The organism is Citrobacter amalonaticus, from assembly GCF_037053465.1.
GTDB classification, from domain to species: Bacteria; Pseudomonadota; Gammaproteobacteria; order Enterobacterales; family Enterobacteriaceae; genus Citrobacter_A; species Citrobacter_A amalonaticus_H.
In genome coordinates this window covers 1-230,686 of record NZ_JBALIF010000004.1, presented here as the reverse complement: position 1 = coordinate 230,686, position 230,686 = coordinate 1, and the positions used below count along the sequence as shown (strand labels likewise).

Here is a 230,686-nt window from a genome sequence, read left to right as displayed (position 1 = left end):
ATTAAGCCGAAGGCAGGGTTTGTCGGCAAGCGGGTGAATCAACGCGCCAGCCAGCCGCCGTCAACCGCCACCGTGTAGCCGTTGATGTAATCGGACGCGCTGGAAGCCAGGAAGACAACGGGTCCCATCAGGTCACTCGGCAGCCCCCAACGACCTGCCGGGATACGCTCCAGGATTTCAGCACTGCGCTGTTCATCCGCACGCAGTTGCTGGGTGTTGTTGGTGGCCATATAGCCCGGCGCAATGGCGTTAACGTTAATATTGTGCTTCGCCCATTCGTTCGCCATCAGACGGGTAATACCCATAACGCCGCTTTTAGATGCCGTGTAGGACGGCACGCGAATGCCGCCCTGGAAAGAGAGCATCGACGCGATGTTAATGATTTTGCCGCCGTTGCCCTGGGCGATGAAGTGCTTTGCTGCAGCCTGAGACATAAAGAACACACTCTTAATGTTCAGGTTCATCACATCGTCCCAGTCTTTTTCGCTGAAATCGATCGCATCTTCACGGCGGATCAAACCAGCGTTGTTGACCAGGATATCGATATGGCCGAACTCAGCAACAGCACGCTCCAGCAGTGCCGGGATGCCGTCTATCTGGCGCAGATCGGCGGTCAGGCTTAAAAAGCGACGCCCCAGCGCGGTGACACGCTCGATGGTTTCTGTCGGTTCAACGATGTTAATCCCGACGATATCACAACCCGCTTCCGCCAGGCCCAGCGCCATACCCTGGCCTAAGCCGGTATCGCAACCGGATACGACTGCGACTTTACCTTCGAGAGAAAATGCATTCAAAATCATTGTAAATCCTTAGTTTTTCATGCCTGTCACGGACAGGTGTTGAGCGCCCGCGACTAGCGCAGATCTTTCACCGCAACATGGTCCATATCATCAAAGACCTGGTTTTCACCGACCATTCCCCAAATGAAGGTATAGGCTTTCGTCCCCACCCCGGAATGAATCGACCAGCTTGGTGAAATCACCGCCTGTTCGTTGTGCATAACGATATGGCGCGTTTCCTGGGGCTGCCCCATCATATGGAAGACACAGGCATCTTCTTCCATATTGAAGTAAAAATAGACTTCCATGCGGCGTTCATGAGTGTGGCACGGCATGGTGTTCCACAGATTACCGGGCGCCAGTTCGGTGAGCCCCATACTGAGCTGACAGGTTTCCAGCACGTCCGGGACGAAATATTTATTGATTGTGCGACGGTTACTGGTGAGGTTGTCACCTAACGTCACTGGAGCGACGTCAGCAGGCGTCACTTTTTTGGTTGGATAGGTGGTGTGCGCTGGCGCGCAGTTGTAATAGAACTTCGCTGGCGTGGCGCTATCCACACTGGCGAAAACCACTTCTTTTGCCCCTTTGCCGACATACAGCGCATCACGATGACCGATTTCATAGCACTGTCCATCGACCGTAATGGTGCCTGCGCCGCCGATGTTGATCACACCCAGTTCGCGACGTTCCAGAAAGTAGGTAACGCCAAGCTGCTTGCCCACTTCGCCACCCACGGAGACCGTTTTTGCCACCGGCATAATGCCGCCGACGATGATGCGGTCAATGTGGCTGTAAACCATGGTGTATTCGTCAGCCACGAACACTTTCTCAACCAAAAACTCCTTGCGTAGCCCCTGGGTATCCAGTGTTTTGGCGTGCGCGCTGTGAATACTTTGTCTTACGTCCACATTTACCTCCAGTGATGTACTGAGCGGGAATTCTTAAACGAAGAGCGAAACGCTGTTCCGTTTTACGGTATGCGGGCATGATATCCCCCAGGGAACGCATTTTCAATAATAAATAAAACGACGTTTCATTTTTTATGCACATTATTATCAAAAGTGTAATTCCGATCACGAACACGCCATTTCATGACCAAACGTATGAATAAAATCCCATTTAAAAACAAGGAAATAGTGATTTCGCTTACGCGCAAGAGACTTAAATGCCGCTATCGATCAGATCACGGCATGAAGGGATGTGAGAAAGAGAGAAGAAAAATTAATCGCGCTCGATGGCTAATGCCACGCCTTGTCCACCGCCAATACAGAGCGTCGCCAGACCTTTTCGCGCATTGCGCTTGACCATTTCGTGAACCAGCGAAACCAGAATACGGCAGCCGGACGCACCAATAGGATGTCCCAGGGCAATCGCGCCGCCGTTGACATTCACGCGTCGCTCATCCCATTCCAGCATTTTTCCAACCGAAAGCGCCTGCGCTGCAAACGCCTCGTTCGCTTCAATAAGATCGACATCAGCCAGTTGCCAGCCGACCCGTTCCAGACAGCGACGGGTTGCATAAACCGGTGCGATGCCCATTAACGCAGGATCCACCCCAACGCTGGCAAACGCGCGGATCCGCGCCAGCACAGGCAAATTCAGCTCCTGCGCTTTCGCTTCGCTCATCATCATCACCGCCGCTGCGCCATCATTGATTGAAGACGCATTCCCCGCAGTCACCGACCCCGACAATTCGAAAGCCGGATCGAGCCGGGCCAGACCTTCGGCGCTGGCATCAGTTCGCGGTTGCTCATCGGTGTCGATCATCACGGTTTGCCCGTTGCGCTGGGTGGCGACCGGAACAATTTCCGCTTTAAAGCGACCAGCATCGATAGCGGCTCGCGCTTTTTGCTGCGAACTGAGCGCATAGGCATCCTGCAATTCCCGGCTAATGCCATATTCACGCGCCAGGTTCTCGGCGGTCACTCCCATATGGTAATCATTGAAGGCATCCCATAACCCGTCATGTACCAGACTGTCCACAAGCTGGCTGTTTCCCAACTGTGCGCCGGTTCGACTGTCGGTTAACACATGCGGCGCGCGGCTCATATTCTCCTGCCCTCCGGCAATCACAATATCCGCTTCACCGCACTGGATCGCCTGAGTGGCCAAATGTAGCGCTTTCAGCCCGGAGCCGCAGACGTCGTTGATGGTGATAGCCGAAACGGTGTTGGGTAACCCGCCTTTAATCGCAGACTGACGCGCCGGGTTTTGCCCAGCGCCTGCGGTCAGCACCTGACCGAGGATCACTTCATCAACGGCGTGGGCACTTACACCACTCCCGTCAATCAACGCTTTGACCACGATGCTGCCCAGCTCGACAGCAGAATGGCGCGCCAGTGTTCCCTGGAAGCACCCAATTGGCGTACGTAACGCCCCGACGATCACCACCTCTTTCATTACGACCTCTGCGCAAAATAACATCGCAATAGTAGAGGATTGTTAAAAATAGTTATCTCAGTTGTTTAAAAAAGGTGAGTTTTATCACAAAGGAAATCGTTATTACTGCCCGCCTGGTGGGGTGCGCCCCTGCTGTAAATGATACCTCAACCAGTTTCCTGCAACGCCGGGCGGCGATTTTCTGTTCCAGAGTAAATCAATAGAGATCGCCTTTGGCCAGCCTGGAACATCCAGTTGAACCAATGGTTTTTCCGCCGCAAACTCCTCCACCAGCGCACAGGGCAACGCACACCAGCCAAATCCCTGTACGGCCATGCTGAGCAGCAGCAAATAGTTTGGCGCAGACCAGACCGGCCCACGGGCAAGCTGATCCCGGTTATCGAGATAGGTATTCAGACGAAGCTCTCGCCAGCTATGTAGCTGATCCCACCGGAGGGCTTTTTCTACAGCCAGAGGATGTGACGCCGCAACGTACAGCCCCATCCACGTTTGCATTGGCAAGCGCGTCGCGCCGATATCGGTGGGGTAGCTTTCCCTCGCTTCAATTAAGCCGACCTGCGCCCGCTCTTTTTGCAGCAGATCGATAACGTCCACATCTTCGCCAATCAGACACTCAAACTCAGTATGGGGAAACTGATGATCGAACTGCACCATAAGCTCTTCCAGTACGTCAGGGTGCAGCGTATCGGAAAGCACAAACGTCAGTCGCGCTTCGGTTTCTCCGGCCAGTGAAAGCGCCGCCTCATCAAGACGATCGCTGGCCGACAAGATCGCCTGGACGTACCCCAGCACTTTTTTCCCCTCTTCCGTCAGCACCGGCTGCCGCGACGAGCGATCAAACAACTGAATCCCCAGATCGGCTTCCAGGTGGGCGATGGACGTGCTGATTGTGGACTGACTTTTACGCAGTCTGCGCGCCGCCGCCGAAAAGGAACCGCTGGAGACGGTTTCGACAAATGCGGTGAGTGCTTCAGGAGAATAACGCATGAACTATCTACTTTATCGATGGATTCTATCTTTTAGATATCACATAAACCGATAAAATTCTCCCCATTCCATCATCCGGGCACAACAGTAAAAAAGGTAAGTTATGCAATACAACACAGTTCAACGCCGCTCGTTACTTGAGCGCCTCTTTCACGCCGTTTGCTTTGAAGGGATTGCCACAGCGATTCTGGCGCCGACCGCGGCGTGGTTGATGCAGCGTTCCGTACTGGAAATGGGCGGGCTGACAATAGTGCTGGCAACCACGGCAATGATCTGGAACATCATCTATAACGCGCTGTTTGATCGTTTATGGCCAACCCATCTGGTGAAACGAACAGCAAAAGTCCGGGCGTTTCACGCGCTGGGTTTTGAAAGCGGGTTTATCGTGATTGGCGTGAGCATCGTCTCCTGGGTTCTGAGCGTCAGCCTGTTGCAGGCCTTTACGCTGGAAATCGGGTTCTTCCTGTTCTTCCTACCCTACACGATGTTCTATAACTGGGCTTATGACACTCTGCGCGTACGGGTTATAAGACGTCGCGAACAGCGTGTTACTGTCTGATAATGCGAATATTTGCCGGGATCGATACGGTTCCGGCACCGCCTGTTGCCACCGCTACTCCCTTTCATCCCTCACCCCCACCCGCTCATTTATGGTAAATTGCGCTTCTTTTTGTTTATTTTATAGTTGATACGTTCAAGAAATGTCGAAAATTTGGTCAAAAGAAGAGACACTCTGGAGCTTTGCGTTATATGGCACCGCCGTAGGCGCAGGAACCTTGTTTCTCCCTATTCAGTTAGGCTCAGCGGGGGCCATTGTGTTGTTCATCACCGCGCTGGTTGCCTGGCCTCTGACATACTGGCCGCACAGAGCCCTATGTCAGTTTATCCTCTCCTCTAAAACCTCTGCAGGCGAAGGCATTACTGGCGCGGTCACGCATTACTACGGTAAGAAGATCGGTAGCCTCATCACCACCCTCTACTTTATTGCCTTTTTTGTGGTAGTGCTGATTTATGCCGTTGCGATTACTAACTCTCTGACCGAGCAGCTCTCCAAACATATTGAAATTAACCCTGGCATCCGGATGGCGGTCAGTCTTGGCGTGGTGTTAATCCTGAATCTGATCTTTCTGATGGGCCGCCATGCGACTATCCGGGTAATGGGTTTTCTGGTCTTCCCGCTTATCGCCTACTTTTTATTTCTTTCACTGTACCTGACCGGAAGCTGGCAACCCTCATTGCTCACCGGGCAGATGGCGTTCGATCAGCACACGCTGCATCAGGTATGGATCTCCATTCCCGTGATGGTTTTTGCTTTTAGCCATACGCCTATTATCTCTACGTTTGCTATCGACAGGCGTGAGAAATATGGCGAGCAGGCCATGGGTAAATGCAAAAAAATCATGAAGGTCGCCTATCTGATCATCAGCTTAAGCGTGCTGTTTTTCGTCTTTAGCTGTCTGCTATCCATCCCACCGTCCTACATTGACGCCGCTAAAAACGAGGGAGTAACGATCCTTTCCGCGCTCTCTATGATGCCAGCCGCCCCGGCATGGCTCTCCATATCAGGTATCGTCGTTGCCGTGGTCGCAATGTCAAAATCCTTTCTGGGTACCTATTTTGGCGTGATCGAAGGTGCGACAGAGGTGGTCAAAACCGGATTGCAGCAGGTTGGCGTGAAGAAAAGCCGGGCCTTTAACCGCGCCCTGTCCATCATGTTAGTGTCTGCAATCACCTTTATCATCTGCTGCATCAACCCGAATGCGATATCCATGATTTACGCCATCAGCGGACCGCTTATCGCGATGATTCTGTTCATCATGCCAACGCTGTCAACGTATCTGATCCCCGCGTTAAAGCCGCATCGTTCTGTCGGGAATCTGATCACCCTGATTGTTGGTCTGCTCTGCGTATCCGTGATGTTCTTCGGTTAAACAGTGTGAGGGTTTTGCCGGATGGCGGCTGACGCCTTATCCGGCCTACAGGCGATCACACCTCTTTGTAGGCCCGATAAGCTTGCGCCATCGGGCATTTCACGTTTGTCAGGTTTTGCCGGATGGCGGCTGACGCCTTATCCGGCCTACAGGCGATCACACCTCTTTGTAGGCCCGATAAGCTTGCGCCATCGGGCATTTCATCGTTTGTCAGGTTTTGCCGGATGCGGCTGTCGCCTTATCCGGCCTACAGGCGATCACACGTTCTTGTAGGCCCGATAAGCTTGCGCCATCGGGCATTTCATCGTTTGTAAGCTGTCTCAAACGGCTACTCGCTGTTTCTGCACAACAGCGACGGCGCGCCAACGGTCGTAAATGCCCACCCCTCCTGATACCGCTTAATCAGTAACGAGAAAGAGGCGTTCTCGGAAAGATAAATTGTCGGTAACGACCGATGTCCTTGCTTATCGTCTAAGTTATCGGAAGGAAATCGCACAAGGCGACTTGAATCAATAATATAATTGTCCCGCATCGGATGGTAACGAAAGTAAATTATCCGGCTAATTTTATATCTCTGATCATTTGGCGTAACCAGATCGCCAGTAATAGTAGCTATCCCCTGATTATTGAGCATCTGATACGCCACATCGCCGCTGAACATCTCATTATTAATTTCCCATACCACTCGTCCCTGGCAATCAATTCCGCCCTTGTTCTTATGGGAATACCAATACCCTCCCCCGGCTATTATCACAATGAATAAAACGGCCGCTACTATTTTAATTTTTATCATTAATGGAATACCAGGTTGTACATTTTGTGGAAGGATTCTTTCTTATATCCAACTGACAAGCTACCGCTGCAATATTCTTCGCGCTACTCATTCCAGAGAGAAAGACATAATTATTATTCTGACAAATAGTTTTATGTCGGGTGAGAAAAACCGCATAGTGTTTATTTAATGTCTTCTGGCCTTTCAAAAGAATAGTACAGGATGAAAAAGAAGTCGCATCAATAATCGTGTATGCTGAAAAAAGGGATTCCGCTGTTGGATAAAACAGCCCAAAAGAAGCCCCGGCACCGATCAGTAATATCGACAAAACAAGCATTCCCGCCATGAGCATTTTTCGCGAAAACCGTGTTTTGGGCCGCGTTTGAGCCATGTCATCACGTGCTTCTGGCTCCTTTTCAATCTCATTCACCGTGTTAGTTTCAACACGTTGAATATCAGCCGTTATCACCATACCGCGGCGGGCCACTGTTCTAATCAAATCTCGCGGCAAACCGACTTCTGTTAACGCATTTCTCAGCATCAACACTGTCTGGTATAACGTATTGATGGAAGTGATATTATTTTTCTCTCCCCACCCGGCTTCCACAAGGCGGGCTTGAGGAATAACAACCCCACAATTTGTAATGAGATATAACAGAATAAAACTCGCAGGGTTTTGAAGTATTACACTTTTTTCGGTAATTTTATTCTTTAATGTTCGGTCACTCGGGTGAAAGTCAACCAGGTTATTAATTGTGTATATTGTGGTGTGTGGGTACTTCTCAGGCACTGGGTGCATTCTCGCATTAAAATGATGAATGTTATGCTACAAAAATCTTAAACAGAGATCACTAAATATATAGAGATTATGTCAGCGCGATCAAATCGCAAAAACAAAAGTTCTTATAAATCAATAGATTTTCAATCAACAAAGATCTCATATTCTTAATTAAGACCATTTAAGGTGCCTCATCCCTCCACTCTTATTATTATTGCTCCACGTCGAATAAACGACCAAACAGATAAATAGTATTACTCAATAAAAGACAAAGCATTGTTACAAACATCTCAGACGATTTAACATAAGCACAACTTTTTGCCATTAATGCTATTTACAGATAAAACTTAAACATTTTTGCAATATAGATTTTCCTGGTGGTTGTTACAAAAATCCTGGAGGTATTTTTTTTAAGCGTCGAATCGTGAACAACATCACTGAAAATAACCTAAATTGATAGAAAGGAAATGTTCCTGAAAAAGGGCTATTAAGAATAATAGCAATAGTGAATTTTTAAGATTTCCTCTCTATCAAAGTTGCATTTTGTTGAGTATTGACATGTTTTAAAACGGATGAAATTATGAAATCATCTACGGATAGGGAGGCTCTCAATATGGGGCTGGACGTTAAATTAAAGAATTTGACATGCAGCAGTTGCACTTTGCATTGCAAAATAATGCCAGAAAAATCCCCCCGCTTACAGTACTGTGCCAATGCCTGTTTTTGCATGTGGCCAGAAGAAAGCGTTTATTTCAATAAAGGGGTTATTGAAGGTATTTTAAATAACAATCACAACGCCAGACTGAGTGGTTATATTTTTGTGGATTTCTCTATCAGCTTTTTACGCCTGTTTTTGGATAAAGAGTGGATAGATTATCTCGCCAGTACCCGTATGGGGATTATTTTGATTAGCGATCGCAATATGCAGTCGCTGGCAAACTACTGGCGTAAAAATCATCCTGCGGTTTCCGCCATCATTTACCATGATGATGGCCTGGACATCGCGAATGAGAAGATCCGTCAGGTCTTTATCGGACGACATTTGTCGTTTACTAAAGGCAATACATTGACGCAGATGGAGTTCACGATTCTGGGGCATATGGTCGCAGGCAGTAACCCGCACCAAATCGCTCAGACGCAGGACATGGATATCCGCAGCGTTTATGCCTACAAACAGCGCATCGAAAAACGAATGGGTGGACGAATAAATTCGCTATTTATTCATTCACATCCAGTCTCCAGCGATATGTCATCTTATTCGCTGTTGATAAAAGAGGCGGATGGTAACGCAGTACATTTGCAAAGACGCAGATGAGTCCAATAACAGGGAACGACATGGACAAGATATATTCACCAGGATATTACGAAGAAGAAACACGGGCGTTGAGTGCGGTACTGCTCTCGCTCTTTACGGCACGAAAAGAGTTAGCTTTCAATGAACTGGAGCGCTCTTTGCAAAAACTTGCGTTCCCGCCTGCGGTTCGCAGGCTGTGCGAAGAAGCACTGCAAAGCTACTGCGACGACGAAACCGATCGAACTTATGCAAGGGCGGTATGCTGCCTGTTGCATGCGCTGGAATCCATCAGCGGTTACAAGCACATCGAACGTTACATTGCCCAGCGAAACCTCGCCACAGTGTATTGCTAAGAATTCCAGGTCGGGACACCGTTCCCGGCTATTTTATATACGAATCCAGTACTTTCAGGATCACATCCAGATCCTCTTCCCGCTTCACTTCATCGCCCTGATGAACAATGTGCTCAGTCAGATGCCCTTTTATCACTTCCCGCATTAGCCCGTTCACCGCTCCACGTATCGCGGCGATTTGCTGCAAAACAGCAGCACATTCATGGGGTTCGTCGAGCATTTTTTTCAGTGCCACAACCTGCCCCTGAATTTTGCTGGTACGGGCTTTGAGTTTTTGTTTATCCCGAATTGTGTGTGACATCACAACACCTCATTAACACAAATCTCTGTGAATTATAGCATTACGTATCTACTGGGGGGTAGTATTCAGTACTGGGGGGGAGTAGAATCGGCAAAAATTGCACAACTAAGAATCATTATCATGGGTGAATTTTCTACGCTTCTTCAGCAGGGTAACGCCTGGTTTTTCATTCCCAGCGCCATTCTGCTCGGCGTGCTGCACGGGCTTGAGCCAGGTCATTCTAAAACGATGATGGCGGCTTTCATTATTGCCATTAAAGGAACGGTTAAGCAGGCTGTGATGTTAGGTCTGGCGGCAACACTCTCGCACACAGCGGTGGTCTGGCTCATCGCGCTGGGAGGGATGTACCTCAGCCGCGCGTTCACCGCACAATCCGTTGAGCCCTGGCTACAGCTGATCTCCGCCTTCATCATCCTGGGCACCGCAACCTGGATGTTCTGGCGCACATGGCAGGGTGAGCGTAACTGGCTCACCGATATGCAACATCACGACCATGACCATCACCATGGCCAGCATCATGATCATCACCATCATGATCATCACCATCACCATCACCATCATGATCACGACCATCACCACGATCACCCTATGCAGGAAGGTCTGAGCGAAGACGCCAACGAGTACCAGGACGCGCATGAGCAAGCACACGCCCGTGACATCGAGCGCCGCTTTAACGGCAAAGCGGTGACCAATGGACAAATCCTGTTGTTTGGCTTGACCGGTGGGCTTATTCCCTGTCCGGCCGCCATCACCGTTCTGCTGATTTGTCTTCAGTTAAAAGCATTTACCCTGGGCGCAACTATGGTACTCTGCTTTAGTCTCGGTCTGGCCATTACCCTGGTCACCGTAGGTGTCGGTGCCGCCGTCAGCGTCAATCAGGTTGCTAAGCGCTGGAGCGGGTTTCATACGCTTGCACGCAGAGCACCCTATTTTTCCAGTCTGCTGATCGCGCTGGTTGGCGTCTACATGGGCATCCATGGCTATATGGGAATCGTCCACGCCTCCTGAAAATGCGTTGTTGATGCACAGCGCACGCCGCTGTGCTCATTAATCTTTCCAGAAATCCCTTTCCTTCCCGATTTCAATGTTAAATATACGTAACTTGAAATCATAGGCTGACCGGCACCGTCATTGTTCAGGAAAAAATGTGGAGAGATCTCGCCGCCAGAGGCGCTTTTTCTCAGAAGAAAAGGTTGTGAGCAGGCAGAAAAATACCAAAAAATGAAGAGTATCAATTGCAGATGAAATTTTTTTTGCCTGTTTTTTGATATCGATCGGCCTGAATTTATTGGAAACAAGACCACTAAGTTTCCAAAAGAGAAAGAGTAATGAAGGAATGTTCTTAGACCGATGCGCTCTCGTGAAAACGTTAACCTGACGAACTATCCAATTTTACTTATCTTTTTAATGCGCATTTCTATAGTTCAACAATCAGTTAAACAAAAATAAGGGACCGTGCTTTTTTAATATATCAATATTAATAACGTAATTATCTAAAATTCCTAATAAAGTTAACATCGATCTATTTCCAGAATTCAATAGGCGCGGGCTATCACGAACATTATATCTGTTCGTTTTAAACGATTTTCCTCTTTGCAAATATTGTCGGTAATATCCGGGATGAAAAATAAATGGATAAATAAGGGAAGACTTTACGTCTTACCTCAAAATATGACAGGCACCCTAACGGTATGCCTGATACAGGTATTCTTTTCTTTATAAGAAAATTACCAATAATTACGCCTGCACTATTTTGTCCCGATTCCAGCACAGAGTCATCACCACAAATGTCCCTGCGCATGGAAGAACCTTGTACTGGCAAGGTAAATCAACATAACTGATAAAAATGGAGTTTGAATGATGACCTTAAATCGTGCCTTTCTTTCGGCGCTGGTAGCCTCTGCGCTTTTTTCAACAAATGCGCTTGCCTCTGACAATACCATTACTTTTATGGGGGAAGTGAGTGACGAGACCTGTTCAATTTCAGTGAACGGTTCAGATGCCTCGCCGGTCGTGCTCCTGCCGACCGTAACTGCTACGGAGCTGAAAGACAATCAGGTCGCGGGCGCAACGACGTTTGATGTCGGGGTGAGCGGTTGTACTGGTTCGGCGTCCGGGGTGGAAATTTCAACGGTTTTCGTTGGTAACAATGTCAGCTCCAGCGGAAACCTCACCAGCACAGGCTCCGCGCAGGATGTTGAGATCCAAATCCTCAGCACCAGCGGAACTGAAATTGACTTCCGCAATGCCTTTACCGGCACTGGCGACCTCTCTCTCAAGGCGAACGAAACCTCGGCGAGCGCAACTTATAAAGCCCAGTATTTCACCAGTGGTGCTGCCACCACCGGTACGGTTCTGGCCTCCATGCAATATGCGGTGTCTTACCAGTAAAAGCAGTCCTGGCGGGAATGTACTCCCGCCATCCACATTCAGGGAAAATATTATGCGTACTGTTCATCATCATCGCCGTCTTTTTTCCGGCTGCCTGCTTCTCTTTTTTTTCGCCTGGTGTGGCTACGTGAATGCCAGTATTACGATGACAGGAACGCGCATTATTTATAATGGTTCAGCGAAATCGACAGATGTGCATTTAAAAAATAAAGATGCAATTCCTTATGTCGTACAAAGCTGGTTCGATAGCGGCAATATGGCCGATGGGCCGGAAAAGTCTGCGCAGGTCCCTTTTATCGCCACGCCTCCGGCATTTCGGATTCAACCCGGCGAAGGACAAATTATCCGTATTGTTTATACCCAGGGGAAAGCATTACCGCAGGACAGAGAGTCATTATTCTATTTTAATTTCATGCAGATCCCCCCCGCCAATAGCGGGCAATCCACCAGCAACACGGCAAAGCAGAACAGCCTGCTCATTATGCTACGCAATCGCGTCAAACTTTTTTATCGTCCAGCAGGATTAGCGGGTGACCCACAAAAAATGCTGGAGAACCTGCAGGTCCAACGTATTAGCGAGGGTAAGGGATTTGGTATCACTGTCAAAAACAATCAGCCCTGGTATGTCACGGTCGCAGCACTACAACTTAACGGTTCGACAGAAACGTTGCGCCCAAAAAATGACATGATTTCGCCTTTTGCCAGCGAAACCTTTCATTTCCCACGCACCACTGACGCTGACAAACAGCGCGTACGCATCACCTTGATCAACGATCAGGGAGCACGCATCAGTGCTGACTATCCGCTTTAACCTCTTCGTCGCGCCCCTGATTAGTCTGGTATTCGTCCCGGCAGCGGCGCGTGCAGAGTACTATTTTGATCCGGCGCTTTTACAGGGTTCCGATGTTGGCAAATCACTGGATCTGAGCCGCTTTAATCAGCAGGACAATATGCTGCCGGCTGGTAAGTATGTGCTTGATGTCTATCTCAACAACCAACTGATTCGCCGTCAGGAATCCATCACGCTGGTTAAACCGGAAAGTGAAAACGCCAGGATCCAGCCGTGCCTGTCGCCTGAGCTAATCGCTGCCAGCGCTATTCGTACAATGCAGAAGGTAATTTCGGCCCGTTGTTTGCCCATCGATGACCTGGGGCAGAAAATCAGTTGGGATGTGGATGTAACCACGCTACGCCTGAACTTGGTTGTTCCCCAGGCCGGTCTGCTGCACTCACCGCGAGGGTACATTCCGGTTTCTGAATGGGATGCCGGAGAAACGGCGCTGTATCTGCGTCATAACACCAACTTCTACCATACGGAAAATACAGACAGTCATCTGCGCTATGACTATCTGTGGAGCAACATTAACGGTGGAATCAACCTGGGCCTGTGGCAGGTTCGCCACCAGGGAAATCTGCGCTACGCCGATGACAACCAAACGGGCAGTCACTACAAATACAATGCGGTTGCCACCTCGGTGCAACGGCCTCTGCCACAGATAGACAGCATTATTGCCTTTGGTGATAACTATACCAACAGCAGTCTGTTTGGCAGCCTGTCTTTTAACGGCGTCAAACTCAGTACCGATCAGCGGATGTGGCCGCAGGGTAAACGGGGTTACGCGCCAGAAGTACGGGGAGTCGCAGCGACAACGGCTCATGTAGTGGTGCGCCAGCAGAGAAAAGTCATCTATGAGACCACCGTCGCGCCCGGCGCCTTTGTGATTAACGACCTGTATAACACTCGCGGTCAGGGCGATCTGACGGTGGATGTCGTGGAGGCAAACGGGCAAATCTCGCGTTTCACCGTCCCCTACTCCGCCGTGCCGGACTCGATACGCCCCGGTAACTGGAACTACGAACTGGCGATGGGCTATGTCCGCCAGTACTACAGTGTGGAAAACAAATTTGCCGAAGGCGTTCTGCAACGTGGCATGAATAACCTGTTAACGGCGAATATGGGGGCGCGACTGGCGGACGATTATCAGGCCATTCTCGCCGGTGGGGTGCTGGCTACGTCCGTGGGCGCCTTCGGTTTAAACACCGTGTTTTCCAGCGCGCACGTGGAGAATGACGAGAAACAACAAGGCTGGCGCGTCGAAGCTAGTTACAGCAAAACCTTCACCACCGGCACCAACCTGGTGCTGGCGGCGTATCGCTATTCCACCAGCGGTTATCGCGATCTTCAGGACGTGCTCGGTGTGCGCCGTCAGGAGAAAAACGGTACGGCGTACTACTCCGACACCCTCAATCAACGGAATAATTTTTCGGCGACCATCAGCCAGCCCATGGGCAACTGGGGCATGTTGAGCATGACGGGCAGTACGTCGGATTACTACAACAACGCCTCACGCATCACGCAATTGCAACTCGGCTACAGCAATAGCTGGCGCGATATCAGCGTTAATATCAGCGCCGCGCGCCAGCGGAGCACCTATTCCAGCCGCTATTTCAACAGCGTGAATGACCGTGATTTTGATAATGCAAGCCAACGTAAATACACCGAAAACACCGTTTCACTGGGGATCTCAATTCCCTTCGATTTCAGCTCCAGCCGCTCGCAAATCAATCTGGACATGAACCGCAGTCGCGATAGCCGGATGGCGACAATCGGCATGAGCGGTGCGACGGGGGAAAAAAGCACCACCTCATGGGCAGTCTATAGCGGTATTGAACACAATAATGACAGTGGCGACAGTTCCACCTGGGGCGGGAACATTGAACATCGCACCTCTGTTGGCGCATTTCGCGGGTATGCCTCAAGAGGCGAAGGTTATCAACAGGTTGGACTGGGCATGTCCGGCACACTGGTGGCGCATCGTGGCGGACTCACCGCAGGTCCTTATACCAGCGACACCTTTGCACTGGTGGAGGCCGTCGGCGCACGCGGAGCGACAGTGCGTAACGGCCAGGGTGCGACAGTGGATAGTTTTGGCTACGCTATCCTGCCTTCATTAACCCCTTATCGCTACAACACCGTCAGTCTCGACAGCCAGAACATGGACGATGACGTTGAACTTCAGGGCGGCAGTAAACGCCTTGTTCCCTATGCAGGGGCCATTTCTCGCGTGACGTTTGCAACAACACGCGGCAAAGCGACATTAATCAATACAACGTTGCGTGACGGCAGCCTGCCGCCGATGGGCGCGGATGTCACAGACAGCAACGGCGAAGTCGTGGGCATCATGGGGCAAGGCGGACAAATCTACGCCCGCATTGCCGCCCAGTCTGGCGTGCTGTTCGTGAAATGGGGGAACGCAGCCACACAACAGTGCCAGGTCTGGTACCAGTTGCCCGCGAACACTGACGCCCCGCTTTATCAACTCACGCTACCTTGCCGCCAGGAGTGATGACTTATGAAATGTACTCTCTTTCTCCCGTTGCTGGCGATCGGTAGTCTGCTGGCGATGCCTGCATGGTCTGCCTGTAAAAGGGTAACTGTTGCCAGCGACCTTTCCCAGGCGGCGAAAGACGCGGGCTATATCGGTGCCAGTTGGGGCGGGGTCGGTGATGCTGAAGTCAAAGGCAAACTGGGATTACCCGGCGTCATCACCTTAAGCAACGGTACCGGGTTTCAAAGTGAAGGCACGCTGCTCGCCAGTTCAACGGCCAGTTTTGTGCCCAACGGACGTACTCAGGGCGTCAACGCCAACCAGATTTACTTTCGCTGTGATGTCTCAGAAATAGGCAAAGTGTATGAGTATTACGCCACCAACGGTGATGATGCCTGGGGCGGAAGAGAAGCGGTACCGGGTATTGACGGCGCCTACTACACTTACGTTAAAAACGTCGCGGTGCGACTGACCAACCTGAAAACCGGGCAATACTATTCGCGCTTCTGGAAAACGCGCCTCATCCCCGAAAGTGAGATGTTCAACGACGGCACCTATATTTACATCCCGGGAAGCGCCTTTAGTGATGTTTTTGTCGAATTGATACGGGTCGATGACAGTTCGATGGGGGTAAACGGTTCGAATCGCTACGGCTACACCTATGCAGGACCGGCGGGCTATATCGCTTTTCACGGCGGAGGCATGAGTTCAGGGCTGTTCGATGGCGCGGACAGTAAAACCAACTACAGCGGCTGGGGCTCAATGCAGTGGCCTGGCGGATGGACGCTCACCAGCCAGAGTTACTTTGTTCGCGGCGCCACCTGTCGGATCGACGACTATCCCGCCATCGTTCGCCTGCCGCCGGTTAGCGTCGGTGAACTGAGCGGTGGCGGCACAGCGCAGACCCCCTTTAACATCACTGTCGAATGCGAAACTGGCGCAACGTCTGGCACCGCAGCCTCAACCACGACCAAAGCAAATGTGGCAATGGGTTTTCTGGTCAATAACCCAACGGCCGTCAGTGCCGCAAATCAATTGGGTCTGAATACCGGTTCAGGCGCATTGACCTGGCTGCTTGATAACCATTACGGCACCCCTGGCGTCGCCTCCGGCGTGGGCATTCGCATTTACAGCGAAAAGCTGGGAGGCACAGCCATCAATCTGTTGCCAAACCTGACGACAACCGCGACGGGCAATGCCGGAGGATGGTACGGCTACACCGATTTAACGACCAAAACGTCAAGCGGCTCGACTGAATTTTACACGGGTGAATTCATCGCCTCGCTGGAAGCGATCTCCGGCGAAGCGATCACAGCAGGAACGGTTTATGCGCAACTTCAGGTGGTGGTTAGTTTTCAGTAGTACCTGGCTGCTGAGTATTCTGGTATTCCCCGCTTACGCGGTGGTGAATACCGAAGTGACTCGCGTAATCTTTAACGCCGGTGAGAAAAGCAACTCGCTGGCGCTGATCAATTCGCAACGGCAACCGGCGCTGGTGCAGGTCTGGACCGATAAGGGAAATCCGTCCAGCCAGCCTAATGACGTGGTAACCCCCATCGTCGTCCTGCCGCCGGTATTTAAAATGCAGCCCGGCGAACTGCGCAGCGTTAAGCTGCAACTGACCGACACGTCAGCGCTGCCGCGCGATCGTGAAACGCTCTACTGGCTGAATGTCTATCAGATCCCTCCCATGACCCGGAACGACTCACAGATCGCGCAAAAAGTCGTACTGCCATTACGCATCCGGATGAAGGTTTTTGTTCGCCCAATGGGTGTCGGTCCTTTGCAGGAAAGCGATGCGGAAAAACTTCACATTGCATATCGTGAATCGCAGAAACAACTACGAATCAACAATTCCGGGCCCAGGCATATCACGCTTGCCGGGATAAGCTGTGAGGCGGGCAGCGCAAGCGGTGTGATGATCGCACCGCTTTCCACCTTGTCGATTGCGCTGGAGGGCAGTGGCGCGACCTGTACGTCGGTGCGCTATGAGGTCATCAACGATCACGGCAACCACTGGGCATATGAAAAAAGGGTATCGCGCATGCCGTAGCGTGAGCTGGTACTATCAGGCACGGATATCGTCATACCCACGGGTTTTATCAAACTCGTGTTTGGCGAAGGGACAGAGCGGAATAATCTTTCGATTCTCACTGCGCATCTTTTCCACAACTTTCGCGACCAGTTGTTTTCCCACGCCCTGCCCTTTCAGACTTTCATCCACATCGGTATGTTCGATGATGCTTAAATGCTCACCTGTCGGAACGAATACGATTTCGGCGACCTGATTACCCTCTGCATCGTTCACATAAAATTTATTGTGACCTTCGAGTATTTCCATCTTTGCCTCACTTATTTATGACGATATTGCAGCGCCCCACTGGGGCAAGTATCGATAACCTTGATAACCGTTGAAACGTCCACTTCATCAGGCATAATCCAGGGCTTACGCTTCAGATTGAAAAGTTTGGCGCTGCCGCGCACACAATTTCCGGAGTGCTTACAGATTGCGGTATTGAAGTAAACATCAATCTTCTCGCCGGTATAAACACGGTAACCCGCTTCTTCAAGTTGCTTATCCATGACATTGCCTCGTTTTTACATTTATGCACTAAGCATAGCGCGTGAGTCTTCCCCTTCTCCACATGAATATTGAATGAGTAAGCCCTCAGTATTCGTACCTTCTTAAGCTGAAAAAATTTGATATAAGAACATTTACGGATTTTTATCCCAAAATTAATTATAATTAAGGAATTAAAATCCAAGCAAATGATTTTTCTTATGTAGAGATAAGACATTATTCAAAAAATTGATTTAAAGAAACGTAAAAGCAGTCAAATAAATTCACAAAGATAACGTTTTAATGAATAACGGGAAAATCGGTTCTTTAACTCATCTTAAATGACGCTTTTAGAAACAGATCGTCAATTCCGTCTTCTGCACTCTGTTGCTAGTCTGCCATTAACGCAACCGGGATATCAGAAGAACCCGATTTGTTAATGAATTGCATTAATAAATATGCGGTTATGTGAAACCTTTGGATAAAGACCATGAGTTTCATACATTAAATGTCACACTGTATTCATATATATGATATGCAAGGCTGTGTTCAAATTTTATCTACACTTAAGTATCTGTTTTAATAACCTTCGCGCACCATGAAACATATATGTACTGGATAATTAACGACAATATAGAGTTCAGACCTGACAGTAAAAGGTTAATTTCAGTCACTAACCCTGAACTTAACGTCGTGCTGACCACGCCTGCCAGCCGGTGTCTGTTGCTGCTGCTCGACGCCTCCCCGGACGTGGTCACGCAACAAGAATTCTTTAAAAAGGTGTGGGAAGACGAAGGCATGCTGGTTCCGGCGAATACGCTATACCAGAATATCTCTATCGTTCGCCGCGGTTTACGCGCCGTGGGTGAGACGGACCAGATTCTGGTCGCCACGGTTCCGCGTAAAGGGTTTCAAATCGATAAAAGCGTCAAAATAACCCGGGTTGCAGCCAATCAGGTGACCGATACTCACACTGCGACTCTGCAAGGCGAAGATGAACTGGACGTTGAGTACAAAGCGGCAATCGAGAAGCCGTTTACATCGGTCGTCACGCCTCCTGCACAAAGCCCGGCATCCCCCCACAAAAGCAAACTGTCCCATTTCGGGATGATCTTTGCGATGGTTGCGGCGTTCATTATTGGCGCAACCGGCGTACACTTTTTCTGGCACATTATGGATACACACCCATTCTTCGCTGATTATACCTTTATCGAACAGGATCAAGGTTGTCGCTTTTATACTAAGGACGACAGCCATGATAACAAAAACAACTTTTCCCGCTTTAAGTCCTTAATACTGGGATCCGGTCTTGACTGCAAAAAATACCCCTGGGTGTACTTCCCGATGTCGAAAACCGCGCCGGGTTTAGCGGTTCTGGTCTGCCGCAAGAATTACCTGACGTCTCAGGTTGCGGGTTGCATCACCCTCTCTTTTCGTGGGGTAGACAGTGAATAAAAAAACAATAATCACCATCAGTACACTATGTTTATTCGCAGGTGCAGTCGTTGGTGCGATTTACAACATATTTATGTATAAATATTACGATAAGCAGGAGTGTTCGACTTCACTTGTCGTCTACAACAACAACGTGCGCGCCAATATCACCCTGAATTTCATGTATTCCCTTGAAAATAAAAACGGCATCGTCGCCGTTAGCGGAACGTATCTTGAAGATAATAAGCTGAAGGGACGGATCAGAAGAGATGTCGCCTACGACTGGACTGAAAATCAGGACTCATATCACTTGCACTCAACCCGAATCAATAAGTTCGACATTATTGAGACCTTACCTGATGCGTTGCTGGCAAACATTCTGCCTGACTTTTATGTTTATCCTAATGAAGAGGTCAGTTACACCATTCTCAATCAGGGTATCCACGGTTTTTTATTTACAATTGGTACACGCCCGCTTTTCTACTGTGCTCGCCAGGGTTCATTACCTCTTCAGCCCTGACGTTTTCAGGGCTGAAACGTTCAAACGCGTACATTTTCTTCCAATAAATTCTCTTTAATTAATAACAGATCGTTAATTTTAATGCCTCCCAGCTTCTTACAGGCAATATTACGATAGGTGTAAACACGCTTCGGTGGCAATGACAACGATTTAGCGATCAAATTAATATCTTTACCCTCAAGAGATTCCTGGATAATAATTTTCTCAACGCGACTCAGTACTTGATTTATCGTTGCCTTACGCTTTTTCATGTCAACCAGACGCATAATAGTCGACATTAGTTTTGATAATGACTGTCGCGCATTGATAATCATATCAGCATCACAAATAAGATTACCTCTGTATTAATTTAGTAAAATCATAAGCTTGCATTTGCTATTGAGTTTTGAAATCTGGCGCGCGCAGCATTTATTATTCAAATGGAGATGTAAAATGACCGTATCGTCGAAAGTTAATTTTTCAACAGGCAGCTGATGAATGGTTTCTTTCTTGATCTCTATGTTTACGTCTTTTGCTAATAAGACGATCCCTTTTTTCAAGTAATTATTATTGCTTATAATATATATAGCCATGATATCATTGCCGTATTAATAATTTATTTTTCATCTCGCGTATTGCCTTGTTAAACTGCCGCAGAACAAGACAGGGTAAAATTCTATTTGCCAGCAAATAAATAACGTAATGAAATAGTCTTAACTGGCATGATGTCTATAACCATCTGAAAATAATGAAGTTAAATAAAGTTCTTAAGCGGTTTTAAGCCTGAAATGGGGCGTTTCCCTCTGTATTCTGCGTCTTACTCTATGCTATGTTGTGCCACAAGCGAACATGCGCGGCGGATGAGAAAGGAAGATAAATGGCCAGGCGTATCGATTATCTGATTGAGAAATATCAGTTCACCGAAATCAACGAGTCGCCACGAATTACCGGACAATGGATTGATGTGCTGGCTGAGTGCCAGCAAGAAAAGGCCGGTGTTGAAGAAAGACTCCGCATCGCTTTGCTTAATGTCGATTACGTCACCAGCTTCGAACTTCCTTTTCGTTTACTCCTGACCCGTACGCCGCAATTGATAGATAAACTGCGTAAAGAATTTTCGCTGACGCAGAAAAATGTCCTGATCAATGAAAAGCGACGCGGCCAGGTATACAGCATCAGTGCTGACCTCAGTCATGTTCCCGACGCCTTCCGCTATCGTCTGTCATCACGTATTCGCCGCATGGATGAACAAACGATCACCACAGCAGCCTATCAACATGTCGCCAGCCAGGTAAAGCACCCTGAGGAGCGTTTACGGATGGCGCTGGAGAGTGGCTTGCAGGTCAACGCCCTGGATGGGCTGTTCTGGTTTGGGCTCCAGCGTATTGCCGCTGATATTCAGCGATTGCGCGCCGCGGGAATGTCTGTTCAGGCATCGGATGTCGAGGTGTACGATTCGTTAACGGGGACGGTCAGAACCGTGACGGCCTATCATCTTTAATGCCGATGAGTGGACGCCTTGCTCTTCATTGAGTTAACACCGGGACAGCATTATTCAAAGGTATGTATTTCACTCTCTGAAACTGGAAAACAGAATCACCGGTGAGTTCCAGTAAATACAAGAAAATACCAGAAGCATATAACAGGTATGTGGACAAAAAAGCGTACATTCTCAAGAACCGCGCATTTATGACACTTTTTACTCAGCATATTAGTTTCCAGCGTTATTATTTCCTCATTTTCGTGCGTATGTTGCAAAACATCCACTCATATTCGTAATCTAATTTCAGGCTTAACTTTCCCCTGCGCAAAATATACCCACAACATACCGCTCCCTGAGTGTAACCAGGAATCATCCTGGTTCCTTTGAAATAGGTTTCCCGTACCCAAAATCAGTTATTTTATTTATTATTGCTATTCTCATGATGATTTTTGCAGTATGGTTTAATCATTGTTGTAGTTTCACAGTGAATGCTAGCGAGGTTCTTATTGTTTTTCGTATACCTTGCCTGCTTCTTACACTATATCCCGGGCATTCATCCATTTTCATAGTGGAGCACACGATAACAATGAGATCAAAACTCTTTCTACATAATCCATTTTGTGAAGTCGACCGCAGGAACGTTTGAGTTCCTCATTTGAAGAGGGAAGAATAAAAATGCTACTACGACAAATAAAACTTCTTTTATTTTAGCAAGATACGTCATGATTGCACTGAGGACAAGGAGACTTGTCGTCAGAAATGGCACTCTGTCATGGTGCATCAATATATCACCGTTTTCACGACACGGTTGAGCACTTCAGGGGCTGTAACGCGTTGCTAATGATTAACACCTGGTGCATGGTGCTATTCGATAATGCATTAAACCCGGCTCAAACCATTCCATTGGATTAATGGTAATCAGCAGAACACTTGCACACCTGCTTCAAAAAGGGAATCGAATGAAAAACAGAGCCGATGATAAAAAGAGAAACTTCCTGACTCAAAATGAAATTGAGTCACTTCTCAAAGCAGCAAACACAGGACCACATGCTGCCCGCAATTACTGCCTGACATTATTGTGTTTTATTCATGGATTTCGTGCCAGTGAAATCTGTCGCCTGCAAATTTCGGATATTGATATTAAATCAAGATGCATTTATATCCATCGACTGAAAAAAGGATTTTCGACCATGCATCCTTTATTAACTGAAGAAATTACGGCCCTGAAGAAATGGCTGACTATTCGCACTTCTTATCCACATGCCAACAGCGAGTGGTTATTTTTATCACGAAAAGGGAATCCACTTTCTCGCCAGCAGTTTTATCACATCATTTCAGCCTCAGGATATAATGCCGGATTGTCGCTGGAGATTCATCCACACATGCTTCGTCACTCATGCGGTTTCGCTTTAGCCAATATGGGAATTGACACCCGCCTTATTCAGGACTATCTCGGTCACCGTAACATTCGTCACACCGTATGGTACACCGCCAGTAATGCTGGTCGATTTTACGGCATCTGGGATGATGCAAAGCTCAAACAACGTAATGCTATTTCACTGTGATTGTGCAACACCATGGACGGTGTAAAAAATAGTGGGTGCTGCAAATCATTAATTAAACTTAACCATAAATTAACTATGATTATTGTTCACACATGTTCTAAGCTGTGTTCAAATTAAACAACATTATTATATCCCTGCAATAACTCTGGATATCATTTCTATCAGATTTTCACCCGTCACGCCTCATCCCGTTGAAAATATCACCACCTTTAACTTTTTTTCTTTTAAATTTAAATACCTGACAATGACGACAACTGGCTCTATTGTCGGGTACGCTAAAATCAATAAAAATAAGACTTATCATGTGGCAATAATATCCCCATGTGTAAAGATTATGTAATCACATTTTTGTGATTAATCCCCCTCATATAATACGCCTTTAACATCACCGATTAACGTTTAGTCGCAGGGTGTTTTTTCGGGCGTTTATTTTCAGAAACTAATTTCAGGAGTAATGCATTGTGAATCGACGTCGTTATCTTACCGGTAAAGAAGTACAGGCGATGATGCAGGCCGCTCGTCATGGCCCTGCCGGAGAACGTGATTATTGTCTTATCCTGTTAGCATTCCGTCACGGTATGCGCATCAGTGAACTCCTCGATCTGCATTACCGCGATCTCGATCTTAACGAGGGGCGCATCAACATCCGTCGCCTGAAAAATGGCTTTTCAACCATCCATCCCCTGCGTTTCGATGAACGTGAAGCCGTCGAGCGCTGGAGCCTTGAGCGCGCAAACTGGCGAGGCGCGGATCGAACGGATGCCGTATTTATCTCACGTCGGGGGACGCCGCTTTCGCGCCAGCAGGCCTGGCGCATCATCCGGACGGCAGGAATCGATGCCGGCACCGTCACCCATACTCATCCGCATATGCTGCGCCATGCCTGCGGCTATGAACTCGCTGAAAGAGGGACAGATACGCGTCTGATACAGGATTATCTGGGGCACCGAAATATTCGCCATACCGTGCGTTATACCGCCAGCAATGCCGCGCGTTTTGTCGGTTTATGGGAGAGGAACAGTCTGTTAGAAGTCATTTCACAAGGGGAAAAGAAATAACTTAACTCGTTGAAACAGAAAAGAAAGTCTATATGTGAATAGGTCAATTGGGGCCAAACTGTTTATATCATAAAAAAATTTAGTAAAGCTTTGCAACTAACAAGTTGGGATTTTTCTAAAAACAACAATTATCCTATTGATTTAAATGAGATTACATTTGATTTTTTTTACATCTTCCTTCCTTTTTTACACGTTCAGAACGTTATCATCTTAACCCCCCACGCATTTTCGTTTCGTTTTCACACCCGACCTCAATGGTTTTTTATATCAATAAAATACAAAAAATAAAAATATACATCCAATCACCAGCTCAAAAAACCGACATTGGTAGCCATTTATCCCAATGAGTCAAAATGGCCCCAATTGTCTCATTAATTGGGCAAAAACTGTGCAGAACCGGCAGTCGCACCATTCGGCTGAAACATGGAATGCCTGGAAGGCACATCGACTCGCCATTTCGGTTCGTGATATCGATATTGTTTAAAGGAAAACAGCATGAAAATTAAAACACTGGCTATCGTTGCTATGTCAGCCCTGTCCCTGACTTCCGCGGCGGCTCTGGCCGATACCACCATGGTAAATGGCGGAACAGTGCATTTTAAAGGGGAAGTGGTTAACGCAGCCTGCGCAGTTGATGCCGGTTCTGTCGAACAAACCGTACAGCTTGGCCAGGTTCGCTCTGCAAAACTGGCGACCGCTGGCAGTACCAGTTCTTCAGTCGGTTTCAACATTCAGCTTGATGACTGTGATACCAGCGTATCAACCAAAGCGTCTGTCGCATTCTCCGGCACCGCCATTGATACCACCAACACCACCGTGTTGGCTCTGCAGAGTTCAGCAGCCGGTAGCGCCACCAATGTCGGCGTCCAGATCCTCGACAATAAAGGCACCCCGTTGGCACTGGACGGCGCGACCTTTAGTGCAGCGACAACCCTGAACGATGGCACCAACATCATTCCGTTCCAGGCTCGTTACTACGCAACGGGTGCTGCAACTGCCGGTACCGCTAACGCAGACGCCACCTTCAAAGTTCAATACCAGTAATTCATCACGCAAGGATGCGCCCGGGGCCAGGAAGGCCCGTTATCCGCAATGGGACTGAGGTGATAACGATGAAAAGGATGAAATCAGGTCTGCTGATGCTCTTACTTCCCGCCTGTGCGCTGGCCGGGAACAAGTGGAACGTCACATTACCCGGCGGAAACATGCGTTTCCAGGGTGTCATTATTGCCGAATCTTGCCGTGTGGAAGCCGGCGATCGCCAGATGACCGTGCAAATGGGGCAAGTCAGCAGCAATCGATTTCATGCCACAGGTGAAGATACCCATCCCGTGCCTTTCGATATTCATCTTGAGGAATGCAACACAGCCGTAAGCCAACGCGTCGGTATCGCCTTTCATGGCGTTGCTGATGGCAAAAATCCGGATGTTCTTTCTGTCGGGGAAGGACCGGGGATCGCCAGCGGGATCGGCATAGCGTTATTTGATAAAGAAGGCAGCCTGCTACCTCTGAACCGCCCTCCGGTGAGCTGGTCGCGACTCTATGCCGGGCCAACCACATTGCATTTCGTTGCCAAATACCGGGCTACCGGACGGCAGGTCACCGGCGGCGCCGCGAATGCGCAAGCCTGGTTCTCTTTGACCTACCAGTAATGAACCAGCAGAGATACCGAATACAGGAAATGACGGTGAGTACAACAAGGGTAAACATGAAAAAAACACGCACCATGATGCACAACCTGCTGGCAGGAGTACTGATGATAGCCGCCACAGGATTTTTCAGTCAGGCCGAAGCGGGCGTGGCGCTTGGCGCTACCCGGGTTATTTATCCGGCGGGCCAAAAGCAGGTGCAACTGGCGGTCACCAATAATGATGACAGCAGCACTTATCTGATCCAGTCATGGGTGGAAAACGCCGATGGCGTCAAAGACGGGCGCTTTGTCGTAACACCGCCCTTATTTGCCATGCAAGGGAAAAAAGAGAACACCTTGCGCATTCTCGACGCGACCAACAACCAGTTGCCACAGGACCGCGAAAGCCTGTTCTGGATGAACGTCAAAGCCATCCCGTCGATGGACAAATCAAAGCTCAGCGATAACACCCTGCAACTGGCTATTATCAGCCGGATCAAGCTTTATTACCGTCCCGCCGGACTGGCGCTGTCACCGGATCAGGCGGCAGAAAAGCTCACTTTCCACCGCAGCGCGGGTACGCTTACCCTGAAAAATCCCACCCCGTATTACCTGACAGTCACTGAGCTTAATGCCGGCACCCGGGTACTGGAAAATGCGCTTGTGCCTCCTCTGGGCGAAACCCGCGTGAAGTTGCCAGCCGATGCGGGAAGCAAGATTACCTATAAGACCATTAATGACTATGGCGCGCTGACGCCGCGCATGAAAGGCGCAATGCAATAACGAACAGGGTAACCCAACGTAAACCCTGAATAAAAAAGTACTGACAGCCGGGCGATTTCGAACCGGAGGGACTATGTCATATCTGAAACCAGGACTCGTCCGTATGCGACATTTTGCGCCGCATTTAGCTGGCGCAATGGCGCAGCTTTCCTTTGCCTTTTTGCTTGCCTCACAGACATTTTCCGCGCAGGCGGAGCTCTATTTTAACCCACGCTTTTTGGCGGATGATCCGGCGGCTGTCGCCGATCTTTCCGGTTTTGAGAAAGGGCATGAGCTGCCGCCTGGCACATACCGTGTCGATATCTGGCTGAACGACGGGTATATGACCACCCGCGACGTCACCTTTCATGCCAGCGAAAGCGGCCGCGAGTTGGCCCCCTGCCTGTCGCGTGGGCAACTCACCGCGATGGGCGTAAACACCGCCGCCGTCAGTGGAATGGGGGCGCTGGCAACGGATGCCTGTGTCCCGCTGACAGAGATGATCCCTGACGCCACTACCCATTTAGACGTGGGGCAACAGCGACTTTATCTGACCATTCCTCAGGCTGTTATGGGAACGCAGGCCCGGGGATATATCCCGCCTGAGCAGTGGGATCATGGGATTACCGCCGGGCTACTGAATTACAACTTCACCGGCAACAATGTCCAAAATAACGTTGGCGGCAGCAGTAACTATGCGTATCTGAACCTGCAAAGCGGGCTCAATCTCGGCGCGTGGCGTCTGCGCGATAATACCACCTGGAGCTACAGCAGCGGCGGCGATTCTTCGACGAACGAAAACAGATGGCAGCACGTGAATACCTGGCTGGAAAGAGACATCATCCCGTTGCGCTCGCGCCTGACGCTTGGCGACAGCTATACCAACGGCGACATCTTTGACGGCATTAACTTTCGCGGCGCGCAGTTAGCCACCGATGACAATATGCTACCGGACAGCCAGAAAGGTTTCGCGCCGGTGATCCACGGTATTGCCCGCGGCACGGCGCAGGTCTCCATCAAACAAAATGGCTATGAGATCTATCACAGCACCGTTCCGCCCGGCCCTTTTAGCATCACCGATCTCTATGCGGCCGGTAACAGCGGTGATTTACAGGTCACCATAAAGGAAGCTGACGGCAGCAGCCAGAACTTCACCGTTCCCTACTCTTCCGTCCCCTTTCTGCAACGCGAGGGCCATACGCGTTATGCCCTCACCGCCGGGGAATATCGTAGCGGTAACAATCAGCAGGAGGAGCCGACATTCTTCCAGAGCACGGTACTCCACGGCTTCCCGGCTGGCTGGACGCTGTACGGCGGGACGCAACTGGCCGATCGTTACCGCGCCTTCAATCTGGGAGTGGGAAAAAATATGGGCATGCTGGGCGCGTTGTCAGTCGATGTCACGCAGGCCAATGCCACGCTGCCCGATGACAGTAAACATCAGGGACAGTCGCTCCGTTTCCTCTATAACAAATCGTTGACCGACACTGGCACGAATATCCAGTTGGTCGGCTATCGCTACTCCACACGCGGCTATTTTAGCTTTGCTGATACCACTTATCGTCGGATGAGCGGCTACACCATCGAAACGCAGGATGGCGTTATTCAGGTAGAGCCAAAATTCACGGATTACTACAACCTCGCCTATAACAAGCGCGGCAAAGTACAGGTGAGCGTAACCCAGCAACTGGGACGCACCGCCACGCTCTATCTGAGCGGTAGCCATCAGACTTACTGGGGAACCGACAACGCCGATGAGCAACTCCAGGCTGGGTTAAACACCGCCATCAATGATATCAACTGGACGCTGAGCTACAGCCTGACCAAAAACGCATGGCAGGACGGACGCGATCAGATGCTGGCCATTAACGTCAATATCCCCTTCAGCCACTGGCTGCGCTCGGATAGCCAGTCTGTCTGGCGACACGCCAGCGCCAGCTACAGCATGTCGAACGATCTCAATGGGCGGATGACCAACCTGGCAGGACTGTACGGCACCGTGCTGGAAGACAACAACCTCAGCTATAGCGTACAGACCGGCTATGCGGGCGGCGGACAAGGGAATAGCGGCGATACAGGCTATGCGGCGCTGAATTATCGCGGTGGCTATGGCAACGCCAATGTTGGCTACAGCCGTAGCGACGGAATTAAACAACTTTATTACGGGATGAGCGGCGGCGTGCTGGCACATGCCAACGGCGTCACGTTGAGTCAACCCCTCAATGACACGGTGGTACTGATTAAAGCGCCTGGCGCCGAAGGGGCGAAAGTGGAAAACCAGACCGGCGTACGCACGGACTGGCGCGGCTATGCAGTGCTGCCTTACGCCACAGAATACCGCGAAAACCGGGTTGCGCTGGATACCAACACGCTGGCAGATAACGTGGATCTGGATGATGCGGTGGTCAATGTCGTTCCCACGCACGGCGCAATTGTCCGCGCTGAATTTAACGCCCACGTCGGGATGAAACTGCTGATGACGCTCGTCCACAACGGTAAGCCGGTTCCGTTTGGCGCGATGGTCACCGCCGACGGCAGCCAGAACAGCAGCATCGTCGCCGATAACGGCCAGGTCTATCTGAGCGGTATGCCGCTGACAGGAAAGATACGGGCAAAATGGGGCGACGCCGCAAACGCCAGTTGTGTGGCGGACTATCGCGTCGCCGCAGAAAACCCACAACAGTTGCTCAGTCAGCTCACAGCGGAGTGCCGCTAAGGACATGATGATGAATAAACGTCTTTATCTGCTGGGCGCCGCCTTTTCACTGGTCAGCGCCAGTACGTTCGCCGCTGACAGCACGATTACGATCAGCGGATATGTCAGGGATAACGCCTGCGCCGTGGCGGGAGAGTCGAAAGATTTTACCGTCGATCTGCTGGACAACGCCGCAAAGCAGTTCAGTAGCGTGGGGGCAACCACCCCCGCCGTCCCGTTTCGTATTGTGCTCTCCCCCTGCGGCAGTTCCGTTACCGCGGTGAAAATCGGTTTTATCGGCATTGCTGACAACGACAATACCCACTTACTGAAGCTCGACAGCGGCACATCGGCGGCGGCTGGAATGGGAGTTCAGATCCTCAACGGGCAACAAACCGAACTGCCCCTTAACGCGGGTTCAGCCGCCATTCCGTGGACCACGCTGACGCCGGGGCAAACCAACACACTGAATTTTTACGCCCGCCTGATGGCGACACAGCTCCCCGTCACGCCAGGGCATGTTAATGCAACAGCGACATTCACTCTTGAATTTCAGTAAGCGGAGGCTCTGATGAAATGGTTTCAACTCCGGTGGTTGCTGGCGGTAATGCTGACCGCCTCCTCTGCGCTACAGGCGGCAGACGTGACCATTACGGTAAACGGCAAAGTAGTGGCGAAACCGTGCACCGTATCGACCCCCAACGCCACCGTCGAACTGGGCGATCTCTACACCTTTAGTCTGGTCTCTGCCGGGTCCTCCTCGGCGTGGCATACCGTGGCGCTTGAGCTGAGCAATTGTCCTGTTGGCACCTCCCGGGTGACCGCCAGTTTCAGCGGCACAGCAGACGGCACGGGCTATTACAAAAACCAGGGGACTGCCGGAAATATCCAGCTTGAACTCCAGGATGACAGCGGCAACAGGCTAAACACCGGGGCGACAAAGTCAGTACAGGTGGATGAGGCGTCGCAATCTGCCCATTTTCCTTTACAGGTCAGAGCGTTGTCGGTAAACGGCGGCGCAACCCAGGGAACGATTCAGGCGGTCATCAACGTGACCTATACCTATGCCTGATCAGGAGAATATGTTAATGAAAAAAATAATCACCCTGCTGACGACGCTGCTATTGATGGGCTGGTCAGTCAATGCCTGGTCTTTTGCCTGCAAAACGGCTGGCGGCGCGACAATCCCGATCGGCGGCGGCAGCGCTAACGTCTACGTTAATCTTTCCCCTGCGGTTAACGTCGGACAAAATCTGGTGGTCGATCTTTCGACGCAGATTTTTTGTCATAACGATTATCCCGAAAGCATGACCGACTATGTCACCCTCCAGCAAGGTTCTGCATACGGCGGCGTGTTGTCGAGTTTCTCCGGCACCGTAAGATACAACGGCTCCAGCTATCCGTTTCCCACGACCAGCGAAACGGCGAGAATGATTTATGACTCAAAAATTGATAAACCGTGGCCAACTGTACTTTATCTGACGCCAATCAGTTCTGCTGGCGGTGTGGCGATAAGCGCCGGCACACTCATCGCCAGGCTCATTCTTCGCCAGACCAACAACAAAAACAGCGACGATTTTCAGTTTATCTGGAATATCTATGCCAATAACAACGTGGTGGTTCCTACAGGCGGCTGCGACGTCTCATCCCGCAATGTCACGGTGACACTCCCTGATTATCCAGGCTCCACCGCTATCCCGCTGACGGTTTACTGCGCTCAGAACCAAAACCTGACCTATTACCTCTCTGGCACCACGGCGGATTCCGCGAATTCAATTTTCACCAATACCGCATCCGCCTCTCCGGCGAAAGGTGTGGGTGTTCAGTTAACGCGAAACGGCACTGTCGTGCCCGCTAACAGTAACGTGTCGTTAGGCACGGTAGGCACCTCAGCGGTCAGTCTCGGGTTAACGGCCAACTATGCACGCACCAGCGGGCAGGTAACGGCAGGCAACGTACAGTCTATTATCGGGGTGACGTTTGTTTATCAGTGACGCGGATGTACCGGCGATGGACTACATACTTGCTCCCTGCCCTTATGCCGCTGCAGGGATTGCGCGGCTGATGGCACCTGAAGGCCACCCGATGGCGACGTTGCATCCGCTGTTACAGGCCCTCCCGACACATCCTGCACGGCGTATCGTGGTGTTTTTGCCTGAGGATCCCTTTTTGCTGCTCACCACTTTGCAACAAGCGGCCTCTTTGCTGACGCAGGCCGCAATCCCCCTGCCGATGCTGATCCTCAGTCGCTGCCCTGACCGCTGGTTATGGCACACACTTGGGCATCAGGTCACTCATCGTGGCCTCCTGACACACGTTCGGGCCATCGCTTCTGATTTGCCGACGCGCTGCATGGCGACGCTATTGCGCGGCGATGGCTGGCATAATGCGCCGCTTCTGGCGCAACGGGCGGAAAGAGAAAAGCGGATTCAGGGCATACCGACAGCCGGTCTCAGTAAGTCAGAGCTAAACGCCATTGTGGATTTACTGCGCGGAAACGCCCCGTCAGAACAGGCGCCGCTACGCGGCTTGAGCCAAAAAACGCTTTATAACCAGAGGACCTCAGGGCTGAAAAAGATGGCGCAGCATTACCCACAGTTAGCCGCACACTTTCCTGGTAATCCCCTGCCACAAGGGAATAAAACGGGCGGCAAGGGACTTACCGCCTTTGAACGCGAGTTTGTACATGCCATCCATTGCCGACACATCTTCGCAGTCTTTCAACCCATCGTGGATGGCAAACAGCAATTACAGGGTTTCGAAGTACTGGCCCGCTGGCGTCGCGATGGCACCGTTTTGCATCCAGGGGCTTTTTTGCCCCAGCTACGCGCGGAATATGCATGGCTGACCCTGACGGCATTTGTTTTGCAGGAGGCAGTGCAGAAAATTCATCAGTTTCCGGGGAGGTTTTATTTCTCGCTTAACATTCCTTCCGCCCTCGCCTGCCACAAGAACCTGACGCGAATGCTGGAAACCGCCAGGCAGCAACTGCATCCGCATCAGAGAACAAACAGACTGGTACTGGAATTTTCTGAAACAACTAATTTCCGGCAAACAGGAAAAGCTGCCGAAAATGTCACTAAATTAAAACAACTTGGTTTCCGTATTATGCTGGATGACTGCTTTTCACACGACAGCGTGATGTTTCCAGTCAGGCAGATTCAATTTAACGACTATAAACTGGATATAAGTATTATTAATGACATACAGCACGATCCACACGCGCTGGCGCTGGTCAAAGCCCTGCATTATTACTGCCAACTGACAGGCAGCGAATGTATTGCTGAAGGCGTGGACAGTACAGATAAATTTGCCCTACTAAAAGCATCAGGAATTGACCGCTTTCAGGGTTATCTCATATCGCAACCTCTTGAAGGCAAAGAGCTGGTTGCATTTGTTGCACGTTGCGTTTCCCGGAACAGGCAGGTTATTGACGCATTTTGAGGATGGTGCCACCCGCGATAACTTACGACGGCGAGTAAACACCTTCATTCATTAATAGACCTGCCGGCATCGTCTGGTTTGACGTAACAGGTCTCTCCTGTGCGTTATTGTTTTTTGTATCGTAATGTTTAATTGTTCCTCGTTACGTCAAGCTATTTTATGTATCAGGTCTAATTTGCAGCAAAAATATGAGAGACAGACACATTATTATAGGCATATAGTGAAGTGTCATTTTTCATTCATTGCACAAATAAATCCACCCTAAATCATTAAATTTTGAAATTTACTTACCACATCAAAGAAAATAATTCAATGTCTTTTAAGTCCATTTAAATGCGAAATGACAAGAGAATTATCCTTTATATTTTTTAATTTAAATTGGAACTATCTTATTGAGTACGTAATATTAAAAAAGCTGTGCGTTACTTATTTTCCACTCGTTAAAAAACTATTCTTAGCCATTTAGATAATAGGAAAGCATGATTTAGCCAATAAATCACACTATTCTCATTTACATCTTGAGTTTATAGTTGCGTCCGTCAGAAAGAATGTCCTGGCAATCGCTGGTTAAGCGACACTCACTGTAAGAATAAAGTAAACCGACAGAAAAAAATAAAGGGATGGAAAAGAAAATGACGTTCAAACTGTTGATGCAACAAACCGGGAAACATGCAAGTGAAGTAACGCTATCAGGTGTTAATACGTATGTTTCAGCTTTACCAGGTACGCGTTTTTCAATTGAAAAACACGCTGGTGATATTCAGAGCATGAGCCGTAATGGTCAGCAACTAATTATCAATAGTGGCGACGGTAAGTCCGTAGTAATTGACCATTTTTTTGGTCCCGCCAGCAAAGATATGAAATCTCTGACATTGAATGATATGTCTACGGGCCACAAAGAATATGTACTCGGTGATGAACATATCTATGCTAACGGTCAACAGGTTATTTCCTATCCGCCTGAACAGTTAAAACAGATCGTTTCCGGCGAGGAATTTTACTCACACCAGGCGAATGAAGCAGCAGCGGCATCTGCAGGCGGCGAAGAGGAGCAATCTGAAGTCGACCCATTGTGGGTGGCGTTGGGATTAGGGGGCGTAGCGCTGGTTGCGGGTGCTATCGCGCTCATCGCCCATAATAACGATGATGATCACCATCACCACAGCGACGGTGGCGATACTCCTACTCCGCCGAACCCGGATCCGACGCCGGATCCAAATCCAGTTCCGGATAATGGCGGCTATGCACATGCCATTTCCATGGACGTGTCTAATGGCGCATCGCTCCATGGCACGACGGATGCCGCCAATGCCCTGGTGATGATTGACACCAACGGTGACGGCCAGGCGGATTACCAAACCACCAGCGACGCACAAGGTAACTGGAGCGTCGACAGCCTTTCTCCGCATCTGGCCGACAATCAAAACGTCACGGCATGGGTAACGGATGAACAAGGCAATAAAAACCAGACCTCTATCATCATTGACTTCCACGCGCCAGACGTCACGTCTCTGGATGTCACGACCGATCTGACGTCACTGACCGGCGTGACGGAAGCCAATGCCATGGTCGGACTTGATGTAGATGGCGACGGCAAAGTGGACTACACCGTGAAGGCTGATGCCAACGGTAAATATGCGTTTACATTAACCGATCAGCTGCTGATCCCGGGTACCTCTGCGCTGATCATTACCGATACAGCCGGTAATACCACCACGGTGCGTATCCCGGAGAACGCTGCGCCAGCTGTTTTGGGGATCAGTGATACCCCTGACGGCACGATCGAAATGACCAATACCACATTCAGCACTTCCCCGACGGTTCATGGTATGGGCGAGCCTGGCAGTGAAATTGATGTCCTGGACAGCAATGGCAATATCGTTGCCACCACCAAAGTGGACGAAAATGGGCAATGGCAGGTTAGCCTCACTAACTTAGCGATGGGGGCGAACACCTTCTCAGCGGTGACCCATACGGTGGCGGATTCAACCTCCTCCTGTGATGGCACGACCACGCCCATTGCCGTGAACTTTATTAGCGGCCAGGGCACTCTCAATGTCATTACCCCGGACGATGCGATTCATACCGTTGAAACGGATAATGCCCTTAACACGACGCAAAGTATTACGCGAGCCATGCCTGGCGGCGGATATCTCATTGCCTGGGCTCAGCCGGAAAGCACGGGTTCCGCCTATTACGATATTAAAATTAATATCTACGATAAAGACGGCCAAATTATCAACACCCTGACCGTCGGTCAGGAAAATACGATGGACGGTTATACCACCATCGACGGCTTGCAGGGGTTGAACAACTTCGACGTCTCTGTCTCTCCGGTAGATGGCTCCATCACGGTGTTTTATACCGAAGGGACGCCGGGTGATTTAGGTTATACCGGCACCAATGCCGTTTACGAACGCTTCACCGCAGACGGTACGCCTATTACTGATGGCCCACAGATGGTTGTCGGTACTGGCGAACAAGGCGGCCTCAATGGTTTGCTCGACTCCATTGTCGGTCAGCATATCGCCGATGCCATCAACAGCGTGGTGGATGTCGCCTGGAATGCTATCGATACCGTGTTACAACCGATTGGCGAGATCTTTGGCGTTGACCTCGACGGCATGGAAAAACTGCTCGTCGATGGTATCAGCGATCGCATCGCCAGCCTGCTCTATGGCTCCGGTACCTTCGGTGCCAACATTATCCAGATGGATGACGGAAGCGTCGTGTTCATCGGCTCCCGTTACTCAGAAGGCCTGGATACCGCCACGCTGGTTGATCGCCTGGATATCAGCGGCTTTATTCAGGATTTTTGTGACAACATGGGCATGAGCAAGTTGGGAGACTTCTTATGCAATGTGCTGGTTGAGCCAATCGAAGGCGTGGTGGATAACATTCTTGAATGGGTAGACATCAGTACCGGTAGCGCTGGCAGCCTGGTGTGGGGCGTGGAGTTTTCGCCGGATGAAAATGGCAATCTGGTACAGACCACCGACTTCCAGTATGACCAGGTGCGTAATATTTTCTCCGGTTGCGATGAAAACGGCTTCATTTCCGGAAGCGATCATAATGGCACTATCAATCAGATTGCCCAGTGGATCTTTGGCACTAATGGCGACTCCGTGGGCGCAAGCATCGGCCTGGACGGTACCCAATGCGGCGACAGCACCTACGCGGTAGTCTGGCAGTCGATGGGGAAAAATGCCGAAATGTCGGATACCACAACCCCCACCATTAAAATGACGCTGGTTGACGCGAAGACGGGTGAGCACATCACCAATGATGTGGTGCTGACCCACACCGGTCTCGATCCTAAAATTATCACCCTCGACGACGGCACCCTGGTGGCGACCTACGTCAGTTTGAGCCCGGAAGATCATGGCAATATCTATGCGCAGCACATGAGCGTTGTGGACGGTCAGTTTGTTGCCCTTGGCAATGCGCAGATGGTCAACAGCGTGACCGAAGGCACTCAGGGTCTGATCGACGGAACCTTTAAAGAAGCTTATGACGTCTCAGCACTGGATAACGGTGGTTTTGTTGTCACCTGGACCTCTACCGCAGCGGACGGCACCGAGCATCTCGAAGCCCAGCGCTTTGACATGGACGGCGTGAAGATGGGTACCGAAGTGCAGATCGATTCCGGTCACGGCAACGACATCAATGACTCCAGCGTGACGGCTCTGGACGACGGTGGCTATGTGGTCAACTGGAGTGAAACCAATCTGACTGACGGCACCAGTTCGGTGATGTACGCGATTTTCAATGATGATGGTTCTCTTCGTACTACCGGAGAAGAAAGCGCCACACCGGATAACGGCACGGAAAATACGCTCACACCGGATATGACAAGCTACACCGGTAGCGACGGTTCCGACGTGATTGATGCGCATCTGGCTGCAGCGGCAGTCAGCGGCGGCAATGGTGACGATCGTATTCTTGTCGACAGCAACATGATTACTTCCGTTGACGGTGGCCAGGGCAATGACACGGTCGTTATCACTAACGACGGCGCGGTAAATAGCGATTCGCTGGCAAAATTCAATCATATTGAACATATCGATCTGAATGCCAGCAATGGTGCTAACACCCTGACTCTGACAATTGATGACGTTCTGAAAACCACCTCCGGCGGCGATAAATTATTTATTACCGGCGGTTCAGACGACACCGTTGAATTCGACCATAGTAAATGGACGATGACAGCTTCAGGCTGTAAAGATGGCCAGGCTTATAATCTTTATACCTATGATGACGATCATCACACCCAGCTTTGGGTGCAGAACACAGTACAAATTGCATAACGTCGTAAAATAGCGCGCGAGAGTAGAGAACTGTGTTCTCTACTCTCCTTTTTACAGGTAAAACAGGATGTTACTCTCTCGATGGAGTGCCGGGCTGACGATCGCCGCACGGGAACTGGGCATTAATGTTAACGAAGATAATCTTGTCCATTTAGTGAAACAAGGGCATGACGACGTTTCACTTTTTAAAACAATGGCGGATTACCTCGGGCTGCAATATCAGGAATGTCATCTGCAGATATCAAGTTTGCCCGAATCGTTATTTCCTCTCTGCGTTCCGCTACAGAATAATAAGATGGTGGTGGTCCACAGTATTGATCCAGAATCCGCTCTGGTGACGTTTGTTGAAACGCCAGCTATTAAAACCAAAATCTCCCTTGCTATGCTGAGTGCTCAGCAAGAAGGAGGCTACTGGATTATAAAACGGAAAACCGTCTTTCAGGGACGCAAACTGCGCAGCGCTTATCATTCCGATAATAAGCACTGGCTGTGGAAACTCATTCGCAACGATCTGCGATATTATTTACTGATCACCGTCAGCGCCCTTTTCGGTAATTTATTGACCCTCGGAAGCTCGTTATTTTCGATGCAGGTTTACGATCGGGTGATTCCCGCGCAATCGTTTTCAACGCTTTGGGTTTTATTTAGTGGCGTTATTCTCGCTATGCTCTGCGATATGCTGCTACGCCTGGCGCGAAGTAAACTTGCTGACGCGATCGGCAAACGAGCCGATATTTCAATGTCCTCCATGTTCTATTCCCGGGCGCTGGGCATTAAGAATAGCGCGAGGCCAGAATCGACAGGCGCGTTTATTGCTCAAATCCGCGATATTGAACACGTGCGCGAGCTGCTGACCTCCACGACCGTTCTGGCAGTGGTCGACATCCCGTTTATTACGTTGTTTCTGGCACTCATCTGGTCGATTGGCGGCTGGCTGGTGTTGCCTACGCTACTGGCTATTCCGTTGATCGTGATCCCGGGTCTCATCATCCAGTGGCCATTGGCGCGCCTGTCAGGAAAAGGCCATGAGGAGAGCGCTCAGCGAAACGCCATGCTGGTGGAAACCATTCAGGGCCTGGAAGACATCAAGCTGACGCAATCAGAAGATCGTTTCGTCCGCCTCTGGGAGCATTGCATCAGCAGCGCATCGCAAATTTCTGTCGAACAGCGCTGCTGGGGACATCGCCTGAACAACTGGTGCCAGTTTGTGCAACAGAGTGTTTATTCCTGCGTGATTGCACTCGGCGTTTATCTGGTCATTGATAACAGCATCACCACCGGTACGCTGGTGGCCTGTTCGATCCTTTCCTCGCGCACCGTCGGTCCGTTAGGGCAAATCGCGGGCGTGCTGACGCGTCTGCAACAGGCAAGGGTCTCGCTGCACGGCCTGAACGATTTTCTCGAACGCCCTCTCGAACACCGTGAGTTCAGTGATTCTTCGCACCTGACAACCCTGCGCGGCAATTATGCATTAGCGAATGCCCGATTCCGTTTCCAGCCGGATTCCAAATGGTCCGTGGATATCGAAAACGTCACTATCCGGGCCGGGGAGAGGATCGCCATCATCGGCAGCATCGGCGCAGGAAAATCGACGCTGTTGCGGGTCCTTTCTGGCATGGCGGACAACGCCGAGGGCGAGATCGTGCTTGACGGTGTCTCCATGACCAATCTCTCAGTCCAGGACTTGCGTCACGGTATGAGTTATCTGCAACAGGATGCGCAGCTCTTTCGGGGAACAGTCAGGGACAATATTTTGCTGGGTAACCCGCACGCCAGTGCAGAAGAGATCATCAACTGCCTGAATCTGTCTGGCGCCGCAGGCGTTCTGCGCAACGAGCGTGGACTCGATCTGCCGATCGCTGAAGGCGGAAAAGGGTTATCCGGCGGCCAGCGCCAGGCTCTGTTGCTGGCAAGAACCCTCATCCAGAACGGCAATATTCTGTTGCTGGATGAGCCGACGGCGTCGATGGATGAAGTCACCGAGATGCATGTCGTGAACGCTCTGCGAACGCATTGTCAGGGAAAAACCCTGATTATCGTGACCCATCGCCAGGCGCCGTTAAAACTTGTCGACCGGATTATTGTAATGGATCAGGGAAAGGTGGTCGCGGATGGCCCCAAAGACAGCGTTCTCCATCAGTTGAATGCCAATAAAAGGATTGCCTGAGTATGTTTTCTTCCCAAACCCACTTACGAGACAGCTATCACACTCAGATTAAGGGTAGCATTCTGGTGATTGCGCTCATCGTGCTGACGATAACCGCACTGCTTATCTGGAGCAAATTCGCGCTACTGGATGAAGTGACGACCGGACAAGGCAAGGTGATCACCTGGAGTCGCTCGCAGGTCATTCAGTCACGGGACGGCGGTGTGATCCGCGCGCTGCTGGTACGCGAGGGCGATCACGTCGATGCCGGCCAGCGTATCGCGGTAATGGACTCCACCCGTTTTCAGGCCGGATTTGATGAAATTGGCTCACGCGTTAAAGCCCTGGCCGTTGCAGTGGCTCGTCTTCAGGCCGAAATTTCAGGCATCGACGGCCAGGCCACTCCGCCCGACTATATCGGTATGCTGCGCCAGTATAACGTGGCGGAAAAGAATCATCAGGCCCTGACGGACGCTGACATTCTGACGACCAATAAAGAGATCATCAACCACGAGTCGTCGCTGTACACCATGCGCCATAAAGCGCTGCTCGAATCGATCTCCGGCATGGAAAAAAGCCGTCAGCTCGCCCAGAACGAATTGAATATGACACAACCCCTGGTGGCGAGAGGTGCCGTCTCGGAGGTTGAAGAACTTCGTCTGCGTCGCGAAGTCACCGATCTGGCGAACAAAATTAACGAGACCCGCAATAACTGGTATGAACAGACCAAAGCGGAGCTGGTGAAGCAAAAAACCGAGCTTGATTCACTTTATTATCAGCTACTTCAGCGCGGCGATCAGCTTTCCGGAACGACCATTTATTCCCCCGTGAAAGGCGTGGTGAAAGACATGCAGATCACCACCGTCGGCGGCGTACTCGAACCCGGCGGGAAATTACTCGAAGTTGTGCCTTCTGAAGATCAGTTGCTGATTGAGGTGAAAATCAACCCACGGGATATCGCCTTTATTCACCCAGGCCAACAGGCGGTGGTGAAAATCAGCGCCTATGAGTCGTCAATTTACGGCACGATGAAAGCTGTGGTTGAGCGCATCTCGCCAGATACGCTGGCGGATGAAACGCACCGGGATCAATTTTTCTACCAGATCGATGTCCGGACCCAACAATCATCCTTGTTTAGTAAAGATGGAAAAGCCCATGAGATCTCTCCGGGCATGATCGCAACGGTGGATATCTCCACGGGCAAAAAAACCGTTTTTGACTATCTGGTTAAGCCCTTAAACAAAGCGAAAGAGGCCTTAAGGGAACGTTAATGAAAAAAATGTTTTTCTCACTGTGCAGTCTGATTTCTGGCGTCACGTCACTGCCTCTTTCCGCCGAAACCCTGGTCCAGGCGCTACAACAGGGTATATCGCGCTCGCCATCACTGCAGTACTCGTTAAGTCAGATTGCCGCCAGTGAAAGTTCGGTCAATCAAGCCCGCAGTGGCTGGTTGCCGAATATCAGCGTCTCCGCCGGTCAACAAGCTATGGGGCAGTCTTCTGATACGGGCGATAATCAATATGCGGTTACCGTACAACAAAACGTATTTGACTTTGGCCGGACGGGTGACCGCGTCGACAACGCGAAATATAAAAAAGGCTCGCAAATCTGGAAAGCGATTGACGATGCGGAAACGCTCTCCGCGAAAATTGCGGAGAGCTATTTCAATATCCTGAAAGGCCAGCGTCTGCTGCAAAATAACCGTGCGGAAATGGGGGAACATAAACGGATCCTCGATCTCGCCGTCGCCCGTGCGGAAGGCGGGGTGGATAACCAGGGCGACGTCCGCCAGGTCGAAGTCAGGATCCGTGGTCTTGAGGCCAGCGCGGAGAGTATTCGCGCCCAGCTACAGGCGGCAGAGAATGAATATCAGATCCTGGTCGGTACACCGCCAGGCGAACTGCAGGAGACCGATCTGACATTCCTTGAAAAGGAAATCAATAAAGATCTCCAGGAATTAATCAGAAGTTCCCCGCAGATCCGCGCCCTGCAAATGGAACAGGCCGCCGCAGGCTCTGAATATCAGTATGTCCGTAAAAACTGGCTGCCTCAGTTGTCGGTCTCTGTTTCTCAGGGGAAAACCTCCATTTACGGGGAGAATGACACCCAGGTCATGCTGAACGTCACCAGCAATCTGTTTGATGGCGGTAATTCCTACTTTCAGGCCGAAAATGCGGCGAAGCAGGTAGAGTCCGCACGCTGGAACGTCCAGAAATCAATGGAAGATAACGCCAGTGATGTTGCGCAAAATTTCCAGCAGGCTTTGGGATATAAGCAAGAAGTGACAATCTATAAGATCCGCGAAACGCAGTCCCGGCAGGTTATGTCTCTGTATAACGATCAGTATCGTGTTAATCGCCGTTCTGTGCTGGATTTACTCAATGCCGCCCAGGAATATTATCAAACGATTGACAGCCAGATTAACAGCCTCTCAAGCTACGATATTACCACTATCAGGGCCGTTGCTAAGTTAGGCAAAATTAACCAGGTGTTCGGGATTGATCTGGCGATCGATAAAGATCAGGAAATTGAGTCTTCGCTGGATAAACAGCCCGACATTGTCGATAAGAATGCCATGCCAACAACTATTCCTGAAAACATCGTTGCCAACGAGCCGTTGCCTCTGCCTGAAGCGACCACCCTCTCACCCACTTCTGTGTCCGCAGAGACAATGGAGCCTGCCGTTGAAACGGCTCAACCAGTCAATAATACGAATAAGAACTCTGCTGCCAGCCATGCACAACCTAATGATATTGAAGATCCTTTGGCGCTATTAGCCCCTTAAATATAGCTGAAGCCTCTTATACCAGGAGATGTGAGAAAATGGAATTGCCGAAAAAGAATATCTACGTTTATTCATCGAATAACTTCATCACTTTTACAATTAAGGAGATATTAGCGAAAAGTTTTGACTGCGATGCAATTTTTTTGCCTGTCCCGAAAGACAATGTAGTGGATATTCTCAGGCATGAGACCTGTGATGTAATTATTTTTGATTCATCACTATTGTTTGATCTGCAATTCAGAAAGGAGCTTCATTCACGTAGTGATTTGAAAGCAATCATATTAGTTAATGGTGAAGTGGATTACGGTCTGCGACAAATTATTAACAGCCATGCGGACGGGATGATTGACTGCACTTTTGAAATGGATGCCATTGTGATGATTATCACTGCGGTAATGAAAGGTTTTCAATGCCTGCCTAAAGTCCCTCTTGCAGACGAAAATCATTCCTCTCAACTCTCGTTATTAACTCAACGTGAGCGGGAAGTTCTTGATTATGTCTCTCAAGGGTTACCGAATAAAACTATCGCTGACTTTCTTGGCGTCAGCTATAAAACAGTTTGTGTTCACCGTTATAACATCATGTACAAACTGAAGGTAGATAAGCTGTCGGCAATATCTAAACCAGAAAAGCGATACCATCAATAAGTAAAACATTGTGAAGAACGTTTAGACCATTATTTACCACCTTTATGTCAAAGAAGATCGTATGGGATTATTTCGTCAGGAAGTGACTGCTGCCCGGAGGCAACAGTGGTTGGGAGAGGTCATTGTTGTCTCCCCGCCCTCCTTGCGTCTGAGTGCCTTTATGGCCCTGGGCATTGTATTTATATTGATTGTGTTTATTTATTTTTTCTCCTATACCCGTAAGCAACAGGTATCGGGAGTCTTAATGCCCGACAAAGGCATTATACGCATTTACAGCCCGCAGCCCGGTTCGGTCAAAAATGTCTATGTTAAAGAGGGTGAAAAAGTCACGCTCGGCCAACCGCTATTTGTTCTGTCGAGCGATCGCTCTCTGGAAGGAAAGGACGCCACTCAGGAAACCATCAGCGAACAGATTCGCACGCGACTGAAACTTTACAATGATACTCTGAAACAGGTTGATAGCGGCTGGCTGACTGATAAATCGGCCTCCCGGCACCAAATCCAGCAATTAACCGAGCAGGTAAAATTACAAGAGCAAGAGAGCAATAATCAGTTGCAACTCTCTCAACTCCTGAATAAACGCGTTATGCAATATCAGGAGTTATGGAAAAAAGAGTATGTCTCCCTGGAACAATTCCAGCGCATAAAGGAAGAAAGTCTGCGACAGGATGGCGCGCTGGAGACCAGTCGCAGCACGCTCATTAACAGCCGCCGCGAGCTGGCTCAGCGCAACAATGAGCTGCTCCAGCTTGAAAGCAATTACCTGAAGCAACGCAATGATATTGCCAGCAAAATCGCCACGACCGAGCAGGAACTGACGGAGAGCGAATCAAAACGGGAAATTATCATTCGCGCGACTAAACCAGGCACAGTCACCGCCCTGACTGCCACCGCCGGTCAATATTTTGATGGTCACGCCCCGCTACTGAGCATCATTCCTGAAGGTTCTCAGCTTCAGGCTTATCTCTACGCACCAGGCTACGCTGTCGGCTTTATTCGCCCACACAGCGACGTCTGGCTGCGCTACCCCGCCTGGCCCTGGCAGAAATTTGGTCAGTATCACGGCGTTGTGGTCAGCATCTCCAGGGTTGCCCTGACGCAAAACGAGATGGACCTGTTTGACAATAAAGGCGCTGACACACCGCTGTATCGCATCGTCGTCCAGCCCGACTCGCACTATGTGAATGTGTATGGTCAGAAAGTTGAACTTCAGGCGGGTATGCAACTGGAAGCCGATGTGGTGCGGGAAAGCCGCCGGTTATATGAATGGATTTTTGAACCGTTGATCAAAATGACGCCTTCGCAGACGGGAAATCAAGGGAGAGGGAATGCTCAGTAAATTACAGGCCATCAATTTCGGCTTTCGCGGAAAATCCCTGCCAGTGGTATTACAAAATGAAGCCGCTGAGTGCGGACTGGCATGTGTTTCAATGGTATCCGCCTGGTATCAGAACGTGCTTGATTTGCGTCAGATGCGCCGCGAACACGGGGTTTCTCAAAAAGGGTTGACCCTTAATCAACTGATGAATGTCGCACGCCACCATCAACTGGCGAGCCGCTCACTGCGCCTCGAATTATCCGAACTCGGCAAACTCCGGTTACCCTGCATTTTGCACTGGGACATGGTCCATTTCGTGGTGCTCAAAGAGGTCGGAAGTAAACAGTGCGTGATCCACGATCCGGCTATTGGCCGCCGGGTGCTGTCAATGGCGGAAGTTTCTGCGTCATTCACAGGCGTTGCGCTGGAACTTTGGCCGGATAAAGATTTCACCCCCGCGCCTGCGCCCATCAAGATAAAACTCAGACAGTTGATTGGTCGGGTTATCGGCCTGAAATCCAGTGCGGGCTATGTCATTGCTTTGGGGCTCGCGATTGAGTTCATCACGCTACTGCTGCCTCTTTTTTCGCAGTGGACGATTGATGACGCGATCGTTTCCAGCGACCGACATCTGCTGCTGGTGCTCATGCTGGGCTATGGTTTGACGTTATTGATCAAACAATTAATGTCGATGATCCGCGCCTGGGTAATGATCTACATTACCACCGCGATTCGTATCCAGTGGCAAGGCAGCGTGTTGCACCATCTTCTGAGACTGCCTGTCGCCTTTTTCGAGCGCCGCCATTTGGGAGATCTGGTGTCACGCTTCGGTGCGGTCGATACCATTCAGAGCACGCTTTCCTCTTCATTTCTGGTGGCTTCTCTCGACGGGCTGTTGAGCGTCATCACGCTGGTCATGATGCTGCTCTATAGCCCTATTCTGACGCTCATTCCCGTCACGGTACTTGTCGTTTATTTGGCAGGTCGCGTCTGTTGGTATCTTCCGCTGCGAAACGCGTCGCATGAACAGATTATTCATGCAGCAAAGCAGAATACTCACTTTCTCGAAACGCTACGCGGGGTAAAAACCCTCAAGCTATATCAAAAAACCAGCCTGCGTTCAGATGAATGGCTGACTCTGCTGGTAAATCAGCTCAATGCCAGCGTCAGAACCCAGAAACTTCAGATTTACTATCAGCAACTGAACAGTCTTTTGTTTTCGATTGATAACCTGCTGGTGCTGGGTATTGGCGCATCAATGGTTATCGATCAGGCGTTTACCGTCGGTCTGCTGATGGCATTCATCTCCTACAAAGGGCAGTTTCTTGAGCGCGTCCGTAACCTGGTTGATAACATTTTTGCGCTGCGAATGTTGTCGATCCAGACTGAACGCCTGGCCGATATCGTGCTCAGCGAACCGGAAGGGAGCGAAATAAATACGACCGGACAGCCCTCGCTCACAACAGCACCTGACGTGGAGTTTAAGGCTATCTCATTTCAGTATGCCCCTCTTGAGCCCTTCGCCCTGAAGGATGTTTCCTTCAACGTCGCCGCAGGGGAATGCGTCGCGATCATGGGGATGTCCGGTTGCGGTAAAACCACGTTGGGACAGCTCTCTCTGGGCTGTTTGCAGCCGACACAAGGCGAAATTCTGATCAACGGCCAGCCGCTGGAGAAATTTGGCGTGGAGTCGCTGCGCGCCATAAGTGCCGCAGTGCTTCAGGATGACGTGCTGTTTGCCGGCACAATTCTCGACAACATTACCTTTGGCGACGTTGGGGACGACACAAGTTTCGCCTTCCGTTGCGCCGAAATCGCCGCGATTCATCAGGATATCATGGCCATGCCGATGAAATATGACACCCTTGTAGGCGATATGGGCGCAGCGCTTTCTGGCGGGCAAAAACAGCGCCTGTTTTTAGCGCGCGCACTGTACCGTAAACCGTTTTTTTTACTGCTCGATGAGGCCACCAGTCATCTGGATATCTTCCTTGAGAAAAAAGTTAACGACGCTTTACGCGAGCTACGCATCACCCGGTTGATGATTGCTCATCGTCCACAAACGTTGATGATGGCTGACAAGGTGATTGTGATGGAAAGTGGCCGGGTTGCCGGAGAGAAGACCCCCGCGGAGCTATTTACACCAAAGAGAAAGGAAGCAGTATGATGCGCCAGTTTTCACGCTTTGCACTGTGGCTGACGCTTTTTGTTTCAGTTGCCACTATCGCATCCCCGCGAAGCAACCTCGACCAGTTACTTGAAGAGAACAACACCGGGAAGACGGAGACAAGCCGCGTGACGACATCGCCAGAAACGCTGGCGTTACTCGACAAATTACAGGCCGAGGATGCCGCGCCAGAAAAACCCAATCCGGCAAACGTGGAGCCATTACCCGCACCGGTAAAAGCGCCTGAATGGATTATGGATGAAAACAGCAGCATTGAGGAAAATTGCAATCTGGCGTCAGCCACCCGTGTGAAACACTTTTCTGCGGCCCTGCTCCTCGCGCTGTGCAAAGATCCTGAAATGCGTAGCCTGGCCCTGAATATTCGTCACTATCTTTATGACTATAAAAAAAGCCAGGCGAGCTGGATGCCCGACATTAACGCCATATTCAGCCGCGCCAGCGAAAGCGATAGTTATGACCTGCGTCACGGCGGGACGCAAACCCAGACCAATCGTACCGTCGATTCGGGGCTGGAGCTTAACTGGCTGCTGTTCGATTTCGGCAAACGCGAAGCCCTGATCGATATGAAAAAAGATCTGTGGCTCAGTAACCGCTACCAGGCGCTCTCCGGATTGCAGGATTACGTAATCGCATTCGCCCAGACCTGGTACAACGTTCAGGCCAAACGCACCATTCTCTTAGCTGCCCGACAAAATGAGACCATTGCCCGTAAGACGTGGGATATCACGCAAAACAAATACCGCTCGGGCGTGGGCGTGCTGGCAGATGCGCTGCAGGCAGAAAACGTCCTGCTTTCCGCAACGCAACAGAGGATCCAGAGCGAAGGCGACTATCAACAGGCAACGGGACAACTGGCGAGTGCGCTAAATGTGCCTGTCGATACCCCCGTCCAGCCCGAAGAGGATTTAAAGGTTCCGACGGAGGTGCAAATTCAGGCGCTTAAGCCATTGCTGGATGAAGCGATTAAGCAGCATCCTCTGATACTGGCGGCAAAGAAAAACATTGAGGCGGCAGATCAGCAACTGACGCAGGCGCAGCGAGACTTTATGCCAAGCATCTCTCTGCAAGCCGGGATGAACAGAGAGACCTCTTCGCTGGATCAGCATCGCTATGCCCCGATTGATAAAACAGACACATTATACGTTGGCCTGAACGTCACCGTACCGCTGTTTTCAGGCTTTCGCCGTTACAACCAGCTTCAGGACGCGCATGTGCAGAAAGAACTCTCTGAGCAGGATTATCAGAAAGTGGTCAACGACGTAGGGCTGAAAACCTGGAATGCCTGGCAGCAACTCAATACCACCAGCCGTAACTTACGACTGATCTCGCAACGACTGGAAACCGCCCAACGAGCGTATGAAATTGCCAATGGTCGCTATCTCACAGGCGTTGGCTCAATCATTGAATTGTTGAATACCCAGCAGCAACTTTCCGCCACGGAAATCGACGAGGCGAATATTCGTATAGCCTGGTATCTGCAGCGGCTTTCACTTTTATCTGCAGTAGGTAAATTAACTTTATATTGATTACTTAGATTTCTAAAAAGGCCTCGCCGAAATATTCAGATATTGCAATCCGGAACATAAATAAATATGAATATGCCTATACAGCGTTTTTTAATTATCGATAATGTTATTCACAGCTAAATACACGTTAGCTGGTATAAGCAACCAAGACATCTAATAAGGATATGGAATAAAATGCGTGAATTAAATCAAACTGAAATCGAGATGGTGAACGGTGCCTGGGCAAGCTCTTTAGGTGACGCTATCGAAGGGGCCGTTTATGGCGCAGGTGCAGGTTTCTGTACTGGTCTGGCACTGGGTGGCATCAATACAAAGTCTGATGGGCTGGGTTTTGGCGTTATTGCACAGGGTGTTGGCGCAGTAGTGGGTAGCGTTGTCGGTACTGTTGTTGGTGGTGTTGGTGGTTTCCTCTTTGGCAAAGATGATGTCACTACTTTCGTTGATAACTACACCAATCAGATTGGTGGTTAAGGTCCGATAACAGGCTGACATATCTGAATGTCATCCTGATTGCGATGTCTGGATCGACGCTTCTCCGTTATGTTGCCCCAAATATCGTAAAGTAAAAGGTTCCGGATCGATGAACATCATTCCGGAATCTTTATTTTTGATAACTTTATTTTTGATAATATACCACATAAACCTTGTGGCACTTTATTCATCATCGTCCAAATTATTTACCTGAATAAGAATTTTTCCGTCCAGTACAATTTTATTCTTCGCCTTAAGTTCTGCCACAATTTTCATGACATAACTTCGGGATAATAACGTGCGATCCAGGATGTAGTTAGCCAGACCCGTTTTCATTCTCAATTCAATAGGTTCAAGCATCAGAGCGTGAATTTGTTTGTTAATCAGACTGCTACCTGTTCGTGCGGTCGATTTAACATTATATTCGTTGAGCCGATAATTTATAAAACCTAATACAAATGATAAATTTTTCCATAAATTTTTCTCAGCGATGACCTGATTAACAGTATCGGTTTCCACACACATCACCAGTGCATCAGTTTCCGGACGCCAGTAATATTCTTCACTGAGAGGGAATAAGACGCTGGTAACGCCAATGATACTGGGAGCACGGGAAGTGGCGATAACAAGATTATCCCGACTTCGACAGATCAGCCCTCGCCCTTCAAATACCAGATAGCAGACGGGCTTCCCGGAACGAACAAAATTGAGCTTTTTATTTTTCTTGCAATCAAGCAATCGGGCCGCAGGAATCAATGAATCCATAAGAACCTGAATATCATGAACAGGTTTTTTTAGTAATTCTGACTGGGGAAAGGCAGAGAAATTAACTTGCATAATAAGCTCAATAATTTAGTTCTGAACGGAGTCAGACCTAATGGTTTTAGAATTTAATGTTAAACCAATTATAAACTATCCTTAAAAAAAATCACTTCCGGATTTTTATTTTAGCCATTGAAATTAATTGCCTCACATTTACGTTAGTTATAAGTCAGCGTTAATGTGGCAGTGGCATTTGCAGTACCTGCGATCACCGTGCCAGCCGTTTTATAATAGCTTGCGCTGAACGTGAGTGGCTCCTGAGCCTGAGCTCCGCCGCTGGTATAAAGATTGCCGTTACGCTGAGAGGAGATTATGGTAAGCAATTGATTGAGAGGAAGACCCTGAGTGCCACTGTCATAGGTTCTCGCTTTAAGCCCTAACTGAACACCGAGACCTGTCGCTACCCCTTCGCTACCTGCTCCCGTTAACGCAATCACCGTATGGTTGGCATTGTCCCCTGATGCTTCAGCCGCAGCCACTGAGAGTGAGACATTCGTGCCCACTTCGCAGGTGAGATTCACCGTCTGATCCTCAGGCGCCCGAATAACGTTTTGTGTATCAAACTCCGTCACATTGATAGTGTCGAAATTAAAGCGGAGGCTTGACGTATCTGCATTACACCCCATCGCTTTAATCACCACCTGCGTGTTATTCAGAACGACATTCGAGGCAATGTCGCCAGCAGCGCTATGACTGGGATCTTCACGGAAATCTACCTGCGCCAGCGGGCTTCCAAAGGACAACGTCCCGGCCGAAATCGGGCCGCCAGTGGCAACCAGTTCGACCATATACTGCGAATTTCTCAGCGTGTGGTCATCCCTGGTGCCGCTACCCGCATGCCAGTCGTTATCTACGGGTGTCGGCGAATCATTCGGACCTGCCTGATTCATAGCTGTCACTCGAACACCTATACCGGAGAGGTTTGTTGGCATCAACTGTGTTCCCCCTGGCGCTTCAACCTGTGGAGTGTTGAGATAAAAATAACCGACAACATAGGATCTGCCACAACCTGACATTGTCAGATCGTCATTGGAACCCGCTACCCAGCCAGAGGAATAGAGAACGGTTCCCGCTGAATAATCACTATTTTCCACAACAATATTTCCCGGCAGCGAAATATAACTTGTAGAAATACTTTTATCATCAAAAAGCCCGGTGCCGCGCTGACAGTCTGCAAGACTCAAATGTGAGAAAAAAAACAGAGATGCAAGCAGAAATAATTTTTTAATATTCATAATGATAATCAATGGATAACAAAACGAGAATAATGACGAGAGGCGTAAAGAACACGTCTCCCGACAGGCAATATTACTGGTATGTGAAATTCACCGTGACGGCGCTCTTAAAATCACCGGCCGTTGGCGTACCATGGGGTGAGTACATTCTTGCCCCAATTGATAACAAACCGGCATGAGTCTCCGTCTGAACCGGGAAAGAATAACTCACGCCGTTGGCCAGATTCACCAGCGCTTTACCATCGATATTAAAAAGTTGTAACCCAATATCTTTTGCCCCATCAGCCATTTCGTTAGCATAAATCGCATTGGCATAAGCCGGATCGTCGGTATAGGGCATACCGGTAAAACTCACCGTTGCCCGAGTCAACTGGGGAGAACATTGCGACAACTTCAACGCCACGACCATCGTACTGCTGTTCCCACCAGGAACCGACAGATCCTGACGTGATATTTGCCCCAGACTGACCTCCTGCGGCACCTCAACCTGACAGGAAGAGGCGATGATCGTCCCGGTGACCTGCACCTGAACCACACTTGAAGCATCGAAAGCCAGTAATTTACCCGAAGGGATAACGCACAAGGCCATCAAAGCAACGGCACTGGCCAGGTTTACGCGGTTAGTGACATTTTTCATGCAGAATCGCGACTCCGGATACAGTTTTCTCTTTCGGCAAAACGTAGCTAACAGCGCAACGATTCTGGTTACCGTTGCCCCAGGCCGCAATTAATGTGCCTCGTTCGTTTAACCCGGTTAAATAGACCAGTCCTTCATCTCCAACAATGGCACTGCGAGTCTGGGAAAGGTCATCCTTGTTATCTGAAGTGCTCACCGTTGTTCCAAACGGTACCGGTTTATTGTTTTCCTGAACCAACGTAAAAAGGACACGATTGCCGACGCTGGTGTTGTAACCCGCTTCAACCACTGCGCCACGAGTGGGGATCACATTCTTACTGGTTTCTTCTAATTCAACATCCGTGCTTTCCAGATGTTCGGTATCCAGCGATATGTTGTTTTTATGATAGGGGTTGGCATAAGGCACGATGGCAAAGCCCTGCTTATCCGTTTTAATGCCGGACTGGCTGGCGACAGGAACGTTGGCCGCACCGTTAGCATTAACTAATACCACCGTGTCATTAAAAGGCTGAGAAAGCGTAATGCCATGTTGATGTACCACTACGCCACCTTGAATACCGTAGTTCACTCGCTGGGCGTTATTATCATACGAATATCCACCGCTCATATCGGCATAACGACTTTTATAGCCAGCGGCAATGCTACCGTTAGTTTTATGATCGGCGTCTGAGTACCCTTCCTGCACACTCCAGTTCAGTGAATGGTCGTAAAATGCCGAGCCTGAAGCATTGACGTTATATGTTGTCGGGCCATTTTTTTCACTGTTCATGCTATAGCTGACACTCGAACCCGGCAGGTATTTATCCAGTGGAATGCTGATATTGAACGAGACCTGACGATCGTCATTTCGGCTATTAGACGGGCCGTCATCGTTTTTATTCAGGTTATAAACATAGTTAAAACCGTAGCTTATACCGTTCCAGCTATTGTTATAGCTCAGACTCAGAGAGGTGGTCCGGCTATGATCCCAATAGTTTTCATTTATATAGCTGGCTGATACAGAGCCATACACAATATCCTGTGTCAGTGATAACTCCGTACGATTACGGCGTCGGTCATTCGTTTCATCTTCCTGGTACGAATCCAGCGCCTCAGATAAGGAATAATATCCACTGGTAGAATAGCGATATCCCGCAACAGCGAGGTTTGTCCCCGTAAGCAAAAAGTTCTTACTGTAGCGCACACGTAATGACTGACCGTTTTCATCTGACAACTTTTCTGTGCCTGTGGAGGCATCCGTGATATTTACCCTGGCCCTGGCATGAGTAACATCAGCCGATATTGCACCAATATCTCCCATGTTAAGACCGAGTCCCACCACAACAGAGGAATAGCCGATGTTGGTTTGTTGCACCCCGCCATAAGCTGTCATCCCCCAGGGCAAGCCATAAATACCGCTTATCTGGCTAAAACTCGCCTCTTTATTACCGCCATTTCGGGTTTGCCCGCCGGTCAGACTGTAATTAATACTTCCTTCCCGGTGTAAAACAGGCAACGATGCATATGGGACCACCATATGTTGTTCAGAACCATCGGACTCTTTGATCGTGACATCCATATCCCCACCGCTACCTGTCGGGTAGAGATCATTAATCACAAAAGCCCCCGGTGCCACCGTGGTCTTATAAATACTGTGACCGTTCTGATTAACCGTCACTTCAGCATTGGTCCGGGCAATACCGCGGATCACCGGCGCATAACCTTTCAGGCTATCCGGTATCATGTTCTCATCTGAAGCCAATTGGACGCCACGAAAAGTAATGCTATCGAAAACATCGTTTGACGTATTACTGTCTCCCAGCGTCAACTGACTGCGCAGTGATTTAATATCCCGCGAGATATAGTTATAAACCGAATCCCATTCGTTTTTACCCTGGTTGTCATGATTCCATGTGGAGTAATTACGAATGCGCCATGGACCGATATTTACACCAGGGCGAAAGTTCCCATACTGATTTGTATTGGTTTGCTGGCCCGTACCTCGCTGCATCGTTGTTGAGCCGGTCATACTATAGTTAAGTAAAAATGCATTGATACCCTCATCCCACTTTTCAGGAGGAATATAGTCACGAATCTGATTCGCCAATGCAGATTGCGGTATGCTTAAATTTAATCTCTGAACATTAAATTTAAACTCGGCGCGGGCATCAGCTATTGCGGATAAGTCCGCACACTGGCTTCCTTCAGCGGTCAGTGCGGGATACCTGGCGGTATTGACTCCCCAACTGTTAAGTTGTTCAACAGTTAAGCATGGCATCAGAGTATCGGATTCCTCGGGAGGCTGGCTGTGTACAAACTTAATTTCCAAAGAGTCTACCTGCTGATTATTGACAAAAACGTCAACACGGTACATCCCTGGAGCCTGATGCCCTTTTTCGAAAATCGACAAATCTACCGCGGATATAGCGCTATCCGTCATTTCCAGCAAGGCAGGGTTAAAATGCTCTCTGCCAAAGGAATATCCGCTGTAAATCAGGCAAAGTGGCACCATCCATGATACAGAGTAAATGGCTCGGGTGTGATATTGATTATCATCAATATTAAATGGATGTTTGATGCTCATCTCCACCCATTCCAAAATCATTATAAATCTTCCAGCTTAGCTTTCCTCCACTCACCCCCGCAGGCAAATTAAAACTCACCGTAGCATTCGGTCCCACCCATGTTGCACTCTCTACGTTTTTATTATTGATTTTGACCACGGCAAAATTCATATAGTAAGGTGTTGGATTCATCACCTGTAATTTGTGGTCGACTATCCGCCAGTTTAGCTTTTGTGTAAATTGCTCAGGATAAGTTCCTACCAGTTTTGCGGGTCGATAAATAAGCTTCAGGCGCGAATTAACAGCAATTTGAATGCTATTACTGACCGTATCATCATTTGTGGCGGCAATGCCTTTGACGTTGAGCCAATACATACTTTCATGATCTTCCGGCATCGGAAGGCCTGAACGCGCAATACGAAGAACATTTTTATCTCCGGAATCCAGGCGAAACAAAGGCGGTGTAATAATGATGGCTTCTTTACCTGGCGTTGTTGAATCTGCAGGGGTGATCCATGACTGAACCAGGTTCGCGACTTTATCCTTATTTTCAACCGATAATGCTGTCTCTTTCTTTGTTCCTTCAAAGACGACACGGGTACCGCCCACTGTCACACTGGCAATAGCATCAAAAGCAGATGCTGACATTATCAGCATAGCTAACGAAATTTTTAAAACTTTCATCAAGATTCTCTGCATTTAAAAAGTGCCAGAACACTCTGACACTTCGTAAGATTATTCGTAGCTAACGGTATAGGTAACGGTTGTAGAGACATCACCTTTTGTCGGGGTTGCCGCACTGGCAACAAGGCTTGCGGTGTAATCAATATCCAAATCCCCCCCCGCCGCAGGTAAATCAATAGCAGTATTCCCGTCATTATTAATGATGGCCGTATTTTTACTGTCTTTAATTATTACAGCAACGTTTTTTGCCGCATTAGTATCCGTCAAATCGTTTTTGAAATAAGTTTCGTCACCATCCGTTGTTCCACTAAATTTAATAAATGCTTTCGTCGGGACACCTGCACCCGCTGCCGGGCAAGAAGTCAGTGAAATATTAAAAATTTTCGGCGCACCTGTTTGCCCCTTGATTGCAATATCTGTCGCTGCAGTATCCCCAAGGTCCAGTGTTGCTACACCACCATTAACAGAAACAGTACAGGCGGAATCGATAACCTTACCAGTAAATATTATTTTATTGTCTGCATTAACTGTAAATGGGACAGATAGAAATAAAACACTAACGATCAGTGTTTTGTTGAATTTAAAATTCATAAAAACTCCAGGCGATAATTTGTCTTTAGATAATATTAAAATGAGATTTACACGTTCTCATTGCCACAGTTTAGATGATTTAATAGGCACTAAGGAATCAGCGCATTCTCTTTTAAGAGATGGTTTACAGTGCAGATGTCTCTTTTTAGACTTGATTTTACATTTCAATAACCATTAGTTTTAAAAAATTTAAAATCATTATGGCAATACCATATTTGAATGCAGATTAGATTCAATTCGCTATTTTTTACAAAGTGACGCGTTAGATTTATTAATGTTAAATCAGAAATTTTAAATCTGTTTATTGATAACATGAATGCAACATATCAAATCAGCGCAAGGCAAATATTACCACTGCCTTATGTACTTTATGATTTAAAGAGTATTTTTAATTTATAGAATGAAATTAAATTGCTACACTTTAAGATGATATCAATAAATTCCATCTGAGAAAGTCATAAGATATATAGTGACATTATATTTATTTTGATAAATATACATTTATTAAAATAAGCAATTCTTCATTTAGATTCTTACGCTATTAATACTATCATATAAAAACTCCACTAAATTAACATCCACAAAAACTATGTCGGGAGAATTGTTAATAACCAAAGGTATGCAAGGATACACATTTGGCTTCCCCTCCTCCAGAGCAAGTACAACTTCATCTTCTGAAAAGATGCTAAAGTCATATAAATCAAGGTACCAGTCACAGTATTCATCAAAAGAATTCAGCACTCTGCCGGGTTGATTTTTGATTGAATCATTTAAGATATTCATATTTAATTCACTCACAGACTCATCTCCCTTTCTGTTGTTAAAAGACACTACCAGAAGGTAACAATATATGAGCCAGGTAATGATTGGCATTTGTTTTTAGTCTCAAATGAGACTATGGCATCATTAATAAAATGAATATTCACAAATCGTTAAATATCTAATTAACATCGTCCCCCATATAAAATGAGATAACGCTATTTAATTGTATGGCATGTTTTATTATGCCAAGCCAGAAGTGACTATTGCCGGTTATTTATACAGGTGTTTGTATGTCCACTTTATGGGTCAAGAAGCGCCAAATCAGAAATCATTTCTGTAAATAGACTAACAGAACGCTATAACTGATTATTTATCAAGGAAAAGTTGAGTTTGGTAGATTTCAGGGGAGTGTGTCTGGAGCGGGCGAAGGGCATAGTACAAATCACAGATAAACCAGCAAACAAGGCGATGTAGTGAGTTATATTTCTATACACACGCACCCTTCGCTTCACTGTTCTCGCTAATCGATATCACCGGCCAATTATCGGTGATACGGCTGGTGGCCAGAACACCATTCGCCTGGCTGGCAACCTGAACAAATCTATACATGCTGGACTCCGAGAACCTTATCAAATGTCATCAGGTACGCATGCCAAAACCTTAGGATTTCTTAGCATCGGCAACGCCTGAAACCTTAATAAATCTATGTCCCCCCCCTCCCCCAATTTTGCGCAAAGATTTTCTGTTTTTTGTGCAGTGGAATTTTTTAATTTCGCGGGTGTAAAAATTCGACCAAGCGGGCCATTACACTGGCTATGGCTTCCAGAGATTTTCCGCCCCCTCCCTCACCAACTTTTCACCGTTCACCTGAATGATTTACGCGAAGATATCAGTTATGTGGATGATGGTTAATTCATTCCAATCAATCATTACATTTACACAACTTGTTGAGCGGTATGGTTATGGAAATTCACGCATCAACAAGGAGTTATCAAAATGGCTATTCCCGCACACCTGTTTCTTAAGGACGACGGTGGTGCACTGATTAAGGGTTCATCCGACGTACGGGATCGTGAAGGAAGTATTGAAGTTCTGAGCTTTACTCATGGCCTGCATATCCCTGTAGATGGGAACACAGGAAAACAAACGGGTACACGTGTACATGGTGCGTTCACTATTGGTAAAGAGTTCGACAGCTCATCAACCTATCTGTACAAAGCTGCAGCCACTGGCCAGACGCTTAAATCTGCTGAGATGAAATGGTACAGAATTAACGACGCAGGACAAGAAGTGGAATACTTCAACATGCTGCTGGAGAATGTGAAGGTTGTGGCAATCACTCCGGTAATGAATCACTGCAAAGATCCGAGTATGCAGCACCTGAATCATATGGAATACGTCGATCTCCGCTATGAAAAAATCACCTGGAAGTTCTGTGATGGCAATCTGGTGTACTCAGACGCCTGGAACGAACGGACAACCGCTTAAGACGGAGATGACCGATGTCACGGCTTTCTTTTGACGCTGCAACGCACGAAATAACTCTTTTGGGTAGTGACGGATCTGTGATTGGTAAGTGGTCGGCCTATAACAATGTCGATTCTCATGCGACGATCCGCCATATTCATAATGGAACGTATGAAATTCAGGACCGAAGTTCACCACACCGACACACACCAGATCCAAACGGCCCTTATGGGTCATACGGAATTATTCGGTTTAACGTCCCGGGACATCCCGGTATTGGTGTTCATTCCGGGAGAGCTAATGCACGTTTTAGACCCGGCCCACCACATGCGACTATGGGCTGCATCCGCACAACAGATGAAGCCATGAGTAAAATAAAAGACTACATGGCGACATCATCGCTTAGTACGATTGAAGTGCTGAATAACAGCGGCCCGTCAGCTGTAGGCTCAACACACCGTAACGAAAATAAAATCTATCATGGCGTGAGGACTTATTTTTTATGAAGGTATTAGCTTCACTGCTTTCCGTTTTTATCCTGATTGCAGGTAACGCAGTAGCAGCGGAGTGTTCGCCCAAAGACGCGGAAGCGGCCGATCTTGCCGTTGACCACCTCACAACATGGCAGACAGTTAACGATTATTTTAATCATTATCGTCAGTGTGATGATGGAGATATTGCGGAAGGGAGTTCCGAGGCGGTTATTCGGTTACTGGCAGATAAATGGGAAACATTACCTAATCTGGATAAGATTATTGCAAAAAATCCTCCGCTGAAAGGTTGGGTGTTAGACCACATAAACACCACGCTTGATACGGATGATTTGTTCAACGTAGAAAAACTGGCAACTTCCCAATGTCCTTCCTCAGGTGAATCTCTCTGTAAAGAAATCGCCAGTTCAGCGCACGAAGCCGCCACTGGTAATTAAATAAAAGCCCGCATACCTGTAGCGGGCCTGTTTCACCACTCCCCCCACCATCAGAACGGGATTTCATCGTTTGGCGGTGTCTGGTCGAAATCATCGAAGTCTGCTGCTGGTCGTTGTTCCTGCGCCCGCCGCAGCTCACCGGGACGTAAACCTGTCAGAACCTGTAACCTCATTACTGTTTTGACAAGAAAGCTATCACTGTACGTATTGAGGACACGGAAAAACTCCGCCAACTCGTCTGATTTCAAAAAGGCGTAATGCTCTTTTTTGTGCGGTGCAAACGCGCTCACTAAATCAGGCGCAGGATTATACTCAGCCCTTCCAGTCACAATGGCATAGCGCCAGACCTCACCACAGCGCTGGCGGACTTTGCGCAGTTTCTCTGTAGCCCCTCTCCCATCGAGCAAAGAGAGCACCCCCATTAGCTCCATTGGCTTAATTTCAGCAATAGGCCGATTGCCAATATATGGGAACACGTCAATTTCGAACGTTTTAATCATCTCTTCTGCGTAGGATGCAGACCAGCGGTCAAATCGCTTAATACCACTCGCGGGCAATCGCCTCGAAAGTATTGCCGATCTCGGTCTGCCGGTCTTGCTTTTCCCGCTTTCGCACCTCACTGGAGTTTATACCGGTGACCACCAGCTTTTTGGCTTCATCACGTTTTTGTCTGGCATCAGTCAAAGATATTAACGGGTACGTACCGAGCGATAGCATTTTGGGCTTTCCGTCGAAACGGTACCGGAAGCGCCACCCTTTCGAGCCGTTCGACTCAACAAGCAGTGACAGGCCATTGCCATCAATTTGTATGCATAGATTTCCCTAGAACCATGTAGAGCTTGAAAATATCAAATCAGCCTGAGATGTTTATGTTTACTGGGTTTTGTAGGAGTTAAGAGAACTTGAGAAAGGTGTGTCTGGAGCGGGCGAAGGGAATCGAACCCTCGTATAGAGCTTGGGAAGCTCTCGTTCTACCATTGAACTACGCCCGCTTTGGAGTGCGTGAGGCATTATAAACCTTACGCTCTTGATGGCAAGGGAGAGACCTGCTGACTGGCGATTAATTCGCCGTCAGCATTTTGGCTTACTGCCCTGCGGCGGCAAATAGCGCAGGGGATCTATGGCCGTCGCACGATAACGAATCTGGAAATGCAACCGCACGGATGCCGCATCCGTGCTGCCCATCGTGGCGATCTTCTGCCCCGCCTTCACGCTTTGTCCGTTATTCACCAGCATGGTGTCATTGTGCGCATAAGCGGTAATGTAATCTTCACTGTGTTTAATCATGATGAGATTACCGTAGCCGCGCAGTTGATTGCCAACGTAGACCACCTTCCCGGCACCTGCGGCATAAACTGGCGTGCCACGGGCGGCAGAAATATCGATCCCTTTATTTCCGCCATCTGCCGTCGAGTAAGGCAAAATTACCTTCCCGCTGGCAGGCCACACCCAACAACGCTGACCAACAGGCGGCCAGGAGGATTGCGGTACAGAAGAAGAGGAGCTTGCCGTGACCGTTTTCGTGGAGGATTTTTTACTGGTTTTGGTTGAGGCGGTTTTCGATCCACCGAGCTTCAGCTTTTGGCCCACTTCAATGGTATACGGCGGCGAAATGCCGTTCAGACGCGCAAGGTCTTTGACGCTTGTACCGGTGGTACGTGAAATCCGGTAAAGCGTATCCCCCCGTTTCACCGTGTAAACGGCGCCAGAATACGATCCGGAATCCGACGATTTGCTCCCCGAGCAGCCTGCCATTAACAGTCCCGCACAAAGCAGCATCGCAATACCCAGGCTATTTTTCTTCAGGCGTCCTGCGCTCAAAACCGTTCCTCGCAACATTCACAGACGTCATATGATAGCAGCCCTAATCCGGATGCCAAATTTATTGCGTCGGTATAAGAAGGGAGCAGGCAGCCTGAAAAAGGCTATCACCCTCTCTAACGGTGTATCACAATGAGTTGATTAAACTCATAATGATACGCAGGCACTCCGTTTCCACTGGCTTATCTTGCCTCTTATCAGACCATACTTTTACCCTCGTCACACTTCCCTGCTCTCACGGCCCTACTTTGCGTATCTGGCGTATTTCTTGCCTGATTTTACGGTTGTTCAGGAACCAAATTGTCAAACCGAGGGGACATTTATGAATGCACGGGAAGCAACCGCAACCGGTGAATCATGTATGCGCGTAGATGCCATCGCGAAAGTGACCGGGCGGGCTCGATATACCGATGATTACATGATGGCAGGGATGTGTTACGCCAAATACGTTCGCAGCCCAATAGCTCATGGTTATGTCGCCAGTATTCACTGTGACGAGGCGAAAAATCTGCCCGGCGTGCTGGCGATTTTTACCTGGGAAGATGTCCCTGATATTCCCTTCGCAACGGCGGGGCACGCGTGGACGCTTGATGAAAACAAACGCGATATTGCCGATCGTTTCCTGCTGACCCGTCATGTTCGCCATCATGGCGATGCGATTGCGATTGCGGTCGCAAGGGATGAACTCACCGCAGAAAAAGCAGCACGCCTGGTGCGTGTGGAATGGGAAAAATTCCCGGTGATTACCACCCCGGAAGCGGCACAGGCTCCGGATGCCGTCCAGATTCACTCTCGCGGTAACGTGCTAAATCGCAGTGAAATGAATACAGGTGATGTCCAACAGGCCATTGACGCTGCAGATTTCCAGATCCAGGGACATTACCAGACACCGGTTGTTCAACATTGCCACATGGAAAGCATCACCTCCTTGGCCTGGATGGAAGATGACACCCGTATTTCCATCGTCTCAAGCACCCAGATCCCACATATTGTCCGCCGGATTGTAGGGCAAGCGCTCGACATTCCATGGTCATGCGTGCGGGTCATCAAACCGTACATCGGCGGTGGATTTGGCAACAAACAAGATGTGCTGGAAGAACCGATGGCAGCCTTCCTGACCCGCAAACTGGGTGGTATTCCGGTGAAAGTTTCCCTCAGTCGCGAAGAGTGTTTCCTCGCCTCCCGCACCCGCCATGCGTTTACCATTGAGGGTCGGATGGGGGTGAACCGTGATGGTACGTTGAAAGGCTACAGTCTGGATGTTCTGTCTAACACCGGCGCCTATGCCTCTCACGGACATTCGATCGCTTCTGCTGGCGGCAACAAAGTCGCATATCTCTATCCACGCAGCGCTTACGCATACCGATCCACAACCTGCTACACCAACCTCCCCTCCGCAGGCGCGATGCGTGGCTACGGCGCCCCGCAGGTTATCTTTGCCGTGGAGTCGCTACTGGATGATGCGGCAACAGCGCTGGGGCTCGATCCGGTAGAGATTCGGCTGCGTAATGCAGCCCGCGAAGGCGACATAAACCCTATTACCGGGAAACGTATCTACAGTGCCGGTCTCCCGGCGTGTCTGCAAAAAGGCCGCGAGTTGTTTGACTGGGATGCTCGCCGCGCGGCGTGCCAGCATCAACAGGGCGCTATCCGTCGCGGAGTTGGCGTCGCCTGTTTCAGCTACACCTCTAATACCTGGCCGGTCGGCGTGGAGATTGCTGGCGCTCGTCTGCTCATGAATCAGGATGGAACTCTCCATGTTCAGAGCGGGGCCACGGAAATTGGTCAGGGAGCCGATACCGTATTCTCGCAGATGGTGGCCGAAACGGTCGGCGTACCGGTTCGCGATGTACACGTCATTTCAACACAGGATACGGATATTACGCCTTTTGACCCTGGCGCATTTGCCTCGCGCCAAAGCTATGTCGCCGCGCCAGCCTTACGCAAAGCGGCATTACAACTCAGAGATAAAATCCTCAGCCATGCCGCAGACATGTTGCATCAGTCAGCGATGGCGCTGACGCTAACCGGAGGAAACATTGTACTGACCGAACGCCCGGACGCGCCTTTGCTGTCGTTAAAAGACGTGGCGATGGATACCTTTTACCACCCGGAGCGCGGTGGTCAACTGTCAGCAGAATGCTCAGTGAAAACAACCACTAACCCACCGGCATTTGGTTGTACCTTCGTCGATCTGAGCGTCGATCTTGCGCTGTGCAAGGTTACGATCAACCGAATTCTTAATGTTCATGATTCCGGTCATATTCTGAATCCTCTCCTGGCTGAGGGGCAGGTTCATGGTGGAATGGGAATGGGGATCGGCTGGTCGCTCTTTGAAGAGATGATTATTGATGCTGAAAGCGGCATGGTCCGTAATCCCAATCTCCTCGATTACAAAATGCCCACAATGCCCGATCTGCCGCCGCTGGAAAGCGCCTTTGTCGAAACGTATGAACCGCAATCCGCCTATGGACATAAATCTCTTGGCGAACCGCCGATTATCCCGGTTGCCGCCGCCATTCGTAACGCGGTGAAAATGGCGACAGGCGTGGCTGTTAATACGTTGCCTCTGACACCAAAACGTCTGTTTGAGGAATTCCATCTGGCAGGTCTGATTTGAGGATAACACCATGTTTGACTTTGCTTCTTACCACCGTGCTGCTGACATTGCCGATGCGCTCCACCTGCTGTCGCGCCATCCACAGGCGACGTTGCTCGCAGGCGGAACCGACGTGTTGATTCAACTGCATCATCACAATGCGCATTACCGGCATATTGTCGATATCCATCGTTTGCCAGAACTGCAGGGAATCACACTGACAAAAGAGAAGGGATTACGCATCGGCTCGGCGACCACCTTCACTGAACTGATCGAGCACCCGCTAACGCAACAATATTTGCCTGCCTTGTGCGCTGCCGCCGCGTCCATCGCGGGGCCGCAAATCCGTAACGTCGCAACCTACGGCGGGAATATCTGTAACGGCGCAACCAGCGCAGACTCCGCGACGCCAACCTTAATTTATGACGCCTTGCTTGAGATTCGCTCCCCGAAAGGCGTGCGATTCGTCAGCATAAACGGTTTTCATACCGGCCCTGGTAAAGTCGCTCTTGAGCAGAATGAAATTCTCGTCGCCTTTCATTTTCCACCACAGCCTACAGCTCATACAGGCAGTGCGCATTTTAAATATGCGATGCGGGAGGCAATGGATATCTCAACCATTGGCTGTGCGACTCTGTGTCACCTGGATAACGGCAGTCTGAAAGAACTCCGGCTGGCTTTCGGCGTCGCGGCCCCCACGCCAGTCCGCTGCCAGCATGCCGAACGCACGGCGCAACATGCACCATTGACTCAACAAACGCTGGACGCGATTGCCGAATCCGTCCTCCAGGACGTCGCGCCGCGCTCTTCCTGGCGAGCAAGTAAGGAATTTCGTCTGCATCTCATTCAGACAATGACGAAGAAAGTCATTAACGAAGCCGTTATCGCGGCGGGAGGAAAGTGGCAATGAATGACACCAACCGAATCACGCTGGAGTGCGAAATCAATGGCATCCCTTTTCAACTCAGCATCAAGCCCGGCATGCCGCTCTCTGAATTACTGCGCGAACAGGGATTACTGAGCGTAAAACAGGGCTGTGGCGTGGGTGAATGCGGCGCCTGCACGGTCCTGGTTGACGGCACGGCCGTTGACAGTTGCCTCTATCTCGCGGTGTGGGCAGCGGGAAAACAGATCCGCACGCTGGAAGGGGAATCCGTCGACGGTCAACTTTCCCGGGTGCAGAAGGCTTATGCCACTTCCGGCGCCGTTCAATGCGGTTTTTGCACCCCAGGATTGATCATGGCGACCACCGCAATGCTGAACAAACCGCGAGATAAGCCCTTGACCATTCTGGAGATCCGGCGCGGACTGGCGGGAAATCTGTGCCGCTGCACCGGATACCAAATGATCGTTGATACCGTACAGCACTGCCTCGCACCAGAGGAACCGCGTTAAGCGTTCAGCAACTCATACTTTTTGATCTTACGATAAAGCGTTGCGATACCGATGCCCAACTCATCCGCCACCTGTTTTTTATTCGAGTGGCGAGATAAGGCATCGCGGATCATCTGCTTTTCCATCTCTTCCAGCGCAGTGCCGCCTGCTTCCTCCGCGAGCGGATGCGCCATGTGAGTGGCAATGCCAGCAGACACCGGCGCTTTACCATTATTGATAAGATTCGGCGGTAGCAGCGTACTGTCAATCACTTCACCTGAGGGGACAACGTTTACCAGATACTCCATCAGATTGCTTAATTCACGAAGGTTACCCGGCCATTGATGGTGTCTGAGCAGCGCCACAACATCAGGCGCAATCCCCGGATAAACCAATCCCAAACGACGCGTATGCAGATGCAGAAAATAGTGAATCAGCAGCTCAATATCATCCTGCCGTTCACGCAATGGCGGCAAGGTCACCGGGATGACATTCAGCCGGTAGAAAAGATCTTCGCGGAATTTACCTTCAGCGATGAACTGCCCAAGATTTTGGTTGGTCGCTGAAATAATGCGAATATCGACCTGAACCGGACAGCTCGCGCCAATGGGCAAAACCTCTCTTGCTTCAATGGCCCTTAATAGTTTCGCCTGGAGCATCAACGGCATATCGCCGATTTCATCGAGAAATAACGTGCCGCTGTTTGCCGCCTGGATCAGGCCGGTTTTCCCATTAGCAGAAGCCCCCGTAAATGCGCCTTTAACATAGCCAAACAGCTCACTTTCCAACAGTGGTTCGGGGATTGCGGCGCAGTTAATGGCAATAAAGGGCTTATTGCGACGCTCACTCAGTTTGTGAATCGCCCGGGCAACCACCTCTTTCCCGGTGCCGCTTTCCCCCACAATCATGACGCTGGACGGGCTGGGCGCAATACGAGCAATCAACTGCTTAAGCTGACGCATGACCCGACACTCGCCCACCAGTTGCTCAATATGCGGCTCATCCGGGGCAATCGATACGGCGGAACTGGTATGCGACTGATGAAAGGCCATCAGAAATAATTGCCGTCCCTGAACGTGATGCAACTGGCCAATAATCAATTCGTTTTTATCATCCCAGGAGACAATATGCTGCATATGTCCGTGGGTGAAATGACTCTCATAGGTTAATGGCCGGAACCGGACGGATTTTCCCACCATATTATTCTGTACGACGCCAAGAATTTTCAGCGCCGTCTGATTAGCGAACTGAACACGATTATCTTCGTCAATGACCAATACACCTTGATCCATATTCTCAATCATTGTCGAAAATATTTTACTGATGCTGTCACTGCCACTCTGATCTTCAAGAAGTTTCGACACAAAAATGGTGGATATATGACGCACATAATCGGAAAACTCGTGCAGGTTATCATTGATATGCTCCTGCTGCTCATGCGTCACGGCAATCAAACTGATCACGCCCACACAACGATCCTGAAGAATCACTGGCGTGCCAAGAAACGCTTTCTCACGACAATTCTCCTTGTTGTCACATCCCTCACAAAGCGGATCGAAGCGGGAGTGTGTTACCACCTTTTCTTTCTTTGTTTCAAGCACATATTTCAGCAACCTCGAGTTACCGCTCAGCGGCCGGCCAAGGAATTTTCCATACGCGCCGGTTCCCGCCACGCGACAGAGGCTCTCATCGACAATCTCAACTTCAAGCTGTAATACGCTGGCAAGCATTCTGGCAAAGCGCTGAATTGTCGGTTGAATCTGCATCAAAACGGATTGCGTTGTTGCAAGCACCATAGTATTACCTTCCGGAATCACTTAACTAATTGATCGTTGAAGACATTGATGGTTCGTAGAATATAAGGATACTAACTCAGCCCCAATTTGCTTTGATAAAAACACAGGATGTTTATCATTTTATAATAAAAATATGGAAGAGAAATCACATTTCCATATCAATATGAGAATCCTCAAGGCAAATTTATCAAACTGGTGGCATTGGCTCTTTTTTAAGGGATTAATCTGTCAACAGGAGAAGAGGTAAATTATTCTGGTTATGAAGCCAAACGTTTTCGTATATTTCATCCCAATTTAAAGCGCACAATATCTGTGATAAAGACCACAGATTGCTTTATTAATTCACGTTTATTGACCGTCAGACTCATTTTGGCATGTTTATTGTTAGTCCCTGGTATCGCGGTAATGCCTTCGCCCTTACCACGAAAAAGCTACCTTGCCGTCACTCCACTACCGGGACCTTACAATGAAAACTGTTAATGAGCTGATAAAGGATATCAATTCGCTGACCTCAAACCTCCACGAGAAGGATTTTTTGTTAACGTGGGAACAGACGCCGGATGAACTCAGACAAGTCCTGGACGTCGCCGCTGCGCTGAAGATGCTGCGAGCTGAAAATATCGCGACGAAAGTCTTCAATAGTGGTTTAGGAATCTCTGTATTCCGTGATAACTCCACTCGTACCCGCTTCTCTTATGCCTCCGCCCTTAACCTGCTCGGTCTCGCTCAGCAGGATCTTGATGAAGGGAAATCGCAAATCGCCCACGGTGAAACTGTCCGCGAGACGGCCAATATGATCTCTTTCTGCGCTGACGCAATTGGTATTCGCGACGACATGTACCTTGGCGCAGGCAATGCCTATATGCGTGAAGTCGGCGCCGCGCTCGACGACGGCTACAAGCAGGGCGTGTTGCCGCAGCGCCCGGCGTTAGTCAACCTGCAATGTGATATTGACCACCCGACGCAGGCGATGGCCGATCTGGCCTGGTTGCGTGAGCACTTTGGCTCACTGGAAAACCTCAAGGGCAAAAAAATCGCCATGACCTGGGCTTACTCCCCCAGTTACGGTAAGCCCCTCTCCGTACCGCAGGGGATTATCGGCCTGATGACCCGCTTTGGCATGGATGTCACCCTCGCGCATCCGGAAGGCTACGACCTGATCCCGGACGTGATTGAAGTGGCGAAAAACAATGCTCATGCCTCCGGCGGCAGCTTCCGCCAGGTCACCAGTATGGAAGAAGCGTTCAAAGACGCCGATATCGTCTATCCGAAGTCATGGGCGCCGTACAAAGTGATGGAAGAACGTACCGAACTGCTACGCGCCAACGATCATGCCGCCCTGAAAGAGCTGGAAAGACAGTGCCTTGAGCAGAATGCGAAGCATAAAGACTGGCACTGCACCGAAGAAATGATGCAACTCACCCGCGATGGCGACGCGCTGTATATGCACTGCCTGCCTGCGGATATCAGCGGCGTCTCCTGCAAAGAGGGGGAAGTTGCCGAAACGGTATTCGAAAAATACCGCATCGCCACTTACAAAGAAGCCAGTTGGAAGCCCTATATCATCGCCGCGATGATCCTCTCCCGCAAATATCCGAAGCCTGGCGTGGTGCTGGAGCAACTGTTGAAAGCCGCGCAACCGCGCATCAAATAACCCCTGAGCCGACCCGCCGGTCGGCTCTCCTTTTCGGAGGCCAAAAGGATAGGATATGTCCGTTTTCTCATTGAAGATCGATGTTGCCGATAATCAGTTTTATAACGGTGAAACGTCGCCCCTCTTTTCACAAAAACAGGCTAAAACCGCGCGCCAGTTCCACCAAAAAATCACCGGCTATCAGCCTACCCCTCTGTGCGCGCTCGACTGCCTTGCCAATCTGCTCGGCGTGAAAAAAATAGTCGTCAAAGATGAATCAAAACGCTTTGGGCTGAACGCTTTCAAAATGCTCGGTGGCGCATATGCCATCGCCCAACTGCTGTGCGAGAAATATCATCTTGATATTGAAACGCTCTCGTTCGAACACCTCAGAAACGCTATTGGCGAGAAAATGACGTTTGCCACTACCACTGACGGCAACCACGGTCGCGGTATCGCCTGGGCTGCACAGCAGCTCGGACAGCATGCCGTGATTTACATGCCGAAAGGTTCCGCCCAGGAACGTGTGGACGCCATTCTCAAGCTCGGCGCAGAGTGCATCGTCACGGATATGAACTATGACGATACCGTCCGCCTGACCCTGCAACATGCCCAACAGAACGGCTGGGAAGTGGTGCAGGATACCGCCTGGGAAGGCTACACAAAAATTCCCACCTGGATTATGCAAGGCTACGCCACGCTGGCCGATGAGGCCGTGGAGCAAATGCGCGCAATCGGCGTCACGCCCACTCACGTGCTGTTACAGGCAGGCGTTGGCGCGATGGCGGGCGGGGTGCTGGGCTATCTGGTTGATGTCTATGGTCCACAAAATCTGCACAGCATTATCGTCGAACCGGACAAAGCCGACTGTATTTATCGTTCCGGCGTGAAAGGCGAAATCGTCAACGTCGGCGGGGATATGGCGACCATCATGGCCGGTCTGGCCTGTGGCGAACCGAACCCGCTCGGTTGGGAAATCCTGCGCAACTGCGCCACACAATTCATCTCCTGCCAGGACAGCGTCGCAGCGCTGGGCATGCGCGTGCTCGGCAATCCCTGCGGCACCGATCCGCGCGTGATCTCCGGTGAGTCAGGCGCAGTCGGTCTGGGCGTTCTGGCCGCTGTTCATTATCACCCGCAACGTCAGGCCCTTATGGACAAACTGGCGCTGGATAAAGACGCCGTTGTGCTGGTCATCAGTACCGAAGGCGATACCGATGTTAAGCACTACCGTGAAGTGGTTTGGGAAGGCAAACATCCGGTCGCACCGTAACCCCTATTGGAACAGGCTCCCCAGGAGAGACGGGAGCGCACACTGGAGAAAAGAAATGGCTAAGCACATTCCCTTTAAACTGATTCTGGAAAAAGCACACGACTACAAAGAAGACATGACGCGCTTCCTGCGCGACATGGTTGCCATTCCCAGCGAAAGCTGCGATGAAAAACGCGTTGTCCATCGTATCAAACAGGAAATGGAGAAAGTGGGATTCGATAAAGTCGAGATCGATCCTATGGGTAACATTTTGGGATACATCGGCCACGGCCCGCGCCTTGTCGCGATGGATGCGCATATTGATACGGTTGGTATCGGTAATATCAAGAACTGGAACTTCGATCCCTATGAAGGGATGGAGACTGATGAACTGATTGGCGGGCGCGGTACATCCGACCAGGAAGGCGGTATGGCCTCAATGGTCTATGCCGGGAAAATCATTAAAGATCTCGGTCTGGAAGATGAGTACACGCTGCTGGTGACAGGAACGGTACAGGAAGAAGATTGTGACGGGCTGTGCTGGCAGTACATCATTGAGCAATCGGGCATCCGTCCGGAATTTGTCGTCAGCACCGAGCCAACCGACTGCCAGATCTACCGCGGGCAGCGCGGGCGCATGGAAATCCGCATTGATGTCCAGGGGGTCAGTTGTCACGGCTCCGCTCCGGAACGCGGTGATAACGCCATCTTCAAAATGGGCCCGATTCTCAACGAGTTGCAGGAACTGTCACACCATCTGTCATATGACGAATTCCTCGGCAAAGGCACCCTAACCGTTTCTGAAATCTTCTTCACCTCGCCAAGCCGCTGCGCCGTGGCGGACAGTTGCGCGGTCTCCATTGACCGTCGTCTGACCTGGGGAGAGACCTGGGAAGGCGCGCTGGAAGAGATCCGCGCCCTGCCCGCCGTGAAGAAAGCCAACGCGGTAGTCTCAATGTACAACTATGACCGCCCCTCCTGGACCGGGCTGGTGTATCCAACCGAGTGCTATTTCCCAACCTGGAAAGTGGAAGAAGATCACTTCACCGTCAAAGCACTGGTCAACGCCTACGAGGGACTGTTCGGCAAAGCGCCAGTGGTCGATAAGTGGACCTTCTCCACCAACGGCGTATCGATCATGGGGCGTCACGGTATTCCAGTGATCGGCTTTGGCCCGGGTAAAGAGCCGGAGGCCCATGCGCCAAACGAGAAGACCTGGAAATCGCATCTGGTGACCTGCGCCGCCATGTACGCGGCGATCCCATTATCCTGGCTGGCAACGAAATAACGATCAATCTCCCCCGGCCTGCCGGGGGATTTCTGGAGCTTGCTATGCGTGTGTTGATTAAAAATGGCATTGTCGTTAACGCTGACGGACAGGCAAAACAGGATCTGCTGATTGAAAGCGGCATTGTTCGCCAACTGGATACGGAGATTACACCACCGCCCTCTTGTGAAGTCATCAACGCGGCGGGCTGTTACGTTTTCCCCGGCGGGGTAGATGTACATACGCATTTCAATATTGACGTCGGGCTGGCCCGTAGCTGTGATGATTTTTTTACCGGCACCCGCGCTGCGGCGTGTGGCGGTACAACAACCATTATCGACCATATGGGATTTGGCCCAACGGGCTGTCGGTTACGCCATCAACTGGAGGTCTACCGGGAGTACGCCGCCCATAAAGCCGTCATTGACTACAGCTTTCACGGCGTCATCCAACACGTCAATCACGCCATTCTTGACGAAATCCCGATGATGGTGGAAGACGGCATTAGCAGCTTTAAGCTCTATCTGACCTATCAGTACAAACTCAATGATGATGAAACATTACGGGTACTGCGTCGTCTGCATCACTCCGGCGCGCTGACGACGGTTCACCCGGAAAACGACGCGGCAATCGCCAGTAAACGGGCTGATTTTATCGCCGCAGGGTTAACCGCGCCGCGCTATCACGCCCTGAGCAGACCGCTGGAGTGCGAAGCCGAGGCCATCGGGCGAATGATTAACCTCGCACAAATCGCCGGCAACGCGCCGCTGTATATCGTCCACTTATCCAATGGCCTGGGGCTGGAGTATTTACGACTGGCAAAAGCGAATCACCAGTCGGTGTGGATAGAGACCTGTCCGCAATATCTGTTACTGGATGAACGCCGATATGACGCAGAAGATGGCCTGAATTTCATTCTTAGCCCGCCGTTACGCAACGTTCGCGAACAGGACAAGCTCTGGTGTGGCATCAGCGATGGAACAATCGATGTGGTGGCGACCGATCACTGCACGTTCTCAATGGCGCAACGACAACAGATCTCCGGCGGTGATTTTAGCCGCTGCCCAAATGGGTTACCGGGCGTGGAAAACCGCCTGTCACTGCTCTTTTCGCACGGCGTCATGAGTGGACGCATAACGCCAGAACGCTTTGTTGATTTAACCAGTGCGATGCCCGCCAGGCTGTTCGGCCTGTGGCCGCAAAAGGGACGGCTTGCGCCTGGATCGGATGGCGATGTCGTCATTATCGATCCCCGCCAGCCACACGAGATCCACCATGCCGGGCTGCACGACAACGCCGACTATTCTCCGTGGGAGGGTTTCTGCTGCCAGGGAACGATTGTCAGAACGCTGTCGCGTGGTGAAACGCTCTACTGTGATGGCGTTTTTACAGGGAAAGCGGGTCGGGGTCGCTTCTTACGTCGTAAACCGTTTACGCCGCCCGACATTCGTGAAACAGATAAGTAAGCAGGATAAGTGAGGAAAAATGAGGAAAAAAATAGTTCTCGCCCTGGGGGGAAATGCGCTGGGTGACGATCTGGCCGGACAAATGAAGGCCGTCAAAATCACGGCCCAGGCCATCGTCGACTTAATTGCGCAAGGCCATGAAGTGGTAGTGACTCATGGCAATGGACCGCAGGTAGGAATGATTAATCAGGCATTTGAGGCGGCGTCAAAAACGCAAGCGCACTCGCCCATGTTGCCCATGTCCGTCTGTGTGGCATTAAGTCAGGGTTATATCGGTTACGATCTGCAAAACGCGCTGCGCGAAGAATTGCTCTCACGCGGCATGCACAAACCCGTGGTGACGCTGGTGACACAGGTAGAAGTCGACGCCAACGATCCCGCGTTCCTCAATCCCACCAAACCCATCGGTTCATTCTTCACCAGGCAGGAGGCAGAACAACTGGAGAAGCAAGGCTATACGCTCAAAGAGGATGCTGGTCGCGGCTATCGTCGCGTTGTCGCATCCCCCAGACCCGTGGACATCATCGAGAAAGCGTCCGTCAAAGCGCTGGTTGACGCCGGACAGGTGGTGATTACCGTTGGCGGCGGGGGCATTCCGGTAATTCGTGAAGGCAACCACTTGCGCGGCGCCAGTGCGGTGATCGACAAGGACTGGGCCAGCGCCCGTCTGGCAGAAATGATCGACGCCGATATGCTCATCATCCTGACTGCCGTCGAAAAAGTGGCGATTAACTTTGGTAAAGAAAATGAGCAATGGCTGGACCGCCTGTCGTTGAACGATGCAGAGCGCTTTATCAACGAAGGCCATTTTGCCAAAGGCTCTATGCTGCCAAAAGTGGAAGCCGCCGCGTCGTTTGCCCGCTCCCGCCAGGGTCGGGAAGCGCTCATTACGGTATTGAGCAAAGCGAAAGAAGGGATTGAAGGAAAAACGGGAACCGTGATTTGCCAGTAATGGATGCGTTTATCCCGTAAGTTGCCGGATGACACTGCAAGCGTCTCCGGCAACGCGCTTTACGCGACCTCAAGCACCTCGCTCGTCGATTTTACCCCCTGATGCATCAACATCATCAGCGCTTCCAGCACACCGCCGCCAATGGCTCTCGCCTTATCAGAAACGCTGGTAAAATCAGCCGTCTCACCACGCGGATCGATATCTCCAATCTTAAAGCCCCCCACCACAGCCAGTCCATCGCTTAACAGGCCGCGCACCATGCCAGACAGAGGCGCTTTAATTTCGCTTTCTCCGATCCAGGCGATCACCTCTCCCTCTTCCACCAGATCGCCTAATTTCACCCTGGCGCGCATAATACCTGCGGTAGGCGCACGGATCACCCGTCGTGCGGTATGCCCCATGATATTACCGGGAATGCCGGTATTCTCTTGCGCGCAGCCAGAGTAGATCACCTTCCCCAGCCAGTGTCCGCGATTCGTTTCAATCACCGCATGGCAGTCCTGGCCCGCGGTAAACCCCGGCCCCAGCGCAATGGTCACCGGCGCCATCTCTCTGCGCGTTCCCAGATTTTGTTTTGCCAGAATGGCATCAACGACGCAGACCGGTTTCAACGCGTCAATCAGTGAACCGGCAGGATCAATAAGGACCGGTATAAAACCGCGATCGGCTAAGGCCGCCGCCTCTGCCGATGTCGTTGCCAGACGCGCCGTCACGCCTTCGACGATCATTTCACCGTCAAAAACCGCCTGGGCAAACGCCACACTGCGGCGAATAACCGTCGGTTTTTCCACGTCCAGCATGATCACTTTGAAACCTGCATGGAACAGGCGCAACGCCACACCACTGGCGATATCCCCCGCCCCCCGGATCACGACGCGTTGATGGCCCGATGGGTGCGCCGCTCGCATCATCAATCCACCGGGGGCATTATTTTTAACCTGCAGGATCTCCGCCAATACGCTCACCGCAATCTCCTGCGGTGTTTCGGCACCAATGTTATAGCCTACGGGGGCATGCAGACGGGCGATATGCTCTTCACCGACACCTTTTTCACGCAACTGGCGCAGGAACAGTTGCACCTTACGTCGGCTGGCTAATAAACCAAGCCACGCAATAGGCTGTTCGATTAACCTGTCCAGCGCTTCCCGATCCTGATTATTCGTCGCGATAAGCACAAAGTTGTCTGACCGGATCTCCAGTGCATCCACCGCAGCAGCAAAAGAATCAGCATGTAAGAGGTGTACCGAAGGAGGAAAATTATCCGGATTCAGGCTATCGCGATAAATGTCCGCCACGGCAATATCAAAGCCTAACAGCGCTGCGCTCTGGGCAATCGCCCGGTTCACATGCCCGGCACCGATGAGCACCAGTCGCGGGCGCAGACCATGAACGCTGATGAAGACCGACATTGCGCCGCCGCAATCTGACCCCACGGCATCGGCGCCATTGCGGGCCATTCGACCATGAAACATGCGCGGTTTTCTTTCACGTAGCGCCTGTTGCGCTTCCTCGATCACCTTACGCTCCACCATTCCACCGCCAATCGTTCCAATGACAGATCCATCCTGATGCACTAGCATCTGTGCCGAATGGCGAGGCGTAGAGCCCCGGCTATCGACAATCTGCGCCAGCGCAAAGGGGCAGTTTTGCTCTTCAAGTTTTGCAGCCTCTGTGAAAATATTCATAAGAACCTCGATGGATATCCTTTCAGTCAGCCCGTTTTCCGGCGTCGCTATCTCACAAATCTGCGCATGATTGCGGGGGACTCCTGAGCATTTCCCAGCCAGATGGCATCCACATCTCCCTGTAACAACGGAAGCCGCCACTCTCTTTCATCCTTCGTATTCTCAGATTGAGAAAAACGATTGATGAACCAGATTCGCCGACTGGCTGGCGGCGCGTTTTTGAACGCCCCCTGCGGATGCTGAACCAACCGGATAAGATGCCGGGGGCGTAGTCGGTTTCCCTCTGTCAGGCCAGTGATGCCGGCAAACAGCGGCCAGCGATGCACATTATCTGGTCCCGGATATTCCCCGAGAAGATGTCCCCCCATGATGGCAATCACGCAGCAACTGCTTTCAGGTATGCAAGGTTCGTGCTCATCTGGCGCTTTTAACGGCATTCCATGCGCGCCATCGGCTTCGACGAGAATTACGTCACATTCCTGTCGTCTGGCTAACGCATCGATTGCCGCTGGCGCGAATCCCCGCGCTTTCCCCAGGGGAGCTTTCCACGAATGAAAACAGGTGATGATGGGCTGGGTTAGCCAATGATGTGGCAATCCGGCAGGTTGCCGACAAAACAATGTTGGCCAGGATGTGTCAGGCAAAAACATATGCGTAGTGGTGGTGATGAATACCCGCCGACCGGATAAATGAAAGCGGCGAGCAAGCCAAAAAAGCGTACTGGTTTTCCCCCCCGCCCCCACAACGGAAATAACGGCTGGCCGTTTCTGTGCGCCCAAATCAAAAATTAAAGAAGCATCATCCGGTATACTCATAAGCCTCTCATAAGCGACACCATATCTGACGGACGGAATGAAATCGTTATGCCTGTTATTGACTGTATAATTACCGCTGCAGGATTATCATCCAGAATGGGAAAATGGAAAATGATGTTACCCTGGCAGGGGGGGACAATTCTTGATGCAAGTATCAAAAATGCGCTGCAATTCTGTCACAGAGTTATATTAGTCACCGGATATCGCGCCAGCGAATTGCAAAGCCGCTATGCTAATCAGCGCAATATCATTATTACCTACAACCCAAATTATGCCCAGGGATTATATTCGTCGATAAACGTCGCCGCTACCGCCGTTCGCAGTGAACATTGCTTTATTACACACGGCGACATGCCGGAGGTGCATGTCGATATTTTCCGTAAAATCTGGGCGTTACGCGATGAAAACGCCATTATCCCTTGCTACAAAGGCCAACCCGGACACCCCATTTTACTCTCAAGAAAATGTCTGATGCAGGCGATATCCGGGCCCGATGTCAACACAATGCGCGCGGCATTATTACGTGGAAAGCACCGTATCGTTGAAATAAACGATCCCAGAATTACGTTGGATATCGACACCCCGGAGGATTTTTTTCATGCACAAAATCGGCAACCCTGATTATTTCTGACAAGGTTAAACGATTGCGTTCAAATATTCACTGCCATCCTATCGCCCTTATCATAATGATAAGAAGAGAGCAATTTTGAGAAAATAAAAGGCAACAGTGAAATACCCAAAAACCACAACTCCTTCGGCTGATTATAATTCTCATTTAGCCGCTGTGAGATATTTCACAAAGTGGCGTTAACTTTAGAACCCCCTCACAAAATTTTATTTTCATCGCATCACTTTGTCAGAGTGGTGCGAATGTTGCTCTGTCTCTCTAAACCGCCGGTTTTAATCGATCCCGGTCAACCAATGACATTGATATACACGACATCCTTCACATTGCATTGATGCGAACTGAAGGACGACATGTAAACGTTAAGGAGAGGGTTATGGGGGATATAATGCGTCCGATTCCGTTTGAGGAGCTACTGACGCGCGTATTTGAGGAATACCAACAGCAACGCTCAATCTTTGGTATCCCGGAACAGCAATTTTATTCACCACAGAAAGGGAAATCACTCAACGTATTCGGTGAAACCTGTGCCACCCCCGTCGGTCCCGCCGCGGGTCCGCACACCCAACTGGCACAAAATATCATCACATCCTGGCTGGCGGGCGGGCGATTCATCGAACTTAAAACCGTACAAATTCTCGATCGCCTGGAACTGGAAAAGCCCTGCATTGATGCGGAGGATGAGTGCTTTAACACCGAGTGGTCCACTGAATTCACCCTGTTAAAAGCCTGGGATGAGTACCTCAAAGCCTGGTTCGTTCTGCACTTACTGGAACAACTGCTGCACCCCACGACTTCCGGCGCAGGCAAATCGTTCATTTTTAACATGAGCGTTGGCTACAATCTTGACGGGATTAAACAACCGCCGATGCAGCAGTTTATCGACAATATGATGGACGCGTCGGCACATCCTAAGTTTGCACAATATCGCGCCACGCTTCAGCAATGGCTGGCGGATGAAACCCTGCTGGCCCGCCACGGACTCACCCTGCACCGGGAACGTCTACAAGCTCTCCCCGACCGAATTCCCGCGAAAATGGTACAGGGCGTTACGCTTTCCACCATGCACGGCTGTCCGCCACATGAAATCGAAGCCATCTGCCGCTATATGCTGGAAGAAAAAGGGCTGAATACTTTTGTGAAACTTAATCCAACGCTGTTGGGTTATCAGCGAGTCCGCGACATTCTGGATAGTTGCGGGTTTGATTATGTCGGATTGAAAGAAGAATCGTTTGATCATGACCTGAAACTCGATCAGGCGCTGGAGATGTTGCAACGGTTGATGACGCTGGCAAAAGAAAAATCGCTCGGTTTCGGCGTCAAACTTACCAACACCCTGGGCACCATAAATAATAAAGGCGCGCTCCCTGGCGAAGAGATGTACATGTCCGGCAGAGCATTATTCCCGCTCTCGATCAATGTGGCAGCGGTGCTTTCCCGCGCGTTTGACGGCAAATTACCCATTTCCTATTCCGGCGGCGCCAGCCAGATGACCATCCGCGACATCTTTGATACCGGAATTCGCCCGATTACCATGGCGACCGACCTGCTGAAACCGGGGGGATACCTGCGTCTTAGCGCCTGCATGCGCGAACTGGAATCCTCCGATGCCTGGAATATGACGCAAGTGGACGTTGCGCGTCTGAATCGACTCGCAGACGACGCGATCACGATGGCTTACACCCAGAAGCACTGGAAACCCGAAGAAAGGATCGAGGTCGCGGGCGGCCTGCCTCTGACTGACTGCTACGTCGCACCCTGTGTGACCGCTTGCGCCATCAAACAGGACATTCCGGAGTATATTCGTCTGCTGGGTGAACAGCGTTACGCCGACGCGCTGGAGCTGATTTATCAGCGAAACGCCCTTCCGGCGATTACCGGTCATATCTGCGATCATCAATGCCAGTACAACTGTACCCGTCTTGATTACGACAGCGCCCTTAATATCCGCGAACTGAAAAAAGTGGCGCTGGAAAAAGGTTGGGAAGAGTACAAACGACGCTGGCATAAACCGGCTGGCTCGGGCTCACGCCACCCTGTTGCCGTCATCGGCGCAGGTCCTGCCGGACTGGCGGCGGGGTATTTCCTGGCCCGGGCCGGACATCCGGTGACGCTCTTTGAGCGTGAAGCCAACGCTGGCGGCGTGGTGAAAAATATCATTCCACAGTTTCGTATTCCGGCAGAACTCATCCAGCACGATATCGATTTTGTCGCCGATCATGGCGTGAAGTTCGAATATGGCTGCGCGCCTGATCTGACCGTACAGCGCTTAAAAGATCAGGGGTTCCATTACGTTCTGATTGCGACCGGTACGGATAAAAACAGCGGCGTCCCCCTTTCCGGCGACAACCCAAATATCTGGAAATCACTCCCTTTTCTGCGCGAATACAACCAGGGAACCACTCTGACGCTGGGTAAAGAGGTGGTTATCGTCGGCGCTGGCAACACCGCCATGGACTGCGCCCGCGCTGCGTTGCGCGTACCCGGCGTGGAAAATGTCACGGTGGTTTACCGTCGTTCGCTGCACGAGATGCCCGCATGGCGTGAAGAGTATGAAGAAGCCCTGCACGAAGGCGTCCAGTTCCGCTTCCTGAACAATCCGGAACGCTTTGATGCTGACGGCTCGTTAACCCTGCGCGTCATGACGCTCGGCGAACCGGATGAGAAAGGACGTCGCCGTCCAGTTGAAACGCAAGAAACGGTGACTCTGCACGCGGATAGTCTGATAACCGCTATTGGTGAACAGCAGGATACTGACGCCTTAAACGGCATGGGCGTACCGCTTGATAGCCACGGCTGGCCAGAAGTGAACAGCGGAGGAGAAACCCGTCTCAGTAACGTCTTCATGATTGGCGACGTTCAACGAGGCCCGTCGTCTATTGTCGCGGCAATAAACTCTGCCCGTCGGGCAACGGATACCATTCTCTACCGGGAAAATATCCGCAGCCACCATGCCGGGAAGCACTGGAATAATGTCAGCCCCGCAGAAATCTACCAGCGTAAAGGGGATATTTCCGTCGCGATGGTGGATAAAGACAACCGCGATGCCTTTGTCGCGCAGGAGGCGGCCCGTTGTCTGGAATGCAACTACGTTTGCAGCAAGTGCGTGGACGTCTGTCCGAACCGCGCCAATGTCTCCATTCCCGTTCCGGGTTTCCAGAACCGTTTCCAGACGCTGCATCTGGACGCTTACTGCAACGAATGCGGCAACTGCGCCCAGTTCTGCCCATGGCAAGGTAAGCCGTATCAGGACAAAGTGACGCTGTTTAGTCTGCCCCAGGATTTCGACAACAGCAGGAATCCGGGTTTCCTGGTCGAAAACGAGCGCGTCCACGTTCGGCTCAATGGCCAGCGCTGGGAATTAACCATCAGCAGTGATGGGGCGTTCGCCAGTGTTCCACCGGAACTGGACGATATGTGCCGCATCATCAGCTATGTCCACCAGCATCACTATTACCTGTTAGGCCGCGTGGAGGTGTAACCATGTTGATTCTGAAAAATGTCACCGCTGTACAACTCCATCCGGCCAGCGTATTGGAAGGCGTGGATATCGCGATTGATAAAGATGTGATTGTTGACGTTGGCGACAGCCTGACGCAGCGCTATCCGCAGGCACAATGGAAAGAGATGCACGGTCGGATTGTGATGCCAGGGCTGGTCTGTGCGCACAACCATTTTTACTCCGGCTTATCACGCGGCATTCAGGCAAAGATCGCCCCCTGCCCTGACTTTATCTCAACGCTGAAAAACCTGTGGTGGCGTCTGGATCGGGCGCTGGATGAAGAGTCGCTCTACTACAGCGGGCTGATTTGCTCAATGGAGGCGATTAAAAGCGGATGTACTGCGGTCATCGATCATCATGCCTCTCCAGGCTACATACAGGGCTCGCTCTCCACGCTGCGCTCCGCGTTTTTAAAAGTGGGTCTGCGGGCAATGACCTGCTTTGAAACGACCGATCGCAATACGGGAATCAAAGAGTTACAGGAAGGTGTTGAAGAGAATATCCGCTTCGCTCGCCAGATAGATAATGCGCGAAAAGAAGGCGCTGAGCCTTATCTGGTGGAAGCGCATATTGGCGCCCACGCGCCGTTTACAGTGCCCGACGTGGGGCTGGAGATGCTGCATGAAGCGATCCGTTCCACCGGGCGCGGGTTACACATTCATGCTGCGGAAGATCGCTACGACGTCTCCCATAGCCATCACTGGTACGGTAAAGATTTGCTGCTCCGGCTGGCAGAGTACGATCTTATCGATCGCAAAACACTCGTGGCCCACGGCCTGTACCTCTCTGCTGAGGATGTCGCGACACTGAATCAGCAGGACGCTTTCCTGGTCCACAACGCCCGCTCCAATATGAATAACCACGTGGGTTACAACCACCACCTGACCCAGATTCGTAATCTGGCGCTGGGAACGGACGGTATTGGCTCTGACATGCTTGAAGAGATGAAATTTGCCTTCTTCAAACATCGTGATGCTGGCGGCCCGCTCTGGCCGGACAGTTTTGCGAAAGCGTTAGCGAACGGCAATGAACTGTTACAGCGCAATTTCGGCGAAAACTTTGGCCGACTGGAGGCGGGCTATAAGGCTGATCTCACTTTCTTCGACTATGTCTCACCTACCCCATTGATCGCGGAGAACGTGGCCGGGCATATCGCTTTCGGCCTCGGGTCAGGCAGCGTGCATAGCGTGATGGTGAACGGCGTGATGGTCTATGAGGATCGCCAGTTCACTTTCGATTGTGAGTCAATTTATGCGCAGGCCAGGAAAGCCGCCGCCAGTATGTGGCGTCGGATGGATGCACTGGCATAACGCCTGCCCTCTTCTGAGCAGAAAGGGAATGATGAGGAATGAATGATGATTGAACAATTTTTCAGACCCGACTCCGTTGACCAGGCGCTGGAGCTGAAGCGTCGTTACCGGGATGACGCCGTCTGGTTTGCCGGGGGCAGCAAACTTAACGCTACGCCTTCGCGTACCGGGAAACAGATTGCCATTTCATTGCAGGATCTGGAACTCGACTGGATAGACTGGGACAATGGCGCTTTACGCATTGGGGCGATGACCCGTCTGCAACCGTTACATGACGCGCGCTACCTCCCGGCGGCACTTCGGGACGCCATCGGTTTTATCTACTCCCGCCATTTACGCAATCAGTCAACGCTTGGTGGAGAAATTGCGGCGCAACAGGAAGAGTCCGTTTTACTCCCCGTACTGCTGGCACTGGATGCCCAACTGGTTTTTGGTGATGGTGAAACGCTGTCGCTGGAAAGTTACCTCGCCGATCCGTGCGATCGCCTGCTGACTGAAATTATCATTAAAGACCCTTTCCGGTCTTGTGCCACCCGCAAAGTGAGTCGCTCACAGGCTGGATTAACCGTTGTCACGGCGGCTGTCGCATTAACAGAGCACAGTGGGCCTTGTATTGCGGTTGATGGCGTGACAGGTAAAGCGCAACGCCTGCGTGATGTGGAAATACGGCGGCTGGAAGGCGCTGAACTGGAAAAAGCCATCGCTGGCGCAATTTTCCCACAGGACGATATTCGGGGCAGCGCTGCCTATAAACGCTATATCACAGGTGTGGTGGTGGCCGATCTGTACGCCGACTGCCTGATGAGCGGGGAGGAGGTTGTATGATGATTCACTTCACATTGAACGGTACTGTCCAGGAAATGAAGATTAACCCAGGCGAAAACGTTCAGAAACTGCTGTTTAGCCTGGGAATGCACTCGGTACGCAACAGTGACGACGGATTCGGTTTCGCAGGTTCAGACGCAATTGTGTTTAATGGCCGTATCGTCAATGCGTCATTATTGATAGCCGCCCAACTGGACAACGCGGAGATCCGCACCAGCGAATCGTTAGGCAAATGGAATGAATTGAGCCTGGTCCAGCAGGCAATGGTCGATGTCGGTGTCGTGCAATCAGGTTATAACGATCCGGCCGCCGCCCTGATTATCACCGATCTCCTTGAACGTATTGCGCTTCCCAGCCGTGAAGATATCGACGATGCGTTGTCTGGTCTTTTCAGCCGCGATGCCGGCTGGCAGCAGTATTATCAGGTGGTTGAACTGGCGGTGGCGCGCAAAAATAATCCACAGGCCAGCCTTGCCGTCGCCCCCTCTTTTCGCGATGACCTGGCGGTCATCGGCAAACCCTGGCCGAAAACCGATGCCGCCAAAATGGTCCAGGCCAAACCCTGCTATGTGGAAGACCGCATCACGCCTGACGCCTGCGTGATTAAAATGCTGCGCAGCCCACATCCTCACGCGCTAATTACCTCTCTTGACGTGAGTAAAGCCGAGGCGCTGCCCGGCGTGGTTCACGTTATCACCCATCGCAACTGTCCCGATGTGTACTATACGCCCGGCGGTCAGAGCGCGCCGGAGCCCTCTCCGCTTGACCGGCGGATGTTCAGTAAAAAGCTGCGTCACGTTGGCGATCGCGTTGCGGCGGTGGTGGCGGAAAGCGAAGAGATCGCCCTGGCAGCGCTTAAGCTCATCGATGTGCAATATGAGGTGTTAAAACCGGTCATGTCGATTGACGAGGCGATGGCGGAAGATGCGCCGATCGTTCACGATGAACCGGTCATTTATGTTGCCGGCGCGCCCGATACGCTGGAAGACGATAACCGTCACGCCGCCCGGCGTGGCGAACACATGATCATCAACTTCCCGATTGGCGCGCGCCCCCGGAAAAATATTGCCGCCAGTATTCACGGACATATCGGCGACATGGAAAAAGGGTTTGCCGACGCGGATGTGATCATTGAACGTACCTACACGTCCACCCAGGCTCAGCAGTGCCCGGCGGAACCTCACATCTGTTTTACCCGTATGGACGGCGATCGTCTGATTATTCATGCCTCAACCCAGGTGCCGTGGCATCTTCGCCGTCAGGTCGCCCGACTCGTCGGCATGAAGCAGCACAAGGTCCACGTCATCAAAGAACGCGTCGGCGGCGGCTTTGGTTCCAAACAGGATATCCTGCTGGAAGAGGTTTGTGCCTGGGCCACCTGCGTCACCGGGCGTGCGGTCTACTTCCGCTATACCCGTGAAGAGGAGTTTATTGCCAATACCTCCCGTCATGTCGCGAAAGTTACGGTTAAACTTGGCGCGAAGAAAGACGGTCGGCTGACGGCGGTAAAAATGGATTTCCGCGCCAATACCGGGCCTTACGGTAACCATTCGCTCACCGTGCCGTGCAACGGTCCGGCGCTCTCCCTGCCGCTCTACCCTTGCGACAATGTCGATTTTCAGGTCACCACGTACTACAGCAATATTTGTCCTACCGGTGCGTATCAGGGCTATGGCGCGCCCAAAGGCACATTCGCGATGACCATGGCGTTAGCCGAACTTGCCGGACAACTGAAAATCGACCTACTGGACATGATCGAGCGCAACCGCGTTCATGAAGGTCAGGCACTGAAAATACTCGGCGCGATCGGCGAAGGCAAAGCGCCGACTTCCGTTCCTTCCGCCGCCAGTTGTGCGCTGGAAGCCATTCTGCGTAAGGGGCGCGAGATGATTGACTGGTCATCGCCCAAACCACAGAACGGTGACTGGCGCACCGGTCGCGGGGTCGCCATTATCATGCAGAAATCGGGGATCCCGGATATCGATCAGGCGAACTGCATGATCAAACTGGAATCCGACGGCACTTTTATCGTCCACTCTGGCGGCGCGGATATCGGCACCGGACTGGATACCGTGGTGACCAAACTGACGGCAGAGGTGCTGCATTGCGCCCCCGAGGAGGTGCATGTCATCTCTGGCGACACCGATCATGCGCTATTCGACAAAGGCGCTTATGCCTCTTCCGGCACCTGCTTCTCAGGCAATGCGGCACGAAAAGCCGCAGAGAACCTGCATGAGAAAATTCGCTTTCATGGCGCGCAGATGCTGGGCGAACCTGTCGATGACGTTCAACTGGTCTCCCCTGGCGTCGTTCGCGGCAAACGGGGAGAAGTGAGTTACGCCGACATCGCCCATAAAGCAGAGACAGGAACGGGGTTTGGAACACTGGTCGCCACAGCAAGCTATATCACCGCGGATTTCGCGTTCCCGTATGGCGCAAACTTCGTCGAGGTGGCCGTGAATACCCGCACTGGCGAAATTCGTCTCGACAAGTTCTACGCGTTACTGGACTGCGGCACTCCCGTTAACCCGGAATTAGCGCTGGGGCAAATTTATGGTGCGTCGATGCGGGCCATCGGCCATAGCCTGACCGAAGAGATCCTCTATGACGCAGAAGGCCATCCGTTGACCCGCGATTTACGCAGCTATGGCGCGCCAAAAATCGGCGATATTCCACGAGACTTTCGTGCCGTACTGGTGCCAAGCGATGACAAGGTTGGGCCTTTTGGCGCCAAATCCATCTCTGAAATTGGCGTTAACGGCGCAGCGCCTGCGATTGCCACCGCCATTCATGATGCATGCGGCGTGTGGTTGCGGGAATGGCATTTCACACCGGAGAAAATACTCACCGCCCTGGAAAAAGTGTAACGACGTGCGTGGGCCGCGCGAGCGGCCCACTTCCATGACTCAATAATGATTAAATGCCGTCTGCGGAAATGAGATAAGCCGTTCTCAGGGCAACCTGCGCCTCAATTTCGCAGAATTTAATTCTGCTGATTCAGATGATCAAATTTACTTATTAAGGAGTGAAGGGATGTCTGATCTATCACGTGCAGGCTCAGATCTGATTTACGAACTGGAAGATCGCCCCCCTTTTAGCCAGACCCTGATTGGCGCGATCACCCATCTGCTGGCCATTTTTGTCCCCATGGTCACACCCGCGTTAATCGTCGGCACCGCGCTGCAACTCTCCGCAGAAACCACCGCCTATCTGGTTTCTATGGCGATGATTGCCTCCGGCATTGGCACCTGGTTACAGGTTAATCGCTATGGCATGGTCGGCTCCGGCTTGTTGTCGATTCAGTCGGTGAATTTTTCGTTTGTCACGGTGATGATCGCCCTTGGCAGCAGTATGAAAAGCGACGGTTTTCACGAAGAACTCATTATGTCGTCACTGCTTGGCGTCTCCTTTGTCGGCGCGTTTCTGGTGGTGGGATCCTCTTTCATTCTGCCTTATTTGCGCAGAGTCATTACCCCTACCGTCAGCGGTATTGTGGTACTGATGATCGGCCTGAGCCTAATCAAAGTTGGCATCATCGATTTTGGCGGCGGATTTGCGGCTAAAAGCAGCGGCACTTATGGGAACTATGAGAACATCGGCGTCGGGTTGCTGGTGTTGATTGTGGTGATCGGCTTCAACTGTTGCCGCAGTCCATTGCTGAGAATGGGCGGTATCGCGATCGGTCTGTGCGTTGGCTACATCGTCGCGCTTTGTCTTGGCATGGTGGACTTCAGCAGTCTGCGTAACCTGCCGCTGGTGACCATTCCGCTCCCCTTTAAGTACGGCTTCCAGTTCAATTTCCATCATTTCCTCGTCGTCGGCACCATCTATTTGCTCAGCGTGCTGGAAGCGGTGGGCGACATTACGGCGACTGCCATGGTCTCCCGACGCCCCATTCAGGGAGAAGAATATCAGTCACGTCTGAAAGGGGGCGTGCTGGCAGATGGACTGGTCTCCGTTATTGCCTCTGCGATGGGGTCACTGCCATTAACAACCTTTGCGCAAAACAACGGCGTCATTCAGATGACCGGCGTCGCCTCTCGCTATATTGGTCGCGCGATTGCCGTCATGTTGGTCCTGCTTGGACTCTTTCCAATGATTGGCGGATTTTTTACCACGATCCCTTCGGCCGTGCTGGGTGGCGCGATGACGCTGATGTTCTCGATGATTGCGATTGCCGGGATCCGCATCATCATCACTAACGGACTTAAACGGCGTGAAACGCTCATTGTCGCCACCTCTTTGGGGCTTGGACTGGGCGTTTCCTACGACCCTGAAATTTTCAAAATCTTACCTGCTTCAATCTATGTGCTGGTGGAAAACCCCATCTGCGCCGGCGGCCTGACGGCCATTCTGCTGAACATCATTCTCCCCGGAAGCTACCGCCCAGAAGAAGTGCTGCCGGGTATCGCCTCTGTAGAAGAAACGAATTAATCATAAAGGAGTTTTACCATGTCAGGAGAACATACATTGAAAGCGATACGGGGCAGCTTTATTGATCTATCCCGTACTGTTGAAGATCCCGAAGAGATCGCCGCCGCGCTCCGTTTTGTCGAAGACGGCCTGCTCCTGATTCGCGAGGGAAAAGTGGCGTGGTTTGGCGAATGGGAAGAAGGGAAGCATCAGATCCCGGATTCCATTCGTATTCGCGACTATCGCGGAAAACTGGTGGTGCCGGGATTTGTCGATACGCATATCCACTACCCGCAGAGCGAAATGGTCGGCGCCTACGGTGAACAGCTATTGGAATGGCTGAATAAACACACCTTCCCCACCGAAAAACGCTACGAAGATCGGGATTACGCGCGCGAGATGTCCTCCTTTTTCATCAAACAACTGTTGCGTAATGGCACCACCAGCGCGCTGGTGTTTGGCACAGTCCACCCGCAGTCGGTGGATGCGCTATTTGAAGCCGCAAGCCATATCAATATGCGGATGATCGCCGGCAAAGTGATGATGGATCGTAACGCGCCGGATTATCTCCTGGATGACGCCGAAAGCAGTTATCTGCAAAGCAAGGCGCTCATTGAACGCTGGCATAAAAATGGCCGGCTGCTGTATGCCATCACGCCGCGCTTCGCGCCGACCTCCTCCCCGCAGCAGATGGCGATGGCGCAACGTCTGCGGGAAGAGTACCCCGATACCTGGGTGCATACCCATCTTTGTGAAAACAAAGATGAAATCGCCTGGGTCAACGCACTTTATCCCGATCATGACGGCTATCTGGACGTGTACCACCAATACGGACTAACGGGCAAAAACTGCGTCTTTGCCCACTGCGTCCATCTGGAAGAAAAAGAGTGGGATCGCCTGAGCGAGACCCACTCCAGCATCGCCTTTTGTCCGACCTCCAACCTTTACCTCGGCAGCGGCTTATTCAATCTGAAAAAAGCCTGGCGCAAGAAAATCAACGTCGGTATGGGGACGGATATCGGCGCGGGCACCACGTTCAACATGCTACAGACGCTGAATGAAGCCTACAAAGTGGTGCAACTGCAAGGCGATCGACTCTCGGCATATGAAGCCTTTTATCTGGCGACGCTCGGCGGCGCAAAGGCGCTGGGCCTGGATCATCTGATAGGCAACTTTACGCCCGGCAAAGAGGCAGATTTCGTTGTGCTGGAACCAACGGCGACGCCGCTGCAACAGTTGCGCTATGACAACTCAACATCCCTGGTCGACAAATTGTTCGTGATGATGACGTTGGGCGACGATCGCTCGATTTATCGCACGTACGTCGATGGTCGCCTGGTATATGAACGGACCTGACAGAACGCTAACATCCTGCTGAGGACATCATTATGTCTGGAGATATTCTGCAAACCCCTGGCGCGTCAAAACCACGCGGCGCGCTCGATAATTACTTTCAAATTTCGGCGCGTGGCAGCACTGTGCGCCGGGAGGTAGTCGCCGGATTAACCACCTTTCTGGCGATGGTCTATTCGGTCATTGTTGTGCCCGGAATGCTGGGCAAAGCGGGATTTCCTCCCGCCGCTGTGTTTGTCGCAACCTGCCTCGTCGCAGGATTCGGATCGCTGCTGATGGGGCTATGGGCCAATCTGCCGATGGCGATCGGCTGTGCGATTTCGCTAACCGCCTTTACCGCATTCAGCCTGGTGCTGGGACAGCAGATCAGTATTCCTGTCGCGCTCGGCGCCGTGTTCCTGATGGGGGTTATTTTTACCGCCATTTCGGTCACCGGCGTGCGCACCTGGATCCTGCGTAATTTACCTATAGGTATCGCGCACGGTACCGGGATTGGCATTGGCCTGTTTCTGCTGCTGATTGCGGCAAACGGCGTCGGCATGGTGATCAAAAACCCGCTGGAAGGATTGCCGGTGGCGCTCGGCGCATTTACCTCTTTCCCCGTGCTGATGAGCCTGCTGGGACTGGCGGTGATCTTCGGTCTGGAGAAATGTCGTGTGCCCGGCGGGATCCTGCTGGTGATTATCGCTATCTCCATTATCGGTTTGATATTTGATCCCGCCGTCAAATTTCACGGGCTGGTGGCAATGCCGAGTCTGAGTGGAGAAGATGGTAATTCGCTGATTTTCAGCCTCGATATTATGGGCGCATTACAACCCGTCGTCCTGCCCAGCGTCCTGGCGCTGGTCATGACGGCTGTATTTGATGCGACCGGAACAATCCGCGCCGTCGCGGGCCAGGCAAATCTGCTGGATAAAGACAACCAGATAATCAACGGCGGTAAAGCGCTGGCCAGTGACTCCGTCAGTTCCCTGTTTTCCGGGCTGGTTGGGGCTGCACCCGCCGCCGTCTATATTGAATCCGCTGCGGGGACTGCCGCCGGAGGAAAAACAGGGCTTACCGCCACGGTGGTTGGTATTTTGTTCCTGCTGATCCTGTTTTTATCCCCCCTCTCTTACCTGATTCCAGGTTACGCGACCGCACCGGCGCTGATGTACGTCGGCTTGTTGATGCTGAGTAACGTTTCAAAACTGAATTTTGATGACTTTATCGATGCGATGGCCGGCCTGGTTTGCGCGGTCTTTATCGTTCTGACATGCAATATTGTCACCGGCATTATGCTCGGTTTTGTAAGCCTGGTTGTTGGCCGTATTTTTGCCCGGGAATGGCAGAAACTGAATATTGGCACCGTCATCATTACCATCGCCCTGGTGGCGTTTTACGCGGGCGGATGGGCGATTTAAACACCACTCCGCGCAATGCTGCGCGGAGTGGTTTGACGTAGTCCGATTACGCTGGCGAGATAAAGGAGGAAACGCATGAGCGCCGTAGATCCGCAGTTCTCCCCCTCTTCGGGGCACGACCGCGCCACCGATGAGGTCGACCGTCTGTTACCGCCAGGAAAGCTGGTGATACTCGGTTTGCAACATGTGCTGGTCATGTACGCTGGCGCGGTCGCTGTTCCCCTAATGATTGGCGATAGGCTCGGACTGGGTAAAGAGGCCATTGCGCTGTTAATCAGTTCCGATCTCTTTTGCTGCGGTATTGTGACCCTGTTGCAATGTATCGGCATTGGCCGTTTCATGGGCATTCGCCTGCCGGTGATCATGTCCGTCACGTTTGCCGCCGTGACGCCAATGATTGCCATTGGCATCAATCCGGATATCGGCCTGTTGGGTATTTTTGGCGCGACCATCGCCGCAGGAGCGATCACCACGCTTCTGGCACCGCTTATCGGCCGCTTAATGCCGTTATTTCCCCCTCTGGTGACGGGCGTGGTTATCACCTCAATCGGGCTGAGTATTATTCAGGTAGGAGTTGACTGGGCTGCAGGTGGAAAAGGTAATCCGGAGTATGGGAATCCGGTCTATTTGGGGATTTCGTTTGCTGTTTTAATTTTCATTTTACTCATTACGCGTTATGCCAAAGGCTTTCTGTCAAATGTCGCTGTCCTGTTAGGCATCATATTCGGTTTCGCGCTGTCATGGATGATGAATGAAGTTAATTTGTCAGGCCTGCACGATGCGTCATGGTTCGCGGTTGTCACCCCAATGGCCTTTGGTGTCCCCGTTTTTGACCCGGTGTCGATTCTGACCATGACGGCGGTGTTGATTATCGTTTTTATTGAATCGATGGGGATGTTTCTGGCGCTTGGCGAAATTGTCGGTCGCAAATTGTCTTCCCAGGATATCATTCGCGGTCTGCGCGTTGACGGCGTCGGAACCATGATTGGCGGGCTGTTTAATAGCTTTCCGCATACCTCTTTTTCACAAAATGTGGGGCTGGTGAGCGTCACGCGTGTTCACAGTCGTTGGGTCTGCATTGCCTCAGGCGCCATTCTCATTGTGTTTGGCATGGTGCCTAAAATGGCGGTTTTGGTTGCCTCTATTCCTCAGTTCGTCCTCGGTGGCGCGGGTCTGGTGATGTTTGGCATGGTGCTGGCGACCGGGATCCGCATTCTGTCCCGCTGCAATTACACCACCAACCGCTACAACCTCTACATTGTCGCAATCAGCCTCGGCGTCGGCATGACACCGACCTTATCACATGACTTTTTTTCACAGTTACCCGCTGTTCTCCAGCCGCTGCTGCACAGTGGCATTATGTTAGCCACCTCCAGCGCTGTTGTGCTGAACCTGTTTTTCAATGGTTATCACCACCATACCGGACTGGTACAGGAATCCATTTCCGATAAAAACCTGAAAGTCAGGACGGTGCGAATGTGGTTGCTCATGCGCAAACTGAAAAAAAGCCAACAGGATGAATAGCATGAATCTTTTTTTACGCTGCCTGATCGCTACCCTGCTGCTCATGTTGATATCTATCCCCGCGGTTTCTGACGGTATTGCGCTGGGTATCGAAAGTCGATTCCATTTTATGCTGCTGTTTTTCTGAATGATTTTCCTGTCCCGACATCCGTAGCCTTCAGCTATGGATGTCGAAATCCATTTTCGAACACTCACAGCGTTAATTATTACGTCGCGATATCCCTTATACTGGCGATGATTAGGATTGACAGTGAGAAATTATGCGACAGGAACACGTCATTTTGCTGGATGCACAGGACACGCCTTCCGGCACGCTGGAAAAATACGCGGCACACACTTTTCACACCCCCTTGCATCTCGCCTTCTCCTGCTGGCTGTTTAATCCAGAGGGCGAACTCCTGGTGACCCGCCGCTCGCTGGTCAAAAAGGCATGGCCGGGCGTATGGACGAACTCAGTGTGTGGTCATCCGCAACAAGGAGAAAGCAACGAAGAGGCGATTATCCGCCGCTGCCGTTATGAGTTGGGTGTCGAAATTGCCGCTCTTTCCCCCGTTTACCCTGAATTCCGCTATCGCGCTGTCGATCCCAATGGCATCGTCGAGAATGAAGTGTGCCCGGTTTTTGCCGCGCGGGTAACCAGTGAGTTACGACTTAACCGCGACGAGGTGATGGATTTCCAGTGGTGCGAACTGGAGCGGGTTTTACAGGCAATAGACGCGACGCCCTGGGCGTTCAGTCCGTGGATGGTGATGCAGGCGTCAAACGAAACGGCACGGGGTTCATTGCTGAACGTTAGCCGCCAGAAGTAAAAAACCCCGGCATACGAGCCGGGGTTTTCGTTAATGTCATTCGCCGGGGAGCTTATTTTACCGGACGCATCGCCGGGAACAGAATGACGTCACGAATGGTATGGCTGTTGGTAAACAGCATAACCATACGGTCGATACCAATACCCAGACCCGCTGTCGGCGGCAGACCGTGTTCCAGCGCGGTAACATAGTCTTCGTCGAAGAACATCGCTTCGTCATCACCCGCCGCTTTCGCATTAACCTGATCCTGGAAGCGCTGCGCCTGATCTTCTGCATCGTTCAGCTCGCTAAAGCCGTTACCGATCTCACGACCACCGATGAAGAACTCAAAGCGATCGGTGATTTCCGGGTTCACATCATTACGACGCGCCAGCGGTGAGACTTCCGCCGGGTACTCGGTAATGAAGGTTGGCTGAATCAGATGCGCTTCGGCGACTTCTTCGAAAATTTCCGTCACGATGCGACCCAGACCCCAGCTCTTCTCGACCTTGATACCAAGAGATTCAGCAATCGCTTTGGCGGAGTCAAAGTTATCCAGGGAGGCCATTTCCGTTTCCGGACGGTATTTCTTGATAGCCTCGCGCATGGTCAGTTTTTCGAACGGCTTGCCGAAATCGAAAACTTCATCACCGTAAGGCACTTGCGTTTTACCCAGTACGTCCTGGGCTAAGGTGCGGAACAGCGATTCGGTCAGTTCAATCAGATCTTTGTAATCCGCATATGCCATATAGAGTTCCATCATGGTGAACTCTGGGTTATGACGCACGGAGATCCCTTCGTTGCGGAAGTTACGGTTGATTTCGAACACACGCTCGAAGCCGCCAACCACCAGACGTTTCAGGTACAATTCCGGCGCGATACGCAGGTACATGTCCAGATCCAGCGCGTTGTGGTGGGTGATAAACGGACGCGCAGACGCGCCGCCTGGAATCACCTGCATCATCGGCGTTTCAACTTCCATAAAGCCGCGACCAACCATGAACTGACGAATGCCCGCCAGGATCTGCGAACGCACTTTAAAGGTGTTACGGGATTCATCGTTAGAGATGAGATCCAGATAACGCTGGCGGTAACGCGCTTCCTGATCCTGCAGACCGTGGAATTTATCCGGCAGAGGACGCAAAGCTTTGGTCAACAGACGCAGTTCGGTACAGTGGATAGACAGTTCACCGGTTTTGGTCTTGAACAGTTTCCCTTTCGCACCAAGAATATCGCCCAGATCCCACTTCTTGAACTGCTCGTTGTAAACGCCTTCCGGCAGATCGTCACGGGCAACGTATAACTGAATACGGCCCCCCACGTCCTGCAGCGTAACAAAGGACGCTTTACCCATGATACGACGGGTCATCATACGGCCCGCAACGGTCACTTCGATGTTCAGCGCTTCCAGCTCTTCGTTCTCTTTCGCATCGAAGTCAGCGTGCAGTTGGTCTGAGGTGTGATCGCGACGGAAATCGTTCGGGAAAGCGATACCCTGCTCGCGCAGGCCAGCCAGCTTCTCACGGCGCGTTTTCAGTTCATTGTTAAGATCGGTTACCGCGTCAGCGCCCTGTGCGTGTTGTTCAGACATGTTGGTTCCTCATAACCCTGCTTTCAAACTTGCTTCGATAAATTGATCCAGGCTGCCGTCCAGCACGGCTTGCGTATTGCGGGTTTCCACCCCGGTACGCAAGTCTTTAATGCGGGAGTCATCAAGGACATAAGAACGAATCTGGCTTCCCCAGCCGATGTCGGATTTATTATCTTCCATCGCCTGTTTCTCTGCATTCTTCTTCTGCATTTCCAGCTCATAAAGCTTCGCTTTCATCTGCTTCATGGCCTGGTCTTTGTTCTTGTGCTGGGAGCGGTCATTCTGGCACTGCGTCACAATCCCGGTCGGGATATGGGTAATACGCACAGCAGATTCGGTACGGTTAACGTGCTGACCACCCGCACCCGACGCGCGATACACGTCGATACGCAGGTCAGCCGGGTTAATTTCGATATCAATATCGTCATCCACTTCCGGGTAAACGAACGCAGAACTGAACGAGGTGTGGCGGCGACCGCCGGAGTCAAACGGACTTTTACGCACCAGACGATGAACGCCGGTTTCCGTACGCAACCAGCCGTAAGCATATTCACCAGAAATCTTAATGGTCACGGATTTGATTCCTGCCACTTCGCCTTCTGACTCTTCAATAATTTCAGTCTTGAAGCCGCGCGCTTCCGCCCAACGCAGATACATACGCTCCAGCATGCTTGCCCAGTCCTGCGCTTCAGTACCGCCGGAACCGGCCTGGATATCGAGGTAGCAATCGGCGCTGTCATACTCACCGGAGAACATACGACGGAATTCCAGTTGCGCCAGTTTTTCTTCCAGGGTATCGAGTTCTGCAACGGCTTCGTTAAAGGTCTCTTCGTCGTCGGCTTCGACAGCCAGCTCCAGCAGGCCGGACACATCTTCCAGACCCTGAGACATTTGATCGAGGGTGTCGACAATTGCTTCCAGCGAGGAACGTTCTTTACCCAGCGCCTGAGCGCGTTCGGGCTCATTCCAGACGTCCGGCTGTTCCAGCTCGGCGTTTACTTCTTCCAGACGCTCTTTCTTGGCATCGTAGTCAAAGATACCCCCTAAGAACGTCAGAGCGCTCCGTGAGGTCCTGAATGCGGTTTTTTACCGGATTAATTTCAAACATGGTCTGATTTCTTTTATTGGGCTTGTCAATATGCGGTGATAAGAGCGGGATTGTACCGAATCCGCGCTCTTTTTTACAGAGAGGATGACGCTAAATTGGCCAGATATTATCAATGATGATCTGCAAACTGCGGTTGCCGCGAAACTCGTTGATATCCAGTTTGTAGGCTAACTCGACTTCACGCACGCCATTATCCGGCCAGCAGGCGGTATCAACATTAAACGCAATGCCATCCAGCAGCGGGCCGCCGCCGACGGGTTCGACCATGACCTTCAGATGGCGCTCACCAACCAGACGCTGCTGGAGCAGGCGAAAACGCCCGTCAAACAGCGGTTCCGGGAACATCTGTCCCCAGGGGCCGGCATCCCGCAACAGTTGCGCAATCTCCATTGTCATCTCTGCCGCGCTTAACGGGCCATCAGAGACCACTTCGCCCTGTAACAAAGACGGATCCAGCCATTCGGTCACCAGTTCGCCAAAACGCTGCTGGAAGAGCTCAAATTTCGCTTCCTCCAGCGACAACCCCGCCGCCATCGCGTGACCGCCAAATTTAATCATCAGCCCTGGATGCAGCGTATCCAGTCGCTCCAGCGCGTCCCGCATATGCAGCCCCTGGATAGAGCGTCCTGAGCCTTTTAACGTACCGTCTCCGGCTGGCGCAAAGGCGATCACCGGGCGGTGAAAACGTTCTTTAATGCGTGAAGCGAGGATCCCAACCACCCCCTGATGCCACTCAGGATGATACATTGCCAGCCCGCCCGGCAGCGTCTCGCGGCTGCGTTCCAGTTTCTCGCAAAGCGTCAGCGCTTCAGCTTGCATTCCCTGTTCTATCTCTTTACGCGTCTGGTTTAGCGCATCCAGTTCATTGGCCAGTACGCGCGCTTCACCAATGTTATCGCACAGCAACAGCGCCACACCGACGGACATGTCATCCAGACGGCCTGCGGCATTCAGTCGCGGACCCAGCGCAAACCCTAAATCGCTGGCGGTGAGCTTTTGCGGATCGCGATTGGACACTTCCAGCAGCGCTTTAATCCCCGGGCGGCATTTCCCGGCGCGAATACGGCTTAAGCCCTGCCAGGTCAGAATGCGGTTATTGGCATCCAGTGGCACCACGTCCGCCACCGTTCCCAGCGCCACGAGATCGAGCAGATCCGCGAGGTTCGGCGGCGCGATACCGCGTTCATCAAACCAGCCCTTATCACGCAGGAAGGTGCGCAGAGCAAGCATCAGATAAAACGCTACGCCTACGCCCGCCAGCGATTTAGACGGGAAATCACAGTCATGTAAATTCGGGTTGATGATGGCTTCAGCAGCAGGCAGCGTTTCACCCGGTAAGTGGTGATCGGTGACCACCACCGGAATGCCCAGCGCTTTTGCGTGATCGACACCAGCATGTGAGGAGATGCCGTTATCGACCGTCACAATCAGTTGCGCGCCGCGTGCATGGGCCTGGTCAACCACTTCCGGACTTAAACCATAGCCGTCCTCGAAGCGATTAGGCACCAGATAGCTGATGTTCTCGCACCCAAGCGAGCGCATGCCGAGTACGCTCAGCGCTGTGCTGGTCGCGCCATCCGCGTCGAAATCACCGACCACGATGATACGCGTCCTCTCACGAAAAGCGTTGTAGAGGATGTCGACGGCTTTTTCGATACCGCTTAGCTGCTGCCAGGGCAACATGCCTTTTACGCTGCGCTCCAGATCCTCTGCGCTGCGTACGCCACGACTGGCATACAAACGGCGTAGCAGCGGAGGAAGATCGGCTGGCAGTTCTGCCGATTCATCGACTTCACGCCGACGAAGTTGTATCGGTTGTTTCACGCGAATTATTTACCGCTGGTCTGTTTCTGGTGCGCGTCAAGGAACGCTTTCATCTCTTTTGGCCCCTGATAACCCGGCACCACGTAGCCGTTACTCAACACAATGGCCGGTGTACCGCTCACGCCGAACTGCACGCCCAGCGCGTAATGGCTGGCGATATCCACATCACAAGCCGCCGCTTGCACACCTTTACCCGCCATCGCGTCATCAAACGCTTTTTTCTTATCTTTTGCACACCAGATGGACTTCATATCCTGCTCTGCCTGGCTCTCCACGCCCTGGCGAGGGAACGCGAGGTAACGCACGGTAATGCCCAGCGCGTTGTAGTCTTTCATCTCTTCATGCAATTTATGGCAATAGCCACAGGTGATGTCCGTAAAGACGGTAATGACGTGTTTTTCCTGCGGCGCTTTGTAGACGATCATTTCCTTTTCCAGCGCATTCATCTGCTTCATCAGCAACTGATTGGTCACGTTAACCGGGCTCGCGCCACTGACGTCATACATCGGCCCCTGAATGATATGTTTACCGTCTTCTGTCACGTACAGTACGCCGCTGTTAGTCAGCACCGTTTTCATCCCGGCCACGGGAGCAGATTGAATATCTGTGCTCTGTACACCCAGTTTGGTCAGTGACTGGCGGATCGCCGCATCATCTGCATTTGCCACGCCAGAAAAAGCGGCGGCCAGCAGGGTAAACATCATTAAACCTTTTTTCATAATCTTTCCTGTTCGCTCAGCATTCACGCTCTTGGGTGATGCTGTTGATGAAGTTGACGCAAGCGCTCTGTCGCGACATGTGTATAAATCTGCGTAGTGGAGAGATCGCTGTGACCCAGCAACATCTGCACTACACGTAAATCAGCACCATGATTGAGCAAATGCGTGGCAAATGCGTGGCGTAAAACGTGCGGTGACAGCTTTTCGCTGTCGATTCCCGCCAGTACGGCATAGTGCTTAATGCGATGCCAGAAGGTCTGACGCGTCATCTGTTGCGCGCGCTGGCTGGGAAACAGCACGTCAATTGACACACCGTTTAGCAACCACGGACGCCCGTGTTCCAGATAGGTCTCCATCCAGTACACCGCCTCCTCGCCCAATGGCACGAGGCGCTCTTTGTTGCCTTTACCGATGACGCGGACCACGCCCTGACGCAGGCTAATATCGCTCATCGTCAGCCCGACAAGCTCAGACACACGCAGGCCGGTGGCATACAAAATTTCAAGCATGGCTTTATCGCGTAACTCCAGCGGTTGGTCAACCACTGGCGCCTGTAATAATCTCTCAACTTGCGCTTCACTGAGATCTTTCGGCAGGCGCTGCGGGAGTTTTGGCGACGCCAGCGTCGCACTGGGATCGTCAGTACGGAGTTTCTCACGATAAAGGTACTGGAAGAACCGACGCACCGCGCTCAGCATTCTCGCCGTACTGGTCGCTTTATATCCCCCCTCCATGCGCTCGGCAAGCAATGCCTGCAAATCATCGCTTTGCACCGTTTCCAGCGTCACATTGCGATGCGCGAGCCATTCAACCAACATGGTCAGGTCGCGTCGATAAGCGCTCAACGTGTTTTCCGCCAGGTTTTTCTCCAGCCAAAGCGCATCCAGGAATTGTTCGATGCGAGCGAGATCCTTTTCCACATCTGCCTCTTTGATTCTGCAATCCGCCATTATGACTCAATGGTATGGCTTTCTGGTACACTACGCGTTAAGTCATAGCAAGTATTGAGACGTTTACGCGATGAATATTGGTCTTTTTTACGGTTCCAGCACCTGCTATACCGAGATGGCTGCGGAGAAAATTCGCGACATCATCGGCCCGGAACTGGTTACGCTGCACAATCTTAAAGATGATGCCCCGGCCCTGATGGAACAGTACGATGTGCTGATCTTAGGGATCCCCACCTGGGATTTCGGCGAAATTCAGGAAGACTGGGAAGCCGTCTGGGATCAACTCGACGACCTTAACCTTGAGGGCAAAATTGTCGCACTTTATGGTATGGGCGATCAGCTAGGCTACGGCGAATGGTTCCTCGACGCGCTGGGCATGCTGCATGACAAACTGGCGACAAAAGGCGTCAAATTTGTCGGCTACTGGCCAACAGAAGGCTATGAGTTCACCAGCCCTAAACCGGTTATTGCTGACGGCCAGTTGTTTGTCGGCCTCGCCCTTGATGAAACCAATCAATACGATCTCAGCGATGAGCGCATTCAGTCATGGTGCGAACAAATTCTCGGCGAAATGGCCGGACACTATTCCTGAGCCGTTCAACTCATCCTGCCGGACTGACGGTGTTTGCCGTCAGCCTTACCCTTGGTTGACTCCGCTTATTTCCGCATTGACGACTGCAACATCAGGCGACGTAAATCCCGCCACTCCGCGTCATCCATACTGTCTTCCGCGAGCCAGAGATGCTGGCGCTTTCCAGATTCTGAACGCAGCCGAAGCATCATCCCGGTTTCTATCATCCACGGCGCAGTGACGACATACCAGTCCTGTCCCTGCCAGCGCAGACGTCCATCCATCAGGAGTTTCACTTCGCCCTGTCGGGCATTGATTCGGCGCTGACTGCGCACGCAGTCAAATACAACCAGTGACAGCAGTATCAACCACAGCGGTGTGTAGCTCAGCGGCCACGGCATTAATAAGATTGCAGCAGCCACCACCCCATGCAAGAGCAGTGATAACCACTGTGCGCGCCATGAGACGCGAAGATCAGATTGCCACAGGACCACGATCCCGATTCCGTGTCTGGATGAGTCGTACCATCTGCTCAAGTTCAGCATCTGCCGGTTTACCGTGATTCATCAACCAGTTGAATAAATCCGGGTCATCGCACTCCAGCAGACGGACAAAAATACGTTTTTCATCATCACTCAACGCATCGTACTCATGTTCGAAAAACGGCATGATGGAAATATCGAGCTCACGCATACCGCGACGGCATGCCCAGTGAATACGTGCTTTATTGGTAATATCCATGTTCTTTTTCCTGTCTCACGAAATGAACGCCCTGGCTATTGTAACGTGTTTTTCAACCTGTTTTACGGGAATATCCATAATAAGAAGCGAGATCGCGGATTAAATCCCTATAAAGTCAATGGTTTCATCATTTCCGGATGTCGCCTCGCAATGTAAACGATAAGGCACAAATGGGGTTATCAAAGCGCTTGCATTGGACAATAGCTCTTTTACCATTAGTCATTATCCCTGCGTTAAGCAAATCAGGACATTATTATGGCATTTACTCCATTTCCACCTCGTCAGCCGTCAGCGTCTTCGCGTTTGCCTCTGACGCTGATGACGTTAGATGACTGGGCGCTGGCGACAATTACCGGTGCTGACAGCGAGAAGTATATCCAGGGTCAGGTGACTGCCGATGTCAGTCAACTGACAGAGCACCAGCACGTGCTGGCAGCCCATTGCGATGCCAAAGGTAAAATGTGGAGCAACCTGCGTCTGTTCCGCGATGGCGACGGCTTTGCCTGGATTGAACGCCGTAGCCTGCGTGACGCGCAGGTGACCGAACTGAAAAAATACGCCGTGTTCTCGAAAGTGACGATTGCCCCGAACAACGAACGCGTATTGCTTGCCGTCGCGGGTTTTCAGGCACGCGCCGCGCTAGCGAATGTGTTCAGTGAACTGCCGGGTAGCGATAATCCCGTCACGCGCGAAGGCGCGACGGCGCTGCTGTGGTTTGAATATCCGGCAGAGCGTTTCCTGCTCATTACGGATGTTGCCACCGCAGAAACCGTGACGGAAAAACTACGCGGTGAAGCCGAGCTGAACAACAGTCAACAGTGGCTGGCGCTGGATATCGAAGCCGGTATTCCGGTGATTGACTCAGTCAATAGTGCGCAATTTATTCCGCAGGCGACCAATCTTCAGGCGCTGGGCGGGATCAGCTTTAAAAAAGGCTGCTATACCGGGCAAGAGATGGTGGCGCGGGCGAAATTCCGTGGGGCGAACAAACGCGCGCTATGGTATCTGTCCGGGAAAGCGAGCCGGGTACCAGAAGCGGGTGAGGATCTTGAGTTACAGATGGGCGAAAACTGGCGCAGGACAGGTACTGTGCTCGCCGCTGTGCAACTGGATGACGGCCAGGTACTGGTGCAGGTTGTGATGAATAACGATATGGAAACCGACAGCGTTTTCCGCGTACGCGATGATGCCAATACCTTGCGCATCGAACCGCTGCCCTATTCACTGGAAGAGTAACTCTGCAGGCTGGATAAGGCGTTTGATGGCGCTTCTGCGCTCAAGTCCTGTAGGCCGGATAAGGCGTTTACGCTGGCCCAACGTACAGATAGATCGCCAGAAAGTGGCACACGCTGCCGCCCAGCACAAATCCGTGCCAGATAGCGTGGTTGTAGGGAATGCGTTTGCAGACGTAGAAAATCACGCCCAGTGAATAGACCACCCCGCCGACGGCCAGTAGCGTTACCCCTCCCGCCGCCAGCTTGATGGCCAGTTGATACACCACAATCAGCGATAGCCAGCCCATCGTCAGGTAAGTCACCAGCGACAACACCTTAAACCGATGCGCGATAGTGAGTTTGAATAAAATCCCGAGCAGCGCCAGACTCCAGATCACAATCATCAGCCCACGCGCCAGAGCGGAATCCAGCCCCACCAACAGAAACGGCGTATAGGTTCCGGCAATCAGCAGGTAGATCGCGCAGTGGTCGAATTTTTTCAGCCAGATTTTCGCCCGCTGATGAGGAATGGCGTGATACAGCGTCGAGGCCAGAAACAGCAATATCATGCTGCCGCCGTACAGACTGTAACTGGTGATTGCCGTCGCGCTGGCATTCATATCCACCGCCTGAACCAGCAACAGCACCAGACCGACAATACCAAACACCAGCCCGATGCCGTGGCTGATGCTGTTAGCAATTTCCTCCGCCAGTGAATATCCCTGGGCGATGGAGAGTTTCTGGACCATAGCTTAACTCCGAAGAAACGAACACACTCGTGATTGCGCCTCTAGCGTAACTGAGAATAGTTCCAGTGAACACCTGTTAGCTAAAATAATTATCATTTTTTAATTAATATATATAAATCATGGCGTTGAAGTGAAAATTTCAACTAACAGATGTTCATTTAAATCAAAGACATTTAAAATCAATCACATAAAATTGTGACTGATTGGGGTAAATCTCGCTAATCACATGTCTGAGTTCATCCAGCGTCATATTTTCCTGCTGCGCGTGCTTTTCGGTCAGCGTGTCAAGCGTAACGGTCGATGTGGACAACACTTCAATCGTGCAAAAATAGCCATCGTCTTCGAAACGCCCGACTCGCAAAATGTCACCGGTTTTAAAGTGAGATTCAGACTCATCACGAATAGTGATCGTTTTACGTCCTGCCAGAATGTCTTCCTGGAAACGTTGAAAAAAAGTGATGTCATTTGGCTGCATGGTATTATTCCCTGTCGATAAAATCTGATGAGTGAGTTTTGCCATTGTGAGTATGTTCTCCCACGCCGCCATCGCCAGTCTCAACAACATTGAGATGTTGGTCTACAACTATGTCATTAAGAACCGTGACAAAGTCATGTACATGACCATCCGCGAACTGGCTGAAGCGGCGGGAGTTTCAACCACCACCGTGCTGCGCTTTTGTCGCAAGCTTCACTGCGAAGGCTACTCTGAATTTCGCGTACGGTTTAAATTATATTTAGAGCAGAATGAACCGCAACAGGCTAATTTTGGCGCCAGCGAAATAATGAGTTTCTTTCGAGGCGTAAATAACGATGAATTTGATCAATTACTCGATCGGGCGGTAGAAATTATTCTCGCCTCCGAGCGCATTATATTTGTCGGCGCCGGAACCTCTGGTGCGTTAGCGAAATATGGCGCGCGCTTTTTCTCTAATGTCGGAAAATTCAGTAATCATATCGACGATCCTTATTTCCCGGTGACAAACGATATGGCGCGTAATGCGCTGGCGATTGTGTTATCCGTCTCTGGCGAAACCGAAGAGATCCTGAGGTTTGCAGGCCAGTTCAGCCTGCACAACTGCAAGGTGCTTTCGATAACCAGTCATGAGCACTCGCGCCTCGCTAAACTGGCAGACTTTAATCTCTCCTGGCATGTTCCACAAACCCGTATCGCCGGCGTCTACGATATCACCACCCAAATTCCCGTTATTTATATTCTGGAATCACTGGGAAGAAAGCTGGCGAAAAAATTAGCGTAAAAAAACAGACTGTTTTTTGCCGGTAACAAATTACCGTTTCGTTATTTTGTTATATCGTGACATTTACCTTTCCTTTGTTAGACTCAAATCAGTTTGTTTTAATTTGAGATAACGCAACGATGAAAAAACTCACTTTACCGAAAGATTTTCTCTGGGGCGGCGCGGTCGCAGCACATCAGGTGGAAGGCGGCTGGAACAAAGGCGGCAAGGGACCCAGCATTTGTGACGTGCTGACCGGCGGCGCTCATGGGGTACCACGTCAAATCACGCAGCAAGTGGAGCCGGGTAAATACTATCCAAACCATGAAGCCGTCGACTTTTATAGTCGCTATAAGGATGACATCAAACTGTTTGCCGAGATGGGTTTCAAATGCTTTCGCACCTCGATTGCCTGGACCCGAATCTTTCCGCAAGGTGACGAAACGCAGCCAAACGAAGAAGGGCTTAAATTCTACGACGATATGTTCGATGAGCTGCTGAAATACAACATCGAGCCGGTCATTACCCTGTCTCACTTTGAAATGCCGTTGTACCTGGTTCAACAGTACGGCGGCTGGACTAATCGTAAACTCGTTGATTTCTTTGTGCATTTTTCCGAAGTGGTGTTTGAACGCTACAAGCATAAGGTCAAATACTGGATGACCTTCAACGAGATCAACAACCAGCGCAACTGGCGCGCGCCGCTGTTTGGCTACTGCTGTTCCGGGGTGGTGTATACCGGGTATGAAAACCCGGAAGAAACCATGTATCAGGTGCTGCATCACCAGTTTGTCGCCAGCGCGTTAGCCGTAAAAGCCGCCCGTCGCATCAACCCGGAAATGAAAGTGGGCTGTATGCTGGCGATGGTCGCGCTGTATCCCTTCTCCTGCAAACCAGAAGACGTGATGTTTGCACAGGAGTCCATGCGCGAGCGCTATGTATTCACCGACGTTCAGTTGCGCGGTTACTACCCGTCCTATGTCCTCAACGAGTGGGAGCGTCGCGGCTTTAACATTAAAATGGAAGACGGCGATGCCGCGATTCTGCGTGAAGGTACCTGCGATTACCTCGGCTTCAGCTACTACATGACTAACGCGGTGAAGGCCGAAGGCGGCAGCGGCGATGCCATTTCGGGCTTCGAAGGCAGCGTACCGAACCCGCACGTTAAGGCCTCTGACTGGGGATGGCAGATTGATCCAGTCGGCCTGCGCTACTCGCTGTGCGAACTTTACGAGCGCTATCAGAAGCCGCTGTTTATCGTTGAAAATGGCTTTGGGGCTTACGACAACGTGGAAGAAGACGGCAGCATCAACGATGACTACCGAATTGACTATCTTCGCGCGCATGTGGAAGAGATGATGAAAGCGGTAACGTATGATGGAGTGGATCTGATGGGCTATACCCCCTGGGGCTGCATCGACTGCGTCTCCTTTACCACCGGTCAGTACAGCAAGCGCTATGGCTTTATCTATGTGAACAAGCATGACGACGGTACAGGCGACATGTCCCGTTCACGTAAGAAGAGCTTCGACTGGTATAAAGCGGTTATCGCCAGCAACGGCGAGGATCTCTAAGGGATTGCCGGATGGCGCTTACGCTTATCCGGCCTACGAGCCAGAGCGTGTAGGTCGGGTAAGGCAGAGCCGCCACCCGGCAAGATTTTACTTCCCGCCCGCCAGTTCCAGAAAACTGCCCGTGACATACGACGCTTTCTCGCTCAGCAGCCAGGCAATGGCCTGCGCCACCTCTTCCGGCTGTCCGCCGCGCTGCATAGGTAACATCGACTTCACGCGATCCACCCGTCCAGGCTCGCCGCCGGAGGCGTGGATTTCGGTGTAAATGAGACCCGGACGCACACCGTTGACCCGTATACCCTGCGCCGCCACCTCCAGCGCCAGTCCCGTCGTCAGAGAATCGACGGCCCCTTTCGACGCCGCATAGTCAACATATTCCCCCGGCGCGCCCAGACGCGACGCCGCTGACGACACGTTCACAATCGCCCCGCCGTGACCGCCGTGTTTGTGCGACATCCGCTTGACCGCTTCGCGACAGCAGAGGAAATAACCCGTCACGTTGGTCGCCAACACGCGGTTAATCCGCTCGGCAGAGAGGTTTTCGATCGTACTTTGTTCAAACAAAATTCCGGCATTATTGACCAGCGCCACCAGCGGCTCATTTTCACGGTCGATCGATTCGAACATCGCCACGACCTGCGCTTCGTCACTGATATCTGCGCGCAGGGTAAACGCGTTCCCGCCAGCGGCGACTATCTTATTCACCACCTCGGTGGCAGCCCGAATATTATGATGAAAATTAACGGCAACCGTGTAACCCTCATCTGCCAGTTGCAACGCGGTCGCCCGCCCAATGCCACGACTGCCGCCGGTAACCAGTGCGATTCCCATAGCGTTCCCCCAATATGAAAAAGCCGGGTGGCGGCTTCGCCTTACCCGGCCTGTAAATGATTTACTACCGTGGGAAATTACTGGTATTCGCTCATTGGCACGCAGGAGCAGAACAGGTTACGGTCACCGTAAACGTCATCCAGACGCTTCACGGTTGGCCAGTATTTGTTCGCGACACCGGCCGGGAAGACGGCAACTTCACGGCTGTAACTGTGATTCCACTCGGCCACCAGCTCATTCTGGGTATGCGGCGCGTTAACCAGCGGGTTATCGTCCAGCGACCAGACGCCCGCTTTCACACTGTCAATTTCCGCACGAATGGCGAGCATCGCATTAATAAAGCGATCCAGTTCCACTTTACTTTCCGATTCGGTCGGTTCAACCATCAGCGTACCGGCAACCGGGAAGGACATGGTCGGCGCATGGAAACCGTAGTCGATCAGACGCTTGGCAATGTCCAGTTCACTGATGCCGGTCTCTTCTTTCAGCGAACGAATATCAAGAATACACTCGTGCGCCACGCGACCATCGCGACCGGTGTACAGCACCGGGAAAGCCTCTTTCAGACGGCTGGCAATGTAGTTGGCATTCAGAATCGCCACCTGGCTTGCCTGCTTCAGCCCTTCCGCGCCCATCATACGGATGTACATCCAGCTTATCGGCAGGATCGACGCGCTACCAAACGGCGCCGCAGAAACCGCACCCTGACGGGTCAACATTCCTTCAATCTGTACCACGCTGTGCCCCGGAACAAACGGCGCCAGATGGGATTTCACGCCGATCGGCCCCATACCTGGACCGCCGCCGCCATGCGGAATACAGAACGTTTTGTGCAGGTTAAGGTGCGAAACGTCAGCGCCGATAAAGCCAGGAGAGGTGATGCCCACCTGCGCGTTCATGTTCGCGCCGTCGAGATAAACCTGACCGCCAAACTGATGCACAATCTCGCACACTTCGCGGATGGTTTCTTCATACACGCCGTGTGTGGACGGATAAGTCACCATAATGCAGGAGAGATTTTCGCCTGCTTGTCCGGCTTTTTCACGCAGATCGCCGAGATCGATGTTGCCGTTCTTATCACAGGCGACAACGACAACCTGCATACCCGCCATCTGTGCCGAAGCCGGGTTGGTCCCGTGAGCAGACGCCGGGATCAGACAGATATCACGATGACCTTCGTTACGGCTTTCGTGATAATGGCGAATCGCCAGCAGACCCGCGTATTCCCCCTGTGCGCCAGAGTTCGGCTGCATACAGACGGCGTCGTAACCGGTCAGTTTAACCAGCCAGTCAGAAAGTTGAGCGATCATCTGATGATAACCTTCAGCCTGTTCCGGCGGGCAGAACGGATGCAGTTCGGCGAATTCCGGCCAGGTGATGGGGATCATTTCCGCTGCGGCGTTCAGCTTCATGGTGCAGGAACCCAGCGGGATCATCGCCTGGTTCAGCGCCAGATCTTTACGCTCAAGCCCGTGCATATAGCGCATCATTTCGGTTTCGCTGTGATAGCGATTAAACACCGGATGGCTGAGGATGGCGTCATCACGCAGCATGCTTTCCTGAATAGAACGGCTGTCGTACGCCACCTCTTTGTCCAGCGCATCGATATTCAGACCGTGGTTGTCACCGAGCAGTACCGCGAATAATTGCTGTACATTTTCACGGGTGGTGGTTTCATCCAGAGTAATACCCACCGCGTTGTGGATATCGCTACGCAGGTTGATTTCTGCCGCTTGCGCACGCGCCAGTACCGCCGCTTTATCCGCCACGTCTACGCACAGCGTGTCGAAGTAATGGGCATGGCGCAGCTTCATTCCTTTCTGTTGCAGACCCGCTGCCAGGATGTCGGTCAGACGGTGAATACGGCTCGCAATGCGTTTCAGACCCACAGGCCCGTGATAAACGGCATACAGGCTGGCGATATTGGCCAGCAGCACCTGCGAGGTACAAATATTGGAGTTCGCTTTCTCACGACGGATATGCTGCTCGCGCGTCTGCATTGCCATGCGCAGCGCGGTATTACCTGCGGCATCTTTTGATACGCCGATAATACGGCCCGGCATGGAGCGTTTGAATTCATCTTTTGCGGCGAAGAAGGCCGCGTGCGGGCCGCCGTAACCCATCGGAACGCCAAAGCGCTGCGCTGAGCCGAAAACAATGTCCGCGCCCTGTTTGCCCGGCGCGGTCAACAACACCAGCGCCATAAAGTCGGCAGCAACGCTGACGATCACTTTGCGGGACTTCAGTTCGCCAATCAGCGCGCTGTAGTCGTGGACTTCACCGGTGGTTCCCACCTGCTGTAACAGCACGCCGAACACATCCTGGTGATCGAGAACTTTCGCCGCCTCATCCACAATCACATCAAAACCAAAGGTTTCCGCACGTGTGCGAACCACATCCAGCGTCTGCGGGTGTACATCGGCTGCGACGAAGAAACGGTTAGCGTTCTTCAGTTTGCTGACGCGCTTCGCCATCGCCATCGCTTCTGCGGCGGCGGTGGCTTCATCAAGTAGCGATGCGGAGGCCATATCCAGCCCGGTCAGATCCAGCGTCACCTGCTGGAAGTTCAGCAGTGCTTCCAGACGCCCCTGGGACACTTCTGGTTGATACGGCGTATACGCGGTATACCAGCCCGGGTTTTCCAGCATGTTACGCAGGATAACCGGCGGCAACTGCACGGGGGTATAGCCCATACCAATGTACGACGTGAAGCGCTTATTACGCCCGGCGATGACTTTTAATTCAGCCAGCGCAGCGTATTCGGTCGCCGCCTCACCGACCTGCGGCGGGGTCGCGAGCTGAATGTCTTTCGGCACAATCTGGCCTATCAGCGCGTTTAACGACTCGGCGCCAACTGCATTCAGCATCTCTTGCTGCTGCGCGGCGTCCGGTCCGATGTGGCGTTCAATGAAAGCGCCGCTGTTTTCAAGCTGGCTTAACGTCTGTGTCATGGGCGATGGTTCCTGAAACGTGCAGTGAATCGTGATTGTCTGTCTGGTTTGCCCGGTGGCGCTAGCTCTTACCGGGCCTACGCGCGATCTGTAGGCCGGATAAGCGTAAGCGCCATCCGGCATAAGCGTATTTATTCGTCTTCGAGCAGGGCCTCGTACGCAGTGGCATCCAGCAAAGAGTCCAGTTCACTCTCATCGCTGGCTTTGATTTTGAAGATCCAGCCCCCGGCATACGGCTCGCTGTTCACCAGTTCTGGCGAGTCGCTCAGCGCGTCGTTAACGGCCACGATCTCACCGCTTACCGGCGCGTAGATGTCAGAAGCAGCTTTTACTGATTCCGCCACCGCGCAGTCGTCGCCCGCGCTAACGGTCGCTCCCACCTCCGGCAGATCAACGAAAACCATGTCGCCCAGCAGTTCCTGAGCGTGTTCGGTGATACCAACGGTGTAGGAGCCGTCAGCTTCTTTGCGCAGCCATTCGTGTTCTTTGCTGTATTTCAGTTCTGCAGGTACGTTGCTCATCAATTAATCTCCAGAAAGGATGAATCACGCAACGGCTTTGCCGTTACGTACAAAAACAGGTTTAGTCACTTTTACCGGCATTTCACGGTTACGAATCTGCACAATCGCCGTCTCGCCAATGCCCTCCGGCACACGCGCCAGCGCAATGCTGTAACCCAGCGTCGGTGAGAACGTGCCGCTGGTGATAATGCCTTCCTGCTGATTACCCTGCGCGTCAGTGAAACGAACCGGCAGTTCATTACGCAGTACGCCTTTTTCGGTCATCACCAGACCCACCAACTGCTCGTGGCCTTTTTCACGCTGGGCTTCCAGTGCTTCACGACCGATAAAATCACGATCCGCCGGTTCCCAGGCAATGGTCCAGCCCATATTCGCCGCCAGCGGAGAGATCCCTTCGTCCATCTCCTGGCCATAGAGGTTCATACCAGCTTCCAGACGCAGCGTATCGCGCGCGCCCAGACCACATGGTTTAACGCCAGCTTCCACCAATGCACGCCAGAAATCCGCGGCCTTCTCATTTGGCATCGCAATTTCGTAGCCCGCTTCACCGGTATAACCGGTGGTGGCGATGAACAGATCGCCCGCCTGTACACCGAAGAACGGCTTCATACCTTCCACGGCCTTGCGCTGTTCATCAGTGAACAGTGAGGCGGCCTTCGCCTGGGCATTTGGCCCTTGCACCGCAATCAGTGACAAATCGTCACGCACGGTAATGTCGATGGCATAAGGTTCAGCGTGTTGGGTAATCCAGGAGAGGTCTTTTTCGCGGGTGGCGGAGTTTACAACGAGGCGGAAGTAATCTTCGGTAAAGTAATAGACAATCAGGTCATCAATTACGCCCCCCGACGCGTTGAGCATACCGGAATAGAGGGCTTTACCGGTTTTCGTGAGCTTCGCGACGTCATTTGCCAGCAGATAACGCAAGAACTCCCGGGTGCGGCTGCCGTGCAGATCGACAATGGTCATGTGCGACACATCAAACATCCCGGCGTCGGTGCGGACCGCGTGGTGCTCATCAAGTTGAGAACCATAATGCAGCGGCATCATCCAGCCATGAAAATCGACCATGCGCGCGCCGTAAAGCGTATGTTGTTCGTACAAAGGAGTCTGTTGAGCCATCTTGTCCTCATTGAATAAGCGGGGCTGACAACCGTTTCGCGGCAAAATGGTCACCACGAAACCCGGCATCGGGACCACGCCAGGGCCCCGACGCAAACGTTCTCTTTTCCCCTGAACTTACCACTGAAACAGACGCTAAACCATAAGGCAAAATTAACCATCACATTAGCTTATGCCCAAAAAGCGCTAAAACCACGACAGTATAAAAAACCACTTAAAGCGCAATTAACCTCCCTGCAACACAACCATAATGGTATTTATGAAGCACATAGCCATATTAAACGCTAAAAAAATGTCAAAATTCACATTATGGAAAAAACGCTACATTAGAAAATATAATGCGAAAAGGAAGGTGAAATTAGTTTATTTCAAATGAGAAAAGCCTCCCGGCAATCACGCCGGGAGAAGGAAATGTGACGGGTTTCAAATTCTTTCTGGAGGGCGATTATTTAGCGAAGCCATGCGGGGAGATCGTTCAATCCCATCGCCTGGCGAATAAGTTGCGGCTTCACGCCCGGGAGGGTATCTGCCAGCTTAAGACCAATATCACGGAACAGTTTTTTCGCCGGATGGTTGCCCGCAAACAGTTCGCGGAACCCCTGCATTCCGGCCAGCATCATGGCGGCGCTGTGCTTGCGACTACGCTCGTAACGACGCAAATAGAGATGTTGCCCGATATCTTTGCCCTGGCGATGCAGACGCTTAAGTTCTTCCACCAGCTCAGCCGCGTCCATAAAGCCAAGGTTCACTCCCTGACCGGCGAGCGGATGGATGGTATGTGCGGCGTCGCCCACCAGCGCCAGACGATGTGCAGCAAACTGACGCGCATAGCGCCCCGTGAGCGGGAACACCTGTCGTTCGCTTTCCACACTGCAAAGCCCCAGGCGATTATCAAAGGCGATGTTCAGCGCCTGATTAAAGATCTCTGCGCTGGCCTGCTGCATGCGTTCAGCTTCTTCGGGGGAAAGTGACCAGACGATGGAGCACAGATGCGGATCGTGAAGTGGCAAAAACGCCAGGATGCCTTCCCCATGAAATACCTGGCGGGCAACGGCACCATGCGTTTCTTCAGTACGAATGGTCGCAACCAGCGCATGGTGGCGGTAATCCCAGAAGGTCAGCGGAATATCCGCTTTATTGCGTAACCACGAGTTCGCCCCATCAGCGCCAACTACCAGACGAGCGGTCAGCATTGCGCCATCTTTCAACGTCAGGAAGGCTTCGTTTTCGCCCCATGCTACCTGCTGCAATTCGGCGGGTGCCAGCAGCGTAATATCGGCGGATTGCTTCGCCTTTTGCCACAACGCGAAGTGGATGACCTCATTTTCGACAATATGTCCGAGATGGCTGTAGCCCATGCTTTTGTCATCAAATTCAATACGACCAAAGCTGTCTTTGTCCCACACTTCCATCCCGTGATAACAACTGGCGCGGCGGGCCACAATATCAGACCAGACGCCCAGGCGCGTCAGCAGCTTTTCACTGGCAGCATTAATGGCTGACACACGAAGCGCGGGATCGTCATCTGCCGCCAGCGGTTGCGGTTCGCGCTGCTCGATCACAGCGACACGTAATCCGCTACCCAGCAGTCCACACGCGACGGCCAGACCCACCATACCTCCGCCCACGATTGCTACATCAACACTTTGCACTGTTTACTCCTGGAAATCGGAAGCTGTTATTCGTAGGCCGGATACGCCAGGCGCCATCCGGCAAGGTTACCCGCATATAGGCCGGATGACGGCTCCGCGTATCCGTCCTACGGGTGAATTTATCGCGCGATCCAGCCCAGGGTTCGCTGCGCCAGCGCATCACGGGCGGGCGGAAAGAGTTCCATCGCCATGAGTCCCACATTGCGACCCACCACCAGTGGCGCCCAGCGGTTGGCAAACAGATGAACCAGACTGTCCGTCACGCCGACGGTGGTATGACGATCGTCCTGACGACGCTGTTGGTAGCGCGCAAGCACGCCATAGTCACCGATGTCCAGACCCGTCGCCTGTGCAGTCGTCAACGTTTCGGCGAGGCTCATAACATCGCGCAGTCCGAGGTTAAACCCCTGCCCCGCAATCGGGTGTAACGTCTGCGCGGCGTTGCCCACCAGTACGGTACGGTGCGTAAACGGCTTCGCCGCCGTGGTGAGCGAAAGCGGATACGCGCTGCGTTTGCCCGCCTGAGTAATTCGTCCCAACCGCCAGCCAAACGCCGTCTGGAGCTCATGGCAAAAGCGTTCGTCAGACCAGGCCAGAATCGCATCGCGTTGTTCCAACGGATGACACCATACCAGAGAACAACGTCCTTCGGACATCGGCAGCATCGCCAGTGGCCCATGCGCCGTGAACCGTTCAAACGCGCGGCCATTATGTGCAACTGCGGTTGAAACGTTGGCAATCACCGCCAGTTGATCATAAGGCTCCTGCTGCCAGTCAACGCCACAGGCGCTTGCCAGCGCAGAACGCGTCCCATCTGCGGCGACCAGCACACGCCCGCTGATCGATTCGCCCGTTTCCAGCGTCACGTCCACCTGTTCCAGTGAGCGCGACACGCTGGAAACCCTGGCCGGGCAATGCAGCGTGACGCCCGGCGCTTTTCGCAATAAAGCAAAAAGCCGCAGCCCTACGTCGTGCAACTCAACCACCTGACCCAGCGCCGGAATGCGATAATCCTCAGCATCGAGCGTCACAAATCCGGCATGCCCCCGATCGCTGACATGGACCGTATTAATTGCGGTGGCGCAATCGGCAATGGCCTGCCATACGCCAATTCGCGCCAGTTGTTGGCAGGTTCCCGCCGCGAGCGCAATCGCCCGGGCATCAAACCCCGGATGCGTGTCCGCCTCGGGCGCGGTCGCTTCAATCAGATGAACAGGCAATGTTCCCTGACTCAACCGGGAAATGACCAGCGCCAGCGTCGCGCCCACCATGCCACCGCCAACAATGATTACGCTCATGGCTTTCTTGCCGCTGCCATCAACGCTTCAATTTCATCCGCTTTTTTCACTACCCCCGCGGTCAGATTTTCGTTACCGTTTTCCGTTATCAAAATGTCATCTTCGATGCGGATCCCGATACCGCGATAAGCCTCTGGCACGTCGGCATCAGGCGCGATATACAGTCCGGGCTCAACGGTAATCACCATGCCTGGTTTAAGGATGCGGGAACGATCCTGTTCGTATTCACCGACATCATGCACATCCAGCCCCAGCCAGTGGCTCAGCCCGTGCATAAAGAACGGACGATGCGCGTTGTCGGCAATCAGTTGGTCCACGTCACCCTGCAAAACCCCCAGCTTCACCAGACCGGTAATCATAATGCGCACCACTTCGCCGGTGACTTCCTGAATTGAGGTTCCCGGACGGTACAGACGCAAACTGGTTTCCAGCGACTCCAGTACGATGTCATAAATTTCACGCTGCGCGGGGGTAAATTTGCCATTTACCGGGAAGGTTCGCGTGATATCGCCCGCATAACCTTTGTATTCACAGCCCGCATCAATCAACACCAGGGAGCCGTCGCGCAATTCACATTCGTTTTCGGTGTAATGCAGAATGCAGCCATTTTCACCACTGCCGACAATGGTGTTATAGGACGGATAACGTGCGCCATGACGATTGAACTCGTGATGAATTTCGCCTTCCAGATGATATTCAAACATCCCCGGACGGCACTTTTCCATCGCCCGGGTATGTGCCAGCGCGGTGATTTCACCGGCCCGACGCATCACAGCAATCTCTTCCGGCGATTTAATCAGGCGCATTTCATGCACCATCGGACGCCAGTCGGTGAGCGTTGACGGTGCTTTCAGATTCTGGCGAGACCCTTTGCGCAGTTTTTCGAGCGCGGCGAAAACTATCTCATCCGCGTATGCATATTCCCCCTGGGCGTGGTAAACCACATCCAGGCCGTTAAGTAACTGAAATAAATGCTGGTTAATCTCGCTGAAGGCCAGCGCGCGATCCACTGCCAGCTTTTCCGGTGCGGCATCCTGCCCTAAACGACGACCAAACCAGATTTCTGCCGTCAGATCGCGAACACGGTTAAACAGAACGCTGTGATTGTGCGTATCGTCGCTTTTAATCAGTACCAGTACGGCTTCCGGCTCGTTAAAGCCGGTGAAATACCAGAAATCGCTGCTCTGGCGATAGGGATATTCGCTGTCCGCGCTGCGCGTTGCTTCCGGCGCGGCAAAAATCAGCGCGGCGCTACCGGGCCGCATTTGCGCAAGTAATTCCTGACGACGACGTTGATATTCCTGCTGTGTCATGACATGGCCTCTGTTATTGTTTTTACTTATTAGTGTAGGGTCGGTTTACGCACTTCCGGCGCGGTCGGCTGCTGTCGAGTGAAGGTGTCGTGGCACAGCAGCGCAGCGACACGCACGTACTCAATGATCTCTTCAAGCGACATCTCCAGCTCTTCCTGATCTTCTTCTTCGTCGTATCCGAGCTGCGCGATGTTGCGAAGATCGTCGATGGCTTCTCCGGTTTCACCGGTCACTTTATCCAGCTTCGGCTGCGTGACGCCGAGGCCCAGCAGGAAGTGGTTCACCCATCCCGCCAGCGCATCCGCGCGATCGAAGACGCTGACGTCATCGCCCTCAGGCAGATAAAGCTGAAAAAGGAAACCATCATCTTCAAGCGCATCGCTGGTCGCGGCATGCATTTTGCGCAGCGCCTGCGCCAGTTCATGACCGAAGGCTAACCCTTCGTTCGTCAGGTCGTGAAGCAGCGGCTGCCATGAGCTGTCGTTATTACCGCCACAAATCATCCCGCTGATCAAACCGTGAATTTCGGCCGGGGTCAGGCCGGTTCCTTGTTGGTTCAAATACTGGTTCATTTCGGTGTAACCAGGCATTTCGTTCTGTATAGACATACGCATTCGTCATCAAAGGGAGGATATTCATGGTATGCTACCACTTTGGACCCTGGTGAACCAGAATAGGGCTTGTAACTTCACACCAGGGTAGCTATAGTGTCGCCCCTTCGCGGACCCAGGGTCTTGAGACGAAGGCAGCGCAGTCAATCAGCAGGAAGGTGGCATGTCTGCACAACCCGTCGATATCCAAATTTTTGGCCGTTCACTACGAGTGAATTGCCCGCCTGAACAAAGGGATGCGTTGAATCAAGCTGCGGACGATCTGAATCAGCGGTTGCAAGATCTGAAAGTTCGCACTAGAGTCACAAATACTGAGCAACTGGTATTCATAGCCGCACTGAATATTAGCTATGAACTGACTCAGGAAAAAGCGAAGACCCGCGACTACGCGGCGAGCATGGAACAACGTATTCGGATGCTGCAACAGACCATTGAACAGGCACTGCTTGATCAGGGTCGCATAACCGAAAAAACGAACCAAAACTTTGAATAACACTTTTCGGTTTACTATGGTAGAGTGACCGTGAAGACAAAAATTTCTCTGAGATGTTTGCAAGCGGGCCAGTCCCCTGAGCCGATATTTCATACCACAAGAATGTGGCGATCCATGGTTGGTGAGCATGCTCGGTCCGTCCGAGAAGCCTTAAAACTGTGACGACGCATTCACCTTGAACCAAGGGTTCAAGGGTTACAGCCTGCGGCGGCATCTCGGAGATTCTCCTTCTACCTGGCAACAGCCATGACGTTACTTTCCGAACTCCCTTTTTCACGACAAGAAATCCGCCAGATAATCCGGCAACGTCGTCGTGCGCTCTCCCCTTCACAGCAAGCCGCTTTCGGCCAACAAGCCGCAGCACGTATGCTTGCCTATCCGCCCGTTGTGATGGCGCAGACAGTCGCTGTTTTTTTGTCGTTTGATGGCGAACTGGATACTCAGCCGCTGATAGATCAGCTCTGGCGCGCGGGCAAGCGTGTTTATCTCCCGGTTCTTCATCCGTTCAGCCCTGGAAACCTGCTATTTCTGCACTATCATCCACAGAGCGAGCTCATCACCAATCACCTGAAAATTCAGGAGCCTAAACTGGATGTGCGCGATGTTCTGCCCCTTTCGCAACTGGACGTGCTGGTCACGCCGTTAGTGGCGTTTGATGAGCAGGGTCAGCGTCTGGGTATGGGCGGAGGGTTCTATGACCGGACGTTACAAAACTGGCAACAACATGGACTGGCCCCCGTGGGATACGCTCACGATTGCCAGCGGGTGGAAAAACTGCCAGTAGAGGAGTGGGACATCCCCTTACCAGCAGTTGTGACGCCATCAAAAGTGTGGGAGTGGTAGCCACTCCCGTTTCAATCAGTACAGCAGACGTGCGCGAATGGTGCCCGGAATGGCCTTCATCGCCAGCAGCGCTTTTTCCGCCACATCTTCATCAGCTTCAATATCGATAACGACATAGCCCATCTGCGCCGACGTTTGCAGATACTGCGCGGCGATGTTCACCCCCTGCTCAGCAAAAATCTGGTTCAGCGCGGTCAGTACGCCAGGACGATTTTCGTGGATGTGCATCAGGCGACGCCCACCGTGCAGCGGGAGCGACACTTCCGGGAAGTTGACCGCAGAAAGCGTGGAGCCGTTATCGGAATACTTGATCAGTTTACCCGCCACTTCCAGACCGATGTTCTCCTGTGCTTCCTGAGTGGAGCCGCCGATATGCGGCGTCAGGATCACGTTATCAAAGTCGCACAGCGGAGAGGTAAACGGATCGCTGTTGGTCGCCGGTTCGGTCGGGAAGACGTCGATAGCCGCCCCAGCCAGATGTTTGGTTGCCAGCGCATCACAAAGTGCAGGAATATCCACTACCGTTCCGCGCGCGGCGTTGATCAGCAGAGACCCCGGCTTCATCAGGGAGATCTCCTTCGCGCCCATCATATTTTTGGTCGAGGCGTTTTCCGGTACGTGCAGGCTCACCACGTCGCTCATGTTGAGCAGTTCGGAGAGGTGCTGTACCTGAGTGGCGTTACCCAGCGGGAGTTTGTTCTCAATGTCGTAGAAGTAGACATGCATCCCGAGCGATTCCGCCAGGATACCCAGTTGCGTCCCAATGTGGCCGTAACCCACAATCCCGAGACGTTTACCACGCGCTTCAAATGAGCCCGCCGCCACTTTATTCCACACGCCACGGTGCGCCTTGGCGTTAGCTTCCGGTACGCCGCGTAACAGCAGCAGCAGTTCGCCAATCACCAGTTCCGCAACGGAACGGGTATTTGAAAACGGCGCGTTGAACACCGGAATACCGCGTTTTGCGGCAGCAGCCAGATCAACCTGGTTAGTACCAATACAGAAACAGCCGATAGCCACCAGCTTTTCCGCCGCGTTGATCACGTCTGCAGTCAGATGGGTACGGGATCGCAGGCCAATGAAATGGGCATCACGGATGGACTCTTTCAGCTGTTCTGCATCCAGCGCCCCTTTGTGAAATTCGATGTTGGTATAACCTGCCGCACGAAGGCTATCCAGCGCCTTTTGATGGACGCCTTCAACCAGCAGAAATTTAATCTTGTCTTTCTCCAGCGATACCTTTGCCATTTCCCCGACCCTGTCTTTTTATGCAATCTGATGTTGTGTGTGTGGATTTGCATCCGCCCTTCAACATATCAAAAAAAATTATTGCGGCAATATGAACGTTTGCGTCGCACTGCTGAGGAAATATCATTCAGAAGGAAATGCCAGAGGAAAATGCTGGAGATAAGTTTTTCTTTGGAGAAATCAGCAGGGCAACATCAAAAACGTGACACATGTCACCGAATTTGCCCTGCAAAAAAATTTTAACGGAGGAAGCGCTCCGCGCTTCAGATCATTTTACGATGGTTTTGACGCCATCAGCAGTCCCGATTAGCGCAACGTCTGCGCCACGGTTGGCGAACAGACCAACGGTAACGACGCCCGGAATAGCGTTAATGGCATTTTCCATCGCGATCGGATCAAGAATCTCCATGCCGTGTACATCCAGGATAACGTTACCGTTATCGGTGACCACACCCTGGCGGTATTCCGGACGACCGCCCAGCTTGACTAACTGACGGGCCACTGCGCTACGCGCCATCGGAATAACTTCTACCGGCAGCGGGAAGTTACCCAGAATATCCACTTCTTTGGACGCATCGGCGATGCAAATGAATTTTTTCGCGACGGAGGCGATGATTTTTTCACGGGTCAGCGCCGCACCGCCACCTTTGATCATCTGCATGTGGCCGTTGATTTCGTCCGCGCCATCGACATAAACGCCGAGGCTATCCACTTCGTTGAGGTCAAACACAGGAATGCCGAGGCTTTTGAGTTTTTCGGTTGAAGCATCTGAGCTGGAAACCGCCCCTTCAATCTGACCTTTCATGGTGCCCAGCGCGTCAATAAAGTGCGCGGCGGTTGACCCCGTTCCCACGCCCACAATGGTGCCCGGTTGTACATACTGAAGCGCTGCCCATCCTACTGCTTTTTTCAGTTCATCCTGCGTCATGATCGTCTCGCCTGTGTAGAGAAAAATTCAGGCGCATTATAGACCATCGTGTGGAAAAATCTTCCCGCGCACTCTCAGGCTGCGGATTTCGTATTTACCCAAAGCAAATTTATGTCATAGTGCAGAACACACAACATTTTCAGGAGGATGGAAGAGCAATGAAACGTCCGGACTACAGAACATTACAAGCACTGGATGCAGTGATACGTGAACGCGGGTTTGAACGCGCGGCGCAGAAGCTGTGCATCACCCAATCCGCCGTTTCACAACGCATCAAGCAGCTTGAGAATATGTTCGGACAACCCCTGCTGGTCCGTACCGTTCCGCCCCGTCCGACCGAGCAAGGACAAAAACTGCTGGCGCTACTTCGTCAGGTGGAACTACTGGAAGAAGAGTGGCTGGGCGATGAGCAAACTGGTTCTACGCCGCTGCTGCTGTCGCTGGCGGTCAACGCCGACAGTCTCGCGACCTGGCTGCTGCCTGCGCTTGCACCCGTGCTGGCGGATTCCCCCATTCGCCTGAATCTACAGGTGGAAGATGAAACGCGAACTCAGGAAAGACTGCGCCGCGGTGAAGTGGTGGGGGCCGTGAGTATTCAGCATCAGGCGCTGCCAAGCTGTCTGGTGGATAAACTCGGCGCTCTTGACTATCTGTTTGTCGGGTCAAAAGCGTTTGCGGACCGCTATTTTCCGAATGGCGTTACCCGCTCGGCGCTGCTGAAAGCCCCCGCGGTGGCATTTGATCACCTCGATGACATGCATCAGGCTTTCCTGCAACAGAACTTTGATTTACCGCCAGGCAGCGTGCCGTGCCATATCGTGAACTCATCGGAAGCCTTCGTCCAACTGGCGCGTCAGGGGACCACCTGCTGTATGATCCCGCATCTGCAAATTGAGAAAGAGCTGGAAAGCGGCGAACTGATTGACCTGACGCCAGGCCTGTTCCAGCGCCGGATGCTCTACTGGCATCGGTTTGCGCCAGAAAGCCGTATGATGCGCAACGTTACCGACGCGCTGTTAGCCTATGGTCACAAAGTGCTACGTCAGGACTGAGCGCGCCCAGGTTTCTCTGAGTAAAAATGCCGGAGCTCATCGAATTGCAGGGCGAATTCAATGTAGCTCATCAGCGCGGGGGAGTTCAGTTTTCGGCTGGGGTAGACCAGCCAGAGATCGTTTCCTGCCACCGTCCAGTCCGGCAATACCGATACCAGATTGCCCTTCTCAATATGGTCTTCCAGCATAAACGCCGGCAGCAGCGTAATCCCCGCGCCCGCTGCGGCGCTTTCACGGGCATACACCAGATTATCCGTCAGATGAACGCGCTCTGGCATGTGCTGGTAATCTTCATCGCCACGGTGGAATAACCACTCCGACCAGGCTTTGTGCGCAATACAGTGATGGTCGACCAACTGGCGGGGATGGTTAAGCGGCGCAAATCGTGACAGGTAGTGTGGCGAGGCCAGAAGATAGCGCGGGCAGTGACCAATCATACGTCCAATCAACGACGAATCCTGCGGTTTGCCGGTACGCAGCGCAACATCGAAGCCACTATCAACTAAATCCAGCATTTCATCAGAAATACTGACCTCAAGCGAGACGTCAGGGTAATGCTGCTGGAACCGGGTGTTCAGGCGCGCCAGCAAGGTCGCGCCGATACCCGCCGGAGAGGTAATACGCAGGCGTCCGCTGGGATTATCGCGCAGCCGCTGCACCGCATACTCCGCACGTTCGCTGGCGGCGAGAATTTCACGGCAGTGCACCAGATAGTGTTCACCCGCGTATGTCAGGTTAAGTTTGCGGGTGGTGCGATTGATCAGGCGAATCCCGACATGCTGTTCAAGCTGGCTGATGCGCTGGCTGACGCTTGATTTCGGCAGCCCCGCCTTTTGCGCGGCGACGGTAAAACTGCCGTGTTCAGCGACCAGGGCAAACAGCGCCATATCCTGCAAATGCTTAAACATCGCGTTCACCCCGGGGAATCAGTTACCCCTGTTCGCCCATCATCTCTTTGACCAGTTCGACGCAGCGCAGGAAGCGACCGTCGTAATCCGCCTCTTCGACATGCACAAAATCGATATTATTCTCGCGCAGCATCTCCACCAGCAGCGTCTGAAACTCTTTGCGATCCACGGAGCTGCCGAGGCTGCGCAAGCCGTCAGCCACCCACGGCGTGTTGTTTTCCAGCAGGATCACCAGATCAAAGCGGTACTCGTCGATCAGCGCCTGCACAAACGGATGCTCCCGCCCTTCATACTTTTTGCAGAAGGCCTGCGTGGTGACGAAGTCGGTATCAATAAACGCCACTTTATTGGCGTATTTCACTGCGAAATCAATATATTGCGCGTGACCCAGCGCGATTTTGTCGTAATCGGAATATTGCAACGCCATCTCATCGCCCCCGAGGTGAGAGAAGACATAGTCGCGGCCATACTCCCAGGCGCTGGTGGTATTGAAGATATTCGCCAGCTTGTTAACCAGCGTCGATTTCCCGCTCGACTCGCCCCCCAGCACCGCCACAGTACGCACGAAAAACGGCTTCACTTCCGTCGGGATGTATTCCCAGTAGCGGAAAGGATTTTCACGAATTTGCGCACCGCTGATGCTCATGAATGTCCGTCTGGGATCGATAAGTATCGTCTCAATGCCCAGATGCTCCAGATATTGCGGCGCATCGGCTTCTTCCGAGGTATAGATCCAGTTGGGCTGAATGCCCTTTTCCGCCATAAACGATTTGATTCCCTCGCTCCAGACGTCCCAGCCGTGCGGATAAGGTTCCATGCCCTCTTCGTTGAACGCATGAATGCGGATATTTTTCTGGTATTTGAACGTCTGTAGCAGCCAGCGCAGGCGATCTGAAACGGTCGGTTGTTGCGACATCGCACTGTCTTCAAACAGCGCACGGTCACGGGTATCGTCATACCCCATGATGATGTGCAGCTCGTCCACCTGGCTACAGGCGCGCTGGATCAGATAGATATGACCGGTATGCAGCGGATAAAATTTGCCGAACACCACGCCAATATTTTTCTGCTGGCGGGGAAACTCCAGCCCGAGAAAACGATGCAGCGCTTCCAGCTTTTGCGCGCTGGGACTTTTGATCTTGGCATTGAGAAGCTGACTGAGATAGCCCTTGGTCATTCCACTGGCATCCGCCACTTGTTGCAGGGTACAGCCCTTTTGCTTAATCGCGGTTTTGAGATAATCAAATGACGACATGGGTAACCTCCGTTTCACTTATTATAAGTCGTCAAATACGTTTAACGCATCCGCCAGCTTCTTAACGCCAAAGACCTGCATCCCTTCTGGCGGTTTTTTCGGCACGTTGGCCGCCGGGACAATCGCGCGGCGAAAACCGTGTTTCGCAGCTTCTGAAATCCGCTCCTGACCGCTTGGCACCGGACGAATTTCTCCCGCCAGACCTACTTCGCCAAAGACCACCAAATCCTGCGGCAGCGGCCTGTCGCGCAGACTGGAGACCATCGCCAACAGCAGTGCGAGATCGGCACTGGTTTCTGTGACTTTAACGCCGCCCACCACGTTGACGAACACGTCCTGATCCGCCATTTGCAGACCACCGTGGCGATGGAGCACGGCCAGCAGAATCGCCAGACGGTTCTGTTCCAGACCGACAGCCACGCGCCGCGGGTTGGCCATCATCGAGTGATCGACCAGCGCCTGAATCTCCACTAATAGCGGCCGCGTCCCTTCCCAGACCACCATCACTGAACTGCCAGAGGTGACTTCATCGCCACGGCTCAGGAAGATTGCCGACGGGTTGCTCACTTCGCGCAATCCCTGTTCGGTCATGGCAAAAACACCGAGTTCATTCACCGCGCCAAAACGGTTCTTGTGGCTGCGCAGAGTACGAAAACGGGAGTCAGCATCGCCATCCAGCAAGACCGAGCAGTCGATGCAGTGCTCAAGCACTTTTGGCCCGGCCAGCGAGCCGTCTTTGGTAACGTGACCGACCATCACAATCGCCACGCCACGCGTCTTGGCAAAGCGCGTCAGGTAGGCCGCCGTCTCTCGCACCTGCGCCACGCTACCGGGCGATGACTGGATATCCGCCATGTGCATCACCTGGATGGAGTCAATAACCATCAGCTTCGGCTGCTCTTCTTCCGCAATCAGGCAAATCTGCTCAATACTGGTTTCCGAGAGCATATTGAGGTTGTTGGTCGGAAGTCCCAGACGGTGCGCACGCATTGCCACCTGTTGCAGGGATTCCTCACCGGTGACATACAGGGTTTTCATCTGCTCGGCGAGCTTACACAGCGTCTGTAACAACAGCGTCGATTTCCCCGCCCCGGGGTTACCGCCGATCAGAATGGCGCTGCCGGGAACAACGCCGCCGCCCAACACGCGGTCAAACTCTTTAAAACCAGTGGAAAAACGCGGCAGTTCCTCAAGGCTGATATCGGAAAGCTTCTGCACTTTCGCGACGCCCGCGCTCCCGGCATAGCCACTCAGCCGCTCATTACGCGCCACCGTTGGCGAGGCGGCCAGGCGCACCTCAGTAATGGTGTTCCAGGCATGACAGGCGCTGCACTGGCCCTGCCAGCGCGGATAATCCGCCCCGCATTCGTTACACACAAAGGCGCGTTTTGGAGCTTTTGCCACGGTTTACCTCGTTATCTCTGTACTGCCTGTGTGCCGGATGGCGGCTGCGCCTTCTCCGGCCTACACCCTAATACCAGCCGGTATCTCACTTATTTCTGGTTCAAGCTGCCCGAGAGAATGCAGAACACCCCCATCAGATCAGCGTGACGGATCGTAATTTCCGTCTTTTCATTCACTTTCGGCTTGGCATGGTACGCAATCCCCAGACCCGCCGTTTTGATCATCGGCAGATCGTTGGCGCCATCGCCAATCGCCACCGTCTGCGCCAGAGGAATTTCGTATTCCTGCGCCAGACGCGTCAGGGTGTTGGCCTTGTACTGGGCGTCAACAATATCGCCAATCACATTGCCGGTTAATTTACCGTCTACTATCTCCAGTTCATTTGCCACAACGGCGGTCAGACGTAGCTTCTCGCGCAGGTATTCAGCAAAGAAGGTAAAGCCACCGGAAGCAATCGCCACCTTCCAGCCGAGCGTTTCCAGCTTAAGTACCAGTTGCGTCAGGCCCGGCATCAGCGGCAAACTCTCGCGCACCTGATGCAAAATATGGGCATCCGCGCCTTTTAGCGTCGCCACGCGGCTACGCAGGCTGGCGGTGAAGTCGAGTTCGCCGCGCATCGCGCGTTCCGTCACTTCCGCTACCATGTCGCCAGTGCCTGCCAGTTTAGCAATTTCATCAATGCACTCGATCTGAATCGCGGTAGAATCCATGTCCATCACCAACAGGCCCGGGGTGCGCAGATGCGGAATTTTTCCCAGCGGGGCGACGTCCAGTTGCGCATCGTGCGCCAGCTTTGTGGCGCGAGACGTCAATGAACCGGCCAGACGAATGACCTGATAATCTTCAACGCACCACGCGGCGACAATCACCATCGCCGCGCCCAGTTTGCTTTGATACTGGGTCAGGCGTTGTTTATCCAGCCCGCGTCCGTACAGAAGCCAGCCGCTACGTCCTGCGTGATAATCCAGTGGCATCACCTCGTCACCACTTAAAGAGAGGGGCAAACCTGGCCATAAAGAGACATCTTCAGGCAAATCGCACCAGGTAATGTTAGGCATTAAAGCTCCTGTAAAATCGTTCGGGCCGGGAAGGTTCCTGGGGAAAATAACGCATGAGGCTACCTTGTAACCATCGCTTCTGGCAACATTAAGCCTCAAATTTTCAGCAGGTGGAATATGGCTCGCGCAAAACTGAAATTCCGACTTCATCGTGCAGTGATTGTATTGTTCTGTCTCGCACTGCTGGTTGTGCTTATGCAGGGCGCCTCATGGTTTAGTCAAAATCACCAACGGCAGCGCAATCCTCAGCTTGAAGAACTGGCCCGCACGCTGGCGCGACAGGTGACATTGAACATCGCGCCGCTGATGCGCACTGAAACGCCCGATGAAAAGCGGATCCAAAACATCCTGCTCCAGTTGACCCATGAAAGCCGGATCCTCGACGCCGGTGTTTACGATGAACAAGGCGATATGATCGCCCGGGCGGGAGAAAGCGTAAATGTTCGCGACCGTCTGGCGCTGGACGGTAAAAAAGCTGGCGGCTACTTCAACCAGCAGATCGTCGAACCCATTGAGGGAAAAAATGGCCCGCTGGGTTATCTGCGTCTGACGCTGGATACACACACATTAGCCACCGAGGCAAAGCAGGTGGATAACACCACTAACATTCTACGTCTGATGCTGCTGCTTTCACTGGCTATCGGCGTGGTGCTGACCCGCACGCTGTTGCAGGGGAAACGTACCCGCTGGCAGCAATCGCCCTTCCTGTTAACCGCCAGCAAGTCGGTGCCGGAAGAGGATGAAAGCGAGAAAAAAGAGTAAATTTTTACAGGAAAGGAAAACTGACATGTCGACACTTCGCCTGCTTATTTCTGACTCTTACGATCCCTGGTTTAACCTGGCGGTCGAAGAGTGCATTTTCCGCCAGATGCCCGCCACACAGCGCGTGCTGTTTTTGTGGCGCAATGCCGATACGGTGGTGATTGGTCGCGCGCAAAACCCGTGGAAAGAGTGTAATACCCGACGGATGGAGGAGGACAACGTGCGTCTGGCGCGCCGCAGCAGCGGCGGTGGCGCGGTGTTCCACGATCTCGGTAATACCTGTTTTACCTTTATGGCCGGGAAACCGGAATACGATAAGACCATATCGACCGCGATTGTCCCGAATGCGCTTCATGCGCTGGGCGTGACGGCAGAGGCTTCCGGACGTAACGATCTGGTGGTGAAAACGCCTGATGGCGATCGTAAAGTTTCTGGTTCCGCCTATCGCGAAACCAAAGATCGCGGTTTCCATCACGGCACACTGTTGTTGAATGCGGATCTGAGTCGACTGGCAAACTACCTGAATCCGGATAAAAAGAAGCTGGCCGCAAAAGGCATCACCTCCGTCCGTTCCCGTGTCGCCAATCTTACCGAACTGCTGCCAGGCATTACGCATCAACAGGTATGTGCGGCGGTGACAGAAGCCTTTTTCACCCATTATGGCGAGCGCGTGGAAGCCGAAGTAATCTCCCCGGACAACACGCCGGATCTGCCCAACTTCGCCGAAACCTTCGCGCGTCAAAGCAGTTGGGAGTGGAACTTTGGTCAGGCGCCGGCTTTTTCGCATCTGCTTGATGAACGATTTACCTGGGGAGGCGTTGAGCTGCACTTTGACGTCGAGAAAGGCCATATCACCCGTACGCAGGTCTTTACCGACAGTCTGAATCCGGCGCCATTAGAAGCACTGGCAGAACGTTTACAGGGCGGTTTGTATCGCGCGGACAGTCTGCAACAGGCGTGCGAAGCAGTGATAGCCGATTTCCCGGAACAGGGAAAAGAGATGCGGGAACTGTCAGCGTGGATTATGAAAGCGGTTCGATAATAGCAATGCGGTCTGTAGGCCGGGTAAGGCGAAGCCGCCACCCGGCTTTTTTGCCCGGTGGCGTTACTGCTTACCGGGCCTACACTGTCCTGAACGAAAATTACGCTTTGTCGCCCAGCAGAACGGACTCCAGCGCGATTTTGATCATGTCATTGAACGTGGTCTGACGCTCAGCGGCAGTGGTCTGCTCGTGAGTACGGATGTGGTCAGACACGGTGCAGATAGTCAGCGCTTTCGCACCAAATTCTGCCGCCACGCCGTAGATACCCGCGGCTTCCATTTCCACGCCCAGGATGCCGTATTTTTCCATCACGTCGAACATTTCGCCGTCCGGAGAGTAGAACAGATCCGCAGAGAACAGGTTGCCGACGCGCGCGTCCACACCCAGTGCTTTTGCCGCTTCAACCGCGTCGCGTACCATGCCGAAATCAGCAATAGCGGCAAAATCATGGTCTTTGAAACGAATGCGGTTCACTTTGGAATCGGTGCAGGCACCCATACCAATCACCACGTCACGCAGTTTCACATCGGCGCGAACGGCACCACAGGATCCAACGCGAATGATTTTCTTCACGCCGAAATCGGTGATCAGCTCTTTGGTGTAGATGGAGCAGGACGGGATACCCATACCGTGACCCATCACGGAGATCTTACGGCCTTTGTAAGTCCCGGTGAAACCTAACATGCCGCGAACGTTATTCACTTCACGCACGTCTTCGAGGAACGTTTCCGCGATATGCTTTGCGCGCAGCGGGTCGCCCGGCATCAATACGACGTCAGCGAAATCACCCATTTCTGCATTAATGTGAGGAGTTGCCATCTTCAGTTCCTTTTACATTGTTGTTTTTGCCGGGTGGCGGCTACGCCTTACCCGGCCTACATTCTGTTCTCCCTCTCCCTGTGGGAGAGGGCCGGGGTGAGGGCATCAGGCCGCACCCAATCCGTTTAGAACATGGCCTTGCCATATTCCATGTCAGACGTACCAAAGTATTTCGCCAGCGTCTGGCCGATATCCGCAAAGGTTTCACGGTGGCCTAACGAACCCGGTTTTACTTTCGGCCCGTACACCAGCACCGGAATATGTTCACGTGTGTGGTCTGTGCCCGACCAGCTCGGGTCACAACCGTGGTCAGCGGTCAGGATCAGGATATCATCCTCGCCCACCAGCTTCATCAGCTCCGGCAGGCGGCGATCGAACAGTTCCAGACCCGCGGCATAACCGGCGATATCACGACGGTGGCCCCAGGAAGAGTCGAAATCAACGAAGTTCGTGAAGACAATCGTCTTGTCTCCGGCTTCTTTCATCTCTTTGAGGGTGGCATCAAACAGCGCATCCAGACCGGTGGCCTTCACTTTCTTAGTGATCCCGCAGTTGGCGTAGATGTCCGCGATTTTACCGACAGAGACAACATGACCGTCTTTTTCATCAACCAGTTTCTGCAATATGGTCGGCGCAGGCGGTTCAACGGCCAGATCGTGACGGTTACCGGTACGCTGGAAATTCCCCGCCTTGTCGCCAATAAACGGACGCGCGATGACACGACCGATGTTGTAGCCGCCTTCCGTCAGCTCTTCACGGGCGATTTCACACAGCTCGTACAGTCTGTCCAGACCAAAAGTCTCTTCGTGACAGGCAATCTGGAATACGGAGTCCGCGGAGGTATAGAAAATCGGCTTACCGGTTTTCATATGTTCTTCGCCCAGCTCATCCAGAATCACCGTACCGGAAGAGTGGCAGTTACCGAGATAACCCGGCAGGTTTGCACGTTTAACCAGTTTATCTAACAGCTCCTGCGGGAAGCTGTTTTCGTGGTCGCTGAAATAACCCCAGTCGAACAGAACCGGCACACCGGCGATTTCCCAGTGACCTGACGGCGTATCTTTACCGGAAGAGAGCTCATGCGCCCAGCCATAGGCGCCAATCACGTCTGCGTTGCCGTCCATACCGGCTGCGATTTTACCGGTGGAACCTTCATGCGCTTTCACTAGACCCAGACGAGTCAGGTTTGGCAGATTCAGTGGGCCTTTACGACCTTTGTCAGCCTCGCCTTTGGCACAGGCTTCTGCGATGTGACCCAGGGTGTCGGCGCCAACGTCGCCAAAGCGATCCGCGTCTTCCGTTGCCCCAATACCAAAGGAGTCCAGCACCATAATAAATGCACGTTTCATCTTGTTCTCCATTCATCTGCGCTGCAAAAAAGCGATCAGATCAGTATACCGTTATTCGGTAATACGACGATAGACCGTTGGTGTTATTTCAGGCGCGTTGTCGTCAAGGATAATTGCCGCTTTGACCGCTTTCGCCGCCTCCTGCCAGCTGGCTTCATCTTTCGCATGAATCACCGCCAGCGGCTGCTTCCCGTCTACGCTGTCGCCCAGACGCGCCATATCGGTAAAGCCGACGCTGTAATCAATGGTATCTGATGCCTGGCGACGACCGCCGCCCATCGAGACCACCGCCATACCCAGCGCACGGGTGTCCATCGCACTGACGAAACCTTCACTATCAGCATAAACCGCTTTGCTGAGCATTGCCGTCGGCAGGTACTTCGCGTAGTTCTCAACGAAATCGGTTGGTCCTTTCTGTGCGGCAACCATACGGCCAAAGACCTCTGCCGCTTTGCCGTTATCCAGCACTGCCTGCAGTTTGGCGCGCGCGTCAGCATCATCTTTCGCCAGCTTGCCGGAGATCAGCATTTCAACGCACAGCGCCATGGTGACATCAAACAGGCGCGGGTTACGGTATTCACCTGTCAGGAACTGCACCGCTTCGCGTACTTCCACCGCATTACCCGCGCTGGACGCCAGCACCTGGTTCATATCGGTCAGCAGTGCAGTCGTGCGCACGCCGGCACCGTTCGCAACGCCGACTATCGCTTCTGCAAGCGCTTCAGAGAGTTCGTAGGTCGGCATAAACGCGCCGCTGCCCACTTTCACATCCATGACTAACGCATCCAGACCTTCCGCCAGTTTTTTAGCGAGAATGGAGCCAGTAATCAGCGGGATGGAATCCACCGTCGCGGTGATATCTCGGGTGGCATAAAAACGTTTGTCCGCCGGGGCAAGCGAACTGGTCTGCCCAATAATCGCCACCCCCACGTCTTTAATAATTTCGCGGAAACGGTTGTCGTCCGGGAAGATATCGAACCCCGGGATCGCTTCCAGTTTGTCGAGCGTGCCGCCGGTATGACCCAGGCCGCGCCCGGAGATCATTGGAATGTAGCCGCCGCAGGCCGCCACCATTGGGCCAAGCATCAGCGACGTTACGTCACCCACGCCGCCGGTGGAGTGTTTATCGACGATGGGGCCGTTCAGATTCAGGCTCTTCCAGTCCAGTACGGTTCCTGAATCCCGCATTGCCATGGTGAGCGAAACGCGTTCTGGCATCGTCATATCGTGGAAGAAAATGGTCATCGCCAGAGCGGCAATCTGCCCTTCAGAGACAGTGTTATCGCGAATGCCATTGATAAAGAAGCGAATTTCTTCATCACTCAGCGCGTGACCATCACGTTTTTTACGAATAATTTCTTGTGCGAGAAACAAGGGAACCTCCGTGGGGAATCGGTGAATGGTGGCGGGTGGCGCTACGCTTACCCGCCTTACGATCCTGTAGGCCGGATAAGCGAAGCGTCATCCGGCAATGTCTGGCTTAGTAGCTGCTTGCGCTCTTACCGTCGCCGTGGCCCAGCGCTTTCAGCAGGCTCGCCAGCAGGCTGGAGGCACCAAAGCGATAGTGGCGAGAATCCGCCCAGTCAGCGCCGAACAGTTCATCGGCGATCGCAAGGAACTGCTGTGCATCTTCCGCAGTACGCACACCACCAGCCGGTTTGAAACCAACGGTTTTGGACACGCCCATATCACGGATCACTTCCATCATAATGCGCGCGCTTTCCGGCGTGGCGTTCACCGGCACTTTACCGGTTGAGGTTTTAATGAAGTCGGCTCCGGCTTTGATAGAGATTTCAGACGCTTTACGGATAAGCCGCTCTTCTTTCAGCTCACCGGTTTCGATGATCACTTTCAGCAGGACATTTGCCGCTGCACATGCGTCTTTACACGCTTTAACCAGATCAAAACCAACCTGTTCGTTACCGGCGATCAGCGCGCGGTACGGGAATACCACATCGACTTCATCTGCGCCGTAGGCAATCGCCGCGCGGGTTTCCGCCAGCGCAATTTCAATGTCGTCGTTGCCGTGCGGGAAGTTAGTGACGGTTGCAATACGAATTTCCGGCGTACCCTGCGCTTTCAGCGTCTTACGCGCAATCGGAATGAAACGCGGATAGATACAGATGGCTGCGGTGTTGCCAACCGGGGTTTTCGCCTGATGACACAATGCAATCACTTTTTCATTGGTGTCGTCGTCATTCAGGGTGGTCAGGTCCATCAGTTTCAGTGCGCGCAGGCTGCTTGCAGTTAAATCGGTCATAACATTCTCCAACGGCATCGCCGTAAAAATTTTCACCTTGCGAGTCTGTTAGTATTCTAACATTCACTCGCCATTACACTTCGATATACATCACAGTTAATGAAAACTACGTACAAATTTGCATTACTGTAATGAGATCAACTTCAAATAATCACCCTTTTCTGCTGCCTTCTTCACCACTCAGGCGCATCAGGATCAAAGGTAGCGCAACAACATCTTCCTACAATTCCGTCATGACCTTCGGCCGATAAAGGAAGCCCGATGACCACGACAAATGAATCCGCGCTGCAACAACGTTGCCAGCATATCGTCACCAGCCCGGTCCTGAGTCCGGAACAGAAACGCCATTTTCTCGCACTGGAAGCAGAGAACAATCTGCCCTACCCGGCACTTCCCGCCGACGCGCGCCAGGCGCTGGACGACGGGGTTATCTGCGATATGTTTGAAGGTCATGCGCCGTATAAGCCGCGCTATGTTCTTCCCGATTACGCCCGTTTTCTGGCTAACGGTTCAGCATGGCTGGAACTGGAAGGAGCAAAGGATCTGGACGATGCCTTGTCTCTGCTGACCATCCTCTACCACCACGTACCTTCCGTGACCTCGATGCCGGTTTACCTGGGGCAACTGGATTCGTTGCTGCAACCTTATGTTAGAATTCTAACACAAGAGGCGATCGATGAGCGAATAAAACGTTTCTGGCGCTATCTCGACAGCACCCTGCCAGACGCCTTTATGCACGCCAATATTGGCCCTGCTGATACCCCTGTAACCCGGGCAATTCTGCGTGCCGATGCCGAACTAAAGCAGGTGGCGCCTAACCTGACGTTTATCTACGATCCGGAAATCACGCCTGATGATTTATTGCTGGAAGTGGCAAAAAACATCTGTGAATGCAGTAAGCCACATATTTCCAACGGCCCAATAAATGATAAAATTTTCACAAAAGGACAGTATGGCATCGTCAGTTGTTACAACTCTCTGCCGCTTGCGGGCGGCGGTAGTACGTTGGTTCGCCTTAACCTGAAAGCCATCGCAGAGCGCAGCACCTCTGTCGATGACTTCTTTAGCCGCACGCTACCGCACTACTGCCAGCAACAAATTGCCATCATTGATGCGCGATGTGAGTTCCTCTATCAACAATCACATTTCTTTGAGAATAGCTTCCTGGTGCAGGAAGGTCTGATCGATCCGCAACGTTTTGTGCCGATGTTCGGGATGTACGGTCTGGCAGAAGCGGTAAACCTGCTGTGTGAAAAAGCAGGCATGAACGCACGCTATGGAAAAGATGAATCGGCAAACGATTTGGGGTATCGCATCAGCGCCCGGTTAGCGGATTTTGTTGAAAACACGCCGGTAAAATATGGCTGGCAACAGCGCGCGATGCTGCATGCTCAATCGGGGATCAGCTCAGATATCGGCACCACGCCGGGTGCGCGTTTGCCGTATGGTGATGAACCCGATCCGATTACCCATCTACAGACAGTCGCGCCCCATCACGCTCACTATCATTCCGGCATTAGCGATATCCTGACGCTTGATGAAACCATCAAGCGCAACCCACAGGCGCTGGTCCAGCTTTGCCTTGGGGCGTTTAAAGCAGGAATGCGGGAATTTACCGCCAACGTCAGCGGCAACGATCTGGTGCGTGTCACAGGATATATGGTGCGACTGTCAGACCTGGAAAAGTTTCGTGCCGAAGGTTCGCGAACCAATACCACCTGGCTGGGTGAAGAAGCCGCGCGCAATACGCGTATCCTCGAACGACAACCGCGTGTGATCGGTCATGAACAGCAGATGCGCTTTAGTCAGTAAAATTATCCCTTTCTCCTGTGTGGACGGGCCAGGCAGTCGTCTGGCCCTGTTTTTACAGGGGTGCAATCTGCGCTGCAAGAATTGCCACAACCCCTGGACAATGGGGCGCTGCAATAACTGCGGCGAATGCGTTCCCCACTGCCCGCACCAGGCGCTGAGCATGCGTGACGGCAACGTCATCTGGCAGGCCGATATCTGCGAACAGTGCGATACCTGTTTGCAAATGTGTCCTCAACAGGCGACGCCGATGGCGCAAACCCTGAGCGTGGATGATGTGCTGCGTCAGATCCGTAAAGCCTTCTTGTTTATTGAAGGCATTACCGTCAGCGGCGGCGAAGCCACAACGCAATTACCCTTTATTGTGGCGCTATTTACCGCCATCAAAACCGATCCGCAGTTACAGTCGCTCACCTGCCTGGTCGACAGCAACGGGCTGATGAGCGAAACCGGCTGGGAGAAATTGTTACCCGTGTGCGATGGCGTGATGCTCGATCTCAAAGCCTGGGATAGCGCAACCCACAAAACGCTTACCGGACGAGATAACACACAGATCAAGCACAGTATCACGCTGCTGGCGCAGCGCGGGAAACTGGCGGAACTGCGCCTGTTGGTGATTCCAGGCAAGGTGGATTATCTGCAACACAGTGACGCGCTCGCAGCATTTATCAAAAAACTGGGAGACATCCCGGTACGGCTGAATGCGTTTCATGCCCACGGGGTATACGGTGAAGCAAAAACCTGGCCGGGCGCGACGCCGCAAGAGGTAGAGACGCTGGCAAAGGCGTTGCGGGATCGCGGCGTGGATAATCTGATCTTTCCGGCGTTGTATTTATGACCTGCCGGATGGCGGCTGACGCCTTATCCGGCCTACAAATGCTACATATACAGACCGTAGACCTGATAAACGAAGCGCCATCAGGCATGCACCACCGGATGGCGGCTGACGCCTTATCCGGCCTACAAATGCTACATATACAGACCGTAGGCCTGATAAGCGAAGCGCCATCAGGCATGCACTACCGGATGGTGGCATCGCCTTATCCGGCCAATCAATCGTATGATCGCTTATACATCAAACAATGTGGTCGTATTGTGATACAGCGCCCCGGCAATCACATCTGCCGATTCCGAACGCAGTTCACACAACACGCGAAACACGCTGGCAGCCTGTTCCGGGCGATTCGGCTGTCCCTGAAAACCATTCAGCGGCATATCCGGGGCATCAGTTTCCAGTAGCAGGGCGTCCAGCGGCAGTCGCGCCATCACCTCACGGGTTTTACTGGCGCGAGGATAGGTAATGGTGCCGCCCACACCGATTTTGTATCCCAGTTGTACAAAACGTTCCGCCTGTTGCAGGCTTCCCGCGAAACCGTGAACCACACCGGTACGCGGCAGATCCTGACGCTTTAAATACATCGCCAGTTTGTCGTGAGTGCGGCGGGAATGGAGGATCACGGGTAAATCGTAGCGCTTTGCCAGTTGCAACTGCGCCTCAAGAAACTGTTCCTGTTTTGCGAACTGCGGATCATCGCGATAAAGATCCAGGCCTATCTCACCTACTGCGACAACTTTTGCCGGGCGAGCGGCCAGCGACTGCTGCAAACGGTCAAGATCCGCATGGCTATGTTGTTCAATCACGATAGGATGCAATCCCAGCGCAGCATACAGCGGCGAATAGCGTGTCGCTAACAACAGCACCCGGTCGAAATTTTCCGCTGCCGTGGCCGGAACAATAATCTTCTCTATACCCGCCTCGCCCGCACGTTCCAGACTGCGGATTTCATCTCCGGTGAAGGGGGGAAAATCAAAGTGACAATGGGTATCAATAAACCGGAAACTCACGCCAAATCCTCATGACTGAACGTGGTGTCGTTGGCCTGCGGCGCATCGCTCACCGCCGCCACATGGGTATCATTCGCAACCGGAGCCGGAGGGACAACCACAGGCGTTGGCATAACAACCGACGGCAGATGACGCAATAACGGCGGTTCTTCTGCCAGCAGTTTTCCGACAGTCGCCAGGAAATAGCGACCGCAGAGCCGCCCTACTTTATAGTCTTCACGCAGCGCAGGAATACGACTTCCCAGGGCCATGCTTTGCAGCGGTTTCGGCGGGTAGATTTCAAAGATCCTCAGCTTACCCGGCGGTTGTTCAATAAAGCGCTGAATTTCCGTATAGCTGGCTTCGTGATGCTGAACCAGATTCACCAGCGGTTGCAGGCTACTTTCGCCCAGCCAGCGTTCCATCCGTTTAAACCACTGCGGGGTGTAATACATTTGCGAAGGTACGGTGCGAATAACCACCAGCGTTTTCGCCCCTTGCTTCACCGCCTCGCGCACCGGAATAGCATCGCTGATCCCGCCATCCAGATAATTGATCCCTTCCAGCGACACACCGCTGCGATAAAAGCCCGGGATCGCGCTCGACGCGCGAATAATATCGAGCCAGTTTTGCTTCGTCGGCGAGAAGTAACCCGGCGTGTAGTCATCACCCCGACAGGCGCACATATAGAAATGCTTCCCGCTTTCAAACAAACGCACCGCTGTGTCCATTTGCAACGGCATCTGGCTGGATGTGGAATCCACCAGCCAGTCAAGATCGATGAGATTTCCGCCGCGTACAAAGCGCACCGGGTCAAAAAATTCACGTTTGGTGGTGTAGCGCATGATGACTTTGCGCCCATACCCCGGCTGGTTACAGAGATAGGCAGAGAGATTTTGCGCCCCCGCAGAGGTGCCATAGTAGAGATCGAAGGGATTAAATTGCGCGCGCATAAATTCATCCAGCACGCCAGCGGTGAATATCCCGCGCTGCCCGCCGCCTTCGCAGACCAACGCCAGGCGACCCGGTTTGAACTTTCTCAATGATAACGGCGCAATATTGCCGAGCGTGACGGGTATACGCTGCCCCACCTCTGCCTTCCTGTTTTTGATGTGTTATCACTCAAGGTAACGCACATTCTGGGCGGCTAAAACCGAAAAAGCCAGTCCGCTGGACTGGCTTAAAAGTAACAACGCTTTTCGGTTTAACTGCTAGGGCCGCTTACGACCTGTAAACAGGCTGACCAGGAAGAGAATAATCCCGACGACAAACACAATTTTTGCCGCCCATGCCGCAGTACCAGCCAGTCCACCAAATCCCAGAGCGGCGGCAATTAACGCGATAACCAGAAATATAATGCCCCAACGAAACATACGCTTCTCCTTTACCATAGTTAATGTCGACCGCCAGATATGAGCGCTCAGGCGTCTCTTTTACGATATTTTTAGTGTGGTGCACATTACGCCCCCCGACAAATATCGGGGGGAGAAATACGAAAAATTACTGAGCTTTCAGATCGTTTTTGACGCTTTTCACGCCATCAACGGCTTTTGCGATACTCTCAGCACGCTCAATTTGCGCCTGGGAATCGACGGTGCCGGAAAGCTGAACCACACCATCGGTCGTTTCAACTTTCACTTTGCGGGAAGGGACAATGTCATCAGCCAGCAGTTTTGCTTTGATCTCACTGGTCGTTGCAGTATCACCGGCATACCCTTTCACTGAGCTTTCTTTACTGTCACGCACGTGGAGTTTATCGCTGACGGAGGTCACGCCTTCAACGCCTTTCGCCACTTTCACAGCCTCTTCCGCCTGCGCCTGGCTTTCAACGAAGCCACTCAGCGTGACCACTTTCTGATCGGTTTTGACGGAAATATCGGTGCTCTTAATATTTTCATGATCCACCAGTGCGGCTTTCACTTTCGCAGTAATGGCGCTGTCATCCATGAAATTACCGACTTTATTCATAGAGCTATCGACTTTCTGCCCTGCACTTTCGGCGCCAGATTGCGCTTTATCCATTGCGGTGTTTTCTGCGTATGCAGAACCCGTTGCCACAGCGGAGGTCAACATCACGGCCAGCAGAGTTTTAGAAATCTTCAGTCTTGTCATAGTCATCGATTTATTCCTGTATGGTTTGCTCGTAATTTGAGCTCAGGCAACACGAGGTTGCATTGCTGAATACGGCGAAAAAAGTTCACCTAGTTCAGAAGTCAATGGCAGCGATCACAATCACGGTCATGACCTGTGAGAATGAAGGTTTGCCGAAAGCGCCTCTGACTCAGTTATTAATATCGCGACTACAATAAACATCAGCTTTAAGCACTTTACTTTACGCATTGAACGGTATTTAAAGCCGATATTTATGTCATCACTTTGTTAAATATAGATCACAATTTTGAAAAAGCGCGGCTGAGTGAACAAAAAACAACCAACCATAAGCAAAACAGAGGGATTTAAGAACATTCCGCAAGGGATTAAAAAGGCAGGAAAAGTGACAAGGCGCAGCGGATGCCGCGCCCTGAAAGGGATCAATGCTCGCGTGTCTTGCGGAACTGTACGTCAGGATAACGCTCTTGCGTCAGGTTGAGGTTCACCATCGTTGGCGCGATGTAGGTGAGGTTATCCCCACCATCTAGCGCCAGTTGAACTTCGTTCTTACGCTTAAACTCTTCGAATTTCTTCGCGTCTGCGCATTCCACCCAGCGTGCGGTCGCCACGTTGACGGACTCATAAATCGCCTCGACGTTGTATTCACTCTTCAGGCGGGCAACGACCACGTCAAATTGCAGAACCCCAACCGCGCCCACAATCAGATCGTTGTTGGCGACAGGACGGAACACCTGCACAGCACCTTCTTCCGAAAGCTGAACCAGGCCTTTCAGCAGTTGTTTCTGCTTCAGCGGATCTTTCAGGCGAATACGGCGGAACAGTTCCGGGGCAAAGTTCGGAATACCTGTGAACTTCATCATTTCGCCCTGGGTAAAGGTATCACCAATCTGGATCGTGCCGTGGTTATGCAGGCCGAGGATATCACCAGGGTAAGCTTCTTCCACATGCGAACGGTCGCCGGCCATAAAGGTTAGCGCGTCTGAGATGACCACGTCTTTGCCGATACGCACCTGGCGCATCTTCATGCCTTTTTCATACTTACCGGAAACCACACGCATAAATGCCACACGGTCACGGTGTTTCGGGTCCATGTTGGCCTGAATTTTGAAGACGAAACCGGTGAATTTCTCTTCTTTCGCTTCCACTACGCGGGTGTCTGTCTTGCGCGGCATCGGCGCAGGCGCCCACTCCACCAGGCCATCCAGCATATGGTCCACGCCAAAGTTACCCAGTGCGGTACCAAAGAAGACCGGAGTGATTTCGCCAGCAAGGAAGAGATCTTTGTCAAATTCGTTGGAAGCGCCTTTGACCAGTTCGAGCTCATCACGCAGTTGCTGCGCCAAATCCTCGCCCACAGCCGCATCGAGATCCGGGTTATCCAGACCTTTAACGATCCGCACTTCCTGGATGGTATGACCTTTACCTGTCTGATACAGATAGGTTTCATCTTTGTAGAGATGGTAAACCCCTTTGAACAACTTGCCGCAGCCAATCGGCCAGGTAATCGGCGCACAGCCGATTTTCAGCTCGTTCTCCACTTCGTCCAGCAACTCCATCGGATCACGGATATCGCGGTCGAGTTTGTTCATAAAGGTGAGGATCGGCGTATCACGCAGACGGGTAACTTCCATCAGCTTACGTGTACGATCTTCAACCCCTTTTGCGGCATCAATCACCATCAGACAGCAGTCCACCGCCGTCAGAGTACGATAGGTATCCTCGGAGAAGTCTTCGTGCCCCGGGGTATCCAGCAGGTTAACCAGGCAGTCATGATACGGAAACTGCATTACGGAGGTGGTGATGGAGATACCACGCTGTTTTTCCATCTCCATCCAGTCAGATTTTGCATGCTGGCTGGAGCCACGGCCTTTTACCGTACCTGCGGTCTGAATCGCCTGTCCGAACAGCAGCACCTTCTCAGTAATAGTGGTTTTACCGGCATCCGGGTGAGAAATAATGGCAAAAGTGCGGCGCTTGGCCACCTCCTGCAAATAAGGAGACAACGTCATAGTTCATTCTTCTTGAGTAAACGCGGCATCACGCCGCGCATGTTGAATACGAAAAATTGCGGCTATTTTACCCATCAATAGGGGGGAGGCAATCAGTGTTTACACAGGAGCTGCTCCAGTTCGTGTAATGACGTGACAGTCCAGGTGGGTTCGATGCCTTCAGGCCGCTCACGATGATGAGCGTTCAGCCAGCAGGTAGATAGCCCCGCGTTAATGCCGCCGAGAATATCCGATGCCGCAGTATCCCCGACCATAAGCACGCGAGAACGATCCGGGTTGCCCGCCTGCGCAAGCGCGTAATCAAAAATCTTCGGATCCGGCTTGGCCACGCCGACCTCTTCGGAAATCACCAGTAAATCAAAGTAGTCACGAAGTCCCGTGCGCTCCAGACGGATCTGCTGCAATGAGGTGAAACCGTTGGTAATAATGCCGATTTTGGTTTTCTCGCGAATCGCATTGAGTAGCGAAACGGCGCCAGGCAGCGGCGCGCAAATTTCAGCCATCGCATTCATAAAAGCATCGTTCAGCAGACCCGGCTCCACGTTTAACCGTTCAGCCCAACTCTGAAAGCGGGCGTGTTGAAGCTGTAATGATGTAATCGCGCCGTTTTGATAATCCACCCACAGTGGCTTATTGACGGCCTGGTAGTCCTGAAAATCTTCAGCGGTAAAGGTAATGCTATAGTCGAGAAACATCCGCTGTAGGCCGGTAAACGAGTCAAATGTGAACAGCGTTTCGTCGGCATCAAAGAAAATCCAGTCCCACTTCATCTTACACCTTCTCTTACATACTGATTGGCAGTGCCATTATGATGGCGTCCTCACGACCGTCAGCGGTCGGATAGTAATTGCGGCGAATCGTTGCCTCGTTAAAGCCTAAACTTTCGTACAGTGCGATGGCAGCAACGTTGGAAGCGCGAACCTCCAGCCACAGCGTCAGGACGCCGCGTTTTTCTAACTCATCAATGAGATGTTCTAACAGCGCTCTCCCAAGCCCCCGGCGCTGAAAATCGGGATCAACGGCAATGTTGAACAGCGTAGCTTCATCCAGCACGACCTGCGTAATCGCGAACGCCGCCATTCTCCCTTCAACCGTCAGTTGATAGTTGAGATAGCGTTCTCCCTGATTACTGGCAAAAGTCTGTTCACTCCAGGGAAACGCATGGGCGCGCTTTTCAATTTGAAAAGCGGCGGGTAAATCACGCTGAGTGAGGAAAGAAATCGTGTTCATGTGTGCAGATTTGTTGCCATAGTGCGGCGCGTGCCGCAGGGTTTGCCCGCAATTCATCAAATGCCGGTGTTGTAACCTGCGCGCCTTCAAGTGCCAGCGGTTCATCAGAACCTACTCGCCAGCTATTGCAACGGCTCCCCTCTGGTAGCATGGCAACGCGCTCTGGCGTCACCTGCAATACCTGATCAGGACTCAGGGTTAACGCACGCAGAATATCATTGACCAACGGATCGGTCAGCGGTGGCAGTGTTTCACCTACCATCACCAGACGAACATGTGCAGGAATGGAAATCGCGATCTCTCCCTGCAACGCGCCGGGGCGACGCAGCGACCACTGGGTTATACCCAGTTGCTGTAACTGCCAGTCTCGTCGGGTTGTCATAGCGAATCGCTCCTGTATTCAGGGGCGCAAATATAGCAAATTAGTCGAATAGACGCCATCAAACGTCTATAATCGCCCGCTGTATGAATTAAGGAGTTTTCCATGTCTGCTTTTACCCCGGCAAGTGAAGTCTTGCTGCGCCACAGTGATGATTTCGAACAAAGCCGTATTCTGTTTGCCGGAGACTTGCAGGATGACCTGCCCGCGCGCTTTGAAAGCGCGGCCAGCCACGTGCATACCCAACAGTTCCACCACTGGCAGGTGCTGAGCCGCCAGATGGGTGACAATGCGCGTTTTAGTCTTGTCGCACAAGCGGAAGACGTTGCCGGGTGCGACACCTTTATCTACTACTGGCCGAAAAATAAACCGGAAGCCCAGTTCCAGTTGATGAATATTTTGTCGCTACTGCCCGTTGGCACTGACATTTTCGTCGTTGGTGAAAACCGCAGTGGCGTGCGTAGCGCTGAGCAGATGCTGGCCGAATTTGCCCCATTGAACAAAGTCGACAGCGCGCGTCGTTGTGGCTTGTATCACGGTCGTCTGGAAAAACAACCCACTTTCGATGCAGAAAAATATTGGGATGAGTACCACGTTGACGGCCTGACGATCAAAACGTTGCCAGGCGTGTTCAGCCGTGATGGTCTCGATGTGGGTAGCCAGTTGCTGCTCTCCACTTTGACTCCACATACCAAAGGTAAAGTGCTGGATGTCGGCTGTGGTGCAGGCGTGCTTTCTGTCGCACTTGCCAGTCACTCTCCAAAAGTGCGTTTAACGCTCTGTGACGTTGCGGCTCCTGCTGTTGAAGCCAGCCGTGCGACGCTTGCCGCAAACGGTATTGAAGGTGATGTTTTTGCCAGCAACGTCTTCTCTGAAGTGACGGGTCGCTTTGATATGATCATCTCCAACCCCCCCTTCCACGACGGTATGCAAACCAGCCTCGACGCCGCGCAGAGCTTGATTCGCGGTGCGGTGCGCCACCTTAACAGTGGCGGCGAACTGCGTATCGTCGCTAACGCCTTCCTGCCGTATCCGCAGGTACTGGATGATACGTTTGGTTTTCATGAAGTGATCGCCCAGACCGGACGCTTTAAGGTTTATCGCTCGATCATGACCCGTCAGGCCAAAAAAATGTGATACACAATGACGGCTATGTGAGTGGCCGTTTTTGCAGCAATCACCGTCACACCGCGTAATTAACTATTGACGAATAGCTGAAAACCACTAGAATGCGCCTCCGTGGTAGCGATTCTTTTTAAGAATCGATGGTATGCGAAGGTGGCGGAATTGGTAGACGCGCTAGCTTCAGGTGTTAGTGTCCTTACGGACGTGGGGGTTCAAGTCCCCCCCCTCGCACCATAAACCACGTTGATATTGCTCGCACTGGGCGAAGGTGGCGGAATTGGTAGACGCGCTAGCTTCAGGTGTTAGTGTTCTTACGGACGTGGGGGTTCAAGTCCCCCCCCTCGCACCAACGAGGCGATATCAAAAAGTAAGATAACTGTGCGAAGGTGGCGGAATTGGTAGACGCGCTAGCTTCAGGTGTTAGTGTCCTTACGGACGTGGGGGTTCAAGTCCCCCCCCTCGCACCAATTATCTTGCATCCTTCTTTGCAGCACTTCTGATTCTCACCCTTGATTCCAGTTCATCATCACCAGCATCATTCCACCGAACAATGCCACGCACGATGGTAACAGTACAAAGTGCCGCAACTGTTTGTGGTAGAGCATGGCCGGGGTCAGTAGTAATCCTGATACGATAATGGCTTTCCATGCTTCAAGAGAAAGATCGGCAAACACCAGCCCGACGATCACAATCACTGGCAGTAAGACGCCCCAACCACTGCCCAGCGCCCGTTGCAACATGATTATCCCTCTCACACCAATAATGATAACCAATATCATATGATAAAATTTCTCATTTGTCAGTAAGCGATAGCGCTATTCCATTAGCTTTATTTAAGCATTGATGACATGAATTATTTAAGGTGATAAATTGCGCAGCAGTAAACGGATAAAGATGATAATGAGATATCCTACGCGAGCAGTTTCTGCCCCACCACCTTGCAATCCGAACAGTGTAATTGATTGATAAGTAATTAGTTAATGATATGACAGCACAATCCTGGCAAACCCTGCGCACTAAAAAATATCAACTCTCATTGCGGCTGTTTCTGATCCTCAACGCCATATCTGCATTGTTTGCTGTTGTCTTTCCAATCTATCCCAGCAAAACCGTTTCCCTCCCGGGATTCATCATTCTTGCACTGAGCACGATGCTACTGACATGGCATGTCAAATTCGCGAAAAAACGGATTAACCTTCCGGTCATTTCCGTGGTCTTTGGCGGGATGTGGGCAGCGCATATCCTGTTGAAGTATCATGAAATTCACGATCCTGATTCATCTTTTCTGCTGGTGGCACTGCTCACTGTGTTGTTTATTGGCTCAATCGCTTTTGCCAACAACATTGTCGCCTTCACGTTGCATTCGTTGCCGTCTGTACTGGCCTGTTTGTGGCTAAACGGAAGCGAACACGCGCTACGAATTCTCTATTTTATGGCGCTGCCAATGGTAGGAATTGCAATTCAGCATGTGATTCAAAAACGCTACGACGGCTTTGCTCAACAGTTGATGTTTAAACTGCTCGCGGAAAAAGAGACCCTGAACGACCTGAGCATGCTTGATCCATTGACGGGTTTGTACAATCGCCGAGGACTCCAGCATAAGCTGAAAACGCTGCGGGAACTGGACATGCATGATTATTACATCTTGCTGATCGATATCGACCATTTCAAAGCCTATAACGATCATTATGGCCATATGATGGGCGATCAGGTGTTGATCCGTGTCTCCGCGGCTATTCGTGACGCAGTCCGTTCACATGATGTTGTCGCCCGATTCGGTGGTGAAGAATTTATGGTTTTGTTGACGGCTGGCGACCCGCAGCATGCACGCGAAGCGGCGGAACGTATCCGCAAAAATGTTTACGATCTTGAAATTCCACATATGTTTAATGAAAGCGTCGCCAACAATGTCACAATCAGTATCGGAATTGCCCCTCTGATCGATCAGGATATTGAAGAGGCCATTATCCGCGCGGATAAAGCCCTCTACAAAGCCAAGCATCTGGGCCGAAATCATACTCTGGTCAGTGGCGACCCCGGCATCGCCTGATACGTCGCAGCACATTGAGGCCGGGGCAAGCGCAACAATGATAAAGATCTTGCTATCATCCTGACCTCTCGATAGGATTGGCAATCATTATCATTTAGATTGCTATCCATACTATGGCCCATCGCTCCGCGCCCCGCATTAATGATGTCATCTGGCAAACGCATCTACAGCCACAGATGCCTTCGCTGGCTGAAGCCGTGCGAGTAACCATCGCCCAAACGCGTGAGCATCTTCTTGACTTCATCCGTCTGGATGAACCTGCGCCACAACGCGCAATGACGCTGGCACAGTGGAGCCGTCCCAGTGAACTTAAGTCGTTGCTGGCAATTTATTCCGACCATATCTATCGCCACCACCCCACTCAGCCACGCGAAAATAAACCGCTGATCTCACTATGGGCGCAGTGGTATATCGGTCTGATGGTTCCCCCGCTAATGCTCGCCCTGCTGACGCAGGAGACGGCCATCGATGTTTCCCCCGAACACATCCATGTTGAGTTCCATGAAACGGGACGTGCAGCCTGCTTCTGGATTGATGTTCAGCAAGATTGCCGGCTCACCATTCAGTCACCACAAGCACGAATGGAGACACTGGTTAAACAGGCGCTGCTTCCCGTCATTCAGGCGCTTGAAGCAACGGGAGAGATAAATGGCAAACTTATCTGGAGCAATACCGGCTATTTGATTAACTGGTATCTCACCGAGATGAAACCCTTGTTGGGAGAAGCGTTATTGAATACGTTGCGCCAGCGTTGTTTTTTTGAAAAGCAGCTTTCTTGTGGTGCAGATAATCCGCTCTGGCGCACCGTTGTTTCTCGCGAAGGCATTCTGGTGCGCAGAACATGCTGTCAGCGTTATCGTCTACCAGACGTTCAACAGTGCGGTGACTGTACGTTAAAGTAAACAGGGAGCTTTCGCCCCCTGCCTGTCAGAGCGCAATCTGCTCGTTTTCGGTTTCTGAACGCTGTGCCTCATTTGCTTCCTGCTCCAGCAGTTGCTTCTCGTAAACCTTAAAGAACGGGAAATAGATGACTGCTGAAACCAGCGCCAAGAGGACAACCAGAATGGCGGCACGATAATCCCAACCCAATGCCCACGCCGCGCCTACGGGCGCCGGTGCAGTCCACGGCACAACCGAAATCACGCGACCAATCAGATCCAATTTCATTGCCGCCCACGCCAGCACAGCATTCACCATCGGTGCCAGCAGGAAAGGAATAAAGAATACCGGATTCATAACGATAGGCGTGCCGAAAATCACCGGCTCGTTAATATTGAAGATACTCGGCACCACACTCAATCGGCCGATGGAACGCAGATGCACGGAGCGACTACGCAGATAGCAAATCACCAGCCCCATTGTCGCACCGGATCCACCGATCACAATGAAGAACGTCCAGAAGGCTTCCATGAAAATATGCGGCAATGGGGCGCCCTGCGCCAGCGCCATCTGGTTCATGCCAAGATTGGTCAACCAGAACATTTGCAACATTCCAGAGACGATCGCCGCACCGTGAATCCCTGCAAACCACAGCAGATGGCCTATTAGCACTGCCAATAAAATAGCGGGCAGAGAATCCGCGGCTGATACCAAGGGTTTAAAGATAGCCATAATAGCTTGTGGGATGAGCATATCGAACTGAGCCTGAATCAGCAGACTCAGCGGATATAATGTCAGCACAACCACCAGTACAGGAATCAGCAGATCAAACGAGTTTTTGATCATCGGCGGTACCTGGTCGGGTAACCGTATGCCGATATTATGCGTCTTTAAAAAGCGCATCATTTCAACGCAGTAAATGGCCACCAGAATCGCTGTAAAAATCCCGGTCCCCCCAAGGCTATCCACAGGCAAAGTGCCTTTCGTTTTGGGCGCAGCCACCAGTAAGAAAGCCATAACAGAAAGCATGGCGCACATGAACGGATCCAATTGATGCGTTTTCACATAATGCTTTCCAAGGTTATAAGCGATGGCAGCACAAATGTAGATAGACATTATCCCCATCGTCATATCAAACGGTGTCAGGATCTGTCCTTCAAATTGTTTTGCCAGATCCAGCCATGCCCTGGCGAATCCCCAGGTGGTATCAGGTGAAAATGGGGGATAAGCAAAAACTAACAAAAACGATCCGACAATCATAAAAGGCATGGCGGAGATAAAACCATCACGGATCGCCATAACATGTCGCTGTGACGAAATGCGCCCGGCAACAGGACTGACATAGTTCTCGACAAACCGGAAAATCACATTAAAGACTGCATGGTTAGTGGATTTCATAATTGGCTCTTTTTATGTGATACAAAGGAAGTGACAACGTCAGTATCAATCGCGTAGCCCATGACTGCAACCGGTTACAGCAACCGGTTTCTGTGATTGTGAAGAGGATCGTAAAATCACTGATGTTACATGCTTGTTATATTAAAATATTTACCGCATTGTGTAACTTATGCCAAATTACGCTAACCGTTTTCTCTCAATGAGATTATGAGAGCCCGTATTCAGGAGAATAAAAATGAGTCTGCAATCTGTACGGCAATTTCTTGCTGAACATGCCCCTGATATTAAAATCATTGAATTAAATCAAAGTACCGCAACGGTAGACCTGGCAGCAAAAGCGCATAATGTACAACCTGGGCAGATAGCGAAAACCCTTTCGCTGAAGATAAAAGACACCATTATTTTGGTCGTTGCAAAAGGCGATGCTCGTCTTGACAATAAAAAACTCAAAAACACATTTGGCGCAAAAGCTCGTATGCTCAGTAGTGATGAAGTCGTCAATGCGACGGGACATCCTGTCGGCGGCGTATGCCCATTTGGACTGGAAACACCGCTACCGGTTTATTGCGATATTTCGCTGAAATCCTATACGGAAGTCTTACCGGCAGCAGGAGCCATCCACAGTGCGATACGCATCTCGCCAGAACGCATGGCAGAACTCACCTCTGCAACCTGGGTTGATGTCTGTCAGTAAATATCGCTTAAGGTATGGTTGCCAGATAATTTTCTGGCAGCTAGAGAAAAATATCAGCCGCATTCAGTAAACCGGCGTCTGAACTAACGCCCAGTTTCGACATTACATTAAATTTGTGCGCACGGATGGTTTTAATGTTTCGTTCCAGCTCAATGGCTATTTGCGGCATGGAATATCCATGTGACATGAAACGCAAAATTTCACGCTCTGTCGGACTCAGCATCCGACTCTGATTGAGATACCAGAGATTGCTGTTCGTTTCGTTGATTCGACGTATTCCATTGAGGGCATCAAATAGTGCCTCCTGCAATGCATCCAGCGTCGTGGTCTTACTCAGCACACCATCTAAGGGAGAAGGAGACAACGCGCCGATTAAACGCGCTTCAACATCGTCATCCGCAATAACCAGACGACGCATGCCAGGATGGTTTTCCGCCAGTTCACTCAGGCACAGTAAACCGACCCGCCGATCTTTTCTGTTTGAGGAGAGAGAAAAAATCACGGCAGAAAAAGTAGTCGTGGTTAACGCCTCCTGAAAATCATCCTTAGTCAAATAAAGGTGTAATTTATAGCGGTTATCAGGGCTTGTATTAAATAAACTCTGAATACCAATACCACTCATGACACATTTTTCTACGAGTGCGACATTTCGTGTATAGTCTCGGTTTTCCATTCCGTGGTCTCTCCATATACAGAAGGTAAGTTCAACTCTCTTAATCCTTGAGAACTGTTAATCCAGGCATACATCTCAGCATTGCTGTGTATTGCTAACCGACGCATTGCACTGTTTTTTTGAGCGCTAATGGTTTTATTACTTTTCTTCAGTAATGCCGCAATCTGGTTGATTCCCCAGCCTTTCCCTAGCAGTCGAAGGACTTTTCTCTCTGACAATGTCAGGGTACTCATGATTCCCATCGGCTCGATATGCACTGGCGCTAACAACATACTGCTGATTTTATCAGGGCTGTTGTATCCCGAGCGAATGGTGTTCACCAGGCTCTCAATGGGCTCAACGTCAGAAAGTAGCGTACTGGACGGACACATCAGCAATTCGACAGCCTGCGCGTAATAAGAGCGCGACACCAGAAAAACCCAGTGGATTTCACGGTATTGAACAAGCAAGGCATTAAATCGCTCGCAGACACTACGCGGATTCTGGCAGTCCCCGGTGAGGTCCACGACGATGGAGTCCGCCCTACGCAGCAGTACTGGCGTGAGTTCATTGACAGAATGACAAGACGTCAACTCATAATCCGGGAAATGCAGATGCATAATCCCATACAGACCTGATTGCATTACAGGGACTTTACTGATGATAATTCCGTTTTTGCAGCGTCCTGGCAGCATATATTCTCCACACCTCATATATCAGTCTGTTATTCATATATCGCTTAGCAACTCATACATACGTCGGCGAAATACAAAAACAAGAAACGATAGATTATATGAATGATTTATCCTTGATGTTTTTAATGTAGATTCCGAACGAGGCGGTATACAGCTCGTATATAGTATATTGCAGCCGACCTTTGTCAATAATCAACCATAGCTCCAGAACCGGAGCTTTAAATAATCCTATTATATTGCATGGCGTTACCCGTCCAAAATTAGACAATTTAGCTCTTCTTAATAAACTCCCGATATGATTTTGGCGACATCGTTGAATGTTTTTTAAAAAAACGAGAAAAATAAGTTACATCATTAAACCCCAAATAATCAGAAACTTGACTCACGGTCATGCGGGTATATTGCAGGCTGCGTTTGGCTTCGAGCATTAGTCGTTGATGTAATACAAGTAATGCACTGCAATGATGAAATTCACGGCACAATTGATTCAGATAATTCGCAGAGAGTCCGATCCTGCGGGCATATTCTGACACAGGAAGATACTCACGATAATGACTCTCTATCTGTCGGGTAAAAAGGCGCATTGCGCTCTGCCGCCGCGCGAAGATATCGCTTTGCTGATTTTCCGTCCGATATTGTCGACGAAGCCAGACCAGCAGCGCACCCAGTAAAGAGAACAACATCATTTCCCGTGCCTCATTATCCGTCTGATACTCCTTTTGCAACGCTGAAAAAAGCGTATGGATATGGCGTCGTGATTGCCCAACGGGTACGCACTGCGGGGTATCCAGCAGTGACAGTGGCTGCGGGAACTGAGATTCGAGTTGGGCAATCAACGGCAATGCCAGAGAGAGTACATAGCCCTGTGTGCCGGGCGAAAAACGGAAACCATGAACGTAAAGTGAAGGGACGACCTGAATACAGGCATCACGCATCAGGATTGTTTGTCCCTCCATTTCAATGGTCGCCTCTCCCCGGTGCAGATAAAGCAACTGGACGATTTCTGCATGCTGGTGAACCTGAATATGCCATTCATACAAACTGCTGCGCTCATGAATCGATTCGCAGTGCAGCAATTCAGGCGTAGGCCATCCCTGAAGCTCGCCGTACAGCTTGAAAACAGGTATCGCCTCACCAGAACGCATTCTTCTTCCTCATCACTCACCCACCGCCTCGTAAGGCAGTCCAACATAGTTTTCCGCGATGGTCGTCAATCCTGCCTCGGACCCCAGATAATACTGACGATCGGCTTCCTGCATCTTGCGATCAAAGTCGCTCTTATCCTGAAAATCGTGCAGCAGATGGGTCATAAACCAACTGAACCGCTCTCCCTTCCATACCCGGTTTAACGCCAGTCGGGAATAGGTTTCCAGCAGGTCGCTACGTCCGCGTTGATAGAACTGCGCCAAAATACGCCACAGGTAATTCACATCAGATGCGGCAAGATTCAACCCTTTCGCTCCGGTAGGCGGAACGATGTGTGCAGCATCGCCGACCAGGAAAAGCTTGCCGTACTGCATCGGCTCCACCACATAGCTGCGTAACGGCGCGATACTCTTTTCCAGTGAGTGACCAGTCACTAACTTAGTACTAAGTTCATCCGGAAGACGCCGTTTCAGCTCGCTCCAGAAGCGTTCATCACTCCAGGATTCAACCTGCTCGCTAAGTGGCACCTGCAAATAGTAACGACTTCTTGTTAGTGAGCGCTGACTACAAAGTACAAAACCCCGCTCATGGTGCGCATAAATCAATTCAGGATTGACCGGCGGCGTATCTGCAAGCAACCCCAACCAGCCAAATGGCCAGACACTTTCGTACTCGCGAATCACATCACGCGGAATACTTTGACGGGAAACGCCATGGAATCCGTCACATCCGGCGATAAAATCACAATCAATGCGGCATCGTTCGCCCTCTTTTTCGAACGTGACAAAAGGATGGTCACTTTTGGCATCATGAATTTGTACCTGACGGACGCCATAAATCGTGGGGGCGCCACAGTCGCTGCGCGCCCGCATCAGATCACGTGTGACTTCTGTCTGCCCATACACCATCACGCTTTTACCCCCCGTTAATTCGCTTAACGCCACGGGGATGCGTTGACCGTCAAAAATAAACTCAACGCCGTGATGAACCAGACCCTCTTTGTCCATACGCTGTGCAACATTTGCTTCACGAAGGAGATCGACGGTTCCACTCTCCAGTATCCCGGCCCGGATCCGGCCAAGCACATACTCTGGCGTCTGACGCTCAATAATCAGCGTGCGGATCCCCGCCTTATGTAGCAATTGTCCCAGCAATAACCCGGAAGGTCCTGCGCCAATAATGACGACCTGCGTTTTCATCGCGTCTCCTGTCTGCATCGTTGATTATTTGTTTAAATAATGTTTAACAAAAGTTTCAATTGCATTTTTGATAAGCAGACAGCGAAAAAGAAGGTCAAAATGCGGACAATATTTGCACTTTTCACCCATTTGATAAAAATGTGGAGCAGTTCAAATTCTGATTCCACACCAGCTGACTCTTTTTTCAACAAAAAGATTGATCTCAGCCACAACCAAAAAATGCGAACTTCATGATACAAAGAGGTCTTTCGTCATCCGATTCTACGCAACACGTCTTTCAGTCAGGGCGAGTCATGCAAGCAGAGCAGTCATTTCAGCGAACAGTTACACGGTTGTGTATTCAGTGCGGGCTTTTTTTATTGCAACACGGCGCGGAGAGCGCGCTGGTCGATGAACTCTCAACCCGTCTGGGGCTGGCATTAGGAATGGACAGCGTGGAAAGCGCTATCTCTTCCAATGCTATCGTTCTCACCACCATAAAAGACGGGCAATGCCTCACCTCCACGCGGAAAAACCAGGATCGTGGGATTAACATGCACGTGGTCACCGAAGTTCAACACATTGTCATTCTTGCAGAACACAAACTGCTGGATTACAAAGGCGTCGAAAAGCGCTTTAGCCAGGTTAAGCCACTCCGCTACCCGCGCTGGTTAGTCGCGCTGATGGTCGGGCTTTCCTGCGCCTGCTTTTGTAAGCTGAATAATGGCGGGTGGGATGGCGCAGTCATTACTTTCTTCGCCAGCATGGTAGCGATGTATATTCGCCAGCTACTGGCCCACCGGCAAATGCATCCGCAGATTAATTTCTGCATCACCGCGTTTGTTGCCACCACGATTTCCGGCCTTTTACTGCATCTCCCCACCTTTGACCAGACGCCGACGGTGGCGATGGCCGCCAGCGTGCTGCTACTGGTTCCGGGCTTTCCCCTGATCAACGCCGTAGCGGATATGTTTAAAGGCCACATTAATACGGGTCTGGCGCGCTGGGCTATCGCCAGTTTGCTGACGCTCGCCACCTGTGTGGGCGTGGTGATGGCACTTACGCTTTGGGGGCTTCGCGGATGGGTATAATCGATTTTATTCTCGCGCTGATACAGGACATGTTACTTTCCGCCATCCCTGCCGTTGGGTTTGCGATGGTCTTTAACGTCCCGCACCGTGCGCTGCCCTGGTGCGCTTTGCTCGGCGCCGTCGGGCACGGCTCACGCATGGTGATGATGACGGCTGGTTTTAATATTGAATGGTCCACGTTTGTCGCGTCTATGCTTGTGGGCAGTATTGGAATTCAATGGTCGCGCTGGTATCTGGCGCACCCTAAAGTGTTTACCGTCGCAGCAGTTATTCCCATGTTTCCGGGAATTTCGGCCTACACCGCGATGATCTCCGCGGTCAAGATCAGCCATTTCGGTTACAGCGAACCATTAATGATTACGCTGCTGACCAATTTTCTTAAAGCCTCGTCGATTGTGGGTGCGCTGTCTATTGGCCTTTCCGTGCCCGGATTATGGTTCTACCGCAAGCGCCCCCGGGTTTAATCTCTGCGGCAGGCGCATCCCTGCCGCTCATCCTTAGCGGTGTGTTACTATAGAAGCAGAGTCCCTTCTCGGTTGTAGTCGGTATTGAGAAACGTTATGTCATCCAGAATTTTGACCCCGGACGTCATTGGTATTGACGCCTTATTACACGATCACCAGACCGTACTGGCGAAGTCTGACGGCGGCGCGGTCGCGGTGTTTGCCAACAACGCCCCGGCTTTTTACGCGGTGACCCCCGCACGCCTGGCACAACTGCTGGCGCTTGAAGAAAAGCTCGCCCGGCCGGGTAGCGATGTGACGCTGGATGCGCAATTTTATGAAGAACCGCAGCCCGTCCCCGTCGCTGTACCGCTGGGGAAATTCGCCATGTACCCCGCCTGGCAGCCAGATGCCGACTTTCAGCGTCAGGCCGCGCTCTGGGGCGTGGCGTTGAGTGAACCTGTCACCCCCGAAGAACTGGCCTCGTTCGTCACCTACTGGCAAGCAGAAGGGAAAGTTTTTCACCACGTGCAATGGCAGCAAAAACTGGCGCGTAGCGTTCAAATCAGCCGGGCCAGCAACGGCGGCCAGCCGAAGCGCGATGTGAATACGGTCAGCGAACCGGATAATCAAATTCCACCGGGTTTTAGAGGTTAAGCATGAAAAACGTTGGCGATCTGATGAAACGTCTGCAAAAAATGATGCCAGCCCATATCGAACCGAAGTTCAAAACGGGCGAAGAGTTGCTGGCATGGCAGAAAGAGCAAGGTGAAATCCGTGCCGCGGCGCTGGCGCGTGAAAACCGGGCGATGAAAATGCAGCGTACCTTTAACCGTTCCGGTATCCGCCCGTTGCACCAAAACTGCTCGTTCGACAACTATCACATTGAATGCGAAGGCCAGATGAACGCGCTGAGCAAAGCGCGTCAGTACGTGGAAGAGTTCGATGGCAACATCGCCAGCTTTATCTTTTCCGGTAAGCCAGGAACGGGGAAAAACCATCTTGCCGCCGCGATTTGCAACGAGCTGTTGCTGCGCGGGAAGTCGGTGCTGATTATCACCGTGGCCGATATCATGTCGGCGATGAAAGAGACCTTCAGCAACCGCGAAACCAGCGAAGAACAGTTGCTTAACGATCTCAGCAATGTTGATTTACTGGTTATCGACGAGATCGGCGTACAAACCGAATCACGCTATGAAAAGGTGATTATCAACCAGATCGTCGATCGCCGTTCCTCCTCGAAGCGCCCAACCGGTATGCTCACCAACAGCAATATGGACGAAATGACCAAACTGCTGGGGGAACGGGTGATGGACAGGATGCGACTCGGCAACAGTTTATGGGTGATCTTTAACTGGGACAGTTTTCGCAGTCGGGTGACCGGCAAAGAGTATTAAGACCATTCTTAGACTTTGCAACGCTATACTGCAACGAAAGTCCTCTTTACGAGTAATGATGATGAATACAACCAAACGTATTTTGTGCGGTGTAATAACCGCGAGCGCCCTGCTCGCCACCAGCGCCTTCGCCGCGTCCTGGCAGGATTCTCTCTCCAGCGCCGCCAGCGAGCTCAGTCAGCAAAGCGCCACCTCGTCGCAGAGCGGCACCTCACTCTCTTCCCTGACCAGCCTGCTCAATGGCGGCAATCAGGCACTGAGCGCCAACAATATGAACAACGCAGCCGGTATTTTGCAGTACTGCGCAAAGCAGAAACTGGCGTCCGTCACGGATGCGGAAAACGTAAAAAACCAGGTGCTGGATAAACTGGGGCTGGGCGCGACGGAGCAAAAGCAGGACACCAACTATCTGGACGGGATTCAGGGTCTGCTCAACACCAAAGACGGGCAGCAGTTGAATCTGAATAATATCGGCACCACTCCCCTCGCCGAGAAAGTGAAAACCAAGGCCTGCGATCTGGTTCTGAAACAGGGGATGAACTTCATTTCCTGACCTGAGATGCCGCGTTTTGGCCGTTCTCCGGCAGACGCGGCATTTTCTCTCTCTTTTTCCCCGTCCCCCTCGCCCATTCGCCTGTCCGCAGGTCGTGATGACGATCATGAAAGTCCATATCTAAACCAATTCTGAATAACAAGGTAATTAAATGTCACTAGAATTGCAGCTACGTGACAACCCCATTACATTGTATGCCCTGAAAATAGATTAATTGCCAGTCGAACGCCTGGTTTAGAGCCTTGCTGCAAAGGTTACTCATGAGGATCGTCTGTTGTCTGAGTTTCTTTCCATCGCCCTGTTTCTCGCTTCAGTGCTGATTTATGCCTGGAAAGCGGGTCGCAACACCTGGTGGTTTGCCGCCATACTCACGGTGCTGGGACTGTTTGTGGTCTTAAATATCACCTTGTACGCCAGCGACTATTTTACGGGTGATGGTATCAACGATGCAGTGCTCTACACGCTAACAAACAGCCTGACGGGCGCTGGTGTAGGCAAATACATCCTGCCAGGTGTCGGAATTGCGCTGGCGCTGGTTGCCGTTTTTGGCTCGCTCGGCTGGGTGTTGCGTCGTCGCCGTCACCATCCGCATCATTTCGGTTATAGTCTGCTCGCTCTGCTACTGGCGTTAGGTTCTGTGGATGCGAGCCCGGCATTTCGTCAAATCACTGAACTGGTGAAGTCACAGACGCGCGATGGCGATCCGGACTTTACGGCTTACTATAAAGAACCGGCAAAAAGCATTCCCAATCCGAAACTGAATCTGGTGTACATCTATGGCGAAAGTCTTGAGCGCACCTATTTCGATAACGATGCCTTCCCGGATCTCACGCCAGAACTGGGCGCGTTGAAAAATGAGGGCATCGATTTCAGCCATACCCAGCAACTGCCGGGGACGGATTACACGATTGCTGGTATGGTCGCCTCCCAGTGCGGCATTCCGCTGTTTGCACCGTTTGAAGGTAACGCCTCGGCATCCGTTTCCAGCTTCTTCCCGCAGAATATTTGTCTCGGCGATATCCTGAAAAACTCCGGTTATCAGAACTACTTTGTCCAGGGCGCAAACCTGCGTTTCGCCGGTAAAGACGTGTTCCTGAAATCCCACGGTTTTGATTATCTGTATGGCGCTGAAGAGTTAAAAAGCGTCGTCGCCGATCCGAATTACCGCAACGACTGGGGTTTCTACGATGATACCGTGCTGGAAGAAGCGTGGAAAAAGTTCGAAGCGCTCTCCCGCTCGGGTCAACGTTTCTCTTTGTTTACACTGACGGTTGATACCCATCACCCAGATGGTTTTATCTCGCACACCTGTAACCGCAAACGCTACGACGTTGACGGTAAGTCCAACCAGTCCTTCAGCGCCGTCAGTTGCAGTCAGGAAAATATCGCGGCGTTTATCAATAAAATCAAAGCGTCACCGTGGTTTAAAGATACCGTGATCGTGGTCTCCTCAGACCATCTGGCGATGAACAACACCGCATGGAAGTACCTGAACAAGCAAGAACGCAACAATCTGTTCTTCGTGATACGTGGCGACAAGCCGCAACAGGAGACGCTGGCGGTCAAGCGCAACACGATGGACAACGGCGCGACGGTGCTGGATATCCTCGGCGGGGACAACTATATCGGTCTGGGGCGCAGCAGCCTGTCCGGTCAGTCGATGTCGGAAGTGTTCCTCAACAGCAAAGAAAAAATCCTGGCCATGAAGCCGGACATCATTCGCCTGTGGAACTTCCCGAAAGAGATGAAGGCGTTCACCATCGATCGGGATAAAAATATGATCGCCTTCTCCGGCAGCCACTTCCGTCTGCCATTACTGCTGCGGGTGTCAGACAAACGGGTCGAACCGCTGCCGGAAAGCGAATATTCCGCGCCCCTGCGCTTCCAGCTTGCCGATTTCGCCCCGCGCGATAACTTCGTCTGGGTCGATCGCTGCTACAAGATGGGCCAGTTGTGGTCGCCGGAGCTGGCGCTCTCTACCGACTGGTGCGTCTCACAGGGCCAGCTTGGCGGGCAGCAGATCGTTCAGCACGTCGATAAAGCGCAATGGAAAGGTAAAACCGCCTTTAAAGAGACGGTAATCGACATGGAACGCTATAAGGGCAATGTCGATACCCTGAAGATTGTCGACAACGATATCCGCTATAAGGCCGACAGTTTTGTCTTTAACGTCGCGGGCGCACCGGAAGAAGTGAAGCAATTCAGCGGAATTTCCCGCCCCGAATCCTGGGGACGCTGGTCCAATGCCCAGCTCGCCGAAGAAGTGAAGATTGAATATAAACAGCCGCTGCCGAAAAAATTCGACCTGGTGATTACCGCAAAGGCCTTCGGCAACAATGCCAATCGCCCGATTCCGGTGCGGGTGGGTAACGAAGAGCAGACGCTGGTTTTAAGTAATGAGGTCACCACCACCACGCTGCACTTCGACAATCCGGCAGATGCGGATACGCTGGTGATAGTGCCGCCCGAGCCGGTATCCACTAACGAAGGTAACATCCTCGGCCACTCGCCGCGTAAGCTGGGGATTGGGATGGTGGAGATAAAAGTGGTTAACAACGCCCAGGGCTGACACCCGAAGATAAAGGTGGTTATTTTCGCCACCTTTACCCTAAAAACACAAAATATAAATCTATAAATAGAATAAAAACCAGTAATAAACACCTTATAAATAAAAATTATATTTATAAATATCCTGTAGAAAAAATATCCTCTACGCTTTCCTGACATACATTTAATCGGGAAATATCGTGCTTTCACGTTATCAACTCGTCGTGTTAAGCGACAATTATTACCTTTGGTCCGGGTTGCGCCACTGCATTCCCTTTATGATTGAGCCACACCTGACACTGTCATGGCAGAAAGATCGCCCCGGTGGAGACCTTTTTCTGCTCCGCGAGAAAATTATCCAGGACACGAGCGGTAAAAAATGGCTGATCGTCACCGGCCACAAGCGGATGCGGGAAATGCAACAGCTACTGCCACCCGAAAAGGTCTGCCTGATTCGCGATAACGTTTCCTTAAAACAGCTTGCAAGCCATTTACGGCACCCGGATTTTCATCGCCGTATTGAAAAAGACGCCCCGCTAACGCAGACCGAAGCGCATGTTTGTCGTTTGATTATTAAGGGGTTTTCGACTGTTAAAATCGCCGAAATAATGAACAAATCGCCGAAAACGGTTTACACTCATCGACGAAATGCGATGACAAAATTTCATTGTCATACGCTCGCTGAACTGCATCGTAAAATGCATTTAATGAGCCACCGTAACGAGTGGCTTTCTCTGGCGGAGTGAGCTCCGCCTGTTCTCCTCACTTCATCCCCCGCCCCCATTGTTCAACCCCACTCACTGCCGACTCTGTCCAAAAGCGGTCTGGATCAATGTTACCGATAACATTTAAAGATAAGATTATTCGCACTTCCGCTTAATACAGCGCTATTTTCTGACTGGACTGCTGATAATCCCATGAAATACCTGCTTGCGGACCTGCTCGTCTATGACAACGAGGATGGTACGCTGACCTTACAGAATGGCGCTGAGACAGAGAGTCAGTCGCTAACCTCCACGGCGCAAACCATTCTGAATCTGCTCATCACCCACCACGGGATGGTGGTGGAACGTGAAACATTTTTCCAGGAAGTGTGGGATAACCGGGGATTGCAGGGCTCAAGCAATTCACTGAATCAGTACATCAGTATTCTGCGAAAAATGCTCGCCGCACTGGTGCCGGACAGTCTGTTTATCGTCACCGTCCCGAAAGTCGGTTTCATGCTTAATGCGGAAATGCCCGTCGTGCCACTGAGCGTGGCAACCGCTGACAGCAAGCCCGTTCAGACACGCCGCACTGGTCGACGCGCTCTGGTTATAACGCTTCTTGTCGCCCTGCTGTGCGTATCGCTGTTGTTCTGGCAGCAGCAGCGTCAGCACACTGAGCCGTATTTACTCAGCCATATCGGTACGTGCCCGGTCTATACCTTCTCCCCTCTCGCTGAGGGTTTACACCAGCAGGCCGAAGCCCTGATGACGCAAATCCAGAAAGAGGGGACATTTCGCTGTTTACCGGATTCGCTTTTTTACCTCCATATTCAGGATCCATTGCTGTATGGCGAAGAAGGGCGGCTGGTCCTGTCGCAATGCTCGCGCTTTCACGGGCATGTCAGTAGCTGTCAGACCCTCTATTACTATGCGTGGTGAGCAATGACACAGAAACAACGACTCTTATGCCTTATCGCTTGCAACCTGCTGATTATCGTGGGGACATGGCTCTGGATGAAGCACAGTGAACGCCTCGCACTCACCTGTCAGGGCAGTCTGACCTTTAAGGATCGCCGGGTGAATAATCCGTTCACATTCGAAGGAATGGTGGTCATGCATTTCACCCCGGATGGCAGCGGCTACCTTAATCTGAATGGCGACATCGAGGGCACTAAAAACCACTGGACCGTCTCCCGGCAGCAGAACTTCACCTGGCAACATGTGCATGACGCCTTTTACCAGTTGCATATCCGGGAAGTGGAAAAATACGGCCATGATAATGTTCCTGAAGGCGTTTTCGAAAAATACACGCAGGGGATCACCACCGACCAGAAACGGCTGGTGAACATCCAACGAACGCCGGACAACGCCGTGGTCATCAGTAATGACTACTCGCCACTGCTGGTCTGCGCGGGGTGAAAACCGCGCGCAACGCGCAGAAACGCGGGCGTTCGCGCGATATACTCCCTGCATGAAAATACGCATTCGCCCTACCACACTGGCTGATACCGCCGTCCTGCCCGCCATTGAACGCTCGGCAGGACAACGCTTTTTAGCGATACCCGAACTGGCCTGGATCGCGGACGATCGTATCGTCAGCGCCGAAGAACATCAGCACTATGTCCGCGCAGGAATGAGCTGGCTGGCGCTGGTTGACGATCGGCCCGTTGGCTTTTTGCTCGGTGAAGCAATGGCGTCATCGTTGCATATCGCTGAATTTTCACTGCATCTGGACTGGCAGGGAAAAGGCGTGGGTCGCCGGTTGATGAACGTCGTCACGCAATGGGCACGTGAGCAGGGCTATACGTCTTTGACGTTAACAACGTTTCGTCATGTGGTCTGGAATGCGCCACTGTATGCGCATCTGGGATTTGACATGCTGGAAGATAACGCGCTTCCGGCAGCCTTGCGCCAGAAGCGAGAAGAAGAAGCGGCGCATGGCATCGCGTATGAATCCCGCTGCGCCATGCGCCTGATGCTGCGCTGATTGCCCGATGGCGGCAACGCCGCATCGGGCCCGCACCAGGAAGGTTCAGACTATCCGCTATCCCTTCACCACACGCATCACCGGTCAGAACGTTTCCCAGTTATCACCCGTATCGGCGACGGCAGCTTTACGCGGCTGAACCGGGGCAGCAACGGATTTCACACTCGCCGCTTCACGCGCGCGCTGCTGTTCCTGCTGAATACGGAACACCGCAACGGCCTGCGTCAGGCGACTGGCCTGCTCTTCCAGCGCGGCGGCGGCGGCGGCAGACTCTTCAACCAGCGAGGCGTTCTGCTGGGTTACGCGATCCATCTCCGCCACAGCCAGACCAACCTGGTCAATACCACGGCTCTGCTCATCAGAGGCAGAGGCGATTTCGCCCATAATGTCGGTTACGCGGGTTACCGCATTAACGATCTCGTCCATGGTTTCACCGGCGCTTTCGACCAGCGCAGAACCGACATCAACACGGCTCACCGAGTCTTCAATCAGGCTCTTGATCTCGCGCGCCGCCTGAGCGCTGCGCTGTGCGAGGTTACGCACTTCACCGGCGACCACCGCAAAGCCACGGCCCTGCTCGCCTGCGCGTGCCGCTTCCACCGCCGCGTTCAGCGCCAGTATATTGGTCTGAAACGCAATGCCGTCGATGACGCTGATGATGTCAGCGATTTTCTGCGAACTGGACGCGATGTCGCGCATGGTTTGCACCACGTTATCCACCACTTTCCCGCCTTTCTGCGCGGTTTCAGAGGCGCTTAGCGCCAGATGGCTGGCCTGACGGGCGTTTTCGGCGTTCTGCTTAACGGTAGCCGTCAGCTCTTCCATGCTCGCCGCCGTCTCTTCCAGAGATGCCGCCTGCTGCTCGGTACGGGAAGAGAGATCGTTATTACCCATCGCGATTTCGCTGGCGCCGCTGTAAATGGCGTTCGCGCCGTTACGCACGTCGCCCACGGTACGGACCAGTTCACCCTGCATGTGGCGCAGGCTTTCCGCCAGTTGGCCCATTTCATTGGTGCCTTCCACATCAATCCGCTTCACCAGATCGCCGCTGGCAATATGACGAATGCTCGCGATCAGGCGGTTCATCGGCGCGATCAGCGACAGCTTGATACCAAACCAGACCGCGATAATCACCACCAGCACCGCGAACAGTACGCAGCCCAGAACCCACATCGCCTGGCTGTAAGAACGGTTATTGTCTTCAACGGCCAGATCATACAGACGATCGTTTTGCTGCAGGTAGCTCACGTACTGCTTCTCAAAACCGTCCTGGTATCCCTGGGTGGGCTGATCAAAAAATTCATTGATCTTCCCGGCTCCCAGCAACTGGATCAGTTCGGCCAGCGCGTTGTGGTAGATATCGTAATTACGTTTAATTTCCGCAGACGCGGCTTCGCTCTGGCGTGGGTCACGCGGCAGCGCTTCGTAATCCGCCCAGTTTTTTTCCGCCTGTTTGAGGGAAGCGCTGGCAATCTGCATCAGATCGGCAACGGTCGCGCCGCTACCGATATTATTCTGATCCATCATGTAGCGGATACCCGCACGGTTCAGGGTGTTACGCGTCTGTAGCAGCGCGACCCAACTGCCGTTCAGCGTAGATTGCTGCTGACGAATGGTTTGCAGAACGGTGAAATTCTCTTTGTCATTTTTCAATGCGTTAAAGAACAAACCGCCTGATGTGAGTTGTAAAAGGCCAAATAAAAACAGAACCAGCAAGAGGCTGGTCACGATCTTGATACGTTTTAACATGTTTTCTCTTTCCGCTAGACAGATACTCTGGTTTTCGGCCTGAAATGAGAAAACTTTATGCAAACGCGAGGGATATCACAGGAAATGTGTTCAATGAACTGGCAATAAAAGCGATGACACACTACGCGCACAGGGATCCGGCGAGGATCCCTCACCGATTTGGCTTTACCTCAGCGCGGAAATGTCATCAAACAGCGAACGCGTAATCATCACCCCTTCCTGGCGCGCTTTCTCTCTGGAGCTAAAGCGCCTTTCCCCCGGCAGCCGCGCCCCCTGTTCTTGCATTGATGCAAACAGGGTTTCCGCCCGCGCCAGGTGAACGTGCGCCTCCTCGCCGAGAAAACGAGACGGATCGAGCGCCAGAATCAGCTCGCCGCCATAAGGCAGACCGCCCGCGCCGTCATCCCAGTCCAGCGATTCAGCGCTGGTCATATCGCCGATGAGCGGCCCGGCCAGCAGTTCCACCATCGCCGCGAACGCCGAACCTTTATGACCGCCAAAGGTCAGCATCGCGCCATCCAGCACCGCCTGTGGATCGGTTGACGGTTGTCCTTCACTGTCGATGCCCCATCCTTGTGGGATCGGTTTTCCGGCGCGCAGATGCAACTGGATTTCACCGCGCGCTGCCGCACTGGTCGCCATATCAAAAATATAGGGCGGCTTGCCTTTGCGCGGCCAGCCAAAGGCAATGGGATTGGTGCCGAATAAGGGACGCGTTCCCCCGGCAGGCGCAACCCAGGCATGGCTCGGCGTACAGGCGTAGCCCACCAGCCCGGCGTCTGTAAGCGGTTCAATATCGGCAAACAGCGCAGAAAAGTGAACACAGCGGTTAATGGCCAGCGCCGCTATCCCGCAGGTATTCGCTTTACTGATAAGCAACGGAAGCGCCTGCTCATACGCCACCAGCGAGAACGCGCCGCCGGCATCGGCTTTAACGATGGCTGGCGCCTGGTCGATAATCTGTGGCCGCGCATCGGCAGAGACTTTCCCCTTACGCAGGGTCTCGACGATCCCCAGCAATCGCCATAATCCATGAGACGCACAGCCGTCGCGCTCGCCCGCCGTGACGTTTCGCGCGATGGCATCCGCATGTTCAGCGCTGAACCCATTGCGGAGCAGCACCTCACGCGACAGCGCGTAAGCCTCAGATAAAGTGAGAGTAACGGTTTCCATGGTGTTCTCCTTATAACGTTGTGGCAATAAGCGTAGTCGCTAATCGCCATTCCTTGTTGAATTTTTCTTTGTGATCTCAATCACATAATATCCTCCGTTCACACACTTCTTTACCGCTCACTGACACTTCTGACCGCTTAACTCACCATTTGACCGCTCACTTATTTACCTTACTTTACGCGCGCGTACGTCTGGCATGATCGCCTCCAGCATAGCAGTCAATTTACCTCCTCAAACGCAACCAAAACTCAACGGCTTCGGCCAATTATTAATCTTAGAAAACCAGGTTTTACTATGGATACTAAAAAGATATTCAAGCACATACCCTGGGTGATCCTCGGGATCATCGGGGCATTTTGCCTCTCGGTAGTCGCCCTACGTCGGGGTGAACACGTTAGCGCCCTGTGGATCGTGGTCGCTTCCGTGTCGGTATATCTGGTGGCTTACCGCTACTACAGCCTGTACATCGCCCAAAAGGTGATGAAGCTTGACCCTACACGTTCGACTCCTGCGGTCATCAATAACGATGGCCTGAACTATGTTCCGACTAACCGCTACGTGCTGTTCGGTCACCACTTTGCCGCTATCGCGGGCGCGGGTCCGCTGGTCGGTCCGGTTCTCGCCGCGCAGATGGGTTACCTGCCGGGTACGCTCTGGCTGCTGGCGGGCGTGGTGCTGGCAGGCGCAGTGCAGGACTTCATGGTGCTGTTTATCTCTTCTCGCCGTAACGGTGCTTCGCTTGGCGAGATGATTAAAGAAGAGATGGGTTCCGTTCCAGGAACCATTGCGCTGTTTGGCTGCTTCTTAATTATGATCATCATCCTTGCGGTACTGGCGCTGATCGTGGTTAAAGCGCTGGCAGAAAGCCCGTGGGGTGTCTTCACCGTTTGCTCCACCGTACCTATCGCGCTGTTTATGGGTATCTACATGCGCTTCCTGCGTCCAGGACGTGTGGGTGAAGTCTCCATCATTGGTATCGTTCTGCTGGTGGCATCCATTTACTTCGGCGGCGTGATTGCGCACGACCCGTACTGGGGCCCGGCGCTGACCTTTAAAGACACCACCATTACCTTTGCGCTGATCGGCTACGCGTTCGTTTCCGCGCTGCTGCCGGTATGGTTGATCCTCGCGCCGCGCGACTATCTGGCGACCTTCCTGAAAATCGGCGTTATCGTCGGCCTGGCGCTGGGTATCGTTATCCTGAACCCTGAGCTGAAAATGCCGGCCATGACGCAGTACATCGACGGTACCGGTCCGCTGTGGAAAGGCGCGCTGTTCCCGTTCCTGTTCATTACCATCGCCTGTGGCGCTGTCTCTGGCTTCCACGCGCTGATCTCATCCGGTACGACGCCGAAACTGCTGGCCTGTGAAACGGATGCGCGTTTCATCGGTTATGGCGCGATGCTGATGGAATCCTTCGTGGCGATCATGGCGCTGGTTGCAGCATCCATCATCGAACCGGGTCTCTACTTCGCGATGAACACCCCGCCGGCAGGCCTGGGCATTACCATGCCGAACCTGCATGAAATGGGTGGCGAGAACGCGCCGTTGATTATGGCGCAACTGAAAGACGTAACCGCGCACGCAGCGGCGACCGTCAGCTCCTGGGGCTTCGTGATTTCACCTGAGCAGATCCTGCAAACGGCGAAAGACATCGGTGAACCGTCCGTGCTGAACCGTGCAGGTGGCGCACCGACGCTGGCGGTAGGTATCGCGCACGTGTTCCATAAAGTGCTGCCAATGGCGGACATGGGCTTCTGGTATCACTTCGGTATTCTGTTTGAAGCGCTGTTCATCCTTACCGCACTGGATGCCGGTACCCGTTCTGGTCGCTTTATGCTCCAGGACCTGCTGGGCAACTTCGTGCCGTTCCTGAAGAAAACGGACTCTCTGGTGGCGGGTATCGTCGGTACGGCTGGCTGCGTAGGCCTGTGGGGTTACCTGCTGTATCAGGGCGTGGTCGATCCGCTGGGCGGCGTGAAGAGCCTGTGGCCGCTGTTCGGTATCTCTAACCAGATGCTGGCAGCCGTGGCGCTGGTTCTGGGCACCGTGGTACTGATTAAAATGAAACGCACCAAATACATCTGGGTGACCGTTATCCCGGCTGTATGGCTGCTGATCTGCACCACCTGGGCGCTGGGTCTGAAACTGTTCAGCTCCAATCCGCAGATGGAAGGCTTCTTCTACATGGCTAACCAGTACAAAGAGAAGATTGCCAACGGCGGCGAACTGACCGCGCAGCAGATTGCCAACATGAACCACATCGTGGTCAACAACTACACCAACGCCGGTCTGAGTATTCTGTTCCTGGTGGTGGTATACAGCATCATTTTCTACGGTTTCAAAACCTGGATGAATGTGCGCAACGTGGACAAACGTACCGACAAAGAAACCCCGTACGTTCCGGTTCCTGAAGGCGGTATTAAAACCTCTTCACATCATTAAACCGTAATTGCCGGATGGCGCTACGCTTATCCGGCCTACAAAATGTGCAGTATGTAGGCCGGATAAGGCGAAAGTCGCTATCCGGCTTTAATCATTCACGAGGCGGCACAATGTTTGGTAACTTAGGTCAGGCAAAAAAATATCTCGGCCAGGCGGCAAAGATGTTGATTGGCATTCCAGACTACGACAACTATGTCGAACATATGCAAACCAACCATCCGGACAAGCCGTACATGAGCTATGAAGAATTCTTCCGCGAGCGCCAGCAGGCACGCTACGGCGGCGACGGTAAAGGCGGCATGCGCTGCTGTTAGAAGGAGAAGTGAATGACCCCGATTGCAGTCACCCTACTCACCGGTTTTCTGGGCGCAGGTAAAACCACCCTGCTGCGCCACATCCTCAACGAAGAGCACGGTTACAAAATTGCCGTTATCGAAAACGAGTTCGGCGAAGTATCCGTGGACGATCAGTTGATTGGCGATCGCGCCACGCAGATCAAAACCCTGACCAACGGTTGTATTTGCTGTACCCGTTCGAACGAACTGGAAGATGCCCTGCTGGATCTGCTCGATAACCTCGACAAGGGCACTATTCATTTTGACCGCCTGGTGATTGAATGCACCGGGATGGCCGATCCCGGCCCAATTATTCAGACCTTTTTCTCCCACGAGATTATTTGCCAGCGCTATCTGCTGGACGGTGTCATTGCGCTGGTCGATGCGGTTCATGCCGACGAGCAGATGAACCAGTTCACCATTGCTCAGTCGCAGGTTGGCTATGCCGATCGCATTCTGCTGACCAAAACCGACGTCGCTGGCGAAAGCGAAAAGCTGCGCGAACGTCTGGCGCGCATCAACGCCCGCGCCCCGGTGTATACCGTCACGCACGGCGATATCGAGCTCTCCCTGCTGTTCGATACCAACGGTTTTATGCTGGAAGAGAACGTCGTCAGCGCCCGGCCGCGTTTTCACTTTATCGCCGACAAACAGAACGATATCAATTCCATTGTGGTGGAACTGGATTACCCGGTAGATATCAGCGAGGTTTCCCGCGTGATGGAAAATCTGCTACTGGAATCTGCGGAAAAACTGCTGCGCTACAAAGGGATGCTGTGGATTGACGGCGAACCAAACCGCCTGCTGTTCCAGGGCGTTCAGCGCCTCTACAGCGCCGACTGGGACCGCCCGTGGGGCGACGAGCCACCGCACAGCACGCTGGTGTTTATCGGCATTCAGTTGCCCGAAGACGACATCAGAGCCGCCTTTGCGGGGCTGAAGAAGTAACGTTTCATGCCCGATGGCGCAAGCTTATCGGGCCTACACATTTTCCTCTCTTCCGACTGTCATATTCCAACCTGCGTTTATTCAATACACTCCCCATTCAATTACTTTTATTTATGCTTCATTTATAGAATCAAAATATATATCAGCCAAAAAGATCAATAGCGCAAATGAATTTTTCCCAATAAAAAGATCGACTTAGTCTGTTTTTACACTAAAAATAGGAGGCGTTTACCCCAGACAATAAAAAGCTTATTCATTAGGGCAAGGAATGCATTTATGACTTCGAGTAATTTCTCCCAGGTGGCCGCTTTTCTTTGGTCCGTTGCCGATTTATTGCGTGGCGATTTCAAACAGTCGCAATACGGTCGCATCATCCTCCCCTTTACACTTCTGCGTCGACTGGAATGTGTGCTGGAAAGCAGCAAGCCAGCGGTACTTGAACAGGCGCAAAAAGTCTACGGGATGAAGCTGCCAGAAGAGGCGCAAGAGAAAATGATCCTGCGCGCAGCGGACGGGCTTACCTTCTACAACGCATCCCCCATGGATCTGAGCAAAATGGGGCAAAACGGCATTAAGGCCAATCTGGAGAAGTACGTGCAGTCGTTCTCCACCGATGCCCGTGAGATTTTCGAACACTTCAAATTCAGCGAGTTTGTCGGCCAACTGGAAGAGGCTAACCTGCTCTATAAAGTCGTACAAAAATTCGCGACAACGGACCTGAGCCCGCAAGCCATTTCGAATCATGAAATGGGGTTGATCTTTGAAGAACTCATCCGCCGTTTCGCGGAAAGTTCAAACGAGACGGCGGGTGAACACTTCACCCCGCGCGACATCGTTCGCCTGACCACTTCTCTCGTCTTTATCGGCGACGACGAGGTTCTGACGAAAGACGGCATCATTCGCACGCTTTATGACCCCACAGCCGGTACGGGCGGCTTTCTCTCTTCCGGTATGGAATACCTGCATGAACTGAACCCCAACGCGGTGATGCGGGCCTACGGTCAGGAACTCAATCCGGAGTCCTGGGCCATCTGTAAAGCAGACATGCTTATCAAAGGTCAGGACGTCAGCCGTATCAAGCTCGGTAATACCCTCTCGAACGATCAGTTACCGGGGGAGAAATTTGACTACATGCTCTCTAACCCGCCGTTTGGCGTGGACTGGAAAAAGATTGAAGGGGACATCAACAACGAGCACCAGCAAAAAGGGTTTGATGGGCGTTTCGGCCCGGGACTCCCGCGTGTTTCAGACGGTTCACTGCTTTTTCTGCTGCATCTGATCAGCAAACTGCGCGACGCGAAAAGCGGCGGTGGGCGCATCGGTATTATCCTCAACGGTTCCCCGCTGTTTACCGGCGGTGCGGGCAGCGGAGAAAGCGAAATCCGCCGCTACATTCTGGAAGCCGATCTGCTGGAAGGGATTATCGCGCTGCCGACGGACATGTTTTACAACACCGGTATCGCCACTTACGTCTGGGTGCTCAGCAATAACAAAGCACCTGAACGCAAAGGGAAAGTTCAGCTTGTTGATGGCAGCAACCTGTACGGCAAAATGCGCAAATCGCTGGGTTCTAAGCGTAATCAGATGGAAGAGGCGCACATCCGTCTGCTCACCCGCACCTTTGGCGATGTTGAGGCCATCGATACCGTCACGCTGGAGGCGCTTGGCCTGGAGAAGGCGCCGGAGCAAAAATCGGGCCGGGGTCGCCAGGCGACCAGCAAAAAAGACGCGCCAAAAACCTTCGCCAGTAAGCTCTTTCGCGGCACCGATTTCGGCTATCGCCGCCTGACCATCGAGCGCCCGCTGCGTCTGACCACACAAATCAGCAATGACGCTATCGCTACGCTGCGTTTTGCGCCGAAACCCCTCAATGCCCCTATGGAATGCCTGTATGACGCCTTTGGCGCACAGTGGCAGGAAAACAACTACGGTGATTTCTCAACGCAGGAAACGCAAGCGCGTGCGATCCTGAAGGCGGAATTCAGCGAGCTGAAAGAGAAGCAGATGATAGATCTGCTCGACAGAAAACTGTGGCTGACCCAGCACGAGCTGATGACGAAAGCGCGCGTTTTACAGGCTGCGTTTGGCACAACCGAGGGGGGATGCCACGCTGCCAGCAATGACTTTAATCAGTTCCAGAACGATTTAAAAAGTGCGCTGAAAGCCGCTGGCGTAAAGCTGGATAGCAGAGAGCAAAAGCAGTTTATTGATGCCATCACCACCCGTAACCCGGATGCGGAGCCGGTGGTGAAAAAGGTCTTAAAAGAAGACCCACAGCCGCTTTACGGCGCGTTTAATTATCGTGGACAGGTCGTCGAATTTGAGCAGGACGGGGAACTCCGCGACAACGAAAACGTGCCGCTTAATCCCGCCGTCGCGACCAGCGTACTCATTGAGAACTACGTAAAAGCGGAAGTGTTGCCCCACGTTCCCGATGCGTGGATCAACGCCGACAAGCGTGACGCCCTCGACGGTGAGATCGGCATTGTCGGCTATGAAATCCCCTTTAACCGTCACTTTTACGTCTATACGCCACCACGATCGCTGGAGGAGATTGATGCCGATCTCGATGCGGTAAGCGTCGAGATTATGCAACTGCTGCGGGAGGTACACTCCTGATGGCTAAATATAAGGCATATCCAGAGTATAAGGATTCTGGGGTGGAGTGGTTGGGGGAGATTCCGGCACATTGGAGAACAATATCTATAGCTAGATTGTTTTCCCGAAATAAACGAACCGGATATACGGGAAAGGAATTACTTTCCGTTTATAGGGATTATGGTGTTATCCCCAAATCTAGTAGAGATGATAATAATAACAAGCCCTCAGAGGATTTGTCATCTTATCAATTGGTTAAACCAGATGATTTAGTAATGAACAAGATGAAAGCGTGGCAGGGATCTATCGCAATTTCAGAGTATGAAGGTATCGTCAGCCCTGCATACTTTATTTACCAGCCAAATGAAATGCTTTTCAAGCAGGCATATCCAAAGTACATACATTATTTACTTCGTAACCCGATTTACGTTACTCAATATTTAAGCCGTTCCAAGGGGATTCGTGTCAATCAATGGGACTTAGACCCTGATGAATTCAGGAATATTGAAATTCTATTACCAAGGAAGAGTGAACAGAGCAAAATATTCAGTTTTCTTGATCACGAAACCGCAAAAATCGATAACCTTATCGAAAAACAGCAACAACTGATTGAACTGCTGAAAGAGAAGCGCGAGGCAGTGATTAGCCATGCAGTAACCAAAGGGCTAAATCCTGATGTGCCGATGAAAGATTCTGGGGTGGAGTACCAGCAGAAAAAACCCTTACATTGGACTTTAAACAAATTTCGCTATATGTTCAATTTTGATAAAGGGTTAACAATTACAAAAGAGAACCTTCAGGATGAAGGTATTCCTTGCATAAACTATGGAGAAATACACTCTAAATACCACTTTGAAGTAGATACCAAAATTCACAAACTGAAATGTGTTAATGAATCATATATAAAAAATAACAAGAACTCCTTACTCTATAAGGGAGATATAATTTTTGCAGACACATCTGAAGACATCGAAGGGGCCGGTAATTTTTCTCAATTAGTAAGCAGTGATATTGTATTTGCTGGTTACCATACAATAATTGCACGTTTATACAATAGAGAAAACTATCGTTATTATGCTTACCTTTTAAACTCTCAAGAGTTAAGAGCACAAATACGATATTCTGTTAAAGGTGTTAAAGTATATAGTATAACCCAAGCTATTCTTCGAAATATTTCATGCTGGCTCCCTTCGTCTGACGAACAAAACCATATTGCAAAATATCTTGATCAGAAGATTACAAAAATCGACACCCTAATCGAAAAACAACACCAGCAAATCGAACTCCTTCAGGAACGCCGTACCGCCCTGATCTCCGCCGCTGTCACTGGCAAAATTGACGTCCGCAACTGGCGCGCGCCAACGGATCAACCCCAGGCAGAAGCCATCGCGGAGGCCATGGTATGAATCACGACATCACCCGCGAAATCAACCTGCAAAACGACATTATTGCCCAGATGTCCGCCAGCGGTTGGGTTATCGGTAAAAGCGATGGCTATGACCGTGAACGTGCGCTGTATGCACAGGATACGCTACAGTTTGTGCAATCCACGCAGCCGCGGGAATGGGAGAAATTTGCCAGAGTCTATCCCAACGATACTGAACGCCATTTTCTCGACGCTCTGGTTTCACAACTCAAAAAAGCCGATAGCAATGCCACCGACAGGCAGTCGCGTTGCTGGGGTACGCTCGGCGTGCTGCGTCACGGTTTGAAAATTCGCAATGCGCGCTTCTTCCTCTGCCAGTTTAAGCCGGAGCACAATCTGAATCCGGATACCCTGGCGCGCTATCAGCAGAATCGCTGTCGTCTCGTGCCGGAACTGGTTTACAGCCCTTACGCCAGTGCCGTGGAGGAAAACGGTATCAAAGCGAAACGCTGGCGTATTGACCTGGTACTGTTTATCAACGGCCTACCCATCGCAACGCTGGAACTGAAGTCTGAATTTAAGCAAGCGGTGCAAAACGCCATCACACAGTATAAGAAAACCCGTCTTCCTCACGATCCGATCACGCATAAACCGGAACCGCTACTGACCTTCAAACGCGGGGCGCTGGTGCACTTTGCCGTCAGCCAGTTCGAGGTGTATATGGCGACGAAACTCGAAGGCGATCAAACACTCTTCCTGCCGTTTAACAAAGGGACACATGAAGGTGGCGCGGGTAACGATATTCCGCTGGATGCGGGACGCTACGCCACAGATTACTTGTGGAATGACATCCTGCGTCCAGATAATTTATTGAAAATTCTGGCGAACTTTGTCCACCTGCACATTACTGAAAAAGAGGACTGGAACGGGATCCGCTATAAAAAAGAGAGCCTGATTTTCCCCCGTTATCATCAATGGGATGTGGTTAACGCACTGGTAAAAGCGGTTGCTGTCGAAGGCACGGGCAATAAGTATCTGATTCAGCACAGCGCTGGTTCCGGTAAATCCAACTCCATCGCGTGGACTGCGCATCAGCTTTCCCGTCTGTACGATCCGCACGGTGAGAAATGGTTCCACTCGGTCATTGTCGTCACCGACCGTACCGTTCTCGACGATCAGCTCCAGGACACAATTTATCAGTTTGAACACGCGGATGGCGTGGTTGGGCGAATCAACAACAAAGAAGGTGATGGGTCCAAATCAGAGAAACTGGCCAGTGCGTTAGAACACTCACAGCCCATTATCATCGTCACTATCCAGACCTTCCCGTTTGTGCTTAAAGCCATCGAAAACAGCGTCAGCCTCCGGCAGCGCAGATATGCCGTGATTGCTGATGAAGCGCACTCATCACAAAGTGGCAGCACTGCGCGCCAGTTAAAAGAAGTATTGATGCTTGAAGATAAAGATGACGATACGGTGCCCTCTGCGGAGGACAGCCTGAATGCTACGATAGCGTCGCGGCGCAGTAGCCGTAATCTGAATTATTACGCCTTTACCGCCACACCAAAATCGAAAACCCTGGAGCTGTTTGGTCGCCTTCCGCATCCTGATGAGCCGCCTTCCCGAACAAATAAACCTGCGGCATTTCACGTCTATACCATGCGACAGGCGATTGAGGAGGGTTTTATTCTCGACGTTCTTAAAAACTACACTAATTACAAAGTGGCATATCAGCTACTGCAAAAACTGGAAAATGGTGACAGGGAAGTCGACAGCAAACGCGCGAAGGTGAAGCTGAATCAGTGGGTGACACTCCACGATCATAACGTGTCGCAAAAGGTGAAGGTCATTGTTGAACACTTCCGTAAGCATGTGATGAATCTGCTTGGCGGACAGGCAAAAGCGATGGTTGTCACCAGTTCACGTAAGGCGGCGGTTCGTTACAAGCTGGCCTTTGATCGGTACATCGCTGATAACAACTATCATAAGATCAGCGCCATGGTGGCGTTCTCAGGCGAGGTTGAATTTGACGAGAGTGAACAACACGATCAGGCGCTCCTCCATCATAAATTTACCGAAACCAACATGAACCCCGGTCTGAATGGCCGGGAGATGCGCAAAGCGTTTGATAGTGATAACTATCAGGTCATGCTGGTTGCGAACAAGTTCCAGACGGGTTTCGATCAGCCTAAACTGTGTGCGATGTACGTCGACAAAGCGCTCGGCGGTGTCGAATGCGTACAAACCCTTTCACGACTGAATCGCACCTATCCAGGAAAAGCAGAATCCGGCACGTTCGTGCTTGATTTTTATAATGAACCTCAGGATATCCTCGACGCATTTCAGCCCTATTATCAGACCGCTGAACTCACCGATGTCAGCGATCCTGCGCTGGTATTCGATCTCTTCGAAAAATTACGCGCGAGTCAAATCTTCCAGTGGAATGAAGTGGAACAACTTTGCGAGGCGTTCTTTGCCAAAAACCGCTCCAACGCGGCAATCAGTAATCTTTGCCGTCCTGCCGTCGAACGCTGGCAAAAGCGTTATGCCCTCGCGATCGATGCGTATCTGACGGCAAAAGAGATGTTTGAACGTACGAAGAAAACCGGCGATACGGTACTGATCACCAATGCGGAAAACAGTTTTAAAAGCTGTAAACAGGAGAAAGATCGGCTGGAGATCTTCAGAAAAGATCTGGGCAGCTTTGTACGCTTTTATGAGTTTATCTCGCAGATTGTAGAGTATGACGATCCCTCACTGGAAAAACTCAGTCTGTTCGCGCGCCATTTGCGCCCTTTGCTGCGTGAGCAACCACTGGAAGAAGATGAGATCGATCTCACCAGTGTCGAGATGAGCCACTACCGTTTATCGAAAATTCACGAACAGCATCTGAAATTGCAGGAAAATGCACCCGATTATACGCTCGATCCCAACAGTGCTGTTGGTACGGCGAAACCCAAAGACAAAAAAGAAGAATATCTCTCTCAAGTGCTCTCACGAATGAATGAACTGTTCATTACCGATCATCTGACCGAAAAGGATTTGATCAGTAGCGTGATAACTATCCAAAATAAAATTTCGGAAAATAAGACCGTGATGATGCAAATAAAAAATAATGCCCCCGAACAGGCCATTCTTGGCGATTTTTATCAGGCAGTGGACGATGCAGTAATGGACAGTAACGATGCGCAACAGGAATTTATGATGCAGTACTTATCGGATCCAGCACGGGCGCAAGGTTTCGCCCGTCTGATGTTTGATATGATCACGGGGAAAATATTGCTGCCTGTATAAAATTATAGTTAGCTATGGACTTTCTAATTTCAGAGTTAATTGATACAAATTGCACGACAAGAACATTTTGAAATTTGAACATAATTGAAAGGAAAATAAATGATGAACAAAATAATAAGAAAGCTTATCCCAATAAATACTGATGGTTACGCATTTTATATTCTCTTAGGTTTCTTCTGTTCCGCACTTATGGAGATAAATTCATTACTACCCTATTATATACAGTTGGATATATTTTATTCCACCGAGATTAGTTTTCTTACATATAAACCTGCCAGTTTTATATTATTCATAGAGTATGCTTTAGCCATATTTTCTTATTTTTTAATAAATTCAAAGTATGGTAAATATTTCATCAATGCTCTAAACGACTTACATACCAGAATTGAGCAATTATGCTCTCCTGCGTTTTTTATTATGGCAGGCACCGTATTATTATGCGCAACAACAGGATTTATAGGCGACATTTTTGGAAGTGGTGAATACTATAAAAAATACGCAGTGAACTTCTCTTTTCTGGCTATAGTTTTTTTAGCAATGATAGCCCTATCCAACTTATTTATCAAAATACCTCATTTTCTCAAAAGTAAACCACAATTTAAAGAAATTGCCGTAATAATTCTTGTCGCCTTTTTCATAACTCCTTTCATTAACAATGGGAAAGAGGAAATCACCTTAAAAATTGACAAGTATAAATATTACGAAATAAAAGAAAAAACTAAAACAAAGCCAGAGATATACATTGAAAATATTATTAAAAACCTAAAATTAGATTAAATTTACCTCGTACCCCAACATCATCATGTGGGGTATTTCTTATTTAAGGTATTTCTGAATACATCGCTTAAATAGCACACTGTGCTCATCCCTCCACCACAAACCACGTCGCCACCAGCGCCACGGTCACCGAAGTGATGCGATACAGATCGCTGAACACCAGGTCGCTGTCCGGGTGCATCTGACATCCAGCCTCTGCCTTTTAAATACTCACTATTCGATCTGATCCCGCCGTAACCCCAGATCCTTTAAGCGTTCATCACTCATTTGTTGCAGAATACGTCGGGTTTCCGCCTGAATACGCCATTTTTTGAACGCCCGCCAAAGCAGGACAAAACCTGTAAACGGTTGCTTCGCTCTGTTCTCGTGAAATTCCATACCCGCCTCCTCGTAACCAGAAGGCTCTATTCTGGCGGGTATCGCGACGTACAATACAGATTCAAAAAACACTTTTATTTAACATACAGATTCGCTAAAACGATATCTGCACAGCATAATTTTCACCTGTCTGTACTGGTTTTCAAATCTGTATGGCACCCATGAGGGATACAGCATGACGCGTTATCAACATCTGGCTAACCTGCTGGCCGAGCGTATTGAGCAGGGGCTGTATCGCCACGGAGAGAAATTACCGTCAGTCCGTAGCCTGAGCCAGGAACATGGGGTCAGCATCAGCACCGTACAGCAGGCCTATCAGACGCTGGAAACGCAACAGCTCATTACACCACAACCTCGCTCAGGCTACTTTGTGGCGCCGCGAAAAGCGCAGCCCCCCGTTCCGCCGATGTCGCGACCGGTACAGCGTCCGGTTGAGATCACGCAATGGGAGCAGGTGTTGAACATGCTTGAAGGCCATCACGACGCCTCGGTTATCCCACTGAGTAGCGGTGTCCCTGATGTCAGCCAACCCAGCCTGAAACCCCTCTGGCGCGAACTCAGTCGCGTCGTGCAACACAATCTGAGTGCGATTCTGGGCTACGATGAACTGGCCGGCAGCCTCGCGCTACGCCAGCAAATCGCCCGGCTGATGTTGGATGGCGGCTCGGTGGTTAATGCCGACGATCTGGTAATCACCAGCGGCAGCCAAAGCGGGATGTCGCTGGCATTGCTTGCCGTCTGCCAGCCCGGCGATATTGTCGCCGTGGAATCCCCGGCGTATTACGGCACCATGCAACTGCTGCGCGGTCTAGGGATCAAAGTGATTGAGATCCCAACCGATCCGGATACCGGCATCAGTATCGAAGCCCTGGAACTGGCGCTCGAACAGTGGCTGATCAAAGGGGTTATCCTGGTACCCAATTGCAATAATCCACTCGGGTTTATCATGCCGGATGCCCGCAAGCGGGCTGTTCTGGCGCTCGCCCAACGCCACGACATTGTGATTTTCGAGGATGATGTCTACGGCGAACTGGCGACAGAGTATCCTCGCCCCAGAACCCTTCATTCCTGGGATATCGACGGTCGGGTCATTCTGTGCAGTTCGTTCACCAAATCGGTCGCCCCGGGTCTGCGCGTCGGCTGGGTCGCTCCGGGTCGATACCATGACAAACTGCTGCACATGAAGTATGCCGTCATTGGCACCAACGTGCCCGCCACGCAACTGGCGGCAGCGGCGTTCGTCCGGGAAGGGCATTATCATCGTCACGTCCGGCGTATGCGCCAGATTTATCAGCGTAACAGAGAGATATATACCTGCTGGGCGAGGGAATATTTTCCCTGCGGGATCTGCGTCACGCGTCCAAAAGGCGGCTTTATGCTGTGGGTCGAATTGCCGGAACAGGTGGATATGGTTTGTGTTGCCAGACAGCTTTGCCGCCTGAAAATTCAGGTAGCGCCTGGCTCACTGTTCTCTGCCTCCGGCAAGTATCGCAACTGCGTGCGCATTAATTGCGCACTACCGCCCAACGAAAAGCATCGGGACGTGATGCAAAAGCTGGGCGAGGCGATCAGGGTGGCGATGGAGGAAATCGCGACACCAGGGCCTCTTAACCTGTGATATAACAAATCCTCACTGTGCAGGAGGCGTGAGCGTGACCCATACCCGAGATATTCCACAATCGTTCTGGCGCGATGAACGGCTTCCGTGGCTGGAGTTGCGCAGCACCTGGCGCAGCCATCAGGCATACAAGCGTCACCATCATCAGCAACTCTCCATTGGGGCTATTGTGGAGGGAGAGACCCGCTGTATCAGCGCTGGCAAGGAATATCGGCTTCAGGTGGGCGATCTGATTGTGATCCCACCACAGGTATCGCATAGCTGTAATCCCGTCGGCGGACAGTTTCGCAGCTACCATATGCTTTATCTGGATGCGCAGTGGTGCCTGAGCCATCTCCCCGTAGACACGCCCAATACGCTGCTGTCCGCGCCCAGGCCGGTCATCCGCAATCCACATCTTTATCAGCATTTTCTCTCTCTTGTGGCGCTGATGGAAAAACGGCAAAACGCGCAACTGGTCGAGGCAACCCAGCGTTTGCTACGCTCGCTTCCCTTACAGTTCACCAGGCCAGACACGCCGCGCGCGACCAGTCAGTATCTGCAAGAGCAATTGCAAACCCACTTGCTTTCTCCACCGTCGCTTGATGACTTCGCACGCGCCTGCGGCATACGTAAAGAGACGCTGATCCGCACCTTTAAACAGGATACCGGCCTGACGCCGGGCAGTTATCTGAACATCGCACGGATTGATTTTGCCAGAGCCCGTTTGCGCGCCGGGGACGATCTCGCTGACGTTGGCTATCAGAGTGGTTTTGCCGATCAGAGCCATTTTCACCGCACCTTTGTCAGCTATACCGCCGCCACGCCGCGGCAGTATGCGCTGGGGCGATCAATATCAGACAATAAATAGCGTTTCATCCGGCGTAACGTGACGTCAGATTTACACACTGAGGTCACTATGGAACGGTTGTCTGTACTCTTTCCCCCTGCATTTCCCGCGCTGGCGTTAGCGCATTTTGTGGCGCTGCTCAGCCCCGGACCGGATTTCTTTTTACTGGTGGGTTATGCGGTACGCTACCGACTGCGCGGCAGCGCCGGACTGTGCCTGGGTATCGCTGCCGGAAACGGCATCTATATCCTGCTGGCTATCGTTGGCTGGGGGATCCTGCGCGAGCTTCCGCTGCTGTTTACCCTGATAGAGCTGCCTGGCGCGCTCTATTTGCTGTGGATTGGCAGCCTGCTGGTACGCAGTCGTCCGCAGGCGTTAACGGGTAAAGAAGCCCAGCCGACACGCCCAGGTCCAGGTAGACAGATTCTGTTGGGGCTTGGTTCGTCATTGCTTAACCCGAAGAATGCGCTCTTTTACCTGGCGTTGATGACCGCCTTGTTAGGCCCTTCAGTGACGCTGGTACAACAAACCGTCAGCGGCGTCTGGATGACCAGCATAGTGCTGTTCTGGGATCTGTTGATCGTGATGGGGATTGGGCTGCCCGTGGTTCAGCGTCGTTTAAGCCGAGGGATTGTCTGGATCGAGCGTATTGCCGGTGCCGTGTTGATCGCTTTTGGTTGCGGGATCATCGGACGTTTTTGCTACGCTTTTCTCATTTCCATACTGAATGAATCAGGCCATTTTTCTTGATGAATATCAAAATTTAATGATACTTAACGTGTATATTTTCTATTCGACTTATTGTTCCCGAGGTGTAATGTGCTGATTCTCATGTGTAATCGTCACACATTCTGACGAATATCAGAGTGTGTTTCTCTGTCTGTGTTGATTCGCGGACAGCGCTATTGATGACATGAAATTCGGTACATCCGCAGTTTGTTTTATTCCCGTCTTCTGCCTGACGTCCATGCGACGGTATTGAATTTCACGGTTCCCGTTTCGGGATTCTCCACATGGAGTGCGTTTTATATGCAACGGATTTCTGGTTTTTTCTCGCGGCACGCCACGACGTTGTTCTTTCCGATGGCGCTGATTTTGTACGATTTTGCCGCCTACCTGTCGACGGACCTGATACAGCCCGGCATCATCAACGTCGTCCGTGAGTTTAATGCCGATGTCAGCCTGGCACCGGCGGCAGTCAGCCTTTATCTTGCCGGGGGCATGGCGCTGCAATGGCTGCTGGGGCCGCTTTCCGACCGAATCGGCCGTCGTCCGGTACTGATTACAGGAACGCTCATTTTTGCCCTCGCCTGTACCGCCACGCTTTTCACCACCTCAATGACGCAGTTTCTGCTGGCGCGCGTGGTGCAGGGCACCAGTATCTGTTTTATCGCGACGGTAGGTTACGTGACGGTGCAGGAGGCGTTCGGGCAGACGAAAGCCATCAAACTGATGGCAATTATCACCTCTATCGTGCTGGTGGCGCCGATTATTGGCCCCCTTTCCGGCGCAGCACTCATGCATTTCGTCCACTGGAAGGTGCTGTTTGGCATTATTGCGGTCATGGGATTTATCGCCTTTATCGGCCTGTTACTGGCGATGCCGGAAACGGTGAAGCGTGGCGCGGTGCCGTTTAGCGCAATCAGTGTGCTGCGCGATTTCCGCGATGTCTTTCGCAACCGCGTGTTCCTCTTTGGTGCGGCGACGCTGTCATTAAGTTACATCCCGATGATGAGCTGGGTTGCCGTTTCACCGGTGATCCTGATTGACGCGGGCGGTATGACCACCTCACAGTTTGCCTGGGCGCAGGTTCCGGTCTTTGGCGCGGTGATCGTGGCAAACATGATCGTCGCTCGCTTTGTGAAAGATCCCACCGCGCCGCGCTTTATCTGGCGCGCAGCGCCGATACAACTCAGCGGCCTGTTTGTGTTGATTGCCGGGAATCTGCTGTGGCCTCACGTGTGGCTGTGGTCGGTGTTGGGCACCAGCCTGTATGCGTTTGGCATTGGGCTTATCTTCCCGACGCTGTTCCGCTTCACGCTATTCACCAACAACCTGCCGAAAGGCACCGTGTCGGCCTCGCTGAACATGGTGATCCTGGCGGTGATGGCCGTTTCCGTCGAAATCGGTCGCGGACTGTGGTTTAACGGTGGGCGGATCCCGTTTCACCTGCTGGCGGTGATTGCCGGCGTGGCGGTGGTATTTACCCTGAAAGGGTTGTTAACGCGTGTGCGCCAGTATGACGCAACGGAACTGGCAACGGAGAAATGAACACAGGCCCCGCCATGCGGGGCCTTGCCGGATGGCGGCTTGCGCCTTATCCGGCCTACAAATCATTACCTGCCAGGTGCATCGGCGAGTCCTGAAAACACAGGCCCGATCAGCGCAGCGCCATCGGGCATTGCGATATCGCCGGATGGCAGCCTACAAGACAGGGATTACGCAATGCGGGCAAAACCCGCTTCAAGATCGGCAATCAGGTCGCCAACATCTTCCAGACCAATATGTACCCTGACCAGCGTTCCGCTGAAATCGACCTCCCCGGCCGGGCGGATGCTGTTCAACTCTTCCGGCTGGTTCGCCAGAATCAGTGACTCAAAGCCTCCCCATGAATACGCCATGTGGAACAGCGAGAAGTTATCAAGGAAATTCGCTAACTGCTCATCCGTCAGCCGCTTTTTCAGCACAAACGAGAACAGACCTGAACTGCCGGTAAAATCACGGGCGAAATACGCGTGTCCCGGACACTCCGGCAGCGCCGGATGGTTTACGCGCGCCACTTCCGGCCTTTCCGACAGCCAGCGCGCAATTTCAATACTGCTCTCCTGGTGCTGCTTCAGACGAACCGACAGCGTACGCAGCCCACGACTGCCGTTGTACGCGGTATCCGCATCCAGCGTTTGCCCCATCAGATAGGAATTCTCACGTAATTGATCCCAGCAGCGTGCATTGGACACCGCCGTTCCCAGCATGCCATCCGAATGACCAATCGTGTACTTGGTGCCAGCCTGAATGGAGATATCCACCCCGTAGTCCAGTGCTTTAAACAACACACCTGCCGCCCAGGTGTTGTCGATCATAATGACTATCTCCGGATTTACCGCACGGATCGCTTTCACCATGCCCGGTACATCCTGGACCTCCATGGTGATCGAACTCGGTGATTCGAGGAACACCACTTTGGTCTCCGGGCGGATCAGTGAGGCGATCCCCGCGCCAATCATCGGATCATAATACGTGGTTTCGACGTTGAACTTACTCAGGATCTTATTGCAGAAATCCTGCGTCGGTTCGTAGGCCGCACCGGTCATTAGCAGATGGTCGCCGCTCTTAACAAACGCCAGGATCGCATTGGTTACCGCCGCCGCACCGCACGGGTAGAGCGCGCAGCCCACGCCATTCTCCAGTTCGCTCATCGCTTTCTGGAATGCAAAGTGGGTGTAAGTGCCACGGCGACCGTAAAATAACTCACCGTTTGCCCGGTTCGCCGTGGCGAATTTTTTGTCCTTGACGGTATCAAACACCAGCGAAGAGGCCCGCTGGATTATCGGGTTTACCGCGCCCTGGGTATAGCGTTTATCGCGTCCGGCGATGATCAACTGGGTTTCGAGTTTTACTGAATCTTTCATAACCTTTCTTATCCTTTGTCCGTGCGTTAAACCCCGGCTACCGTAGCCGTCGCATTCATCTCTGTCTTCACCGACGTTTTCCCGGCAAAGCGTTCGACAATTTGTGCTGCATTCAAATCATGGATCACGTTTATCAGCGTCGCTGGCGCATCGGTTATCGTGCCCAGTACCACCAGCATCGGGATGGCTTCCATCGGCAGCCCCAGCGTGGTGACGATAAAGATCTCACCGAGGAAGGCGCCACCCGGCACGCCGCCCACAATGATCGCGGAGAGAACGGCGATCAGCATGGTCAGGAAAAACGTCTCGGTGGTGAATTCCATTCCCAGAACCGAATAGATAAAGACGATTTTCAGTGCTGCGATCATCGCCACGCCGCCTTTATTCAGGTTGACCAGCAGCGGGATCGAGACGTCCACAATCTCCGGGTTGATCCCCATCGCCTTGCCTGCGCGCAGGGTGACTGGCAGCGTTCCCAATGAGGAACAGGTGCCCAGCGCCGTCACGGACGGTTCAATGGCGTGTCGCCAGAACGCTTTCACCGCCGGCATCCCCCCGCCGATGTACGAGTAGAGAATGGAGCCGAAAATATAGTAAGCCAGCGTCGCGACCATAAACAGGCCAATGGCACGGGCGAACGTGAGCAACAGCCCGGAGTCCTGGCTGGCCATCGTTGCGGCAAAATAGCAACCCAGCCCCACCGGCGCGACCTTCATGATGATCGACACGATCTTCATAATCACGGTGTTGGCATCTTCCAGCAGCGACGCAATACGTTTACCCGCCTGCTCTGACTGACCAATCGCGACACCGGCAATAATCGCCATCACAATCAGCGCCAGAATATTGGACTTCGAAAACAGGCCAATAAAATCATTGGTGGTGATCATACTGACGAAGTCCATCTTGCCGCTACCCGCCTGTACGGACTGGGAAAGATCGATGGTGACGCCCTGCGCCGGGTTGTACCAGAGGGCAAGCGCCACAATACCGGCAGCGGGAATAAACGCCATTGCAATCGAGACGATAAAGATAATCGCCATTATCCGGCCCAGGCGTTTCAGGTCGGTCATACTGGCGATGGACGACATTACGCTGATCCCCACCAGCGGAACAATAATCATAAATAACAGGTTCAGGAAAATCTGACCTATTGGCTGGAGTTTACTGGCAAACGTCGGCGCATATATGCCTAATAAGCCACCAGCAACCAGAGCAAGTAATAAAATAATCGACGATCTGTAGGGTTCGAGTCGTGACCACATAATCGGTACCTTTTTATAAGAATGAAATTAAATGAGATTAAATTCACAATTTGATGACGTTCCGGTTTTCCTCCTTATTATTTTGTGACGCAACTCACTTAAGTTGTTATTTTTTCATTTTGTCACTTCGTTGTTTCCTGTGATTCAATAGTTGCATGTTTCAAAAGCGAATGTAACGGCCTATTCGTACCGTTTTTGCAAATCACTTGTGAGCAAAAGGAAACAATGAGCACCCCCATCTCTCTCAAGCACTTAGAGTTTTTTGTCCGGATTGTGGACTGCGGAGGATTATCGGAAGCCGCCGCGCAGCTCAACGTCTCACCGTCGGCGGTGAGCAAAAGTCTGGCGGCGATGGAAGATACGCTGGGGACGACATTAATAAAACGGACGACCCGCAGTATTACATTGACCGACGCCGGGCAATATTTATTTAACCGCGCCAATAAACTGCTGAAAGAATTCGATGAAACGTTAAATACGACGTCCGGGTATTATCACAATCCGCAGGGTGAATTACGCATTACCTGCTCGATTGCCTTCGGCTATTCCCGACTGGTCAATCTGGTGGATAAATATCGCACTCAGTATCCGGATGTGAATCTGTATATCGATCTCAATGATGGCTTCGTCAATCTCAACGATACCGATTTTGATATCGCCCTGCGAATTTCCACCGCGCCACCACAAAACTATGCCATGCGCAAGCTGGTCCCCATCCGCTGGGCATATTGCGCCTCGCCGGGATATCTGGCGAAAAAAGGGATGCCTCAGCGCCGCGCCGACCTGGTGAATCATGACTGTCTGGTCTATCCCGGCCTGACGCCAGTGCTGAAGGTGGCGGATGAGCAGGAGCGCCTGCACCAGTTGAAAGTACCGATGCCGATCCAGGCGAACAGCAGTCTGGTGTTGCTGAAATCCGTGCTTGAAGATCAGGGGGTGGCCTATCTCCCCACCTATCTGATAGGCGATCATATCCAGAAAGAGGAGATCACCCCGCTGATGCTCGACGGTACGATCACCTGCGAAACGCACACCCTGTACGCGCTCTATTTTCCCAGCAAATACAGCAATCCGAAGGTGCGCTCGTTTATTGATTTTCTGGTAGCCGAACTGGGGACACTCCCCGCATGGGATAACTGGATCCCGGACTGATCTGCGCTTGTTTTTGCACGATCCCCCCGTCTGGCTCTATCCTTAAGCCTATGGATAAAATTGCTGAACTCAAACGCGCCAAACTGCTGGCGCTTTCGTTACTGCTGATCGCGGCAACCACATTCGTCGTCACCCTTTTCCTGCCGCCCGGCTTTTGGGTGAATGGAATCAAAGCCATTGCCGAAGCAGCGATGGTCGGTGCGCTGGCGGACTGGTTCGCGGTGGTGGCGCTGTTTCGTCGCGTCCCGATCCCCTTCATTTCGCGCCATACGGCGATTATCCCACGTAATAAAGACCGGATCGGCGAAAATCTCGGGCAGTTTGTCCAGGAGAAATTCCTCGATACGCAATCCCTGGTCGCGCTGATCCGCCGCCACGAACCAGCACGGCTTATCGGTAACTGGTTCAGCCAACCGGAAAACGCGCAGCGGGTTGGACAGCATCTGTTGCAGATCATGAGTGGTTTTCTGGAACTGACCGACGATACGCGTATCCAGCGTTTGCTCAAGCGCGCCGTGCATAAGGCGATTGATAAGGTTGACCTTTCGGGCACCAGCGCCCTGATGCTGGAAAGCATGACCAAAAACGATCGCCACCAGGTGCTGCTCGATACGCTGATCGCGCAGTTGATCGCCCTGTTGCAGCGCGACAGTTCGCGAACCTTTATCGCTCAGCAAATCGTGCGCTGGCTGGAAACCGAGCATCCGCTAAAGGCGAAGGTTTTGCCCACCGAGTGGCTGGGGGAGCACAGCGCCGAACTGGTCTCCGATGCCGTCAATTCTCTGCTGGATGATATCAGCCACGATCGCGCCCATCAGATCCGCCATGCCTTTGATCGCGCGACATTCAGGCTTATCGACAAACTGAAAAACGATCCGGAAATGGCGAACCGGGCGGAAAGCATCAAGGATTACCTGAAAGAGGATGAAGCCTTTAACCGTTATCTGGGCGAACTGTGGGGAGATTTACGTCAGTGGCTGAAAAACGACATCAATGCTGACGATTCCCGCGTCAAACAGCGAATTGCCCACGCCGGGCAGTGGTTTGGCGAAACGCTGATCGCCGATGAGGCGCTCCGCGCTTCACTTAACGGTCACCTGGAGCAAGCCGCGCATCGGGTCGCGCCGGACTTCGCCACCTTTCTGACCCGCCATATCAGCGATACGGTGAAAAGTTGGGATGCCCGCGATATGTCCCGCCAAATCGAACTGAACATCGGCAAAGATTTGCAGTTTATCCGCGTCAACGGCACGCTGGTTGGCGGGAGCATCGGGCTGGTGTTATATCTGTTGTCGCAAATCCCTTCCCTGTTGCCCGTTCTGGCCCATTTTTAAGGAGAAAAAATGGCTGAAATCACCTTATCACCCGCTGAACGTGAACGTCTGCGCAATGCGCTTACGGACTATTGCCGCGACCATTTCGAACTGGAGCTTGAGCAGTTTGACGCCGAGTTTTTTATCGATTTTATCAGCGAAAAACTGGGCCCCGCGTACTATAACGCGGGCATAGAAGAGGCAATCCGTACGCATCTTGCGTGGAGCGAACGCATTCAGGAAGAGATCGATCTGAAGAAAATAATAGAGTGACCGACCTTGCGGAAAGTCACTGGTAAATTTTTTCACCCGCCCTACCCATTTGTTATAAATTTGTTACTCTCAAAATAATCACTCGCAGAATAACCCTGGGTAAGGCATGAGCCAGCAGCAGCACAGCGCAGATCGGTATTCATTCAGTACGGCCCTTTTCGGGATGATGGTCCTTACGCTTGGCATGGGAATTGGCCGCTTTCTCTATACGCCCATGTTGCCGGTATTGCTCGCGGAGGGACGTTTCACTTTTACGCAACTGTCGTGGATAGCCAGCGTTAACTACGCGGGCTATCTGGTCGGCAGCCTGCTGTTCTCCTTCGGTCTATTTCATCTGCCTGGCCGCTTGCGCCCGATGCTTCTGAGTGCGGCAGTGGCAACCGGGGCGTTGATTCTTGCGATGGCGCTGTTCTCCGGGCCTGCGATGATTATGCTGGTGCGTTTTCTGGCGGGAATAGCCAGCGCGGGGATGCTGATTTTTGGCTCCACTCTGGTATTGCAACATACCCGTAACCCGTTCGTGATTGCGTCGCTGTTCTCAGGCGTTGGCGTCGGCATTGCGCTGGGTAACGAGTATGTGATCGCAGGGCTACATTTTGCCCTCACCTCCCATGCGTTATGGCGCTGGGCGGCGGCGTTTTCAGGCGTGCTGGTAGTTCTGCTGGCGCTGCTGCTCCCGTCGCGCGACCACACATTGCCTGCCGCGACGCTGGCAAAACAGGAACAACAGACTATGCGCTGGTGGCTGTTGGCGCTTCTCTATGGCCTGGCCGGTTTTGGCTACATTATTGTCGCCACCTATTTGCCGCTCATGGCGAAAGGCGCAGGCTCTCCGCTGCTGACGGTGCATCTGTGGACGTTGGTCGGCGTCTCGATTGTTCCGGGTTGTTTCGCCTGGCTGTGGGCGGCGAAGCGCTGGGGCGTGTTGCAATGTCTGACGGCGAATCTGGTGATTCAGGCCGCCTGCGTGATCCTGACGCTTGCCAGTGGTTCACCCTGGTTACTGGTACTGAGCAGCATTGGGTTTGGCGCGACGTTTATGGGCACCACATCGCTGGTGATGACGCTTGCCCGCCAGCTCAGCGTTCCGGGCAATATCAATCTGCTGGGGTTTGTGACGCTGACCTATGGTATCGGGCAAATTCTGGGACCGCTGTTAACCACCCTTTTAGGCAGCGGCACACAGGCGATCACAGAGGCCACGCTGTGCGGCGCGCTGGCGCTGTTTATCGCCGCAGGTATCAGCGCGCGACAATGTGTGATACATAAACGGACGCTGGCATGCCGTCTCAAAGAGATGCGCCAGAAGTCACTCTGACCTTCGTGTGACAGCGTATTCAGGGGACATTCAGTCCCCTCATTTTATCGCCAGACCTCCAGCACAACTGAGCCAAAGTTATTCCAGTACATGCCGGAGACATCATTCGCAAAAGCCACCAGCGCACCATTTCGAGGCGAAATCCAGCCGTTGCTTAATCGGCTGCCATCGCCAATAACAAACATTGTGTCTGTCGATTTATCTATTGCGCCAATGAGCGTAAACCAGGTGGCCGAATCATGATGACAGCGCAACCAGGCTTTGGCGAAGTTCAGATAATCGGCGCGGTAACCATTCGCATCACAACAATGGCTCATGTCGCACCACTTACCGGTGACGCGAAAGAAATACCTGACCCCCTGCTCAACGAACAGATCCGTTTCAGCCCATTTATCGCGTGAACTGATTGATGTTCGCTTCACCAGCCGTGAAGCCAGCGGAGGAACGTGCGTTCGATCAGCCATACATCATCCACCTTTATGTTAACGAGGTTACACAGGCCGCAGCTGGCCGTTCATAAAACGATGAAGACGATAAGGAAAGTAACAATAATATTTATGAACACTGCGACCACACTCCATACCAGGAAAGTTGTAGTCTGCGCGCGCCGTTTCATACGATGATTTGATGTGATGGCACCTTCTGAGGAGAGTCATTTACCGACATTATTCAGCATCTTCCTGCGGAAAGAGCAGGTGGTACTCTTTCGTAAGAGCCTCCGCTTTGCCCGGCTCTCCCTGATACTGCGCAATCGAAATCATACTTAGCCAGATATTTCTGTCGTTGTGGTGCAAAGAGTACTTCTGCGCCTGCGACATAAATTCATTTAACAGGTTAGCGTCATGTGTTGCGTTAAACTTAATCAGCAAACTCACCATGGAATCATATTTTGCACGTTCGTATTGCGTGTCAAAATACCAGGGCGTGGCATCAGGATAGCCAATATACCCGGCCCGTTCATAATGCGTTAACTGGCTATGGGTATATAACGCCAACAGGCTATAGGAGATTAGAGCAACACCGAGAAGACTCACCAGCATCGTTTTTCGATAGGCGTGTTTTATCTCTCCGGCAGGAATGTCTCTCTCCCCAAGACGCAGCAGAGTGACAAAAACCGCTAAATGAATAAAGGACTGATAAAACGGATATTCCAGATTTAAATGAACCAGAAAAGGGAGAACCAGCAGAGAATAGCCCGCTGACGCGGCCTTATGTTTCCCTTCCGCGATGACATTTTTTATCCAGCCGATGACCAGAAATATCACCCCCACCAGTGCAATCATGCCTCCCTGGAACCACGCATACAGCAACTCATTATGGGGGTGAGTGATAACGCCAAACTGATATTCAGGCTGTGGGTGTGTCATAATAAAACGGCTAAACGCGTATTCATAGGTACCATATCCCCAGCCCAGCCACGGTTTTAGCGCGATCATCACCAGCGTCGCTTTTAAGATAAAAAACCGCGCCTTATCCGATTGCCTGAACTCTCTGGCCATTGAGATCATTTCACCATTGATCATGATATGAGTATGTGAAACAACCCAGGCGCCAGCGGTAAAACTGAGAGACATGAGGACAAAAACGCTAATCACTTTGCGTTTATTTTTGAACCTGGCTATAAACCATAAACCTGCGAGAACAGTTAACATGCCTATTATACCGGCTCTTGATTGAATAATAGACAGCGTAAACGTCAGGGCTGATAACCCTGTGCAGTATAAACATACCGGGATTTTCCTTGTTTCACGCAGCAACAAGAAAAAACCGCACCCAATGCCGGTCGCCAGAAAACTGGCCAGTAAATTGACCTGTTGAAATATGCCGTAAGGTCGCCCGTGATTTCTAATCCAGTCGTACTCATACACATGCATCGCCAACTGCGGGCAAAATACCTGGATGAGCGCAATCACACACTGTGCCAACGCAACAAAAAAAATTAACAAGACTACGTTATTTTTAGCCTGCCTACTGATGTACCATTTCTGCGTTAACCACCAGCAGAAAAAAGCCAGAATTAAAATAAAACTTCCACGGTCGTCTTTAATATAAAAAAGCCACGGCACACAAAGGCAGAGAAAACCGATATAGAGCCAGTTATTATTAGGTTGTATCCGGGATTGCGCAGACGCAAAAAGAGGACTTAAAACAAGTCCACTGCCAAGAAGCAGTAAAAACAGTAAATTGTAAGCAAGCCGTACCCCGGCCCCTCCGGATGAGGGGATATACCAGGATGTCAGAATGCAGCAAATAATAATGATAATTTTAAACATAGTGTGGCTTTATCAACTGGCTCACAGAAAACGTCCCGCGCAGAACACTAACGCACTGCATCAAGTAAACGTTACTGTTGTGTTATTATTACGGTTGCGCTGGCCGTAAATGCGCCCGTTGGCACATCCCCAATGGTCACAGCAGGATCGCGCACCGCCTCAAATGCCAGGTCAACTTGATTAGATCCTGGAACAAATGAAATCGGTACAATATCGCTGTTCGAAAGAGGGGCATTATTATAAATAATCGCTACACCCACGCCATTAGCCGATGACTTCACGGTCTGAATGCCATTTACCGTCAGCGGTGTGTAATTAAGCTGCATATTGACAGGAATACTGTCAACTTCTCCCGTACATTGTACCGGAACTGAAATATGCCGGGCTGTGCCTGTCCCGGGCGTTGTCGCAAGCTGCGCACGATCAAGTGTGTCAAGAGTGACATTCAACGCATTGCCATTATTAATTGAACATGACGTAGGCGGTTCTGGCGGTGTGGGCGGCAACGGAGGGCTTCCTGTGCAGTTTGAGTACATTGTCTCTACTGTTTTCAGATAATACTTTTGCCCCGATTCATCGATCAGTCGATAACATATTGACAGCGTAAGAGGAGGCTGCAATCCCGGGTCGTAATCCTGTCCATGAACCGTAATATTCTGCTGATCAATGGGGATGTTTTCATCAAAATAGGCGGCACTCGTCAAGGCAAAATTCCAGGTTGAGAATGTGCCCTGAATGGCTGCATTTATCTCAACTCTGTAGTTACCAGAATGTGGAACATATTGGTCCGGAACAGGAGTGAGCGTACAAATATTGGCTTTGAATAGTATTCGCTGATCCGCTCCAGGGCCTGTGGAACCACCACACAGTATTTCGTATGGTTCATACTCCATTCCGTGAGCCCCCGTGATTTTTGCATTGGCAGAGATATGCCATAACCCACTAAGCAAAATTAACAGGACACCAGCGTATTCATATATGCCTCTCAGCATAGCGCGTTGAGATATCATCATAATTTCTTTGACCAGATCATTATTGATAATTCATTTCAAACGTAGCGATAGCGGTAAAATTACCCGCCGTGATGGTTTGGTTCTTGATTGCTTCCGGTTCACCGGCAACATAGGCGTTAAATATTAGCGTATTATTGCCATTAACCAACGTTGTCGCAGGCGCGGGTTGATTAAACGGAATAGCAACCCCCTGTTGCGTTTCCATGCCGATGGCAATACCACTGGCGGAACCGCTGACGCTCAATGTTCCAGGTAAAGACTGGCTCTCCGCACCTTTAAAGGTGAAGATAACGGCGCTTCCCAGGGATATATCACAATGAATAAGATTAATAGTGAACGGGATGCTTTCTGTCCGGTTGTTTATGTATAAATACTTTTTAATCACCGTTTTAAAATCAACGGTTAGATCCGATGTTGCAGGGTCTAAATCACAGGGCTCACTGACCAGCGTGCCAGAGAATTTCAGATTGTTTTCTACCGCCATTGCCTGACCTGCCAGCATTATGCCAGCAACAAAGGTGAAAATTACGCCCCAACGTTGTTTCATATTTTGGCCTTATTCGTAATCCGCAGTTAAGGTTGCTGTGGCGGTAAATGCCTGTTCAGTCAGTTCGATGGCCGGATCTTTGACGGGTACCGCCGTCAGTTGCAACGTAGACAATGCCCCCAATGTGGTCTGGAGCGCTTTATTCAGTTGCAGCGGTTGCCCGTTTGCCTGAATTTCAATACCCAGCCCATTGGCACTGGTGACGACGGCTGCCGGGTCGAAACCAGTCGCATTACCGCTGACGGTCAGTTTTAACGGAGAGTTGTCGGGTGCGCCATGGCAGTCAACCACATACGGTATCGACTGCATATATTCCACACCGTCAACGCGCTTAACCCCGACATTGCCAAAGGGAATATTCATGACATCATCGTTATTGACCGTACAGGGAGTTGAAACAATAAAAGAGCCAGTGAATTCAAAATTAACCGCATCCCCCGTTTGCGCCGCCGAAACAGAAAGTGAGACGCCGAGAACCAGAAAGAACACAGAGACGAGAGAGAAAGTCATTTTATTCATGACGTTAACCCTAATTAAAAGCCATCGTCAGCGTACCCGATGCAGAAAACGTATCACCGCTGGCTACGTTGCTGCTGTTGGATGTGCTGATTTGTACCAGTTGTGCCTGCAATGACGGCGCGTTGGCCTGGTCCACATTAAACCACTGCCCCATACTCTGTGCGGCACCGTTGACCAGCAACTGGATTGCTATAATCCCCTTATTGGTCTTCAGCACCTGCGTACCATTATAGGTTTGGTAACTGCCACTGGTGGACGTAAATCGCATTTGCAGTAAGCCTGCGGTATCCCCTGAACAGGTAAAATCGCTGGTTAACGGGCGTTGATAATTGCCTTCAAGCTGAACCGTATTGTTTCCCACACTTTTAAGAGTGACGGGACCGAAATCAACATTTAGCGTTCCCCCCTGATTGAACGTACAGGAACCGTTCGCCACCAGGGTGCCAGAAATATTGATATTGAGAGAATATTGATCGCCCTTATCCGCCAGCGCTAACGGACTAAGCGCGAGCGCAGAAAGCACTATCATGCTTTTTAACCCGTTCTTCCCACCAGTCAAAGACAGAGGACTAGTCATAATTCACCTTAAAATCAAGCACAGTCCGAAACTCACCGGCAATGAGCGGCGCCTGAGTACGAACCGGGGTGACGGTATAGATCAACTGATCGTCACCAGGTGAAACGAACTGTGGCCGCCCGCGTTCGCCGGGATAAATCTGATGACCGCTGCTGTCGCGAATCAATAGTCCGGCCCCCCGAATCCCTTTCATCATCAGCAGTGACGGATTATCCGGGTCAAGCACTCCGGTAAAACTGACAGTGATGACGGGCTGTATGGCATCCCAGGTGACTATGCCGCGAGTCAGATCCGTGATCTTTCCGCCACTGCGCTGGCAGGCGCGTAAACGCAGGACGAAAGTCGACGACGGGCCGCTATCGCCAGTTTTTTGCAATGCAGCGAGAGGGATAGCAGGCATCTTCACTTCCTGAAAGTCTGAACGCATATCCAGACGACAGGCACCTTCAAGCAGCGAGCCATAGAAATGCAGCTCTCCATTCTGCCCCCCGGTATTTTCGCCATAACCGGGCAAGGCGATTGACGCAAGAGATGCTGCCAGGAAGCCCGTTTTAACGAAGGATGCCATTTCTGTCTCCTGACGACTAACGTTTAGCCAGCTTTCACACTGCTGACCGTGCAGGTGCTACCTGAGCAGGTAAAGTTGAGTTCAGGACGTCCGCCAAAGTCATTCACAAACGTCAAAACCGGATGAGAACCTAATGCTGAAGCGCTGCCACCCAACGCGACGCTGCCTTTAGGATCGACCATAACAGGTTTAAAGCCGCTGACATTTTCCGCTTTTGCCGTTGCAGCCGCTTCCACAATGGTGACGTAATAGGGCGTCGGATTATTCAGGACATATCCTTCGCCCTGGCGAGTTAACGTCAGTTTTTTCTGGGCTTCATTCTCATTCCCCTTCGCCAGCGCCAGACTTGCCGGGCGATAAAACATTTTTACCCTTGTCTGCAGCGCCAACTGGAGCGTATTAGGTTTATTACTTTTCGGTGGGATCTCCCGCACATTGAAGTAGTAAAGCGTTTCGCGATCGCCAGGCAAAGAGGCCAGATTGCCTGTCGCCTGTATTTTTATTTGTCCCTTAGCACCTGGCTCGACACGCTGAAGCGGGGGCAATGCGGTCAGTGGTGACTCAATTTTGTTACCTTTGTCATCTTCAACCCAGGACTGCGCCAGATAGGGCAGCGTTTTATTCTGGTTTGAGATCGAGACGCTCATTGAGCTTCTCCCGCCATCAAAGACAACACGGGTACGATCGAGAGCGATAGCCGCATCCGCTTGTTGCGCCAGGAGAATCAGAGTTAATGTACACAGCGCCATACGGGCTGTTTTTGGGATCGTTGTCATTTCAGTTTGCTTTTCCAAAAGTAGTGAGAGTTAACGTCTTGAACATTAAGGGTTACAGGTGGGAAATTCACCGCATCATGCGCTTGCCCACTGTGACATTTTCTATTCCGGGCGGCATGGCAATAACAGCCCTTTGCCCAGCGCCGGTAATGGCGACGGCAGAACAATCCTGCACTGCTGATCGTCACTCCAGCTCACACTCATTTTTTCTCCAGGGCGAATCCCTGCGAGCCAGACGCTACCGCCATCGCCAATAATCCCTGTCTGAGCGTTGTCATCGTTGCGAACTTCCGAACCGAACGGCGGTGAACTACCATCTGCGAGTTTGATAATCGCCATGGCTTTTTCTCCCGCAAGAATGCCAAATTTTCGATAGCCGATAGCCCCTTCGGTTAATGTGCCCTCCACGACGGAACGTGTGGCGTCCACATTTTCTGGCAGGGCATCGAGATCCACGTTGATACTGCTGTGGTAGTAACTACTAATGTCACTGACCACGGCTTTACCGAAAGTGTTGGTGTGAACGACGCCGCCGTATCCCCGAATCGGCACACCGCTGACGCCATCGGTATCCACTAACATCCGCGTCCCGCCAGCGCTGTTGGTACGGTGCAACGCCACTCCGTGTGCCGTCGCCGTCATTCCGCCCTGGAGTGACATACCCAACGCGCTATCGGAATGTCCTGTCATACTGGCATTCGCCGACAGGCTGGCTGCGTCGCCGTCATGAGTGAAATAGCCGCTTCCTGTCCCTTCGCCATCACTTGTTGTGCCGACATTCAGGCGATAATTGTTGTTGTCATCAATGCGGTCATAAAAACCCACCGTGTGGCTGGCATCACTGCCATTCACCTGACCGTTATAACTCAACGTGCCGCTCTCACCCCAGGGAACCGTCACCCCCAGATACATGCCGTCATCGTTGGTTCCGTCGTACTGCGTGCGGAATGCAGAAAGGTTCAGGTTAATATTTTTAAAACGCCCGATATCAACAAAGCTGGAGACTGAAAGATTCCACGTGTCGCTAGCTGCACGATCCCAATAGGTCTGATGACTATAGTTCAAATACGCACTTATATTCAGAGAGCGAAACTGCTTATTCATGGTGATGGTGTAAAGTTCTTTATTGTCTCCAGAGTCTTCACCATCGTGATAGCGCTGCTCAAGATACTGGCTCATATTCATATAATTACGTTCAGAGAACCGATATCCGGCGAACGTGACCTGGCTGTCGTACTCCTCAAATCGCTTGGAATAACTCACACGATATGAGTTGCCGCGTTGAGTTTGTTGCCCTGGTATCTCTGCCTGTGAACGCGTAATATCAACAGCGATTGCACCAAAGTTCAGTAAATCGCGTCCGATACCAAATGCCACAGAGTTATAGTCACCGGCAAAGACGCCTCCGCTGTAAATTGACCAACCACTGTTAATCCCCCATGAAAACTCACCGGTAACAAAGTCTGGCCCCTGTATGTGATGGTCATAATCAGAAGGCTTACCAAGCGCAATTTTGTACCGCACAAGACCGGGCCGGGTTAAATACGGGACATTCGACGTATCCACCTGCCAGGTCCGCACGCTACCGTCCTGCTCTTGTACTTTTACATCCAGCGTGCCGGAGACCGCCGAGTTCAAATCCTGAATACGAAACGGCCCGGACGCGACAGTTGTTTCATAGATGACGCGCCCCTGCTGACTAATTGTCACTTTGGCGTTTGTTTTAGCGACACCCGTCACTTCAGGCGCGTAACCTCGCAAATTTGGCGGCAGTTGTTTATCATCCGTCGCCAGACTCACACCGCTAAAACGGAAACTGTCGAACAGCGATGAATCCAGATAGTTTTCGCCCATCATCAACTGTGCCTTAAGGGAAGTAATCGCGCGGTAGGTGTAATAGCGACTCCAGTCCCAGTTACGTTGATTGCCAGAGCCTTGTCCCGCCAGATATTGCGCCTGCCAGTCGGCACGAAGACGCCATGGCCCGATATTGGCCCCGGCCGTACCGTTACCACTGATATTTTGGCTCCTTCCGCCTTCTTTCTGACGTGTCGACATGGCATTCATGTTGTAATCAAACAAAATACCCGGGATACCATTGTCCCAGCGAGAAGGTGGATCCCAGTTCTCAGCGGTATATTCGAGATAGGCCTGAGGGACGCTGATATACAGCGCTCCGTTGCCTAAATCCGGTTGGATTACTACGCCTTTTAGCGAACTGATGTCGAAACATTGGTTGTTATGCCACCAGGTAGCCGCCTTTAATGAACTCTCTTTCAGGCCCAGCAGTTTAACAACGTCAGGGGTCAGGCAGGCCTCACTCCCTTTGGGATCATCATCCGGTGCCAGAAACTCAATAGTCTGTTCTGGTAATTCTGATTTATTAACATGGATAATGAGCTGGTATTTCCCCGGCATTAAATATCCAGCCTTTGAAAACTGACTCAAATCAATATTTGAACGCTCTTTAACATCTAATACATCGGTGTTGAACTCTATGCTGTCGTCAGCGTATACCACATGCGCAAGCCCCAGACTTAAATACAGGCTTATTACAATTGGGTTCAATGCTTTTTGGGATACCCTGACAAGTCCATTTTTCACTTGTGAAGTTTTCATCGTGTTCACAATTGGTATCGTCAAAAGTAATCAACTTTAAAACGCAGCACTGAGTGGAAATTACCCGCTTTAAGCCGGTGATTATTACCCATTAAGCGCAAGGTATAATCTACGCGCTGGTTATCCGTCGTCAGGGGAATAGACGGCATTGGCTTTCCGGGAAAGGCGATATTTCCGGCTGCATCACTGATTTGCAATCCAATCCCTGAAGCGCCACTTAAATTGAAAATATCTCCCTGAGCGGGGCCATCAAAAGTGGTCTGAAATTCATGTAAGCCAGCCCCTGAAGCAGAATCAGCGCCTGAATCACAATTCACAAAGTGAAGCGAAAAGGTATGCTCTGCTCCTTCACCATTCTGGACAATATCGCCCATCGTGGCGATACCCAAATCAATGGTTTGCTCAAGATCATCAGTGACGATGGCACAGGGCGTATCAATGATACTTCCTTGCATGCTGACGCGACCCTGCTCAATAGACTGGGCGCATACTAGCTTTCCCGAGCACATCATCATCATGAAAGGAAGAACAATGGTTTTATTACGCCGTTTCATCTTCACGCTCAATGTATTTAACCAATGACCATTGCCGTACCCGCCACATCGCTGATGACACAGCAAGATGAATGCGGATGTCTTGCGACATCCGCACGAATTTTTACTGATAAGAAAGCGTGAAATCGGCAACAGACTGGAAGCTGCCCGGGACGATGGTGGCAGAAGCACCGTCACCCTGAAGATAAGCAGAAAATGCCAGCGTGTTATTGCCGTTCTGCAGTTTTTGAGCCGGTGACGGGGTTCCCAGGGTAATCACTTCACCAGAACCGTTAGTGATCGCAATAGACGCGCCTTTTGCGGTACCGGTAATCCCTAACAGGTCTGGGTTACCCACAGAAGGTGCTCCCGTGAAGGTGGCCTGCACGGTTTTCAGCGTGGCTGTATCACACTGTTCCAGTTTGATATCAAAAGGTTGGGGTTGAGACGTACCGCCGTTTTTCAGCGCAACGCTTGAAACTTCACCCAGTTTCACAGTCTGATCAACCGTGTCAGGAGAAATAGAGCAAGGCGCATCAATAATTGAGCCAACGAAAGTCACAGTGCCATGCCCCTGATCAGCCGCCTGCGTCGCGCTCATAGCCATACCGGAGGTTATTGCAACTGCAATAACGATTTTTTTCATGTCCATTAAATTTCTTCCTAAAATTAAACATATAATATATAACGACTGCCGCTTAATAATATTTTAAAATAGCCCTATTCAGGAATTTCGCCAAAGCATCAGCCGTCATAATCAACATATATAAACAGCTTCATTTTTGGATAATAGGGTCGGATCAAAATAAAATTAAAATTAAGCGAAAGTAAGAATAATCCTCCTCCGTTAACTTAACAATTGGAAATCAATCCAAATTCGGACAATTCACCCCCCTCTCCCAGATGAACTCCGGAAGAAGGCGAGCAAGAAAAAAGATTGTAACCATATGATTTTAAATTAAAAAACAACCAGCTAACCATGAAATCACTTAAGGAAAAATATAAAATCTGAAACTCAATTAGCTATATGCCTGGACTTTCATATAAAATAAGTCAATACATATTATTCCCAAATAAAGAGCTGAATATTTTACTTGTTCCTGCACTAGCATCATCAATGAGTCCAATTTTGGATGGAAGTTTTCGTTTTCAATGACAGCATGGCTATCTGCATTTATTATCTCAGGCATAATACAGTGTATTTGCAGGAACGCAGTGAATATCTCAAGATGATTTCTACGTTGTTGCAAAAGAATAAAATTATGAATGTTAAGAAAAACAGAAAAATTACATGAGTATAACAATGACTAAATCTGAACCCGAATTACGCTCAGGACCATCATTAGCGTTTACGCTTGCTGGGGTATCGTTCCCTCGCCCTGATGAAGAAATTAAGCAACTCTTTGATGCTCTAAAGCCGTATGGAGACGTTCTGAGTATTCCCGCCAAATATAAATTAGCAATGACTTGTAAAGACGAGAAGGTCATTTATTTATTGCATAAGGGATACTTCTCCTATCGCTATCATGACACGGGAATGATTATCTCCTATTTATATCCCCCGCTCGTTATTGGATTGGGGAACATATTTTCGCATTGCAGCGCCGGGTATCATCGTGCTGAAGTCCCTGCGAAAGTCCAGCGTGTGACGGAAAGTGACCTCAATCGTTGTCTGGAGAATAACCCCCACCTCTGGCAGAACATTACGGTGATATTGGCCTATGCCCTGTTCCGTACCGTCGCACAAAATGCATTGGTCGCCCCCCCAAAAGCCTATCAAGTCGTTCGCAATCTCTTAATCGACCTGAACCAACAGCCCGAAGAAATTAAAAAAACGGTGTCAGCACCACGCTATATTCTTGATCGTGCGCCTTTATCGCGCAGTACCGTTATGCATATTATTTCTGAATTGCAACGTGGCGGTTATGTGAATACTGCCTGGGGAGGATTTTTAACCGGAATGAGCAATCTACCGGAAAACTTCTGAAAAGCTCACCATTTCTTTGAGAAAATTTTGCGGTCTTTATGACTCGTCCCCTTCGCGTCTGAAAGGTGATTATAAAGGTCTTTGCGAACATCCTTTGTTGACGCTGCACCCGCAAGTGCAGCGCTACCGAAATTCCCCGATCTGTTCTGATTGCCCGCAGACTAATACATTGACGGTTCCACCGGGTGGCTGTCCCCTGGTATGTGCGGAGATTTAACAAAAACGCCTTTCCAGGGCATTTTCCCGTTATTTACCAGAAAATGGGCTTCACCGGGATCGCAGTGCAGTACATCCCCCGCCACTAATGTGTGCGGCTCACCGTTCAGATACACCGTCACTTCACCTGCCAGCGTGTAGAAAATTTCGCAGGCTTCAATATGACGATGATTGGGGAAGGACTGGCCCGGCTGGATCACAACGACGCCCATATCGCATACCGGACCACGAATGAGATACTTAGGGCCATTGTCGCCAAAACGGTACTCATGTTGCGCTTCATTGGTTTTAATCATTGCGATCTCCTTTTACAAACCCGGCGCTTTCCACAAAGAGGTGGTTAACCCGTGATCGACCAGCCCTAGCTGCTCCTGATACACCGCCTGCCATTTTTCCCGAGACGCCAGATACAGCTCATGCTTCGCCATATCCGGCACATGCTCCCGTTCCCAGCACACCAGTCGCTCCCCGGTTTCCGCCATAGACGACCAGATCCCCGCCCCGACGCCCGCCGCAATCGCACAGCCCAGCGCCGTTGCCTCTTTAACCACAGGAACGTTAACGGTCAGCCCGGATACGTCCGCCAGAATCTGGCTCCAGAGTTTGCCTTTTGAACCGCCTCCGGCAAACACCAGCGAAGTCGGATGAATACCAGTAAAATCAGCTATTTGTTGTAAATTACAGGCCGATACAATCGCCGCATTCTCTTCCAGCGCGCGAAACAGCGTGGCTTTGTTACATTTTTCCGGGTCTATGGAGAGGTTGATAAACGAAGGGGCCGCGTGATACCAGCTTTTAAAACGCATCCTGTCCGAGAAAATCGGCATGATGCCCCACGCCCCGGCGGGCACCCTGGAGGCCATCTCCTCAAGTAGCGTATAGGCGTCAACGCCCAGACGTTCGGCAATCAGTTTCTCTTCGGCACAAAACGCATCGCGGAACCAACGCATCGTCAGGCCGGTAAAGAAGCTGATGGATTCGGTTTGTACCATGCCAGGAATAACGTGCGGATTAACGCGAACGTTCATCTCAGGATCGACAATCGGCTCGGGTAAATTGACCACCTGCTGCCAGAATGTGCCTCCCAGCACCGCAGTTTGCGCAGGACGCACAACCCCAAGCCCCAGACAGCCCAACTGAACATCGCCACCGCCGACCACCACCGGCGTGCCTGCCCGCAACCCACACTGTGCGGCGGCTTTGGCGGTGACGCTTCCCAGCAACGTTCCCGTCTCTTTGACCGGGGAAAGAATGTCGGCGCGCAGCCCGGCCATTTCCAGTAAAGCGGGCCTCCAGTTGCGCGTTTTGAGATCCAACAGGCCCGTTGTACCAGCATTGGAAGGGTCCACCGCCAGTTCACCACTGAGCATATACGCCATCCAGTCGCTGATCATCGTCACCGTCGAGGCGCGACGATAGATATCCGACCGATGGTGAGCCAGCCACAGCAGGCGAGGAATCGCACTCAGCGCCAGCGTCTGTCCGGTACTGCGATAGACATCATTTTCGAAAGTGTAATCGTGGATCTCCTTCAGCTCGCTGACCTCTCTTGCAGCTCTCGCATCCACGTTCGCGCAGGCCCAGACAGGCGTTCCCTCTGCGTCATAGACCACAATACCTTCGCGCATCGAACAGGCCGCAACGGCTGCAATCGCCTCTGGCGCTATGGCGGCGTTATGCAGCGCCTGGCGGATGCATTCACAGGCCAGTTGCCAGTTTTTTTCCAGATCAAATTCCATTGAACCGGGAACATCCGGAACGGCAAGATGCCGCCATTCCGCTTGTCCCACGGCAATTTGTTTGCCTTCCAGGTCGAAAATCACCGCCCGGACGCTTCCGGTTCCGGCGTCCAGCGCCATCAGATAATGTGCTGATTCAGAGGGGGTACAGAGTCGGGCCATTGTTTTAGTCCTCGGCTTATTATTTCTTTCAGGTCGTCAATGCGTTCTCCACGGTACAAACGGAAATTCGGTTACAGCCCTGCGGCGCCAGCGCGCAGCAGATTCGCTTACTGGCCGCTGACAATCGCGGCGGCAGTGTCCTGGTCGGTGACCAGCGCGTTGATATATCCCCCTTTCATCGCCGCAGCGATCGCTTCCGCTTTATTCACGCCGCCCGCCACACCAATCACCGTCGGGATCGTTTTCAGCGTGTTGAGGGTTAATCCAATCAGTTCATCGTGGATTTTCATGTCAGGGATTACCTGCCCTTCGGCATCAAAGAAATACCCCAGAATGTCCCCCACCGCGCCTTTGCGCCCAATCATCAGTTGCTCCCCCTGAGTGATATAGCCAGAGCGAATGATGGTGGCCTCCTCTTTCTGGTTGATTGCGCCGATGCCGACAATCGCCGCGTCAGCGGCCTGCGCTGCCAGCAGCACATCCTGCACGCTGTTTTCATTTTTTAAGGTACGGGCAATCTCCGCCGAAGAGGCGCGAAGCGGTGCCGGAATAATGCTCACCGGGCAGGCGGCATTCAGTTGTCCAATCCCTGTCATATAAGGTCCAACGCCGCCCGACAACGTGACCAGACGAATTTGCTGGGCTGAGATAAACCCGCTGAGCCGCTTTAAGGTATTCATGGTCGCTTCACCGAAACCCGCCGCCAGAATCTGCTGCGGCTGTAACGACTCCATCAACATGTGCGCCGCGCCAATCCCCAGACGAACACTCGCATCCGCACCAGACAGACCAGGGATCACGCGCACATTGTTCAGGCCAAAGCGGCTGCGTAATTCGGTTTCATATTCAAGACAGCCCTCAAAACGAGAATTAATCTGCACGCGAATAATCCCGGACTGATGGCCTTTTTCCAGCAGCCGCGACACTTTAAGACGCGTCAGTCCCAGTTTGTCGCTGATGTCGCTTTGCGTCATACCATCGTGGTAGTAGAACCACGCGATGCGCGCCACCAGCTCTTCTTCACTCATTCCTTGTTCGGAGATCATTGGGTCATTCATTGTCATCATTCTGTCTTCACTTTGAACATATCTAAATTCTGAACACAATTGTTCATTCATTACTCGTTAATAACTGTGACTTAATGCACATTTCAGTTATGCATGCATGAACAAATTAAATTACGATGATCATTTTAGCATAAAACGTGATCTGTTCGTCGGTTTTATGAGCAGTTAGGCCATAAGGTTATGAACAATTCGAATAGCACAATACATTTGTTCAACCCAAAGCGATACGGGTGAACGGAGGTGACATGCAAATGAGTCAGGAAAAGATCGCACCGCTGCTCAGCGCCCGATCGGTTCACAAACAGTACTCCGGTGTCAAGGTACTGAAAGGCATTGACTTTGTGTTGCACAAAGGTGAAGTGCATGCGCTATTGGGTGGAAATGGCGCCGGGAAATCGACGTTGATGAAAATCATCGCCGGGATCACCCCTGCGGATAGCGGCATTATTGAGATCGAGGGAACCCGCTGCACAAAACTGACGCCGGTGCTGGCGCATCAGTTGGGGATTTATCTTGTGCCGCAGGAACCGCTCCTTTTCCCCAGCCTGACGGTAAAAGAGAATATTCTCTTTGGCCTGCCCAAACATCAGAACTCAACGCAAAAAATGGCCGCCATGCTGGTCGCGCTGGGGTGTCAGTTTGATATCAATAGCCCCGCGGGTTCACTGGATGTTGCCGACCGACAGATGGTTGAAATCATGCGTGGGTTAATGCGTGATTCCCGCATTTTAATTCTCGATGAACCGACCGCATCGCTCACCCCCGCCGAAACGGATCGCCTGTTCAGCCGACTGCGGGAATTGTTGAGCACGGGCGTCGGGATCGTCTTTATCTCCCATAAGCTGCCCGAAATACGCCAGATTGCCGACTGTATCAGCGTAATGCGTGACGGCACCATTGCGCTTTCCGGGAAAACGGCGGACCTGACCACCGACGACATCATTCAGGCGATTACGCCAGCATCCCGAACGAACGCCCTGAGTGCAACACAAAAGCTGTGGCTGGAATTGCCCGGTAATCGCTCACAGCACGAAGCGGGGACGCCGGTTCTGACCCTGGAGAATCTGACCGGGGAAGGATTTATGAACGTCAGCTTCGACGTGCGCGCCGGGGAAATTTTAGGCCTCGCGGGGCTGGTCGGCGCCGGACGTACCGAACTGGCAGAAACCCTCTACGGGCTACGTCCCCTGAGAGCCGGACGCGTACTGCTCTCAGGGCAGGATATCTCGACGCTGTCCACCCGCGAGCGCCTGCTGCACGGGCTGGTTTACCTGCCTGAGGACAGACAATCGTCAGGGCTGAATCTGGACGCGTCGCTGGCGTGGAATGTCTGTGCATTAACGCACAACCACAGCGGTTTCTGGGCTAAACCGGAAAAAGATCGCGCCACGCTCGAACGTTACCGCCGCGCGCTCAATATCAAGCTGAACGATGCAGAACAACCCGCCCGCACGCTCTCAGGCGGTAATCAACAAAAGATCCTGATCGCCAAGTGCCTCGAAGCCTCACCGCAGGTGCTGATTGTGGATGAACCCACGCGCGGCGTGGACGTTTCTGCCCGCAATGACATCTATCAGCTCATCAGAAGTATCGCGGCGCAGAATGTCGCCGTGCTGTTTATCTCGTCAGATCTGGAAGAGATCGAACAGATGGCCGATCGCGTTTTCGTCATGCACCAGGGAGAAACCGGCAGTAAAGCGTTACAGGGCGACGAAATCAATGTCGACACCATCATGCACGTTGCCTTTGGCGACCACGGTTCAGGGACCACGCAACAGACAGGAGAGGCGCCATGTTGAAATTTATCCAGAATAACCGCGAGGTGACCGCGCTGCTGGCTGTCCTGCTGCTGTTCTTTCTGCCGGGCTTTCTCGACAGCCAGTACCTGGGTATTCAGACGCTGACGATGATCTTCAGCAGCGCCCAGATCCTCATGCTGCTGGCGATGGGGGCGACGCTGGTGATGCTGACGCGCAATATCGACGTTTCGGTTGGCTCGATCACCGGGATGTGCGCGGTTCTGCTGGGGATACTGCTCAACGCGGGATACCCTCTGGCGCTGGCCTGTGTGGCGACACTGCTGTTGGGTTTGCTGGCGGGATTGATCAACGGCGTGCTGGTCGCGTGGCTCAAAATTCCGGCGATTGTCGCCACGCTGGGGACGCTTGGCCTCTATCGCGGCGTGATGCTGCTCTGGACCGGTGGGAAATGGATTGAAGGTTTACCCGCAGAACTAAAACAATTGTCGATGCCGGTTTTCCTCGGGATCTCCGCCATTGGCTGGCTGACTCTGCTGCTGATGCTGCTGATGGCCTGGCTGCTGGCAAAAACCGCCTTTGGCCGCTGTTTTTATGCTACCGGCGATAATTTACAGGGCGCGCGGCAACTGGGCGTGCGTACCGAAGCCATCCGGATTCTGGCCTTTTCGCTCAATGGCTGTATGGCGGCGCTGGCCGGTATCGTCTTTGCCTCGCAAATTGGTTTCATCCCCAATCAGACCGGAACCGGGCTGGAGATGAAAGCCATTGCCGCCTGCGTTCTTGGCGGGATCAGCCTGTTGGGTGGTTCAGGGACGATTATTGGCGCGGTTCTGGGCGCCTGGTTCCTGACCCAAATAGACAGCGTTCTGGTCCTGCTGCGCATTCCGGCCTGGTGGAATGATTTCATTGCCGGTCTGGTTTTGCTGGCGGTCCTGGTGTTCGACGGTCGCCTGCGCTGTGCGCTGGAACGCAACCTTCGTCGCCAGAAATATGCCCGCTTTATTCCACCGTCACCGCCGCACCCGTCAGTCAAAAAGGATGCTGACCCGGTGGGCGCCGCCAAAAAACGTGAGGTAGCCTGATGACTCGTTTACATCGTTATGGCTGGGAACTGGCGCTTGCCGCGCTGCTGGTGATTGAAATTCTGGGATTCGGCGCGCTGAACCCACGCCTGTTGGATCTGAACGTACTGCTGTTCAGCACCAGCGACTTTATCTGCATCGGTATTGTCGCTCTGCCTTTAACCATGGTGATTGTCAGCGGCGGGATTGATATCTCATTTGGCTCCACGATGGGACTGTGCGCTATTGCGTTAGGCGTCATGTTCCAGGGCGGAATTCCGCTCCCGCTGGCGATCATCCTGACGCTTGCGCTCGGCGCGCTGTGCGGATTGATCAACGCCGGGTTGATTATCTACACCGGGGTAAACCCGCTGGTCATCACCCTCGGGACGCTGTACCTGTTTGGCGGCAGCGCTTTATTACTGTCCGGGATGGCGGGAGCGACCGGCTATGAAGGGATTGGCGGTTTCCCACAAGGCTTCACCGATTTTGCCAATCTCGACGTGCTGGGGCTACCTGTGCCGCTGATCTTCTTCCTCGTCTGCGTGATCTTTTTCTGGCTGCTGATGCACAGAACCCATGCCGGACGTAACGTCTTCCTGATTGGACAGAGCGCCCGCGTCGCCCTGTACAGCGCCATTCCGGTAAACCGCACGCTTTATGCGCTGTATGCCATGACAGGTTTCGCCTCCGCGATCGCGGCGGTGCTATTGGTCTCTTATTTTGGCTCCGCGCGTTCCGATCTCGGCGCCTCTTTCCTGATGCCGGCCATTACCGCGGTCGTTCTGGGCGGGGCCAATATCTATGGGGGGTCCGGATCGATTCTCGGAACCGCTATCGCTGCGCTGTTAGTGGGCTATTTGCAGCAAGGTCTGCAAATGGCTGGTGTGCCCAATCAGGTATCCAGCGCCCTCTCCGGCGCGCTGCTTATTGTCGTCGTCGTAGGTCGATCCGTCAGCCTGCATCGTCAACAAATTAAGGACTGGCTGGCGCGTCGCCGTGCCAGCCGTCAGCTCGAAAACCCATTGCCCTAAAGGAAAAGTACATGACTATTCAGAGCATTAAAAAAATTGCCGTAATCAGTACCCTTAGCCTGGCGGCCTTTACCCTTAACGCTTACGCCGTAGAGCGGATCGCGTTTATCCCGAAACTGGTTGGCGTGGGATTCTTTACCAGTGGCGGTAACGGCGCCCTGGAAGCCGGTAAAGAGCTGGGCGTCGATGTCACTTACGACGGACCGACCGAGCCCAGCGTGTCCGGTCAGGTTCAGCTCATCAATAACTTCGTCAACCAGGGCTATAACGCCATCGTGGTTTCCGCCGTTTCGCCTGACGGTTTATGTCCGGCGCTCAAACGCGCGATGCAGCGTGGCGTGAAAGTTCTCACCTGGGACTCCGATACCAAACCGGAGTGTCGTTCGTATTACATCAACCAGGGCACACCGGCCCAGCTAGGCAGCATGCTGGTGGATATGGCGGCGAATCAGGTGAAGAAAGAGAAAGCCAAAGTCGCTTTCTTCTATTCCAGCCCAACGGTGACCGACCAGAACCAATGGGTGAAAGAGGCAAAAGACAAAATCGCGAAGGATCATCCGGGCTGGGAGATTGTCACCACCCAGTTTGGCTATAACGACGCTACAAAATCGCTGCAAACCGCGGAAGGCATTATTAAAGCTTACGCCGATCTCGACGCCATTATCGCGCCGGATGCCAATGCCCTCCCCGCCGCCGCTCAGGCCGCTGAGAACCTGAAGAACACCAATGTGGCGATTGTTGGATTCAGTACGCCTAACGTGATGCGCCCGTATGTGGAACGCGGCACGGTGAAAGAGTTTGGCCTGTGGGATGTGGTCCAGCAGGGCAAGATTTCGGTGTATGTCGCTGACGCATTACTGAAAAAAGGCGAGATGAATACCGGCGACAAGCTGGATATTCCGGGCGTCGGCCAGGTTGAGGTTTCCCCTAACAGCGTTCAGGGGTACAGCTACGAAGCCAAAGGCAACGGCATTGTTCTGCTGCCTGAACGCGTGGTGTTCAACAAAGAGAACATCGGCAAATACGATTTCTGATTTTTAGTCCCTCACAGTGGAGCAGATCATGGCTGATTTAGATGACATTAAAGATGGCAAAGATTTCCATACGGATACGCCACAACGCAACACCCCGTTTACGCTGAAAGGCTGCGGCGCGCTTGACTGGGGGATGCAGTCCCGCCTGTCGCGCATTTTTAATCCCGACACGGAGAAAACGGTCATGCTCGCCTTCGATCATGGCTATTTTCAGGGACCGACCACGGGGCTGGAGCGAATTGATATCAATATCGCCCCCCTGTTTCCGCTCGCCGATGTCCTGATGTGTACGCGCGGGATCCTGCGTAGCGTTGTACCACCCGCCACCAATAAGCCGGTGGTACTTCGCGCCTCTGGTGCGAACTCCATTCTGACGGAGCTGAGCAACGAGGCAGTGGCGCTGTCAATCGACGACGCCGTTCGCCTGAACAGTTGCGCCGTCGCGGCGCAGGTCTATATCGGCAGTGAATACGAGCATCAGTCGATTAAAAACATCATTAATCTTGTCGACGCCGGGATCAAAGTGGGCATGCCCGTTATGGCCGTTACGGGCGTAGGGAAAGATATGGCGCGCGATCAACGTTACTTCTCGCTCGCCACCCGTATCGCGGCGGAAATGGGCGCGCAGATCATCAAGACCTATTACGTTGATAAGGGTTTTGAGCGCATCGCGGCAGGTTGTCCTGTGCCTATCGTCATTGCTGGCGGCAAAAAACTGCCGGAACGCGATGCGCTTGAGATGTGCTGGCAGGCAATCGACCAGGGGGCGTCCGGTGTGGACATGGGCCGCAATATCTTCCAGTCCGATCATCCGGTCGCCATGATGAAAGCAGTTCACGCCGTTGTACATCACAATGAAACCGCAGAGCGCGCCTACGAACTTTATCTGAGCGAGAAAAACTGATCGAACGCGGGCCCCTGATGCGGGCCCGTGCTTTTCAAGGAGTTAACTATGCATGTCACGCTGGTGGAAATAAATGTCCATGAGGACAAAATCGACGAGTTTATCGAGGTGTTTCGCCTGAATCATCTGGGGTCGGTACGCGAGGAGGGTAACCTGCGTTTCGACGTTTTGCAGGATCCGGAAATTCAAAGCCGCTTTTATATTTATGAAGCGTACAAAGATGAAGCAGCCGTCGCGTTTCATAAAACCACGCCACACTATCAGGCTTGCGTCGCCAGGCTGGAATCATTAATGACTGGCCCACGCAAAAAGCGTGTCTTCAATGGATTGATGCCATAAGGATCTCAACATGAACCGTCTTTTTGCCGGTCTGAGCCGCGCAGAGTGCGTCCTGGAAATGCGGCGTTATCCGTTAAGTATCGGTATTCTCGCGGGCCAGTGGCTCAGGCTCGCGAAAGACCTGGAAACGCTGCAAGCGCTTGAACAACCGATCCTTCATCTGGATCTGATGGACGGTCATTTTTGTCCCCAGTTCACCGTCGGCCCGTGGGCTATCGCACAACTCCCCCAGCAGAGGATCAAGGACGTTCACCTGATGGTGGAGAATCCCTGGCCCGTCGTGCAGGCTAGCGTAAAGGCGGGTGCGCACTGCGTGACGTTGCAGTCAGAAAACACACCGCACCTGCACCATATGCTCCACTGGCTGGGTGAACAAAACGCGGATGTTTCCGGCGGCGCTATGCCGGTGCTGCGTGGGATCAGTTTGTGTCCGGCAACGCCGCTGGAATCTATTCTGCCAGTGATTGAAGAGGTTGAAATCGTGCAGATTCTGGCGGTGAATCCGGGTTACGGGAGTAAACTCAGCAAAATGGCCTTACTGAGACGTATCGCTCAGGTTGTCGCCCTGCTCAGCGCCGCCGGAAAACGCGATTCCGTTCTGCTGGCAGTTGACGGTTCGCTCGCCCTGGAAGATCTTCCGGAGATCATCGCCAGCGGCGTCGATCGCGTGGTATCCGGCAGCGCGCTTTTCAGGAATGATGCCCTGACGGATAACATCCCTCGCTGGCTTACTGCCATTCATTCCGCAAAATAAGGACGATTATGTTTTCTTACATCATGTTAGGAACAAATGACCTGCCACGCGCTATTCGATTCTATGATCCGTTGATGGAACAGCTTGGACATCCGAAAGCGGGCCGTAGTGATGAAGGCGCATCCTGGGGAACCTTCAGTGACAATCGCACCACTGGCCTGTGCGTAGGTAAACCCTTTAACCAGCAACCGGCGGGCGTCGGTAACGGCACAATGGTGGCGCTGAATGCCCGTTCCGTTGAACATATTCAGCAACTCCATGCGCTCGCGCTCAGCCTGGGCGGTACGGATGAAGGCGCGCCGGGCCATCGCCCTCATTACGGACAAGGATTTCACAGCGCGTACGTGCGCGATCCGGATGGGAACAAGCTGGCCTTTGTCTATTACGCCAAAACTGTCTGACGCCTTCATCTCCTGGCGACAATCCTGTCGGTAGTACGACACGCTGCCGCCAGGAGAGCCCGTTCAGGATCACATTTTTGCCCCCTGCCTTTTCACTTATAATAAACGGGTGTTATCATTCACCCCGTAAATACTTTTTCAACTCAACCCGAGGCTTTGATGCTGGAGAATGTCATCATCTGATAATCAGTTCCCCCGACCTTTACAGGCCGGACTGATTATCAATGCGCCGAAATCGAATGCGGACACCGCTGTGTGTTTGCACATTTTGCACATGATGATGAAACAGGTTTTCCAGTATGAATTTATCCCGTCAGGAACAACGTACCTTACACGTTCTCGCCAAAGGTGGACGTATTGCACACGTCCGCGATGCTTCAGGCCGCGTCACCGCCGTTGAATGCTACAGCCGCGAAGGGCTGCTGCTTGCCGACTGCACGCTCGCCGTCTTCAAAAAACTCAAAACCAAAAAGCTGATCAAATCCGTCAACGGTCAGCCTTATCGCATTAACACCACCGGGCTGAATAACGTCCGCGCCCAGCCCGATAACCGTTAAGGAGAGGATCATGGATATCCCACGCATTTTTACTATTAGCGAAAGCGAACACCGCATTCATAACCCCTTTACGCCTGAAAAGTACGCCACGCTGGGCCGCGTGTTACGCATGCAGCCAGGAACACGAATTCTTGACCTCGGCAGCGGCTCGGGAGAGATGCTCTGCACCTGGGCACGCGACTACGGTATTACCGGCACCGGTATCGACATGAGCCCCCTGTTCACCTCTCAGGCAAAGCAGCGTGCGGAGGAACTCGGCGTCAGCGATCGCGTGCAATTTGTTCATAACGATGCGGCCGGATACGTCGCGGATGAACAATATGATGTCGCGGGCTGCGTCGGTGCCACCTGGATTGCCGGCGGTGTCGCCGGGACGATGGCGCTGCTGGCACAGAGTCTTAAACCCGGCGGTATGATCCTCATCGGCGAACCTTACTGGCGTCAGGTCCCCGCAACGGAAGAGATTGCTCAGGCCTGCGGCGTCTCCTCCATCGCAGACTTTCTCACGCTTCCTGACCTTGTCGCCTCATTCGGCGAACAGGGTTATGACCTGGTCGAAATGGTGCTGGCAGACCAGGAAGGCTGGGACAGATATGAAGCGGCGAAATGGATGACCCTGCGCCGCTGGCTGGAGAATAACCCTGACGATGATTTTGCACCGGAGATCCGGGCAGAGCTGACAATCGCGCCAAAACGGCATGTCACCTGGACCCGGGAATACTTTGGCTGGGGCGTGTTTGCGTTAATAGCACGATAGCATAGAGCAAGCGGTACAGCCCGAAAGGACTGTACCGCTTTTCAGTTCTTCCAGCCATTGCGCTCCCTTTTGCTATGCCAGCACCTGGCGGAAACGTGAATGCAGATTTTAACTACCGCTTCTGAAGTAAAAACACCATTATCGGCAATGAAAGTTATGAATACCCACGATCATCCTGGTGAAGCCTTAGTCCATTAATGTCAGATGAAAATAAAGCGGCTTATCATCTGATTCAAACAGGCACAAAATATTCGCGGACTGATCCTTGCCGCTGTGAATTTTCGCCACCAGCTCTGTAGAAATAAACTGTTTACCCAGCGCTTGTGAATAGTTGTTTACCTGAATACTGTCCCTGATGATTTTTGCCTGACTGAGCAGGCTCACCATCTGCGGATTCTCTTTCATGACTCGCTTTCCGTAAGCGAGGCACTGGTTTGCTGTGCTGATATCGCTGGCGTGTGCGGCAAAACTGCCTGCGCACAGCAGAATCATGCAAGCATTTAACAAACACGTGGTGAATTTCATCGTCGTTCCCCGGTTAAAAAGGCACCATTGCCTCCTTAACCCTACCCTGTCACAGGCGGGTTAACAACGTTCCGTCAGGGCAAAAATGGAATCAATAAAACCCTGTGCGGCCCGTAGGGACAACCGGAATACACGTTTAATCACGAGGACAGTCGTGATGGCAAGGTCAGAATAGCGCTGAGGTTGTTTTAGTGGTACCCACGGGGTCGGGCTGGTATGTCGCGAGCTGAATATCCGCGAAATCATTTACACTACGAATGCCATCGAATCAGTCCATTATCTGAGGCTGATTAACGCACAGGAGAAATGGACAATGCCCATCCAGAGCTGGAATTTGACATTGTCACAGTTAGCTATTTATGTTGAAGGGTGGAAGAATAACGTGATGACGCTGTAGAATTTTAACGTAACACAGAATTCTGAACGCTCTCAACTAAACGTTGATAGGCAATAGATAGGCTCCTGATTTAATACAGTGCATGTAACAGTGATACTTTCAGAAACAGTGTCCGTTATATCAAAAGTTAAATCCTGAGGAGGCACTGATAGACTAAATGATTTGCTTTGCAGCGTCGTATTTAAAAATACCGCACTTCCTCCGAGAGTAACATTTACCGTGTTCGGGGTGATTTCTTTTGTATCAAAGTATACACTATTCACAGATACTCCATCCGAAGGAGCCCCATTATTTGCCGCTAATCTTAAATTTCCCTGAAAAATAAAATCAGTAAAATTCAAGGTGCCGGCTGGCATATTTACACCATTTATAGTGGTCACTACATTTACAGTCTCAACAACCTGATCTACAACATTGAGACTGTAGGGGGTAGAACTACCAAGTGTTATTGTAATTGAATTAGCATTATTATCCATAAAAATAGCGCCACCACTGAGTGTACACGTAACAATATCACCACCAGAGCCATAAATTATAATTTTATTCGTCGAGGTATAAGTTTCATCAGTGTTGAGTTTATTTTTAGCTGGTGCATCTGTTACATAGTATATACGCGTCAGTACAATACCACTGAGAGCCGTTTTAAATTCTCCTGCTCTTGCTGTTGGCTGGCAGGGTAACAGCAGCCAGCCTTCCGGCGCATCTCTCCCCAGCACTATAACCGGGAGCTGGTTGCTTTCATCCCAACTGGCAACCAAGGTCGTCGTATACAGCCAGTCTATCACACCGCTATCATCCATCCTTCCCACCTGCAACGGCACCACTGTGGTTCCCGAGATTTTGTTCATCACCACCAAGATACCCTCCACCGATGTTGCCCCGTTCGTCACGCTGGCAGTCTGCATGATCTGCGGCCAACTCTGTGTCGCACAAGCCACCACTTTCTGACTGCTGTCCGTCGGCAGAAGCAGGACCCGGACGATTACGTCATTTTCGCCCAGCACGGTACCCTGTACAAGCGGTGCTGTCAGAAGCAACGGGTAATCAACAGTCAGGTCGGTCACGTCTGTAGCGCTGTAGGTATCCATGTAAGTACGGAAATCGAAGGCCGTGGAATCGGTGAACAGGGTCCGGGCCATCAGATGCTCCCCGCCACTCTTCACGGATTCCCAGTTCCAGGCGTATAGTGGGTCGCGCAGCACTGTGCTGTCATGCTCCGCCAGCACAGCGCTGCTGCCAGCCCAGTTCACATCGCTGTACAGAGTCAACCCTGAAACGTCGGTATTCACCGTCACGCTGATGGATTTACTGCTGCCAGTAATGGAGGCAGTGACCGTGGCCGTTCCCGGTGCGCCGTTGTCCGTCAGCGTCGTGGTGGCAAGACCGTTCGTGTCCGTCACCGACGATGCCGGCGCCACTGCCCCGAGGCTGGTGCTCCAGGTGACGGTTACGCCACTGGCTGGCTGGCCGCTGCCGTTAAGCACCGTCGCCGTAATGACTGAGCTACTCACGCCATCGTCCACGATGCTGCCCGGGTTCGCCGTCACGCTGCTGATGGTGTCCGTTGCCGGAACGCCGCCGTTCAGCGTCACCGCCCAGCTGCCATCCCCCTGTAACTGCGGAGCGCTGAATGTCCACCCCGCCGGGAAGCCCCCGCCATTGATGAGCGTGACGATACCGCCGGTGTACTCCAGTACCAGCGTGCCGGTGCCGCTCCAGGTCACCGTGCCGTTCGCCGTGTTGTAATCCCCGTACCGGCAACTGGCCGCCACCGAACTGCCCTCGGTTTTCGCCACAAAACCCAGCGCCCCCGGGCGCCCCGGCAGGCTCAGGGTAGTAATGCTGCTGCTCCCCCCTCCCACCAGCGCCGTGGACGCCACGGCATTCGGGGCCGCCTGGATCGCGTCCACATCCAGCCACACTACCGCAGCTTGTGCCGGGTCGAGGCCCAGATAGTTCAGCGGAAACTGATCAGAGGAAGGATACAACAGAGTCAGGTCAGCCTGGCTGACGCTGATAACTGCCTCCACGTGGCCCAGATAGTTCATAGTGGTGTCAGCGGTATTAACAACGCTGAACACATACGCGTCCATGGCGGACAGGGCGACAGACTGGTAGTCCCAGGTAGCGGAGCTGCCAGCCAGTTCGCCAGTCACGCCATGGGTGATCTGCTGTGCGTTACCGGCATAATTTTTACCGGTATAAAAAATCAGGCTGCTGCCTGCTGAAAGGGTGTCTGACATAGAATATTCCTTACTAAAGGAGAATTAACAAAAGGCCTGAGACAGGCCGCTAAAAGCCAGAATCCCCTGTACATAATTGCCGAAGTCCGACAGTGACAGGGTGAACATGACACTTTCTGCCGCGGTGTCCGTGACATTAAACCCACCAGCGTGGCGGGTACTGACGTTAACGAAAGCCGTGGTGGAGCCGGAGACCGGGATGAGGCGATACCGCCGCTTTTATACATGAACCTGGTATCCCCCTTCCCCATAGCCATTACCCACAGGCGTGATGCTGTCAGCAGGGACATGAAATACGGCCCGTTGTAAAAGAATATGTTGTGACCATTTTCAATCCTTAATAAATTGAATGGATGAAGAAAACAGCCAGCCTGCATTCCTGGTACCGGAAATACATTTTCAGCAGTTTTAGGTGTCTCTGTCAGAATAGATAGTTTGTAAACAAACACTGTGTAAAAAAGGTGAAGGAAATGAGCTTTTTAGATGTTTTCTGCTTCCTGCATGGTGGATATTGAAAATATAATCAGTTACTACGACCTTACTGCCTGTTATTGTCACGAGTTCCTGGAAATAAAATACCCCTAATCACCTGACAAAAAAAAGGAAAACTGTCGATAACCTTGTAATAATTCAGTGATTTCGATATCAGTATTCGCAGTCATATTTTACGAGCAACATGGAATCATAAGTTATTTAATCATTAAAAAACAAAAACGATACGACTGTATAAGCAGAAACTTCAGGGTATGAGACCACAGGTAATGCTAATCCCTCTGAACAACACGAAATTCAATAGCGTAAAGCGCAGATAAAGCGCCTTCAGATGGGAAAAGAAATACTAAATCAGTCCCTGGCAAGCTATCGCGCTTATCACACGGCTCAAAGCAAAGGGACCAGCGCAGGTTCTTTGCCATTTATTCGGTGTTCACCGTAGCACTTATTACGCGCAAGTGAAGCGTCCTGTTAATGTGCAAAGAATTGAATTACGAAGTCGGCTGAGAGCTTTCCATGCTCTCACCCGTGTCACAGCCAGTAACCGGGCACATCAGCCAGATGTTGCGCCAGAGTGGCGTTGATGCAGGCCGGCAACTGGCGCGGCGACTGATGTTCAATATAAAGGCAATAAATTTAGCCCGCGGAGATCACCACCTCAATCAGATTCGTCTTCCCGCTGGCTATACCGGTTTTAACTGCCGCTGCAATATCTGCAGCCTGGGTGATACGGCAGGCGCTGATGCCCATCGACGTCGCAAGCGACTGAAAATCAATGCAAGGGTTCACCAGATCCATACCGATGAATTTCCCCAATGCAACGGAGGAGTAGCCAGGCTGATTCTTCATGAAATTTTTCAGCACATTGTACTCAAAATTATTCATGACGATAAAAGTAACTGGCATTTTCTCATGTGCGGCGGTCCACAACGCCTGAGGGGAATACAGCGCCGCGCCGTCGCCCACCAGGCATACTACCGGCTCGCGGCCCCGCCCCAACGAATGACCTACCGCAGCAGGCATGCCCCATCCCAGTCCACCGCCGCGCATAAAGTAATACCGTTGATACTGCTGGTCGGAAATGAATTTTCTGATGTAATTTGTTGTTGCAATGGCTTCATCAACAATGGTGACCCCCGCAGGGATCGCGCGAAGCACCTCATGTGCCGCGACCAGTGGTGAAATGATGGGATGAACAAATTCAGATGTGAAGTAATCCTCTAATTGCTGCTGGACTTTTTCACGTTCGCTTTTCGCTTCGTTAACGCGTTTCTGATAGACCTCTTTCTTGCGCCACGTCAGGCGTTCAAGTCTGGGTAATAGCTGCTCAAGTGAGATTTTGATATCACCCATCAACGACAGCCTTGTCGGATAGGTCCTGCCCAGCTCGTTGGTATCCGACGAAAGTTGATAAACAACGCAGTCCTGCGGAATAGCATCGACTTCGCTGTAGAGAATGGTAATTAAACTTTTACCGCCCAGAATAAAGACGGCGTCATAGTTCATGATGATTTTTGCAATATCCCTTGACGTCGTGGGCATATTCCCCCGCCACAGAGGATGATGAGGCGGGAAAGGAAGGTTTAGCGGCCATGAAGAACCGTAGACGTGGGCCCCCAGCATCTCTGCCAGCAGGACAGTTTCTTCAGTAGACTGGCTGCTGTGGATCTCATCTCCAGCAATCATCATCAGCTTACCAGGCTGCACATTGCTTAACTCTGTCGCCAGCTCATCCAGTGAACTGGCTACGGTATGATAATTTACCCGTGAAGAGGCAAGAATACTGGCGTCGTGCATCTCTTCCATAACATCCATGGGGAGTGACAACAGCACCGGCCCCGCCGGGGGATAGCTGGCATCGTGAAAGGCCCGCCTGACCAGCACTGGCAGTTGTGCGGCACTGGTCACTTCTTTTGTCCATTTCACTACCGGAGAGGCAATAGATACGACATCATCATAAAGCAAAGGCTCGCGGACATAATGGCGAGTGTCCTGCTGCCCGACGGTCACCACGAGCGGCGTTTTCATAATTCTTGAGTTAATCAGATTGCCCATACCGTGGCCCAGCCCACTTGCAGTATGTAAATTCAGAAAACCTGTTTTGCCTGACGCTTTCGCATACCCATCGGCAATAGCCACCGCGCTGCTTTCCTGTAGGGCCAGAACGTAATGGATATCTTCGTGGCGAAGCAGCGCATCGATAAGCGGTAATTCTGTGGTGCCCGGATTGCCAAAGATATACTCAACGCCTTCACTTTCAAGGACTTCAAGCAGAATATCTGCGCCCGAACGCGGCGCGAAATCTACCAGGGTATTGATGGATTTCATGGTCTGGTTACCTTATTCAGATGAGCGTTAGAGCGCGTCAGTATTCTTCACGCGTGGGGCGAATAACTATCTCATTCACATCAACATCTTCAGGTTGTTCTATGGCGTAAGCGACCGCTTTAGCTATAGCCTGAGCCGGGATAGCTTGCTGATAGAATTCACTTAGAAACGCTTTACTGGCGGGATCTGAGCTGCCATGCAGCAATTCACTTTCGACGGCTCCGGGAGAAATAATTGTGGTGCGGATGTGACTGCCTGCTTCGTATCGCAAACCTTCGCTGAGCGCTCTGACTGCAAATTTTGTCGCACTATATACTGCACCGCCCGGGCTCAGTACTTTAATACCCGCGACCGAAGCCACGTTAATAAAATGACCCGCTTTTTGATTTTCGAAAACAGGCAGGACAGCGGCAATGCCGTTAAGCACGCCTTTAATATTGGTATCAATCATTTGCTCCCACTCCTCGGTTTTCAGTGCAGACAAGGGAGCAATTGCCATATAACCTGCGTTATTAATAAGTACATCCACTCGGTTAAATTTTGAAATAGCGGTACTGACTACATTTTTGACTTCACTGAGTTTTGTTACGTCGGCTTTTATTGCAATGGCCCGCCCATTCGTTTTCGTAATTTTATCAACCAGGGCGTTAATACGTTCCAGACGCCGCGCAACAAGTACTAAAGTCGCGCCTTTTTCGGCAAGAAAAAGAGCAATAGCTTCGCCAATTCCACTGCTTGCTCCGGTAACAATAATAACCCGTTCGTTTAAATGACTCATGTATCCACCTCTGAAAGAATAAATAACTCAGATTATTAACATTTAAATACCATGTACTGCTATTTATTAAAGTAGTGAATTCTCCTCTAAAGATGAAATTAAAATCTTTTCGGCAGTATTTAAGAATTCAGGTAAAGGTTTGTAGCTGGTGTGAATTAAATGGATAGTATCATGCAATGTGGCGACACCGATGGTTTGCTCCCCTTCAGTACCTATTAATACATTCGGCCCCCAAACGGATTCTAACGTTAACTCGCCGAACCGGGACGAAAAGGGAAGCACACCCAGATTTGAGATCAAAATATCTGGCGCACAGCTTTGCTTATCAAAATTGATTATCTCATTAAGCTCAGGGTTATTCATAAAGGTCTGGAAATGGTTGATAAATGTCGCCATGCCCTGCTGGGTGCGAATCGGCTGCAGGTCATCCGTCACCGCGCGAGCAAGATTCCAGAATTTTGTGGTTGGACGAACATCGTAGCCGTAGGTAGGGAAAAGGACAGAAAAGCTCAGCCCGTAATCCAGGGCAAAAAACTTACGTGCATCAATTGGTGTACAGATGCGGATGGGGTTGTTTGAATCGGTTAATGGTGATGTATGAGCAAACGCAAGCGCGAAGGCAGCAGACAGGGCACCATGCACCGTTGTGTTTTCTTTTTTTGCCCGCAGGCGAATGCCGGAAGAAAGCTCCGTGGAGAGCCTGCGTCTGAATACGTTCAGTTTTGCCAGACTACGTTCAGTATAGGGAACAGGTGTCTGGGTCCCCGTTGGCATATTAATACTGGCTACGGGCGTATCAGCCTTAATGCAAATATCCTCGACAGTGGGCTGCAAGGACAGGTTGACCAACACCTTACCCGCCAGCGAGTCCAGCACGTCACGAATAAAATGGGTCAGTGACAGACCATCGGCAATTGAATGGTGGGAAGTAATGATAATGATGCAGCGTGTGTCGCTATAAAGCAGTGCCGCCCTGAGCAAAGGAATATCGCCAATGCCGAATGGCGCAGAGAACTCTCGTTTAATCTCTTGTTCAATATCAGTTATTTTATCCAGCCTCACAACACGCAGTGGAATTTTAGCTGAGGAGTCATAGACAAAATGAAGAGGCTGACTGCGGTCAGTATTAACACGAGCGTTAATTAAAGGATGGCGCGCCTGCACTGCGTGAAACGCAGCGGCCCAGGCATCCACAGAAGTCGCGCCCACGACCTCGGCGGTTACCGTGAAATGTTTTGGGCTAATGGGATCGATTAGCCATGCGTAGGTTTCCAGCGGGCCAAGCGCCCGAAGAAAGGATTCGCCTGCGGTTTCTTTACTCATAAGCCCTCACAAAAAATTTTATTAATGCTGATGGTTTTTAACGTAAACACCATACATATAAAATATATTGTATATCCAGGGCGACTTCGCTGTCTGAAGGTAACGTATTATAAACAATAAGATATTATCATTTAGCCTTAACATATTCATCATCACTGAAGCGATGACATGGAATAACCATACATGATACGAACTCATATGCAAATATAATTTTCATTTTTCATTTTCAATATTCCGGGCAAGATAATATGCTTTTCTTATATCAACACACTGCCACAAAAATATATTCTCGATGGTTAATGCTGATAAGCATCCGTACTCTCGGGCCTGATAAATTTAATGGTTCATCACAACTAAGTTATTCATCTTACAGATATTTGATAATCAGGATTACATGGGCTACCGTGGTGTGTCGGTGCTGCCCCCGTCGTCAATAAAACTGGGAAGAGGATATCGCCCGGTTATCCCCCCACTGATACACGGGCATATCAATATGCGACCATTACACGTTCATACTACCGGAAGATATTCTGAGTGGAGAACTGAGAACATAAAATTTAAACAATGAGTTATCGCCTTAACGTATGATTCCGCTCTATTAGCCCTCTTATCCACAAAACAGTTATACTTTTTTATGGATAAGAGGCTTGCAGAAACATCACCTGTCTTACTAAACATTTTGTAAAAAGTAAGGAGTAACAATAACTCTTTATCATCACATATAATTTAGATAATAATATTTAGAATTACTGTCTTACTTTGCTTCATGAACTAAAATTATCTGGTCTGATTTCCGATAAGTAAAGGTATAGATCCCTGAGGTGTTAGCCGGCGGCGTTACCATAATCACAGGAACCCATACGGCCCCATTTGTCGTATTGACAATATCTTTCTGATTATATTGCGCATCAGATAATCCTTCAGCATCTCCCGCTATATACCAGAACGCCTCAATAGGTAGCGTTTGTTCCATACCTGACGCCCAGGTCTTCAACCGGATTTCATTCTGCTCCTCACGGCTTGACTCACTCAGATATGTTCTGGCTTTAATCGACTGTAAAAAACCATCGGCGGTATTGTATGGGCTATTATCGCTGACATCAAATCCGCACTGACCATCCATCGAGGTATCATTTTCATACCAAGCCTGTCCCGTCATAATCCCCTGAGACTGGCAAGGTGAACTTTTTGGATAGTCGCCGCTATGCTTCCCACAACCATTCTGGTCGCGATTAACTGTATCAGCATCTAAAGGAAAAGAACACATCACATCAATATCAGTATATTTATCTTCCGGCGCATAATAATAGGGATAAAAAATGAACCCACTGGTTTCATTATGAACAAACCTGGTCGAGTTATCATCGGCACGTAAATATGAAAATGAAATACCCCCCGTCGACAGAGCTGATGGACTAGGATCCCATATATGATATCCGGCACCTGGTAATGCCGCACGAATCATTACCCCGGTGCAAAGAAAGGCTGGTTCAGTACTAGAACCACAATTATCCTGTACGTTATTATAATCTTGATTTAAATAGTTAGCGATGTCCTCTCCCGTTGCAACTGAATAGTCCCTGGAATTATGCTCCAGTCTGAAATCAGCTTCACCAGGGTGATGATCAAAAGCAAAAGAATTAAATGCCAGCAATAAAGACATTGCGGCCAATACCATTAATTTATTCATATCAAAGTCCTGATAATGACGATTAAACATAGTTAAAATGAGTAGCAACCACCAACCTGAATGACGCAAATAAACGCGCCCTTCCTCTTTAATTTTTGTTACTCAACATTGAAATGACTGATTACGTCAGGGGCGATGCTAATTCAATAAGTACAACCTCGCTGGGCATATTTTGCACCAAATGCTCGCAAATTTTGCCAATTCGCCATACCAGAGCAAAAAAGTTAAAATTGTGAATGCGAATAAATTAAGCTTATAACTATAAATCACGGCTCAATATCTAAATCGCGTCTGCTTCCCATGATAATTTTGCTCAGTCTTCTGCTCCTCATAAATGAAAAAAACCACACGCAGGCATGGATTGTTAACGTCATTATGTCCCAGTGATGCTCAGTGCCGGGCCGCAAATGGCGACATAAAGAGCAGTCCGCATGTCGCCATCATCGCTGTCGGCAATCCAGAACGCCATTTCAGCCAATCTGTGATTTCGGATGGTTCCGGCAGCGTTAATTATTGTTGACGCCAGCGGGAGGGACTGGTGCCAAACCTCAGTTTGAAAGCCCGACTGAAAGCCGCTTCTGATGTGTATCCGGTGTTGTCAGCTACCTGCGCAATTGTCCGTTTCGTCCTTTGTAAGAGCTCTGCACCTTTATCGAGGCGCAGACCGATGAGATATCGTGAAGGTGGCTGACCAACAAGCGCAACAAAGCGGGCCGCAAAAACGGAACGTGAAAGGCCCGCCGCTTTTGCCAACCCTGCCACTGACCACGCCTTGTCCGGCGCTGAATGCATCACATTCAACGCGCGGGCAATCGCGGGATCCATGGCCCCCAAAAGCCAACTCGCCTGCGCTTTCGGCTCCAGCGCCCACAGGCGTAACACCCTGATAAGCATCAGCTCCATAAGACGAGATACCATCACCGCCCCACCCGGACCGGGCATCTGAATCTCACTCAGAATGAAGCGCGACGCCGTTTCCAGCCAGTCCATCGCTCCCTGCGATACCCGCCGTAAAATAATGACTTTCGGCAGGCAGCACAAAAGACGTTCGCACAATCGCTCATCAAGGTAAAACGTTCCCCTCAGCCATTCGCAACCGGTCTCTGGCAACGGCTCCGGGAGCGACAGAGAAAAATTTGAACCATACGCCAGCAGAACGATGTCGCCTTCATACAATTCGACAGGTTCAGCCCCGGCGTCCCGGCAATGAAAAAGTAGTGTCCCGCTTCTGACGATCAGCAGTGAACGTTCATGCCGCTCAAAAGTCAGTTCATGCGCTGCGCCAGTTGAATACGCCTCAATATGCCCTCCGCTAAAACGGACCGAGGTCAGAACATCTGATAAGGCATCCATTAAATCAGGAGTATGTGCAATGTTTTTGCTTCTATTCGTCATAGATTCTCTTATTTATTTTGGCTACGCTTTAATGGCAACCTGCACAACACGAGGAAATACATAATGTCAAAAGATACCACAATCGTTCTCGTTCATGGCTTCTGGGGTGGCGCAGCACACTGGAGCAAAGTCATTCTCGAGCTTAATCGGCAAGGATATCGCAAGGTCCGCGCCGTTGAACTCTCTTTAACATCGCTGGCTGATGACGTCAGCCGTGTACAAAAAATGGTACGTCAGCAGAAGGGGAATGTCCTGCTTGTCGGTCACTCCTATGGCGGAGCGGTCATCACCGAGGCAGGCGATCTGCCAAACGTGGTGGGACTTGTTTATATTGCTGCTTTTGCGCCTGACGCAGGGGAAAGCCCCGGAGCACTAACCGAGAAACTCCCCCCTGAAGCATTTTCCAGTATTGCGCCTGATAGCGACGGCTATCTCTGGATAGACTATGACAAATACCATGAAAGCTTCTGTCAGGATCTTAATAAAGAAGAGGCCTGGGTGATGTCTGTGACGCAAAAAGCGCCGCTTGGGGCAACCTTTGCTGGCGCCATTACTGCACCGGCATGGAAAAAGAAACCCTCGTGGTATCAAATTTCCAGCAAGGATCGGATGATCAATCCTGAAAACCAGAAGGCGATGTCGGCACGTATCTCCCCCCGGAAGATTATTACGCTTGAGACAGGTCATGCTTCCCTGGCTTCGCAACCTGAGGGTGTTGCTCAACTGATTGTGGAAGCCGCAGACGCGACATCGTAAAAATAGCGCCAGAGTAGCAAAAATAACGGGTGGCGTTCGCTCTTGTTCGCCACTCCTGATTTACCCGGTTTATGGATAACGGATTACCGTTTGAATCAACAGTTTTTGCCCGCATGAATCACTGAACAATATGACACCGGAGGAATATCGACAGCACCATTATTTGGCCGGGATGGAACTAAAATGGGTCTATATATAGTTCCTTCGCTCTTCTGGTCCTTCTTCCCTTTTGTTCTCTGTAGCGTTGACATCACATTGTGACAAAACACATTCATCTTTGTAGTTATCCCTTGAGCAGTGTTTTTGCTCAAATTAAATAGAAAAATTCTTAAAATGACAGGGAATTATTCATGGCCGCGATGCATTTTCTTTACTTTTTATTACATTTTGTGTTTTTTTATAAAAATTGAGTGTTTTTTGATACCTCAATATGAAAGGACTATTTACCGGAGGCATTGGTGAAAGGCAGGGATGAAATCAGGATGGTTTTACTGGCGGGGCTGATGCTGTTTCCCGTGACAGCCGTTCTGGCTGCGCCATTGTCACCCGCCGATCGCAATATCATTCAGCAGCAACAACAACAGTTACTGAATGAAAACCAGCGCCAGCGTGAAGATCTGGAGCGCAGCATCCCTCTTCCAACGCCAGCTACACCTGCCATTCCATCTGGATCAGAAGGTCCCTGTTTTACAATTGCCAGGATCGACCTTGAGGGGGCAACGAAACTGTCGACCTCTGCGGCGACAAAACTGACCGCCCCCTGGCTGAACCAGTGCCTGGATATGACCCGGCTGACGCAGGTCACTAACGCCGTCTCCGACTGGTATATCAGCCGGGGATATATCACCAGCCGCGCGTTTCTGACCGAACAGGACCTCTCCTCCGGCGTGCTGACCCTCACGGTACTGGAAGGCCGGTTACAGCAAATCCGCCTGGAAGGTGTACCGCAGCGGACGCTCGCCATGATGTTCCCTGGTCTGGAAGGAAAAATCCTTAACCTGCGCGACATCGAGCAGGGTATGGAGCAATTAAACCGTGTGCGGCAGGTGCCGGTGGAGATTGAAATCCAGCCGGGCGACAAACAGGGCTGGTCGATTGTCAATCTCACCGCAGCCCCGGAATTTCCGCTTAGCGGTTCGGTAAGCTTTGATAACAGCGGACAGAAAAGCACCGGCACCGGCCAGTTCAGTGGCGCACTAACCGGCAATAACCTGCTTGGGCTGGCGGATAAATGGTTTATCAGCGGTGGGCGCAGCAGCGATTTTTCAAACTCGCATGATGCGCAGAATTTTGCCGCGGGTGTCAGCGTGCCGTATGGCTACGGTCTGCTCGATTACAGCTACAGCTGGAGCAATTACCTCAACACCATTGATAACAACGGCTGGCCGTGGCGCTCAAGCGGCGACAGCGAAACGCACCGGCTTACCGGCTCGTGGGTGGTGTTTCGCAACGGCGATATCAAAACCGGTCTTACCACCGGCATAACGCACCGCATCAGTCGCAATTATCTTGATGACGTGCTGCTGGAATCCAGCAGCCGCAAGCTCTCCAGCGTGATGCTCGGCATTAATCACACGCAAAAAATGTTCGGCGGTGTGGCGACCCTCAACCCGTCTTTTACCCACGGCGTACCGTGGCTGGGCGCGGAAGACGATCACGACAAATATGGCGATGTGCCGAAAGCGGAGTTCCGCAAGTGGAGCCTTAACGGCAGCTTCCAGCGACCCGTCGCGGCCGATCTCTGGTGGCTCAGCAGCGTTTACTTTCAGTGGTCACCGGACCGGCTTTACGGCGCCGAACAGCTCACACTGGGTGGAGAAAGCTCCGTCCGCGGTTTTAAAGAACAGTACCTCTCCGGCAACAATGGCGGTTATCTGCGTAATGAGCTGAATTACTCGCTGTTTACCCTGCCGTGGATGGGGCAAATCAGTGCGATGGCGGCGCTGGACGGCGGCTGGCTGAAACACGACGACCAGGATCCGTACGCCAGCGGCACGCTGTGGGGGGCGGTAGTCGGGCTGACCAGCGCGAACCGCTGGTTCTCGACACAGTTTACCGTGGGAACGCCCGTGAAATACCCGGACTGGCTGGCTCCGGATCATCTCATTATTTATTACCGCATGGCGGTGGCGTTTTAAGGGACAAAAACGATGGATAACAATCAGACCCGTTTTTCTCAGCGTGCATTGAGCTGGCTGCTGAGCACTCTGCTGGCAACGCAACCGCTGCTGCCCGCGGTGGCAGCGACCATCACCCCCACCGGCAACACACACATGGACAAGGCGGGTAACGGCGTACCGGTGGTGAATATCGCCACGCCCAACGGAGCGGGGATCTCGCATAACAAATACAACGACTACAACGTCGGTAAAGAGGGGTTAATCCTCAATAACGCCACCGGTAAGCTGAACCAGACGCAACTGGGCGGGCTCATTCAGAGTAACCCGAACCTGAAAGCCGGACAGGAAGCGAAAGGCATTATCAACGAAGTCACCGGCGCTAACCGTTCACAGCTTCAGGGTTATACCGAAGTGGCGGGCAAAGCGGCGAACGTGATGGTTGCCAACCCTTACGGCATTACCTGTAACGGTTGCGGCTTTATCAACACTCCTCAGGCGACACTCACCACGGGTAAACCGGTGATGAACGCCGACGGCAGTCTGCAGGCGCTGGAGGTCACGAAAGGCTCCATCACCATCAATGGCGCAGGTCTGGACGGCAGCCAGTCGGATGCCGTGTCCATCATTGCCCGCGCAACGGAAGTGAACGCCGCGCTGCACGCGAAAGACCTGACGGTGATTGCCGGGGCTAACCGCGTCACTGCAGACGGTCGTGTCAGTGCGCTGAAAGATGAAGGCGAGGTGCCGAAAGTCGCCATTGATACCGGCGCACTGGGCGGGATGTACGCCAACCGCATTCATCTGGTCTCCAGCGAGAAGGGCGTCGGGGTGAACCTCGGCGATCTGAACGCGCGCCAGGGCGATATTTCTCTGGACGCGAACGGCAGGCTTACCGTGCACAACAGCCTCGCCAGCGGGGCGCTGACGGCCAAGGGGGAGAGCCTCGCCTTGACGGGCGATCACAAAGCCAGCGGCAACATCACGCTCAGCAGCCAGGGCGATATCGCCCTGAGCAATGGCTCTCTGAACAGCGACGGCGACCTGGCGCTGAACGCCGACGGCACGATCGCCCACGCCAACGAGAAGCTGACCGCCGGGCGCGATGCGACGCTCAGCGCGCAGAACATCAGCCAGGATGCCGCCAGCAAGATTAACGCCGCGCGCGACATCACGGCGAACGCCCGCGATACGCTGAACACGCAGGGCCAGCTAACCGCCGGGCAGAACCTGGCCGCCAGCGCCACGACCCTGACGCAGGACGGCAGGCTGCTGGCGCAGAGCAGCACCCGGCTGAAGGCCGACACGCTGAACAACAGCGGCTCCGTGCAGGGCAGCTCCCTGAGCGTGGGCAGCACCACCCTCAGCAACAGCGGAACGCTGGTGAGCGGCGGCAGCCTGAGCGTTAACGCCAAAGATTTTACCCAAAGCGGCAGCGCCGGCGCGAAGGGTAAGGCAGACATCACCGCCAGCGGGAAGCTCAACAACACCGGCTCGCTGGTGAGCGACGATGCGCTCATCCTGAATGCCGGGGACGTCACGCAGAACGGCACGCTCTCCGGCGGCAAAGGGCTGACGGTGGCGGCTCAATCCCTGACCTCCGGTAAAAACTCGGTAACCCACAGCGACGCCACTATGGCGCTGAACGCCACCACGGCCACGCTCGACGGAGAAACCAGCGCGGGCGGCGATCTGCAATTCCAGGGCGACAGGCTCAGCACCGCCTCCACCGCCCAGCTGCAAAGCGGCAATACGCTTAGCCTGAGCGCGCGGGAAGCGACGCTGGCAGGTACGCAGGCGGCACAGAAGGCCATGACGGTGAACGCCCGCGAGAAGCTGACCCACAGCGGGAAAAGCAGCGCGACATCGCTCAGCCTGAACGCGCCGGAGCTGACCAACAGCGGCGTGCTGGTGGCTTCCACCCTGAACACGCAGTCACAGCGTCTGACCAACGGCGGGCTGATGCAGGGCGACAGCGCCCTGCTGATCGGCACCCAAATGCTGGACAACCAGCAGACCGGCACACTCTACAGCGCGGCGAACCTGGCGCTGGACATCCCGGACATCCGCAACGGCGGGCTTATCACCAGCGACGGCAGCCTGAAGCTGAACTCAGGCTCGCTCGGTAACGCAGGCAAAATCATCGCGGACGAGCTGGACGTCAAAGCCACCACGCTGAGCGGCGACGGCCTGCTGCAGGGCACCGGGGCGCTGGCGCTTGCCGGGGACACGCTTTCGCAGGGGGCCAGCGGGCGCTGGCTGACGGCGGGCGATCTCTCCGTGAGTGGGAACACGCTGCACACCGCCGGAACCACGCAGGGGCGCAACATCACCGCTCAGGCAGATGGCTGGACCCACGGCGGCTCCGTGCTGGCCACCGGCAACCTGAACGCCACGCTGGGCAGCTCCCTGCTGAACAACGGCGAGCTGATGAGCCAGGGCGACTTCGGCCTGACCGCGCCCACGCTGACCAACCACGGCAGCATCCTTTCGGCGGGCGACCTGTCGCTCACCGGCACCACCTTCACCAGCGACGGCAGGCTTCAGGGCGACACCCTCCGGCTGCGCCAGAACAGCATCGACAACCAGGGCTCGATGATTGGCCTCAACGGCCTGACGCTGAACAGCACCGGGGCCCTGACCAACGGCGGCGACCTGCTGAGCCAGAAAGCGCTGACGTTGAGTGCCGCAGACGTGACCAACGGCGGCCGCCTGCAGGGGCAGAACATCACCCTGGACGGCAGCAACCTAACCAACAGCGGTGCCATTCAGAGCGCGCTCGATTTAGCCCTGACCCTAAGCGGGGACGTAACAGCCATCACCGGCAGCAAAATCACCGCCCTCGGCGAGGCCCGCGTGAGCGGCAAAGCGCTGAGCAACCAGGGCCTGATCAGCGCCAGCACGCTGGACATGAAGGGCGATTCGCTCAGCAACGGCGGGGAAATCAGCGGCGTTAACGGCATGAACGTGGCGCTCAACGGCGACCTGCAGCAGCAGGGGAAAATGCTGAGCGGCGGCCTGCTCAGCGTGAATGCGAAAGACATCAGCAACGGCGGGCAGCTGCAGGGGGCGGACACCCGCCTCAGCGCCAGCTCGCTCACCAACGGCGGGCGCGTGCAGGGCGACAGCAACCTCACGCTCTCCCTGCTGAACGCCCTGACCAACCAAGCCAGCGGCGTGCTGCTCAGCCAGAACGCGCTGAGCCTTACCGCGCCGGTGCTGACCAACGACGGCACTATCCAGGGCAATGGCAATACCACGCTCAGCGCGGCAACCCAGGCCCGCAACGGCGGGAACATTCTCTCCGGTGGCGACCTGACGTTGACCACGCCGGACTACCTCGGCAGCGGCTGGCTGCAGGCCACCAACCTGGTGCTGAACGTGGCAAAGCTTGCCAGCAGCGGCACCGTGATGGCGGCGAACCAGGCGACGCTCACCGGCAACAGCCTGGACAACGGCGGCACCTTCCAGGCTTCACAGCTGAACGTCAACGCGCAGAACGTCACCAACGGCGGCACGCTGCTGGGTAACCAGGGCCTGACCATCAAAGGCAACAGCCTTAACAATGCGGGCGGGAAGGCGTTCAGCGGCGGCGATATGCTCGCCGGGTTGGTCTCGCTGAGCGGCGCAGGCCAGCTGGTGGCGCTCGGCAACCTGACGCTGAAGCTCACCAACGGCTATACCACCGAGGGCGTTATCGCGGCGAACAAGCAGCTGACCATCAGCAGCCAGGGCGATATCACCAACGCGAACACCCTGCAGGGCAACGGTATCACGCTGAGCGCCGCAGGCCGGTTGACCAACAACGGCCAGCTGACCGCAGGCAGCGGCACCACCACGCTCAGCGGCAGCCAGATTGCGATGAACGCCAGCGGTTCGCTGCAGGCGGGCGGCGATGTGAGTCTCACCAGCCAGGGCAATATCACCCTCGACGGCTTCACCGGCACGGCAGGCAGCCTGGCGTTAACCGCCACCGGGTCCATCATCAACACCGCCCTGCTGTATGCGGGCAATAATCTGTCGCTGTTTGCCAACAGCATCCAGAACCTGCACGGCGACATCCTGGCGGGTAACAATCTGGTGATGCAGCGGGACGCCAGCGGCGCGGCGAACGCCGAGGTGATCAACACCTCCGGGAATATTGAGACGACGAACGGCGATATCACGATCAGGACCGGGCATTTGTTGAATACGCGGGATAGTGTCTCTTCATCGACAAACACGGTAGAACTCGACAATCCAGATTATGTTGGTCAGGACGATTTTTCTCTCACGCTCGCTCAGGCACCAGCTGGAAGTTATTCCATCGTTAAAACCCGAACCAGTGTTTTTGTGGGTAGTTGTAATAGTTTTCCGATGTATCCGGGTGCCTGCACTATGGATGACCCCTTCTTTAAAACAAGCTACAAGCTGAATGAGGCAGGCAAGACCCTACGATTTGCGATAAACCGGACCGAGGTAGATGTCAGTGGCGCAGCAGCGGCAGGGCGCATTGCATCCGGGGCTGGAATGTCTGTTCAGGCAGATCAGCTTGAGAACACCGGGAGCGTAATGCTTGCTGGTGGCGATATTGCCCTTAAAGGAACAATCCTCAACAACCAGAGCTATCAGGCAGGCTCACAGACCGAATATCTTGTTTATACGGCGACGAGTGTCGGGTCTGGAGGGATCAGCTATGTGTTGAGTGGACGCGAGCTGGAAACGGATAACTCTGGTCAGACAGTCAGGGCAGTCATCCAGGCGGGCGGCAACGTCTCGGCGAACTTCAGCCAGGACATCAGCAACACCAACAGCACCGCCAACGCGGGCCACATCAGCAACACCATCGTTGCCCCGAGCCTGAACACGCCTTCGGTGCAAAGCATTGGCGGAGGCGCGAGCCAGCAGGCGCTGGCGGGCGCGGGAACCCTGGCCATCACTGGCCCGGACTGGAAAGACACTACCGCCAGCCAGGCCATCGGCGGCGGCACCGGGCTGGCTCCGGGCGGTATAGACGTCAACTACCCGCTGCCTTCCGGCAACAACGGCTACTTCGTACAGTCGACCGATCCGGACAGCCCATATCTCATCACCGTTAACCCGAAACTGGACGGCCTTGGTCAACTAGACCCTACGCTGTTTGGCGATCTGTACAAGCTGCTCGGCATGAACCCGGGGGTGGCCCCGCGCGAGACGGGCAGCCAGTACACGGACAAAAATCAGTTCCTAGGTTCATCGTACATGCTGGACCGCCTCAGCCTGAACCCGGACAAGGACTATCGCTTCCTCGGCGATGCGGCGTTTGATACCCGTTATGTGTCGAACTATGTCCTGAACCAGACCGGGACGCGCTACATCAATGGCCTGGGCTCCGACCTCGACCAGATGCGCTACCTGATGGACAACGCCGCCGCGGCGCAGAGCGCGCTCGGCCTGAAGTTTGGCGTGGCGCTGACCGCCGACCAGGTGGCGGTCCTCGACCACAGCATCCTGTGGTGGGAAGCTGCAACCATCAACGGCCAGACGGTGATGGTGCCGAAAGTGTACCTGTCGCCGAAAGACGTGACGGTGCAGAGCGGCAGTGTAATCAGCGGCAACAACGTGCAGCTGGCAGGCGGCAGCGTGACCAACAGCGGCAGCTCGCTCATCGCGCAGAAGGGGTTGGCCATCGACAGCAGCAATAGCCTCAGCAACCTGAACGCGGGACTCATTAATGCCGGCGGCAGTCTGGACCTGAACGCTATCGGGGATATTAACAACATCGGCTCAGCCATTAGCGGTAAAACGGTGGCACTGGAGAGTATCGGTGGCAGTATCAATAACCTCACACGCACACAACAGTGGGATGTGAATGCCGGGCAAACTCAACTCACCGGTACCGACACCGGTACCGTGGCGACCATTAAGGCTACAGACTCGCTCTCACTGGATGCCGGAAAGGATATCAACATTGCCGGCGCGAATATCACCGCCGGTGGTTCACTGGGGATGTTTGCGGGTAATGATATCAACGTTACCTCCAGGCAGATAAGTGAGAGCGACAGCCGCCACGGGTGGCGGTATGAAGCCAGCAACAGTCGCACCACTCATCAAGGCAGTACCGTCAGCGCGGGCGGAAATCTGCTGATGACGGCAGACAATAACCTGAATGTTACCGCCTCATCCCTATCTGCCGGTAACAGCGCCCTGCTCTCTGCGGGCAACGACCTTAACCTGAACACGGCCCGGGAAAGCCACAACAGTCGTAACGGTAAATCAGAAAGTCACGAAAGCCATGCGGCAGTCTCCACGGTGACAGCCGGAGATAACCTCACCTTTGCCGCCGGGCGCGATGTGAACAGTCAGGCTGCCGGGATTGCGGCGGAAAACAACGTCGCCCTGCAGGCGGGCCGTGACGTGAACCTGATGGCCGAGGCCAGCAACGAAGGCAACAGCTACATCTCAAAAAACAAAAAAGAGATTAACGAGTCTGTCCGCCAGCAGGGAACGGAAATCGCCAGCGGTGGCAACACTACCATCACCGCAGGACGGGATATCTCATCGGTGGCCTCATCCGTGACCACAACCGGTGATATTGCGCTGAACGCCGGGCGCGACGTTACACTGACCACCGCCACAGAAAGCGATTATCACTACGAAGAGACGAAGAAGAAAAGTGGTGGCTTCCTCAGCAAGAAAACCACGCACAAGATTGAGGAAGACAGCGCCACCCGTGAAGCCGGGTCACTGTTGTCTGGAAACAGCGTCACGGTAAACGCCGGTAACAACCTGGCCGTGAAAGGTTCTGATGTGGTGGCGGACAGTGATGTGGCGCTCAGCGCGGGTAATAATGTGGATATATCCGCCGCCACCAACACCGATACTTCATGGCGCTTTAAGGAAGTGAAAAAATCCGGCCTGATGGGTACAGGCGGTATCGGCTTCACCATCGGTAGCAGTAAAACCACCCATGACCGTCGTGAGGCCGGAACGACCCAGAGCCAGAGCGCCTCCACGGTGGGTAGTACGGGCGGTAACGTCAGCATCATCGCGGGTAACCAGGCGCATATCAGCGGTTCGGATGTGATTGCGAACCGGGATATCAGCATTACCGGTGACAGTGTGGTGATTGACCCGGGTCATGATCGTCGTACTGTGGACGAGACATTTGAGCAGAAGAAAAGCGGGCTGACTGTTGCCCTCTCCGGCACAGTGGGCAGCACCATCAATAATGCTGTCACTAATGCGCAGGAGACGAAAGAGACAAGTGACCGTCGTCTCAGGGCACTGCAGGCCACTAAAACAGCGTTATCTGGTGTCCAGGCCGGACAGGCAGCGGCAATGGCTTCCGCAACCGGTGATCCGAATGCGATGGGTGTCAGCCTGTCGCTCACTACCCAGAAATCAAAATCACAACAGCATTCAGAGAGTGACACGGTATCCGGCAGCACGCTCAATGCCGGGAATAACCTGTCGGTTATCGCGACCGGTAAAAACAAGGACGTCAACAGTGGGGATATTGTGATTGCCGGAAGTCAGCTTAAGGCTGGCGGCAACACAACTCTGGATGCCGCGAATGATGTTCTGCTCCTTGGTGCTGCAAACACGCAAAAAACCACCGGTAAGAACAGCAGCAGTGGTGGCGGCGTGGGGGTCAGCATTGGTGCCGGTGGCAGCGGAGCCGGCATCAGCATCTTTGCCAACGTCAACGCCTCAAAAGGTAACGAGAAAGGCAACGGCACCGAATGGACTGAAACCACCATCGACAGCGGGAAAACCGTCACCATCAACAGTGGCCGCGATACGGTACTGAACGGTGCGCAGGTCAGTGGCGATAAAATTACCGCAGACGTGGGGCGTGACCTGCTGATGAGCAGCCAGCAGGATAACAATGACTACGACAGCAAACAGAACAGCGTAGCCGCTGGCGGCAGCTTCACCTTTGGTTCTATGAGCGGCTCAGGTTACATCAGCGCCAGTCAGGACAAGATGAAGAGCCGCTTCGACTCCGTGTCCGGGCAGACCGGGATGTTTGCCGGTGACGGCGGCTTCGATATCAGCGTCGGCAACCATACGCAGCTCAATGGCGCAGTTATCGCCTCCACCGCCACGGCGGACAAAAACAGCCTCGATACCGGAACGCTCGGCTTCACGGATATCCACAACGAAGCCGACTTCAAGACCCGGCACTCGGGCATCAGCCTCAGCGGTGGCGGCAGCTTTGGCGATAAGTTTGAGGGCAACATGCCGGGCGGGATGATTTCGGTGGCGGGTAACAGCGGCCACGCGGAAGGCACCACGCAGGCGGCTGTCGCAGACGGCACCATCACCATCCGCGACAAGGCTAACCAGAAGCAGGACGTGGCGAACCTGAGCCGCGACACGGAGCATGCCAACGACAGCATCAGCCCGATTTTTGACAAGGAGAAGGAGCAGAACCGCCTGAAAGAAATCGGGATGATTAGCGACATCGGCAACCAGGTGGCGGATATCGCCCGCACAATGGGTGAGCTGAATGCGCTGGAGAAAGCCAAAAGTGATTCTAAAGCCACGCTTCCGGAGAATGCAACTGAACTAGAGCGTCAGAATTACCTTGCAGAGTTACGCAATTCTCAGGCCTACAAGGATGAAATGGCGAAGTACGGTACCGGCAGCGATATCCAGCGGGGTATTCAGGCCGCGACAGCAGCGCTTCAGGGGCTGGCTGGCGGTGACGTTGGCGCAGCACTGGCGGGAGCTTCGGCACCGGAGCTGGCTCATCTGTTGAAATCCACAGAGGGTAATCCGGCAGTAAACGCCATCGCCCATGCAATTCTGGGCGGCGCGGTCGCGGCAATGCAGGGAAACAATGTTGCTGCCGGTGCAGCAGGTGCTGCAACGGGAGAACTGGCCGCCAGAGCGATTGCCGGAATGTTGTATCCGGGTGTGAAGCAGTCTGAGCTCAGCGAAGAGCAGAAACAGACGATAAGCACCCTGGCAACAATATCTGCAGGGATGGCAGGCGGCATTGCCGGTGACAGTACCGCGTCAGCGGCTACAGGCGCGCAGAGCGGTAAGAATGCGGTTGAGAATAACTCGCTCAGTGGTGATCGTGCCCGCGAAGCGGCAAAACAGGCTGCTGAATCCCTGAAAAATCAGGTCAGGGAAAAGCTGGGTGACGGTACAACCTCTTCCATCGCGAACGGTATTATCAATGCCCTCGCTGATACCGGTGATGCAGCACTAGGCTCAGCGGATTATGCTGCTGATGCGGCGATGACGCTGGCTTCCTGTGCAGTGGGCGACAGTTACTGCAGCAAAGCGATGAGCGACCTTGCCGGGAAGAATCAGGCGGTGGCGGATACCGTTACTGCGCTGATGAAGAGTGAAACCTGGTCGGCGATAGCGGATACGGTTAAACAGGCGGCTGGCGGAAATCAGGCTGCGCTGGAAGCGACAGGTGGGTTACTGGCCGGGATTATATTGCCCGGTAAGAAATTACCAAATGCTGGAAAATTGGTTGATCCAACTGTAAAAATTGCTACTGGGAATACTGTTGGTGCTTTCGAAGCGAGCCTGTCCAAGCTTCCACCAGGAGAACGAGTAGCTATTGTAAAAGAAACAGTTAATAAAGTTATCGTTGAACAAGGCATGGTGAAAGACAATAGGTTGACCAAACTAAATAATCGAGATGTCTATCGCGGAGTTGATGGAAATTTATATGCGCTTGATACTCAGCATGGGCGATTTGAGGCTGTTAGCCCGAAAGGTAAGCATTTGGGCGAAGTTGATTTCTCTATGCAAAAAATCCCTAACAGCATAGATAAGTCAGGTGGTCATGATCTTAAGGTGAAATAATGAAACTTATTGATTATAAAAACAAATCCATTAAACGAGGAACTGTCTTTAGGTTACCTGCTGTTTGGCCATATGAAGAATGGGTTGATTTTATGGTCATAGATTTATTTGAAACTCATGGTTTAGTTGTATCTTCTGGTCATAAAGCTGGCTTGATTTTGATATCTTTACCCATCGAAAGTGCGTCAACCGAAGGTAGAGCATTAAGTACAGAATGGGTTATTACCAATTGGGCTAAATGGATTTATCCTGACTGTCATGTTGAAAATGTTCATATCCTTGATGAATATGTAGCAACGCCCATTGAATAAACAAAGATCCCGGTTAAATCGCGCCGGGACCTTTTTTACAGTCAACCCTTAACCGGCTCGCTCACCAGCCTTCGCGGCTCCACACTGACCGTGACCGGGGTGTTGGTGCTGAATCCAGCCTCTTCCAGCCAGTTACTGTTCAAATGCATACTGGGGTGGCAGGAATAGTTCGTAGTCCTTTGAGAGCATGCTCTTTAATAGCACAGAGAAATGGAAATCGGGGAGCAAAACCGCGTATCGGGGCACTGGTGCCTTTCCATCAAAATACAGTGGGGAAAGTACTTCTAACCTGCTTAGTGTGCTGGAAAAACTCTTCGTAGGCTGCTGAATCCGCCTCAGAGAGAGTTGTTGTTGAGAATAACTACCTGAGCGTGTCAGAGAAGACAGAGCTTGAGTTAGCGAAGCTCAAACTCAACAGCAACGACCCGACAGAGCGTGAGAAAGCACAGCAGAAAATCAATGAACTGCGTGAAAAGGATATCGCCAGCGACCAGAAGGTGATCGAGGCCTGCGGAAATGGTGCGGCAGGCAGTGCGGCTTGCGCGAGTGCGAGACTGGAAGTCATCGCGGCTAAAGGTGAGTATGAAACCGGGCCGTATAACTCGAAGGTAAGCCAACAATATGCGGATGCTTATGGTCAGATAGTAAACCTGTTGAATATCACCAGTGTTGATGCACAGAATCAGCAGCAGGTGAAAGACGCCATGATTACCTATTTCATGGTCACCCAAGGGGTGGATCGTCAGACCGCAGAAAGCTACACCGAAACGAAGCAGGGCCTGGAGATCATTGCAGCTTCGATAACTCCTCTTATAGGGCAAGCTGCATCAAATAAATTAAGCTACCTTGGTGTTGGGAAAAAGATATCCTTTGATGGTGATTTTTATGCTGTCGATGGAATGAAATTCAGCAAAAGTTATTATGAGAGATTATGGGAGCAGGGCATGTAAATAGACCCGTTTTAGTTCCAGGCATTTTTTGAGATCCCGGCCAAATGATTGTGTTGCCGATATTCCTCCGGCGTCATATTGTTCAGTGATTGATGAGGGCGTTCACAGTTATATTCTGACAC

197 protein-coding genes, 4 tRNA genes, 1 other RNA gene and 7 pseudogenes are annotated in these 230,686 nt (G+C 51.9%); 117 read left to right on the top strand and 92 right to left on the bottom strand.

Annotation, left to right across the window (positions count from 1 at the left end; genetic code table 11):
* Positions 1-38 precede the first annotated feature (38 nt).
* The 4 genes from kduD to WB371_RS08800 form a co-directional block, all read right to left on the bottom strand.
* Positions 39-800 (bottom strand): 2-dehydro-3-deoxy-D-gluconate 5-dehydrogenase KduD, encoded by a 762-nt coding sequence (gene kduD / locus WB371_RS08815; protein WP_336219691.1) that lies wholly within the window; start codon positions 798-800, stop codon positions 39-41.
* Positions 801-853: 53 nt separating this feature from the next.
* Positions 854-1,690 (bottom strand): 5-dehydro-4-deoxy-D-glucuronate isomerase, encoded by an 837-nt coding sequence (gene kduI / locus WB371_RS08810; RefSeq protein WP_336219690.1) that lies wholly within the window; start codon positions 1,688-1,690, stop codon positions 854-856.
* Between the two features lie 313 nt (positions 1,691-2,003).
* The gene (locus tag WB371_RS08805) at positions 2,004-3,182 is read right to left on the bottom strand and encodes an acetyl-CoA C-acetyltransferase (RefSeq protein WP_336219689.1); all 1,179 of its coding nucleotides are present in this window, start codon (positions 3,180-3,182) and stop codon (positions 2,004-2,006) included.
* Positions 3,183-3,284: 102 nt separating this feature from the next.
* Entirely contained in the window at positions 3,285-4,169 is an 885-nt protein-coding gene (locus tag WB371_RS08800; protein WP_336219688.1) for a LysR family transcriptional regulator, read from the bottom strand.
* A gap of 103 nt (positions 4,170-4,272) precedes the next feature.
* On the opposite strand from WB371_RS08800, the gene WB371_RS08795 reads away from it, so the two are divergent.
* Positions 4,273-4,728 (top strand): multidrug/biocide efflux PACE transporter, encoded by a 456-nt coding sequence (locus tag WB371_RS08795; protein ID WP_336219687.1) that lies wholly within the window; start codon positions 4,273-4,275, stop codon positions 4,726-4,728.
* A 142-nt stretch (positions 4,729-4,870) separates the two neighbouring features.
* The gene (locus tag WB371_RS08790) at positions 4,871-6,100 is read left to right on the top strand and encodes an amino acid permease (protein WP_336219686.1); all 1,230 of its coding nucleotides are present in this window, start codon (positions 4,871-4,873) and stop codon (positions 6,098-6,100) included.
* A 779-nt stretch (positions 6,101-6,879) separates the two neighbouring features.
* Here the strand turns inward: WB371_RS08790 and WB371_RS08785 are convergent.
* Complete coding sequence (locus WB371_RS08785; protein ID WP_336219685.1) at positions 6,880-7,662, bottom strand: winged helix-turn-helix domain-containing protein; 783 nt, start codon at positions 7,660-7,662, stop codon at positions 6,880-6,882.
* 568 nt (positions 7,663-8,230) lie between these two features.
* Here WB371_RS08785 and WB371_RS08780 point away from each other — a divergent pair.
* Together WB371_RS08780 and WB371_RS08775 are read left to right on the top strand one after the other, a co-directional pair.
* Positions 8,231-8,965: a helix-turn-helix transcriptional regulator gene (locus WB371_RS08780; RefSeq protein ID WP_420704040.1), complete on the top strand. Its 735-nt coding sequence runs from the start codon at positions 8,231-8,233 to the stop codon at positions 8,963-8,965.
* Between the two features lie 20 nt (positions 8,966-8,985).
* On the top strand, positions 8,986-9,297 hold the full coding sequence (locus WB371_RS08775; RefSeq protein ID WP_336219684.1) for a hypothetical protein: 312 nt from the start codon (positions 8,986-8,988) through the stop codon (positions 9,295-9,297).
* A 28-nt stretch (positions 9,298-9,325) separates the two neighbouring features.
* Here the strand turns inward: WB371_RS08775 and rcnR are convergent, their stop codons facing one another.
* The gene (gene rcnR, locus WB371_RS08770; RefSeq protein WP_192613352.1) at positions 9,326-9,598 is read right to left on the bottom strand and encodes a Ni(II)/Co(II)-binding transcriptional repressor RcnR; all 273 of its coding nucleotides are present in this window, start codon (positions 9,596-9,598) and stop codon (positions 9,326-9,328) included.
* Between the two features lie 120 nt (positions 9,599-9,718).
* Here rcnR and WB371_RS08765 point away from each other — a divergent pair, with 120 nt between their 5' ends.
* The 6 genes from WB371_RS08765 (at position 9,719) to WB371_RS08740 (ending at position 17,371) form a co-directional block, all read left to right on the top strand.
* The gene (locus tag WB371_RS08765; protein WP_336219682.1) at positions 9,719-10,606 is read left to right on the top strand and encodes a nickel/cobalt efflux protein RcnA; all 888 of its coding nucleotides are present in this window, start codon (positions 9,719-9,721) and stop codon (positions 10,604-10,606) included.
* Between the two features lie 852 nt (positions 10,607-11,458).
* Positions 11,459-11,989 (top strand): fimbrial protein, encoded by a 531-nt coding sequence (locus WB371_RS08760; protein ID WP_336219863.1) that lies wholly within the window; start codon positions 11,459-11,461, stop codon positions 11,987-11,989.
* A gap of 52 nt (positions 11,990-12,041) precedes the next feature.
* Positions 12,042-12,800 (top strand): fimbria/pilus periplasmic chaperone, encoded by a 759-nt coding sequence (locus WB371_RS08755; protein WP_336219681.1) that lies wholly within the window; start codon positions 12,042-12,044, stop codon positions 12,798-12,800.
* Positions 12,781-15,336, top strand: coding sequence for a fimbrial outer membrane usher protein (locus WB371_RS08750; RefSeq protein ID WP_336219680.1), 2,556 nt, complete (start codon positions 12,781-12,783; stop codon positions 15,334-15,336). The genes WB371_RS08755 and WB371_RS08750 overlap by 20 nt, the downstream gene beginning before the upstream one ends.
* Before the next feature lie 6 nt (positions 15,337-15,342).
* The gene (stbD, locus tag WB371_RS08745; protein WP_336219679.1) at positions 15,343-16,680 is read left to right on the top strand and encodes a fimbrial usher protein StbD; all 1,338 of its coding nucleotides are present in this window, start codon (positions 15,343-15,345) and stop codon (positions 16,678-16,680) included.
* Complete coding sequence (locus WB371_RS08740) at positions 16,646-17,371, top strand: fimbria/pilus periplasmic chaperone (protein WP_336219678.1); 726 nt, start codon at positions 16,646-16,648, stop codon at positions 17,369-17,371. Before stbD ends, WB371_RS08740 begins: the two co-directional genes overlap by 35 nt.
* A gap of 15 nt (positions 17,372-17,386) precedes the next feature.
* Here the strand turns inward: WB371_RS08740 and WB371_RS08735 are convergent, their stop codons facing one another.
* The gene (locus WB371_RS08735; protein ID WP_336219677.1) at positions 17,387-17,659 is read right to left on the bottom strand and encodes a GNAT family N-acetyltransferase; all 273 of its coding nucleotides are present in this window, start codon (positions 17,657-17,659) and stop codon (positions 17,387-17,389) included.
* Positions 17,660-17,670: 11 nt separating this feature from the next.
* The gene (yjdI, locus tag WB371_RS08730; RefSeq protein ID WP_336219676.1) at positions 17,671-17,901 is read right to left on the bottom strand and encodes a 4Fe-4S mono-cluster protein YjdI; all 231 of its coding nucleotides are present in this window, start codon (positions 17,899-17,901) and stop codon (positions 17,671-17,673) included.
* Between the two features lie 586 nt (positions 17,902-18,487).
* Between yjdI and WB371_RS08725 the strand changes: the two genes are divergently transcribed.
* A complete protein-coding gene (locus WB371_RS08725; protein WP_336219675.1) occupies positions 18,488-19,333 on the top strand; it encodes a transcriptional regulator in 846 nt (281 codons plus the stop codon).
* The gene (locus tag WB371_RS08720) at positions 19,326-19,832 is read left to right on the top strand and encodes a hypothetical protein (RefSeq protein ID WP_420704036.1); all 507 of its coding nucleotides are present in this window, start codon (positions 19,326-19,328) and stop codon (positions 19,830-19,832) included. Before WB371_RS08725 ends, WB371_RS08720 begins: the two co-directional genes overlap by 8 nt.
* Before the next feature lie 20 nt (positions 19,833-19,852).
* Here WB371_RS08720 and WB371_RS08715 read toward each other — a convergent pair whose 3' ends face one another.
* Positions 19,853-20,098, bottom strand: a complete 246-nt coding sequence (locus WB371_RS08715) for a hypothetical protein (protein WP_336219674.1) — start codon at positions 20,096-20,098, stop codon at positions 19,853-19,855.
* Positions 20,099-20,688: 590 nt separating this feature from the next.
* Between WB371_RS08715 and WB371_RS08710 the strand changes: the two genes are divergently transcribed.
* The 20 genes from WB371_RS08710 (at position 20,689) to WB371_RS08615 (ending at position 47,836) form a co-directional block, all read left to right on the top strand.
* Positions 20,689-21,312, top strand: a complete 624-nt coding sequence (locus tag WB371_RS08710; RefSeq protein WP_336219673.1) for a DNA-binding protein — start codon at positions 20,689-20,691, stop codon at positions 21,310-21,312.
* A gap of 941 nt (positions 21,313-22,253) precedes the next feature.
* Positions 22,254-22,859: a tyrosine-type DNA invertase gene (locus WB371_RS08705; RefSeq protein WP_336219672.1), complete on the top strand. Its 606-nt coding sequence runs from the start codon at positions 22,254-22,256 to the stop codon at positions 22,857-22,859.
* 461 nt (positions 22,860-23,320) lie between these two features.
* Positions 23,321-23,917: a tyrosine-type DNA invertase gene (locus WB371_RS08700; protein ID WP_336219671.1), complete on the top strand. Its 597-nt coding sequence runs from the start codon at positions 23,321-23,323 to the stop codon at positions 23,915-23,917.
* A 495-nt stretch (positions 23,918-24,412) separates the two neighbouring features.
* A complete protein-coding gene (gene fimA / locus WB371_RS08695) occupies positions 24,413-24,961 on the top strand; it encodes a type 1 fimbrial major subunit FimA (protein ID WP_336219670.1) in 549 nt (182 codons plus the stop codon).
* Positions 24,962-25,029: 68 nt separating this feature from the next.
* Positions 25,030-25,569 (top strand): fimbrial protein, encoded by a 540-nt coding sequence (locus WB371_RS08690; protein WP_336219669.1) that lies wholly within the window; start codon positions 25,030-25,032, stop codon positions 25,567-25,569.
* 56 nt (positions 25,570-25,625) lie between these two features.
* Complete coding sequence (locus WB371_RS08685) at positions 25,626-26,330, top strand: fimbria/pilus periplasmic chaperone (protein WP_336219668.1); 705 nt, start codon at positions 25,626-25,628, stop codon at positions 26,328-26,330.
* A 73-nt stretch (positions 26,331-26,403) separates the two neighbouring features.
* Positions 26,404-29,025 carry a fimbrial biogenesis usher protein gene (locus WB371_RS08680; protein WP_420704035.1) on the top strand — a complete coding sequence of 874 codons (2,622 nt, stop codon included), beginning with the start codon at positions 26,404-26,406 and terminating at the stop codon, positions 29,023-29,025.
* A gap of 7 nt (positions 29,026-29,032) precedes the next feature.
* A complete protein-coding gene (locus tag WB371_RS08675; protein WP_336219860.1) occupies positions 29,033-29,563 on the top strand; it encodes a fimbrial protein in 531 nt (176 codons plus the stop codon).
* Between the two features lie 12 nt (positions 29,564-29,575).
* Positions 29,576-30,076, top strand: a complete 501-nt coding sequence (locus WB371_RS08670) for a fimbrial protein (protein ID WP_336219667.1) — start codon at positions 29,576-29,578, stop codon at positions 30,074-30,076.
* Between the two features lie 16 nt (positions 30,077-30,092).
* A complete protein-coding gene (locus WB371_RS08665) occupies positions 30,093-30,998 on the top strand; it encodes a fimbrial protein (protein WP_336219666.1) in 906 nt (301 codons plus the stop codon).
* Positions 30,999-31,014: 16 nt separating this feature from the next.
* Positions 31,015-32,448 carry an EAL domain-containing protein gene (locus WB371_RS08660; protein WP_420704039.1) on the top strand — a complete coding sequence of 478 codons (1,434 nt, stop codon included), beginning with the start codon at positions 31,015-31,017 and terminating at the stop codon, positions 32,446-32,448.
* Between the two features lie 632 nt (positions 32,449-33,080).
* Positions 33,081-36,755: an Ig-like domain-containing protein gene (locus WB371_RS08655; RefSeq protein WP_336219664.1), complete on the top strand. Its 3,675-nt coding sequence runs from the start codon at positions 33,081-33,083 to the stop codon at positions 36,753-36,755.
* 67 nt (positions 36,756-36,822) lie between these two features.
* Entirely contained in the window at positions 36,823-38,922 is a 2,100-nt protein-coding gene (locus WB371_RS08650; protein ID WP_336219662.1) for a type I secretion system permease/ATPase, read from the top strand.
* Between the two features lie 2 nt (positions 38,923-38,924).
* The gene (locus WB371_RS08645) at positions 38,925-40,172 is read left to right on the top strand and encodes an HlyD family efflux transporter periplasmic adaptor subunit (protein WP_336219661.1); all 1,248 of its coding nucleotides are present in this window, start codon (positions 38,925-38,927) and stop codon (positions 40,170-40,172) included.
* Positions 40,172-41,686, top strand: coding sequence for a TolC family protein (locus WB371_RS08640; protein ID WP_336219660.1), 1,515 nt, complete (start codon positions 40,172-40,174; stop codon positions 41,684-41,686). The genes WB371_RS08645 and WB371_RS08640 overlap by 1 nt, the downstream gene beginning before the upstream one ends.
* Positions 41,687-41,724: 38 nt before the next feature.
* Complete coding sequence (locus tag WB371_RS08635; protein ID WP_336219659.1) at positions 41,725-42,333, top strand: response regulator transcription factor; 609 nt, start codon at positions 41,725-41,727, stop codon at positions 42,331-42,333.
* Positions 42,334-42,394: 61 nt separating this feature from the next.
* Positions 42,395-43,672, top strand: a complete 1,278-nt coding sequence (locus WB371_RS08630; RefSeq protein ID WP_336219658.1) for an HlyD family secretion protein — start codon at positions 42,395-42,397, stop codon at positions 43,670-43,672.
* The gene (locus WB371_RS08625; RefSeq protein WP_336219657.1) at positions 43,662-45,818 is read left to right on the top strand and encodes a peptidase domain-containing ABC transporter; all 2,157 of its coding nucleotides are present in this window, start codon (positions 43,662-43,664) and stop codon (positions 45,816-45,818) included. The genes WB371_RS08630 and WB371_RS08625 overlap by 11 nt, the downstream gene beginning before the upstream one ends.
* A complete protein-coding gene (locus WB371_RS08620) occupies positions 45,815-47,365 on the top strand; it encodes a TolC family protein (protein ID WP_336219656.1) in 1,551 nt (516 codons plus the stop codon). The genes WB371_RS08625 and WB371_RS08620 overlap by 4 nt, the downstream gene beginning before the upstream one ends.
* A 174-nt stretch (positions 47,366-47,539) precedes the next feature.
* Positions 47,540-47,836: a hypothetical protein gene (locus WB371_RS08615; protein WP_336219655.1), complete on the top strand. Its 297-nt coding sequence runs from the start codon at positions 47,540-47,542 to the stop codon at positions 47,834-47,836.
* A 183-nt stretch (positions 47,837-48,019) separates the two neighbouring features.
* Here WB371_RS08615 and WB371_RS08610 read toward each other — a convergent pair whose 3' ends face one another.
* The 7 genes from WB371_RS08610 to WB371_RS08580 form a co-directional block, all read right to left on the bottom strand.
* Complete coding sequence (locus WB371_RS08610; protein WP_336219654.1) at positions 48,020-48,673, bottom strand: helix-turn-helix domain-containing protein; 654 nt, start codon at positions 48,671-48,673, stop codon at positions 48,020-48,022.
* Between the two features lie 143 nt (positions 48,674-48,816).
* A complete protein-coding gene (locus WB371_RS08605; protein WP_336219653.1) occupies positions 48,817-49,893 on the bottom strand; it encodes a type 1 fimbrial protein in 1,077 nt (358 codons plus the stop codon).
* 73 nt (positions 49,894-49,966) lie between these two features.
* On the bottom strand, positions 49,967-50,530 hold the full coding sequence (locus tag WB371_RS08600) for a fimbrial protein (RefSeq protein WP_336219652.1): 564 nt from the start codon (positions 50,528-50,530) through the stop codon (positions 49,967-49,969).
* Positions 50,514-53,093 carry a fimbria/pilus outer membrane usher protein gene (locus WB371_RS08595; protein ID WP_420704038.1) on the bottom strand — a complete coding sequence of 860 codons (2,580 nt, stop codon included), beginning with the start codon at positions 53,091-53,093 and terminating at the stop codon, positions 50,514-50,516. Before WB371_RS08595 ends, WB371_RS08600 begins: the two co-directional genes overlap by 17 nt.
* Positions 53,071-53,757 (bottom strand): fimbria/pilus periplasmic chaperone, encoded by a 687-nt coding sequence (locus tag WB371_RS08590; protein ID WP_336219650.1) that lies wholly within the window; start codon positions 53,755-53,757, stop codon positions 53,071-53,073. Before WB371_RS08590 ends, WB371_RS08595 begins: the two co-directional genes overlap by 23 nt.
* 51 nt (positions 53,758-53,808) lie before the next feature.
* Positions 53,809-54,348 carry a fimbrial protein gene (locus tag WB371_RS08585; protein ID WP_336219649.1) on the bottom strand — a complete coding sequence of 180 codons (540 nt, stop codon included), beginning with the start codon at positions 54,346-54,348 and terminating at the stop codon, positions 53,809-53,811.
* Positions 54,349-54,873: 525 nt separating this feature from the next.
* The gene (locus WB371_RS08580; RefSeq protein ID WP_336219648.1) at positions 54,874-55,146 is read right to left on the bottom strand and encodes a hypothetical protein; all 273 of its coding nucleotides are present in this window, start codon (positions 55,144-55,146) and stop codon (positions 54,874-54,876) included.
* A 960-nt stretch (positions 55,147-56,106) separates the two neighbouring features.
* Here WB371_RS08580 and WB371_RS08575 point away from each other — a divergent pair.
* From WB371_RS08575 to WB371_RS08565, 3 genes are read left to right on the top strand one after another with little or no spacing between them, the layout of a single operon-like run.
* The gene (locus WB371_RS08575) at positions 56,107-56,598 is read left to right on the top strand and encodes an Hcp family type VI secretion system effector (protein WP_336219647.1); all 492 of its coding nucleotides are present in this window, start codon (positions 56,107-56,109) and stop codon (positions 56,596-56,598) included.
* 14 nt (positions 56,599-56,612) lie between these two features.
* A complete protein-coding gene (locus tag WB371_RS08570; RefSeq protein ID WP_336219646.1) occupies positions 56,613-57,083 on the top strand; it encodes a L,D-transpeptidase family protein in 471 nt (156 codons plus the stop codon).
* Positions 57,080-57,505, top strand: coding sequence for a hypothetical protein (locus WB371_RS08565; protein WP_336219645.1), 426 nt, complete (start codon positions 57,080-57,082; stop codon positions 57,503-57,505). Before WB371_RS08570 ends, WB371_RS08565 begins: the two co-directional genes overlap by 4 nt.
* Before the next feature lie 89 nt (positions 57,506-57,594).
* Here the strand turns inward: WB371_RS08565 and WB371_RS08560 are convergent.
* The 3 genes and pseudogenes from WB371_RS08560 to actS all read right to left on the bottom strand — a co-directional run.
* Positions 57,595-58,306: pseudogene (locus tag WB371_RS08560) on the bottom strand (tyrosine-type recombinase/integrase); the annotation flags it as partial.
* Between the two features lie 117 nt (positions 58,307-58,423).
* Positions 58,424-58,497, bottom strand: a tRNA-Gly gene (locus WB371_RS08555).
* A gap of 79 nt (positions 58,498-58,576) precedes the next feature.
* Positions 58,577-59,326: an amidase activator ActS gene (actS, locus tag WB371_RS08550; RefSeq protein WP_336219644.1), complete on the bottom strand. Its 750-nt coding sequence runs from the start codon at positions 59,324-59,326 to the stop codon at positions 58,577-58,579.
* Positions 59,327-59,648: 322 nt separating this feature from the next.
* On the opposite strand from actS, the gene xdhA reads away from it, so the two are divergent.
* Genes xdhA through xdhC form a run of 3 tightly spaced genes read left to right on the top strand, consistent with a single transcriptional unit; the run spans position 59,649 to position 63,320 of the window.
* On the top strand, positions 59,649-61,946 hold the full coding sequence (gene xdhA, locus WB371_RS08545; RefSeq protein WP_336219643.1) for a xanthine dehydrogenase molybdenum-binding subunit XdhA: 2,298 nt from the start codon (positions 59,649-59,651) through the stop codon (positions 61,944-61,946).
* A gap of 10 nt (positions 61,947-61,956) precedes the next feature.
* Positions 61,957-62,835: a xanthine dehydrogenase FAD-binding subunit XdhB gene (xdhB, locus tag WB371_RS08540; RefSeq protein ID WP_336219642.1), complete on the top strand. Its 879-nt coding sequence runs from the start codon at positions 61,957-61,959 to the stop codon at positions 62,833-62,835.
* Positions 62,832-63,320 (top strand): xanthine dehydrogenase iron sulfur-binding subunit XdhC, encoded by a 489-nt coding sequence (gene xdhC, locus WB371_RS08535; protein WP_336219641.1) that lies wholly within the window; start codon positions 62,832-62,834, stop codon positions 63,318-63,320. Before xdhB ends, xdhC begins: the two co-directional genes overlap by 4 nt.
* Here xdhC and WB371_RS08530 read toward each other — a convergent pair.
* A complete protein-coding gene (locus WB371_RS08530) occupies positions 63,317-65,095 on the bottom strand; it encodes a sigma-54-dependent Fis family transcriptional regulator (protein ID WP_336219640.1) in 1,779 nt (592 codons plus the stop codon). The two genes, xdhC and WB371_RS08530, sit on opposite strands and share 4 nt — an antisense overlap.
* 466 nt (positions 65,096-65,561) lie before the next feature.
* On the opposite strand from WB371_RS08530, the gene ygeW reads away from it, so the two are divergent.
* From ygeW to arcC, 5 genes are read left to right on the top strand one after another with little or no spacing between them, the layout of a single operon-like run.
* The gene (gene ygeW / locus WB371_RS08525) at positions 65,562-66,749 is read left to right on the top strand and encodes a knotted carbamoyltransferase YgeW (RefSeq protein ID WP_336219639.1); all 1,188 of its coding nucleotides are present in this window, start codon (positions 65,562-65,564) and stop codon (positions 66,747-66,749) included.
* Positions 66,750-66,804: 55 nt separating this feature from the next.
* The gene (gene dpaL, locus WB371_RS08520; RefSeq protein ID WP_336219638.1) at positions 66,805-68,001 is read left to right on the top strand and encodes a diaminopropionate ammonia-lyase; all 1,197 of its coding nucleotides are present in this window, start codon (positions 66,805-66,807) and stop codon (positions 67,999-68,001) included.
* A 55-nt stretch (positions 68,002-68,056) separates the two neighbouring features.
* Positions 68,057-69,268 (top strand): YgeY family selenium metabolism-linked hydrolase, encoded by a 1,212-nt coding sequence (locus WB371_RS08515; protein ID WP_336219637.1) that lies wholly within the window; start codon positions 68,057-68,059, stop codon positions 69,266-69,268.
* 44 nt (positions 69,269-69,312) lie between these two features.
* On the top strand, positions 69,313-70,713 hold the full coding sequence (hydA, locus tag WB371_RS08510; RefSeq protein WP_336219636.1) for a dihydropyrimidinase: 1,401 nt from the start codon (positions 69,313-69,315) through the stop codon (positions 70,711-70,713).
* 19 nt (positions 70,714-70,732) lie between these two features.
* Complete coding sequence (arcC, locus tag WB371_RS08505) at positions 70,733-71,665, top strand: carbamate kinase (protein WP_336219635.1); 933 nt, start codon at positions 70,733-70,735, stop codon at positions 71,663-71,665.
* A gap of 59 nt (positions 71,666-71,724) precedes the next feature.
* Here arcC and yqeB read toward each other — a convergent pair whose 3' ends face one another.
* Positions 71,725-73,350 carry a selenium-dependent molybdenum cofactor biosynthesis protein YqeB gene (gene yqeB / locus WB371_RS08500; protein ID WP_336219634.1) on the bottom strand — a complete coding sequence of 542 codons (1,626 nt, stop codon included), beginning with the start codon at positions 73,348-73,350 and terminating at the stop codon, positions 71,725-71,727.
* A 47-nt stretch (positions 73,351-73,397) separates the two neighbouring features.
* Positions 73,398-74,165, bottom strand: a complete 768-nt coding sequence (gene yqeC, locus WB371_RS08495; RefSeq protein ID WP_336219633.1) for a selenium cofactor biosynthesis protein YqeC — start codon at positions 74,163-74,165, stop codon at positions 73,398-73,400.
* Between the two features lie 48 nt (positions 74,166-74,213).
* Between yqeC and mocA the strand changes: the two genes are divergently transcribed.
* The 11 genes from mocA to idi all read left to right on the top strand — a co-directional run bounded on the left by mocA (position 74,214) and on the right by idi (position 89,929).
* The gene (gene mocA, locus WB371_RS08490) at positions 74,214-74,786 is read left to right on the top strand and encodes a molybdenum cofactor cytidylyltransferase (protein WP_336219632.1); all 573 of its coding nucleotides are present in this window, start codon (positions 74,214-74,216) and stop codon (positions 74,784-74,786) included.
* A gap of 380 nt (positions 74,787-75,166) precedes the next feature.
* Positions 75,167-78,271 carry a putative selenate reductase subunit YgfK gene (ygfK, locus tag WB371_RS08485; protein ID WP_336219631.1) on the top strand — a complete coding sequence of 1,035 codons (3,105 nt, stop codon included), beginning with the start codon at positions 75,167-75,169 and terminating at the stop codon, positions 78,269-78,271.
* 2 nt (positions 78,272-78,273) lie between these two features.
* Positions 78,274-79,602 carry a putative aminohydrolase SsnA gene (gene ssnA, locus WB371_RS08480; protein WP_336219630.1) on the top strand — a complete coding sequence of 443 codons (1,329 nt, stop codon included), beginning with the start codon at positions 78,274-78,276 and terminating at the stop codon, positions 79,600-79,602.
* A 45-nt stretch (positions 79,603-79,647) separates the two neighbouring features.
* A complete protein-coding gene (gene ygfM, locus WB371_RS08475; protein WP_336219859.1) occupies positions 79,648-80,427 on the top strand; it encodes a molybdopterin-dependent oxidoreductase FAD-binding subunit in 780 nt (259 codons plus the stop codon).
* Positions 80,424-83,294, top strand: coding sequence for a molybdopterin-dependent oxidoreductase Mo/Fe-S-binding subunit (locus tag WB371_RS08470; protein WP_336219629.1), 2,871 nt, complete (start codon positions 80,424-80,426; stop codon positions 83,292-83,294). Before ygfM ends, WB371_RS08470 begins: the two co-directional genes overlap by 4 nt.
* Before the next feature lie 166 nt (positions 83,295-83,460).
* Positions 83,461-84,861: an NCS2 family protein gene (locus tag WB371_RS08465; protein ID WP_336219628.1), complete on the top strand. Its 1,401-nt coding sequence runs from the start codon at positions 83,461-83,463 to the stop codon at positions 84,859-84,861.
* An 18-nt stretch (positions 84,862-84,879) separates the two neighbouring features.
* A complete protein-coding gene (gene guaD / locus WB371_RS08460) occupies positions 84,880-86,196 on the top strand; it encodes a guanine deaminase (protein ID WP_336219627.1) in 1,317 nt (438 codons plus the stop codon).
* Positions 86,197-86,228: 32 nt separating this feature from the next.
* Positions 86,229-87,596: a guanine/hypoxanthine transporter GhxQ gene (gene ghxQ, locus WB371_RS08455; RefSeq protein ID WP_336219626.1), complete on the top strand. Its 1,368-nt coding sequence runs from the start codon at positions 86,229-86,231 to the stop codon at positions 87,594-87,596.
* A 75-nt stretch (positions 87,597-87,671) separates the two neighbouring features.
* Positions 87,672-89,120: a nucleobase:cation symporter-2 family protein gene (locus WB371_RS08450; RefSeq protein WP_336219625.1), complete on the top strand. Its 1,449-nt coding sequence runs from the start codon at positions 87,672-87,674 to the stop codon at positions 89,118-89,120.
* A 1-nt stretch (position 89,121) separates the two neighbouring features.
* Positions 89,122-89,247 carry a hypothetical protein gene (locus WB371_RS08445; protein WP_336219624.1) on the top strand — a complete coding sequence of 42 codons (126 nt, stop codon included), beginning with the start codon at positions 89,122-89,124 and terminating at the stop codon, positions 89,245-89,247.
* 133 nt (positions 89,248-89,380) lie between these two features.
* Positions 89,381-89,929, top strand: coding sequence for an isopentenyl-diphosphate Delta-isomerase (gene idi, locus WB371_RS08440; protein ID WP_336219623.1), 549 nt, complete (start codon positions 89,381-89,383; stop codon positions 89,927-89,929).
* Between the two features lie 52 nt (positions 89,930-89,981).
* Here the strand turns inward: idi and lysS are convergent, their stop codons facing one another.
* The 5 genes from lysS to xerD all read right to left on the bottom strand — a co-directional run bounded on the left by lysS (position 89,982) and on the right by xerD (position 96,070).
* Positions 89,982-91,499 (bottom strand): lysine--tRNA ligase, encoded by a 1,518-nt coding sequence (gene lysS / locus WB371_RS08435; protein WP_336219622.1) that lies wholly within the window; start codon positions 91,497-91,499, stop codon positions 89,982-89,984.
* Positions 91,500-91,508: 9 nt separating this feature from the next.
* Positions 91,509-92,607, bottom strand: a protein-coding gene (gene prfB / locus WB371_RS08430; RefSeq protein ID WP_336219621.1) for a peptide chain release factor 2 whose coding sequence is annotated in 2 segments (ribosomal slippage) — positions 91,509-92,531 and positions 92,533-92,607 — 1,098 coding nt in all. Because the reading frame shifts where the segments join, the coding sequence is not laid out codon by codon here.
* Positions 92,608-92,697: 90 nt separating this feature from the next.
* A complete protein-coding gene (gene recJ, locus WB371_RS08425) occupies positions 92,698-94,431 on the bottom strand; it encodes a single-stranded-DNA-specific exonuclease RecJ (protein ID WP_336219620.1) in 1,734 nt (577 codons plus the stop codon).
* A gap of 5 nt (positions 94,432-94,436) precedes the next feature.
* The gene (gene dsbC, locus WB371_RS08420; RefSeq protein WP_336219619.1) at positions 94,437-95,150 is read right to left on the bottom strand and encodes a bifunctional protein-disulfide isomerase/oxidoreductase DsbC; all 714 of its coding nucleotides are present in this window, start codon (positions 95,148-95,150) and stop codon (positions 94,437-94,439) included.
* A 23-nt stretch (positions 95,151-95,173) separates the two neighbouring features.
* Complete coding sequence (gene xerD / locus WB371_RS08415) at positions 95,174-96,070, bottom strand: site-specific tyrosine recombinase XerD (protein WP_336219858.1); 897 nt, start codon at positions 96,068-96,070, stop codon at positions 95,174-95,176.
* Positions 96,071-96,170: 100 nt separating this feature from the next.
* Between xerD and fldB the strand changes: the two genes are divergently transcribed.
* Positions 96,171-96,692 carry a flavodoxin FldB gene (fldB, locus tag WB371_RS08410; RefSeq protein ID WP_336219618.1) on the top strand — a complete coding sequence of 174 codons (522 nt, stop codon included), beginning with the start codon at positions 96,171-96,173 and terminating at the stop codon, positions 96,690-96,692.
* A 65-nt stretch (positions 96,693-96,757) separates the two neighbouring features.
* Here the strand turns inward: fldB and WB371_RS08405 are convergent, their stop codons facing one another.
* Together WB371_RS08405 and sdhE are read right to left on the bottom strand one after the other, a co-directional pair.
* Positions 96,758-97,165, bottom strand: coding sequence for a protein YgfX (locus tag WB371_RS08405; RefSeq protein ID WP_336219617.1), 408 nt, complete (start codon positions 97,163-97,165; stop codon positions 96,758-96,760).
* Positions 97,146-97,412 carry an FAD assembly factor SdhE gene (sdhE, locus tag WB371_RS08400; RefSeq protein WP_336219616.1) on the bottom strand — a complete coding sequence of 89 codons (267 nt, stop codon included), beginning with the start codon at positions 97,410-97,412 and terminating at the stop codon, positions 97,146-97,148. Before sdhE ends, WB371_RS08405 begins: the two co-directional genes overlap by 20 nt.
* 255 nt (positions 97,413-97,667) lie before the next feature.
* Here sdhE and ygfZ point away from each other — a divergent pair, with 255 nt between their 5' ends.
* Entirely contained in the window at positions 97,668-98,648 is a 981-nt protein-coding gene (gene ygfZ, locus WB371_RS08395; RefSeq protein ID WP_336219615.1) for a tRNA-modifying protein YgfZ, read from the top strand.
* A 67-nt stretch (positions 98,649-98,715) separates the two neighbouring features.
* Here ygfZ and trhA read toward each other — a convergent pair whose 3' ends face one another.
* A complete protein-coding gene (gene trhA / locus WB371_RS08390) occupies positions 98,716-99,375 on the bottom strand; it encodes a PAQR family membrane homeostasis protein TrhA (protein ID WP_336219614.1) in 660 nt (219 codons plus the stop codon).
* Positions 99,376-99,538: 163 nt separating this feature from the next.
* A complete protein-coding gene (gene yqfB, locus WB371_RS08385; RefSeq protein WP_336219857.1) occupies positions 99,539-99,850 on the bottom strand; it encodes a N(4)-acetylcytidine aminohydrolase in 312 nt (103 codons plus the stop codon).
* A gap of 52 nt (positions 99,851-99,902) precedes the next feature.
* Here yqfB and WB371_RS08380 point away from each other — a divergent pair, with 52 nt between their 5' ends.
* Both WB371_RS08380 and WB371_RS08375 read left to right on the top strand, forming a co-directional pair.
* Positions 99,903-100,631, top strand: a complete 729-nt coding sequence (locus WB371_RS08380) for a MurR/RpiR family transcriptional regulator (protein ID WP_336219856.1) — start codon at positions 99,903-99,905, stop codon at positions 100,629-100,631.
* 119 nt (positions 100,632-100,750) lie between these two features.
* Positions 100,751-102,184: a 6-phospho-beta-glucosidase gene (locus WB371_RS08375; RefSeq protein WP_336219613.1), complete on the top strand. Its 1,434-nt coding sequence runs from the start codon at positions 100,751-100,753 to the stop codon at positions 102,182-102,184.
* Between the two features lie 87 nt (positions 102,185-102,271).
* Here WB371_RS08375 and WB371_RS08370 read toward each other — a convergent pair whose 3' ends face one another.
* From WB371_RS08370 to gcvT, 4 genes are all read right to left on the bottom strand, one after another.
* Positions 102,272-103,015, bottom strand: coding sequence for an SDR family oxidoreductase (locus WB371_RS08370; protein ID WP_042999359.1), 744 nt, complete (start codon positions 103,013-103,015; stop codon positions 102,272-102,274).
* 77 nt (positions 103,016-103,092) lie between these two features.
* Positions 103,093-105,966: an aminomethyl-transferring glycine dehydrogenase gene (gene gcvP, locus WB371_RS08365; protein WP_336219612.1), complete on the bottom strand. Its 2,874-nt coding sequence runs from the start codon at positions 105,964-105,966 to the stop codon at positions 103,093-103,095.
* A 131-nt stretch (positions 105,967-106,097) separates the two neighbouring features.
* On the bottom strand, positions 106,098-106,487 hold the full coding sequence (gene gcvH / locus WB371_RS08360; RefSeq protein WP_336219611.1) for a glycine cleavage system protein GcvH: 390 nt from the start codon (positions 106,485-106,487) through the stop codon (positions 106,098-106,100).
* Between the two features lie 24 nt (positions 106,488-106,511).
* Positions 106,512-107,606 (bottom strand): glycine cleavage system aminomethyltransferase GcvT, encoded by a 1,095-nt coding sequence (gcvT, locus tag WB371_RS08355; protein WP_336219610.1) that lies wholly within the window; start codon positions 107,604-107,606, stop codon positions 106,512-106,514.
* Positions 107,607-107,856: 250 nt separating this feature from the next.
* On the opposite strand from gcvT, the gene WB371_RS23780 reads away from it, so the two are divergent.
* A complete protein-coding gene (locus WB371_RS23780) occupies positions 107,857-107,982 on the top strand; it encodes a hypothetical protein (protein WP_420704034.1) in 126 nt (41 codons plus the stop codon).
* A 73-nt stretch (positions 107,983-108,055) separates the two neighbouring features.
* On the opposite strand, the gene ubiI is transcribed toward WB371_RS23780, so the two are convergent.
* From ubiI to WB371_RS08335, 4 genes are all read right to left on the bottom strand, one after another.
* Entirely contained in the window at positions 108,056-109,258 is a 1,203-nt protein-coding gene (gene ubiI, locus WB371_RS08350; protein ID WP_336219609.1) for an FAD-dependent 2-octaprenylphenol hydroxylase, read from the bottom strand.
* A 119-nt stretch (positions 109,259-109,377) separates the two neighbouring features.
* Complete coding sequence (ubiH, locus tag WB371_RS08345) at positions 109,378-110,556, bottom strand: 2-octaprenyl-6-methoxyphenyl hydroxylase (RefSeq protein WP_336219608.1); 1,179 nt, start codon at positions 110,554-110,556, stop codon at positions 109,378-109,380.
* A complete protein-coding gene (gene pepP, locus WB371_RS08340) occupies positions 110,553-111,869 on the bottom strand; it encodes a Xaa-Pro aminopeptidase (RefSeq protein WP_336219607.1) in 1,317 nt (438 codons plus the stop codon). The genes ubiH and pepP overlap by 4 nt, the downstream gene beginning before the upstream one ends.
* Positions 111,870-111,898: 29 nt before the next feature.
* Positions 111,899-112,477 (bottom strand): YecA family protein, encoded by a 579-nt coding sequence (locus WB371_RS08335; RefSeq protein ID WP_336219606.1) that lies wholly within the window; start codon positions 112,475-112,477, stop codon positions 111,899-111,901.
* Between the two features lie 166 nt (positions 112,478-112,643).
* Here WB371_RS08335 and zapA point away from each other — a divergent pair, with 166 nt between their 5' ends.
* The 3 genes from zapA to WB371_RS08320 all read left to right on the top strand — a co-directional run bounded on the left by zapA (position 112,644) and on the right by WB371_RS08320 (position 113,816).
* Positions 112,644-112,973, top strand: coding sequence for a cell division protein ZapA (gene zapA / locus WB371_RS08330; RefSeq protein ID WP_046486997.1), 330 nt, complete (start codon positions 112,644-112,646; stop codon positions 112,971-112,973).
* A gap of 42 nt (positions 112,974-113,015) precedes the next feature.
* Positions 113,016-113,199, top strand: a non-coding RNA gene (gene ssrS / locus WB371_RS08325) — 6S RNA.
* 20 nt (positions 113,200-113,219) lie between these two features.
* Complete coding sequence (locus WB371_RS08320) at positions 113,220-113,816, top strand: 5-formyltetrahydrofolate cyclo-ligase (RefSeq protein WP_336219605.1); 597 nt, start codon at positions 113,220-113,222, stop codon at positions 113,814-113,816.
* A 15-nt stretch (positions 113,817-113,831) separates the two neighbouring features.
* Here WB371_RS08320 and serA read toward each other — a convergent pair whose 3' ends face one another.
* Positions 113,832-115,064 carry a phosphoglycerate dehydrogenase gene (gene serA, locus WB371_RS08315; RefSeq protein WP_336219604.1) on the bottom strand — a complete coding sequence of 411 codons (1,233 nt, stop codon included), beginning with the start codon at positions 115,062-115,064 and terminating at the stop codon, positions 113,832-113,834.
* Positions 115,065-115,332: 268 nt separating this feature from the next.
* Complete coding sequence (rpiA, locus tag WB371_RS08310) at positions 115,333-115,992, bottom strand: ribose-5-phosphate isomerase RpiA (RefSeq protein WP_336219603.1); 660 nt, start codon at positions 115,990-115,992, stop codon at positions 115,333-115,335.
* Between the two features lie 158 nt (positions 115,993-116,150).
* On the opposite strand from rpiA, the gene argP reads away from it, so the two are divergent.
* Positions 116,151-117,044 (top strand): DNA-binding transcriptional regulator ArgP, encoded by an 894-nt coding sequence (gene argP / locus WB371_RS08305; protein WP_336219602.1) that lies wholly within the window; start codon positions 116,151-116,153, stop codon positions 117,042-117,044.
* On the opposite strand, the gene WB371_RS08300 is transcribed toward argP, so the two are convergent.
* The 4 genes from WB371_RS08300 to serB all read right to left on the bottom strand — a co-directional run bounded on the left by WB371_RS08300 (position 117,035) and on the right by serB (position 121,669).
* Positions 117,035-117,952 (bottom strand): LysR family transcriptional regulator, encoded by a 918-nt coding sequence (locus tag WB371_RS08300; RefSeq protein ID WP_336219601.1) that lies wholly within the window; start codon positions 117,950-117,952, stop codon positions 117,035-117,037. The genes argP and WB371_RS08300 overlap by 10 nt on opposite strands.
* A gap of 22 nt (positions 117,953-117,974) precedes the next feature.
* A complete protein-coding gene (gene nadR, locus WB371_RS08295; protein WP_336219600.1) occupies positions 117,975-119,207 on the bottom strand; it encodes a multifunctional transcriptional regulator/nicotinamide-nucleotide adenylyltransferase/ribosylnicotinamide kinase NadR in 1,233 nt (410 codons plus the stop codon).
* Positions 119,208-119,228: 21 nt separating this feature from the next.
* Positions 119,229-120,611: a DNA repair protein RadA gene (gene radA, locus WB371_RS08290; RefSeq protein ID WP_044253979.1), complete on the bottom strand. Its 1,383-nt coding sequence runs from the start codon at positions 120,609-120,611 to the stop codon at positions 119,229-119,231.
* Between the two features lie 89 nt (positions 120,612-120,700).
* Positions 120,701-121,669: a phosphoserine phosphatase gene (serB, locus tag WB371_RS08285; protein ID WP_336219599.1), complete on the bottom strand. Its 969-nt coding sequence runs from the start codon at positions 121,667-121,669 to the stop codon at positions 120,701-120,703.
* Positions 121,670-121,786: 117 nt separating this feature from the next.
* Between serB and WB371_RS08280 the strand changes: the two genes are divergently transcribed.
* Together WB371_RS08280 and lplA are read left to right on the top strand one after the other, a co-directional pair.
* A complete protein-coding gene (locus WB371_RS08280; protein WP_336219598.1) occupies positions 121,787-122,431 on the top strand; it encodes a YtjB family periplasmic protein in 645 nt (214 codons plus the stop codon).
* A 25-nt stretch (positions 122,432-122,456) separates the two neighbouring features.
* Positions 122,457-123,473 carry a lipoate--protein ligase LplA gene (lplA, locus tag WB371_RS08275; RefSeq protein ID WP_336219597.1) on the top strand — a complete coding sequence of 339 codons (1,017 nt, stop codon included), beginning with the start codon at positions 122,457-122,459 and terminating at the stop codon, positions 123,471-123,473.
* A gap of 100 nt (positions 123,474-123,573) precedes the next feature.
* Here the strand turns inward: lplA and deoD are convergent, their stop codons facing one another.
* The 4 genes from deoD to deoC all read right to left on the bottom strand — a co-directional run bounded on the left by deoD (position 123,574) and on the right by deoC (position 127,902).
* On the bottom strand, positions 123,574-124,293 hold the full coding sequence (gene deoD, locus WB371_RS08270; protein ID WP_061075292.1) for a purine-nucleoside phosphorylase: 720 nt from the start codon (positions 124,291-124,293) through the stop codon (positions 123,574-123,576).
* 125 nt (positions 124,294-124,418) lie between these two features.
* Positions 124,419-125,642 carry a phosphopentomutase gene (gene deoB / locus WB371_RS08265; RefSeq protein WP_336219596.1) on the bottom strand — a complete coding sequence of 408 codons (1,224 nt, stop codon included), beginning with the start codon at positions 125,640-125,642 and terminating at the stop codon, positions 124,419-124,421.
* 51 nt (positions 125,643-125,693) lie between these two features.
* On the bottom strand, positions 125,694-127,016 hold the full coding sequence (deoA, locus tag WB371_RS08260; protein WP_336219595.1) for a thymidine phosphorylase: 1,323 nt from the start codon (positions 127,014-127,016) through the stop codon (positions 125,694-125,696).
* 106 nt (positions 127,017-127,122) lie between these two features.
* Positions 127,123-127,902, bottom strand: coding sequence for a deoxyribose-phosphate aldolase (gene deoC, locus WB371_RS08255; protein WP_336219594.1), 780 nt, complete (start codon positions 127,900-127,902; stop codon positions 127,123-127,125).
* A gap of 261 nt (positions 127,903-128,163) precedes the next feature.
* Between deoC and WB371_RS08250 the strand changes: the two genes are divergently transcribed.
* Both WB371_RS08250 and WB371_RS08245 read left to right on the top strand, forming a co-directional pair.
* Positions 128,164-129,714: a YjjI family glycine radical enzyme gene (locus WB371_RS08250; RefSeq protein WP_336219593.1), complete on the top strand. Its 1,551-nt coding sequence runs from the start codon at positions 128,164-128,166 to the stop codon at positions 129,712-129,714.
* Positions 129,686-130,549, top strand: a complete 864-nt coding sequence (locus WB371_RS08245) for a YjjW family glycine radical enzyme activase (protein ID WP_336219592.1) — start codon at positions 129,686-129,688, stop codon at positions 130,547-130,549. Before WB371_RS08250 ends, WB371_RS08245 begins: the two co-directional genes overlap by 29 nt.
* Before the next feature lie 230 nt (positions 130,550-130,779).
* Here WB371_RS08245 and WB371_RS08240 read toward each other — a convergent pair whose 3' ends face one another.
* The 8 genes from WB371_RS08240 to WB371_RS08205 all read right to left on the bottom strand — a co-directional run bounded on the left by WB371_RS08240 (position 130,780) and on the right by WB371_RS08205 (position 137,268).
* Positions 130,780-131,556 carry a metal-dependent hydrolase gene (locus tag WB371_RS08240; RefSeq protein WP_336219591.1) on the bottom strand — a complete coding sequence of 259 codons (777 nt, stop codon included), beginning with the start codon at positions 131,554-131,556 and terminating at the stop codon, positions 130,780-130,782.
* Entirely contained in the window at positions 131,553-132,626 is a 1,074-nt protein-coding gene (locus tag WB371_RS08235) for a patatin family protein (protein ID WP_336219590.1), read from the bottom strand. Before WB371_RS08235 ends, WB371_RS08240 begins: the two co-directional genes overlap by 4 nt.
* Before the next feature lie 120 nt (positions 132,627-132,746).
* On the bottom strand, positions 132,747-132,908 hold the full coding sequence (locus WB371_RS08230; protein WP_071883711.1) for a DUF1328 domain-containing protein: 162 nt from the start codon (positions 132,906-132,908) through the stop codon (positions 132,747-132,749).
* Between the two features lie 127 nt (positions 132,909-133,035).
* Positions 133,036-133,653: a molecular chaperone OsmY gene (gene osmY / locus WB371_RS08225; protein WP_336219589.1), complete on the bottom strand. Its 618-nt coding sequence runs from the start codon at positions 133,651-133,653 to the stop codon at positions 133,036-133,038.
* 413 nt (positions 133,654-134,066) lie between these two features.
* The gene (gene prfC / locus WB371_RS08220; RefSeq protein ID WP_336219588.1) at positions 134,067-135,656 is read right to left on the bottom strand and encodes a peptide chain release factor 3; all 1,590 of its coding nucleotides are present in this window, start codon (positions 135,654-135,656) and stop codon (positions 134,067-134,069) included.
* A 92-nt stretch (positions 135,657-135,748) separates the two neighbouring features.
* Complete coding sequence (gene yjjG / locus WB371_RS08215) at positions 135,749-136,426, bottom strand: pyrimidine 5'-nucleotidase (protein WP_336219587.1); 678 nt, start codon at positions 136,424-136,426, stop codon at positions 135,749-135,751.
* Between the two features lie 13 nt (positions 136,427-136,439).
* Complete coding sequence (rimI, locus tag WB371_RS08210; RefSeq protein ID WP_336219586.1) at positions 136,440-136,886, bottom strand: ribosomal protein S18-alanine N-acetyltransferase; 447 nt, start codon at positions 136,884-136,886, stop codon at positions 136,440-136,442.
* Complete coding sequence (locus tag WB371_RS08205; RefSeq protein WP_336219585.1) at positions 136,855-137,268, bottom strand: DNA polymerase III subunit psi; 414 nt, start codon at positions 137,266-137,268, stop codon at positions 136,855-136,857. The genes rimI and WB371_RS08205 overlap by 32 nt, the downstream gene beginning before the upstream one ends.
* Positions 137,269-137,370: 102 nt before the next feature.
* Between WB371_RS08205 and rsmC the strand changes: the two genes are divergently transcribed.
* The 4 genes from rsmC (at position 137,371) to WB371_RS08185 (ending at position 138,857) form a co-directional block, all read left to right on the top strand.
* Positions 137,371-138,402, top strand: coding sequence for a 16S rRNA (guanine(1207)-N(2))-methyltransferase RsmC (rsmC, locus tag WB371_RS08200; RefSeq protein WP_336219584.1), 1,032 nt, complete (start codon positions 137,371-137,373; stop codon positions 138,400-138,402).
* 135 nt (positions 138,403-138,537) lie between these two features.
* Positions 138,538-138,624: transfer RNA gene (locus WB371_RS08195), tRNA-Leu, on the top strand.
* Positions 138,625-138,652: 28 nt separating this feature from the next.
* Positions 138,653-138,739 (top strand) — tRNA-Leu (locus WB371_RS08190).
* A 31-nt stretch (positions 138,740-138,770) separates the two neighbouring features.
* A tRNA-Leu gene (locus tag WB371_RS08185) sits at positions 138,771-138,857 on the top strand.
* A 36-nt stretch (positions 138,858-138,893) separates the two neighbouring features.
* On the opposite strand, the gene WB371_RS08180 is transcribed toward WB371_RS08185, so the two are convergent.
* Entirely contained in the window at positions 138,894-139,130 is a 237-nt protein-coding gene (locus WB371_RS08180; RefSeq protein WP_336219583.1) for a DUF1435 domain-containing protein, read from the bottom strand.
* Positions 139,131-139,375: 245 nt separating this feature from the next.
* On the opposite strand from WB371_RS08180, the gene WB371_RS08175 reads away from it, so the two are divergent.
* Both WB371_RS08175 and fhuF read left to right on the top strand, forming a co-directional pair.
* Positions 139,376-140,440 (top strand): GGDEF domain-containing protein, encoded by a 1,065-nt coding sequence (locus tag WB371_RS08175; RefSeq protein WP_336219582.1) that lies wholly within the window; start codon positions 139,376-139,378, stop codon positions 140,438-140,440.
* A gap of 113 nt (positions 140,441-140,553) precedes the next feature.
* Complete coding sequence (gene fhuF, locus WB371_RS08170; RefSeq protein WP_336219581.1) at positions 140,554-141,342, top strand: siderophore-iron reductase FhuF; 789 nt, start codon at positions 140,554-140,556, stop codon at positions 141,340-141,342.
* A 25-nt stretch (positions 141,343-141,367) separates the two neighbouring features.
* On the opposite strand, the gene WB371_RS08165 is transcribed toward fhuF, so the two are convergent.
* Complete coding sequence (locus WB371_RS08165) at positions 141,368-142,717, bottom strand: PTS sugar transporter subunit IIC (RefSeq protein ID WP_336219580.1); 1,350 nt, start codon at positions 142,715-142,717, stop codon at positions 141,368-141,370.
* A 235-nt stretch (positions 142,718-142,952) separates the two neighbouring features.
* On the opposite strand from WB371_RS08165, the gene WB371_RS08160 reads away from it, so the two are divergent.
* The gene (locus WB371_RS08160) at positions 142,953-143,411 is read left to right on the top strand and encodes a YbaK/EbsC family protein (RefSeq protein ID WP_336219579.1); all 459 of its coding nucleotides are present in this window, start codon (positions 142,953-142,955) and stop codon (positions 143,409-143,411) included.
* Positions 143,412-143,451: 40 nt separating this feature from the next.
* Here WB371_RS08160 and bglJ read toward each other — a convergent pair whose 3' ends face one another.
* From bglJ to pobA, 4 genes are all read right to left on the bottom strand, one after another.
* Positions 143,452-144,084, bottom strand: a complete 633-nt coding sequence (gene bglJ / locus WB371_RS08155; RefSeq protein ID WP_336219578.1) for a DNA-binding transcriptional activator BglJ — start codon at positions 144,082-144,084, stop codon at positions 143,452-143,454.
* Positions 144,045-144,758 carry a response regulator transcription factor gene (locus WB371_RS08150; protein ID WP_336219577.1) on the bottom strand — a complete coding sequence of 238 codons (714 nt, stop codon included), beginning with the start codon at positions 144,756-144,758 and terminating at the stop codon, positions 144,045-144,047. The genes bglJ and WB371_RS08150 overlap by 40 nt, the downstream gene beginning before the upstream one ends.
* Positions 144,759-145,027: 269 nt before the next feature.
* The gene (locus WB371_RS08145) at positions 145,028-145,903 is read right to left on the bottom strand and encodes a helix-turn-helix domain-containing protein (protein WP_336219576.1); all 876 of its coding nucleotides are present in this window, start codon (positions 145,901-145,903) and stop codon (positions 145,028-145,030) included.
* Between the two features lie 12 nt (positions 145,904-145,915).
* On the bottom strand, positions 145,916-147,103 hold the full coding sequence (gene pobA / locus WB371_RS08140; RefSeq protein ID WP_336219575.1) for a 4-hydroxybenzoate 3-monooxygenase: 1,188 nt from the start codon (positions 147,101-147,103) through the stop codon (positions 145,916-145,918).
* Between the two features lie 293 nt (positions 147,104-147,396).
* On the opposite strand from pobA, the gene WB371_RS08135 reads away from it, so the two are divergent.
* The 10 genes from WB371_RS08135 to WB371_RS08090 all read left to right on the top strand — a co-directional run bounded on the left by WB371_RS08135 (position 147,397) and on the right by WB371_RS08090 (position 155,807).
* Complete coding sequence (locus WB371_RS08135; protein WP_336219574.1) at positions 147,397-148,173, top strand: threonine/serine exporter ThrE family protein; 777 nt, start codon at positions 147,397-147,399, stop codon at positions 148,171-148,173.
* Positions 148,164-148,637 carry a threonine/serine exporter gene (locus WB371_RS08130; RefSeq protein WP_336219573.1) on the top strand — a complete coding sequence of 158 codons (474 nt, stop codon included), beginning with the start codon at positions 148,164-148,166 and terminating at the stop codon, positions 148,635-148,637. The genes WB371_RS08135 and WB371_RS08130 overlap by 10 nt, the downstream gene beginning before the upstream one ends.
* 96 nt (positions 148,638-148,733) lie before the next feature.
* Complete coding sequence (gene dnaT, locus WB371_RS08125; RefSeq protein ID WP_336219572.1) at positions 148,734-149,273, top strand: primosomal protein DnaT; 540 nt, start codon at positions 148,734-148,736, stop codon at positions 149,271-149,273.
* Positions 149,274-149,275: 2 nt separating this feature from the next.
* Entirely contained in the window at positions 149,276-150,013 is a 738-nt protein-coding gene (dnaC, locus tag WB371_RS08120; RefSeq protein WP_336219571.1) for a DNA replication protein DnaC, read from the top strand.
* A gap of 58 nt (positions 150,014-150,071) precedes the next feature.
* Positions 150,072-150,566 (top strand): DUF2501 domain-containing protein, encoded by a 495-nt coding sequence (locus tag WB371_RS08115; protein WP_336219855.1) that lies wholly within the window; start codon positions 150,072-150,074, stop codon positions 150,564-150,566.
* Positions 150,567-150,840: 274 nt separating this feature from the next.
* Positions 150,841-153,135 (top strand): phosphatidylglycerol--membrane-oligosaccharide glycerophosphotransferase, encoded by a 2,295-nt coding sequence (gene opgB / locus WB371_RS08110; protein WP_336219570.1) that lies wholly within the window; start codon positions 150,841-150,843, stop codon positions 153,133-153,135.
* 178 nt (positions 153,136-153,313) lie between these two features.
* A complete protein-coding gene (locus WB371_RS08105) occupies positions 153,314-153,859 on the top strand; it encodes a LuxR C-terminal-related transcriptional regulator (protein WP_336219569.1) in 546 nt (181 codons plus the stop codon).
* A gap of 171 nt (positions 153,860-154,030) precedes the next feature.
* Positions 154,031-154,759: a winged helix-turn-helix domain-containing protein gene (locus tag WB371_RS08100; RefSeq protein ID WP_336219568.1), complete on the top strand. Its 729-nt coding sequence runs from the start codon at positions 154,031-154,033 to the stop codon at positions 154,757-154,759.
* Between the two features lie 3 nt (positions 154,760-154,762).
* Positions 154,763-155,239, top strand: a complete 477-nt coding sequence (locus WB371_RS08095; protein ID WP_336219567.1) for a hypothetical protein — start codon at positions 154,763-154,765, stop codon at positions 155,237-155,239.
* Between the two features lie 52 nt (positions 155,240-155,291).
* Entirely contained in the window at positions 155,292-155,807 is a 516-nt protein-coding gene (locus WB371_RS08090) for a GNAT family N-acetyltransferase (protein WP_336219566.1), read from the top strand.
* An 84-nt stretch (positions 155,808-155,891) separates the two neighbouring features.
* On the opposite strand, the gene tsr is transcribed toward WB371_RS08090, so the two are convergent.
* Both tsr and WB371_RS08080 read right to left on the bottom strand, forming a co-directional pair.
* The gene (gene tsr, locus WB371_RS08085) at positions 155,892-157,556 is read right to left on the bottom strand and encodes a methyl-accepting chemotaxis protein (protein ID WP_336219565.1); all 1,665 of its coding nucleotides are present in this window, start codon (positions 157,554-157,556) and stop codon (positions 155,892-155,894) included.
* Positions 157,557-157,721: 165 nt separating this feature from the next.
* A complete protein-coding gene (locus WB371_RS08080; protein WP_336219564.1) occupies positions 157,722-158,729 on the bottom strand; it encodes an Ldh family oxidoreductase in 1,008 nt (335 codons plus the stop codon).
* 294 nt (positions 158,730-159,023) lie between these two features.
* Here WB371_RS08080 and btsT point away from each other — a divergent pair, with 294 nt between their 5' ends.
* The 7 genes from btsT to WB371_RS08045 all read left to right on the top strand — a co-directional run bounded on the left by btsT (position 159,024) and on the right by WB371_RS08045 (position 170,492).
* The gene (btsT, locus tag WB371_RS08075) at positions 159,024-161,174 is read left to right on the top strand and encodes a pyruvate/proton symporter BtsT (protein WP_336219563.1); all 2,151 of its coding nucleotides are present in this window, start codon (positions 159,024-159,026) and stop codon (positions 161,172-161,174) included.
* A gap of 110 nt (positions 161,175-161,284) precedes the next feature.
* On the top strand, positions 161,285-161,488 hold the full coding sequence (locus WB371_RS08070) for a YbdD/YjiX family protein (protein WP_024130742.1): 204 nt from the start codon (positions 161,285-161,287) through the stop codon (positions 161,486-161,488).
* A 12-nt stretch (positions 161,489-161,500) separates the two neighbouring features.
* A complete protein-coding gene (gene yjiA / locus WB371_RS08065) occupies positions 161,501-162,457 on the top strand; it encodes a GTPase (protein ID WP_336219561.1) in 957 nt (318 codons plus the stop codon).
* A 276-nt stretch (positions 162,458-162,733) separates the two neighbouring features.
* Positions 162,734-165,076: a class I SAM-dependent DNA methyltransferase gene (locus WB371_RS08060; protein ID WP_336219560.1), complete on the top strand. Its 2,343-nt coding sequence runs from the start codon at positions 162,734-162,736 to the stop codon at positions 165,074-165,076.
* Positions 165,076-166,461: a restriction endonuclease subunit S gene (locus tag WB371_RS08055; protein ID WP_336219559.1), complete on the top strand. Its 1,386-nt coding sequence runs from the start codon at positions 165,076-165,078 to the stop codon at positions 166,459-166,461. Before WB371_RS08060 ends, WB371_RS08055 begins: the two co-directional genes overlap by 1 nt.
* On the top strand, positions 166,458-169,715 hold the full coding sequence (locus tag WB371_RS08050; protein ID WP_336219558.1) for a type I restriction endonuclease subunit R: 3,258 nt from the start codon (positions 166,458-166,460) through the stop codon (positions 169,713-169,715). The genes WB371_RS08055 and WB371_RS08050 overlap by 4 nt, the downstream gene beginning before the upstream one ends.
* 99 nt (positions 169,716-169,814) lie before the next feature.
* Complete coding sequence (locus tag WB371_RS08045; RefSeq protein ID WP_336219557.1) at positions 169,815-170,492, top strand: hypothetical protein; 678 nt, start codon at positions 169,815-169,817, stop codon at positions 170,490-170,492.
* Positions 170,493-170,705: 213 nt separating this feature from the next.
* On the opposite strand, the gene WB371_RS08040 is transcribed toward WB371_RS08045, so the two are convergent.
* A complete protein-coding gene (locus WB371_RS08040; protein WP_336219556.1) occupies positions 170,706-170,870 on the bottom strand; it encodes a DUF1127 domain-containing protein in 165 nt (54 codons plus the stop codon).
* Between the two features lie 175 nt (positions 170,871-171,045).
* On the opposite strand from WB371_RS08040, the gene WB371_RS08035 reads away from it, so the two are divergent.
* The 4 genes from WB371_RS08035 to mdtM all read left to right on the top strand — a co-directional run bounded on the left by WB371_RS08035 (position 171,046) and on the right by mdtM (position 175,588).
* On the top strand, positions 171,046-172,488 hold the full coding sequence (locus tag WB371_RS08035; protein WP_336219555.1) for a PLP-dependent aminotransferase family protein: 1,443 nt from the start codon (positions 171,046-171,048) through the stop codon (positions 172,486-172,488).
* A gap of 34 nt (positions 172,489-172,522) precedes the next feature.
* Positions 172,523-173,338 (top strand): AraC family transcriptional regulator, encoded by an 816-nt coding sequence (locus tag WB371_RS08030; protein ID WP_336219553.1) that lies wholly within the window; start codon positions 172,523-172,525, stop codon positions 173,336-173,338.
* Positions 173,339-173,386: 48 nt separating this feature from the next.
* The gene (locus WB371_RS08025; RefSeq protein WP_336219552.1) at positions 173,387-174,067 is read left to right on the top strand and encodes a LysE family translocator; all 681 of its coding nucleotides are present in this window, start codon (positions 173,387-173,389) and stop codon (positions 174,065-174,067) included.
* A 288-nt stretch (positions 174,068-174,355) separates the two neighbouring features.
* Complete coding sequence (mdtM, locus tag WB371_RS08020; RefSeq protein WP_336219854.1) at positions 174,356-175,588, top strand: multidrug efflux MFS transporter MdtM; 1,233 nt, start codon at positions 174,356-174,358, stop codon at positions 175,586-175,588.
* Between the two features lie 167 nt (positions 175,589-175,755).
* Here the strand turns inward: mdtM and metC are convergent, their stop codons facing one another.
* Both metC and WB371_RS08010 read right to left on the bottom strand, forming a co-directional pair.
* The gene (gene metC, locus WB371_RS08015) at positions 175,756-176,946 is read right to left on the bottom strand and encodes a cystathionine beta-lyase (protein ID WP_336219551.1); all 1,191 of its coding nucleotides are present in this window, start codon (positions 176,944-176,946) and stop codon (positions 175,756-175,758) included.
* A 26-nt stretch (positions 176,947-176,972) separates the two neighbouring features.
* A complete protein-coding gene (locus WB371_RS08010) occupies positions 176,973-178,211 on the bottom strand; it encodes a dicarboxylate/amino acid:cation symporter (RefSeq protein ID WP_336219550.1) in 1,239 nt (412 codons plus the stop codon).
* A 225-nt stretch (positions 178,212-178,436) separates the two neighbouring features.
* On the opposite strand from WB371_RS08010, the gene WB371_RS08005 reads away from it, so the two are divergent.
* From WB371_RS08005 to WB371_RS07990, 4 genes are all read left to right on the top strand, one after another.
* Complete coding sequence (locus tag WB371_RS08005) at positions 178,437-179,363, top strand: LysR family transcriptional regulator (RefSeq protein WP_336219549.1); 927 nt, start codon at positions 178,437-178,439, stop codon at positions 179,361-179,363.
* 50 nt (positions 179,364-179,413) lie between these two features.
* Positions 179,414-180,697, top strand: a complete 1,284-nt coding sequence (locus WB371_RS08000) for a DUF445 domain-containing protein (protein WP_336219548.1) — start codon at positions 179,414-179,416, stop codon at positions 180,695-180,697.
* A 9-nt stretch (positions 180,698-180,706) separates the two neighbouring features.
* A complete protein-coding gene (locus tag WB371_RS07995) occupies positions 180,707-180,949 on the top strand; it encodes a DUF2164 domain-containing protein (protein WP_336219547.1) in 243 nt (80 codons plus the stop codon).
* Positions 180,950-181,055: 106 nt separating this feature from the next.
* Positions 181,056-182,267 carry an MFS transporter gene (locus tag WB371_RS07990; protein WP_336219546.1) on the top strand — a complete coding sequence of 404 codons (1,212 nt, stop codon included), beginning with the start codon at positions 181,056-181,058 and terminating at the stop codon, positions 182,265-182,267.
* A 44-nt stretch (positions 182,268-182,311) separates the two neighbouring features.
* Here WB371_RS07990 and WB371_RS07985 read toward each other — a convergent pair whose 3' ends face one another.
* The 11 genes from WB371_RS07985 to WB371_RS07935 all read right to left on the bottom strand — a co-directional run bounded on the left by WB371_RS07985 (position 182,312) and on the right by WB371_RS07935 (position 192,338).
* Positions 182,312-182,731 (bottom strand): hypothetical protein, encoded by a 420-nt coding sequence (locus tag WB371_RS07985; RefSeq protein WP_336219545.1) that lies wholly within the window; start codon positions 182,729-182,731, stop codon positions 182,312-182,314.
* Positions 182,732-182,932: 201 nt separating this feature from the next.
* Positions 182,933-184,540, bottom strand: coding sequence for a PglL family O-oligosaccharyltransferase (locus tag WB371_RS07980; protein WP_336219544.1), 1,608 nt, complete (start codon positions 184,538-184,540; stop codon positions 182,933-182,935).
* Positions 184,541-184,611: 71 nt separating this feature from the next.
* The gene (locus tag WB371_RS07975; RefSeq protein ID WP_336219543.1) at positions 184,612-185,433 is read right to left on the bottom strand and encodes a fimbrial protein; all 822 of its coding nucleotides are present in this window, start codon (positions 185,431-185,433) and stop codon (positions 184,612-184,614) included.
* A gap of 139 nt (positions 185,434-185,572) precedes the next feature.
* On the bottom strand, positions 185,573-186,100 hold the full coding sequence (locus WB371_RS07970; protein WP_336219542.1) for a fimbrial protein: 528 nt from the start codon (positions 186,098-186,100) through the stop codon (positions 185,573-185,575).
* 9 nt (positions 186,101-186,109) lie between these two features.
* Positions 186,110-186,619, bottom strand: coding sequence for a fimbrial protein (locus WB371_RS07965; protein WP_336219541.1), 510 nt, complete (start codon positions 186,617-186,619; stop codon positions 186,110-186,112).
* A gap of 10 nt (positions 186,620-186,629) precedes the next feature.
* Positions 186,630-187,196, bottom strand: a complete 567-nt coding sequence (locus tag WB371_RS07960; RefSeq protein ID WP_336219540.1) for a fimbrial protein — start codon at positions 187,194-187,196, stop codon at positions 186,630-186,632.
* Positions 187,189-187,764, bottom strand: coding sequence for a fimbrial protein (locus tag WB371_RS07955; RefSeq protein ID WP_336219539.1), 576 nt, complete (start codon positions 187,762-187,764; stop codon positions 187,189-187,191). The genes WB371_RS07960 and WB371_RS07955 overlap by 8 nt, the downstream gene beginning before the upstream one ends.
* A 23-nt stretch (positions 187,765-187,787) precedes the next feature.
* Positions 187,788-188,540: a fimbria/pilus periplasmic chaperone gene (locus WB371_RS07950; protein ID WP_336219538.1), complete on the bottom strand. Its 753-nt coding sequence runs from the start codon at positions 188,538-188,540 to the stop codon at positions 187,788-187,790.
* Positions 188,541-188,642: 102 nt separating this feature from the next.
* Positions 188,643-191,159 (bottom strand): outer membrane usher protein, encoded by a 2,517-nt coding sequence (locus tag WB371_RS07945; protein WP_336219537.1) that lies wholly within the window; start codon positions 191,157-191,159, stop codon positions 188,643-188,645.
* 20 nt (positions 191,160-191,179) lie between these two features.
* Positions 191,180-191,713 carry a fimbrial protein gene (locus WB371_RS07940; RefSeq protein WP_336219536.1) on the bottom strand — a complete coding sequence of 178 codons (534 nt, stop codon included), beginning with the start codon at positions 191,711-191,713 and terminating at the stop codon, positions 191,180-191,182.
* 103 nt (positions 191,714-191,816) lie between these two features.
* Positions 191,817-192,338, bottom strand: a complete 522-nt coding sequence (locus WB371_RS07935) for a fimbrial protein (protein WP_420704033.1) — start codon at positions 192,336-192,338, stop codon at positions 191,817-191,819.
* A 657-nt stretch (positions 192,339-192,995) separates the two neighbouring features.
* On the opposite strand from WB371_RS07935, the gene WB371_RS07930 reads away from it, so the two are divergent.
* Positions 192,996-193,679 carry a helix-turn-helix domain-containing protein gene (locus WB371_RS07930; RefSeq protein ID WP_336219533.1) on the top strand — a complete coding sequence of 228 codons (684 nt, stop codon included), beginning with the start codon at positions 192,996-192,998 and terminating at the stop codon, positions 193,677-193,679.
* Positions 193,680-193,840: 161 nt separating this feature from the next.
* Here WB371_RS07930 and WB371_RS07925 read toward each other — a convergent pair whose 3' ends face one another.
* From WB371_RS07925 to lsrR, 3 genes are all read right to left on the bottom strand, one after another.
* On the bottom strand, positions 193,841-194,191 hold the full coding sequence (locus WB371_RS07925; protein ID WP_336219532.1) for a cupin domain-containing protein: 351 nt from the start codon (positions 194,189-194,191) through the stop codon (positions 193,841-193,843).
* A gap of 12 nt (positions 194,192-194,203) precedes the next feature.
* On the bottom strand, positions 194,204-195,796 hold the full coding sequence (gene lsrK / locus WB371_RS07920; RefSeq protein WP_336219531.1) for an autoinducer-2 kinase: 1,593 nt from the start codon (positions 195,794-195,796) through the stop codon (positions 194,204-194,206).
* A gap of 107 nt (positions 195,797-195,903) precedes the next feature.
* Positions 195,904-196,860 (bottom strand): transcriptional regulator LsrR, encoded by a 957-nt coding sequence (gene lsrR / locus WB371_RS07915; protein WP_336219853.1) that lies wholly within the window; start codon positions 196,858-196,860, stop codon positions 195,904-195,906.
* A gap of 248 nt (positions 196,861-197,108) precedes the next feature.
* Here lsrR and lsrA point away from each other — a divergent pair, with 248 nt between their 5' ends.
* The 10 genes from lsrA to WB371_RS07865 all read left to right on the top strand — a co-directional run bounded on the left by lsrA (position 197,109) and on the right by WB371_RS07865 (position 205,464).
* The gene (lsrA, locus tag WB371_RS07910; RefSeq protein ID WP_420704032.1) at positions 197,109-198,662 is read left to right on the top strand and encodes an autoinducer 2 ABC transporter ATP-binding protein LsrA; all 1,554 of its coding nucleotides are present in this window, start codon (positions 197,109-197,111) and stop codon (positions 198,660-198,662) included.
* Positions 198,656-199,705, top strand: a complete 1,050-nt coding sequence (lsrC, locus tag WB371_RS07905) for an autoinducer 2 ABC transporter permease LsrC (protein ID WP_336219529.1) — start codon at positions 198,656-198,658, stop codon at positions 199,703-199,705. Before lsrA ends, lsrC begins: the two co-directional genes overlap by 7 nt.
* Positions 199,705-200,718, top strand: coding sequence for an autoinducer 2 ABC transporter permease LsrD (gene lsrD / locus WB371_RS07900; protein ID WP_336219528.1), 1,014 nt, complete (start codon positions 199,705-199,707; stop codon positions 200,716-200,718). Before lsrC ends, lsrD begins: the two co-directional genes overlap by 1 nt.
* A gap of 11 nt (positions 200,719-200,729) precedes the next feature.
* The gene (lsrB, locus tag WB371_RS07895) at positions 200,730-201,752 is read left to right on the top strand and encodes an autoinducer 2 ABC transporter substrate-binding protein LsrB (protein ID WP_336219527.1); all 1,023 of its coding nucleotides are present in this window, start codon (positions 200,730-200,732) and stop codon (positions 201,750-201,752) included.
* Between the two features lie 28 nt (positions 201,753-201,780).
* The gene (gene lsrF / locus WB371_RS07890) at positions 201,781-202,656 is read left to right on the top strand and encodes a 3-hydroxy-5-phosphonooxypentane-2,4-dione thiolase (protein WP_336219525.1); all 876 of its coding nucleotides are present in this window, start codon (positions 201,781-201,783) and stop codon (positions 202,654-202,656) included.
* Between the two features lie 48 nt (positions 202,657-202,704).
* On the top strand, positions 202,705-202,995 hold the full coding sequence (gene lsrG / locus WB371_RS07885; RefSeq protein ID WP_336219524.1) for a (4S)-4-hydroxy-5-phosphonooxypentane-2,3-dione isomerase: 291 nt from the start codon (positions 202,705-202,707) through the stop codon (positions 202,993-202,995).
* Between the two features lie 10 nt (positions 202,996-203,005).
* Complete coding sequence (locus tag WB371_RS07880; RefSeq protein ID WP_336219523.1) at positions 203,006-203,749, top strand: epimerase; 744 nt, start codon at positions 203,006-203,008, stop codon at positions 203,747-203,749.
* An 8-nt stretch (positions 203,750-203,757) separates the two neighbouring features.
* Positions 203,758-204,150 (top strand): VOC family protein, encoded by a 393-nt coding sequence (locus tag WB371_RS07875; protein WP_336219522.1) that lies wholly within the window; start codon positions 203,758-203,760, stop codon positions 204,148-204,150.
* Between the two features lie 299 nt (positions 204,151-204,449).
* Positions 204,450-204,707: a YjhX family toxin gene (locus tag WB371_RS07870; RefSeq protein WP_043001077.1), complete on the top strand. Its 258-nt coding sequence runs from the start codon at positions 204,450-204,452 to the stop codon at positions 204,705-204,707.
* Positions 204,708-204,717: 10 nt separating this feature from the next.
* Positions 204,718-205,464: a class I SAM-dependent methyltransferase gene (locus tag WB371_RS07865; protein WP_336219521.1), complete on the top strand. Its 747-nt coding sequence runs from the start codon at positions 204,718-204,720 to the stop codon at positions 205,462-205,464.
* Between the two features lie 186 nt (positions 205,465-205,650).
* On the opposite strand, the gene WB371_RS07860 is transcribed toward WB371_RS07865, so the two are convergent.
* Positions 205,651-205,989 (bottom strand): hypothetical protein, encoded by a 339-nt coding sequence (locus WB371_RS07860; RefSeq protein WP_336219520.1) that lies wholly within the window; start codon positions 205,987-205,989, stop codon positions 205,651-205,653.
* A 75-nt stretch (positions 205,990-206,064) separates the two neighbouring features.
* Positions 206,065-206,175, bottom strand: a pseudogene (locus tag WB371_RS07855) (transposase); the annotation flags it as partial.
* 46 nt (positions 206,176-206,221) lie between these two features.
* On the opposite strand from WB371_RS07855, the pseudogene WB371_RS07850 reads away from it, so the two are divergent.
* Positions 206,222-206,386, top strand: a pseudogene (locus WB371_RS07850) (IS256 family transposase); the annotation flags it as partial.
* A 32-nt stretch (positions 206,387-206,418) separates the two neighbouring features.
* On the opposite strand, the gene WB371_RS07845 reads toward WB371_RS07850, so the two are convergent.
* Entirely contained in the window at positions 206,419-208,629 is a 2,211-nt protein-coding gene (locus tag WB371_RS07845) for an Ig-like domain-containing protein (RefSeq protein ID WP_336219519.1), read from the bottom strand.
* Between the two features lie 710 nt (positions 208,630-209,339).
* Here WB371_RS07845 and WB371_RS07840 point away from each other — a divergent pair.
* Positions 209,340-209,736: pseudogene (locus tag WB371_RS07840) on the top strand (IS3 family transposase); the annotation flags it as partial.
* 21 nt (positions 209,737-209,757) lie between these two features.
* Here WB371_RS07840 and WB371_RS07835 read toward each other — a convergent pair.
* The 5 genes from WB371_RS07835 to WB371_RS07815 all read right to left on the bottom strand — a co-directional run bounded on the left by WB371_RS07835 (position 209,758) and on the right by WB371_RS07815 (position 216,635).
* Entirely contained in the window at positions 209,758-211,449 is a 1,692-nt protein-coding gene (locus WB371_RS07835) for a thiamine pyrophosphate-binding protein (RefSeq protein WP_336219518.1), read from the bottom strand.
* Positions 211,450-211,486: 37 nt separating this feature from the next.
* The gene (locus WB371_RS07830; RefSeq protein ID WP_336219517.1) at positions 211,487-212,227 is read right to left on the bottom strand and encodes an SDR family oxidoreductase; all 741 of its coding nucleotides are present in this window, start codon (positions 212,225-212,227) and stop codon (positions 211,487-211,489) included.
* 66 nt (positions 212,228-212,293) lie between these two features.
* Complete coding sequence (locus tag WB371_RS07825; RefSeq protein WP_336219516.1) at positions 212,294-213,550, bottom strand: condensation domain-containing protein; 1,257 nt, start codon at positions 213,548-213,550, stop codon at positions 212,294-212,296.
* A gap of 754 nt (positions 213,551-214,304) precedes the next feature.
* Positions 214,305-215,240: an HvnC protein gene (locus WB371_RS07820; RefSeq protein WP_336219515.1), complete on the bottom strand. Its 936-nt coding sequence runs from the start codon at positions 215,238-215,240 to the stop codon at positions 214,305-214,307.
* A gap of 510 nt (positions 215,241-215,750) precedes the next feature.
* Complete coding sequence (locus WB371_RS07815) at positions 215,751-216,635, bottom strand: AraC family transcriptional regulator (RefSeq protein WP_336219514.1); 885 nt, start codon at positions 216,633-216,635, stop codon at positions 215,751-215,753.
* Positions 216,636-216,698: 63 nt separating this feature from the next.
* On the opposite strand from WB371_RS07815, the gene WB371_RS07810 reads away from it, so the two are divergent.
* From WB371_RS07810 to imm45, 4 genes are all read left to right on the top strand, one after another.
* Positions 216,699-217,391 (top strand): alpha/beta hydrolase, encoded by a 693-nt coding sequence (locus WB371_RS07810; protein WP_336219513.1) that lies wholly within the window; start codon positions 216,699-216,701, stop codon positions 217,389-217,391.
* A 482-nt stretch (positions 217,392-217,873) separates the two neighbouring features.
* A complete protein-coding gene (locus WB371_RS07805; protein ID WP_336219852.1) occupies positions 217,874-219,529 on the top strand; it encodes a ShlB/FhaC/HecB family hemolysin secretion/activation protein in 1,656 nt (551 codons plus the stop codon).
* Between the two features lie 12 nt (positions 219,530-219,541).
* Positions 219,542-229,303, top strand: a complete 9,762-nt coding sequence (locus WB371_RS07800; RefSeq protein ID WP_336219512.1) for a hemagglutinin repeat-containing protein — start codon at positions 219,542-219,544, stop codon at positions 229,301-229,303.
* Positions 229,303-229,614 (top strand): Imm45 family immunity protein, encoded by a 312-nt coding sequence (imm45, locus tag WB371_RS07795; protein ID WP_336219511.1) that lies wholly within the window; start codon positions 229,303-229,305, stop codon positions 229,612-229,614. The genes WB371_RS07800 and imm45 overlap by 1 nt, the downstream gene beginning before the upstream one ends.
* 41 nt (positions 229,615-229,655) lie before the next feature.
* Here imm45 and WB371_RS07790 read toward each other — a convergent pair.
* Positions 229,656-229,775, bottom strand: a pseudogene (locus tag WB371_RS07790) (SymE family type I addiction module toxin); the annotation flags it as partial.
* 183 nt (positions 229,776-229,958) lie between these two features.
* Here WB371_RS07790 and WB371_RS07785 point away from each other — a divergent pair.
* Positions 229,959-230,528: pseudogene (locus WB371_RS07785) on the top strand (DUF6862 domain-containing protein); the annotation flags it as partial.
* 47 nt (positions 230,529-230,575) lie between these two features.
* Here WB371_RS07785 and WB371_RS07780 read toward each other — a convergent pair.
* Positions 230,576-230,686: pseudogene (locus WB371_RS07780) on the bottom strand (integrase); the annotation flags it as partial.

Bases quoted from the DNA above. Each gene is read 5' to 3' on its own strand.
- kduD (WP_336219691.1), bottom strand. From the start codon at position 800: ATGATTTTGAATGCATTTTCTCTCGAAGGTAAAGTCGCAGTCGTATCC.
- WB371_RS08805 (WP_336219689.1), bottom strand. From the start codon at position 3,182: ATGAAAGAGGTGGTGATCGTCGGGGCGTTACGTACGCCAATTGGGTGC.
- WB371_RS08800 (WP_336219688.1), bottom strand. From the start codon at position 4,169: ATGCGTTATTCTCCTGAAGCACTCACCGCATTTGTCGAAACCGTCTCC.
- WB371_RS08795 (WP_336219687.1), top strand. From the start codon at position 4,273: ATGCAATACAACACAGTTCAACGCCGCTCGTTACTTGAGCGCCTCTTT.
- WB371_RS08790 (WP_336219686.1), top strand. From the start codon at position 4,871: ATGTCGAAAATTTGGTCAAAAGAAGAGACACTCTGGAGCTTTGCGTTA.
- WB371_RS08780 (WP_420704040.1), top strand. From the start codon at position 8,231: ATGAAATCATCTACGGATAGGGAGGCTCTCAATATGGGGCTGGACGTT.
- WB371_RS08775 (WP_336219684.1), top strand. From the start codon at position 8,986: ATGGACAAGATATATTCACCAGGATATTACGAAGAAGAAACACGGGCG.
- rcnR (WP_192613352.1), bottom strand. From the start codon at position 9,598: ATGTCACACACAATTCGGGATAAACAAAAACTCAAAGCCCGTACCAGC.
- WB371_RS08765 (WP_336219682.1), top strand. From the start codon at position 9,719: ATGGGTGAATTTTCTACGCTTCTTCAGCAGGGTAACGCCTGGTTTTTC.
- WB371_RS08760 (WP_336219863.1), top strand. From the start codon at position 11,459: ATGACCTTAAATCGTGCCTTTCTTTCGGCGCTGGTAGCCTCTGCGCTT.
- WB371_RS08755 (WP_336219681.1), top strand. From the start codon at position 12,042: ATGCGTACTGTTCATCATCATCGCCGTCTTTTTTCCGGCTGCCTGCTT.
- stbD (WP_336219679.1), top strand. From the start codon at position 15,343: ATGAAATGTACTCTCTTTCTCCCGTTGCTGGCGATCGGTAGTCTGCTG.
- WB371_RS08740 (WP_336219678.1), top strand. From the start codon at position 16,646: ATGCGCAACTTCAGGTGGTGGTTAGTTTTCAGTAGTACCTGGCTGCTG.
- WB371_RS08735 (WP_336219677.1), bottom strand. From the start codon at position 17,659: ATGGAAATACTCGAAGGTCACAATAAATTTTATGTGAACGATGCAGAG.
- yjdI (WP_336219676.1), bottom strand. From the start codon at position 17,901: ATGGATAAGCAACTTGAAGAAGCGGGTTACCGTGTTTATACCGGCGAG.
- WB371_RS08725 (WP_336219675.1), top strand. From the start codon at position 18,488: ATGTACTGGATAATTAACGACAATATAGAGTTCAGACCTGACAGTAAA.
- WB371_RS08715 (WP_336219674.1), bottom strand. From the start codon at position 20,098: ATGCGTCTGGTTGACATGAAAAAGCGTAAGGCAACGATAAATCAAGTA.
- WB371_RS08710 (WP_336219673.1), top strand. From the start codon at position 20,689: ATGGCCAGGCGTATCGATTATCTGATTGAGAAATATCAGTTCACCGAA.
- WB371_RS08705 (WP_336219672.1), top strand. From the start codon at position 22,254: ATGAAAAACAGAGCCGATGATAAAAAGAGAAACTTCCTGACTCAAAAT.
- fimA (WP_336219670.1), top strand. From the start codon at position 24,413: ATGAAAATTAAAACACTGGCTATCGTTGCTATGTCAGCCCTGTCCCTG.
- WB371_RS08690 (WP_336219669.1), top strand. From the start codon at position 25,030: ATGAAAAGGATGAAATCAGGTCTGCTGATGCTCTTACTTCCCGCCTGT.
- WB371_RS08685 (WP_336219668.1), top strand. From the start codon at position 25,626: ATGAAAAAAACACGCACCATGATGCACAACCTGCTGGCAGGAGTACTG.
- WB371_RS08680 (WP_420704035.1), top strand. From the start codon at position 26,404: ATGTCATATCTGAAACCAGGACTCGTCCGTATGCGACATTTTGCGCCG.
- WB371_RS08675 (WP_336219860.1), top strand. From the start codon at position 29,033: ATGATGAATAAACGTCTTTATCTGCTGGGCGCCGCCTTTTCACTGGTC.
- WB371_RS08670 (WP_336219667.1), top strand. From the start codon at position 29,576: ATGAAATGGTTTCAACTCCGGTGGTTGCTGGCGGTAATGCTGACCGCC.
- WB371_RS08665 (WP_336219666.1), top strand. From the start codon at position 30,093: ATGAAAAAAATAATCACCCTGCTGACGACGCTGCTATTGATGGGCTGG.
- WB371_RS08660 (WP_420704039.1), top strand. From the start codon at position 31,015: ATGGACTACATACTTGCTCCCTGCCCTTATGCCGCTGCAGGGATTGCG.
- WB371_RS08655 (WP_336219664.1), top strand. From the start codon at position 33,081: ATGACGTTCAAACTGTTGATGCAACAAACCGGGAAACATGCAAGTGAA.
- WB371_RS08650 (WP_336219662.1), top strand. From the start codon at position 36,823: ATGTTACTCTCTCGATGGAGTGCCGGGCTGACGATCGCCGCACGGGAA.
- WB371_RS08645 (WP_336219661.1), top strand. From the start codon at position 38,925: ATGTTTTCTTCCCAAACCCACTTACGAGACAGCTATCACACTCAGATT.
- WB371_RS08640 (WP_336219660.1), top strand. From the start codon at position 40,172: ATGAAAAAAATGTTTTTCTCACTGTGCAGTCTGATTTCTGGCGTCACG.
- WB371_RS08635 (WP_336219659.1), top strand. From the start codon at position 41,725: ATGGAATTGCCGAAAAAGAATATCTACGTTTATTCATCGAATAACTTC.
- WB371_RS08630 (WP_336219658.1), top strand. From the start codon at position 42,395: ATGGGATTATTTCGTCAGGAAGTGACTGCTGCCCGGAGGCAACAGTGG.
- WB371_RS08625 (WP_336219657.1), top strand. From the start codon at position 43,662: ATGCTCAGTAAATTACAGGCCATCAATTTCGGCTTTCGCGGAAAATCC.
- WB371_RS08620 (WP_336219656.1), top strand. From the start codon at position 45,815: ATGATGCGCCAGTTTTCACGCTTTGCACTGTGGCTGACGCTTTTTGTT.
- WB371_RS08615 (WP_336219655.1), top strand. From the start codon at position 47,540: ATGCGTGAATTAAATCAAACTGAAATCGAGATGGTGAACGGTGCCTGG.
- WB371_RS08610 (WP_336219654.1), bottom strand. From the start codon at position 48,673: ATGCAAGTTAATTTCTCTGCCTTTCCCCAGTCAGAATTACTAAAAAAA.
- WB371_RS08605 (WP_336219653.1), bottom strand. From the start codon at position 49,893: ATGAATATTAAAAAATTATTTCTGCTTGCATCTCTGTTTTTTTTCTCA.
- WB371_RS08600 (WP_336219652.1), bottom strand. From the start codon at position 50,530: ATGAAAAATGTCACTAACCGCGTAAACCTGGCCAGTGCCGTTGCTTTG.
- WB371_RS08595 (WP_420704038.1), bottom strand. From the start codon at position 53,093: ATGAGCATCAAACATCCATTTAATATTGATGATAATCAATATCACACC.
- WB371_RS08590 (WP_336219650.1), bottom strand. From the start codon at position 53,757: ATGAAAGTTTTAAAAATTTCGTTAGCTATGCTGATAATGTCAGCATCT.
- WB371_RS08585 (WP_336219649.1), bottom strand. From the start codon at position 54,348: ATGAATTTTAAATTCAACAAAACACTGATCGTTAGTGTTTTATTTCTA.
- WB371_RS08575 (WP_336219647.1), top strand. From the start codon at position 56,107: ATGGCTATTCCCGCACACCTGTTTCTTAAGGACGACGGTGGTGCACTG.
- WB371_RS08570 (WP_336219646.1), top strand. From the start codon at position 56,613: ATGTCACGGCTTTCTTTTGACGCTGCAACGCACGAAATAACTCTTTTG.
- WB371_RS08565 (WP_336219645.1), top strand. From the start codon at position 57,080: ATGAAGGTATTAGCTTCACTGCTTTCCGTTTTTATCCTGATTGCAGGT.
- xdhA (WP_336219643.1), top strand. From the start codon at position 59,649: ATGAATGCACGGGAAGCAACCGCAACCGGTGAATCATGTATGCGCGTA.
- xdhB (WP_336219642.1), top strand. From the start codon at position 61,957: ATGTTTGACTTTGCTTCTTACCACCGTGCTGCTGACATTGCCGATGCG.
- xdhC (WP_336219641.1), top strand. From the start codon at position 62,832: ATGAATGACACCAACCGAATCACGCTGGAGTGCGAAATCAATGGCATC.
- WB371_RS08530 (WP_336219640.1), bottom strand. From the start codon at position 65,095: ATGGTGCTTGCAACAACGCAATCCGTTTTGATGCAGATTCAACCGACA.
- ygeW (WP_336219639.1), top strand. From the start codon at position 65,562: ATGAAAACTGTTAATGAGCTGATAAAGGATATCAATTCGCTGACCTCA.
- dpaL (WP_336219638.1), top strand. From the start codon at position 66,805: ATGTCCGTTTTCTCATTGAAGATCGATGTTGCCGATAATCAGTTTTAT.
- WB371_RS08515 (WP_336219637.1), top strand. From the start codon at position 68,057: ATGGCTAAGCACATTCCCTTTAAACTGATTCTGGAAAAAGCACACGAC.
- hydA (WP_336219636.1), top strand. From the start codon at position 69,313: ATGCGTGTGTTGATTAAAAATGGCATTGTCGTTAACGCTGACGGACAG.
- arcC (WP_336219635.1), top strand. From the start codon at position 70,733: ATGAGGAAAAAAATAGTTCTCGCCCTGGGGGGAAATGCGCTGGGTGAC.
- yqeB (WP_336219634.1), bottom strand. From the start codon at position 73,350: ATGAATATTTTCACAGAGGCTGCAAAACTTGAAGAGCAAAACTGCCCC.
- yqeC (WP_336219633.1), bottom strand. From the start codon at position 74,165: ATGAGTATACCGGATGATGCTTCTTTAATTTTTGATTTGGGCGCACAG.
- mocA (WP_336219632.1), top strand. From the start codon at position 74,214: ATGCCTGTTATTGACTGTATAATTACCGCTGCAGGATTATCATCCAGA.
- ygfK (WP_336219631.1), top strand. From the start codon at position 75,167: ATGGGGGATATAATGCGTCCGATTCCGTTTGAGGAGCTACTGACGCGC.
- ssnA (WP_336219630.1), top strand. From the start codon at position 78,274: ATGTTGATTCTGAAAAATGTCACCGCTGTACAACTCCATCCGGCCAGC.
- ygfM (WP_336219859.1), top strand. From the start codon at position 79,648: ATGATTGAACAATTTTTCAGACCCGACTCCGTTGACCAGGCGCTGGAG.
- WB371_RS08470 (WP_336219629.1), top strand. From the start codon at position 80,424: ATGATGATTCACTTCACATTGAACGGTACTGTCCAGGAAATGAAGATT.
- WB371_RS08465 (WP_336219628.1), top strand. From the start codon at position 83,461: ATGTCTGATCTATCACGTGCAGGCTCAGATCTGATTTACGAACTGGAA.
- guaD (WP_336219627.1), top strand. From the start codon at position 84,880: ATGTCAGGAGAACATACATTGAAAGCGATACGGGGCAGCTTTATTGAT.
- ghxQ (WP_336219626.1), top strand. From the start codon at position 86,229: ATGTCTGGAGATATTCTGCAAACCCCTGGCGCGTCAAAACCACGCGGC.
- WB371_RS08450 (WP_336219625.1), top strand. From the start codon at position 87,672: ATGAGCGCCGTAGATCCGCAGTTCTCCCCCTCTTCGGGGCACGACCGC.
- WB371_RS08445 (WP_336219624.1), top strand. From the start codon at position 89,122: ATGAATCTTTTTTTACGCTGCCTGATCGCTACCCTGCTGCTCATGTTG.
- idi (WP_336219623.1), top strand. From the start codon at position 89,381: ATGCGACAGGAACACGTCATTTTGCTGGATGCACAGGACACGCCTTCC.
- lysS (WP_336219622.1), bottom strand. From the start codon at position 91,499: ATGTCTGAACAACACGCACAGGGCGCTGACGCGGTAACCGATCTTAAC.
- dsbC (WP_336219619.1), bottom strand. From the start codon at position 95,150: ATGAAAAAAGGTTTAATGATGTTTACCCTGCTGGCCGCCGCTTTTTCT.
- fldB (WP_336219618.1), top strand. From the start codon at position 96,171: ATGAATATTGGTCTTTTTTACGGTTCCAGCACCTGCTATACCGAGATG.
- sdhE (WP_336219616.1), bottom strand. From the start codon at position 97,412: ATGGATATTACCAATAAAGCACGTATTCACTGGGCATGCCGTCGCGGT.
- ygfZ (WP_336219615.1), top strand. From the start codon at position 97,668: ATGGCATTTACTCCATTTCCACCTCGTCAGCCGTCAGCGTCTTCGCGT.
- trhA (WP_336219614.1), bottom strand. From the start codon at position 99,375: ATGGTCCAGAAACTCTCCATCGCCCAGGGATATTCACTGGCGGAGGAA.
- yqfB (WP_336219857.1), bottom strand. From the start codon at position 99,850: ATGCAGCCAAATGACATCACTTTTTTTCAACGTTTCCAGGAAGACATT.
- WB371_RS08380 (WP_336219856.1), top strand. From the start codon at position 99,903: ATGTTCTCCCACGCCGCCATCGCCAGTCTCAACAACATTGAGATGTTG.
- WB371_RS08375 (WP_336219613.1), top strand. From the start codon at position 100,751: ATGAAAAAACTCACTTTACCGAAAGATTTTCTCTGGGGCGGCGCGGTC.
- WB371_RS08370 (WP_042999359.1), bottom strand. From the start codon at position 103,015: ATGGGAATCGCACTGGTTACCGGCGGCAGTCGTGGCATTGGGCGGGCG.
- gcvP (WP_336219612.1), bottom strand. From the start codon at position 105,966: ATGACACAGACGTTAAGCCAGCTTGAAAACAGCGGCGCTTTCATTGAA.
- gcvH (WP_336219611.1), bottom strand. From the start codon at position 106,487: ATGAGCAACGTACCTGCAGAACTGAAATACAGCAAAGAACACGAATGG.
- gcvT (WP_336219610.1), bottom strand. From the start codon at position 107,606: ATGGCTCAACAGACTCCTTTGTACGAACAACATACGCTTTACGGCGCG.
- WB371_RS23780 (WP_420704034.1), top strand. From the start codon at position 107,857: ATGGTATTTATGAAGCACATAGCCATATTAAACGCTAAAAAAATGTCA.
- ubiH (WP_336219608.1), bottom strand. From the start codon at position 110,556: ATGAGCGTAATCATTGTTGGCGGTGGCATGGTGGGCGCGACGCTGGCG.
- pepP (WP_336219607.1), bottom strand. From the start codon at position 111,869: ATGACACAGCAGGAATATCAACGTCGTCGTCAGGAATTACTTGCGCAA.
- WB371_RS08335 (WP_336219606.1), bottom strand. From the start codon at position 112,477: ATGTCTATACAGAACGAAATGCCTGGTTACACCGAAATGAACCAGTAT.
- zapA (WP_046486997.1), top strand. From the start codon at position 112,644: ATGTCTGCACAACCCGTCGATATCCAAATTTTTGGCCGTTCACTACGA.
- WB371_RS08320 (WP_336219605.1), top strand. From the start codon at position 113,220: ATGACGTTACTTTCCGAACTCCCTTTTTCACGACAAGAAATCCGCCAG.
- serA (WP_336219604.1), bottom strand. From the start codon at position 115,064: ATGGCAAAGGTATCGCTGGAGAAAGACAAGATTAAATTTCTGCTGGTT.
- rpiA (WP_336219603.1), bottom strand. From the start codon at position 115,992: ATGACGCAGGATGAACTGAAAAAAGCAGTAGGATGGGCAGCGCTTCAG.
- argP (WP_336219602.1), top strand. From the start codon at position 116,151: ATGAAACGTCCGGACTACAGAACATTACAAGCACTGGATGCAGTGATA.
- WB371_RS08300 (WP_336219601.1), bottom strand. From the start codon at position 117,952: ATGTTTAAGCATTTGCAGGATATGGCGCTGTTTGCCCTGGTCGCTGAA.
- nadR (WP_336219600.1), bottom strand. From the start codon at position 119,207: ATGTCGTCATTTGATTATCTCAAAACCGCGATTAAGCAAAAGGGCTGT.
- serB (WP_336219599.1), bottom strand. From the start codon at position 121,669: ATGCCTAACATTACCTGGTGCGATTTGCCTGAAGATGTCTCTTTATGG.
- WB371_RS08280 (WP_336219598.1), top strand. From the start codon at position 121,787: ATGGCTCGCGCAAAACTGAAATTCCGACTTCATCGTGCAGTGATTGTA.
- lplA (WP_336219597.1), top strand. From the start codon at position 122,457: ATGTCGACACTTCGCCTGCTTATTTCTGACTCTTACGATCCCTGGTTT.
- deoD (WP_061075292.1), bottom strand. From the start codon at position 124,293: ATGGCAACTCCTCACATTAATGCAGAAATGGGTGATTTCGCTGACGTC.
- deoB (WP_336219596.1), bottom strand. From the start codon at position 125,642: ATGAAACGTGCATTTATTATGGTGCTGGACTCCTTTGGTATTGGGGCA.
- deoC (WP_336219594.1), bottom strand. From the start codon at position 127,902: ATGACCGATTTAACTGCAAGCAGCCTGCGCGCACTGAAACTGATGGAC.
- WB371_RS08250 (WP_336219593.1), top strand. From the start codon at position 128,164: ATGACCACGACAAATGAATCCGCGCTGCAACAACGTTGCCAGCATATC.
- WB371_RS08245 (WP_336219592.1), top strand. From the start codon at position 129,686: ATGAACAGCAGATGCGCTTTAGTCAGTAAAATTATCCCTTTCTCCTGT.
- WB371_RS08230 (WP_071883711.1), bottom strand. From the start codon at position 132,908: ATGTTTCGTTGGGGCATTATATTTCTGGTTATCGCGTTAATTGCCGCC.
- osmY (WP_336219589.1), bottom strand. From the start codon at position 133,653: ATGACTATGACAAGACTGAAGATTTCTAAAACTCTGCTGGCCGTGATG.
- prfC (WP_336219588.1), bottom strand. From the start codon at position 135,656: ATGACGTTGTCTCCTTATTTGCAGGAGGTGGCCAAGCGCCGCACTTTT.
- yjjG (WP_336219587.1), bottom strand. From the start codon at position 136,426: ATGAAGTGGGACTGGATTTTCTTTGATGCCGACGAAACGCTGTTCACA.
- rimI (WP_336219586.1), bottom strand. From the start codon at position 136,886: ATGAACACGATTTCTTTCCTCACTCAGCGTGATTTACCCGCCGCTTTT.
- WB371_RS08205 (WP_336219585.1), bottom strand. From the start codon at position 137,268: ATGACAACCCGACGAGACTGGCAGTTACAGCAACTGGGTATAACCCAG.
- rsmC (WP_336219584.1), top strand. From the start codon at position 137,371: ATGTCTGCTTTTACCCCGGCAAGTGAAGTCTTGCTGCGCCACAGTGAT.
- WB371_RS08180 (WP_336219583.1), bottom strand. From the start codon at position 139,130: ATGTTGCAACGGGCGCTGGGCAGTGGTTGGGGCGTCTTACTGCCAGTG.
- WB371_RS08175 (WP_336219582.1), top strand. From the start codon at position 139,376: ATGACAGCACAATCCTGGCAAACCCTGCGCACTAAAAAATATCAACTC.
- fhuF (WP_336219581.1), top strand. From the start codon at position 140,554: ATGGCCCATCGCTCCGCGCCCCGCATTAATGATGTCATCTGGCAAACG.
- WB371_RS08165 (WP_336219580.1), bottom strand. From the start codon at position 142,717: ATGAAATCCACTAACCATGCAGTCTTTAATGTGATTTTCCGGTTTGTC.
- WB371_RS08160 (WP_336219579.1), top strand. From the start codon at position 142,953: ATGAGTCTGCAATCTGTACGGCAATTTCTTGCTGAACATGCCCCTGAT.
- bglJ (WP_336219578.1), bottom strand. From the start codon at position 144,084: ATGGAAAACCGAGACTATACACGAAATGTCGCACTCGTAGAAAAATGT.
- WB371_RS08150 (WP_336219577.1), bottom strand. From the start codon at position 144,758: ATGCTGCCAGGACGCTGCAAAAACGGAATTATCATCAGTAAAGTCCCT.
- WB371_RS08145 (WP_336219576.1), bottom strand. From the start codon at position 145,903: ATGCGTTCTGGTGAGGCGATACCTGTTTTCAAGCTGTACGGCGAGCTT.
- pobA (WP_336219575.1), bottom strand. From the start codon at position 147,103: ATGAAAACGCAGGTCGTCATTATTGGCGCAGGACCTTCCGGGTTATTG.
- WB371_RS08135 (WP_336219574.1), top strand. From the start codon at position 147,397: ATGCAAGCAGAGCAGTCATTTCAGCGAACAGTTACACGGTTGTGTATT.
- WB371_RS08130 (WP_336219573.1), top strand. From the start codon at position 148,164: ATGGGTATAATCGATTTTATTCTCGCGCTGATACAGGACATGTTACTT.
- dnaT (WP_336219572.1), top strand. From the start codon at position 148,734: ATGTCATCCAGAATTTTGACCCCGGACGTCATTGGTATTGACGCCTTA.
- dnaC (WP_336219571.1), top strand. From the start codon at position 149,276: ATGAAAAACGTTGGCGATCTGATGAAACGTCTGCAAAAAATGATGCCA.
- WB371_RS08115 (WP_336219855.1), top strand. From the start codon at position 150,072: ATGATGAATACAACCAAACGTATTTTGTGCGGTGTAATAACCGCGAGC.
- WB371_RS08100 (WP_336219568.1), top strand. From the start codon at position 154,031: ATGAAATACCTGCTTGCGGACCTGCTCGTCTATGACAACGAGGATGGT.
- WB371_RS08095 (WP_336219567.1), top strand. From the start codon at position 154,763: ATGACACAGAAACAACGACTCTTATGCCTTATCGCTTGCAACCTGCTG.
- WB371_RS08090 (WP_336219566.1), top strand. From the start codon at position 155,292: ATGAAAATACGCATTCGCCCTACCACACTGGCTGATACCGCCGTCCTG.
- tsr (WP_336219565.1), bottom strand. From the start codon at position 157,556: ATGTTAAAACGTATCAAGATCGTGACCAGCCTCTTGCTGGTTCTGTTT.
- WB371_RS08080 (WP_336219564.1), bottom strand. From the start codon at position 158,729: ATGGAAACCGTTACTCTCACTTTATCTGAGGCTTACGCGCTGTCGCGT.
- btsT (WP_336219563.1), top strand. From the start codon at position 159,024: ATGGATACTAAAAAGATATTCAAGCACATACCCTGGGTGATCCTCGGG.
- WB371_RS08070 (WP_024130742.1), top strand. From the start codon at position 161,285: ATGTTTGGTAACTTAGGTCAGGCAAAAAAATATCTCGGCCAGGCGGCA.
- yjiA (WP_336219561.1), top strand. From the start codon at position 161,501: ATGACCCCGATTGCAGTCACCCTACTCACCGGTTTTCTGGGCGCAGGT.
- WB371_RS08060 (WP_336219560.1), top strand. From the start codon at position 162,734: ATGACTTCGAGTAATTTCTCCCAGGTGGCCGCTTTTCTTTGGTCCGTT.
- WB371_RS08055 (WP_336219559.1), top strand. From the start codon at position 165,076: ATGGCTAAATATAAGGCATATCCAGAGTATAAGGATTCTGGGGTGGAG.
- WB371_RS08050 (WP_336219558.1), top strand. From the start codon at position 166,458: ATGAATCACGACATCACCCGCGAAATCAACCTGCAAAACGACATTATT.
- WB371_RS08045 (WP_336219557.1), top strand. From the start codon at position 169,815: ATGATGAACAAAATAATAAGAAAGCTTATCCCAATAAATACTGATGGT.
- WB371_RS08040 (WP_336219556.1), bottom strand. From the start codon at position 170,870: ATGGAATTTCACGAGAACAGAGCGAAGCAACCGTTTACAGGTTTTGTC.
- WB371_RS08035 (WP_336219555.1), top strand. From the start codon at position 171,046: ATGACGCGTTATCAACATCTGGCTAACCTGCTGGCCGAGCGTATTGAG.
- WB371_RS08025 (WP_336219552.1), top strand. From the start codon at position 173,387: ATGGAACGGTTGTCTGTACTCTTTCCCCCTGCATTTCCCGCGCTGGCG.
- metC (WP_336219551.1), bottom strand. From the start codon at position 176,946: ATGAAAGATTCAGTAAAACTCGAAACCCAGTTGATCATCGCCGGACGC.
- WB371_RS08010 (WP_336219550.1), bottom strand. From the start codon at position 178,211: ATGTGGTCACGACTCGAACCCTACAGATCGTCGATTATTTTATTACTT.
- WB371_RS08005 (WP_336219549.1), top strand. From the start codon at position 178,437: ATGAGCACCCCCATCTCTCTCAAGCACTTAGAGTTTTTTGTCCGGATT.
- WB371_RS08000 (WP_336219548.1), top strand. From the start codon at position 179,414: ATGGATAAAATTGCTGAACTCAAACGCGCCAAACTGCTGGCGCTTTCG.
- WB371_RS07995 (WP_336219547.1), top strand. From the start codon at position 180,707: ATGGCTGAAATCACCTTATCACCCGCTGAACGTGAACGTCTGCGCAAT.
- WB371_RS07990 (WP_336219546.1), top strand. From the start codon at position 181,056: ATGAGCCAGCAGCAGCACAGCGCAGATCGGTATTCATTCAGTACGGCC.
- WB371_RS07985 (WP_336219545.1), bottom strand. From the start codon at position 182,731: ATGGCTGATCGAACGCACGTTCCTCCGCTGGCTTCACGGCTGGTGAAG.
- WB371_RS07980 (WP_336219544.1), bottom strand. From the start codon at position 184,540: ATGTTTAAAATTATCATTATTATTTGCTGCATTCTGACATCCTGGTAT.
- WB371_RS07975 (WP_336219543.1), bottom strand. From the start codon at position 185,433: ATGGAGTATGAACCATACGAAATACTGTGTGGTGGTTCCACAGGCCCT.
- WB371_RS07970 (WP_336219542.1), bottom strand. From the start codon at position 186,100: ATGAAACAACGTTGGGGCGTAATTTTCACCTTTGTTGCTGGCATAATG.
- WB371_RS07965 (WP_336219541.1), bottom strand. From the start codon at position 186,619: ATGAATAAAATGACTTTCTCTCTCGTCTCTGTGTTCTTTCTGGTTCTC.
- WB371_RS07960 (WP_336219540.1), bottom strand. From the start codon at position 187,196: ATGACTAGTCCTCTGTCTTTGACTGGTGGGAAGAACGGGTTAAAAAGC.
- WB371_RS07955 (WP_336219539.1), bottom strand. From the start codon at position 187,764: ATGGCATCCTTCGTTAAAACGGGCTTCCTGGCAGCATCTCTTGCGTCA.
- WB371_RS07950 (WP_336219538.1), bottom strand. From the start codon at position 188,540: ATGACAACGATCCCAAAAACAGCCCGTATGGCGCTGTGTACATTAACT.
- WB371_RS07945 (WP_336219537.1), bottom strand. From the start codon at position 191,159: ATGAAAACTTCACAAGTGAAAAATGGACTTGTCAGGGTATCCCAAAAA.
- WB371_RS07940 (WP_336219536.1), bottom strand. From the start codon at position 191,713: ATGAAACGGCGTAATAAAACCATTGTTCTTCCTTTCATGATGATGATG.
- WB371_RS07935 (WP_420704033.1), bottom strand. From the start codon at position 192,338: ATGAAAAAAATCGTTATTGCAGTTGCAATAACCTCCGGTATGGCTATG.
- WB371_RS07930 (WP_336219533.1), top strand. From the start codon at position 192,996: ATGACTAAATCTGAACCCGAATTACGCTCAGGACCATCATTAGCGTTT.
- WB371_RS07925 (WP_336219532.1), bottom strand. From the start codon at position 194,191: ATGATTAAAACCAATGAAGCGCAACATGAGTACCGTTTTGGCGACAAT.
- lsrK (WP_336219531.1), bottom strand. From the start codon at position 195,796: ATGGCCCGACTCTGTACCCCCTCTGAATCAGCACATTATCTGATGGCG.
- lsrR (WP_336219853.1), bottom strand. From the start codon at position 196,860: ATGACAATGAATGACCCAATGATCTCCGAACAAGGAATGAGTGAAGAA.
- lsrA (WP_420704032.1), top strand. From the start codon at position 197,109: ATGCAAATGAGTCAGGAAAAGATCGCACCGCTGCTCAGCGCCCGATCG.
- lsrC (WP_336219529.1), top strand. From the start codon at position 198,656: ATGTTGAAATTTATCCAGAATAACCGCGAGGTGACCGCGCTGCTGGCT.
- lsrD (WP_336219528.1), top strand. From the start codon at position 199,705: ATGACTCGTTTACATCGTTATGGCTGGGAACTGGCGCTTGCCGCGCTG.
- lsrB (WP_336219527.1), top strand. From the start codon at position 200,730: ATGACTATTCAGAGCATTAAAAAAATTGCCGTAATCAGTACCCTTAGC.
- lsrF (WP_336219525.1), top strand. From the start codon at position 201,781: ATGGCTGATTTAGATGACATTAAAGATGGCAAAGATTTCCATACGGAT.
- lsrG (WP_336219524.1), top strand. From the start codon at position 202,705: ATGCATGTCACGCTGGTGGAAATAAATGTCCATGAGGACAAAATCGAC.
- WB371_RS07880 (WP_336219523.1), top strand. From the start codon at position 203,006: ATGAACCGTCTTTTTGCCGGTCTGAGCCGCGCAGAGTGCGTCCTGGAA.
- WB371_RS07875 (WP_336219522.1), top strand. From the start codon at position 203,758: ATGTTTTCTTACATCATGTTAGGAACAAATGACCTGCCACGCGCTATT.
- WB371_RS07870 (WP_043001077.1), top strand. From the start codon at position 204,450: ATGAATTTATCCCGTCAGGAACAACGTACCTTACACGTTCTCGCCAAA.
- WB371_RS07865 (WP_336219521.1), top strand. From the start codon at position 204,718: ATGGATATCCCACGCATTTTTACTATTAGCGAAAGCGAACACCGCATT.
- WB371_RS07860 (WP_336219520.1), bottom strand. From the start codon at position 205,989: ATGAAATTCACCACGTGTTTGTTAAATGCTTGCATGATTCTGCTGTGC.
- WB371_RS07845 (WP_336219519.1), bottom strand. From the start codon at position 208,629: ATGTCAGACACCCTTTCAGCAGGCAGCAGCCTGATTTTTTATACCGGT.
- WB371_RS07835 (WP_336219518.1), bottom strand. From the start codon at position 211,449: ATGAAATCCATCAATACCCTGGTAGATTTCGCGCCGCGTTCGGGCGCA.
- WB371_RS07830 (WP_336219517.1), bottom strand. From the start codon at position 212,227: ATGAGTCATTTAAACGAACGGGTTATTATTGTTACCGGAGCAAGCAGT.
- WB371_RS07825 (WP_336219516.1), bottom strand. From the start codon at position 213,550: ATGAGTAAAGAAACCGCAGGCGAATCCTTTCTTCGGGCGCTTGGCCCG.
- WB371_RS07820 (WP_336219515.1), bottom strand. From the start codon at position 215,240: ATGAATAAATTAATGGTATTGGCCGCAATGTCTTTATTGCTGGCATTT.
- WB371_RS07815 (WP_336219514.1), bottom strand. From the start codon at position 216,635: ATGACGAATAGAAGCAAAAACATTGCACATACTCCTGATTTAATGGAT.
- WB371_RS07810 (WP_336219513.1), top strand. From the start codon at position 216,699: ATGTCAAAAGATACCACAATCGTTCTCGTTCATGGCTTCTGGGGTGGC.
- WB371_RS07805 (WP_336219852.1), top strand. From the start codon at position 217,874: ATGGTTTTACTGGCGGGGCTGATGCTGTTTCCCGTGACAGCCGTTCTG.
- WB371_RS07800 (WP_336219512.1), top strand. From the start codon at position 219,542: ATGGATAACAATCAGACCCGTTTTTCTCAGCGTGCATTGAGCTGGCTG.
- imm45 (WP_336219511.1), top strand. From the start codon at position 229,303: ATGAAACTTATTGATTATAAAAACAAATCCATTAAACGAGGAACTGTC.